This is a genomic window from Evansella cellulosilytica DSM 2522 (assembly GCF_000177235.2).
In the GTDB taxonomy this organism is placed as follows: Bacteria; Bacillota; Bacilli; order Bacillales; family Salisediminibacteriaceae; genus Evansella; species Evansella cellulosilytica.
Genome location: NC_014829.1, coordinates 2,479,879 through 2,710,564, shown reverse-complemented (window position 1 = coordinate 2,710,564; position 230,686 = coordinate 2,479,879). Strand labels below are relative to the sequence as shown.

At 35.6% G+C, this 230,686-nt stretch carries 227 protein-coding genes, 3 rRNA genes, 2 pseudogenes and 5 riboswitches (2 of these 237 running past the window's edge); of the genes and pseudogenes, 188 read left to right on the top strand and 44 right to left on the bottom strand.

From position 1 onward, the window contains the following. The 106 genes from topA to BCELL_RS11905 form a co-directional block, all read left to right on the top strand. Window positions 1-689, top strand: the 3' end of a protein-coding gene (topA, locus tag BCELL_RS12430) for a type I DNA topoisomerase (protein ID WP_013489103.1). Its footprint begins 1,384 nt before the window's first position; only the last 689 of its 2,073 coding nucleotides appear in the window; the start codon falls outside the window, past its left edge; its stop codon occupies window positions 687-689. Between the two features lie 110 nt (window positions 690-799). Continuing rightward, window positions 800-2,107 (top strand): FADH(2)-oxidizing methylenetetrahydrofolate--tRNA-(uracil(54)-C(5))-methyltransferase TrmFO, encoded by a 1,308-nt coding sequence (gene trmFO / locus BCELL_RS12425; protein ID WP_041808962.1) that lies wholly within the window; start codon window positions 800-802, stop codon window positions 2,105-2,107. A 72-nt stretch (window positions 2,108-2,179) separates the two neighbouring features. Further along, window positions 2,180-3,073: a tyrosine recombinase XerC gene (gene xerC, locus BCELL_RS12420; protein WP_013489101.1), complete on the top strand. Its 894-nt coding sequence runs from the start codon at window positions 2,180-2,182 to the stop codon at window positions 3,071-3,073. Between the two features lie 30 nt (window positions 3,074-3,103). Further along, complete coding sequence (gene hslV, locus BCELL_RS12415) at window positions 3,104-3,646, top strand: ATP-dependent protease subunit HslV (protein ID WP_013489100.1); 543 nt, start codon at window positions 3,104-3,106, stop codon at window positions 3,644-3,646. Between the two features lie 61 nt (window positions 3,647-3,707). Further along, entirely contained in the window at window positions 3,708-5,105 is a 1,398-nt protein-coding gene (hslU, locus tag BCELL_RS12410) for an ATP-dependent protease ATPase subunit HslU (protein ID WP_013489099.1), read from the top strand. 18 nt (window positions 5,106-5,123) lie between these two features. After that, complete coding sequence (codY, locus tag BCELL_RS12405) at window positions 5,124-5,900, top strand: GTP-sensing pleiotropic transcriptional regulator CodY (RefSeq protein WP_013489098.1); 777 nt, start codon at window positions 5,124-5,126, stop codon at window positions 5,898-5,900. A gap of 386 nt (window positions 5,901-6,286) precedes the next feature. After that, entirely contained in the window at window positions 6,287-6,691 is a 405-nt protein-coding gene (gene flgB / locus BCELL_RS12400; RefSeq protein WP_013489097.1) for a flagellar basal body rod protein FlgB, read from the top strand. A 5-nt stretch (window positions 6,692-6,696) separates the two neighbouring features. Continuing rightward, window positions 6,697-7,143 (top strand): flagellar basal body rod protein FlgC, encoded by a 447-nt coding sequence (gene flgC, locus BCELL_RS12395; protein ID WP_013489096.1) that lies wholly within the window; start codon window positions 6,697-6,699, stop codon window positions 7,141-7,143. Window positions 7,144-7,160: 17 nt separating this feature from the next. After that, window positions 7,161-7,469: a flagellar hook-basal body complex protein FliE gene (gene fliE, locus BCELL_RS12390; RefSeq protein WP_013489095.1), complete on the top strand. Its 309-nt coding sequence runs from the start codon at window positions 7,161-7,163 to the stop codon at window positions 7,467-7,469. A 114-nt stretch (window positions 7,470-7,583) separates the two neighbouring features. Further along, entirely contained in the window at window positions 7,584-9,182 is a 1,599-nt protein-coding gene (gene fliF / locus BCELL_RS12385; protein ID WP_013489094.1) for a flagellar basal-body MS-ring/collar protein FliF, read from the top strand. 13 nt (window positions 9,183-9,195) lie between these two features. Next, entirely contained in the window at window positions 9,196-10,206 is a 1,011-nt protein-coding gene (gene fliG / locus BCELL_RS12380; protein ID WP_013489093.1) for a flagellar motor switch protein FliG, read from the top strand. Continuing rightward, entirely contained in the window at window positions 10,199-10,990 is a 792-nt protein-coding gene (gene fliH, locus BCELL_RS12375; RefSeq protein WP_013489092.1) for a flagellar assembly protein FliH, read from the top strand. Before fliG ends, fliH begins: the two co-directional genes overlap by 8 nt. Beyond that, window positions 10,983-12,296 (top strand): flagellar protein export ATPase FliI, encoded by a 1,314-nt coding sequence (fliI, locus tag BCELL_RS12370; RefSeq protein WP_013489091.1) that lies wholly within the window; start codon window positions 10,983-10,985, stop codon window positions 12,294-12,296. Before fliH ends, fliI begins: the two co-directional genes overlap by 8 nt. Before the next feature lies 1 nt (window position 12,297). Next, window positions 12,298-12,735 carry a flagellar export protein FliJ gene (gene fliJ / locus BCELL_RS12365; protein ID WP_013489090.1) on the top strand — a complete coding sequence of 146 codons (438 nt, stop codon included), beginning with the start codon at window positions 12,298-12,300 and terminating at the stop codon, window positions 12,733-12,735. Between the two features lie 13 nt (window positions 12,736-12,748). Then, the gene (locus BCELL_RS12360) at window positions 12,749-13,321 is read left to right on the top strand and encodes a MotE family protein (RefSeq protein ID WP_013489089.1); all 573 of its coding nucleotides are present in this window, start codon (window positions 12,749-12,751) and stop codon (window positions 13,319-13,321) included. Between the two features lie 32 nt (window positions 13,322-13,353). Further along, window positions 13,354-14,556, top strand: coding sequence for a flagellar hook-length control protein FliK (locus tag BCELL_RS12355; RefSeq protein WP_013489088.1), 1,203 nt, complete (start codon window positions 13,354-13,356; stop codon window positions 14,554-14,556). 9 nt (window positions 14,557-14,565) lie between these two features. Further along, window positions 14,566-15,015, top strand: a complete 450-nt coding sequence (gene flgD / locus BCELL_RS12350; protein WP_013489087.1) for a flagellar hook assembly protein FlgD — start codon at window positions 14,566-14,568, stop codon at window positions 15,013-15,015. A gap of 18 nt (window positions 15,016-15,033) precedes the next feature. Continuing rightward, a complete protein-coding gene (locus BCELL_RS12345) occupies window positions 15,034-15,414 on the top strand; it encodes a TIGR02530 family flagellar biosynthesis protein (RefSeq protein WP_013489086.1) in 381 nt (126 codons plus the stop codon). An 84-nt stretch (window positions 15,415-15,498) separates the two neighbouring features. Continuing rightward, window positions 15,499-16,692, top strand: a complete 1,194-nt coding sequence (locus BCELL_RS12340) for a flagellar hook protein FlgE (RefSeq protein ID WP_013489085.1) — start codon at window positions 15,499-15,501, stop codon at window positions 16,690-16,692. A 91-nt stretch (window positions 16,693-16,783) separates the two neighbouring features. Further along, on the top strand, window positions 16,784-17,008 hold the full coding sequence (locus BCELL_RS12335; protein WP_013489084.1) for a flagellar FlbD family protein: 225 nt from the start codon (window positions 16,784-16,786) through the stop codon (window positions 17,006-17,008). Between the two features lie 5 nt (window positions 17,009-17,013). Further along, a complete protein-coding gene (gene fliL, locus BCELL_RS12330) occupies window positions 17,014-17,445 on the top strand; it encodes a flagellar basal body-associated protein FliL (protein ID WP_013489083.1) in 432 nt (143 codons plus the stop codon). Between the two features lie 60 nt (window positions 17,446-17,505). Next, complete coding sequence (gene fliM / locus BCELL_RS12325) at window positions 17,506-18,504, top strand: flagellar motor switch protein FliM (protein ID WP_013489082.1); 999 nt, start codon at window positions 17,506-17,508, stop codon at window positions 18,502-18,504. Then, on the top strand, window positions 18,497-19,693 hold the full coding sequence (gene fliY / locus BCELL_RS12320; RefSeq protein ID WP_013489081.1) for a flagellar motor switch phosphatase FliY: 1,197 nt from the start codon (window positions 18,497-18,499) through the stop codon (window positions 19,691-19,693). The genes fliM and fliY overlap by 8 nt, the downstream gene beginning before the upstream one ends. 34 nt (window positions 19,694-19,727) lie before the next feature. Further along, window positions 19,728-20,090: a response regulator gene (locus BCELL_RS12315; protein ID WP_013489080.1), complete on the top strand. Its 363-nt coding sequence runs from the start codon at window positions 19,728-19,730 to the stop codon at window positions 20,088-20,090. A 27-nt stretch (window positions 20,091-20,117) separates the two neighbouring features. Beyond that, window positions 20,118-20,798 carry a flagellar biosynthetic protein FliO gene (gene fliO, locus BCELL_RS12310; protein ID WP_049786641.1) on the top strand — a complete coding sequence of 227 codons (681 nt, stop codon included), beginning with the start codon at window positions 20,118-20,120 and terminating at the stop codon, window positions 20,796-20,798. After that, a complete protein-coding gene (gene fliP / locus BCELL_RS12305) occupies window positions 20,791-21,459 on the top strand; it encodes a flagellar type III secretion system pore protein FliP (protein ID WP_013489078.1) in 669 nt (222 codons plus the stop codon). Before fliO ends, fliP begins: the two co-directional genes overlap by 8 nt. A gap of 13 nt (window positions 21,460-21,472) precedes the next feature. Next, entirely contained in the window at window positions 21,473-21,742 is a 270-nt protein-coding gene (gene fliQ, locus BCELL_RS12300; protein ID WP_013489077.1) for a flagellar biosynthesis protein FliQ, read from the top strand. Between the two features lie 6 nt (window positions 21,743-21,748). After that, window positions 21,749-22,528, top strand: coding sequence for a flagellar biosynthetic protein FliR (gene fliR / locus BCELL_RS12295; protein WP_013489076.1), 780 nt, complete (start codon window positions 21,749-21,751; stop codon window positions 22,526-22,528). After that, the gene (flhB, locus tag BCELL_RS12290) at window positions 22,529-23,608 is read left to right on the top strand and encodes a flagellar biosynthesis protein FlhB (RefSeq protein ID WP_013489075.1); all 1,080 of its coding nucleotides are present in this window, start codon (window positions 22,529-22,531) and stop codon (window positions 23,606-23,608) included. It begins immediately after the preceding gene. Between the two features lie 44 nt (window positions 23,609-23,652). Further along, complete coding sequence (flhA, locus tag BCELL_RS12285; RefSeq protein WP_013489074.1) at window positions 23,653-25,692, top strand: flagellar biosynthesis protein FlhA; 2,040 nt, start codon at window positions 23,653-23,655, stop codon at window positions 25,690-25,692. Beyond that, window positions 25,689-26,804, top strand: coding sequence for a flagellar biosynthesis GTPase FlhF (gene flhF / locus BCELL_RS12280; protein ID WP_013489073.1), 1,116 nt, complete (start codon window positions 25,689-25,691; stop codon window positions 26,802-26,804). The genes flhA and flhF overlap by 4 nt, the downstream gene beginning before the upstream one ends. A 4-nt stretch (window positions 26,805-26,808) precedes the next feature. Further along, the gene (locus BCELL_RS12275) at window positions 26,809-27,702 is read left to right on the top strand and encodes a MinD/ParA family protein (protein WP_013489072.1); all 894 of its coding nucleotides are present in this window, start codon (window positions 26,809-26,811) and stop codon (window positions 27,700-27,702) included. A gap of 19 nt (window positions 27,703-27,721) precedes the next feature. Then, window positions 27,722-28,786 carry a protein-glutamate methylesterase/protein-glutamine glutaminase gene (locus BCELL_RS12270; protein ID WP_013489071.1) on the top strand — a complete coding sequence of 355 codons (1,065 nt, stop codon included), beginning with the start codon at window positions 27,722-27,724 and terminating at the stop codon, window positions 28,784-28,786. 13 nt (window positions 28,787-28,799) lie between these two features. Then, entirely contained in the window at window positions 28,800-30,836 is a 2,037-nt protein-coding gene (locus BCELL_RS12265; RefSeq protein WP_013489070.1) for a chemotaxis protein CheA, read from the top strand. A 92-nt stretch (window positions 30,837-30,928) separates the two neighbouring features. After that, complete coding sequence (locus BCELL_RS12260) at window positions 30,929-31,408, top strand: chemotaxis protein CheW (protein ID WP_013489069.1); 480 nt, start codon at window positions 30,929-30,931, stop codon at window positions 31,406-31,408. After that, complete coding sequence (locus tag BCELL_RS12255) at window positions 31,408-32,049, top strand: chemotaxis protein CheC (protein ID WP_013489068.1); 642 nt, start codon at window positions 31,408-31,410, stop codon at window positions 32,047-32,049. Before BCELL_RS12260 ends, BCELL_RS12255 begins: the two co-directional genes overlap by 1 nt. Next, window positions 32,042-32,548 (top strand): chemotaxis protein CheD, encoded by a 507-nt coding sequence (locus BCELL_RS12250; protein ID WP_013489067.1) that lies wholly within the window; start codon window positions 32,042-32,044, stop codon window positions 32,546-32,548. Before BCELL_RS12255 ends, BCELL_RS12250 begins: the two co-directional genes overlap by 8 nt. Further along, a complete protein-coding gene (locus BCELL_RS12245) occupies window positions 32,548-32,793 on the top strand; it encodes a hypothetical protein (RefSeq protein WP_013489066.1) in 246 nt (81 codons plus the stop codon). The genes BCELL_RS12250 and BCELL_RS12245 overlap by 1 nt, the downstream gene beginning before the upstream one ends. A gap of 53 nt (window positions 32,794-32,846) precedes the next feature. Next, window positions 32,847-33,611 (top strand): FliA/WhiG family RNA polymerase sigma factor, encoded by a 765-nt coding sequence (locus BCELL_RS12240; RefSeq protein ID WP_013489065.1) that lies wholly within the window; start codon window positions 32,847-32,849, stop codon window positions 33,609-33,611. 66 nt (window positions 33,612-33,677) lie between these two features. Next, window positions 33,678-35,054 carry a flagellar assembly protein A gene (locus BCELL_RS12235; protein WP_013489064.1) on the top strand — a complete coding sequence of 459 codons (1,377 nt, stop codon included), beginning with the start codon at window positions 33,678-33,680 and terminating at the stop codon, window positions 35,052-35,054. 98 nt (window positions 35,055-35,152) lie between these two features. After that, window positions 35,153-35,482: a hypothetical protein gene (locus BCELL_RS12230; protein ID WP_013489063.1), complete on the top strand. Its 330-nt coding sequence runs from the start codon at window positions 35,153-35,155 to the stop codon at window positions 35,480-35,482. A 14-nt stretch (window positions 35,483-35,496) separates the two neighbouring features. Continuing rightward, window positions 35,497-36,018 carry a DUF6115 domain-containing protein gene (locus tag BCELL_RS12225; protein ID WP_013489062.1) on the top strand — a complete coding sequence of 174 codons (522 nt, stop codon included), beginning with the start codon at window positions 35,497-35,499 and terminating at the stop codon, window positions 36,016-36,018. Window positions 36,019-36,180: 162 nt separating this feature from the next. Next, a complete protein-coding gene (gene rpsB / locus BCELL_RS12220; protein WP_013489061.1) occupies window positions 36,181-36,879 on the top strand; it encodes a 30S ribosomal protein S2 in 699 nt (232 codons plus the stop codon). Between the two features lie 149 nt (window positions 36,880-37,028). Beyond that, the gene (gene tsf / locus BCELL_RS12215; protein ID WP_013489060.1) at window positions 37,029-37,913 is read left to right on the top strand and encodes a translation elongation factor Ts; all 885 of its coding nucleotides are present in this window, start codon (window positions 37,029-37,031) and stop codon (window positions 37,911-37,913) included. Between the two features lie 106 nt (window positions 37,914-38,019). Continuing rightward, the gene (pyrH, locus tag BCELL_RS12210) at window positions 38,020-38,745 is read left to right on the top strand and encodes a UMP kinase (protein WP_013489059.1); all 726 of its coding nucleotides are present in this window, start codon (window positions 38,020-38,022) and stop codon (window positions 38,743-38,745) included. Further along, a complete protein-coding gene (frr, locus tag BCELL_RS12205; protein WP_013489058.1) occupies window positions 38,745-39,302 on the top strand; it encodes a ribosome recycling factor in 558 nt (185 codons plus the stop codon). The genes pyrH and frr overlap by 1 nt, the downstream gene beginning before the upstream one ends. Window positions 39,303-39,467: 165 nt before the next feature. Further along, a complete protein-coding gene (locus tag BCELL_RS12200) occupies window positions 39,468-40,238 on the top strand; it encodes an undecaprenyl pyrophosphate synthase (protein WP_013489057.1) in 771 nt (256 codons plus the stop codon). A gap of 15 nt (window positions 40,239-40,253) precedes the next feature. Continuing rightward, entirely contained in the window at window positions 40,254-41,045 is a 792-nt protein-coding gene (locus BCELL_RS12195) for a phosphatidate cytidylyltransferase (protein ID WP_013489056.1), read from the top strand. A gap of 41 nt (window positions 41,046-41,086) precedes the next feature. Beyond that, window positions 41,087-42,235: a 1-deoxy-D-xylulose-5-phosphate reductoisomerase gene (locus tag BCELL_RS12190; protein ID WP_013489055.1), complete on the top strand. Its 1,149-nt coding sequence runs from the start codon at window positions 41,087-41,089 to the stop codon at window positions 42,233-42,235. A gap of 13 nt (window positions 42,236-42,248) precedes the next feature. Further along, on the top strand, window positions 42,249-43,508 hold the full coding sequence (rseP, locus tag BCELL_RS12185; RefSeq protein ID WP_013489054.1) for an RIP metalloprotease RseP: 1,260 nt from the start codon (window positions 42,249-42,251) through the stop codon (window positions 43,506-43,508). A 70-nt stretch (window positions 43,509-43,578) separates the two neighbouring features. Next, complete coding sequence (locus BCELL_RS12180) at window positions 43,579-45,279, top strand: proline--tRNA ligase (protein ID WP_013489053.1); 1,701 nt, start codon at window positions 43,579-43,581, stop codon at window positions 45,277-45,279. Window positions 45,280-45,372: 93 nt separating this feature from the next. After that, window positions 45,373-49,677 carry a PolC-type DNA polymerase III gene (locus tag BCELL_RS12175; protein ID WP_013489052.1) on the top strand — a complete coding sequence of 1,435 codons (4,305 nt, stop codon included), beginning with the start codon at window positions 45,373-45,375 and terminating at the stop codon, window positions 49,675-49,677. Between the two features lie 254 nt (window positions 49,678-49,931). Further along, window positions 49,932-50,396: a ribosome maturation factor RimP gene (gene rimP / locus BCELL_RS12170; protein WP_013489051.1), complete on the top strand. Its 465-nt coding sequence runs from the start codon at window positions 49,932-49,934 to the stop codon at window positions 50,394-50,396. A gap of 24 nt (window positions 50,397-50,420) precedes the next feature. Further along, window positions 50,421-51,545, top strand: a complete 1,125-nt coding sequence (gene nusA / locus BCELL_RS12165; protein WP_013489050.1) for a transcription termination factor NusA — start codon at window positions 50,421-50,423, stop codon at window positions 51,543-51,545. Between the two features lie 12 nt (window positions 51,546-51,557). Further along, the gene (rnpM, locus tag BCELL_RS12160; RefSeq protein ID WP_013489049.1) at window positions 51,558-51,836 is read left to right on the top strand and encodes an RNase P modulator RnpM; all 279 of its coding nucleotides are present in this window, start codon (window positions 51,558-51,560) and stop codon (window positions 51,834-51,836) included. Beyond that, on the top strand, window positions 51,833-52,135 hold the full coding sequence (locus BCELL_RS12155; protein ID WP_013489048.1) for a YlxQ family RNA-binding protein: 303 nt from the start codon (window positions 51,833-51,835) through the stop codon (window positions 52,133-52,135). Before rnpM ends, BCELL_RS12155 begins: the two co-directional genes overlap by 4 nt. Window positions 52,136-52,199: 64 nt before the next feature. Then, window positions 52,200-54,350 (top strand): translation initiation factor IF-2, encoded by a 2,151-nt coding sequence (infB, locus tag BCELL_RS12150; RefSeq protein WP_013489047.1) that lies wholly within the window; start codon window positions 52,200-52,202, stop codon window positions 54,348-54,350. Continuing rightward, complete coding sequence (locus BCELL_RS12145) at window positions 54,347-54,628, top strand: DUF503 domain-containing protein (RefSeq protein WP_013489046.1); 282 nt, start codon at window positions 54,347-54,349, stop codon at window positions 54,626-54,628. The genes infB and BCELL_RS12145 overlap by 4 nt, the downstream gene beginning before the upstream one ends. Window positions 54,629-54,666: 38 nt before the next feature. Further along, on the top strand, window positions 54,667-55,017 hold the full coding sequence (rbfA, locus tag BCELL_RS12140) for a 30S ribosome-binding factor RbfA (RefSeq protein ID WP_013489045.1): 351 nt from the start codon (window positions 54,667-54,669) through the stop codon (window positions 55,015-55,017). Window positions 55,018-55,131: 114 nt separating this feature from the next. Further along, a complete protein-coding gene (truB, locus tag BCELL_RS12135; protein ID WP_013489044.1) occupies window positions 55,132-56,052 on the top strand; it encodes a tRNA pseudouridine(55) synthase TruB in 921 nt (306 codons plus the stop codon). A 42-nt stretch (window positions 56,053-56,094) separates the two neighbouring features. After that, the gene (gene ribF / locus BCELL_RS12130) at window positions 56,095-57,033 is read left to right on the top strand and encodes a riboflavin biosynthesis protein RibF (protein ID WP_013489043.1); all 939 of its coding nucleotides are present in this window, start codon (window positions 56,095-56,097) and stop codon (window positions 57,031-57,033) included. A 326-nt stretch (window positions 57,034-57,359) separates the two neighbouring features. After that, window positions 57,360-57,629 carry a 30S ribosomal protein S15 gene (gene rpsO / locus BCELL_RS12125; protein ID WP_013489042.1) on the top strand — a complete coding sequence of 90 codons (270 nt, stop codon included), beginning with the start codon at window positions 57,360-57,362 and terminating at the stop codon, window positions 57,627-57,629. A 255-nt stretch (window positions 57,630-57,884) separates the two neighbouring features. After that, on the top strand, window positions 57,885-59,978 hold the full coding sequence (pnp, locus tag BCELL_RS12120) for a polyribonucleotide nucleotidyltransferase (protein ID WP_013489041.1): 2,094 nt from the start codon (window positions 57,885-57,887) through the stop codon (window positions 59,976-59,978). 117 nt (window positions 59,979-60,095) lie between these two features. Further along, entirely contained in the window at window positions 60,096-61,067 is a 972-nt protein-coding gene (locus BCELL_RS12115) for a polysaccharide deacetylase family protein (RefSeq protein WP_013489040.1), read from the top strand. Between the two features lie 20 nt (window positions 61,068-61,087). Further along, a complete protein-coding gene (locus tag BCELL_RS12110; protein ID WP_013489039.1) occupies window positions 61,088-62,326 on the top strand; it encodes a M16 family metallopeptidase in 1,239 nt (412 codons plus the stop codon). A gap of 91 nt (window positions 62,327-62,417) precedes the next feature. Further along, window positions 62,418-62,648 carry a YlmC/YmxH family sporulation protein gene (locus tag BCELL_RS12105; protein WP_013489038.1) on the top strand — a complete coding sequence of 77 codons (231 nt, stop codon included), beginning with the start codon at window positions 62,418-62,420 and terminating at the stop codon, window positions 62,646-62,648. A gap of 219 nt (window positions 62,649-62,867) precedes the next feature. Continuing rightward, window positions 62,868-63,767: a dipicolinic acid synthetase subunit A gene (dpaA, locus tag BCELL_RS12100; RefSeq protein ID WP_013489037.1), complete on the top strand. Its 900-nt coding sequence runs from the start codon at window positions 62,868-62,870 to the stop codon at window positions 63,765-63,767. Window positions 63,768-63,769: 2 nt separating this feature from the next. Further along, window positions 63,770-64,363 carry a dipicolinate synthase subunit B gene (locus BCELL_RS12095; protein ID WP_013489036.1) on the top strand — a complete coding sequence of 198 codons (594 nt, stop codon included), beginning with the start codon at window positions 63,770-63,772 and terminating at the stop codon, window positions 64,361-64,363. A 194-nt stretch (window positions 64,364-64,557) separates the two neighbouring features. After that, entirely contained in the window at window positions 64,558-65,607 is a 1,050-nt protein-coding gene (gene asd / locus BCELL_RS12090; protein ID WP_013489035.1) for an aspartate-semialdehyde dehydrogenase, read from the top strand. A 141-nt stretch (window positions 65,608-65,748) separates the two neighbouring features. Beyond that, window positions 65,749-66,969, top strand: a complete 1,221-nt coding sequence (gene dapG / locus BCELL_RS12085; protein ID WP_013489034.1) for an aspartate kinase — start codon at window positions 65,749-65,751, stop codon at window positions 66,967-66,969. A gap of 14 nt (window positions 66,970-66,983) precedes the next feature. Further along, on the top strand, window positions 66,984-67,853 hold the full coding sequence (gene dapA, locus BCELL_RS12080; protein WP_013489033.1) for a 4-hydroxy-tetrahydrodipicolinate synthase: 870 nt from the start codon (window positions 66,984-66,986) through the stop codon (window positions 67,851-67,853). 165 nt (window positions 67,854-68,018) lie between these two features. After that, window positions 68,019-68,765, top strand: a complete 747-nt coding sequence (locus BCELL_RS12075; protein WP_013489032.1) for a ClpP family protease — start codon at window positions 68,019-68,021, stop codon at window positions 68,763-68,765. Next, on the top strand, window positions 68,762-68,992 hold the full coding sequence (locus BCELL_RS12070; protein WP_013489031.1) for a YlzJ-like family protein: 231 nt from the start codon (window positions 68,762-68,764) through the stop codon (window positions 68,990-68,992). The genes BCELL_RS12075 and BCELL_RS12070 overlap by 4 nt, the downstream gene beginning before the upstream one ends. A 246-nt stretch (window positions 68,993-69,238) precedes the next feature. Further along, window positions 69,239-71,611, top strand: coding sequence for an FtsK/SpoIIIE family DNA translocase (locus BCELL_RS12065; protein WP_013489030.1), 2,373 nt, complete (start codon window positions 69,239-69,241; stop codon window positions 71,609-71,611). Between the two features lie 501 nt (window positions 71,612-72,112). Further along, window positions 72,113-73,408 (top strand): EF-P 5-aminopentanol modification-associated protein YfmF, encoded by a 1,296-nt coding sequence (gene yfmF / locus BCELL_RS12060; RefSeq protein WP_013489029.1) that lies wholly within the window; start codon window positions 72,113-72,115, stop codon window positions 73,406-73,408. After that, window positions 73,401-74,693 (top strand): EF-P 5-aminopentanol modification-associated protein YfmH, encoded by a 1,293-nt coding sequence (gene yfmH, locus BCELL_RS12055; protein ID WP_013489028.1) that lies wholly within the window; start codon window positions 73,401-73,403, stop codon window positions 74,691-74,693. Before yfmF ends, yfmH begins: the two co-directional genes overlap by 8 nt. 6 nt (window positions 74,694-74,699) lie before the next feature. After that, the gene (gene ymfI, locus BCELL_RS12050; RefSeq protein ID WP_013489027.1) at window positions 74,700-75,431 is read left to right on the top strand and encodes an elongation factor P 5-aminopentanone reductase; all 732 of its coding nucleotides are present in this window, start codon (window positions 74,700-74,702) and stop codon (window positions 75,429-75,431) included. 81 nt (window positions 75,432-75,512) lie between these two features. Next, window positions 75,513-75,761 carry a DUF3243 domain-containing protein gene (locus BCELL_RS12045; protein ID WP_013489026.1) on the top strand — a complete coding sequence of 83 codons (249 nt, stop codon included), beginning with the start codon at window positions 75,513-75,515 and terminating at the stop codon, window positions 75,759-75,761. A gap of 195 nt (window positions 75,762-75,956) precedes the next feature. Continuing rightward, window positions 75,957-76,730, top strand: coding sequence for a DUF3388 domain-containing protein (locus tag BCELL_RS12040; protein WP_013489025.1), 774 nt, complete (start codon window positions 75,957-75,959; stop codon window positions 76,728-76,730). An 18-nt stretch (window positions 76,731-76,748) separates the two neighbouring features. Beyond that, entirely contained in the window at window positions 76,749-77,642 is an 894-nt protein-coding gene (locus tag BCELL_RS12035) for a helix-turn-helix domain-containing protein (protein ID WP_013489024.1), read from the top strand. A 243-nt stretch (window positions 77,643-77,885) separates the two neighbouring features. After that, the gene (gene pgsA / locus BCELL_RS12030; protein WP_013489023.1) at window positions 77,886-78,464 is read left to right on the top strand and encodes a CDP-diacylglycerol--glycerol-3-phosphate 3-phosphatidyltransferase; all 579 of its coding nucleotides are present in this window, start codon (window positions 77,886-77,888) and stop codon (window positions 78,462-78,464) included. Window positions 78,465-78,485: 21 nt separating this feature from the next. Beyond that, window positions 78,486-79,742, top strand: coding sequence for a competence/damage-inducible protein A (locus BCELL_RS12025; protein WP_013489022.1), 1,257 nt, complete (start codon window positions 78,486-78,488; stop codon window positions 79,740-79,742). Then, window positions 79,742-81,328, top strand: coding sequence for a DEAD/DEAH box helicase (locus BCELL_RS12020; RefSeq protein ID WP_013489021.1), 1,587 nt, complete (start codon window positions 79,742-79,744; stop codon window positions 81,326-81,328). Before BCELL_RS12025 ends, BCELL_RS12020 begins: the two co-directional genes overlap by 1 nt. A gap of 205 nt (window positions 81,329-81,533) precedes the next feature. After that, window positions 81,534-82,583, top strand: coding sequence for a recombinase RecA (gene recA, locus BCELL_RS12015; RefSeq protein ID WP_013489020.1), 1,050 nt, complete (start codon window positions 81,534-81,536; stop codon window positions 82,581-82,583). Between the two features lie 388 nt (window positions 82,584-82,971). Next, the gene (gene rny / locus BCELL_RS12010; RefSeq protein ID WP_013489019.1) at window positions 82,972-84,537 is read left to right on the top strand and encodes a ribonuclease Y; all 1,566 of its coding nucleotides are present in this window, start codon (window positions 82,972-82,974) and stop codon (window positions 84,535-84,537) included. A gap of 691 nt (window positions 84,538-85,228) precedes the next feature. Next, on the top strand, window positions 85,229-86,023 hold the full coding sequence (locus tag BCELL_RS12005; RefSeq protein WP_013489018.1) for a TIGR00282 family metallophosphoesterase: 795 nt from the start codon (window positions 85,229-85,231) through the stop codon (window positions 86,021-86,023). A 168-nt stretch (window positions 86,024-86,191) separates the two neighbouring features. Further along, on the top strand, window positions 86,192-86,452 hold the full coding sequence (locus BCELL_RS12000; protein ID WP_013489017.1) for a stage V sporulation protein S: 261 nt from the start codon (window positions 86,192-86,194) through the stop codon (window positions 86,450-86,452). A gap of 446 nt (window positions 86,453-86,898) precedes the next feature. Next, a complete protein-coding gene (locus BCELL_RS11995; protein WP_013489016.1) occupies window positions 86,899-88,641 on the top strand; it encodes a 2-oxoacid:acceptor oxidoreductase subunit alpha in 1,743 nt (580 codons plus the stop codon). Between the two features lies 1 nt (window position 88,642). Beyond that, a complete protein-coding gene (locus tag BCELL_RS11990) occupies window positions 88,643-89,509 on the top strand; it encodes a 2-oxoacid:ferredoxin oxidoreductase subunit beta (protein WP_013489015.1) in 867 nt (288 codons plus the stop codon). Between the two features lie 286 nt (window positions 89,510-89,795). Beyond that, a complete protein-coding gene (tdh, locus tag BCELL_RS11985; protein WP_013489014.1) occupies window positions 89,796-90,839 on the top strand; it encodes an L-threonine 3-dehydrogenase in 1,044 nt (347 codons plus the stop codon). Between the two features lie 25 nt (window positions 90,840-90,864). Beyond that, the gene (locus BCELL_RS11980) at window positions 90,865-92,040 is read left to right on the top strand and encodes a glycine C-acetyltransferase (RefSeq protein WP_041808942.1); all 1,176 of its coding nucleotides are present in this window, start codon (window positions 90,865-90,867) and stop codon (window positions 92,038-92,040) included. Between the two features lie 142 nt (window positions 92,041-92,182). Continuing rightward, entirely contained in the window at window positions 92,183-92,572 is a 390-nt protein-coding gene (locus tag BCELL_RS11975) for a rhodanese-like domain-containing protein (protein WP_013489012.1), read from the top strand. Window positions 92,573-92,927: 355 nt separating this feature from the next. Next, a complete protein-coding gene (gene miaB, locus BCELL_RS11970) occupies window positions 92,928-94,478 on the top strand; it encodes a tRNA (N6-isopentenyl adenosine(37)-C2)-methylthiotransferase MiaB (protein ID WP_013489011.1) in 1,551 nt (516 codons plus the stop codon). Further along, window positions 94,478-94,900, top strand: a complete 423-nt coding sequence (locus BCELL_RS11965) for a YlbF/YmcA family competence regulator (protein WP_013489010.1) — start codon at window positions 94,478-94,480, stop codon at window positions 94,898-94,900. The genes miaB and BCELL_RS11965 overlap by 1 nt, the downstream gene beginning before the upstream one ends. A 668-nt stretch (window positions 94,901-95,568) precedes the next feature. Continuing rightward, window positions 95,569-96,141, top strand: coding sequence for an outer spore coat protein CotE (locus BCELL_RS11960; protein ID WP_013489009.1), 573 nt, complete (start codon window positions 95,569-95,571; stop codon window positions 96,139-96,141). 72 nt (window positions 96,142-96,213) lie between these two features. Continuing rightward, window positions 96,214-97,299 carry a putative amidoligase domain-containing protein gene (locus BCELL_RS11955; RefSeq protein ID WP_013489008.1) on the top strand — a complete coding sequence of 362 codons (1,086 nt, stop codon included), beginning with the start codon at window positions 96,214-96,216 and terminating at the stop codon, window positions 97,297-97,299. A gap of 138 nt (window positions 97,300-97,437) precedes the next feature. Beyond that, complete coding sequence (gene mutS, locus BCELL_RS11950) at window positions 97,438-100,056, top strand: DNA mismatch repair protein MutS (protein ID WP_013489007.1); 2,619 nt, start codon at window positions 97,438-97,440, stop codon at window positions 100,054-100,056. Next, window positions 100,056-101,936: a DNA mismatch repair endonuclease MutL gene (gene mutL / locus BCELL_RS11945; protein ID WP_013489006.1), complete on the top strand. Its 1,881-nt coding sequence runs from the start codon at window positions 100,056-100,058 to the stop codon at window positions 101,934-101,936. The genes mutS and mutL overlap by 1 nt, the downstream gene beginning before the upstream one ends. Before the next feature lie 86 nt (window positions 101,937-102,022). Then, entirely contained in the window at window positions 102,023-102,811 is a 789-nt protein-coding gene (locus tag BCELL_RS11940; protein ID WP_013489005.1) for a class I SAM-dependent methyltransferase, read from the top strand. A 10-nt stretch (window positions 102,812-102,821) separates the two neighbouring features. Next, window positions 102,822-103,742, top strand: a complete 921-nt coding sequence (miaA, locus tag BCELL_RS11935) for a tRNA (adenosine(37)-N6)-dimethylallyltransferase MiaA (RefSeq protein ID WP_013489004.1) — start codon at window positions 102,822-102,824, stop codon at window positions 103,740-103,742. 47 nt (window positions 103,743-103,789) lie between these two features. Beyond that, the gene (gene hfq / locus BCELL_RS11930; protein WP_013489003.1) at window positions 103,790-104,023 is read left to right on the top strand and encodes an RNA chaperone Hfq; all 234 of its coding nucleotides are present in this window, start codon (window positions 103,790-103,792) and stop codon (window positions 104,021-104,023) included. Window positions 104,024-104,800: 777 nt separating this feature from the next. Continuing rightward, the gene (gene spoVK / locus BCELL_RS11925) at window positions 104,801-105,754 is read left to right on the top strand and encodes a stage V sporulation protein K (protein WP_013489002.1); all 954 of its coding nucleotides are present in this window, start codon (window positions 104,801-104,803) and stop codon (window positions 105,752-105,754) included. A 19-nt stretch (window positions 105,755-105,773) separates the two neighbouring features. Beyond that, complete coding sequence (gene hflX / locus BCELL_RS11920; RefSeq protein ID WP_013489001.1) at window positions 105,774-107,036, top strand: GTPase HflX; 1,263 nt, start codon at window positions 105,774-105,776, stop codon at window positions 107,034-107,036. A gap of 5 nt (window positions 107,037-107,041) precedes the next feature. Then, entirely contained in the window at window positions 107,042-108,307 is a 1,266-nt protein-coding gene (locus tag BCELL_RS11915; protein WP_013489000.1) for a methionine gamma-lyase family protein, read from the top strand. A 289-nt stretch (window positions 108,308-108,596) separates the two neighbouring features. Beyond that, entirely contained in the window at window positions 108,597-109,931 is a 1,335-nt protein-coding gene (gene glnA / locus BCELL_RS11910; RefSeq protein ID WP_013488999.1) for a type I glutamate--ammonia ligase, read from the top strand. A gap of 238 nt (window positions 109,932-110,169) precedes the next feature. Further along, the gene (locus BCELL_RS11905; protein WP_013488998.1) at window positions 110,170-110,679 is read left to right on the top strand and encodes a DUF4279 domain-containing protein; all 510 of its coding nucleotides are present in this window, start codon (window positions 110,170-110,172) and stop codon (window positions 110,677-110,679) included. 782 nt (window positions 110,680-111,461) lie between these two features. Here the strand turns inward: BCELL_RS11905 and BCELL_RS22625 are convergent. Beyond that, entirely contained in the window at window positions 111,462-111,638 is a 177-nt protein-coding gene (locus BCELL_RS22625; protein WP_013488997.1) for a hypothetical protein, read from the bottom strand. 225 nt (window positions 111,639-111,863) lie between these two features. Between BCELL_RS22625 and BCELL_RS11900 the strand changes: the two genes are divergently transcribed. The 4 genes from BCELL_RS11900 (at window position 111,864) to BCELL_RS22615 (ending at window position 113,606) form a co-directional block, all read left to right on the top strand. Further along, the gene (locus BCELL_RS11900; RefSeq protein WP_013488996.1) at window positions 111,864-112,175 is read left to right on the top strand and encodes a hypothetical protein; all 312 of its coding nucleotides are present in this window, start codon (window positions 111,864-111,866) and stop codon (window positions 112,173-112,175) included. Window positions 112,176-112,369: 194 nt separating this feature from the next. After that, entirely contained in the window at window positions 112,370-113,170 is an 801-nt protein-coding gene (locus BCELL_RS11895; RefSeq protein ID WP_013488995.1) for a type II toxin-antitoxin system SpoIISA family toxin, read from the top strand. 25 nt (window positions 113,171-113,195) lie between these two features. Further along, window positions 113,196-113,372: a hypothetical protein gene (locus BCELL_RS22620; protein ID WP_013488994.1), complete on the top strand. Its 177-nt coding sequence runs from the start codon at window positions 113,196-113,198 to the stop codon at window positions 113,370-113,372. Window positions 113,373-113,450: 78 nt separating this feature from the next. Continuing rightward, window positions 113,451-113,606 carry a hypothetical protein gene (locus tag BCELL_RS22615; RefSeq protein ID WP_013488993.1) on the top strand — a complete coding sequence of 52 codons (156 nt, stop codon included), beginning with the start codon at window positions 113,451-113,453 and terminating at the stop codon, window positions 113,604-113,606. Between the two features lie 99 nt (window positions 113,607-113,705). Here BCELL_RS22615 and BCELL_RS11890 read toward each other — a convergent pair whose 3' ends face one another. Beyond that, window positions 113,706-114,938 carry an IS110 family RNA-guided transposase gene (locus BCELL_RS11890; protein WP_013488793.1) on the bottom strand — a complete coding sequence of 411 codons (1,233 nt, stop codon included), beginning with the start codon at window positions 114,936-114,938 and terminating at the stop codon, window positions 113,706-113,708. A gap of 421 nt (window positions 114,939-115,359) precedes the next feature. After that, entirely contained in the window at window positions 115,360-115,983 is a 624-nt protein-coding gene (lexA, locus tag BCELL_RS11885; protein WP_041808939.1) for a transcriptional repressor LexA, read from the bottom strand. A gap of 189 nt (window positions 115,984-116,172) precedes the next feature. Between lexA and yneA the strand changes: the two genes are divergently transcribed. The 13 genes from yneA (at window position 116,173) to copZ (ending at window position 129,186) form a co-directional block, all read left to right on the top strand. Further along, window positions 116,173-116,490: a cell division suppressor protein YneA gene (gene yneA / locus BCELL_RS11880; RefSeq protein WP_013488991.1), complete on the top strand. Its 318-nt coding sequence runs from the start codon at window positions 116,173-116,175 to the stop codon at window positions 116,488-116,490. Beyond that, window positions 116,487-117,125, top strand: coding sequence for a YneB family resolvase-like protein (locus BCELL_RS11875; RefSeq protein WP_013488990.1), 639 nt, complete (start codon window positions 116,487-116,489; stop codon window positions 117,123-117,125). Before yneA ends, BCELL_RS11875 begins: the two co-directional genes overlap by 4 nt. Before the next feature lie 77 nt (window positions 117,126-117,202). Further along, entirely contained in the window at window positions 117,203-117,442 is a 240-nt protein-coding gene (locus BCELL_RS11870) for a DUF896 domain-containing protein (RefSeq protein WP_013488989.1), read from the top strand. 288 nt (window positions 117,443-117,730) lie between these two features. Further along, entirely contained in the window at window positions 117,731-119,728 is a 1,998-nt protein-coding gene (tkt, locus tag BCELL_RS11865) for a transketolase (RefSeq protein WP_013488988.1), read from the top strand. A gap of 254 nt (window positions 119,729-119,982) precedes the next feature. Continuing rightward, window positions 119,983-120,435, top strand: coding sequence for a sporulation inhibitor of replication protein SirA (gene sirA / locus BCELL_RS11860; protein WP_013488987.1), 453 nt, complete (start codon window positions 119,983-119,985; stop codon window positions 120,433-120,435). Window positions 120,436-120,550: 115 nt separating this feature from the next. Continuing rightward, window positions 120,551-120,766: a YneF family protein gene (locus BCELL_RS11855; RefSeq protein ID WP_013488986.1), complete on the top strand. Its 216-nt coding sequence runs from the start codon at window positions 120,551-120,553 to the stop codon at window positions 120,764-120,766. Window positions 120,767-121,138: 372 nt separating this feature from the next. Beyond that, window positions 121,139-122,896: an ABC transporter transmembrane domain-containing protein gene (locus BCELL_RS11850; RefSeq protein WP_013488985.1), complete on the top strand. Its 1,758-nt coding sequence runs from the start codon at window positions 121,139-121,141 to the stop codon at window positions 122,894-122,896. Continuing rightward, window positions 122,893-124,692 carry an ABC transporter ATP-binding protein gene (locus tag BCELL_RS11845; protein ID WP_013488984.1) on the top strand — a complete coding sequence of 600 codons (1,800 nt, stop codon included), beginning with the start codon at window positions 122,893-122,895 and terminating at the stop codon, window positions 124,690-124,692. Before BCELL_RS11850 ends, BCELL_RS11845 begins: the two co-directional genes overlap by 4 nt. A gap of 22 nt (window positions 124,693-124,714) precedes the next feature. Next, window positions 124,715-125,152: an SRPBCC family protein gene (locus tag BCELL_RS11840; protein WP_013488983.1), complete on the top strand. Its 438-nt coding sequence runs from the start codon at window positions 124,715-124,717 to the stop codon at window positions 125,150-125,152. A gap of 328 nt (window positions 125,153-125,480) precedes the next feature. Next, complete coding sequence (locus tag BCELL_RS11835; protein WP_013488982.1) at window positions 125,481-126,029, top strand: hypothetical protein; 549 nt, start codon at window positions 125,481-125,483, stop codon at window positions 126,027-126,029. Between the two features lie 175 nt (window positions 126,030-126,204). Beyond that, on the top strand, window positions 126,205-126,528 hold the full coding sequence (locus BCELL_RS11830; protein WP_013488981.1) for a metal-sensing transcriptional repressor: 324 nt from the start codon (window positions 126,205-126,207) through the stop codon (window positions 126,526-126,528). Between the two features lie 18 nt (window positions 126,529-126,546). Then, window positions 126,547-128,928 carry a heavy metal translocating P-type ATPase gene (locus BCELL_RS11825; protein WP_013488980.1) on the top strand — a complete coding sequence of 794 codons (2,382 nt, stop codon included), beginning with the start codon at window positions 126,547-126,549 and terminating at the stop codon, window positions 128,926-128,928. 48 nt (window positions 128,929-128,976) lie between these two features. Beyond that, window positions 128,977-129,186 (top strand): copper chaperone CopZ, encoded by a 210-nt coding sequence (gene copZ, locus BCELL_RS11820; RefSeq protein WP_013488979.1) that lies wholly within the window; start codon window positions 128,977-128,979, stop codon window positions 129,184-129,186. Window positions 129,187-129,363: 177 nt separating this feature from the next. On the opposite strand, the gene BCELL_RS11815 is transcribed toward copZ, so the two are convergent. Then, the gene (locus BCELL_RS11815; RefSeq protein WP_013488978.1) at window positions 129,364-129,798 is read right to left on the bottom strand and encodes a DUF2621 domain-containing protein; all 435 of its coding nucleotides are present in this window, start codon (window positions 129,796-129,798) and stop codon (window positions 129,364-129,366) included. Between the two features lie 297 nt (window positions 129,799-130,095). On the opposite strand from BCELL_RS11815, the gene BCELL_RS11810 reads away from it, so the two are divergent. Then, window positions 130,096-130,968, top strand: a complete 873-nt coding sequence (locus tag BCELL_RS11810) for a GNAT family N-acetyltransferase (protein ID WP_013488977.1) — start codon at window positions 130,096-130,098, stop codon at window positions 130,966-130,968. Window positions 130,969-130,979: 11 nt separating this feature from the next. On the opposite strand, the gene BCELL_RS11805 is transcribed toward BCELL_RS11810, so the two are convergent. Next, complete coding sequence (locus BCELL_RS11805) at window positions 130,980-131,261, bottom strand: DUF7352 domain-containing protein (RefSeq protein ID WP_013488976.1); 282 nt, start codon at window positions 131,259-131,261, stop codon at window positions 130,980-130,982. Between the two features lie 583 nt (window positions 131,262-131,844). On the opposite strand from BCELL_RS11805, the gene BCELL_RS11795 reads away from it, so the two are divergent. Then, on the top strand, window positions 131,845-133,005 hold the full coding sequence (locus tag BCELL_RS11795) for a PstS family phosphate ABC transporter substrate-binding protein (RefSeq protein ID WP_013488974.1): 1,161 nt from the start codon (window positions 131,845-131,847) through the stop codon (window positions 133,003-133,005). 152 nt (window positions 133,006-133,157) lie between these two features. Here the strand turns inward: BCELL_RS11795 and BCELL_RS11790 are convergent, their stop codons facing one another. After that, the gene (locus BCELL_RS11790) at window positions 133,158-133,640 is read right to left on the bottom strand and encodes a YqeG family HAD IIIA-type phosphatase (protein ID WP_013488973.1); all 483 of its coding nucleotides are present in this window, start codon (window positions 133,638-133,640) and stop codon (window positions 133,158-133,160) included. A 174-nt stretch (window positions 133,641-133,814) separates the two neighbouring features. On the opposite strand from BCELL_RS11790, the gene BCELL_RS11785 reads away from it, so the two are divergent. The 3 genes from BCELL_RS11785 (at window position 133,815) to BCELL_RS11775 (ending at window position 135,431) form a co-directional block, all read left to right on the top strand. Then, window positions 133,815-134,081, top strand: a complete 267-nt coding sequence (locus tag BCELL_RS11785) for a DUF1292 domain-containing protein (protein ID WP_013488972.1) — start codon at window positions 133,815-133,817, stop codon at window positions 134,079-134,081. 604 nt (window positions 134,082-134,685) lie between these two features. Next, the gene (locus BCELL_RS11780; RefSeq protein WP_013488971.1) at window positions 134,686-134,880 is read left to right on the top strand and encodes a hypothetical protein; all 195 of its coding nucleotides are present in this window, start codon (window positions 134,686-134,688) and stop codon (window positions 134,878-134,880) included. 106 nt (window positions 134,881-134,986) lie between these two features. Then, window positions 134,987-135,072: riboswitch (cyclic di-GMP riboswitch) on the top strand. 32 nt (window positions 135,073-135,104) lie between these two features. Further along, entirely contained in the window at window positions 135,105-135,431 is a 327-nt protein-coding gene (locus BCELL_RS11775; protein ID WP_013488970.1) for a hypothetical protein, read from the top strand. A 73-nt stretch (window positions 135,432-135,504) separates the two neighbouring features. On the opposite strand, the gene pepV is transcribed toward BCELL_RS11775, so the two are convergent. The 5 genes from pepV to queC form a co-directional block, all read right to left on the bottom strand. Further along, on the bottom strand, window positions 135,505-136,917 hold the full coding sequence (gene pepV, locus BCELL_RS11770) for a dipeptidase PepV (RefSeq protein ID WP_013488969.1): 1,413 nt from the start codon (window positions 136,915-136,917) through the stop codon (window positions 135,505-135,507). 180 nt (window positions 136,918-137,097) lie between these two features. Continuing rightward, window positions 137,098-138,540: a phospholipase D-like domain-containing protein gene (locus BCELL_RS11765; RefSeq protein WP_013488968.1), complete on the bottom strand. Its 1,443-nt coding sequence runs from the start codon at window positions 138,538-138,540 to the stop codon at window positions 137,098-137,100. Between the two features lie 331 nt (window positions 138,541-138,871). Further along, the gene (gene queE / locus BCELL_RS11760; protein WP_013488967.1) at window positions 138,872-139,600 is read right to left on the bottom strand and encodes a 7-carboxy-7-deazaguanine synthase QueE; all 729 of its coding nucleotides are present in this window, start codon (window positions 139,598-139,600) and stop codon (window positions 138,872-138,874) included. Then, complete coding sequence (gene queD, locus BCELL_RS11755) at window positions 139,593-140,060, bottom strand: 6-carboxytetrahydropterin synthase QueD (RefSeq protein WP_013488966.1); 468 nt, start codon at window positions 140,058-140,060, stop codon at window positions 139,593-139,595. The genes queE and queD overlap by 8 nt, the downstream gene beginning before the upstream one ends. 2 nt (window positions 140,061-140,062) lie before the next feature. Further along, a complete protein-coding gene (queC, locus tag BCELL_RS11750; RefSeq protein WP_013488965.1) occupies window positions 140,063-140,719 on the bottom strand; it encodes a 7-cyano-7-deazaguanine synthase QueC in 657 nt (218 codons plus the stop codon). Between the two features lie 83 nt (window positions 140,720-140,802). Then, a riboswitch (PreQ1 riboswitch) is annotated at window positions 140,803-140,847 on the bottom strand. Between the two features lie 133 nt (window positions 140,848-140,980). Here queC and BCELL_RS11745 point away from each other — a divergent pair. The 4 genes from BCELL_RS11745 (at window position 140,981) to BCELL_RS22990 (ending at window position 143,511) form a co-directional block, all read left to right on the top strand. Continuing rightward, complete coding sequence (locus tag BCELL_RS11745) at window positions 140,981-141,508, top strand: RNA polymerase sigma factor (protein ID WP_013488964.1); 528 nt, start codon at window positions 140,981-140,983, stop codon at window positions 141,506-141,508. Continuing rightward, window positions 141,492-142,850, top strand: a complete 1,359-nt coding sequence (locus tag BCELL_RS11740) for a hypothetical protein (protein WP_013488963.1) — start codon at window positions 141,492-141,494, stop codon at window positions 142,848-142,850. Before BCELL_RS11745 ends, BCELL_RS11740 begins: the two co-directional genes overlap by 17 nt. A gap of 238 nt (window positions 142,851-143,088) precedes the next feature. After that, complete coding sequence (locus BCELL_RS22610) at window positions 143,089-143,262, top strand: hypothetical protein (protein ID WP_013488962.1); 174 nt, start codon at window positions 143,089-143,091, stop codon at window positions 143,260-143,262. 141 nt (window positions 143,263-143,403) lie between these two features. After that, entirely contained in the window at window positions 143,404-143,511 is a 108-nt protein-coding gene (locus BCELL_RS22990) for a putative holin-like toxin (RefSeq protein WP_041808243.1), read from the top strand. 472 nt (window positions 143,512-143,983) lie between these two features. Here BCELL_RS22990 and BCELL_RS11730 read toward each other — a convergent pair whose 3' ends face one another. Next, window positions 143,984-144,934 carry an agmatinase family protein gene (locus BCELL_RS11730; RefSeq protein ID WP_013488961.1) on the bottom strand — a complete coding sequence of 317 codons (951 nt, stop codon included), beginning with the start codon at window positions 144,932-144,934 and terminating at the stop codon, window positions 143,984-143,986. Window positions 144,935-145,072: 138 nt separating this feature from the next. Beyond that, window positions 145,073-145,152, top strand: a riboswitch (ZMP/ZTP riboswitch). Between the two features lie 221 nt (window positions 145,153-145,373). On the opposite strand from BCELL_RS11730, the gene BCELL_RS11725 reads away from it, so the two are divergent. The 16 genes and pseudogenes from BCELL_RS11725 (at window position 145,374) to BCELL_RS11665 (ending at window position 163,417) form a co-directional block, all read left to right on the top strand. After that, window positions 145,374-146,573: a phosphoglycerate dehydrogenase gene (locus tag BCELL_RS11725; protein ID WP_013488960.1), complete on the top strand. Its 1,200-nt coding sequence runs from the start codon at window positions 145,374-145,376 to the stop codon at window positions 146,571-146,573. Between the two features lie 432 nt (window positions 146,574-147,005). After that, the gene (locus BCELL_RS11720) at window positions 147,006-147,587 is read left to right on the top strand and encodes a hypothetical protein (protein WP_013488959.1); all 582 of its coding nucleotides are present in this window, start codon (window positions 147,006-147,008) and stop codon (window positions 147,585-147,587) included. A 42-nt stretch (window positions 147,588-147,629) separates the two neighbouring features. Beyond that, entirely contained in the window at window positions 147,630-148,196 is a 567-nt protein-coding gene (locus tag BCELL_RS11715; protein WP_013488958.1) for a hypothetical protein, read from the top strand. A gap of 676 nt (window positions 148,197-148,872) precedes the next feature. After that, a 16S ribosomal RNA gene (locus BCELL_RS11710) occupies window positions 148,873-150,427 on the top strand. Window positions 150,428-150,754: 327 nt separating this feature from the next. Next, window positions 150,755-153,687 (top strand): 23S ribosomal RNA (locus BCELL_RS11705). Window positions 153,688-153,756: 69 nt separating this feature from the next. After that, window positions 153,757-153,872, top strand: a 5S ribosomal RNA gene (gene rrf, locus BCELL_RS11700). Together the 16S, 23S and 5S rRNA genes form the textbook arrangement of a ribosomal RNA operon. Before the next feature lie 401 nt (window positions 153,873-154,273). Further along, entirely contained in the window at window positions 154,274-154,402 is a 129-nt protein-coding gene (locus BCELL_RS23205) for a hypothetical protein (protein ID WP_280964377.1), read from the top strand. A 797-nt stretch (window positions 154,403-155,199) separates the two neighbouring features. After that, window positions 155,200-155,328, top strand: a pseudogene (locus BCELL_RS23340) (LPXTG cell wall anchor domain-containing protein); the annotation flags it as partial. 77 nt (window positions 155,329-155,405) lie between these two features. After that, window positions 155,406-156,143, top strand: a pseudogene (bglS, locus tag BCELL_RS23335) (beta-glucanase); the annotation flags it as partial. Window positions 156,144-156,182: 39 nt separating this feature from the next. Continuing rightward, on the top strand, window positions 156,183-156,536 hold the full coding sequence (locus BCELL_RS23330) for a carbohydrate-binding protein (RefSeq protein WP_425357461.1): 354 nt from the start codon (window positions 156,183-156,185) through the stop codon (window positions 156,534-156,536). Between the two features lie 447 nt (window positions 156,537-156,983). Next, window positions 156,984-157,940: a peptidoglycan DD-metalloendopeptidase family protein gene (locus tag BCELL_RS21655; RefSeq protein ID WP_013488956.1), complete on the top strand. Its 957-nt coding sequence runs from the start codon at window positions 156,984-156,986 to the stop codon at window positions 157,938-157,940. A 39-nt stretch (window positions 157,941-157,979) separates the two neighbouring features. Next, entirely contained in the window at window positions 157,980-158,459 is a 480-nt protein-coding gene (locus BCELL_RS11685; protein WP_049786639.1) for a bactofilin family protein, read from the top strand. A 138-nt stretch (window positions 158,460-158,597) separates the two neighbouring features. Further along, window positions 158,598-158,682: riboswitch (cyclic di-GMP riboswitch) on the top strand. A gap of 119 nt (window positions 158,683-158,801) precedes the next feature. After that, window positions 158,802-159,497 (top strand): response regulator transcription factor, encoded by a 696-nt coding sequence (locus tag BCELL_RS21650; RefSeq protein WP_013488954.1) that lies wholly within the window; start codon window positions 158,802-158,804, stop codon window positions 159,495-159,497. A 156-nt stretch (window positions 159,498-159,653) separates the two neighbouring features. Beyond that, window positions 159,654-160,565, top strand: coding sequence for a CAP domain-containing protein (locus tag BCELL_RS11675; RefSeq protein WP_013488953.1), 912 nt, complete (start codon window positions 159,654-159,656; stop codon window positions 160,563-160,565). 269 nt (window positions 160,566-160,834) lie between these two features. Beyond that, the gene (locus BCELL_RS11670) at window positions 160,835-162,001 is read left to right on the top strand and encodes a sensor domain-containing diguanylate cyclase (RefSeq protein WP_049786638.1); all 1,167 of its coding nucleotides are present in this window, start codon (window positions 160,835-160,837) and stop codon (window positions 161,999-162,001) included. Between the two features lie 126 nt (window positions 162,002-162,127). Further along, the gene (locus tag BCELL_RS11665) at window positions 162,128-163,417 is read left to right on the top strand and encodes an aspartate aminotransferase type Ic (protein WP_013488951.1); all 1,290 of its coding nucleotides are present in this window, start codon (window positions 162,128-162,130) and stop codon (window positions 163,415-163,417) included. An 80-nt stretch (window positions 163,418-163,497) separates the two neighbouring features. On the opposite strand, the gene BCELL_RS11660 is transcribed toward BCELL_RS11665, so the two are convergent. From BCELL_RS11660 to cydS, 3 genes are read right to left on the bottom strand one after another with little or no spacing between them, the layout of a single operon-like run. Continuing rightward, entirely contained in the window at window positions 163,498-164,505 is a 1,008-nt protein-coding gene (locus tag BCELL_RS11660) for a cytochrome d ubiquinol oxidase subunit II (RefSeq protein WP_013488950.1), read from the bottom strand. A 30-nt stretch (window positions 164,506-164,535) separates the two neighbouring features. After that, a complete protein-coding gene (locus BCELL_RS11655) occupies window positions 164,536-165,870 on the bottom strand; it encodes a cytochrome ubiquinol oxidase subunit I (protein ID WP_013488949.1) in 1,335 nt (444 codons plus the stop codon). Further along, window positions 165,860-165,997, bottom strand: a complete 138-nt coding sequence (gene cydS, locus BCELL_RS22600; protein WP_013488948.1) for a cytochrome bd oxidase small subunit CydS family protein — start codon at window positions 165,995-165,997, stop codon at window positions 165,860-165,862. The genes BCELL_RS11655 and cydS overlap by 11 nt, the downstream gene beginning before the upstream one ends. A gap of 164 nt (window positions 165,998-166,161) precedes the next feature. On the opposite strand from cydS, the gene BCELL_RS11650 reads away from it, so the two are divergent. Then, a complete protein-coding gene (locus BCELL_RS11650; protein WP_013488947.1) occupies window positions 166,162-166,413 on the top strand; it encodes a sigma-G-dependent sporulation-specific acid-soluble spore protein CsgA in 252 nt (83 codons plus the stop codon). Between the two features lie 76 nt (window positions 166,414-166,489). Here the strand turns inward: BCELL_RS11650 and BCELL_RS11645 are convergent, their stop codons facing one another. Then, window positions 166,490-167,146: a TerC family protein gene (locus BCELL_RS11645; RefSeq protein WP_013488946.1), complete on the bottom strand. Its 657-nt coding sequence runs from the start codon at window positions 167,144-167,146 to the stop codon at window positions 166,490-166,492. Between the two features lie 70 nt (window positions 167,147-167,216). On the opposite strand from BCELL_RS11645, the gene dacB reads away from it, so the two are divergent. From dacB to BCELL_RS11635, 5 genes are read left to right on the top strand one after another with little or no spacing between them, the layout of a single operon-like run. Continuing rightward, window positions 167,217-168,701 carry a D-alanyl-D-alanine carboxypeptidase/D-alanyl-D-alanine endopeptidase gene (gene dacB / locus BCELL_RS11640; protein ID WP_013488945.1) on the top strand — a complete coding sequence of 495 codons (1,485 nt, stop codon included), beginning with the start codon at window positions 167,217-167,219 and terminating at the stop codon, window positions 168,699-168,701. 59 nt (window positions 168,702-168,760) lie between these two features. Continuing rightward, a complete protein-coding gene (locus BCELL_RS22595; RefSeq protein WP_013488944.1) occupies window positions 168,761-168,913 on the top strand; it encodes a hypothetical protein in 153 nt (50 codons plus the stop codon). Window positions 168,914-168,971: 58 nt separating this feature from the next. Continuing rightward, complete coding sequence (locus BCELL_RS22370) at window positions 168,972-169,109, top strand: hypothetical protein (RefSeq protein ID WP_013488943.1); 138 nt, start codon at window positions 168,972-168,974, stop codon at window positions 169,107-169,109. Between the two features lie 14 nt (window positions 169,110-169,123). After that, window positions 169,124-169,264 carry a hypothetical protein gene (locus BCELL_RS22590; RefSeq protein ID WP_013488942.1) on the top strand — a complete coding sequence of 47 codons (141 nt, stop codon included), beginning with the start codon at window positions 169,124-169,126 and terminating at the stop codon, window positions 169,262-169,264. Beyond that, window positions 169,242-169,496 (top strand): hypothetical protein, encoded by a 255-nt coding sequence (locus BCELL_RS11635; protein ID WP_013488941.1) that lies wholly within the window; start codon window positions 169,242-169,244, stop codon window positions 169,494-169,496. The genes BCELL_RS22590 and BCELL_RS11635 overlap by 23 nt, the downstream gene beginning before the upstream one ends. A 235-nt stretch (window positions 169,497-169,731) precedes the next feature. Here the strand turns inward: BCELL_RS11635 and thiM are convergent, their stop codons facing one another. Further along, on the bottom strand, window positions 169,732-170,541 hold the full coding sequence (thiM, locus tag BCELL_RS11630) for a hydroxyethylthiazole kinase (RefSeq protein ID WP_013488940.1): 810 nt from the start codon (window positions 170,539-170,541) through the stop codon (window positions 169,732-169,734). Between the two features lie 136 nt (window positions 170,542-170,677). Between thiM and BCELL_RS11625 the strand changes: the two genes are divergently transcribed. Beyond that, complete coding sequence (locus BCELL_RS11625; protein ID WP_013488939.1) at window positions 170,678-172,771, top strand: S9 family peptidase; 2,094 nt, start codon at window positions 170,678-170,680, stop codon at window positions 172,769-172,771. Between the two features lie 335 nt (window positions 172,772-173,106). Then, a complete protein-coding gene (locus BCELL_RS21645; protein WP_013488938.1) occupies window positions 173,107-174,849 on the top strand; it encodes a HAMP domain-containing methyl-accepting chemotaxis protein in 1,743 nt (580 codons plus the stop codon). A 237-nt stretch (window positions 174,850-175,086) separates the two neighbouring features. Here the strand turns inward: BCELL_RS21645 and BCELL_RS11615 are convergent, their stop codons facing one another. After that, the gene (locus BCELL_RS11615) at window positions 175,087-175,899 is read right to left on the bottom strand and encodes a Cof-type HAD-IIB family hydrolase (RefSeq protein ID WP_013488937.1); all 813 of its coding nucleotides are present in this window, start codon (window positions 175,897-175,899) and stop codon (window positions 175,087-175,089) included. Between the two features lie 151 nt (window positions 175,900-176,050). Further along, window positions 176,051-176,139: riboswitch (cyclic di-GMP riboswitch) on the top strand. Window positions 176,140-176,223: 84 nt separating this feature from the next. Between BCELL_RS11615 and BCELL_RS11610 the strand changes: the two genes are divergently transcribed. Both BCELL_RS11610 and speD read left to right on the top strand, forming a co-directional pair. After that, on the top strand, window positions 176,224-177,933 hold the full coding sequence (locus tag BCELL_RS11610) for a methyl-accepting chemotaxis protein (protein WP_013488936.1): 1,710 nt from the start codon (window positions 176,224-176,226) through the stop codon (window positions 177,931-177,933). Between the two features lie 136 nt (window positions 177,934-178,069). Beyond that, complete coding sequence (speD, locus tag BCELL_RS11605; protein WP_013488935.1) at window positions 178,070-178,891, top strand: adenosylmethionine decarboxylase; 822 nt, start codon at window positions 178,070-178,072, stop codon at window positions 178,889-178,891. 208 nt (window positions 178,892-179,099) lie between these two features. Here speD and BCELL_RS11600 read toward each other — a convergent pair whose 3' ends face one another. The 3 genes from BCELL_RS11600 to BCELL_RS11595 all read right to left on the bottom strand — a co-directional run bounded on the left by BCELL_RS11600 (window position 179,100) and on the right by BCELL_RS11595 (window position 180,030). Next, window positions 179,100-179,354, bottom strand: coding sequence for a hypothetical protein (locus tag BCELL_RS11600; RefSeq protein ID WP_013488934.1), 255 nt, complete (start codon window positions 179,352-179,354; stop codon window positions 179,100-179,102). 68 nt (window positions 179,355-179,422) lie between these two features. Next, window positions 179,423-179,551, bottom strand: a complete 129-nt coding sequence (locus BCELL_RS23200; protein ID WP_280964352.1) for a hypothetical protein — start codon at window positions 179,549-179,551, stop codon at window positions 179,423-179,425. Between the two features lie 5 nt (window positions 179,552-179,556). Beyond that, window positions 179,557-180,030 (bottom strand): hypothetical protein, encoded by a 474-nt coding sequence (locus BCELL_RS11595; protein WP_157184194.1) that lies wholly within the window; start codon window positions 180,028-180,030, stop codon window positions 179,557-179,559. A 200-nt stretch (window positions 180,031-180,230) separates the two neighbouring features. Here BCELL_RS11595 and BCELL_RS11590 point away from each other — a divergent pair, with 200 nt between their 5' ends. The 3 genes from BCELL_RS11590 (at window position 180,231) to BCELL_RS11580 (ending at window position 184,806) form a co-directional block, all read left to right on the top strand. Continuing rightward, window positions 180,231-181,073 (top strand): polysaccharide deacetylase family protein, encoded by an 843-nt coding sequence (locus BCELL_RS11590; RefSeq protein WP_013488932.1) that lies wholly within the window; start codon window positions 180,231-180,233, stop codon window positions 181,071-181,073. Between the two features lie 200 nt (window positions 181,074-181,273). Then, entirely contained in the window at window positions 181,274-181,477 is a 204-nt protein-coding gene (locus BCELL_RS11585; protein ID WP_013488931.1) for a hypothetical protein, read from the top strand. Window positions 181,478-181,737: 260 nt separating this feature from the next. Then, window positions 181,738-184,806 (top strand): efflux RND transporter permease subunit, encoded by a 3,069-nt coding sequence (locus tag BCELL_RS11580; protein WP_013488930.1) that lies wholly within the window; start codon window positions 181,738-181,740, stop codon window positions 184,804-184,806. A gap of 48 nt (window positions 184,807-184,854) precedes the next feature. Here BCELL_RS11580 and BCELL_RS11575 read toward each other — a convergent pair whose 3' ends face one another. Next, window positions 184,855-185,121 carry a hypothetical protein gene (locus tag BCELL_RS11575; protein WP_013488929.1) on the bottom strand — a complete coding sequence of 89 codons (267 nt, stop codon included), beginning with the start codon at window positions 185,119-185,121 and terminating at the stop codon, window positions 184,855-184,857. A 155-nt stretch (window positions 185,122-185,276) separates the two neighbouring features. Between BCELL_RS11575 and BCELL_RS11570 the strand changes: the two genes are divergently transcribed. Then, a complete protein-coding gene (locus tag BCELL_RS11570; protein WP_013488928.1) occupies window positions 185,277-185,474 on the top strand; it encodes a YfhD family protein in 198 nt (65 codons plus the stop codon). Window positions 185,475-185,578: 104 nt separating this feature from the next. Here the strand turns inward: BCELL_RS11570 and BCELL_RS11565 are convergent, their stop codons facing one another. Then, the gene (locus BCELL_RS11565) at window positions 185,579-186,130 is read right to left on the bottom strand and encodes a GNAT family N-acetyltransferase (protein WP_081457291.1); all 552 of its coding nucleotides are present in this window, start codon (window positions 186,128-186,130) and stop codon (window positions 185,579-185,581) included. Between the two features lie 329 nt (window positions 186,131-186,459). On the opposite strand from BCELL_RS11565, the gene BCELL_RS11560 reads away from it, so the two are divergent. Continuing rightward, window positions 186,460-187,194 carry a hypothetical protein gene (locus BCELL_RS11560; RefSeq protein ID WP_013488926.1) on the top strand — a complete coding sequence of 245 codons (735 nt, stop codon included), beginning with the start codon at window positions 186,460-186,462 and terminating at the stop codon, window positions 187,192-187,194. 112 nt (window positions 187,195-187,306) lie between these two features. Here BCELL_RS11560 and BCELL_RS11555 read toward each other — a convergent pair whose 3' ends face one another. After that, window positions 187,307-188,527 carry an EAL domain-containing protein gene (locus tag BCELL_RS11555; protein WP_245547017.1) on the bottom strand — a complete coding sequence of 407 codons (1,221 nt, stop codon included), beginning with the start codon at window positions 188,525-188,527 and terminating at the stop codon, window positions 187,307-187,309. 238 nt (window positions 188,528-188,765) lie between these two features. On the opposite strand from BCELL_RS11555, the gene rpiB reads away from it, so the two are divergent. The 5 genes from rpiB to BCELL_RS21640 all read left to right on the top strand — a co-directional run bounded on the left by rpiB (window position 188,766) and on the right by BCELL_RS21640 (window position 194,436). Continuing rightward, window positions 188,766-189,227: a ribose 5-phosphate isomerase B gene (gene rpiB, locus BCELL_RS11550; RefSeq protein ID WP_245546888.1), complete on the top strand. Its 462-nt coding sequence runs from the start codon at window positions 188,766-188,768 to the stop codon at window positions 189,225-189,227. Between the two features lie 364 nt (window positions 189,228-189,591). After that, window positions 189,592-192,006, top strand: coding sequence for a glycoside hydrolase family 94 protein (locus BCELL_RS11545; protein WP_013488923.1), 2,415 nt, complete (start codon window positions 189,592-189,594; stop codon window positions 192,004-192,006). Window positions 192,007-192,242: 236 nt separating this feature from the next. Then, window positions 192,243-192,794 (top strand): DJ-1/PfpI family protein, encoded by a 552-nt coding sequence (locus BCELL_RS11540; RefSeq protein WP_081457290.1) that lies wholly within the window; start codon window positions 192,243-192,245, stop codon window positions 192,792-192,794. A gap of 71 nt (window positions 192,795-192,865) precedes the next feature. After that, window positions 192,866-193,828 (top strand): serine hydrolase domain-containing protein, encoded by a 963-nt coding sequence (locus BCELL_RS11535; protein ID WP_049786637.1) that lies wholly within the window; start codon window positions 192,866-192,868, stop codon window positions 193,826-193,828. Beyond that, complete coding sequence (locus BCELL_RS21640) at window positions 193,825-194,436, top strand: hypothetical protein (RefSeq protein WP_049786636.1); 612 nt, start codon at window positions 193,825-193,827, stop codon at window positions 194,434-194,436. The genes BCELL_RS11535 and BCELL_RS21640 overlap by 4 nt, the downstream gene beginning before the upstream one ends. A gap of 180 nt (window positions 194,437-194,616) precedes the next feature. Here BCELL_RS21640 and BCELL_RS11530 read toward each other — a convergent pair whose 3' ends face one another. Together BCELL_RS11530 and BCELL_RS11525 are read right to left on the bottom strand one after the other, a co-directional pair. Continuing rightward, window positions 194,617-194,796: a small acid-soluble spore protein H gene (locus tag BCELL_RS11530; RefSeq protein ID WP_013488921.1), complete on the bottom strand. Its 180-nt coding sequence runs from the start codon at window positions 194,794-194,796 to the stop codon at window positions 194,617-194,619. A gap of 124 nt (window positions 194,797-194,920) precedes the next feature. Next, entirely contained in the window at window positions 194,921-196,102 is a 1,182-nt protein-coding gene (locus BCELL_RS11525; RefSeq protein WP_013488920.1) for an MFS transporter, read from the bottom strand. A 242-nt stretch (window positions 196,103-196,344) separates the two neighbouring features. On the opposite strand from BCELL_RS11525, the gene BCELL_RS11520 reads away from it, so the two are divergent. The 3 genes from BCELL_RS11520 to BCELL_RS11510 all read left to right on the top strand — a co-directional run bounded on the left by BCELL_RS11520 (window position 196,345) and on the right by BCELL_RS11510 (window position 199,224). Then, window positions 196,345-197,460: a DUF2974 domain-containing protein gene (locus BCELL_RS11520; protein WP_245547016.1), complete on the top strand. Its 1,116-nt coding sequence runs from the start codon at window positions 196,345-196,347 to the stop codon at window positions 197,458-197,460. A gap of 149 nt (window positions 197,461-197,609) precedes the next feature. Then, window positions 197,610-198,392, top strand: a complete 783-nt coding sequence (locus BCELL_RS11515) for an ABC transporter ATP-binding protein (RefSeq protein ID WP_013488918.1) — start codon at window positions 197,610-197,612, stop codon at window positions 198,390-198,392. Between the two features lie 64 nt (window positions 198,393-198,456). After that, the gene (locus tag BCELL_RS11510) at window positions 198,457-199,224 is read left to right on the top strand and encodes a carbon-nitrogen hydrolase family protein (RefSeq protein WP_013488917.1); all 768 of its coding nucleotides are present in this window, start codon (window positions 198,457-198,459) and stop codon (window positions 199,222-199,224) included. Between the two features lie 217 nt (window positions 199,225-199,441). Here BCELL_RS11510 and BCELL_RS11505 read toward each other — a convergent pair whose 3' ends face one another. The 10 genes from BCELL_RS11505 to BCELL_RS11465 form a co-directional block, all read right to left on the bottom strand. After that, entirely contained in the window at window positions 199,442-199,924 is a 483-nt protein-coding gene (locus BCELL_RS11505; protein ID WP_013488916.1) for a YkyB family protein, read from the bottom strand. 103 nt (window positions 199,925-200,027) lie between these two features. Next, on the bottom strand, window positions 200,028-200,585 hold the full coding sequence (locus tag BCELL_RS11500) for a hypothetical protein (protein ID WP_013488915.1): 558 nt from the start codon (window positions 200,583-200,585) through the stop codon (window positions 200,028-200,030). Next, entirely contained in the window at window positions 200,586-201,221 is a 636-nt protein-coding gene (locus BCELL_RS11495; RefSeq protein ID WP_013488914.1) for an SCO family protein, read from the bottom strand. A gap of 103 nt (window positions 201,222-201,324) precedes the next feature. Then, the gene (locus tag BCELL_RS11490) at window positions 201,325-202,998 is read right to left on the bottom strand and encodes a cbb3-type cytochrome c oxidase subunit I (RefSeq protein WP_013488913.1); all 1,674 of its coding nucleotides are present in this window, start codon (window positions 202,996-202,998) and stop codon (window positions 201,325-201,327) included. Window positions 202,999-203,010: 12 nt separating this feature from the next. Continuing rightward, complete coding sequence (locus BCELL_RS11485; protein ID WP_013488912.1) at window positions 203,011-203,478, bottom strand: cytochrome c oxidase subunit II; 468 nt, start codon at window positions 203,476-203,478, stop codon at window positions 203,011-203,013. 12 nt (window positions 203,479-203,490) lie between these two features. After that, window positions 203,491-203,643, bottom strand: a complete 153-nt coding sequence (locus tag BCELL_RS22585) for a hypothetical protein (RefSeq protein ID WP_013488911.1) — start codon at window positions 203,641-203,643, stop codon at window positions 203,491-203,493. A gap of 291 nt (window positions 203,644-203,934) precedes the next feature. Then, window positions 203,935-204,852 (bottom strand): heme o synthase, encoded by a 918-nt coding sequence (gene cyoE / locus BCELL_RS11480; RefSeq protein ID WP_013488910.1) that lies wholly within the window; start codon window positions 204,850-204,852, stop codon window positions 203,935-203,937. Between the two features lie 112 nt (window positions 204,853-204,964). Next, entirely contained in the window at window positions 204,965-205,327 is a 363-nt protein-coding gene (locus BCELL_RS11475) for a cupredoxin domain-containing protein (protein WP_013488909.1), read from the bottom strand. Window positions 205,328-205,587: 260 nt separating this feature from the next. Continuing rightward, window positions 205,588-205,875, bottom strand: coding sequence for a hypothetical protein (locus BCELL_RS11470; protein ID WP_013488908.1), 288 nt, complete (start codon window positions 205,873-205,875; stop codon window positions 205,588-205,590). 79 nt (window positions 205,876-205,954) lie between these two features. After that, window positions 205,955-206,467 carry a hypothetical protein gene (locus BCELL_RS11465; RefSeq protein ID WP_013488907.1) on the bottom strand — a complete coding sequence of 171 codons (513 nt, stop codon included), beginning with the start codon at window positions 206,465-206,467 and terminating at the stop codon, window positions 205,955-205,957. 189 nt (window positions 206,468-206,656) lie between these two features. Here BCELL_RS11465 and BCELL_RS11460 point away from each other — a divergent pair, with 189 nt between their 5' ends. Both BCELL_RS11460 and BCELL_RS11455 read left to right on the top strand, forming a co-directional pair. After that, window positions 206,657-207,046: a hypothetical protein gene (locus BCELL_RS11460; RefSeq protein ID WP_013488906.1), complete on the top strand. Its 390-nt coding sequence runs from the start codon at window positions 206,657-206,659 to the stop codon at window positions 207,044-207,046. 119 nt (window positions 207,047-207,165) lie between these two features. After that, on the top strand, window positions 207,166-207,885 hold the full coding sequence (locus BCELL_RS11455; protein WP_013488905.1) for a 3-ketoacyl-ACP reductase: 720 nt from the start codon (window positions 207,166-207,168) through the stop codon (window positions 207,883-207,885). A gap of 72 nt (window positions 207,886-207,957) precedes the next feature. Here the strand turns inward: BCELL_RS11455 and BCELL_RS11450 are convergent, their stop codons facing one another. Then, a complete protein-coding gene (locus tag BCELL_RS11450; RefSeq protein ID WP_013488904.1) occupies window positions 207,958-208,686 on the bottom strand; it encodes a class I SAM-dependent methyltransferase in 729 nt (242 codons plus the stop codon). A gap of 151 nt (window positions 208,687-208,837) precedes the next feature. On the opposite strand from BCELL_RS11450, the gene BCELL_RS11445 reads away from it, so the two are divergent. From BCELL_RS11445 to BCELL_RS11435, 3 genes are all read left to right on the top strand, one after another. Further along, a complete protein-coding gene (locus BCELL_RS11445; RefSeq protein ID WP_013488903.1) occupies window positions 208,838-209,422 on the top strand; it encodes a hypothetical protein in 585 nt (194 codons plus the stop codon). Window positions 209,423-209,629: 207 nt separating this feature from the next. Continuing rightward, window positions 209,630-209,884, top strand: a complete 255-nt coding sequence (spoVIF, locus tag BCELL_RS11440) for a sporulation-specific transcription regulator SpoVIF (protein ID WP_013488902.1) — start codon at window positions 209,630-209,632, stop codon at window positions 209,882-209,884. 143 nt (window positions 209,885-210,027) lie between these two features. Beyond that, window positions 210,028-211,242: a glycoside hydrolase domain-containing protein gene (locus BCELL_RS11435; protein WP_013488901.1), complete on the top strand. Its 1,215-nt coding sequence runs from the start codon at window positions 210,028-210,030 to the stop codon at window positions 211,240-211,242. A gap of 84 nt (window positions 211,243-211,326) precedes the next feature. On the opposite strand, the gene BCELL_RS11430 is transcribed toward BCELL_RS11435, so the two are convergent. From BCELL_RS11430 to BCELL_RS11415, 4 genes are all read right to left on the bottom strand, one after another. Next, window positions 211,327-211,554, bottom strand: coding sequence for a hypothetical protein (locus tag BCELL_RS11430; protein WP_013488900.1), 228 nt, complete (start codon window positions 211,552-211,554; stop codon window positions 211,327-211,329). Window positions 211,555-211,644: 90 nt separating this feature from the next. Then, window positions 211,645-213,078, bottom strand: a complete 1,434-nt coding sequence (locus tag BCELL_RS11425) for a DUF4153 domain-containing protein (RefSeq protein ID WP_013488899.1) — start codon at window positions 213,076-213,078, stop codon at window positions 211,645-211,647. 116 nt (window positions 213,079-213,194) lie between these two features. After that, window positions 213,195-213,839: an HAAS signaling domain-containing protein gene (locus BCELL_RS11420; RefSeq protein WP_013488898.1), complete on the bottom strand. Its 645-nt coding sequence runs from the start codon at window positions 213,837-213,839 to the stop codon at window positions 213,195-213,197. Beyond that, window positions 213,836-214,168 carry a PadR family transcriptional regulator gene (locus BCELL_RS11415; protein WP_041808237.1) on the bottom strand — a complete coding sequence of 111 codons (333 nt, stop codon included), beginning with the start codon at window positions 214,166-214,168 and terminating at the stop codon, window positions 213,836-213,838. Before BCELL_RS11415 ends, BCELL_RS11420 begins: the two co-directional genes overlap by 4 nt. A 250-nt stretch (window positions 214,169-214,418) precedes the next feature. Here BCELL_RS11415 and BCELL_RS11410 point away from each other — a divergent pair, with 250 nt between their 5' ends. The 4 genes from BCELL_RS11410 to BCELL_RS11395 all read left to right on the top strand — a co-directional run bounded on the left by BCELL_RS11410 (window position 214,419) and on the right by BCELL_RS11395 (window position 217,057). Next, a complete protein-coding gene (locus BCELL_RS11410) occupies window positions 214,419-214,619 on the top strand; it encodes a cold-shock protein (RefSeq protein WP_013488896.1) in 201 nt (66 codons plus the stop codon). A 201-nt stretch (window positions 214,620-214,820) separates the two neighbouring features. Continuing rightward, window positions 214,821-215,135, top strand: coding sequence for a metal-sulfur cluster assembly factor (locus BCELL_RS11405; RefSeq protein WP_013488895.1), 315 nt, complete (start codon window positions 214,821-214,823; stop codon window positions 215,133-215,135). Between the two features lie 163 nt (window positions 215,136-215,298). Further along, entirely contained in the window at window positions 215,299-216,249 is a 951-nt protein-coding gene (locus BCELL_RS11400) for a TRM11 family SAM-dependent methyltransferase (protein ID WP_013488894.1), read from the top strand. Window positions 216,250-216,487: 238 nt separating this feature from the next. Beyond that, complete coding sequence (locus BCELL_RS11395) at window positions 216,488-217,057, top strand: hypothetical protein (RefSeq protein WP_041808235.1); 570 nt, start codon at window positions 216,488-216,490, stop codon at window positions 217,055-217,057. Between the two features lie 98 nt (window positions 217,058-217,155). Here BCELL_RS11395 and BCELL_RS11390 read toward each other — a convergent pair whose 3' ends face one another. Further along, entirely contained in the window at window positions 217,156-217,371 is a 216-nt protein-coding gene (locus BCELL_RS11390) for a hypothetical protein (protein WP_013488892.1), read from the bottom strand. A 30-nt stretch (window positions 217,372-217,401) separates the two neighbouring features. Beyond that, window positions 217,402-218,433 carry an AimR family lysis-lysogeny pheromone receptor gene (locus BCELL_RS11385; RefSeq protein ID WP_041808233.1) on the bottom strand — a complete coding sequence of 344 codons (1,032 nt, stop codon included), beginning with the start codon at window positions 218,431-218,433 and terminating at the stop codon, window positions 217,402-217,404. A gap of 338 nt (window positions 218,434-218,771) precedes the next feature. Between BCELL_RS11385 and BCELL_RS11380 the strand changes: the two genes are divergently transcribed. The 8 genes from BCELL_RS11380 (at window position 218,772) to BCELL_RS11345 (ending at window position 229,523) form a co-directional block, all read left to right on the top strand. Then, a complete protein-coding gene (locus BCELL_RS11380) occupies window positions 218,772-219,725 on the top strand; it encodes a ribose-phosphate diphosphokinase (protein WP_013488890.1) in 954 nt (317 codons plus the stop codon). A gap of 427 nt (window positions 219,726-220,152) precedes the next feature. Further along, complete coding sequence (locus BCELL_RS11375; protein WP_013488889.1) at window positions 220,153-221,343, top strand: hypothetical protein; 1,191 nt, start codon at window positions 220,153-220,155, stop codon at window positions 221,341-221,343. A 61-nt stretch (window positions 221,344-221,404) separates the two neighbouring features. Then, on the top strand, window positions 221,405-222,571 hold the full coding sequence (locus BCELL_RS11370) for a TraB/GumN family protein (RefSeq protein ID WP_013488888.1): 1,167 nt from the start codon (window positions 221,405-221,407) through the stop codon (window positions 222,569-222,571). Window positions 222,572-222,815: 244 nt separating this feature from the next. Further along, window positions 222,816-223,535, top strand: a complete 720-nt coding sequence (locus BCELL_RS11365; RefSeq protein ID WP_013488887.1) for a YebC/PmpR family DNA-binding transcriptional regulator — start codon at window positions 222,816-222,818, stop codon at window positions 223,533-223,535. 231 nt (window positions 223,536-223,766) lie between these two features. Further along, entirely contained in the window at window positions 223,767-225,419 is a 1,653-nt protein-coding gene (locus BCELL_RS11360) for a gamma-glutamyltransferase family protein (protein ID WP_245546887.1), read from the top strand. A gap of 24 nt (window positions 225,420-225,443) precedes the next feature. Further along, on the top strand, window positions 225,444-227,588 hold the full coding sequence (locus BCELL_RS11355) for a M20/M25/M40 family metallo-hydrolase (protein WP_013488885.1): 2,145 nt from the start codon (window positions 225,444-225,446) through the stop codon (window positions 227,586-227,588). A gap of 2 nt (window positions 227,589-227,590) precedes the next feature. Beyond that, complete coding sequence (locus BCELL_RS11350; RefSeq protein ID WP_013488884.1) at window positions 227,591-228,454, top strand: N-formylglutamate amidohydrolase; 864 nt, start codon at window positions 227,591-227,593, stop codon at window positions 228,452-228,454. Window positions 228,455-228,692: 238 nt separating this feature from the next. Beyond that, on the top strand, window positions 228,693-229,523 hold the full coding sequence (locus tag BCELL_RS11345; protein ID WP_013488883.1) for a trypsin-like peptidase domain-containing protein: 831 nt from the start codon (window positions 228,693-228,695) through the stop codon (window positions 229,521-229,523). A gap of 109 nt (window positions 229,524-229,632) precedes the next feature. On the opposite strand, the gene BCELL_RS11340 is transcribed toward BCELL_RS11345, so the two are convergent. Beyond that, window positions 229,633-230,686: the 3' portion of a class II fumarate hydratase gene (locus BCELL_RS11340; RefSeq protein ID WP_013488882.1), read on the bottom strand. It continues 329 nt past the right edge of the window; the window shows 1,054 of its 1,383 coding nt (coding positions 330-1,383); its start codon lies off the right edge, out of view — the gene reads right to left on this strand; it ends in the stop codon at window positions 229,633-229,635.

The following is a 230,686-nucleotide window of genomic DNA, read 5'->3' as shown; positions in this document are numbered from 1 at the left end:
AAGCAAGACTTGTGAAAACAATGGAAGAGCTAGGCATAGGACGTCCATCCACATACGCACCAACATTAGATACAATTCAAAGAAGAGGCTATGTTGCACTTGAGGATAAACGTTTTATACCGACTGAATTAGGAGAAATTGTACTTGAATTGATTGAAGAATTTTTCCCAGAAATTTTAAATGTAACATTTACTGCAAAGATGGAAAATGACTTAGACTCTATAGAGGATGGAGAAGAAGAGTGGGTAAAGGTCATTGATGAATTTTATAGTGATTTTGAAAGACGATTAAAAACTGCTGAAGAAGAAATGAAAGAAGTTGAAATAAAAGATGAGCCAGCAGGAGAAGATTGTGAGAAGTGTGGACATGAAATGGTCTATAAAATGGGCCGTTTTGGGAAATTCATGGCTTGTTCAAACTTCCCTGACTGTCGTAATACTAAAGCGATTGTTAAGGATATAGGGGTAAAGTGTCCTGAATGTAAAGAGGGAAATGTTGTAGAACGTAAAAGTAAGAAAAGAAGAATTTTTTATGGATGTGACCGTTACCCAGAATGTGAATTCATTTCTTGGGACAAACCAATCGCAAGAAAATGTCCGAAATGCGAACATATGCTTGTGGAAAAGAAAACGAAAAAAGGCATACATGTTCAATGCTCAAAATGTGACTATAGAGAGGATCAAAACTAAGTAGTTGAAATTGTATAGATAATCATGTATAGTTTCCAACGGATACATGATTTTAAGCGATCGTGCAAGTACCTTAAAGGGTGCTTGCACTTGTCTACATAGGAGGTATTCTGTTGACACAACATGTGAATGTTATAGGTGCTGGTTTAGCTGGTAGTGAAGCAGCTTGGCAAATTGCAAAAAGAGGTATTCCAGTGCACTTATATGAAATGCGCCCTAAAAAGCAGACGCCAGCACATCATACTGATAAATTTGCGGAGCTTGTATGTAGTAACTCGCTCCGAGCTAATACATTAACAAATGCCGTTGGTGTACTTAAGGAAGAAATGAGAATTCTTGATTCTGTCATTATTCAGTCAGCTGACGATTGTTCTGTACCTGCTGGAGGTGCGCTAGCAGTTGACCGTCATGAATTTGCAGCGCTTGTAACAGAGCGAGTCAAAAACCATGAATTAGTAACAGTTTTTGAGGACGAGGTTACTGAAATACCAGAAGGACCGACGATTATTTGTACGGGACCATTAACTTCAGAAAGTTTATCTCATCGCCTAAAGGAACTGACGGGAGAAGAGTACTTATACTTTTACGATGCAGCAGCCCCAATAATCGATGCTGATTCCATAGATCGTAATAAAGTTTACTTGAAATCGCGTTACGATAAAGGCGAAGCTGCCTATCTAAATTGTCCGATGACTGAAGAAGAGTTTAATACGTTTTACGATGCGCTTATTGAAGCGGAAACAGTTCCTGTAAAGGAATTTGAAAAAGAAATGTTCTTTGAAGGATGTATGCCTGTAGAGGTTATGGCAAAGAGAGGGCGTAAAACGTTATTATTCGGACCGATGAAGCCAGTTGGTCTAGAAGATCCGAAAACAAATAAACGACCTTTTGCTGTTGTTCAGTTGCGACAAGATAATAGTTCAGGAACACTTTTTAATATTGTTGGATTTCAGACACATATGAAATGGGGGCCACAAAAAGAAGTGATTCAACTCATTCCTGGATTAGAAAATGCTGAAATTGTTAGGTTTGGTGTTATGCATAGAAATACATTTATAAATTCACCAAACTTATTAAAACCGACATATCAGTATAGAGATAGAGACGATTTGTTTTTTGCCGGTCAAATGACAGGCGTTGAAGGGTATGTGGAATCTGCAGCAGCGGGCCTGGTTGCGGGCATTAACGCTTCACGCTTAATACAAGAGAAAGAAACCGTTACTTTTCCAAATGAAACTGTCATAGGCTCAATGGCACAATACATTACTACAGCTAATCACAAAAATTTTCAGCCTATGAATGCTAACTTCGGTCTCTTACCACCATTTGAACAACGAATTAAAAACAAACAAGAGCGTAATGAGAAGCATGCTAATAGAGCATTGGAGACAATTCAGAATTTTGTGAAAAAAATGTAAAGTTTATTGAAAGAGCTACTGAATTATGATAAGATTTAGTAGCTCTTAAAGGTGTAATGAGGTGAAACTGGCATGGTTTCAGAATTAATAAAGCAATTTATCACTTATTTACAGTTAGAAAAACAAGCATCTAATCACACGACTTTGAATTATAAAAACGATATATTAGATTTTTATGCATTCACAAAATCTCTAAAAATTTCTACTTTTGTAGATGTGTCATACAATGATATTAGAGATTATTTAACTGTGCTCCATCAAAAAGCATATTCTCGAAATAGTATTGCAAGAAAAATATCAGCTTTGAGGTCGTTTTATTCTTTTTTAATGAGAGAAGAAATTGTAAAAGAAAACCCCTTTCAATCTGTAACAACACCAAAAGGGGGAAAAAGACTTCCTACCTTCTTTTTTGAAGAGGAGCTAGCGAAGCTGTTTGATTCTACTGATACATCAAAACCATTAGGTAAGAGAAATAATGCCATTTTAGAATTGTTATATGCTACGGGAATTCGTGTTAGTGAATGTGTTAGTTTGAACTTGATGGATTATGACAATGATATAGGTACATTGTTTGTTAGAGGAAAAGGGAAGAAAGAGAGATATGTGCCAGTTGGAAGCTTTGCAATGGAAGCGTTAAATGATTATTTAAACAATGGTAGACCACATCTCAGGTCTAATCAAACGAACAAAGACGCATTATTTGTAAATTACCGAGGTGGGCGGCTTTCTGATAGAAGTATTCGTACTATTCTAAACAATATTGTACGTGACGCGTCAACCGCATCTCGGATTAGTCCACATGTACTCAGGCATACATTTGCAACACACATGTTAAATGAGGGGGCAGATCTTAGAACTGTTCAGGAACTTTTAGGTCACAGTAGACTCTCCTCCACTCAAGTATATACACATGTAACAAAAGATCGATTAAGAGATGTTTATCGCTCCGCACACCCAAGAGCATAATGGTACATAGTTTTTAAAAGGAGGCATTCCATGGAACAAATTAGAGGCACGACTATTTTTGCAGTCAAGCATCAAGGGAAATGTGCAATGGCAGGAGATGGGCAAGTCACATTTGGTAATGCTGTAGTTATGAAACACACGGCAAAAAAAGTTCGTAAAATATACCGTGGTAAAGTTGTAGCTGGCTTTGCTGGCTCCGTAGCTGATGCGTTTACGCTTTTTGAAAAATTTGAGCAAAAATTAGAAGAGTTCAGTGGTAATTTACAGCGTGCTGCTGTTGAAATGGCAAAAGATTGGAGAAGTGATCGCGTTCTGCGAAAGCTTGAAGCGATGCTAATTGTAATGGACGAATCTAACTTATACCTAATTGCTGGTACTGGTGAGGTAATTGAACCAGATGACGGCATATTAGCAATAGGATCGGGTGGTCATTACGCATTAGCAGCAGGAAGGTCATTAAAAGAATATGCTCAACACTTAACAGCAAAGGAAATAGCTTATGCAGCTCTTAAAACAGCTGCAGACATTTGTGTGTATACAAATAGTGAAATTATTGTTGAGGAATTGAACTAGAATAAAAGGTTAAAGTGATCATCAATAAAACCTACCTCATTATAAAGGGAGGAAAACATAAATGAGTGAAACGTTAACACCACGTCAAATTGTAGAAAAGTTAAACCAATTTATTGTAGGTCAAGATAAAGCAAAAAAATCTGTTGCTGTTGCACTACGAAATCGTTATCGTCGGAGTCAATTAGATGAAGGGCTTAGAGAGGAAATTACCCCTAAAAATATTCTTATGATTGGACCTACTGGTGTTGGTAAAACAGAGATTGCTCGAAGGCTAGCAAAGTTAGTTGGGGCGCCATTTGTAAAAGTTGAGGCTACAAAATTTACGGAAGTAGGCTATGTTGGCCGAGACGTTGAATCAATGGTTCGTGATTTAGTAGAAACTTCGATTCGTATTGTTAAAGAGGAAAAAATGGCTCGTGTCAAAGTACAGGCAGAAAGAAATGCTAATCATCGACTAGTGGCATTATTAGTGCCAACACAAAAGAAAGAATCAAATTATCGAAATCCTTTAGAGATGCTTTTCCAAGGAAATCAAACTGAAGATCAAGATACTGAAGATGAGAGAGAAGAAGAATCTGTTAAGGATCGTCGTAGACGGGTAACGCAACAGCTAGCGAATGGAGAGCTTGAGGAAGAATATGTAACAGTGGAAGTAGACGAACAACAATCAAATTTCTTAGATATGTTCTCTGGCTCTGGCATGGAGCAAATGGGAATGAACATGCAAGAGATGCTAGGCGGTATGATGCCTAAAAAGAAGAAAAAAAGAAAACTGACAGTGAAAGAAGCGAGAAAAGTACTGACAGTCGATGAAGCTCAGAAGTTGATTGATATGGAGGAAGTAACACAAGATGCAGTTTCTAAAGCTGAACAATTGGGTATTATCTTCATAGATGAGATTGATAAGGTTGCTGGTAAAAGCCAACAACAATCTGTTGATGTGTCACGAGAAGGAGTGCAAAGGGACATTTTACCTATCGTTGAAGGATCAACAGTTGTTACAAAGTACGGACCTGTGAAAACAGACCATATCTTATTCGTTGCAGCTGGAGCATTCCATTTTTCAAAGCCATCAGATTTAATCCCTGAGCTGCAAGGACGCTTTCCGATTCGTGTAGAGTTATCAAGTTTAACAGTAGAAGATTTTGTTAGAATTCTTGTTGATCCTGATAACGCCCTTATTAAACAATATCAGGCACTTTTAGAAACGGAAGGAATAAAATTAAAATTTTCTGACGATGCTATTTATAAAATTGCCTTGATCGCCACAGAAGTTAACGAAGAGACTGAAAATATAGGTGCAAGACGACTTCATACGATATTGGAAAAGCTTCTTGAAGACTTATCATTCGAAGCATCAGAGGTTACGTTAGATGAGGTAGTCATAACGAGTGAATATGTAGAGGAAAAATTACAAGATGTAGCAAAAAATCGCGATCTTAGTCAATATATTTTATAACCTTTAGGAGGAGAAGAAATGGATTTATTATCAAAAACAAGAAAGATAAATGATTTACTTCAAAAGAGTGGTGTACAATCGGTAAACTTTAAAGATATGGCTGTAACACTTAGAGATGTTATTGAAGCTAATATTTTTATTGTTAGTCGGCGTGGGAAGCTATTAGGATACTCGATCAAGCAAGAAATCGAAAATCCGCGTATGAAGCAAATGTTAGAAGAAAGACAGTTTCCTGAAGAATATACAAATGGATTATTCAAAGTGGAAGAGACTTCTTCAAATTTAGATATTAATAGTCAATTTACCGCATTCCCGGTAGAAAATAAAGACCTATTTGCAAAAGGATTGACTACTATTGTTCCTATTAGTGGTGGAGGGCAACGCTTAGGAACTTTAATTTTGGCGAGGTTAGAGCAATCTTTTGATAATGATGATCTTCTCCTTGCTGAATATGGAGCAACTGTAGTTGGAATGGAAATATTACATGAGAAAACAGAGGAAATTGAGCAAGAAGCCCGTAGTAAAGCCGTTGTGCAGATGGCGATTAGTTCTTTATCATATAGTGAGTTAGAGGCTGTTGAGCATATCTTTGAAGAACTTGATGGTAATGAAGGTCTTTTAGTTGCAAGTAAAATAGCCGATAGAGTAGGAATTACTCGCTCGGTAATTGTAAATGCATTAAGAAAACTTGAAAGTGCTGGTGTAATTGAATCAAGGTCACTAGGTATGAAAGGTACGTATATAAAAGTATTAAACAATAAATTTTTGCTTGAATTAGATAAATTAAAAAATTAGTAAATATTATGAACTCGCTCTCGCAGCGAGTTTTTTTATTTGAAAATGTACTTTTAACTAATATGTTCACAAGTTGTAATTATTTTCTTGTAAAAAATATAACTTTTTTTCCTAAAAAACGACATAAAACACTTTATTTCGATTATAATGATGTTTGTGTTATACGAAGTATAAAGCAACGGACTAGTAAGAATAGACTATTTGATAACAAATGACTAGTTACTATGACTATATTCATACATTAGAAGTAGGCCTTTTATATTAACCTAAACACAATTTAATAAGTTTGATACACAACAGTCATTTTTAAGATAAAATATGTCTAGAAACGAGAAAAATATCGTAATTTGTAGAAAAAGCATTTATTAGATTTCAAGGAGGACGTAATGAATTTATTTAACAATTCTACCACTTCTTTACTCGAAACCGCTTTGTCAGCATCAATGACACGCCATAATACTATTGCGCAAAATATTGCAAATGTGGATACACCAAACTATAAAGCGAAAAAAGCAGTATTCTCGCATGAACTAAATTCAGCTATGAATAATCAACGTTTAGCGGCAAACCGTACTGATGCAAGGCACATAGAGTTCAGTTCAAGAAATAGCACTGACGAGGTTCAAGTAATAGAGAGGAACAATACACAATATAACCACAACGGTAACAATGTAGATGTCGATTTAGAAATGGCAGAGCTAGCAAAAAATCAAATTTATTACAATACGCTTATTGATCGCATGAACGGAAGATTTAATTCAATTAGGACAGCAATTGGACAAGGGAGGTAATAGGAATGTCTATCTTTCATGGAATTAATACATCTGCATCTGCGTTAACGGCCCAAAGACTTAGAATGGATGTTGTCTCTTCGAATATGGCTAATGCGGATACAACAAGAGCAAGATTAGTAGATGGTGAATGGCAACCATATAGACGAAAAATGGTAGTTCTAGAACAAAATGGTAGTGGGTTTTCATCCCATTTAGATAAAGCGATGGGAAAAACACATGGTAACGGTGTGAAGGTGAGAGAAATTGTTGAAGACGAAACGCCTTTTCGATTAGTATTCCAACCGGATCATCCTGATGCTAATGAAGATGGGTATGTTGAACTGCCGAATGTTGATCCACTTAAAGAAATGATTGACTTAATGAGTGCTACTAGAAGTTATGAAGCAAATGTAACGACTTTGGATGCACATAAAAATATGTTATTAAAAGCACTTGAAATCGGCAGATAATATAAAAGGAAGTGAAAATGTTGGAATTAGCAGCACTACAAAATTTGAACTCAATTATGAAGCCGCAACAAACAATGAAACCGGATATAAAGCCTTATGAGGCACAAGATAGCTTTAAGAAAATGCTAAGTAACGCAATTCAAAATACAAACGATGCTCAAGTTAATTCACAGATGATGACTGAACGATTAGTACGTGGGGAAAATGTTGATCTCCATGATGTTTTAATTACCGCAGAAAAAGCTAGTGTAACACTTCAAACAACGGTAGAAATTAGGAATAAGGCAATTGAAGCTTACCAAGAGATTATGAGAATGCAAGTTTAATTTTAGTGCTATTCATATCTATATAACTATTATCGGACTTTTTGCTTGCTACTTTAATACAATTTTTGATTTTTTTTACAAATTGATTATTGACTGCAAAATGTGGGAGGAAACATGAACGAAAAGATAGTAACATACAAAAATAAATCAATAGAATTCTGGCAGGGAAGAACAAAGAGACAACGAGGCCTTTTAGTTACTACTATTTTACTTATCCTGTTAGTTTTCCTGGCGTTCATGTGGTTTGGTTCTCGTACTAATTATGTACCTCTTTATTCAAACTTGACTGTTCAGGAGACAGGGGAGATTAAGAATACCCTTGATGCCAGAGGTGTACCTTCAGAGGTAAGTAGTGATGGTACATCAATTTTAGTTCCAGAGGCACAAGTGAACGAATTAAAAGTGAGCTTAGCTGCGGAAGGATTACCTAATAGTGGAAGAATCGACTATTCAACGTTTAGTGAAAATATGGGATTCGGAACGACAGACAATACATTTAACCTTTTAGAGCGTGCAGCTTTACAAACTTCAATTGAAGATCTAATAAGGAATATCGATGGTGTAAGAAATGCGCAAGTAATGATTACACTACCCGAAGAAAGTGTTTGGCTTTCGGATGACCGAGAAGCTGCTACAGCATCAGTTTTATTAAACCTTGATCACGGTTATAGTTTAGATCAGAACCAAGTGCGAGCACTGTATCATTTAGTATCGCGTAGTATTCCGAATCTACCAGTTGAAAACATAGTCATGATGGATCAAATGTCTCGTTATTTAGAGTTAGATGATCAGACGACTACTGTAGATTCATCTTTGACGATATATGAACAGCAAAGACAAATTCAACGGGATATTGAACGAGACTTGCAACGACAAGTACAACAAATGCTAGGAACAATGGTTGGGACAGATAAAGTGCTAGTTACTGTTTCGACTGACTTGGATTTTACTCAAGAAAATCGCCAGGAACAATTAGTGACGCCAGTAAATGAAGAAGATATGTCTGGAATTGCAGTGAGTATTGAGCGAATTACAGAAACATATACAGGCCAAGAGTTAGCTGATGGTGGTGTAGCAGGAACTGGTGAAACTGATATACCAGGTTATCCAGGAGTTGGAAACGGTGGAGTAGGCGACTATGAGAAAATGGAAGAGCGAATTAACAACGATGTTAACCGTATCCAAAGAGAAATTGTTGAAAGTCCATATAAAATAAGAGATATTGCAATTCAAGTCATGCTTGAACCACAAGTACTCGAAGATGCTACACCTGAGCAGTTACAGCAAGAGCAAGAAAGAGTGAATGCTGTACAACAGATGCTTGGGCAAATTGTACGTACATCTATTGACGCAGAATATACTGCACAGTGGGAAGAGGAAGATATAGATTCACGTATTTTTGTATCTTCACAGCAATTCTTTGGGAAACCAGATATACCAGAGCCTCCAAGCAATATTCCTTTTTGGTATTACATTGTTGGTGGTTTAGTACTTCTTATTTTAATATTAATTATTTTGTTATTCCGTAAAGGAAAGCCATCAGAAGAGTTAGATATGATGGAGGTAGTTGAGCAATCAGGAAACAATGAGATAGAACCAATTAAAGAAAAAGATACTGAAGGAAACCAACGAAGAAAGCAACTTGAAAAATTGGCTAAAGATAAGCCGGAAGAGTTTTCAAAGCTTATAAGAACATGGTTATCTGAGGACTAAAGGAGGAAGCGGAGTGGCGAAAAAGAAGCAATTAACAGGACGAGAGAAAGCCGCCATTTTACTAATCTCTTTAGGTCCTGATGTATCTGCGAAAGTATATAAGCACTTATCAGAAGAAGAGATTGAAAAGTTAACGCTTGAAATTGCTGGTGTTCGAAAAGTAGATAATGATACGAAGGAAGACATCGTGGATCAATTTCACCAGTTAGCAATGGCGCAGGAGTATATTACGCAAGGTGGTATTGGGTATGCAAAAGATGTGCTTGAAAAAGCTTTAGGTGAAGACGAGGCAATGCAAATTATTAGTAGATTAACATCTACTTTACAAGTCCGTCCATTTGACTTTGCTAGAAAAGCAGATCCAGCGCAGATTTTGAATTTTATACAAAATGAGCACCCACAGACAATTGCACTTATATTATCTTATTTGGATAGTGAACAGGCCGGACAAATCCTTTCAGCTTTACCTCAAGAAGTACAAGCTAATGTAGCAAAACGTATTGCAGTAATGGACAGTACATCTCCAGAGATCGTTAGCGAAGTGGAAAGTATTTTAGAGAGGAAACTTTCAACAACTGTTACACAAGATTATACACAGGCTGGTGGAATTGAAGCAGTTGTGGAAGTGTTAAATAGCGTTGATAGAAGCACTGAGAGAACGATTCTAGATGCATTGGAAATTCAAGATCCAGAGCTTGCTGAGGAAATTAAGAAGCGTATGTTTGTATTTGAAGATATCGTGACGCTTGATAACCGATCTATTCAACGAGTGATTCGTGATGTTGAAAATGAAGATCTACAATTAGCATTAAAAGTTTCTAGTGATGAAGTGAAGGAAGTCGTCTTCAATAACATGTCTCAACGTATGGTAGAAACATTTAAAGAAGAGATGGAATTTATGGGACCTGTCAGGTTGAGAGATGTTGAAGAAGCACAAACGAGAATTGTTGCGGTAATTAGACGATTAGAAGAAACTGGAGAGATAGTCATTGCTCGTGGTGGAGGAGACGATATCATTGTCTAAATTAATTAAGTCTAAAAATGCCAAGCAAATAGATGAGAGTAGAAAAGAAATAAAGCTTCGTACTATCTCTTATGTGCGTAAAAATCAATCTTCGCTGACACCAGATAATAATGATTCAGCAAGTGACGTTCACTATTTAGAACAGAAGATTACAGATGCTAATTTAGAGGCTGAGCAAATTCTTGCAAATGCTAAAAATGAAGTGGAGAGATGGCAGGAAGATTTAAAGCAGGCTGAAGCAAATATGCAAGTAGAGGCAGAGCAACGATTTCAAGAGGCTGAGGAAAATGGCAGAAGACAAGGGTATGAAATTGGCCTTCAAGAAGCACATCAACAATATGCAGAGAAAATAGAAAAAGCTAGAAGCATAGTTTCAAAAGCAAAAGAAGATGCCCTAAACCATATTGAGCATGCCGAAAAAATAATGTTAGATCTTTCGATTAAAGTAGCACAGAAAATTGTCGGCTCTACTATACAATCTAATCAAGAATCTTGGTTGTATGTATTAAAAGAAGCCATTTCAGAAGTACGGTTACAAGAAGAGATTAGAGTATATGTACATCCAGAAAGATATGAAAAAACATTACAGCATAAAGAAGAGTTAATGCAAATAGCAACACATACTAGACAATTATATATATACCCGAGAGAGGACCTAGATGAGGATGGCTGTCTAGTGGAAACGCCATTCGGGCTAATGGAAGCTAGCATTGATAACCAGTTGTCACAGTTAAAAATAGGGTTACTAGAAAAGCTCAAAGAAGGTGAAGGTAACCGTGTTTAACAATTTAATTCAAGAAGTGGACAACTTATCATCTTTTAAGCATTATGGAAAAGTTTCACAAGTTGTTGGCTTAATGATTGAGTCAAAAGGACCTCGTGTATCCGTAGGTGATATATGTTATATATTAGTCGGAAAAACGAAACCTTTTCGAAAAATTATGGTTGAGGTTGTCGGGTTTAGAGACGAAAATGTATTACTTATGCCATTTGATGCAACAACTGAAATTGCTCCTGGAAGCTTAGTGGAAGCAACAAACAAGCCTTTACAAATAAAAATAGGCACAAGTTTAGTAGGTCAAGTTGTTGATGGATTAGGGCGTCCATTAGATCATACTGAGTTGAAGAATGGCTTAACAAACTTCCCTACGGATAATACGCCACCTAATCCATTAAAAAGGCCAAGAATTACGGAAGCGTTAAGCTTAGGAATAAGAGCTATTGATGGCTTGTTCACCGTAGGTAAAGGCCAAAGAATTGGGATTTTTGCTGGAAGTGGTGTGGGGAAGAGTACATTAATGGCAATGATTGCCAAGAACTCAGAGGCTGATATTAACGTCATAGCATTAATTGGCGAACGGGGGCGCGAAGTTCGTGATTTTGTAGAAAGAGATTTAAACGAGGACGGTTTAAAAAACACAATTGTTGTTGTTGCGACTTCTGATCAACCGGCGTTAATGAGAATAAAAGGGGCTATGACAGCAACAGCGATAGCTGAATTCTTTCGAAATCAGGGGTTAAACGTCAATCTTATGATGGATTCTGTAACAAGAGTGGCGATGGCACAGCGTGAAATTGGTTTAGCTGTTGGTGAGCCGCCAACTACGAAAGGGTATACGCCATCAGTATTTGCTACTCTTCCAAAGCTTCTAGAACGAAGTGGTACAAATGAATACGGGACAATAACTGCATTTTATACAGTATTAGTAGATGGCGATGACTTAAATGAACCTATTGCCGATACAGTAAGAGGTATATTAGATGGGCACTTAGTGTTAGACCGAAAGCTCGCAAACAAAGGGCAGTTTCCAGCTATTAACGTATTAACAAGTATAAGTCGACTTATGAACGATCTTGTTACACCTGAACATAAGTTAGCTGCCGATAAAGTTAGAAACTACTTATCACAATATTATGATTCTGAAGATCTAATTAGTATTGGCGCATACAAAAGAGGTACTAATAAAGATTTGGATGAGGCAATTAAACTATACCCTCAAGTAATCAATTATATAAAGCAAGATCTACATGAACAAATTACTATTGATGATGCTGTAAGACATTTAATTAGTGAATTTGGAGGACAATAATATGCCTTTTCAATATGGATTACAAAAAGTGCTTGAAGTGAAAGAGCATGAAAAGACAGAAGCTGAACTTGCATATAGAGACTCAATGAACCATTTTGAAAATGTTGCAACAGAGTTGTATCATCAGCTGAAAAAAAAAGAAGATTTATTAATGGCGTATGACGAAAAATTAAAGAGCGGCATTCCAATTGGAAATATTCAGCATATACAAGATACCCTTCAGTTTCTGCAAAAAGAAATTAATCATTTACAAAGAGAGACACAACGAACGAGAGATGTGATGAATGCAAAGCAGCAAAAGCTATCATTAAAAACTGTCGATGTAAAAAAATATGAAAAAATGAAAGAACGAAAGTTTGAGTTATATAAATTGAATGAAGCTAGATTAGATAATTCATTTTTGGATGAGTTATCTATACAGCAATTTATGAAACGATGAAATAGGTGAACATATGAGTGAAAACCACAAGGAGAGTAAATGGCAATATTTCTTAATGGTGATATTAATTCCTATTATTTTTGCCATTATTTTAGCAGGTGTATTATTGCATACGACAGGTATAATGAATGTTGGTGAACGCCTACAACAAACTGTTTCTTTCTTACCTTTTATTGATAGCGAGGAGCAGGTTGAAGAAGGTGAAGATGAAGAGGGCTTTTCCTTAGAAGAAGAAATTGCAAACTTAGAGCGTGAGGTATCTAGTTACGCTTCCCAAATTTACCAATTAGAGCTTGATTTAGAAGATAGAGAAGCTCAGATTACACTCCTAGAAGATCAATTATCCACAATGGAGGAACACGGGGAAGATGTTATTGACGAAGATATAGTTGTAACTGATATAAAAGAGATTATCCGAACATTAGAAGCAATGTCAGCTTCAAAAGCCGCAAATATTCTTAGTGAAATGACGAACGAGGAAGCTGCTACGTATTTAAGAATGATGAAAGTAGATACAAAGTCTCAAATCATTAGTAGATTAGACCCAGCTGATGCAGCAGAGATAATAACGATATTGTCTGAATAGAACAGTCATTAATTGAAGGGAGGTGAGAAAAGGTGATCATTCCACAAATGCAACTGATGAATCAAGTTAACTCAAAAATCCCTGAAAAGGATTCGATGGTTGAGGGCAATACTGTAGTCAGTTTTGATGAGCTTCTGTCATCTCTTTTGCATGGTGAAGGTGATTCAAACTTGCCAAATGGTAGTTCAATGAAACTCTCAGATGAAATAAACGCTTTAAGAGAGTTATTACTGTTGTATGCAAAAAATAACGAATCAAAAGTAGACGATTATGATAGTCAATTATTTCATGATTTAACGATAAGTGACTTTATCGATGTCCTGAGGAATACTTCAGATGTTGCAAAAGAGACTTTAGATGAAGCGAAGACGGTTATAGATGTAGATTTTCAGGTTGAAAAATTCGTCGACATGATTCTATCTGGTGTCATTAACGAGCAAATCCAACAAAATCAACTACTACCGAGCGAGAACGTGATAAAGACAGTTGAAGATGTGTTTAAAGTTACGCTACATGATGAAAGTGTAAAGTCGTGGCAAGACATGTTAAGGCAAATGGCGTCTCAATATGAGAAATTTAATAATGCTGTCAGATCTGATCATACAGTTAGTTCGATATTGAATAATTTAAACCATGCATTCGATGAAAATAAGCTATTAGCGCAAGTTTATGCCACTTCATTAAAGCAAACGGATCAAGGGGTGGCTAGTAGTACACCTGTTCTAGCATTCGACTTAAGTAATAGCCACATGTCTCGTTTGCAGCAAATGGTTGTTCAACATGGACAAGCTAACAACGCAACACCTACAGAGCAACAGTTTATTAGACAGATAGAAACATTACTTTCTCGAAGTCAATTTAAAAATCTAAGTAATGGCATGCAACAATTAAGCTTAAAGCTTCATCCGCAATCTTTAGGTAGACTAGATATAACGATTCAACAGCTGAATGGTGTGTTAGTAGCAAAAATGATGACAACAACAGCAATTGCTCGTGAATTAATGGAAGGCCAATTGCACCAATTAAAGCATGCTTTACAATCACAAAATATCCAAGTAGAACGAATTGAGATAACACAGCAGCAACATACACAAAATCAAGCTGCTAAAGACAATCCTGAAGAACGACATCAGCAGGGCGAACATTCCCCTCAAACAACTGAACAGGATGAAGGGGAAGAAGAATTAGAGAGCTTTCTAGAATTGTTAGAAGAAACGATAAACATGAATGCTTAGGAGGTTTTTATGCCTAATACTATTAATGATAGTTTGTATTTATCAGACTTTCAAAAACAGCAAAAAGCAAGAAATACTGGTGATTTAGATAAGGATGCTTTTTTAAGAATTTTAATTACACAACTACAAAATCAAGACCCACTTAACCCAATGGAAGACAAAGAGTTTATTGCACAAATGGCGCAATTTACATCACTTGAACAAATGACAAATATGAATACGAATTTACAAAAGTTCCTTGATTCCCATCAAAACCAATTTGTTTCCCATAGCGAGTTAATCGGGAAAGAAGTTCAATGGGAGAGAGAACGAGTAAATGAGGACGGATCTAAAAGGATGGAAGTTGTAGAAGGTGTTGTAACATCTGTTAAATTTCAAAATGGATCTGCATCTTTAGTTATTGATGATCAGCATACAGTTTCAACAAAGGATATACAGGTGATTAAATCGGCGAAATAAATGTTTGGAGGGGTATTTATGAATCACAAGATCATGCCTCACCATATGCAGCAATTATTGCATAAGCCAATATCGAAGCAAAAGCAAGTAAATAAGTCTGATGTGTCATTCCAAACAATCTTGAATCAATCTCTTGATCAAAGCTCGTTAAAAATAAGTAAACATGCAGAAAAAAGACTTCAAGAAAGAGGGATTCAAATTCCTAGCGAAAAATGGGATGAAATTCACTCAAAAGTGATGGAAGCACAAACAAAAGGTGTTAATGACTCATTAGTTTTAACTAACGATATTGCATTAGTTGTCAGTGCGAAAAATGAAACAGTAATTACTGCAATGGATAGAAGTGAAGCACAATCTCAAATTTTCACAAATATAAATGGTGCTATATTAATGGATTAAATAAAATGGCTGGACCGTAAGGAAGTCATATGCTGTTAAACGATGGAGACAGCAAAAACACATTTGATGGAAGGGGTAAAAAAAATGATTCGAGCAATGTATGCAGGAATTGGTGGTATGAAAAGCTTTCAAACGAAGCTAGATGTTGTCGGAAACAATATTGCAAATGTAAATACTTCAGGATTTAAAAAAGGACGGGTGACTTTTCAAGATTTAGTGAGTCAACAAATGTCAGGAGCAGCAACACCAACGGACAATCGTGGTGGTATTAACCCAATGCAGGTAGGACTAGGTACTTCAATGGGTTCAATAGATACTATTCATACGCAAGGCTCACTCCAGACAACAGGACGAGACTTAGATATAGGGATTACTGGAGATGGATTTTTCATCGTCAACGATGGAGGACAATCATATTATTCACGTGCAGGTAACTTCTACTTAGACGAGAACGGAGACTTAGTAAATGCTAATGGATTAAGAGTTCAAGGCTATTCTGTAGTAGATGGCGAGTTAGACACAAACACTTTAGGGCCATTACAGATTGCTTCTGGTCAATTAATTCCTCCACAAGCGACGGATGAAGCGCAGTTTAAAGGTAATTTAAATTCAGAAACACAGGTTGGAGAAACAGTGAATGTACCTTATCCAGTAATAGACTCCTTAGGGAATATGCATTATTTAGAACTAACATTTCAAAAGCAAGCTGGAAATGAATGGACAGTTCAAGCTGGAGGACAAGCTTTAGGAAATGTGAATTTTGGTAATGACGGTTCATTTGTAGCGGCAGATGATATGACGGTTAACTTTAATCCTGGAAACAACGCCAATCCTTTAAATATCGAATTAGACTTTTCAAGAATGTCTCAATATGCTCGAAATTCAACAGCAGATATTCATTACGTTTCAGGTAATGTGGATGGTACCCTAGAAAGCTATAGCATATCCCAAGCTGGAGAAATTATGGGTGTTTTCTCTAATGGTGAAGTTCGCTTATTAGGACAAATTGCTTTAGCAACTTTCAATAACCCTGGTGGTCTTTCTAAATCTGGGAATAATTTGTATATGGTATCAAACAACTCTGGTAACCCTCAAGTTGGCTTAGCTGGTGATGGAGGGAGAGGAATGTTAACAGGTGCATCTCTTGAAATGTCAAATGTTGATCTTTCTGAAGAATTTACTGAAATGATCGTAGCGCAACGTGGTTTTCAAGCAAATACAAGAATGATCACTACTTCTGATGAAATACTGCAAGAATTAGTAAATCTGAAGCGTTAATATAGGTTAAGGAGGTGTATCAAGCGCCATTTACTTTGGTACATCTTCTCCCTTTTTAAGGAGGTGAATGTGGCAGTTCGCCAATGAATAAATGATTGAATTAACACGTTTAAACAATGACAAATTTATATTGAATGCATTATATATCGAGCAAATACAAGCATTTCCAGACACAACTATTTCACTTACAAATGGTAAAAAGATTGTTGTGCAAGAAAAAGAATGTGAAGTGTTGGAAAAGGCAAATCTTTTTTATCAAAATATAGGGCTTACATCCTTAAATGTTAAATCAATACAACAATCTGAGGAAGGGTGAAGAAAATGGTGAAAAATCGCTTAGTCAATATTATGTTAATCATATTAATCACCCTGACTCTTATTGGTGTGTTAGCAACAGTATTGTATACGCAAGTTTTTCAGGAAACGAGAGCTGAAGGGGAACCAACAATAGACGATATTTTAAAGGTTTCTGTGGAAACGGAAGAAATAACGACAAACTTATTGTCAAATCATATTATTCGAACGCAATTTGTTATTCAGCTAGATAATGATGATGCTGTAAATGAGTTCCAAAAAAGAGATTTTCAAGTTGAAAACATTATTATACAAGAGCTCTCAGATATGAGAGAAAGCGACTTTAGAGGGTCTGAGGGAATAGTAAAGATGCAAAATGGTATAAAGAAAAGAATAAATGAAATAATGCAGAGTGGTGAAGTAGTCGAAGTTTATATGAATAAACGAATGATTCAATAACAACTACTTTGTACACTATATTAAGCTACATGAAAGTAAGTAAAGAGAGGTGAGGCTCCTTTGGCAGATGTCTTATCACAAGGTGAAATTGATGCCTTATTATCAGCACTATCTACAGGTGAGATGGACGCTGATGAATTAAAAAAAGAAGAAACGCAGAAAAAAATAAAAGTATATGATTTTAAGCGAGCCCTCCGGTTTTCAAAAGATCAGATTCGAAGTTTAACGAGAATCCATGAAAATTATGCTAGGTTATTAACGACTCAATTATCAGCTCAATTAAGAACATATGTACAAGTAGCGGTAGCTTCTGTTGACCAGTTACCATATGATGAGTTCATTCGTTCCGTACCTAAAATGACGATATTAAATGTATTTGAGCCTTTTCCATTAGATGGGCGCTTTGTTATCGAGGTCAACCCTAATATCGCTTACGCTATGCTTGATCGTATGCTAGGTGGCCAAGGAGAAGCATTAAATAAAGTCGAAAGTTTAACGGAAATAGAAACGAAAATACTTTCTCAACTATTTCAAAGGTCACTTGAAACTTTAAGGGAAGCATGGGAGTCGGTTGTGGATTTAGACCCTGTAATGGATGAAATCGAGGTCAACCCGCAATTTCTACAGCTAGTATCACCAAACGAAACGGTTGTAGTTATATCGCTTTCGACGACTATCGGAGAAGCATCGGGAATGATGAATATTTGCTTACCACACGTTGTAATAGAATCTATCCTACCGAAGCTATCGATCCATTTATGGATGCAGCAAAAGAAAAAGGATAGACAGCCAGGTGAATTGTCAGCACTTGAAAAGAACTTAAAACAGGCACCATTAGATGTGATAGTAGAGCTTGGTCAATCGCAAATTTCTATAGCAGAGTTTTTACAACTAGGTGAAAATGACGTTATCGAGCTAAATCAAACTATTGATGACCCACTGCTTGTTAAATTAGGAAACGAGCCAAAATACTATTCGCAACCTGGAAAGGTGAAAGGTAAGCTCGCTGTACAAATTACCGACAGTATTGTGAAGGAAGGTGAGAGTGACGATGAGTGATATGCTATCGCAAGAAGAAATTAATGCACTTCTAAATGGTATTAACTTAGACGAGGATGACAAAGATACAGAAGAAAAACAAGAGAGTACAATTAATATAGAGGACTATCTCTCTAGTATTGAACAGGATGCACTAGGAGAAATTGGGAATATTTCTTTTGGAAGTTCGGCAACAGCTCTGTCGACATTATTAAATCAAAAGGTTGATATAACAACACCTAGAGTATCTATTGTAAAAAGCTCTGAACTTGATCAACAATTTCCAAAACCACACATCGCCGTCTCAGTTCAGTACACTGTAGGATTTGAAGGAATGAACTTATTAGTAATTAAAAATACTGATGCTGCAATCATTGCGGATTTAATGTTAGGGAATGACGGTACGAATGCTGGTGAAGAACTAGGGGAAATGCAAATTAGTGCAGTTCAGGAAGCGATGAATCAAATGATGGGATCTGCTTCTACCTCTATGTCACAAATATTTAATAAACGAGTCGATATTTCTCCTCCGGATGTAGAGCAATTAAATTTAAAAGAGGATCCTGATAAAGTTACATTTCCAGACGATGACGTTATGTTACAAATATCATTTGATTTAAAAGTAGGAACTTTAATAGATTCAAAGATTATGCAATTAGTAAGCGTTGAATTTGCTAAAGATATGGTTGACCAGTTATTAAATCCTGAACCAATTGAAGACATTACAGAAAAGGATGCTAATGTGAACACTCAACCTGTAGAGGAAACAGTTACGCAGCAAGCATTCCCACAGACAAACGAACAGCCACAAATGGATGCGACTAATCAACATCAATCTGCAAGACAAGAGCCTCAATTTGTTTCGAATGGTTCAAGGCTTCCAGATCGGTCTGCAGAAGTGCAACCAGCAGCTTTTTCTAATTTTGAAACACCACAATTAGGAAATAATGAGGCAAAAAACCTCGACATGCTACTCGATATTCCATTAGAAGTGACTGTTGAGCTTGGAAGAACAAAAAGGTCTATTAAAGATATATTAGAGCTTACTCAAGGGTCTATTATCGAATTGGATAAACTTGCTGGAGAACCAGTTGATATACTTGTAAACCAGCGATTGATTGCTAAAGGTGAAGTTGTTGTCATCGATGAAAACTTTGGAGTTCGAGTGACAGATATTGTTAGTAAACGAGAGAGACTAAATAATTTATAATATAATTACTACACGAATAAGGGGAGGCATTAACATGGCGGTAAAAGTATTAATAGTAGATGATGCTGCATTTATGAGAATGATGATTAAAGATATATTGACTAAAAATGGTTTTGAGGTAGTTGGTGAAGCTGGAGATGGTGCACAAGGAGTGGAGATGTTTAAAGAGCATAAGCCTGATCTTGTCACAATGGATATAACAATGCCAGAAATGGATGGTATCACATCTCTGAAAGAAATTAGAAAAGTGGATCCAAATGCAAAAGTCATTATGTGCTCTGCTATGGGGCAACAAGCGATGGTAATTGATGCGATACAAGCAGGAGCAAAAGACTTTATTGTAAAACCTTTCCAAGCTGAACGTGTACTAGAAGCGATTAATAAAACACTTGGGTAGGTTATCATTAGAGGGGTGTTGTTATTCGTGCAACTAAAAAGAGTGTTTTTATTAACCATTGTAGGAGTGTTCTTGTTACTCCCCTCTACTTACTTAGCAGATGATTGGGGCGAGGGGAACGGAAATGTTGGTGACATGCTCAATAGAACTGAACATGAGCCAATTAATAGTGATCAAGAAGAAGGCTCACCTGCAATTGTAGATAGTACTGAGGATGATGAGACATTCACAGTGGAAAACAATCAAAGTGTTTTATGGCTAACTATACAAATGTTTCTCGCACTTGGATTTATTATTTTCCTCATATATGGATTACTAAAGTTTGTAAATAGTAAAAGTAAATCATTCCGTCAGCACAGTACTTTAGAAAGTATTGGTGGAATTTCACTTGGTTCAAACCGGTCAGTACAAGTGGTACGTGTAGGAGATAAGTTGTTTGTATTAGGCGTTGGGGATTCTATTCAATTATTGAAGGAAATTGAAGATCAAGAGGAAGTAGAAAGAGTTATTCAAGAAAATAAACCAAAAGAGGTTTTTGATGAACCAATGATGAAGCTATCAACTTGGTTTAAAGAACGGCTTAATGGCGCTACTCCTTCAACGGACGAAAAGAAAAATTTTCAGCACCTTCTTAATAGAGAGTTAAAAGAAGTAAAGGAATCCAAGGATAGGATTAACCAAGCTTTGAAGGAGAAGAACAATGATTGAAATACCAGCACTTGATATTTTTAGTGAGGATCCTAACAATTTAACTACTACTGTATCATTGTTATTACTGTTAACAGTTCTTTCCATCGCACCTAGTATATTAATATTAATGACATGCTTTACTCGTATTGTTGTCGTTTTATCATTCGTTCGATCAGGATTGGCTACACAACAAATGCCACCAAATCAGGTGTTAGTCGGATTAGCATTATTTATTACATTTTTTATCATGGCACCTGTTTTTTCAGAAGTGAATGAGCAAGCTTTACAGCCAATGTTCGCTGGAGAAATGACACAAGAAGAAGCTTTTGATGCTGCGGCACTTCCTATGAAAGAGTTCATGGCTCAGCATACTAGAGAAAAGGATTTAGCTTTATTTATGGGGTATGCAGGCTTACCTAGGCCAGAGACATTGGATGATATACCGCTTACCGCACTAGTTCCTGCTTTTGCAATTAGTGAACTAAAAACGGCTTTTCAAATTGGATTTATGATATTTATTCCTTTCCTAGTGATAGATATGGTCGTTGCTAGTGTACTAATGTCTATGGGGATGATGATGCTACCACCAGTCATGATCGCATTACCATTTAAAATATTACTGTTTGTTATGGTTGATGGGTGGCACTTAGTAGTGCGCTCATTGCTACTTAGCTTTTAAAGGATGATGAAATGTGAATCAAGAAACGGTTATTTCCTTAGCTGAACGTGGTGTATATACGGTTATTATGATAGCAGGGCCACTATTAATTACTGCATTAGCTATTGGATTATTAGTAAGTATATTTCAAGCAACTACACAAATACAAGAACAAACACTTGCCTTTATACCGAAAATAGTTGGTGTATTAGTTGCGTTAATCGTATTTGGACCTTGGATGTTATCTATAATCATATCGTTTGCAGAACAAATTTTTAGTAACTTGCACCATTTTATAGGGTGAAGATAAATGATTGAAATCATACAGTGGCTACCTGCCTTTATGTTAGTTTTAGTTAGGGTATCTGCTTTCCTAATTACCCTACCTTTTTTTTCATATCAAAACATTCCAGCACCACTAAAAATAGGTTTAGCACTTTTTATATCGTGGATTATGTTCTTTGCTGGTGATTGGCCAGCACTTGAAATAAACTATCATTTTTATTTACTCATTATAAAAGAAGCGCTTGTTGGTCTTACTGTTGGTCTAATAGCCATGATTTTATTATACGCCATTCAAGTAGCTGGTGGAATTATTGACTATAAAATGGGATTGATGATTGCCAATGTCATTGACCCTCAAACTGGGGCACAAAGTCCATTGACAGGAAGTTATTTATATACGTTTTCTATTTTATTTTTATTAGCTACAGACGCACATCATCTATTGTTAGACGGAGTCTTTTACAGCTATCAGTTTATACCAATGGATCAACTGTTTATTCCATTTGGTAATGAGGCTATTTTAGACCATGTTGTAGTCACCTTCAGTACGATGTTCTTAATTGCTTTTCAAATGGCAATGCCTATAGTTGGGTCCATTTTTCTTGTAGATTTAGCCTTAGGTATGGTTTCAAGAGCGGTACCACAAATAAACGTGTTTGTAGTAGGGATGCCGTTGAAAGTATTAGTTGGTTTTATTTTGTTATTGCTTGTAATGGCTCCATTTTTTATGGTAGTAAATCAGCTTATTGAAACGATGATCATCACAATGAGGACGTTAATGGAACTGTATGGAGGGGTAACTTAAATGTACATCAAGCTTGACATACAGTATTTTGCTCAAGAAAAGACAGAAAAAGCAACACCTAAAAAGAGGAAAGAATCTAGACAAAAAGGACAAGTCTCGAAAAGCTCAGATGTGAATACTTCCTTTATACTTTTATTCGTATTTTTAGCTTTTTGGCTAATGGGGAGCTTCTCGGTTGATCAGTTAATTGGTATTACAAGGTATTCGTTTCAGGAGTATTTGCTGATGGAGCTGACGGAAGCAAATGTTTATTCTATGTTTATTAACTTCAGCATACAAGCAGCAATTGTAGTAGGGCCATTTATGTTTATTGCGATGCTAGCGGCTATTTTTAGTAATTACTTACAAGTAGGTATTTTATTTGCTCCAGAAGCTATAAAAATGAAGTTAAGCAAACTTGATCCAATTCAAGGGGCAAAACGAATTTTTTCTGTAAGAGCACTAGTGGAGTTTTTAAAATCATTATTAAAAATAGTATGTGTTGGATTTGCAGGTTTTACAGTAATTTGGATAGCTATTGATGATATTTTAATGCTATCACTATATTCTGTTGGTGAAAGTGTAAGACTCATCGGAAATTTACTCATTATGATGGGGTTAGCTGTAGCATTTCTACTCATCTTTTTATCCGTTTTTGATTACTTATATCAAAAATACGATCATGAAAAAAATATTAAAATGTCGAAACAAGATGTGAAAGATGAATACAAAAAAACAGAGGGTGACCCTCTAATAAAATCAAAGATAAAAGAGAAACAACGCCAAATGGCAATGAGTAGAATGATGGCTGAAGTTCCAAAGGCAGACGTTGTAATAACGAACCCTACTCACTATGCCATTGCACTTAAATACGATGACCAAAATATGGCCGCACCTATTATTGTAGCTAAAGGAGTTGACTTCATTGCATTAAAAGTGATTAACATCGCTAAAAACAATAATGTGATGACAGTTGAAAATAGACCATTAGCTAGAGCTTTGTACGCTCAAGCTGATATTGGAGATCCTGTACCAGAGGATTTATTTAAAGCAGTAGCAGAAGTGCTTGCTTATGTATATCGAATACAAAATAAACTTTAAGTTATTTTTTTATAGATGGAAACTAGTTAGGAGAGAAGCGCAAAATGCCTATTAAAGATTTTAGTATATTGCTCGGGGTTATTCTTATCGTTATCATGCTCATAATCCCTTTACCAACAGGGATTATTGACTTTTTAATAATAGTAAATATAACGATTGCGCTATTAATTATTCTAGTTTCAATGAATACGAGAGAACCACTACAATTTTCTATTTTTCCTACCTTGTTATTATTAATTACTTTATTTCGTCTCGGATTAAATGTATCTACTACGAGATCTATTCTTGATAAAGGTGATGCGGGGAATGTAATTGATACATTTGGACAATTTGTTGTAGGAGGAAATGCACTTGTAGGGTTTGTCGTATTTATTATTTTAGTTGTTATTCAATTTGTGGTAATCACAAAAGGTGCTGAGCGAGTTTCAGAGGTTGGCGCAAGGTTTACGTTAGATGCGATGCCTGGTAAACAAATGAGTATTGATGCTGATTTGAATGCAGGTATGATATCTGACACTGAAGCAAGGGAAAGAAGAAAAAAAATAGAACAAGAGGCTGACTTTTATGGTTCTATGGATGGAGCGAGTAAATTTGTAAAAGGGGATGCGATTGCTGGAATTGTAATCGTACTAATTAATGTTATTTTCGGACTCGTAATCGGAATGGTGCAGCAAGGACTACCACTCGCTGAGGCTGCGCAAAAATACACTCTATTAACGGTTGGGGATGGATTAGTAAGTCAAATTCCCGCACTATTAATATCAACAGCAACTGGAATTGTAGTAACAAGAGCTGCCTCTGAAGGTAATTTAGGTCATGATGTTACGAAACAGTTATTTGCATATCCTAAAATGTTGTATGTGGCAGGTGGGACGATTGCACTATTGGGTTTTGCAACTCCAATTGAAGCAATTGTAACAACAACTGTTGCTATCGTTCTCGGGATTGGTGGGTTTATGCTCGGAAGAACGGAACAGCAAGCTATGCAAATGGAAGATGCTGAAGGAGAAATAGAGGATCAAGAAGAGGATATTAAATCACCAGAAAGTGTAGTTAACCTACTTCAAGTAGACCCGATTGAATTTGAGTTTGGGTATGGTTTAATACCGTTAGCTGATGCAAACCAAGGCGGAGATTTACTTGATCGAGTGGTAATGATTCGCCGTCAATTAGCGATTGAAATGGGCATGATTGTGCCAGTTATTAGAATTAGGGATAATATTCAGCTTCAACCTAACGAATATTCGATAAAAATAAAAGGGAATGAAGTAGCAAAAGGGGAGTTACTTTTAGATCATTTTATGGCGATGAGTCCAGGTGTAGAAGATGAGAACATTACAGGAATTGAAACTGTGGAGCCAGCCTTTGGCTTACAGGCACTTTGGATAGGTGAAGACATAAAGGACCAAGCAGAATTAGCAGGCTATACGGTTGTAGACCCACCATCCGTAGTCTCTACCCATTTAACAGAAGTAATCAAGAGACATTCACATGAACTTTTAGGTAGACAAGAAACGAAACAGCTTATTGATCACCTAAATGAATCTTATCCTACGCTAGTAGAAGATGTTACACCTAATCCACTATCGACTGGGGAGATACAAAAGGTTTTAAGTCGTTTATTAAAAGAAAAAATTTCAATAAAAAATTTACCAATTATTTTTGAAACGTTGGCAGATTATGGACAAATGACGAAGGATACAGATCTACTAACTGAATATGTGCGTCAATCGCTATCGAGACAAATTTCTAGGCAGTATGCTTCAGAAGGAGAACCGCTTTACGTCATTACTGTTAGTGGGTCTGTTGAAAAGCATATAGCAGATGCGATTCAGCAAACAGAACATGGCGGATTCTTAAATATGGACCCGAACATGATGCAATCCATTATCGAGGCGACGGTGCAGGAAGTAGAAAGAATGCAAGAAACAGGGCAAATGCCGATCATTTTATGTTCTCCAGCAGTACGTATGTACTTTAGACACTTAATTGAAAGGTATATACCACAAGTTCCTGTTTTATCCTATAACGAGTTAGAAGCCCATGTTGAGGTGCAAAGTGTAGGGGTGGTGAATGTTTCGTGAAGGTAAAAAAGTATACAGCAAAAAATATGCCAGAAGCAATGGCTAAAATAAGAGCAGAGCTAGGCAATGATGCAGTAATTTTAAATTCAAAAAGGGTAGATAGTGGCGGTTTTTTAGGATTCTTTACAAAGTCAATGATTGAAGTAATAGCTGCTATAGACCCTGAGATAAAACAATCTGTTAAAAGAAAAACGAGTAACAGAGAGAGAGTTCCCAAAAGTCAAGTCGCTTCAAAATCTGAATTAGCGCAAGAAATTAATCAAATAAAACAATTGATAGAGCAAAGACTAACAACTTATGCCAACAGCACAGATAGTGGAGACTACCCTGGCCATTTAAAAGAGATTAATGAACTTCTCAACTCTATAGATGTTGAGGATGTTTCAAGGCTACAAGTGATGAAGCAGCTTTTAAAACGTTGGTATTCCGAGAATGGCGACGAAAAATCAAAAGAGACGATTCATGAATGGACCAAGGAGATTATTAATGATCTTCTTTCTCACATTGATTATAGTCCTTTTAACTATAAAAAACGTTTTTTAAATGTTGTCGGTCCTACCGGTGTAGGGAAAACAACAACTTTAGCTAAAATAGCTGCTAAAATAGCAATTTCTGATGGAAGAAAAGTGGCGTTTATCACTACAGACACATACAGGATTGCTGCTATTGAACAATTAAAAACATATGCAAAAATATTAAACGTACCTGTCGAAGTAGTTTATTCCATTGAAGACTTTAAAAATGCGAAGGACCGCTTAAGTGAGTATGACGTCATTTTAGTTGACTCCGCCGGTAGGAATTTTTTAAATGATTTATATGTGAAGCAACTCGGGGAAGTGATTGATTTTAACGAAGAAATGGAGACACACCTCGTTTTGTCTCTTACATCTAAATATAATGATATGAAAAAAATTATTGATCAATTTCAGGCTATAAATATTAATAAAGTAATTTTTACAAAGGCTGATGAAACACAGTCCCACGGGGCTATGTTAAATGTTGCATTAAACTATGGCATTGGATCATCATATATTACATTTGGACAAAACGTACCGGATGATATCGCTTTAGCTACAAAAGAAAAAGTAGTTGAACAACTTTTGGGGAGCTGAATGAATGGTGAAAGATCAAGCGGACGTTTTAAGAGAAAAGATGCTATCAGCAAATAATAAAATAAATAATGTTAATGTTATTGAAAAAAATGCCAAAGTAATTGCGGTTGTAAGTGGTAAAGGTGGAGTAGGTAAGTCTAACTTTTCAGTCAATTTTGGAATTTCGTTACAAAGATTAGGTAAGCGCGTATTAATTATCGATCTTGATATAGGAATGGCGAATGTTGACATATTACTTGGTAAAACATCTTATCATTCCATTGTTGATTTGTTAGAACGAGAGCTATCCTTAAAAGATATTGTAGAGAATGGTCCAGAAGGGCTATCTTATATCTCAGGGGGATCAGGACTTGCAGAAATCTTTGAAATGGATCAAATGAAAGTAAATGACTTCTTATCAAAGCTGTCCGAGTTAGAAAAACAATTTGATTATATACTTTTTGATATGGCTGCTGGTATTTCAACAAATAGTCTTAGCTTCTTGTTGTCTGTTCATGAAATTATTATTGTAACAACGCCAGAGCCTACTTCAGTGACAGATGCATATGCAGCCGTGAAACATATCACACTTCAAGATGATCAAATTCCTGTTTCACTCGTTGTAAATAGAACGAGAAACTCTAGGGACGGTGAATCGACCGCACAAAATATGATAACAGTATGTTCACAATTTCTAAAAAAAGATCTACATCATATCGCTTCGGTTCCTGATGATGAAGTAGTGTGGAAAGCTGTAAGGTCTCAAACACCATTTGTGTTGAAATTTCCAAAATCAAAACCTGCAATTGTCATGAGAAACACAGCAAAATTCTTTGAAAATAAAAATAAGAAAATGGAGTCAACTGCCACTGTAGGCCATAGCTTTGTTTCTAAACTAAAAAGTTTTTTCAAATCGTAAAGTAGAAAGGAGATCTCTCATGATTAAAGTTCTAGTAGTGGATGATTCAGCATTCATGAGAAAGATGATCAGCGATTTACTAGAAAAAGACGCACGAATCAAAGTAATTGGTAAAGCTCGTAATGGAAACGAAGCAGTAACACAAATAAAGAAGTTACAGCCAGATGTAGTAACACTAGATGTTGAAATGCCAATATTAAATGGACTCGAAGCGTTAAAGCGGATTATGAGTGAATCTCCTGTACCAGTGATTATGCTGTCAAGCATTACAAAGGAAGGAACTGAAACAACAATAAAAGCAATGGAATACGGTGCTTTTGATTTTGTTTCAAAGCCTTCGGGCTCTATTTCGTTAGATATTTATAAAGTCCAAAAAGAATTAGTTGAGAAGGTGATTTATGCGTCAAAAGTCCCGATCGCTAAATTACAAAAGGATGTTGAATGTCGTGCACCTTCGATAGATGAAAAACAGTTGCAACAAATTAATAATAATAGCAAAAACAAGTTAACAGAAAAGGGTATTATCGCAATTGGAACTTCAACAGGAGGTCCGAAAGCGCTTCAAACAGTTTTAACTAATTTACCGTCTGATCTTCCTTACCCAATATTAATTGTACAGCACATGCCAAAAGGCTTTACGAAATCATTAAGTGAGCGCCTTGATAAATTATCAAAAATTAAGGTGAAAGAAGCAGAGGATGGAGAAATTATAAAAAAAGGTGTTGCCTATATCGCTCCTGGAGGATACCATTTAAAAGTAAGAGGTATTGGGACTTCTGTAGCAGTTCATTTGGATCAATCGGAATTAGTGAAAGGACATCGACCTGCAGTTGATGCATTATTTTATTCATTATCTGCATTAAGAAATGTCGATGTTATGGCAATAATTTTAACAGGTATGGGATCTGATGGTACGAAAGGTCTAGTGCAGCTGAAGGGGAATACAAAAACAATTGCGATTGCAGAGTCTAAAGAAACAGCGATTGTCTATGGAATGCCAAGAACCGCGGTTGAAACAAATTTGGTTGACGAAGTGGTTAAATTAGAAGATATCACACAAACAATATTGAAGCATTGTACATAGGGAGGGAACTGAAATGGAGAAAAATGAATACTTAGATATGTTTATTGAGGAAAGTAAAGAACACTTGCAAGCGATGAATAGTCATTTGTTAGAACTAGAAGAAAATCCAGAAAATGAATCAATTGTAAACGAAGTGTTCCGATCTGCACATACGTTAAAAGGAATGTCTGCTACGATGGGGTACGAAGATTTAGCAAGTTTAACCCATCAAATGGAAAATGTTTTAGACCAAATTAGAAATGGTGTTGTAAAGGCTTCAAGTGAATTACTAGATGTTGTTTTTGAGTCTGTGGATCATTTAGAAGCTATGGTTGAAGATATAGCTTCTGGAGGAGAAGGCAAGCGAAATGTAAAAGAGGTAGTTTCAAAACTAGCTAGAATTGAATCAGGCGCACCGCTAGAAGAGGTTGCAGCAACATTACATGAAGTCGATGCTGAAACTGTTCAATCAAGTGGAATTCCAGCTTTTGATCCGTTTGAAGTAACCGTTCTTACACAGTCTCAAGAGCAAGGCTTTTATGCATACCAAGTAGCGATTAGCTTAAGAGAAGATTGTATTTTAAAAGCTGCAAGAGTGTATATGGTTTTTGAAGTGTTAGAAAAAATGGGGGAAGTAATTAAATCAATCCCAACTGTGGATCAATTAGAAGAGGAAAACTTTGATCTTAATTTTTCTGTCACATTAGTATCAAAAGAAAGTGCTAATGATGTACAAGGGAAAGTATTAAAGGTTTCTGAAGTAGATACTGTTGAAGTATCGGATATTGATATTAAAAGATTGAATTCACCAGAAAAAGAACAAGCAGAAAAAGTGAAAAAAGACAGCAACGAAATAGATAATGAAAAACCTGCTACTACACAAGTACAACGAGAAGAGAACCAAAGTAATGGAAAAAGCAATTCAAATAAAACGATTCGCGTAAATATTGAACGATTGGATCGCTTAATGAATTTATTTGAAGAATTAGTTATAGATCGTGGTAGATTAGAACAAATTTCCCATGATCTAAATAATAACGATTTAACAGATACGGTAGAGCATATGTCCAGAATTTCAGGTGACCTACAAAATATTATCCTTAACATGAGGATGGTTCCAGTAGAACAAGTATTCAATCGCTTCCCTAGGATGGTAAGAGGTTTAGCAAAGGAACTAAATAAGAAGATTAATCTCGAAATAACGGGTGCAGATACAGAATTAGATAGAACGTTTATAGATGAAATTGGTGACCCTCTAGTACACCTTCTAAGGAATTCTTTAGATCATGGTGTAGAAACGCCAGACGTAAGAAGAAACGCAGGGAAGAGTGAACAAGCAACAATATCACTAAAAGCATATCATAGTGGAAATCACGTGTTTATAGAAGTTGCAGACGATGGTGCAGGGATTAATGCGGAAAAAGTTTTAGAAAAAGCAATTAACAGTGGTGTAGTTTCTGCTGAAGTTGGAAAAACATTAACAGATCAAGAAGTATACGAATTGTTATTTGCAAGTGGATTGAGTACAGCTGACCAAATATCAGACATTTCAGGACGTGGCGTTGGACTAGATGTTGTAAAAAGTAAGATAGAATCCCTTGGAGGATCTGTCTCAGTTGAGTCAACAAGAGGAACTGGTACCTTGTTTACTATTCAATTGCCATTAACTTTATCGATAATTTCTGTCATGCTAGTAGAAATCCAAGATGAAATTTATGCGATACCATTATCGTCAATTATTGAGACAGCAATTATAAAAGAAGAAGAAATTATGCACGCGCACAATCAAAGGGTAATAGATTTTAGAGGTAGTGTCGTACCGTTAATTGATATGACCGAATTATTCGAGGTTCCAGTTACAAAAGAGCAAAATGAATATTATTCCATTGTTGTTGTTCGAAAAGGTGATAAAATGGCAGCTTTACAAGTCAATTCATTTATCGGACAGCAAGAAATCGTATTGAAAACTCTAGGTAAGTATTTAACATCAGCCTTTGCTATTTCTGGCGCTACCATTTTAGGGAACGGACAAGTGGCACTAATTGTAGATTGTAATTCTATTATTCTATAAATGTACAATAAAGAACTATGTACGGATATGTAGTTCCATGTAATAATATGATTAAAATCTGTCGAAATATGCTATTAATTGGAGGGTAAGATATGAATGATCAAACAATGATTCAAGATAGTAAAATTATTGTATTTCAGTTGAAAAATGAAGAGTATGGAGTAGGTGTAGAACAAGTTCGATCCATAGAAAGAGTACAACAAATTACACGAGTGCCAAAAGCACCTGAGTTCGTAAAAGGGGTAATCAATTTAAGAGGGATAGTTACTCCGATCATTGATCTTAGAAGTAGGTTTGATATGGATGAAATCGACCACACGGATAATACTAGAATTATCATTGTTTCTGTTGACGAAATGGATGTTGGTCTAATAGTTGATGCAGCCAATGATGTAATTGATATACCAGAAAGTGAAATTGTCCCACCACCTGAAGTGATTGGTGGGGTACAAGCTGATTATATTCGTGGTGTTGCGAAATTAGAAAAAAGGTTATTAATCATTTTGAACCTTGATAAAGTACTTAGTACTGAGGAGATAAGTGAAATGAGAAATATCGAGGCAAAAGCATAATGAGCGATTATAGCCAAATTCACTCCCAGCATTTAGATGTACTAAAAGAAGTGGGGAACATTGGAGCCGCTCACGCCGCTACAGCTCTTTCTAAATTGTTAAACAAAACAATAGATATGCATGTTCCTGCAGTTCGAGTAGTTCCTTTCCATGAAATAAGCGAATTTGTTGGCGGTGATGAGGCTGTAGTTGCTTCAATATTTTTAAGAATTCAAGGCGAGGTAACAGGAAGCTTATTTTTCATGCTTCCTGTTAATGAAGCGTCCATACTTATCCGTCACCTAACTAAGGACGCTTCATTTGATTTTTCAACAAATGAAGTACCTGAAATGGGAATTTCTGCATTTAATGAAATGGGAAATATTTTGGCAGGCTCTTATCTGTCAGCATTATCCGATTTTACGTCCTTGAACTTACAGCCAACACCACCTGCTTTTGCTGTAGATATGACGGTAGCTATATTAAGCCACGGCTTAATTGAAATATCTCCAATAGCTGATTATGCCATTTTTATTGATACGAAGATAAGTGAAAAAGATGAGCAAAATGTTACACAAACACAAGGGCATTTCTTTTTACTCCCTGATCCAGACTCATTTGGCAAAATATTTAAATCATTAGGGGTAACTGTGAATGAATAATACTGTACTCACCGGAACGGTTATTAAAGTTGGCATGGCGGACTTAAATTTTGCGAATCCACCGAATAAGATACGAACATCTGGATTAGGTTCTTGCGTAGGCATCATTATTTATGATGAATATTCAAAAATGTGTGGTATGGCACATGTGATGTTACCTGAATCGTCGATCGCCCGTAATGGAAAAATTCAACGTGCGAAATATGCTGATACTGCATTGGAGGATTTAATTAAAACACTTATTACTGACGGTGCCCTTCCGTTTAGATTAAAAGCTAAGATAGCCGGTGGTGCACAAATGTTTCAGTTCTCGTCAAATAACGATACGATGAGAATTGGGCCTAGAAACGTAGAAGCGGTAAGAAGTGTATTAAAAAACTACAATGTAAAAATTTTGAGTGAGGATGTTGGTGGAAATAGTGGTAGAACAATTGAATTCGATCCTCAAACTTGTATGCTAGAAATAAGAACTGTAAATAAAGGAGTGAAGATGATCTAATGTCACAAAAAACCAAATGGATTTTTGTCTTTGGATTGTTGAGTTTCATTATCGTTTTTGTTAGCTCCTTTTCTGTAAATGCTATATATACTACAGTTTTTCGAGCTAGTATTTCCCTTATTATAGGAACTTTTATAGGCTACTTTTTTTATTGTATTTGGACTTGGATTGCTATTGATTTTTCTGCAAAGACTATAGAACCAGGTAAACATAGTAATAACAATGCTAATGAAGAGATAGACTAAACGAGATAAGCATTGACCTGTACTTCATTTTAGGATGATAGGAGGAGCCCTAAATGCCACAAATTAATGCAACTAAACAGTTACAACATGATTGGTCGCGTTGGAGTGAGGATCGTGACGAAGTTGCTTGTGATCGATTAGTACAAGCATATTTACCGTTAGTAGACTACCATGTTCAACGTATAGGTGCAAACCTTCCTAGAAATGTCCAGCTTGATGATTTACGGAGCAATGGAATGTTAGGTCTATATGATGCATTAGAGAAGTTTGATGAAAAAAGAGAACTGAAATTTGATACATATGCATCTTTTCGTATAAGAGGAGCAATCATTGATGGTTTAAGACAAATGGATTGGTTGCCAAGGTCCGTAAGGGAGAAGACGAAAAAAATTGATCAGGCTACAGAAAAGCTTGAGCAACAGTATGGACGTTACGTTAACCCTAAAGAAGTAGCAGACTATTTAGGGATGAATGAAGAAGATGTCTATAAAACGATTAATGAAAGCTATTTAGCACACCAACTATCTATCGATGAACCAGCACAAGATTCAGAAAAAGAGGATTCCTTTACTGCTACAATAATGGATGAGAAAACGTTAACTCCGGAGCAACATATAGACAAAAAAGGACAAATGGAAGAGCTCGCAGAAATAATAAAAACCTTTAACGAGAAAGAACAACTGATCATAAGCTTGTTTTACTTTGAGGAATTAACACTAACAGAAATTGGTGAAATTCTAAATGTGTCAACCTCTAGAGTTTCTCAAATACACTCAAAAACAATTTTTAAGCTTCAACAAAAGTTATTGTCTAAATAATGTAATACTTCAAATGAAACTATAATAAAGAACATTAGGCCTTTTACAGAAAGAAGGTTGATGACGATGCAGTCACTTCATGATGTTTATGAAATAGAAATAACTGACGATAAACTAAAAGCATTTTTAAAACAGTCTAATAAACGAGAAGATCCAGTAAGTGTGGATGAATTAAAGGCGTTTATTCGTGAATGTGGTGTTTGTTTTGGGGTGAAGGAAGACGTTTTAGGGACTATCATAGAGAGTGATTTACAAGAAAAGATATTAATAGCAGAAGGAACACCTCCTATAAAAGGAGAAGATGCCTTTTTAAAGCCTGAGATTCTTACAAAAGAAAAACAGCTTCAAGAGATTGATGATGATGAACCTATCAATTTAAGAGAAGTAATGGAGATACCCTCTGTTTCAAAAGGTACTGTGATTGGGGTTAAAGTAGAAAGAACAGCTGAAATTAACGGAACTAATGTGTTAGGCCAAGAAATAAAAGCACAACCAGGACGCGATTTAAAGCTGCGGCAAGGTAAAAATACACGAGTTAGTGAAGATGGAAAAGAGATTGTAGCTACTTTAGATGGTCAACTGAGCATAGAGCCGAAAGTTATTCATGTCTATCCCGTATACGAGGTAAATGGCGATTTAGATTTGAAGGTAGGAAACATAGACTTTGTAGGAAATGTTAATATAAGGGGAAACGTACCAGCCGGTTTTAAAATAGTAGCAAAAGGTGACATACGTGTAAGAGGTTCAGTAGAAGCAGCAGAATTAATAGCGGGAGGCTCTATTTTTGTTGAACAAGGAATAGTTGCACAAGGGAAAGGCTTGTTACAAGCAAAAGGTGATTTACACACGTCTTTCATTAATCAAGGGATAGTAAAGGTAGAAGGAGATGTTCACGTATCACAATCTATTCTACATAGTACTATTCATGCGCAAGGTAATGTATATTGTAAAGAACGTAGAGGTAATATCGTTGGTGGTAATATATCTGCTGTTAAAGGAATTGAAGTGAATGAAGTAGGTAATTCGATGAGTACTCCTACATCTCTTTATTTAGGTATTAGTCAAGAGATGCTACAAAAGCAAAAACAATTAGAAAAAAAATTAAAGCAACTAAATGACGAAAATGGGAAGTTGGAATTGTTACAATTAAAGCTTACAGAAAAAGAAAAAGCAGGTTTATTAAAACCTCAAGAAAGAATAATGAAGCTAAGAATACGAAATACAATGATAGAATCAAAGAATAATATAGATGAAATTAATGAAGAATTATTAGAACTGCAGGATGTACTTCACTCGCAAAATGAAGCATCTATTCGAATTTATAAAGATATCTTTACTAATTGTGATATATTTTTTGGAAAATATCGCAGAAAAATAGTTTCAAAGCATCATTATGTTATGTTTAAATTAGACCAAGGGGAAATCGTACTTCAAACTTTATAATCATTTATTAACGAATTGTAATAAAGCGCTTGCAAATGCTATGGCGAGCGCTTTTAATATCTTTCATTAAGATAAAGGTGTATAAAGGAGCGTAAGAGATGAGCGGCTTAAAATCAATCGAGCTTCAAGTTGCAGTTCCACGTTCACAAACAGCAGGACAGATCCAAGAGCAGTTACAGCAAAGGGGAATAATTACACAAGAACAGCTTCAACAAAAACAGCTGAAAGAACAAGAACGAATGAAAAAACGAGTAGCAGAGTCCGAGACAGTAGTAAACAAAAAAGTTAAAGAAGAAAGTAATAAAAAGCAAAAACAACAGCAAGATAACCAACATAGAGATAAATGGAGTGAGAAAGAATTACGTGGAGATGAACATAAAAGAGATTCTCATCCGTATAAAGGAAAGCACGTGGACTTAAAATGGTAAAGGAGTATTGCTAGATGTTCTATTTACTAATTATTAGCTTTATGCTTCACTTTGTAAGTATTTATTTTATGATTATCTTATATCAGAGACAATCAAAAGAACAGCCTATAAATAATGAAAAAGTAATAAAAGAGATGGAAGATATCTTGATTTCTTATACGACAGAAATGAAAGAAGATAATGAAAGACTTTATCAAGAATTAATAAATAAAGAAAAAACAAAAAATACCAACAATGTTAAACATATAAAAGAAGTTACTTTGAAGGAAAATGTAATCAATAATAAAAAAGTTGAAACATCTACAGAGGATATAAATAAGACGGGAGCGAATGATCTACTTAATCAAGTATTGGGTGATGAAAATTATAATGACTATTCTCCACCTTTTCCAGAGGAAGATCAAGTGGAGGTTGATACGTCATCTACATCTAAAATCTTGTCGCTTCATCAACAAGGTTTATCAATAAATGAAATTGCTAAGAAATTAGATATGGGAGTCGGAGAAGTGGAGCTATTATTAAAGTTTCATAAATAATCATTCGACACCACTTGTCATCACTCTGACAATGTGGTATATTATTTCTCGGTGTTAATCATCACACACGTTTCTAGATTTAAGTGGCGGTGCTGCAAAAAGCAGTTCCACTTGAAGAAGATAGGAACGGAGGCTAATAAAACCAAATAGGAGGTGTGTAGTATGGCAGTGATATCCATGAAACAATTATTAGAAGCAGGGGTACATTTCGGACATCAAACACGTCGCTGGAACCCAAAAATGGATCGCTACATCTTCACAGAAAGAAACGGTATTTACATTATTGACTTACAAAAAACAGTAAAAAAAGTTGACGAAGCATTTAATTATGTTCGTGACTTAGCTGGTCAAGGCGGAACAATGCTTTTTGTAGGTACAAAAAAACAAGCACAAGACGCAGTGAAAGAAGAAGCTGAACGTTGTGGTATGTACTTTATTAACCAACGTTGGTTAGGTGGTACATTAACGAATTTTGATACAATTCGCAAACGTATCGGTCGTTTAAAAGACCTTGAGCGTATGCAAGAAGATGGTACGTTTGAAGTTTTACCTAAAAAAGAGGTTGTTCTACTGAAGAAAGAAATGGATCGTTTAGAAAAATTCCTAGGTGGAATTAAAGATATGGATAAACTTCCAGACGCTTTATTTATCATTGATCCTCGTAAAGAACGTATTGCTGTTGCAGAAGCACGTAAATTAAATATTCCTATCGTTGGTATTGTAGATACTAACTGTGACCCGGATGAAATTGATTACGTTATTCCTGCAAACGATGATGCAATTCGCGCTGTACGTTTGTTAACTGCAAAAATGGCAGATGCTATTATTGAAGCTAACCAAGGTGAAGAAACAACTGCTTAAAATGTTGTCCAAAAGGGTGATAGAGGGCTTGACCCTTTATCACCCTTTTTTAAAAGATATTCTCGCTATTAAATGTATTTAATAGCTTAATACTAGTAAAAGTATCTTAACCACATAATTACATACTCAAATTTAAGGAGGAATTACCCATGGCAATAACAGCAGCGATGGTAAAAGAGTTACGTGAAAAAACTGGTGCAGGAATGATGGATTGTAAGAAAGCTTTAACAGAAACTGATGGTGATATGGAAAAAGCAATTGATTTTTTACGTGAAAAAGGAATTGCTAGTGCAGCTAAAAAGGCAGACCGCGTAGCAGCAGAAGGTCTAGCGCATATTAAAGTAGAAGGAAACACTGCGGTAATTGTTGAAATTAATGCAGAGACAGACTTCGTTGCGAAAAATGAAAACTTTATTAGTTTAGTGGATACTGTTGCTTCCCATCTTTTGAATAATAAACCAAGTGATGTTGAAGCTGCTTTAGCACAAGACTTTGATGGTGATGCAGATACTTTAAATAACTATATTAATAATCAAATTGCAAAAATCGGAGAAAAAATTTCACTACGCCGCTTTGCGGTAGTAGAGCGTTCTGACAATGAAGCATTTGGTGCTTACCATCATATGGGGGGAAGAATTGCTGTATTAACGCTTCTTGACGGTACGCAAGATGCGGATTTAGCAAAGGATATTTCTATGCATATTGCAGCTATTAACCCTAAATACATTAGCCGTGATCAAGTTTCCCAAGAGGAAGTTGAGCATGAGCGTGAAGTATTAAAGCAACAAGCTTTAAATGAAGGTAAACCAGAAAAAATCGTTGAAAAGATGGTTGAAGGCCGTTTAGGTAAGTATTTCGAAGATGTATGTTTAAATGATCAAGCATTCGTAAAAGATAGCGACCAAAAAGTTGGTAAATTCTTATCTTCTAAAGGTGCTTCTGTAAAAGAATTCTATCGTTTTGAAGTTGGAGAAGGAATCGAGAAGCGTGAGGAAAACTTTGCAGAAGAAGTTATGTCTCAAGTAAAAAAATAATGATAATATCTAGAAGGGGCACATTGTGTCCCTTTTTACTAAGAGTAGTAATAAGCCAATGAAAGAATATTAACAGCAGCTGCTGAATGAGATTTTGGAGGGTATTATGGAGAAACCAAAATACAGTCGAATTGTGTTAAAATTAAGTGGTGAAGCATTAGCAGGAGATCAAGGGTATGGAATTGATCCATCTGTCATCCAATCCATAGCCGAGCAAATAAGAGATATTATTGATTTAAATGTCGAGGTAGCGATTATTGTCGGTGGTGGTAATATTTGGCGAGGGATGGCTGGTAGCGCTAAAGGGATGGATAGAGCAACAGCAGATTATATGGGAATGCTAGCTACTGTTATGAACTCATTAGCTTTACAAGATAGTCTTGAGACAATCGGCGTTCAAACACGCGTTCAAAGCTCAATAGAAATGAGACAAGTTGCTGAGCCTTACATAAGACGTAGAGCCATAAGGCATTTAGAGAAGAAAAGAGTAGTTATCTTTGCTGCAGGGACTGGGAATCCATATTTCTCAACAGATACTACGGCAGCATTAAGAGCGGCTGAAATTGAAGCAGATGTTATCTTGATGGCTAAAAATAAAGTGGATGGTGTATATAGTGCAGACCCATCTGTTGATGCTACAGCATTTAAGTATGAGACGTTAACATATCTTGACATTTTGAAGGATGGATTAGCGGTAATGGATTCAACAGCATCCTCTCTTTGTATGGATAACAACATCCCGTTAATTGTTTTTTCTATCATGGAAGAAGGTAATATTAAACGCGCTGTTTTAGGTGAAGAAATTGGTACAATAATAAGGGGGAAAGAATAATGTCAAACGAAGCACTCAAACAAGCAGAAGTGAAAATGAGTAAGTCAGTAGAAGCATTTCGAAAAGAGTTAGCTACTATAAGGGCTGGTCGAGCTAACCCATCATTACTAGATAAAGTGCAAGTAGAATACTACGGAATGATGACACCATTAAATCAATTAGCATCGATTGCAGTGCCAGAGGCTCGAATGCTTACAATCCAACCTTTTGACAAGTCTTCATTACAAGATATTGAAAGAGCGATTCAAAAAGCAGACTTAGGGTTATCTCCTACAAATGATGGAAATATCATTCGTATCGCAATACCTGCGCTAACTGAAGAAAGAAGAAAAGAACTCGTTAAACTAGTTGGACGTTACTCAGAAGAAGCAAAAGTAGCTGTTAGGAATATCCGTCGAGATGCAAATGATGAATTGAAAAAGTTAGAAAAAGATGGAGAGTTAACAGAAGACGATCTTCGATGGAACCAAGATGAAGTACAAAAACTGACAGATGGTGTCATTAAAGACATCGATGAAATTGCAAAATCAAAAGAGCAAGAAATAATGGAAGTATAATTGAAAAACATGTAAAATTAACGTTGTAAAAGACCCTCTTCCTTCCAATGGGGGTTTTTTACACTTTTAACTAATTTCGAATATAAGAATTAATGAGGTTTAAATTTAGATAGAAAAAACCATGCTTAATGAGAGAACTTCTTTTGGCCATTTGGGGGAAAAGGTATGTTAAAAAGATTAGCCGAATTGAGAAAGCAAAAAACTAATTCCATAAGAACAGTTGATGAGATTGACAAAGATAATATACCAAAACATATTGCAATCATCATGGACGGGAATGGAAGATGGGCGAAAAAAAGAGGACTTCCTAGAATCGCAGGACATCGAGAAGGTATGAATGTTGTTCGCAAAATAGTTAAACATGCCAATCATTTAGGTGTTGAAGTGTTGACGCTATATGCATTCTCCACAGAAAATTGGAAACGGCCTAAGGGTGAAGTAGATTTTTTGATGCGTTTACCTGAGTTGTTCTTAAATAAAGAATTACCTGAGCTTATAAAAGAAAATGTAAAGGTACGGTTAACAGGGACGAAAGAGAACCTTCCTATACACACTCTTCGCGCAATCGATAAGGCAATAAAAGATACAGAAGATAATAACGGATTAATTTTAAATTTTGCATTGAATTATGGTTCTCGTTCAGAAATTATTGAAGCTGTTAAAAAGCTATATTCGACTATCGACAACGAAGGTACTTCGATTGATGACATTACAGAAGAAAGTCTTGCGAAATACTTAATGACATCGGAACTTGATGATCCAGATCTACTCATTCGAACAAGTGGAGAAATTAGGTTAAGTAATTTTATGTTATGGCAACTTGCGTATACGGAGTTCTGGTTTACGGAAGTATTATGGCCTGATTTCTCGGAAGAAAGTTTAGAAGAAGCTATCAGAGTATACCAAAATAGAGCGCGTAGGTATGGAGGTTTATAGAGAGGAGGAAAGCCAATGAAGCAAAGAATTATTACCGCTGTTATTGCAGGGGCAGGTTTTTTATCATTAATTATCATTGGGAGTTGGCCTTTTACTCTATTAATGGTAGCCCTTGCCACTATTGCTATGAGTGAACTATTAAAAATGAAACAAATCAATTACTTTTCTCCAATAGGGTTGTTAAGCTTTTTTCTAATGTGGTTACTGCTCGTTCCAGAAGCAATTATGTCTACTGACTGGCTACATATTAATAAGTTTGAGATGTTCTTATTACTTATTATTCTTTTATTAGCTTTAACAGTCATTACAAAAAATTCATTTACTTTTGATGAAGCGGGTTTTGTTATTTTATCTTCAGTTTACATCGGCTTTGGATTTCACTTTTTCATCTATACGAGGTTTTTAGATCAAGGTTTAGAGCTAATATTTTTTATATTAATATTAGTATGGGCGACAGATTCGGGTGCATACTTTGCTGGTAGAAGTTTTGGTAAACATAAATTGTGGCCGGAAATTAGCCCTAAAAAGACAATAGAAGGTGCAATTGGAGGCATCATTTTAGCGTTTACTGTTGGTGTAATCTATACGTTGTTTATACCCCTTTTTGTTTCTTTCGTTACGACAGTAATATTTATTATAGTTGTATCTATAACAGGGCAATTAGGTGATCTCGTTGAATCAGCTTTAAAAAGATATTACTCAGTAAAAGACTCTGGACAAGTTTTGCCGGGACACGGTGGCATTCTCGACCGCTTTGATAGTTTAATCTATGTGATGCCAATTCTTTATTTACTTAATCTTATATAAATTCATACAATAGACTAAGAGAAATAAAAGAGGAGACTTTTATGAAAAAAATTGGTTTGTTAGGATCAACGGGATCGATTGGAGTTCAAACTTTAGATGTTATTCGAGCTCATAAATCTTCATTTCAATTAGTTACGATGAGCTTCGGAAAAAATATTGAAAAAGGGCTTGCTCAAATAAATGAATTTCAACCTTATATTGTTAGTGTCGAAACGAAGGAAATAGCGGATCAAATTGCTCACCAGTTACCTTCACATGTCAAGCTCGTATATGGCGCTGAAGGCATCATTGAAGTAGCAACTTATCATAAAATGGATCTGTTAGTGAATGCGGTGATGGGGAGCGTTGGGCTTAAACCAACGTTAGCAGCTATTGAGTCTCGTATAGATGTTGCTATTGCAAATAAAGAGACGTTAGTCACTGCAGGTCATTTGGTTACCCAATTGGCGGAAAAAATGGGAGTAGAGCTTATCCCTGTTGATAGTGAACATTCAGCTATTTACCAATGCTTAGAAGGTAATATAGAAAAAGAGGTATCAAGAATTATATTAACTGCTTCAGGTGGAAGTTTTCGTGACAGGTCTATAGAAGAATTAAAAACTGTTACGATTGAAGATGCATTAAATCACCCTAATTGGAATATGGGGGCAAAAATAACAATCGATTCAGCTACAATGATGAATAAAGGATTAGAAGTGATTGAAGCGAAATGGTTATTTAATATTCCATATGAAAAAATTGATGTAATCTTACATAAAGAAAGTATCATTCACTCCATGGTTGAATATATTGATGGTAGTGTACTAGCCCATTTAGGTAGTCCAGATATGAGGGTGCCAATTCAATATGCTTTAACAAAGCCAGAAAGACTTGATATGTATGAAGGGAAAAAATTAAATTTATGGGAACTAGGTGCACTACATTTCCAACAGGTGGATTACGAAAGATTTCGATGCTTACACTTGGCTTATGAAGCTGGTAAAATCGGTGGAACAGCACCAACGGTACTCAATGCAGCTAATGAAATAGCAGTATCACTCTTTTTACAAGGTAAAATCACGTTTTTACAAATTGAAGAAATAGTAGAAAAAGCGTTGATGATGCATCGCACTAGTAATTCTCCCTCTCTTGAGGAAATTGTCTCCGTTGATAAAGATACGAGAGAAAAAATACTATCCTATATAAGCTAAAGGTTGTGTTGTTATGAATACTTTCATTTCTATTATTGTTATTTTTGGTTTGCTTGTTTTTATCCATGAATTTGGACATCTTATCTTCGCTAAGCGAGCAGGGATATTATGTAGGGAATTTGCAATTGGATTCGGACCTAAAATTTTTTCATTTAAGCGGTCTGAAACTGTTTATACTATTCGTTTATTACCTCTAGGTGGGTTTGTTAGAATGGCTGGCGAAGACCCCGAAATGATACAAATAAAGCCCGGCTATGAGATAGGATTACTTTTTAATAACCAAGGGAAAGTACGTCAATTAATTATTAATAACAAGTCAAAGCATCCTGATTGTAAAGTTATTCAAGTAGAAAAAATTGATTTAGAAGACAAACTATTCGTCTCTGGCTATATTGATGATCAAGAAGACTTAATAACTTACTCCATTGACGATAAGGCAGAATTTATTTATGATGAACAAGCTACACAAATAGCACCGTTAGACAGACAATTTGGGTCTAAAACAAAGTCTCAAAGAGCAATGGCTTTGTTTGCAGGACCGATGATGAACTTTTTATTAGCAATTGTTATTTTAGCCATGTATGCATGGCTTGCAGGAACACCGGTAAACGAGTCTGTTGTTGGAGATGTAATAGAGGATGGTGCCGCAATCGAAGCAGGACTTGAAAAAGGTGATGAAGTATTAGCGATTGATGGACAACAAGTCGAGACATGGCAAGAAATGACGGCTATAATCCAATCTAATCCTAATGAGCCTTTAGATTTTCTTGTACAGAGAGGAACGAATCAATTTGAAGTTACGATAACTCCAGATGAAAGAGTAGGCCCAGACGAACAAGTACAAGGGGTAGTTGGAATATATCAACAAACGGAAAAATCCTTAATTGGTGCTGTAGCATTTGGATTTACACAAACATATGAGTTTACGAAGTTAATTTTTGAATCTCTAGGAATGTTAATAACAGGTCAGTTCTCACTAGATCACTTGGCAGGACCAGTTGGTATATACAGTTATACAGATGAGGTAGCTACATTGGGATTCCTTATGCTTATGCAATGGACGGCTATCTTAAGTGTAAACTTAGGGATAATTAATTTACTACCTTTACCAGCACTTGATGGAGGACGTCTATTATTTATAGGACTTGAGGCTCTAAGAGGAAAACCAATTGACCCGCAAAAAGAAGGGCTAGTTCATTTTATTGGTTTTGCGTTGCTCATGCTCCTTATGTTAGTTGTAACTTGGAATGATATTAACAAATTTTTCCTATAGATGATAAGGTTATATAAATGTGATGAAACGCTGCGTGTTTATTATGAATGAAAATGTTGAGGTGACATAGATGAAACAAAGTACGTTTTTAGCGCCAACATTAAGAGATGTACCTAGTGATGCAGAAGTTACTAGTCACCAGCTTATGCTGAGAGCAGGGCTGATCCGTCAAAGTACTTCCGGTGTTTATTCATTATTACCACTTGGGTTAAAAGCACTAAAAAAAGTCGAAGCTATCGTTCGTGAAGAAATGAACCGAGCAGGTGCACAGGAAATGCTCATGCCAGCTATTCAACAGTCTGAACTTTGGAAGGAGTCTGGCAGGTGGGAAGCTTATGGACCTGAATTAATGAGATTGCACGATCGCCATGGAAGAGAGTTTGCTTTAGGCCCAACACACGAAGAAGTTATTACAACCGTTGTTAGAGATGACGTAAAAACGTATAAAAAACTTCCGATGACACTATACCAAATCCAAACAAAGTTTCGTGACGAACGCCGACCTCGTTTTGGGGTGCTTCGTTCACGCGAATTCTTAATGAAAGATGCTTACTCTTTTGATACTAGTCAAGAAGGGTTAGATGAAAGCTACAATAAAATGTATGAAGCATATACAAACATATTTACGAGATGTGGCCTTGACTTCCGGGCCGTGGTAGCTGATTCCGGAGCGATGGGAGGAAAGGATACTCATGAATTTATGGTGTTATCCGAGATTGGTGAGGACACTATCGCGTACTCTGATTCTTCTAGTTTTGCAGCGAACATTGAAATTGCACCTGTTAACGTTGAGTACGAAACTACTAATGAATTGTTAAAGGAAAAAGAGTTAGTTAACACACCAGAAAAGAAATCAATCGATGAAGTAGCTGAATTTCTACAGGTTGAACGTCAAAAGTTAATTAAGTCGATACTTTTTATCGTAGATGAAAAACCAGTTCTCGTACTCGTTAGAGGAGATCATGAGGTTAACGATATAAAAGTGAAAAATTTATTCGATGCGCAACTTGTCTCGCTTGCAACAGAAGAAGAAACTAAAAAGTTCTTAAAAACCATACCTGGGTATATCGGTCCAGTTAACATTGATGGTACAATAGAAGTAGTTGCAGACCATGCCATTGGCGCATTAGTAAATGGTATTTGTGGCGCGAATAAAGAAGATACCCATTACGTAAACGTGAATATGGATCGCGATTTCAAAGTAAGTCAGTTTGCGGATCTCCGAAACATACAAGAAGGTGATCCATCACCTGATGGAAAAGGAACAATTCGATTTAAAGAAGGCATTGAGGTAGGTCATGTATTTAAGTTAGGAACAAGGTATAGTGAAGCTATGGGAGCGATGTACCTTGATGAAAACGGAAAAAATAAACCGATGATTATGGGCTGTTACGGCATTGGTGTAACACGAACCCTTGCCGCAATTATAGAACAATTTCATGACGAATCAGGAATTATCTGGCCGACTTCTGTAACCCCTTTTGATGTACACATCGTTCCAATAAATATGAAGCAAGAGGAACAAAAGCAGTTAGCTGAGGAATTGTACAATGAATTAACCGAAGAGCGCTTGGAGGTTCTAATAGACGACAGACCTGAGCGTCCTGGTGTGAAATTTAAAGATGCTGATTTGTACGGTTTTCCTGTAAGAGTAACTGTTGGGAAAAAAGCGAACGAAGGTGTTGTAGAGCTTAAAGTGAGAAAAACAGGAGAAACGTTGGAAGTTCATAAAAAAGATCTATTACGAACAATGAAGGAATTACTAAAATAAACGTGAACAAGTGGGTGTTTCAGAAGGTTACTTATAGCCTCCTTTTGAGACACCCACAACTCATTTGTATGAATGATAAGGGGGCCGATGTAAATGAATGACGATCGTGAAATAAGAAAACAACGCCTTCAATTGTTATTAGAGCAAATTGCTATTCCGCAAGAAATGATCGATTCACATTTCCGAGAAGGTACTATTGAAAAGCTAGAAGTTTATAAGAATGAAAAAAAATGGCATTTTTATATTTCCTTACCTTCTATATTACCATTCCCAGTATTTCAGCTTTTTTACTCTCACATTCAAAAGCGCTTAGAGCATATTGCGAAAGTGGATATTACGTTAGCATATACTGAAAATATCAATCTATCCAATTATATAAAAGATTATTGGCCGTTTTTTGTTGAGAAGTTAAGGTCTCACACTAATGGCTTAATTCGTCGATTACAAAATCAAATACCATCTGTAGAAGGAAAGAAAGTCATCATTTCTGTTCTAAATGAAACGGAAGGGGAAATGATTCAACGGCGTGTCCAAGAACCTCTACAACACGCCTTTGAGCAAGTCGGTTTTGGTAAACCAGTAGTGGAAACTATTGTAAAAGAATCAAAAGAAGAAATAGAAAAATTTGAAGAAAAGAAAAACGAGGAAGATCATTCTAGAATGGTTGAAGCCATGATGGAAAAGAAAAAACAAGCGGAACAGACAAGTGAAATGTCAGGTGTACAAGAAGTAACTTTAGGACATGCTATCAAACCAGATGAAATCACTTCGATAAAAAGTATTATAGAAGAAGAACGAAGAGTAGCTGTCCAAGGTTATGTATTCTTTGCTGAAACGAGGGAATTGAAAAGTGGTCGCACACTTCTGACTTTTAAGATTACTGATTATACAGACTCCCTCCTTGTTAAAATATTTTCTAATGGTAAGGAAGATCTACCTCTTATTCAATCTATTAAAAAAGGCATGTGGCTTAAAGTTAGGGGAGGTATTCAATACGATACATTCGTTAGAGACTTAACGATGATGGCTCGTGACTTACAGGAGATAAAACCAAAACAGCGGATCGATAAAGCACCTGACGGGGAAAAGCGTGTAGAACTTCATGTACATTCAGCGATGAGTCAAATGGATGCCGTTACATCAATATCCAAGTATGTAGAACAGGCAAATAAATGGGGGCATCCTGCAATAGCAATTACTGACCATGCAGTATTACAAGCTTTCCCAGAGGCATACAGCGCTGGGAAAAAAACAGGAGTAAAAATATTATATGGTGTGGAGGCAAACCTCGTTGATGACGGAGTGCCAATTGCCTATAATCCTGTTGACCGAGATTTACTTGATGAAACGTACATTGTTTTTGACGTTGAAACGACTGGTCTATCGGCTGTATATAATACGATTATAGAGTTAGCTGCTGTTAAAGTGAAAAATGGCGAGATTGTTGACCGGTTTGAGTCATTTGCAAATCCTCATGAAAAGTTAACGCCACTTATTATTGACTTAACGGGAATAACAGACGACATGGTAGAAAATGCGCCTGAAGTTGATGATGTATTAAAAGACTTTCATGAATGGATTGGGGATGCTACTTTAGTAGCCCATAATGCAAGCTTCGATATGGGTTTTATTAACGCTGGTTTTCAAAAAATAGGCTATGGACATGCGACCAACCCTGTTATTGATACTTTAGAATTAGGTAGATTACTGTACCCAACCTTTAAAAATTATCGGTTAAATACTTTATGTAAAAAGTTTAATATTGAATTAGTAGCCCACCATAGAGCAATTTATGATGCAGAAGCAACAGGACATTTATTGTGGAAAATGGTGAAGGATGCCACTAGCCAAGGGATCATGAAGCATTTTCAATTAAATGAACAAACTTCTAAGGATGATTATAAAAAACAACGTCCAAATCACTGTATCATCTTCGGAAAAACAAAAGAGGGGTTAAAAAATTTATATAAACTCGTTTCCCTGTCTCATATTAATTATTTTTATCGTGTACCACGAATACCAAAATCGGTGTTATCAGAGCATCGAGACGGTTTAATGATAGGCTCAGCGTGTGATAACGGCGAAGTGTTTGATGCGATGATGCAAAAATCACCCGAAGAGGTAGAAAAAGTAGCGGAATTCTATGATTATCTCGAAGTGCAGCCACCAAGTAATTACAATCATCTAGTAGAAAAGGAAATTATACGTGATGAACTTGCGTTAAAGGATATCATAAAAAAAATTATAGATCTTGGAGATAAACTTGGGAAAAAAGTCGTTGCAACAGGAAATGCACATTATTTAAACGAAGAAGATGCTATTTATAGAAAAATATTGATTGCTTCACAAGGTGGAGCAAATCCATTAAACAGAACGTCACTGCCAAAGGTACATTTCCGCTCTACTGATGAAATGTTGTCATGTTTTAGTTTTTTACCAGAAGAAAAAGCGAAAGAAATTGTAATAACAAATACAGTTGCTGTTGCAAATGAAATCGACGATATTAAACCAATTCCAGATGATCTTTATACACCTAAAATTGAAGGCGCTGATGATGAAATGCGCGAGCTTAGCTACGGACGAGCGCGAAGCATTTATGGAGAAACATTACCAAAGATAGTAGAAGATCGCCTTGAAAAGGAATTAAATAGTATTATTAGTAATGGATTTTCAGTTATTTATTTAATTTCTCAAAAACTTGTAAAGAAGTCATTAGATGATGGATATTTAGTAGGCTCTCGTGGGTCGGTAGGGTCTAGCTTTGTAGCAACGATGACAGAAATTACAGAAGTAAACCCACTTCCACCACATTATGTTTGTCCAGAATGTCACCATTCAGTATTTTTTGACGATGGCTCTGTTGGATCTGGATTTGATTTACCTGATAAGGAATGTGAAAAGTGCGGAACCCAATATAATAAAGACGGCCAAGATATTCCGTTTGAAACATTTTTAGGATTTAAAGGAGACAAAGTACCCGATATCGACTTAAACTTCTCAGGCGAATACCAAGCTACTGCACATAATTATACGAAAGAGCTCTTTGGTGAAGAATATGTGTATAAAGCTGGTACGATAGGAACGGTTGCTGAAAAAACGGCTTATGGATTTGTTAAAGGATATGAGGATGACAATCAACTAAGACTTCGAGGTGCTGAAATTGACCGCCTAGTTTCAGGTTGTACTGGTGTAAAGCGTACGACAGGACAGCACCCAGGAGGGATTATTGTTGTCCCAGATTACTTAGATATTTATGACTTCACTCCGATTCAATATCCAGCAGATGATGCTGAGTCAGAATGGCGAACAACACATTACGATTTTCACTCTATCCATGACAATTTGTTAAAGCTAGATATACTCGGACACGATGATCCAACAGTAATTAGGATGCTCCAAGATTTAAGTGGCATAGATCCAAAAGACATTCCAGTCGATGATCCTGAGGTGTACAAATTATTTAGTGGTACGGAGTCCCTCGGTGTTACAGAGGAGCAAATCATGTGTAAAACAGGTACGTACGGCATTCCGGAATTTGGGACAAGATTTGTACGTCAAATGTTAGAGGAAACGAAGCCGAGTTCTTTTAGTGAGCTTGTGCAAATATCGGGGTTATCTCATGGAACGGATGTATGGTTAAATAATGCAGCTGACCTTATTGCGAATGGAACGTGCGTACTAAAAGATGTGATCGGTTGCCGTGATGATATTATGGTTTATTTAATATATAAGGGGCTCGAACATTCTTTAGCATTTAAAATTATGGAGTTTGTACGTAAAGGGAAGGGATTACAAGAAGATTGGATCGAAGAAATGAAAAAGCACGGAGTGCCGGATTGGTATATTGGCTCATGCTTAAGAATTAAGTATATGTTCCCTAAAGCACACGCGGCTGCCTATGTTCTTATGGCAGTTAGAATTGCTTACTTTAAAGTTCATTATCCTATTTTGTTTTATGCTGCATACTTCACAGTTCGTGCGGACGATTTTGAAATTGATACGATGGTGAAGGGCTCTGCATCTATCCGAAAGAGGATAGAGGAAATTTATGCAAAAGGACTCGACGCTACTCCAAAGGAAAAAAGTGTTGTTACTGTTTTAGAGCTAGCCCTTGAAATGTGTGAACGCGGAATGTCCTTTAAAAAAGTAGATTTATATAAGTCAAAGGCAACAGAATTTATAGTTGATGGTGATTCACTTATTCCTCCATTTAACGCAATAAATGGTGTAGGGACAAATGCTGCAATTAACATTGAAAAGGCGAGAGAGGATGGAGAATTCCTCTCTAAGGAAAATTTGAGAGAAAGAAGTAAAATTACAAAAACCGTTTTAGAGAACTTAGATGATCATGGTTGTTTAGAAGGAATCCCTGATTCGAATCAACTTTCTTTATTTTAATAAGTTACGTATGAATTTACTAAAGCATGTAAAAAATGCTAATAAAACCTTCATTTGCAAGGTTTTATGGTTTATGTTATAGTATTATGGAAATACTAGTAATAATGATGTCGCCAAGAGTGGGTTTATCCCACTCTTTCTTTTGTAATCAATTCCATATTGGCAGTAATTTGGCAAATGTTCACCATCTAAAATAGTACATATTAACTAATAGTCATATATCATTTTATTGTTTTCAGAAGGAGGGAAGTATGATGTCAATTCGTGAAGAAGTAGAGGTTTTAGTGGAGCCAATATTACAACAGATGTCACTAGAACTTGTTGATATAGAATATAAAAAAGAAGGAAAGAACTGGTTCCTTCGTGTTTATATAGATCGTGATGGTGGTGTTGATCTTGACGATTGTACAGCTGTGAGTGAACAATTAAGTGAAGCGTTAGATAAACACGACCCTATTGATCAAATGTACTACTTAGAAGTATCATCACCTGGTGCAGAGCGTCCTTTAAAAACAGAACAGGACATTGTTCGTGCAGTTGGAAAGTACATTAATGTAACTACTTATGCACCGATAGATGGAGAAAAGGTTTTTGAAGGTAAACTGATGCATTTTAATGATGGAATATTATCAATGGAGACTAAAGTGAAAACAAGAGTGAAAACAGTGGAATTGCCATATGACAAAATTGCTAAAGCTAGACTAGCTATTGTTTTTTAAACTTGAAAGGGGGAAGAGAAGTTCATGAACAGTGAATTCATGGATGCACTAACAACGATTGAAAAGGACAAAGGTATTGATAAGGAAATTATATTAGAGGCCATTGAACAGGCTTTAATAACTGGCTACAAAAGAAACTTTAATTCAGCCCAAAATGTACGAGTTGATATTGACCGAAATACAGGAAGTATTAGAGTATTTGCTAGAAAAGAAGTAGTAGAGGAAGTATTTGATTCTCGGTTAGAAATATCGCTAGAAGCAGCTAAAAATATTCACCCACAATACGACGTGGACGATGTCGTCGAAATTGAAGTGACACCTAGAGACTTTGGGCGTATTGCAGCCCAAACAGCAAAACAAGTCGTAACGCAACGAGTAAGGGAAGCAGAAAGAGGAATTATTTACTCTGATTTTATCGATCGTGAAGAAGATATTATGACAGGAATTGTCCAAAGACAAGACCACCGTTTTATTTATGTTGACTTAGGCAAAGTAGAGGCACTTATGCCTGTTAGTGAACAAATGCCAAATGAAACATATAAACATAATGACAGAATCAAAGCGTATATTACAAAAGTTGAGAAGACAACAAAAGGTCCACAAATTATGATTTCGCGAACACACCCGGGGCTTTTAAAGCGTTTATTTGAATTAGAAGTTCCTGAAATTTATGATGGAACAGTAGAAATCAAGTCTGTATCGAGAGAAGCTGGAGATCGATCAAAAATTGCAGTTCATGCTGAAGACCCAGAAGTTGATCCTGTAGGTTCTTGTGTTGGACCTAAAGGTCAAAGAGTTCAAACGATAGTGAATGAACTAAAAGGGGAAAAAATAGACATTGTTAGGTGGTCGGAAGATCCGAAAGTTTATGTTGCAAATGCATTAAGTCCGTCTAATGTAGTGCAAGTAACTGTCAATGAAGAAGAGAAAATGACACAGGTTATCGTTCCTGACTACCAGCTTTCATTAGCAATAGGAAAAAAAGGGCAGAATGCTCGTCTAGCAGCAAAATTAACAGGCTGGAAAATAGATATTAAGAGTCAATCAGAAGCAGAAGAGTTAGGACTATATAACTCAAATACTGATACAGAACAGGATTGGACTGATGAAGACGTTGAAGAAATTGATCATGTAGAACATGAGGAGTAAGGAGGGCTATAAATGAAAGGGAAGAAAAAATCCCCCTTGCGTAAATGCGTGATAACGAATGATATGAAGCCTAAAAAGGAGCTCATTCGTATTGTTCGTACTCCAGAAGGTGAAGTTTTGCTTGACCATACTTCCAAAAAGTCTGGTAGAGGCGCTTATATTTCTTCGGATCAATCTGTTATTGAAGAAGCAAAAAAGAAAAATACATTAGCGAGACACTTAAAGGTCGATATTCCTGAGCAATTATATGAGGAACTACTCTTAGAGGCGAACAAGGGGAACAAGTCATGAATGAAGAGAAATGGCTTCAGACTCTAGGTTTAGTCACGCGCGCTAGGAAACTAATAACTGGTGAAGAATTAGTTATTAAATCTATACAAAAGCAAAAGTCTTTCTTTGTAATTGTGTCAGAAGATGCTTCTCAAAATACAAAAAAGAAAGTAACTGATAAATGTAAGTACTATAACATCCCGTATGCGATAAAAGGTAACCGCGAATCTATTGGACGCGCTATTGGAAAAGAGGAACGTGTTGTCATCGGAATTGAGGATGCTGGATTTGCTAGAAAAATGAGATCGATCATTGAATAACTTTGTTTACATACCATTTTAATATTCAGGATGATGGAAGGTAACGAAGGTGGGAGGTTAGTTTATGAGGAAGATACGTATATATGAATATGCGAAAGAAAAAAATGTTACAAGTAAGCAAGTCATCAAAGATTTAAAAGATATGGGGATTGAAGTCGCAAATCATATGAGTGTAATTCAAGGGGATACTATTGAAAAGTTGGATAAAACATATTCACAATCTGTAAAAACAGAAGAGAAAGCAAAAGATACGAAAACTACTCAAGGTTCGACTGGAAAGCAAAATAACGCTCCGCAACAAGGTAAAAATAAGCAACAACAGGAGAAACCGACCAAGAAACAACAATCGAAAGAAAATCATGATAAAAATAAAAATAAAGATAAGAATAAAAATAAAAATAGACGTGGAGACAAACAAAAATCTCAGTCAACGAAACAGGAGGCGAAGACTCCCGTGAAAGAAACCCCGTCAAAAATTACTTATACAACACCAATAACGGTTGGAGAATTTGCAGAAAAAATAAATAAAGAGCCATCTGAGGTAATAAAAAAATTAATGTTTTTAGGTGTCATGGCAACAATCAATCAAGAGCTTGATAAAGATGCGATTGAACTTCTATCTGAAGATTTCGGAATAGAAGTGGAAGAAGAAGTTGTCATTGATGAAACAGAATTTGAAAACTTTGAAGAAAATGACGATCCAAATGAGCTAGAAGAACGACCACCTGTTGTAACTATCATGGGTCACGTTGACCATGGTAAAACAACGCTTTTAGATAGCATTCGACATACAAAGGTAACTGCAGGTGAAGCAGGAGGTATTACGCAACATATTGGTGCATACCAAGTAGAGGAAAATGGCAAAAAAATAACTTTCCTTGATACACCAGGACACGCAGCTTTTACAACGATGAGAGCAAGAGGTGCACAAGTAACAGATATTACTATTCTCGTTGTTGCAGCTGATGATGGTGTGATGCCACAAACAGTCGAAGCGATTAATCATGCGAAAGCTGCTGAGGTACCGATTATCGTTGCCGTAAACAAAATTGATAAAGAGGGAGCAAACCCTGATCGTGTTATGCAAGAATTAACAGAGCATGGATTAGTTTCAGAAGCATGGGGAGGCGAAACAATCTTTGTTCATGTCTCTGCTTTAAACGGTACTGGCATTGATGAACTTTTAGAAATGATTTTGCTTGTCTCTGAAGTAGAAGAACTAAAAGCTAACCCTAATAAGCTTGCTAAAGGGACGGTTGTTGAGGCTGAATTAGATAAAGGTCGTGGACCTGTTGCAACGTTACTCGTTCAGGCAGGAACACTTCGTGTAGGAGATCCTGTCGTGGTTGGAAATACGTTCGGTCGAGTTCGAGCCATGGTGAATGATATAGGACGTCGAGTAAAGGCTGTTGGTCCGTCCACACCTGTTGAAATTACTGGTTTAAATGCGGTTCCTCAGGCTGGAGATCAATTTGTTGCATTTGATGATGAGAAGAAATCCCGTCAAGTTGGTGAAGCTCGTGCTGTAAAGCAAAGAGAATCCGAACTACGTGAAACGTCAAAAGTTAGTTTAGACGATTTATTTGAACAAATCCAGCAAGGGGATATTAAAGAAATTAATGTAATTGTAAAAGCAGATGTTCAAGGGTCAGCAGAAGCGATGAAAGGATCTCTTGAAAAAATTGAAGTCGAAGGTGTGAAAGTAAATATTATTCACGCTGGTGTTGGGGCTATAGCTGAATCGGATATTATATTAGCTAGTGCTTCTAATGCTATCGTTATCGGATTCAATGTTCGTCCTGATGTAAATGCGAAACGAACTGCAGAACAAGAAAAAGTAGATATTCGTCTTCACCGCGTCATTTATAATGCAATTGATGAAGTTGAATCAGCGATGAAAGGGATGCTTGATCCAGAATACGAAGAAAAGGTAATTGGTCAAGCGGAAGTTCGCCAAACCTTTAAAGTCTCTAAAATTGGTACCATTGCCGGATCTTACGTAACAGATGGTAAAATTACTCGCGACTCTACAGTAAGGCTCATTCGTGATGGTGTTGTTATCTTTGAGGGTGAAATTAACGCACTACGAAGATTCAAGGATGATGTAAAAGAAGTTGCACAAAACTATGAGTGCGGGATCACTTTAGAGAAGTTTAATGATGTAAAAGAAGGAGACATCATCGAAGCTTATGTCATGGAGGAAATAAAGCGTTGATCATTGGCCTAGTCGTTGTTGAAGCGTTGATCATGAATGCACATAACTTAAAAGATAAAAGATCTGTGCTAAAAAGTGTCATTACAAAAGCTAAACAGCGATATAATGTGTCAATAGTAGAATCATCACATCAAGATGTCTGGCAGAGAGCGGAATGGTCCATTGTGACTGTAGGGAATTCTCGAACCCAAGCGGAAACGGAAATTCGTAGAGCTGTGTCCATTATTGATAACCATCCAGATACAGAAATCACAAGTATCAATTGGGAGTGGTTATAAAAACTGAGGATTTATTATTCGATAGGGGTGTTATACTTATGAGTAATGTTCGTGCCAATCGGGTAGGAGAACAAATTAAAAAAGAGATAACAGAGATTATCCAACGGGAAATAAAGGATCCGCGTGTTGGGTTTATTACCGTAACTGCGGTTGATGTTACTGGTGATTTACAGCAAGCAACTGCTTTTATTACTGTATATGGAGATGATGATCAGCGTTCAAACACGTTAGCAGCTTTAGAAAAGGCAAAAGGTTTTATACGCTCTGAAATTGGCAAACGGATTCAGCTTCGTAAAACACCCGATTTATCTTTTAAATTTGATGAAAGTATTGAACGTGGAAATCGAATTGAAGAACTACTCCGTAAGCTAAATGAAGAAGATAAGTAAATGATAAAAAGTGAGGGTGTTTAGAATGGTACATATTCCTTTCTAACACTCTCTTTCTTTTATAAAACGAGACGATGATAACAGTTCACAGATAGAAAAAGGAGGGAGCACATGATGAAGGAGCCTATTGGAATACTTCCTTTATGGAAGCCTCGCGGTATGACATCCTTTGATGCTGTTAAGGAAGTCAAAAAGATATATCACACTAAGCGAGTGGGACATACTGGTACACTGGATCCAGATGTTGATGGTGTATTACCCATTTGCTTAGGTCGTGCCACTAAATTGGTAGAATATTTAACTGCTGATAAAAAGACGTATGAAGGTGAAGTAACATTAGGTTTTTCTACTACGACAGAAGATGCTTCTGGAGAAGTAGTAGCTGAAAAAAAAGTAGATGAAAAAATAAGGGAAGAGGATGTCCGAGAACTGTTTAATCATTTAATTGGAGAAATTACGCAAACACCGCCAATGTATTCGGCAATAAAAGTAAAAGGAAAACGTTTATACGAATATGCTCGAGAGGGAAAAATAATCGATCGACCGTCTCGAAAAGTTTCAATATATCATATAGAACTTGTTTCCCCCGTTGAAAAAACAATTGATAAGAATGTGAAGTTTCGATTTAGAGTTACATGTAGTAAAGGGACATACATTAGAACTTTATCAGTAATGATCGGTGAAAAATTTGGTTATCCAGCTCATATGTCTTCTCTAACACGTACAGCTTCTGGACAATTTAAAAAAGAAGATTGTATTGAATTACATAAACTACGAGCGCTACAAGAAAAAAACGAGCAAAACGATGTACTTATGCCAATTGAACTAGCATTACGTCATTATCCAAAAATAACATTACCGCAAGAACTAGAACAGAAGGTGATGAATGGGGCACTATTACCAGATACGTTAATTAATGTAGACGAACCTCTTATAGCTATGTATAATCAACAAGGAGAATGTTTAGCACTTTATGAATTACATCCTAAGAGATCTGGTATGTTAAAGCCAGCAAAAATGCTAAAATCTGTTTGATGAACATAAAGTAGCTTCGTGATAATAACTGAGGTGGCAATAGTGGAGACGATACAAATTACACATCCGCATCAATTGGAAAATCTGCCTAGACTATGCTTAGCATTAGGTTTTTTTGATGGGGTTCATAAAGGACATCAAGAAGTCATTTTGACAGCAAAAAATGAAGCAAAAAAGAGACAATTACGATCTGGAGTAATGACTTTTTTCCCACATCCAAAAGAAGTGTTAAGAAAAGAGAAAAAAGTATATTATTTGACGTTAATGAAAAAAAAGGAAGCCCTCATTCGGCAATTAGGGATAGATTATTTATTTATTGTTACATTTAATGAAACATTTGCAGAGCTTAATCCACAACAATTTGTTGATCAATACTTAATAGCACTTAATGTAAAACATGTCGTAGCTGGTTTTGATTACACGTACGGTCGTCTAGGGAAAGGAACGATGGAGACACTGCTGTTCCATTCTCGAAATGAGCTGACGTACACTACTGTTGGACAAGTGTCTGCAAATGGTGAAAAAATAAGCTCAACCAACATCCGGCATTTTTTACAATGCGGTGACCTAAAACGTGCTAATGACTATTTAGGACGACCATATGAAACTTCTGGAACGGTCATTCATGGTGAAAAAAGAGGAAGAACAATAGGTTTTCCTACGGCGAATGTATTATTAGAAGAGAGATCCTTTACCCCTAATAGCGGTGTATATATTGTAAGACTTTTGGTTAATAATGAGTGGAAGGAAGCTGTTTGCAATGTCGGCTATAAGCCTACCTTTCATAAGTTAAGAGAAGGAGAGCCGACAATTGAGGTGCATGTTACTAATTTTAATGATGACATTTATGGAGAAACCGTGACGATACAATGGCTTTCAAAATTAAGAGATGAGAAAAAATTTAATTCCATTGGTGAATTAAAAGCACAGCTGGAAAACGATGTAAACAATATGAATGAATTTTTTCAAAGGCTATGTTAAAGTATACTGTTGTTTTTTAGCCTATTGATTGTAGCGGAGGATATGAGACTCCTGCGGGAAAAGCAACTGCTGAAGACACCGTAGGGGTGTTTTTCCCCGAAGGGGGCTGAGGCGTTGTCCGCGGAAAGCGAATATCTGGAGCGAAAATCAACAACAAAGTTTAACAGAGCCTTTTCAAAAAGAAAACTCATCATTATTTTACAATAATCCTTGATTAATTACGCAAATACTAGTAAGATTAATTATGTTCAACAACCATTGCTTGGCAGCACGATTCACCAACGTCTGCTCAGCGAATGGGGATTATATATAAGGAGGTGGAACGGATGGCATTAACACAAGAACGTAAAAATCAAATTATTCAGGATTTCAAAACTCATGAGAATGATACTGGATCTCCTGAAGTTCAGATCGCTATCCTAACTGAGCAAATTAATACGTTAAACGAGCATTTACGTACTCACAAAAAAGATCATCATTCACGTCGTGGTCTTTTAAAAATGGTCGGTCAACGTCGTAACTTACTTACGTACTTACGTAACAAAGATGTTACTCGTTATCGTCAACTCATCGATAGACTTGGTCTACGTCGATAAAAAAAAGCGGGAGTCATCCCGCTTTTTTGGTGTCTTTTATATTTTATATCAATAATATTTTATTATTTCATAAAGTCAATGAGTATTTCTAATTACGGATTTTTTTGATATGATAATCACTAGGAAAAGGATAGAAATTCCTGAGTTTCTAGATGAAATTTAAATTTTCTAATAACAACACGTTTAGTACATAAAAATAAGCCAACAATATAAAATAGTGGCGAAGATTAAGAGGACGAGAGGAGTACTCGTAGAATGAATCAAGAAAAACAATTATTTTCAATGGAATGGGCTGGCCGAACCTTAACTATCGAAGTCGGGCAATTAGCAAAGCAAGCTAACGGTGCGGTCTTAGTACGGTACGGAGACACAGCAGTACTTTCTACTGCTACCGCTTCAAAAGAACCAAAGGATTTACCTTTTTTCCCATTGACAGTAAATTATGAAGAACGCTTATATGCAGCTGGTAAAATTCCAGGTGGTTTTATTAAACGTGAAGGACGTCCGAGTGACCATGCTGTTTTAACTAGTAGGCTTATTGATCGACCTATTAGACCTATGTTCCCAGATGGTTTCCGTAATGATGTCCAAGTGATTAGTATCGTTATGAGTAATGATCAAGATGCACCTGCTGAAATGGCGGCAATGATCGGTTCATCACTTGCATTGTCAGTATCAGATATTCCTTTCTCTGGACCAATTGCAGGTGTAACGATTGGACGCATTGATGGTGAATTTATCATTAACCCAACACCGCAACAGCTTGAGACTAGTGATATCGAGCTTGTCGTTGCTGGTAATAAAGATGCTATCAATATGGTTGAGGCAGGAGCTGAGGAAGTACCTGAGGAAACAATTTTAGAAGCGTTAATGTATGGACATGATGAGATTAAACGCATTATAGCATTCCAGGAAGATATCGTATCTAAAGTTGGAAAAGAAAAAATGGAAGTACAACTTAAAACAGTCGATGCTGATCTAGAAGCCGAAATTCGAGATAAAGTAGGCAATCAACTTAAAACGGCTGCATTAGTTGAAGAAAAGCATGCTAGAGAAGATGCCGTCAAGGCAGTAATGGACAGTATTTTAGACCAATACGTAACAGAAGAGGAAGATCGTTCTGTTGAAGCAAAAGAAGTATTGGACAAGCTATTCAAAGAAACAGTACGTATTTTAATTACGAAAGAAAAAATACGTCCAGATGGTCGAAAGCCAGATGAAATTAGGGCGCTTGCTTCTGAAATAGATATCTTACCTCGAACTCACGGTTCAGGGTTATTTACTCGTGGTCAAACACAAGCATTAAGTGTTTGTACATTAGGGGCATTAGGAGATGTGCAAATTTTAGATGGTTTAGGTATAGAAGAAACAAAGCGTTTTATGCACCATTATAACTTTCCATCCTTTAGTGTCGGTGAAACAGGACCAATTCGTGGCCCAGGTCGACGCGAAATTGGGCACGGTGCATTAGGAGAAAGAGCTTTAGAGCAAGTAATTCCATCAGAGGAAGATTTTCCTTATACAATTAGACTTGTATCAGAAGTTTTAGAATCTAACGGTTCAACATCTCAAGCAAGTATTTGTGCAAGTACACTTGCGATGATGGCAGCAGGTGTACCAATTAAAGCACCTGTAGCTGGTATTGCAATGGGGCTTGTAAAGCATGAAGAAGATGTCACTGTCTTAACCGATATCCAAGGAATGGAAGATGCATTAGGTGACATGGATTTCAAAGTAGCAGGTACGAAAAAAGGTGTCACGGCAATACAAATGGATATAAAAATATCAGGTATAGATAGAGCTGTGCTTGAACAAGCGCTTTCTCAAGCAAGAGAAGGTCGAATAAAAATACTAGAAAGTATGGAATCAGCAATTTCTACACCGCGTGAAGAGTTAAATGAATATGCACCGAAAATTTTAACGATGTCAATAAATCCGGATAAAATCCGTGACGTGATCGGACCAAGCGGAAAAATGATCAATCAAATCATTGAAGATACGGGAGTTAAAATTGACATTGAGCAAGATGGTAAAGTGTATATCGCATCTGCAAATCACGAAATGAATTTAAAAGCAAAACAAATTATCGAGGATATCGTACGTGAAGTACAAGTTGGAGAAACTTATTTAGGAAAAGTCAAAAGAATCGAAAAATTTGGCTGCTTTGTAGAGTTATTCAAAGGCAAAGACGGATTAGTTCATATTTCTCAACTTGCAAAAGAAAGAGTAAATAAGGTTGAGGATGTTGTTTCTTTAGGTGATGAAATACTCGTTAAGGTTACAGAAATTGATAACCAAGGTCGAGTTAATTTATCAAGAAAAGTCCTTCTGTCCGACGAAAAAGCATAATTGTTATGAGGGACTGGGTCAATCCCAGTCTTTTTATTTGTAGTTTTACTCAGACATTGATTATAGTTCTACCTTGTCCTCCCTATGCATAATTGTAAAGATAAGGGGGGACAGTGTATGATAAAGAAACTTATTTTACAAGTAGCTACATTTTTGTGCATTTTATTAATTTCGTTAGGAAGTGTTCAAAATCCAATAACGAGTGGTTACATAAATGAATTAAGCGAACAAGCACAAACAGTGATGAAAGAGGAAGACCCTTTATATATGGAACTTCTGAGAAGGCAAGCAGATTATGAAGTAGATCCACAAGATGCTGTTGTAGATAAAGTGTGGAAAGCAATACCTGGTTTGAATGGGTTGTCAGTAAATATCCAAGATTCTTATGAAGAAATGAAAGAATTTGGAGATTTCCAAGAAGACAAATTAGTTTTTCACCAAATCCCGCCACAGAAGATGCTAAAGGATCTCCCACCGTCACCTATTTATCGTGGACACCCCGAAAAACCTATGGTAACATTCATGGTCAATGTCGCATGGGGGAATGAGTATATACCAGAAATGCTTGAAATCATGAAAAAGCATGATGTGAAAGCTACGTTTTTTTTAGATGGTTCTTGGGTGAAAAATAACCCTAAGCTAGCAAAGATGATACATGAAGAAGGGCATGAGATAGGTAATCACGCTTATTCACACCCAAATATGAAAAATTTGTCTACTAACCGGATATTGGAAGAGCTACAAAAAACAAATAATATTATAAAAGAAACGTTAGATGTAGAACCGAAATGGTTTGCACCACCTAGTGGTAGTTACAGGCAAGAGGTAGTAGATATCGCACATAAAATGGATATGTATACAGTACTATGGACTGTCGATACTATTGATTGGAAAAAACCTGAACCAACAAGTATGGCACAAAGAGTAGTCGATAAAACAGATGAAGGTACGTTAATATTAATGCATCCGACTTCATCGACTGCAAAAGGATTGGAAATGATGATAGAGGGAATGAAGCAAAAAAATTTAAGTATTGGCACCTTAAGTGATACACTAAGTGAAACTAGGATACACTTAAACAGAAGATAGTCAGACTTAGGAGGGGCATCGTGATTAAACGATTTACAAGTGATAATGGTTTACGTATTGTCTTTGAACCAAATAATACAGTACGATCTGTTGCTATTGGTATATGGATCGGTACTGGTTCTCGATTTGAAACGAAGCAGCAAAATGGTGTTTCACACTTTTTGGAGCATATGTTCTTTAAAGGAACTAAATCAAGAACAGCGCAACAAATAGCTGAGTCGTTTGATTCTATAGGAGGTCACGTAAACGCATTTACTTCAAAAGAATATACTTGCTATTATTCTAAAGTGCTTGATACACATGCCAAGCATGCCGTAGATGTACTTGCAGATATGTATTTTAATTCGATATTTGATACAAATGAATTAAACAAGGAAAAGGGCGTCGTTTTAGAAGAGATCAAAATGTATGAAGATACACCAGATGATATCGTTCACGATTTATTAAGTAAAGCAAGCTTTGGTGAACATCCTCTCGGTTATCCGATTTTAGGTACAGAAGAAACTTTATCTCAGTTTTCAGCAGAATCTCTTATTGAATATATGGATCAATATTACAATGCAGACAATGTAGTAATATCTATTTGCGGTAATGTTGAAGAAGATTTTGTTCAATATGTTCAGGAAGTATTCTCAAAAATGAAAAAAGGAAAATCTAATAAGACTCTAAATAAGCCTACTTTTAATTCTGATCGCATCGCAAGAAAGAAAGACACAGAGCAAGCTCATATATGTATAGGGTTCGAAGGATTTCCATTAAACAATGAACAAATATATAGTTTAATTCTTTTAAATAATACGCTTGGCGGAAGTATGAGCAGTAGGCTCTTCCAAGAGGTTCGGGAGAAGAGGGGATTGGCTTATTCTGTATTTTCTTATCACTCTGCTTTTCATGATACAGGAATGGTTACCGTTTATGCAGGAACAGGACAAAACCAGCTTGATGAACTGTTTGAAGTATTAATGAATACTGTGAATATCGTGAAGACTGAGGGGATGACAGAAAAAGAGCTTCAAAACGGGAAAGAGCAATTAAAAGGAAGTCTCATGCTAGGACTTGAGAGTACAAACAGTAGAATGAGTCGTAATGGTAAAAATGAGTTGCTATTAGGTCGTCATCGTAGTCTTGATGATATCATTCACTCTATAGATCAAGTCACTCTTGACATGATCAAGGAAACAAGTGATCAAATTTTTTCGAAAGACTATTCCTTAACAGTAATTAGCCCTAAAGGGGATTTACCAAAAGCGATACAATAACAATATAACTCTGTATGAAAACATGTCTTAAAAGGCATGTTTTTTTTTATTGCTCATACAGTATTAAAAAGTAGGTTGGGGAGGGAGTTTCATGAGATTGAGCGAAATTAGTAACAAAGAAATAATCGATTATCAGAAAGGGGAAAGGCTTGGGGTATTAGGGCAAACTGATTTGATTATTGATGAAAAAAATGGTCAAATTGAGGCATTCGTTATTCCAACATTAAAATGGTTTGGACTAGGAAAACGGGAGAAAGAAGTAACGGTATATTGGAAGCAAATAAAAAAAATCGGTCAAGACATGATTATTATTGAAGTTTAAATGTCCAGCAATGGGCATTTTTTTGTTGTAAACAAAGTCAAGAGTTGCTGATAAGATGACTAACTAATCCGACTATGCTAAACGAAAATTCATTGAAATAGCTTGTCTTTTCTTCACACGAAGTGAGGCATTCACATAATATGTTGTGAGTTCCACATCGCAAGCAAGTTCCCCTTTATTCAATCAAAATACAAAATTAGGGAAGGGGAGATTTAAACATTGTTAACAGATATGCACGTTGCAGTTATTGGAGGAGATGCTAGACAATTAGAGATTATAAGAAAGCTCTCAGAACATGATGCTCAATTGTCACTAGTAGGATTTGATCAGTTAGACGATGGTTTTGTTGGTGCAAATAAGCGTACCTTTGATACCATCGATCCGAGTACTGTAGATGCGATTATCTTACCGGTGAGTGGAATGAATGACAATGGAGAGATAGAATCAATATTTTCAGGAGAGAAAACAGTATTAACAGAAGATTGGTTAAAGGAAACGAAAGATAACACAGTTGTGTATACTGGTATTTCTAACGAGCGACTAAAGATAATGGTGAATGAGAGCGGTCGCAAGTTAGTGGAATTAATGGAACGTGATGATGTAGCTATTTATAATTCGGTACCAACTGCTGAAGGTACAGTTATGATGGTTATTCAAAATACAGAAATTACAATCCACAATGCAAATGTAATCGTGACTGGTTTAGGAAGAGTAGGGATGACAGTTGCACGAACCTTCCAAAATTTAGGTGCTAACGTAGAATTGATTGCTAATGAACCGAATTTAAAGGCAAGGGCATTTGAAATGGGGATGAAATGTAGTACCGTAAATGATTTATTTTCACGCGCAGAAAGTGCTGACGTTGTTATTAATACAATTCCGGCACCAATTATCTCACCAAAAGTATTGCAAAGAATGCCCCTACATGCTTTAGTTGTCGATTTAGCCTCTAAACCAGGTGGAACAGACTTTCGCTACGCAGAGAAAAGGGGAATAAAAGCATTATTAGCACCTGGGTTACCAGGGATTGTTGCCCCAAAAACAGCTGGGGAGATTATTGCTAGTGTATTGAGTAATTTGTTACAAGAGCAATGGGATGTTGAAAGAGGAGGAAAATAGTAATGTCACTTAAAGGTAAACATATTGGTTTTGGTTTAACAGGATCGCATTGTACGTATGATGAAGTATTGCCTATTATGAAGCAATTAGTAGAGATGGGAGCTAAGGTTACGCCTTTTGTAAGCTATACTGTACAATCTACGGATACAAAATTTGGGAAAAGTGAAGATTGGATAGCTAAAATTAAGGAAATAACAAAAGAACCAATTGTAGATACAATACCAAAAGCAGAGCCATTTGGGCCACAAACCCCATTAGATTGTATGGTAATTGCACCAATGACGGGAAACTCTACAAGCAAACTTGCAAATGCGCTTACTGATTCACCAGTATTAATGGCTGCTAAAGCAACAATGAGAACTCACGGACCAGTTGTTGTAGCTATTTCTACGAATGATGCACTTGGCTTAAATGGTGTGAATGTGATGAGGCTAATGGCAACAAAAAATATATTCTTTGTGCCATTTGGTCAGGATCATCCGTATAAAAAGCCTAATTCACTTGTTGCCGATATGACTAAAATCCCTCAAACAATAGAATCTGCTTTAAATCATGAACAATTTCAACCAGTTTTAATAGAAAGATATAAAGATTAGTGAAAAAAACTCTAACAATTGTTAAAATAGATATATGGTGTGAGATAAAGTGCTATCTCACCTTCTCGTTCGCTTTCTCGTAGTTAAGAATTTATTCTTAACTACGTTATGTTTTTTTAAAATTTATTGTGCAGAGAACCTTGTCAATAAACGGAAAGCCTATGAATGACTAATATCTGAAAGGGGATTTTGTAATGAATGAAACAGGTTATCGAGTTGCAGTTGTAGGTGCTACAGGTGCAGTAGGACAACAAATGCTAAAAACATTAGAGAGATTAAACTTTCCAGTATCTTCTTTACTCCCTCTCTCTTCTAAAAGATCTGCAGGGAAAAAGGTAGTATTTAAAGGAGAGGAATTAACTGTACAAGAAGCAACACCAGAATCTTTTGAAGGGATTCAACTTGCTTTATTTAGTGCGGGTGGTTCTGTTTCAAAAGCACTTGCTCCAGAAGCAGTAAAACACGGAGCCATTGTTGTGGATAATACGAGTGCTTTCCGAATGGATCCAGACGTACCGCTTGTAGTACCTGAGGTCAATGAAGATGATATAAAAAAACATGAAGGAATCATTGCTAACCCAAATTGTTCAACAATTCAAATGGTAGCGGCTTTAGAGCCAATTAGAAAGGCATATGGATTAAACAAAATAGTCGTTTCTACTTATCAAGCGGTTTCTGGTGCAGGAGCAGAGGCTATTGATGAAATGTATGAACAAACAAAGCAAGTGATGAACAATGAAGAAGTGAAGACAGAAATATTACCGGTTGGTGGGGATAAAAAACATTATCAAATTGCATTTAATGCAATTCCACAAATTGATTTATTCCAGGAAAATGGATTTACTTTTGAAGAAATGAAAATGATAAACGAAACAAAGAAAATTATGTCCGATAACACATTAGAGGTTGCTGCTACATGTGTGCGATTACCTGTGGAAACGGTACATTCCGAATCTGTTTATATTGAAGTAGAGCAAAATAATGTTTCCGTTAAGGACATTCATGGTGCACTAGAAGGTGCCCAAGGTATTACGCTACAAGATGATCCGACTAACCAAGTATATCCTATGGCGACGACAGCAGCTGGTAAAGATGATGTATTCGTTGGAAGAGTGAGAAAGGATCTAGATCGTGATAATGGATTCCATTTATGGGTTGTTTCTGATAACTTATTAAAGGGAGCTGCACTTAACTCAGTTCAAATAGCCTTTTCTTTAGACAAACTAGGTCTATTAAAAAAGTAAATGAATTTGGAAGTGTTTCATCAGTACTCTTTAATCAAGTTGCAATGCGTTTTATAAAGTCTTGAACCTTCGTTACCTCACATAAGTGGTGAAGTAATAGAAAGTACTTTTCTATTAACAAAAAGGTGGATAGATAAAATAATGAAGATTATAGTCCAAAAGTTTGGAGGAACTTCAGTAAAATCCGCGGAGACGCGTTTATTAGCATCTGAACATGTAGAGGATGCGTTACGTGATGGCTATAAAGTTGTCGTTGTCGTATCCGCTATGGGTAGAAAAGGAGATCCCTATGCAACAGACACGTTATTAAATCTAGTTGAGGGAAATAAAGGCAATGTCTCAAAGCGTGAGCTAGATTTATTAGCCTCATGTGGAGAAACGATTTCTGCTGTTGTTTTTTCTAATTTGTTAAATAGCAAGGGCATTAAAGCCCTTGCGATGACAGGAGCCGAAGCTGGTTTTAGAACGAATGAAGACTACACGAATGCAAAGATTGTAGAAATGAAAGTAGACGCTTTAAATAACGCATTGGAGGATTTTGACGTAATCGTTGTTACTGGCTTCCAAGGACAGACGCCCAAAGGAACAACTGCCACACTAGGAAGAGGTGGTAGTGATACATCAGCTACTGCACTTGGAGCGGCATTACAAGCTGAGGTAGTTGATATTTTCACAGATGTGGAAGGTGTCATGACTGCTGATCCTAGAATTGTAAATCAAGCAAAGCCCTTATCAGTTGTCACATACAATGAAATTTGTAACTTGGCTTATCAAGGTGCAAAAGTCATTCATCCTAGAGCAGTTGAAGTAGCAATGCAAGCAAAGGTTCCTATTAGAATACGCTCAACTGCCTCAAAGGAAGAAGGAACATTGATAACATCCAGTACTTCTCAAAACGTAGGCCGAGATGTAGAGGAACGTCCAATTACCGGAATAGCCCATGTCAACAATGTGACACAAATAAAAGTTTTTGCTGAAGACGGCGACTATGATTTACAAACCAAAGTTTTTAAAGCGATGGCAAATGAAGGGATTTCAGTTGACTTTATAAATATACACCCAATGGGTGTTGTCTATACTGTGAGTGATGACCTTTCGGATCGTGCTGTTGAGCTATTACAATCGATGGATTTACAGCCTCAATTTTTAAAGGGCTGTGCGAAAGTATCAGCTGTTGGTGCGGGGATGACAGGAGTCCCAGGAGTGACATCGCGTATCGTTGAAGCGTTAACGAGTAAAAACATTCCAATTCTCCAATCTGCTGATTCTCATACAACGATTTGGGTATTAGTAAGAGGAGAGGATATGATTAACGCAGTCAATGCTCTCCATGAAATGTTCTTACTAGAGAAAGATGATTAAAGGAGAGGGTATTTATGGATTTCGGCCGTGTTGTTACCGCGATGGTTACACCATTCGATTCAAAAGGGAATGTTGATTTCCCAAAAGTCACGAAATTAATCGAGTATTTAATAAATAATGGTTCTGATGGGGTTGTAGTTGCAGGAACTACTGGAGAATCACCTACGTTAACAACGGAGGAAAAGGTTGCTCTATTTCGACACGTAATGAAGGTTGTTGATGGAAGAATTCGTGTAATTGCAGGAACTGGCTCCAATAACACATATTCTTCTGTGGAGTTAACACGTAAAGCTGAAGAAATTGGTGTAGATGGTGTAATGTTAGTGGCACCTTATTATAATAAGCCTTCACAAATGGGGCTTTATGAACATTTTAAAGCTATTGCTGAGAAAACGACATTGCCAATTATGATTTATAATGTTCCAGGAAGAACAATGGTAAACATAGAGGCTGAAACAGTAATTGCACTTTCTAAAATAGATAATATAGTTGCTGTGAAGGAAGCAAGTGGTAATCTAGACCAAATGACATGGATTATTGCCAATACGGATGAGGACTTTCATTTGTATTCTGGCGATGATTCTCTTATTTTACCAATCTTATCCATTGGAGGAGCTGGTGTAGTATCAGTTGCAAGTCACATTATTGGAAACGAAATTCAAGATATATTTTCATTATATGAATCTGGTAATGTCAAAGAAGCTGCAGAAATGCACCAAAAATACTTTTCACTCATAAAAGGATTATTTATGGCACCAAGTCCTACGCCTGTAAAAACTGCATTACAATTAATTGGACTTGACGTTGGGGGCGTAAGATTACCTTTAGTTCCACTGACATCTGAAGAACGTAGTTTAATTTCTTCTTTGCTTGAAAATAAATAAACACATAGAAAACTGACTCTTCCCTGTTGAGAGTCAGTTTTTTTGCGGTAAATTTTTAAAACAGTAGGAGCCACACGCTTCTATATTAAGAAATGTAATCATTCATCCCTTGCATTAAATTCATTTTTCCACTGCATACTATAAAAAGAAAGGAGTGGATCGGCCATGGATGAAACTGCTAACAATCCACAAGCATCAAATCCTAACCAAGAAGGAAAAGAGCAAAAGGAAACAGGAATATTAGATAAAATTCAGCAATTAGGGCAAACCAATGTGCCACAGATGGAGCAATCAAATATTCATATGCTAACAATTATTGGCCAAATAGAAGGTCATATGCAGTTACCACCGCAGAACAAAACGACTAAATATGAACATATTATTCCGCAACTAGTTGCCGCTGAGCAAAATCCTAAAATTGAGGGTTTATTAATTATTTTGAATACAGTTGGTGGTGATGTAGAGGCAGGTCTTGCACTGTCTGAAATGATATCTTCCTTATCTAAACCTACTGTTACATTAGTTCTTGGTGGTGGACATTCGATAGGTGTGCCAATAGCAGTCGCAGCAAACTATTCTTTTATTGCAGAAACTGCTACCATGACAATACACCCTGTTCGTCTTACAGGTCTTGTCATAGGCGTACCACAAACTTTTGAATATTTAGATAAAATGCAAGATCGTGTAATTAACTTTGTTACGAGACATTCATCAATTTCTGAAGAAAACTTTAAAGAATTAATGCTCTCTAAAGGAAACCTTACTCGGGACATCGGTACGAATGTTATCGGAAAGGATGCTGTTTCTTACGGTTTAATAAATGAGGTAGGAGGAATTGGACAAGCAATAAAAAAATTAAATGAACTTATTGAGCAGTCAAAGGGAAGTTCAAATGAGGATGTGATTCAATGATCTTATATACTTACCAATCACAAGAAATGATTTTCCCTATCAATGAGGCAGATTATACGAACCAAACCTACGTCGATATACCAGGGGGACAGTTGCAATTAGAGAAAGTAGAAGAAGGGCAAGGAGGTTTAGGGAGTTATCGTATTGTGCGATTACTTTCATCAGATCCCAATTTATATTTGAATCCTCAATACGCACCTGGTCAAGTTTTTTCTGTAAGTAAATAATTATCATAAAAATGATCCTCATATGGAAAATGGAAGCAATATTATGCTATAATAATGAAAACAAGCGTTCGTTATCTTTGGAAAAGTCCATGAAGAAAATACGAAAAATAGGGCTATACTAGTATATACGGATATGACGTTTATCTAGAGTGTGGCCGATAAGCTCAACGCTTTGAGGTTGTACCTATAAGTAACTGCTTATGGTACAACCTTTTGTTCCATATAAATATAGAGGTGGTTTTTTTAATGGCCAGAAAAAGAAAAAAAAGTCCAGGGAAATGGAAAAAGCAGCTGACTTTTGAGTTAACTGGATTATTTTTATTTATAGTTTCGTTAATAACATTTGCTAGATTAGGAGTTGTCGGAGAAGGGTTAATGCAAGTTTTTCACTTCTTCCTTGGAAGCTACCATGTAGTTTTAACTATATTTTTGAGTGTTTTCTCGTTATATTTAATGATAAAACGCCAGCTTCCTTACTTTTGGTCCAGGAAGTTAATCGGTACATATTTATTTGTATTTTCACTCTCTTTATTAAGTCATAAACTATTATTTGATAGATTGTCTGCACAGGCTGAATTTTTAGATCACTCTGTCATTAGAAATACATTTTACTTATACCGTATGCAATTACAAGGAGAGCCAGTAATCGATGATTTAGGCGGTGGTATGATCGGTGCTTTAGGATATGCCGTCACACATTTTCTTTTTTCCTCTGCTGGTTCGATGGTGTTTGCTATTGGACTATTGATTACATCGATCGTTATTATTACTGGGAAATCATTTATTGATGTATTAAGAAAAAGTGGAGGAAGCTCGGCTTCATTTTTGCAAAAATGTTCGAATTGGTTTAAGACGCAGGCGATTGATGTAAAAACTACAATTGTTGAATGGAAAAATAAGTGGAATCAAAAGCGTGAAGATGAACAAACAGCAGTACTTAAGAAAAAGCAAGATGAATCTATTGACGGAGGAGAAGAAGAACCGATTATTTATCACTTTTCCGCAAAAGCATACGATAATAATGACCAAGGTGGCGCAGAAGTTATTGACGTAGAATCAATAGCGCTAAAAGATAATGTGTCAGAAGAAAAGGAGAAACCACAACAGCAAGAGGAAGTTGAAGTAGATATTGAAAAACCAGAAACAACATCATTAGTCGTGAGTGCGAAGGAAAATGAATTTTATGAGCTACCTGCTCTAGATTTACTTGCTAGTCCAGTGAAAGCTAACCAATCAAGAGAGCATTCAATGCTTTCAAAAAATGCACGAAAGCTTGAACGTACACTAGAAAGTTTTGGCGTAAGTGCAAAAGTAACAAAAGTACATTTAGGTCCATCTGTAACAAAGTACGAAGTCTATCCAAGTGTAGGTGTAAAAGTAAGTAAAATCGTTAACTTAACCGATGATTTGGCATTAGCACTAGCAGCTAAGGACATACGAATGGAGGCACCTATTCCAGGGAAGTCTGCCATTGGCATAGAGGTACCAAACCAAGAGGTAGCACTCGTTACATTGAAGGAGGTTCTTGAATCTCAAGTAATGAAAGAGAAAGATAGCAAACTAGCGATAGGACTTGGTAGAGATATTTCTGGAGACGCAGTAATAGCTGAATTAAATAAAATGCCTCACTTACTTGTAGCCGGAGCTACTGGAAGCGGGAAAAGTGTTTGTATAAACGGTATTATCATTAGTATTTTAATGCGATGTAAACCTCATGAAGTAAAGCTCATGATGATTGACCCTAAAATGGTTGAGTTAAATATATATAACGGAGTACCGCACTTACTATCGCCAGTAGTTACTGATCCTAAAAAGGCGTCTCAGGCGTTAAAAAAAGTTGTCAATGAAATGGAACGCCGGTATGAATTGTTTGCATATTCGGGTACACGTAATATTGAAGGGTATAACATGCATATTAAACGTGAAAATGACAGTAAGGAAGAAGGAGACCAACATCAACCTTTACCTTATATTGTCGTTATTGTGGACGAGCTTGCTGATTTAATGATGGTAGCTTCTTCTGATGTGGAAGATTCTATCACTAGGCTAGCACAAATGGCACGGGCAGCGGGTATCCATTTAATCATTGCGACACAACGTCCTTCCGTCGATGTTATTACAGGTGTTATTAAAGCAAACATCCCGTCTAGAATTGCTTTTGGTGTTTCTAGTTCAACTGATTCCAGAACGATATTAGATGGAAACGGAGCAGAGAAATTATTAGGAAAAGGGGATATGCTCTTTTTACCTGTAGGTGCTAATAAGGCGACTCGAATTCAAGGCGCCTTCCTCTCTGATGATGAAGTGGAGCGGGTTGTATTTCATTGTATTGAACAACAGAAGGCGCAATACGCAGAAGAAATGATGCCACAAGAAGGAGAAAGTGTAGCTTCTCATGATGTCGATGATGAGTTATATGATGATGCAGTCCAGTTAGTAGTTGACATGCAAACAGCTTCCGTCTCCATGCTTCAGCGGCGTTTTCGAATAGGTTATACGAGGGCTGCTAGATTAATTGATGAAATGGAAGTAAGAGGTATCGTTGGACCCTATGAGGGAAGTAAACCACGCGAAGTACTTATAGCGAAGCAAGAGGATCAAGAAGTTTCGAACCAATAGTGAACTATATTTTCCCCCTGATGATAAAGTCAGGGGTTTTTTTATAAAGCTGTTTTCGTAATCTTTGTTGTTTTTTTAGTCTTGGTGAAACGAAAGGTGGCGACTCCAGCGACGAGCGTTACATCACGATTAAGCTTCGAGTTGTCTCTTCCTCTACATACAACTCCAGAGCATTGCATGTAGAGGAAGAGACAGGTTGAGAGCTGAAGATCCATCGGGGCGGGTTTCCTCGATTAGCTGAAGCCTTGCCCGCGGAAAGCGTTCACCTGTAATGGAGCCAAGCAAATAAATATTCTTAAAACAACCAATCTATGCGAAGTAAGCCTTTTATAATGAAGATGTAAAAATCAACCATATTGAGTTCCCTCGTGTAATAATATACCTTTTTTACCAATTCTTTTGCTTTTTCATATATGATTTATATAAAATTGAAGTATATAGAAACATAATGTACTGTAACAATAGGTATGATAAAGTGTAGGATATCGAGGAGGGATACCATTGAAAGAAAACGAACTACAAACATTTTCGGTCGGGCCATTAAATGTACATGTTTTACCTTCAACAACGTATAAAACGAATACATTGGTATTACATATGAGGTCACCACTGGAAAAGAAGACTGTGACAAAAAGAGCATTATTACCGTTCGTTTTACAAAGTGGAACGGAAAGCTATCCATCAAGACAAGCCATTCGAAAACAGTTAGATGACCTATACGGTGCAACATTAAATGTTGATGTAGCTAAAAAAGGCGAATATCATCTTATGAGTTTTCGGATGGAAGTTGCTAATGAAAAATTCTTATCGGATTCACGCCCATTGTTTGAGAGAGCTTTAGACCTTTTTTCATCTGTGATACTCTCACCTAAAGCATCGAATGGGTCGTTCGATAAAGCTATTGTAGACGGAGAAAAGAGAACGTTAAAGCAAAAGCTCTCTTCAGTTTATGATGATAAAATGCGTTATGCTAACAAACGACTAACAGAAGAAATGTGCAAAGATGAACCGTTTGGCTTATTTGTTCTAGGGGACTCAGAAGATGTTGATGGGATTAATGAACATTCATTATATCAGTACTATGAAGAAGTTCTTAAAACAAATGCACTAGACTTATATGTTGTTGGTGACGTTGAATTGGAGAGTATGAAACAAATTACTGAAAAACATTTTAGTGAGCTACACCATTTACCAGAGCGAAAAGTGACATTTAATAGTGCATCAGGAAATAATACTAGAGAGTCAAGAGAGGTAATTGAAGAGCAGGATGTGCAACAAGGAAAGCTTCATATCGGCTACCGCACCAATGTCACATACGGAGACGACGAGTATTTTGCTTTGCAATTGTTTAACGGTGTCTTTGGAGGGTTTTCACATTCTAAGTTATTTATAAATGTAAGAGAGAAGGCTAGTCTTGCTTATTACGCAGCTTCAAGGGTAGAAAGTCACAAAGGACTTTTAATTGTTCTTGCTGGGATAGAAAGTAATAAGTTCGAGGATACAACGAAAATTATATTTAAACAAATGGAAGAAATGCAAGCAGGTAACTTTTCAGATGAAGATTTAAAACAAACAAAAGCAGTTTTGAAAAATCAACTTCTCGAAACGATGGATGTACCTAGAGGCTATATTGAGCTAGAATACCACAATGAACTTTCAGAAACAAAACGTACATTTGATGAGTGGATAAATAGAATTGATAATGTAACGAAAGAGGATATCGTGAAAGTAGCAAAAAAAATTAAACTAGATACTGTTTATTTTTTAAAGGGGAAGGAGGAAGCAGTAAATGAGTAAAATGAACTTTGATCAGCTTCAAGAAACACTATATTTTGAAGAGCTACCTAATGGACTACAAGTCTACATTTTGCCTAAAGCAGGATTTAATAAAACATATGCAACATTTACCACGAAATATGGTTCAATAGATAATCATTTTATTCCTCTCGGAGAAAAAGAAGCATTTAAAGTGCCAGATGGTATTGCACATTTTTTAGAGCATAAGATGTTTGAGGATGAAGAAGGAGATGTCTTTCAACTTTTCAGTAAACAAGGTGCATCAGCAAATGCTTTTACTAGCTTTACAAGAACGGCTTATTTATTCTCAAGCACAATGAATATACAGGAAAATTTAGAAACTTTACTGGATTTTGTTCAGAAACCTTACTTCACTGATGATTCTGTGGAAAAAGAAAAAGGTATTATTGAACAAGAAATTAAAATGTACGACGATAATCCTGATTGGCGGAATTATTTTGGTCTCATTTCAAGTATGTATGGAAACCACCCCGTAAGGATTGATATTGCTGGAACTGTAAATTCTATATACGAAATTACTAAGGAAATGCTTTATAAATGTTATGAAACATTTTATCATCCGAGCAATATGGTGTTTTTTGTAGTGGGGAATATTGATCCTGAAGAGACACTTGAGTTTATTAAAAGTAATCAGGATAAAAAGAAATTTGCGGAGCCAGAGCAAATTCAACGCTTTTTTGAAGCGGAGGGAGAGGAAGTATTTAAAAAAGAAGTAAAAATCCCTATGAATGTCAATACAGGAAAATGCTTAGTAGGCTTTAAGGACCGAAGCCCTTTAAAGCAAGGAAGAGAGCTATTAAAGCATGAATTATCACTCCAGCTTCTTTTAGAAATGATGTTCGGTCAAAGTGGTGAAAATTATCAGAAACTATATGACGAAGGTTTAATTGATGACACCTTTTCTTTTGATTACTCAGGAGAGTATGGTTTTGGATTTTCTGTAGTTGGTGGAGATTCAGATAATCCTGATAAGCTTTCAGAGAGAATAAAAGAGATAGTGCAAGCGTTTGATAAGCAAACGCTAGATGAAGGGTTATTAGAGGGAACGAGAAAAAAGAAGATTGGCTATTTTTTACGATCGCTCAATTCCCCAGAATATATAGCTAATCAATTTACACGCTATCGATTTAATGATATGGATCTTTTTGATGTTATACCTGTACTAGAATCAATTAAGAAGGAAGATTTACAAGTTGCTTTTAAAGACCATTTTAATGTTGATTCACAAATGAGTAAGTGCTTTATCACACCAAAAGGGGAATAGTTTACTGTGGAGAAACCGGTAGCATTTATCACTGGGGCTAGTGGAGGGATAGGAAAAGCTATTGCTCGAAGGTTAGCAGAGGAGAACTATTCCCTTGTGCTTCACTATCATACAAATGAAAAAGAAGTACTACAGCTAAAAGAAGAGCTTATATCATCATGGAACACAGAGGTTTCATTATTTAAAGCAGACTTTTCAAATAGTAATGAAACAGTAAAATCATTAGAAGATTTGAATATAATAGCAGATGTAGTTGTCCTCAATAGTGGGTCTTCCACAATTGATCTTTTTACAGATGTTTCAGAACAAAAGCTTCAAAGGGAATTAAATATTGGCGTTGCAACACCTTTCTTAATTACTCAACAGTTACTACCTCCGCTAATACAAAAAAAGCAGGGGAAAGTAATCGTTATTTCCTCAATATGGGGGATTACCGGTGCTGCATGTGAAGTGTTATATTCAACAATAAAAGGGGCGTTAAATGCATTTGTAAAGGCGTTAGCAAAAGAAGTTGCGCCAAGCAACATACAAGTTAATGGCGTTGCGCCAGGTGCTATTGACACTTCGATGCTTGGTCATTATTCACAGAGTGATATCTCTGAGTTAATTACAGATATACCGGCAGATCGGTTAGGGACACCAGCAGAGGTTGCCGCAACAGTTGCTTTTTTAGCATCAAATGAGAGTAACTATATCAATGGACAAATTATTTCTGTAAATGGAGCTTGGTATTGTTAAAAGTCAAGATATATTCACGAATAAATTTCCTTCAAGGTGAAGAAACTATGATTGAATTTTAACACAAGGAGGAATTCATCAATGTCTGTATTAGATAATTGGGAACAGTGGAAAGACTTTTTAGGTGATCGATTAGACCAGGCAAAAAGTGAAGGTATGGATCAACGTGTAATTTCAGATGTAGCTTATCAAGTTGGTGAATACTTATCAGAGCAAGTTGACCCTAAAAATGATCAAGAACGTGTCCTTGCTGACCTTTGGAACGTTGCAAGTGAAGAAGAGCAGCATGCAATTGCAAATATGATGGTGAAGCTTGTTCAACAACGATAAATTCAAAAAAAGTGTCGCAATGGCGGCACTTTTTCTACATACTTTTTTATTCTATTTTATTTAAGTATTTTATAAGAAAATAATTTTAAGTAGAATGCATAAACCCCTTTAAATAAGAAAAAAAATCTATTATGATTAATACTATAATGATACTGAGATCTAATTCACAATAATGTAATAGAATGGGGTTGAAGGATGGAGGAAAAAGAATGGTATCTCGAATATCAAATAAATAAGAATCGCCCAGGTTTATTAGGGGAAATTGCTTCTTTATTAGGATTATTAAGCATTAATATCATCACCATTAACGGTGTAGAGCATCAAAGAAGGGGGATGCTGATAAAAAGTAAGAATGATGAAGCAATTTTACGTTTAAAATATATTCTGGAAACGATGGATTTTATTTCTCTCCGTAAAATTAGAGAGCCAAAATTAAGGGATCGACTAGCTGTACGACACGGGCGTTATATTGAAAGAGATGAGGATGAGAAAAAAACGTTCCGTTTTATTCGTGATGAGCTTGGCTTACTCGTAGACTTTATGGCGGAGCTTTTCAAACAAGATGGTCATCGTCTAATCGGCATTAGAGGAATGCCTAGAGTAGGAAAAACGGAATCAGTAGTTGCTGCAAGTGTGTGTGCGAGTAAGAGGTGGTCATTTTTGTCTTCGACATTATTAAGACAAACGATTCGCAGTCAACTTGCTGAAGATGAATTATCAAAAGACCACATTTATATTATAGATGGCATCGTTTCTACTATGAGAGCTTCAGAGCGACATCAGCTGTTAATTAGTGAAATTATGCGCTTATCAGCTACAAAAGTCGTGGAACATCCAGATATTTTTGTTCGTGAAACGGAGTATACTTTAGAAGATTTTGATTATATTATTGAGCTAAGAATAGATGAAGGTGAGAAAATCACGTACGATACCGTAGATTCAGGTTTTTCTTCCTTTGATATTAGCTAAAGTTGGTAGGTGGGTGTTTTGTCAGAATTAGGAGTACGGTTAAAAGCCGCAAGAGAAGAAAAAGGATATTCTTTAGAGGAATTACAATCAATAACCAAAATACAAAAGCGATATTTATCTGCTATTGAAGAAGGAGATTTTTCTCGCTTACCAGGTGATTTTTATGCACGAGCTTTTGTTAAAAGCTATGCAGATGCAGTTGGCATTCCATCTGAGATGCTTTTTGAAGAGCATCGGGATGAATTACCGCAGCCAAAGCGAGAGAAGACTGATTTGCCAGCTCGGGTGAATAGATCGAAACCTAAAATGGTTAAAAAGAAATCTAAAGTCATGTCGTTTATGCCTACACTTATCGCTGTTTTATTTATATTGGCAATTGCGGGTGTATTTTGGATACTTAATCAAAACAGTGACACTGATGAGCAGCAGACTGGTGCATCGAGAGAAGATGTCCAAGCTAACCCGGAATTTGATATTACAGATGAATTAGAAGAAGGGTTAGAGGAATCTGGAGAAGACTCAGAACCAGAGGTAGAAGTAGAACCGGAGCCAGAGCCGGAGCCGGAACCAGAACCAGAACCAGAACCAGAACAAGTTTTGGAACTAGATCGTACAGAAGGGACTAACTCATACTTTATTCTTTCAAATACGGAAGAATTTGACGTACGATTAGAGTTTTCAGGAGATAGTTGGATTCAAATAAATGACTCGAATAATAGTGCGATAATCTCACAAACATTTGGAGACGGTGATATTGAAAGCTTTGATTTTAGTGACGAAAGTAATATCAATTTTCACTTAGGAAGAACGATTACACTTGAGATTTATATAAATGATGAATTATTAGAGTATCCGATTGATAGTATTAGTCAGCGTATATATATTGAGTTTGAAGGTTTAAGTGAAGAATAAGTAGAAAGAGGGTGTCTTAAGAGTCACAATATCGTGGCTTTATGGATTCCCTCTTTATTTTGTTGATTTAATCAGATGAATTTAGCTTTGATTTAGTTGTGAAGAAAGATTGTATATAACTTATTTAATAAAAATGATAAAATAATATCTGTTCATTCGCATTATTTACGTGATTTTGGTAAAATTGATAAAGCTATCCTATATATATTATTCAATAGAACGTATCGCTTAAGGAGGATTAAGGTGAACGTACCTAATCAAATTACAGTCTCAAGAATTTTACTTATACCAATCTTCATGATTTTTCTTCTCATTCCTTTTTCATGGGGTGAGTTATTCCTCTTTGGTGCATCTATCCCTATACACCATTTTGTTGCAGCTATTATTTTTATACTTGCCGCTTCAACTGATTGGTTAGATGGCTATTACGCGCGAAAATATAACTTAGTTACGAACATGGGGAAGTTTTTAGATCCATTAGCAGATAAGCTGTTAATTTCAGCAGCCTTTATATCATTAGTAGGGTTAGATATGTTTCCTGCATGGGCAGCAATAGTTATTTTAAGCCGTGAGTTTGCTGTAACTGGATTAAGGTTGGTTTCGGCAGCTGATGGTGATGTGATTGCTGCAAGCATATGGGGGAAATGGAAAACCGTAAGTCAAATTGTTGCCGCTTCAGCAGTGATGTTACATAATACGATATTCGAATTATTTTCATTTCCATTTGCAACAATCATGATTTATGTTTCAGTCATTTTAACAATTTTATCAGGAGTAGATTATTTTATAAAAAATAAGCACGTATTAGTGAAATCCATGTAGTTTTTTGGAAGGATGATATAGGTGAATGGAGAAATTATCGCTGTAGGCTCAGAATTGTTGCTTGGGCAAATTGTAAACTCCAATGCCAAGTATTTATCAGAACAGTTATCGTACTTAGGTATAAATATATACTATCATTCGGTAGTCGGTGATAATGATCGTAGACTTTCTGATGTGGTTAAAGGATCAATGGATAGGTCTGATATAATTATACTTACTGGTGGTTTAGGACCTACTAAGGATGACCTGACAAAAGAATCTGTTGCTAATACTATAGGTAAAACGTTAGTTTACGATAGGGAAACAGAATTAAAAATTGAAAATTATTTCAAGCAAAGAGAACGAGAAATGACAGAAAATAATCGTAAACAGGCTGTTATTCTTAAAGGTGCAACGGTTTTTCCGAATGATCACGGTTTAGCTTGTGGAATGGCAGTAAAGGTGGACGGCACTACCATTATTTTACTTCCTGGTCCACCAAGTGAAATGAAACCAATGTTTGAAAATTATGTCATTCCATATTTAAGAATGATACAAAATGAACAAGAGTTTATCGAATCAAGAATACTTCGTTTCTTCGGCATTGGAGAATCACAATTGGTTGATGAAATAGACGATATATTAGACAATCAATCAAATCCAACAGTTGCTCCTTTAGCCTCCGATGGAGAAGTAACACTCAGATTAACGGTTAAAGGGAACGATGAGCAAGAAAATAGCCGTCTTCTCAATAGCCTTCAAAATGTTATTCTTGATCGCGTTGGTGATTATTTTTATGGTCAAGGTGAAGAATCATTAATACATAAGCTTGTTAATGAGTTGAAAATGAATCATAAAAAAATTTCTACAGCAGAAAGCCTGACAGGTGGACTATTCGCTGCGCAATTAACAGACATAAGAGGAGCATCACAAATTTTTCCAGGTGGGATAGTTACTTACAGTAATGATGTGAAACAACTTGGATTAGAAATTAATCATTCTTTTATAAAAAAGGAAGGCGCTGTTAGTCACGCATGTGCAAAGGAAATGGCCGTACAAATTCGTAAGAAAATGAATAGTGATTATGGTATCAGTTTTACTGGAGTAGCAGGACCTGATCCACTAGAAGGAAAACGACCAGGTTTCGTTTACATAGGTATCTCATCAAATAACAAAGTAGAGAGCTATGAATTGAAACTTGCTGGGAGTCGAAAGAATATTAGAGAGCGTACTGTTAAATATGGAGCTTATTTTTTGTTACAATGGATACGTAAGGAAATGGAAAAGGTGGATGAATAATGATGAAATTTGAAGACTTTCAAATCTCTAATGATATTAAAAAGGCAATAAAGGATATGGGCTTTGAGGCACCATCTCCTATACAAGAAAAAGTAATCCCCGAAATATTAAAAGGGCATGATGTAATTGGACAAGCGCAAACTGGTACAGGAAAAACTGCGGCGTTTGGTATTCCGCTATTAGAAAAAGTTACCTCTGATAGACAAGTCCAATCGTTAATATTAACCCCTACACGAGAGCTTGCAATACAAGTGGCTGGGGAGTTGCAAAAATTATCAAAGTTTAAACGATCGCAAATTTTACCAATTTATGGTGGTCAGTCAATTGGACATCAAATAAAAGCTTTAAAACGTGGTGTTCAAGTAGTTGTAGGAACGCCTGGGAGAGTGTTAGATCATTTAAATCGTAAAACACTTCAGCTTAGAAGTGTTCATACATTAATTTTAGATGAAGCAGATGAGATGCTTGATATGGGTTTTATTGAAGATATTGAAAAAATTCTTCAACAAGTGAATACTAATCGTCAAACAATGCTGTTTTCGGCGACTATGCCGCCCCCCATTAGAAAATTGTCTAATAAATATATGAATAACCCTAAACAAGTGACAATAAGTAAAGGAGAGGTCACAGCACCGTCGATCAATCAAGTGTATTTTAAAGTGCTGGAAAAAAATAAGCTCGATTCATTATGTAGAGTGATAGATAGTGAAACAATAGACCTTGGCATCATTTTCTGTCGTACAAAAAAAGGTGTAGCGGAGTTAACAGAAGCACTTCAAGCACGTGGTTATATGGCAGATGGTCTACATGGTGATTTAACGCAATCTCAACGAGATATTGTCATGAAAAAGTTTAGAGACTCTTCTATTGAATTTTTAATTGCGACAGATGTTGCTGCTCGAGGTATTGACGTGGAAAATGTCTCACACGTAATCAACTATGATATTCCTCAAGATCCAGAAAGCTATGTACACCGTATTGGTAGAACGGGGAGAGCAGGTCGCGAAGGAGTAGCAGTAACATTAGTTACGCCACGTGAAATGAAGCATCTGAGGTCTATCGAAGCTGAGATAAAAATGACAATACCTTCACAACGTATACCTTCAGTTGAAGAAGTTGTTGAAAAGCAGCAGCATGTTTGGAAAGGACAAATTATAGATCTCATTGAAAGTGAGGAAGATGACGCGGGCTTATATGATGATTTAGTTAGTGATTTACTAAATCAATATCCACCAAATAAAATAGTAGCATCTTTATTAAAGCTTGCCTTTTATAGTCATGAAGATCTAAACGATGATGGTTATGATTTTGGTGATACAGGTGCTCAAAAAGGAATGACTAGATTTTTTATCAATGTAGGAAGGAACATTGAATTAACACCGAAAAAATTAGCTGAAGAGGTGTCCCAGCTTGTTGGGATTCCAACAAAGTCAGTAGGAAGAATTGATATTTTCGATAATTTTACTTTTATGGAAGTCCCACAGGAGGTTGCTCCATTTGTGTATGAAGGATTGAAGTATTCTCGAGTAAATGGTGCAAGAATTAATTTAGAACCTGCAAAACCAAGGCCAAAAAGAAATAGATAGATGCTAGTAAAAAAATTCGTTCCTAATGGGAGGTGGAACGAATTTTTTATTTTTGGAGTAGAAAAGCTTGCTATCTAATTGTTTACAATGTAAAATAAAAGGCGAACGAATGTTTGTAAAACTATTGGCAAAGATCGAAAAAAAAGGTAAGATAAAACTAGAAAAAACAAATACATGAATGTTATTTGATAAAGGAGAGGAAAACATGTCAGATCGTAAACAAGCCCTTGACATGGCGTTACGTCAAATTGAAAAGCAATTCGGAAAAGGTTCCATTATGAAATTGGGAGAACAAGCAGAGCAACGTGTATCGACTGTATCTAGTGGTGCATTAGCGTTAGATATTGCATTAGGTGTTGGAGGATACCCAAAAGGAAGAATTATTGAAATTTATGGTCCGGAATCTTCTGGTAAAACAACTGTAGCTTTACATGCTATTGCAGAAACGCAACGAAATGGTGGACAAGCAGCATTCATTGATGCTGAACATGCGCTAGATCCAATTTATGCACAAAAACTAGGTGTTAACATTGATGAGTTGTTACTTTCTCAACCTGATACTGGGGAGCAAGCACTAGAAATTGCTGAAGCACTTGTTCGTAGTGGGGCAGTAGATATACTCGTCATTGACTCAGTAGCTGCATTGGTTCCGAAAGCAGAGATTGAGGGGGAGATGGGAGATAGTCATGTTGGGCTTCAAGCACGTTTAATGTCACAAGCATTGCGTAAGCTATCTGGAGCAATTAATAAATCTAAAACAATCGCTATTTTTATTAACCAAATTCGTGAAAAAGTAGGCGTTATGTTTGGTAACCCTGAAACAACTCCAGGTGGACGTGCTCTTAAATTCTACTCTTCAGTAAGGCTTGAAGTACGTCGAGCAGAAACATTAAAACAAGGTAACGATATGGTCGGTAACAAGACAAAAATCAAAGTTGTGAAAAATAAAGTCGCTCCACCTTTTAGGACTGCTGAGGTTGATATTATGTACGGAGAAGGAATCTCTCGAGAAGGGTCATTGTTAGATATTGCTTCTGATCTTGATATTGTACAAAAAAGTGGTGCATGGTACTCCTATAACGAAGAGCGTCTCGGGCAAGGGCGTGAAAATTCAAAACAGTTCTTGAAGGAAAATGAAGAAATCACCTTAGCGATTGAAAAACAAATTAGAGAATATCATAGTTTGGATACGCCTAAGGTTGCTCCAGAAGATGATGAAAAAATGCCTGAGGATTTGGCATTAGATTTAAAATAAAGTAAAAAGCTTGTTTCCGTCGGCGTACTTCTGAGAAGAGCAGAAAGCTCTCACAAATACATTATGAGATATGGCGAAGTTCCACTGCTTTCATATGGAGTCCCATAAGTTTATAAAAATCATAAAGGGGAGACTAGAAAGGTAAAAACAACCTTTCTAGTCTCCCCTTTTCGACATTCTATACTTTCCTACATAATATCATTGTTATAAGTGTTTCCAAAGCTTGACATTGTTATGTATGAAGAATACAATTAGAAAGAATACTGTCATACCTAACACATACTCAATCTGTATTAACTGTACTCAATGTACACGTTTTATCAAATGACAATGTTAGACAATTGAAACTATGTTCCAACAAGAAATAGCATGAGGAGGTGAATCAGATATGCCTAATCCTTTTATTCAAATCCTCATTTTGCTATTCACTGCAATAATCGTTTTCTTTATTGGATACTTCGTTCGCAAATCCATTGCAGAAGCTAAGATTTCCAGTGCAGAGCAACTGGCAAAGCAGACGATTGAAGATGCTAAACGCGAAGCGGACGCAAGTAAGAAGGAGGCTATCCTTGAAGCAAAGGATGAAGCCCATAAATTACGTATGGAAGCAGAGCGAGAAGTTCGGGATCGTCGTAATGATATTCAGAAACAAGAAAATCGATTAGTTCAAAAAGAAGAGATATTGGATCGAAAGAGTGAAACGTTAGACAAAAAGGAAGAATCTCTGGAAAAGAGAGAAATTGACTTGTCCAAACGTCAACAACAAATCGACGAGATGAATAGCAAAGTCGAGGAAATGTTAGAAAAGCAACTACAAGAATTAGAGCGAATTTCTGGTTTTACTAAAGACGAAGCACGTGAAATTATTATGAAATCTGTTGACGAAGAGTTGACACATGAAAAAGCAGTATTAATAAAAGATGCTGTTACATCAGCTAAGGAAGAGGCTGATAAGAAGGCTAGAGAAATCCTATCAATGTCTATTCAACGTTGTGCTGCAGACCATGTCGCTGAAACAACTGTATCGGTTGTAACCTTACCTAATGATGAAATGAAAGGACGTATTATTGGTAGAGAAGGTCGAAATATACGTGCATTAGAAACATTAACAGGTATCGACTTAATAATTGATGATACTCCTGAAGCGGTCATTTTATCTGGTTTTGATCCAATTCGACGAGAAATCGCAAAAACAGCTTTAGAAAAACTCGTTCAAGATGGTAGAATCCATCCGGCTCGAATTGAAGAAACAGTGGACAAGTCTAGACGTGAGGTCGATGAGCTTATCCGTGAATACGGGGAGCAAACGACATTTGAAATGGGAATTCATAATTTACACCCAGATTTAATAAAAATTCTTGGGCGTTTAAAATTCAGAACTAGCTATGGTCAAAATGTTCTTAAACACTCCATGGAGGTAGCCTATTTAAGTGGGTTAATGGCCGCAGAAATCGGAGAAGATGTTCAATTAGCTCGCCGCGCTGGTCTTTTACATGACCTTGGTAAAGCAATTGATCATGAAGTGGAAGGAAGTCACGTAGAAATAGGTGTTGAACTTGCCACGAAATATAAAGAACACCCTGTCGTTATTAATAGTATTGCTTCCCACCATGGTGACACGGAAGCAACTTCTATCATTGCAACATTAGTCGCTGCAGCTGATGCTTTATCAGCAGCAAGACCGGGAGCAAGACGGGAAACGCTAGAAACTTATATTAAGCGACTTGAGAAATTAGAAGAAATCTCTGAATCGTTTGAAGGTGTAGAAAAAACATTTGCCATTCAAGCAGGACGAGAAGTGCGTATTATGGTTAAGCCCGATTTTATAACGGATGAGGACTCGTACCGATTGGCTCGTGAAATTACGAAAAAAATCGAAGATGAGTTAGATTATCCTGGACACATAAAAGTGACTGTGATCCGTGAAACAAGGGCAGTTGAGTATGCAAAATAAAGTGGCTATTGCCACTTTATTTTTTTTATAAAATATTAACCTATCTTAAGTATTACCCTATAGTCTACTAATCGTTTTGCTCTTCAATAGCTTTATCTTATTCTAACAAGGCTATTCTCTTGGTTATCGGACTAACATCTACATGATAAAAAACAAGACTTTTTGTAGAAAGCTGTTTTCATAAATTTAGTTTATTTTTTAGGCTTGGTGAAACGAAAGGTGGCGACTCCAGCGACGAGCGTTACATGTAGAGGAAGAGACAGGTTGAGAGCGGAAGATCCATCGGTGCGGAGAGGGATAGCAATGGCTTCGTACGTTGTACTATGAGAAAGGCACTCATAGTAGGGTTTCAAAAGATTGCAACGACTTTGCTCTTTGCATTGAGGGACTGGAAAAGGTAAATATCGAAGGGCACTGAAAAAGTATAAAACAACTTTTCCAGTCCCTCTTGAAGCCTTGACCGCGGAAAACGTCTACCTGTAGTGGAGCCAAGCAAATAAATATTCTTAAAAACAACAATCTATTCGAAAAGAGACTTGTAGAAAAACAACGAAATAAGCTGTTGAAAATACTCAAAACTGAAATACAGTGACTAATATTGTCGTATAAGGAAAAAGTATTTGGATATACAGGATGATTGTGGAATAATAGAAGAAATAGTAATATGTTGACAACAAAGGAGTACAGATGAATGAAAGTATTATTTATAGGAGATATTGTAGGTTCTCCAGGAAGAAATGCACTAAAGCAATATTTACCGAAGCTGAAAAGCAAATATCGGCCCGATATTACGATCGTTAATGGCGAAAATGCTGCAGGTGGAAAAGGTTTAACAGAGAAGATTTACCATGAAATTAGGGAATGCGGTGCAGATGTTATTACATTAGGGAATCATGCATGGGATAAAAAGGAAATATTTGATTTTATAGATAATGCAAAGGATCTCATTAGGCCAGCCAACTTCCCAAGAGGGAATCCTGGTGTTGGTTACGTCTTGAAAAAGATAGGTAACAGTACAATTGCTGTCATAAATGGACAAGGTAGGACATTTATGCAACCGATTGATTGCCCCTTCACAGTGCTAGAAGAAATAGTAGCAGAGGTGAGAGAGAAGACTCCATATATATTTATTGATTTCCATGCGGAGGTTACGAGTGAAAAGCAAGCGATAGGCTGGTACTTTGATGGAAAAGTTTCTGCAGTTGTTGGAACGCATACACATGTACAAACTGCGGATGAAAGGATACTACCCGGTGGTACAGCATATATATCTGATGTTGGCATGACGGGACCTTACGATGGTATTTTAGGTGTAGAAAAAGAAGCTGTTATACAGAAGTTTATTACTAATTTACCAGTTAGGTTTGAGGTAACAAATGGACGGGAACAATGTAACGGAGTATTTATTACTTTAAATAAGCAAACTGGCCAAGCTGAAACGATTAAACGCATATCCATTAATGAAGACCGTCCATTTTTTGACTAATAAAATGAAGCATATATTCATATTTATTTGAATATATAGAAGAAAAGCGTCTTTGATACCATCCATTTTGTAACTCCATATCTTTAGTTTTTAATATAGATAAAGAGAGGATTAAAGATATGTTTTAAGATCTATATACCACCAATTCATCTTTAAGGAGGTTCTGAAATGGAAGTATTAAAAGTTTCAGCAAAATCTAATCCTAATTCTGTCGCAGGAGCGTTGGCTGGAGTAATTCGAGAAAGAGGGGCAGCTGAGATTCAAGCAATTGGAGCAGGGGCACTTAATCAATCTATTAAGGCCATTGCTATTGCTAGAGGGTTCGTAGCACCTAGTGGTATTGATCTCATTTGCATCCCTGCGTTTACGGACATTCAAATTGATGGTGAAGAGCGCACCGCTATTAAAATGATAATTGAACCACGCTAACTAATTGATGTATATTTTTTGGGGGTTGCTTTAAAAGGGGGAGACTTTTGAAGAGCCTCTTTTTTGTTTTGTTTAGAAAGTTTTTTTGATTAGAAAAACTTTTTTCTATTGGTGATTTTTTAATAAACTTAGGAAAATGAAGGGTTTGCACTACTATTTTTTTTAATCAATCAAACTAACCGAAATTGAATGAATATTCTTGTTTTAGAAATTGTGAAAGTTATGTTACAATATAAAAGTAATAGTCAAATATAGGTGCTGTAAACGCTTTCCTATACTTGACATGGTGTGGTGCTTATGTTCAATAATCTTTTTTATAGATTTATGGGAACGAAAGTAGTATACCAGCAGTTAGATTTACATATTTTAGAATAGTTCAATGTATTTACAATCACGAAAATATCGTACTAGATTTCATTGTCAATTAAGAAGGGGTGGAGGAACAGATGATCAATCAACTTTCATGGAAAGTTGGAGGACAGCAAGGTGAAGGTATCGAAAGTACCGGAGAAATATTTTCAATGGCATTGAGTCGATTAGGTTATTATTTATACGGCTATCGTCATTTTTCTTCGAGAATCAAAGGGGGACATACAAATAATAAAATTCGTGTGAGTACTCAACCGATGAATTCAATATCTGATGATTTAGATATTCTTGTGGCATTCGACCAAGAGACGATAGATTTAAACCATCATGAATTGCGTCCTGGTGCTATTATCATTGGTGATAGTAAGTTCTCACCAGTTTTGCCTGACGGGTGTAAAGCATATTTATTCTCAATTCCATTTACAGAAATTGCAACAGAGTTAGGTACGTCTTTGATGAAAAATATGGTTGCCGTAGGAGCATCTAGTGCTTTATTAGGTGTTAAAGCAGATGACTTTCAATCGGTAGTGGAACAAATTTTCTCCCGTAAAGGTGCTTCTGTTGTTGAGAAAAACATGGAAGCGATCAAGAAAGGGATGGAATACTTTCATAATGAAGCACAAGATAAAATTGGAGACTATGAGTTAGAAAGAGCAGATGGAAAAAATCGTTTATTTATGATTGGGAACGATGCAATCGCAATGGGGGCGTTAGCAGGTGGAGCAAGATTTATGCCAGCTTACCCGATTACACCCGCATCTGAGATTATGGAATATTTGATTAAAAAGCTTCCCGAATTTGGTGGAACGGTTATTCAAACAGAAGATGAAATTGCAGCATGTACAATGGCAATCGGTGCAAACTATGCTGGTGTACGGAGCTTAACAGCTTCTGCAGGTCCGGGCTTATCACTTATGATGGAGGCAATCGGATTAAGTGGGATAACAGAGACACCGCTTGTGATTGTTGACACGCAACGTGGGGGGCCAAGTACTGGACTTCCTACAAAACAAGAACAATCAGATATTTTTGCAATGATTTATGGTACGCATGGGGAAATACCTAAAGTCGTTATAGCACCATCTACAGTAGAAGAGGCGTTTTATGATGCTATTGAAGCATTTAACATTGCTGAGGAATATCAAGTCCCTGTCATTATCGTCACAGATTTGGCCTTATCATTAGGTAAACAAACGGTAGAGCCTTTAGATTTTAATAGAATTGAGATTCGTAGAGGGAAGCTAAATCTAACAGAAGAATTACCAGAACTAGAAAAAGGTCAATATTTTAAACGCTATGAAGTAACAGAGGATGGTATATCTTCACGCGTGGTTCCTGGTGTGAAGCATGGACTTCACCATGTAACTGGTGTTGAACATAATGAACAAGGGAAACCTTCGGAAAGTCCTATTAATAGGAAAGCACAAATGGATAAAAGAATGAAAAAGTTAGATAAACTGACCGAAGTATTTCCTAATCCGATCTTTAAAGATGAACGTCATGAAGAAGCAGACTTGCTTATTCTTGGTGTAAACTCAACAAGAGGCACCATTCAAGAGGTCATTCCTAGATTAGAGACAGAGGGAATAAAAGTAAACCATGGACATATTAGACTTCTTCATCCGTTTCCAACTGAAGAGTTGAGAGGAATGGTGAATAAAGCTAAAAAAGTTGTAGTTGTTGAGAATAACGCAACTGGACAAGTTGCACAATTAGTGAAAATGAATTTATGTTATCAAAATGTCCAGTCAATTCTTAAGTATGACGGAAATCCATTCCTGCCATCAGAAATTTACAACGAATGCAAGGAGTTGTTATAATATGGCCACTTTTAAAGACTTTCGTAACAATGTAAAACCTAACTGGTGCCCTGGATGCGGTGACTTTTCTGTACAAGCCGCAATACAGCGTGCAGCTGCGAATGTCGGGGTTGTTCCTGAAGAGTTAGCAGTTGTTTCTGGTATTGGTTGTTCAGGTAGAATATCAGGATATATAAATTCATACGGTTTTCACGGTATTCATGGTCGTTCACTGCCAATTGCGCAAGGTGTGAAAATGGCTAATAAAGATTTAACAGTCATTGCTTCAGGTGGTGACGGAGATGGTTTTGCTATTGGAATGGGACACACGATTCATGCCATTCGTAGAAACATTGATGTTACTTACATTGTAATGGATAACCAAATCTATGGATTAACTAAAGGCCAAACATCACCGAGGAGTGATATGGGCTTTAAAACAAAAAGTACACCAGAGGGGTCAATTGAATCAGCTTTAGGCGTTATGGAGCTTGCTATTTCCTCTGGTGGTGGCTTTATTGCACAAAGCTTCTCCAGTGATTTAAAGGAGCTTACGTCTTTGATTGAGCAAGGAATTCAACATAAAGGCTTTTCATTGATAAATGTGTTTAGTCCTTGTGTAACTTTCAATAAGATCAACACATATGATTGGTTTAAAGAAAATTTAGTTTCTCTTTCTGATATAGAAGGTTATAATCCAGAGAATAGATTAGAGGCAATGAATACATTAATGAAACATAACGGACTAGTAACCGGGTTGATTTATCAAAATAAAGAAAAACCATCCTATGAGTCAATGGTTAAAGGATTTAAGGATGAACCTTTAGCAAGACAGGATCTTGACCTCAATCAAGAACAATTTGATAAATTAATGGCAGAGTTTATGTAATGTAAATGAATAAAAAAAGAGGGAGACTCAAAAGGTGGATTTTTACCTATTGAGTCTCCCTTTATGCAATGTGCGGCGAGTGCAGCCGATGCGGGGGCTTCTACTAGCAAATCGTTCACAGACTTTTTTTTGAAAAACTTTGTATAGTGTTCAAATGTATTTGTATGATGGACAGTTCAGTTTACGAGGACAGCTAATCGTGATAAAATAGTTTTATATAATCTAATCTAAACGAATGAAAATGTTTCCTAATCATCGATTTCATCACGAAAAGGCGGGATCTCGAATGAATAAAAAGTCAATGCGAGCAATTGTAAAGGAAAAACGAGGCTACGGGGCATCATTAAAGGAAGTGCCAATTCCCCAAATAGGTGATTTAGATGTGCTTATTCAAGTGAAAGCTACTTCAATTTGTGGTACGGATGTTCACATATATACTTGGGACGAATGGTCGGAAAGTCGAGTAAACCCACCATATGTTTTTGGGCACGAATTTGCAGGTGTTGTAGTGGAAAAAGGGAAACTAGTAAACAATGTAGAGGTAGGTGATCACGTATCTGCCGAAACACATATCGTTTGTGGGCATTGTCCGCAATGCTTAACCGGTCAGGCACATATATGTGCAAATACGGAAATAATCGGTGTTGATCGAGACGGTTGTTTTGCGGAATATGTTGCATTACCGGCTGAAAATATGTGGAAAAATGACCCTTCATTACCATTTGAAGTAGCAAGCATACAGGAGCCAATGGGAAATGCGGTCCATACTGTTTTATCAGGTGATGTCGCTGGGAAAACAGTAGCTATTATAGGGTGTGGTCCAATTGGAATAATGGCAGTAGGTATTGCAAAGGCTGCAGGTGCTTCACAAGTAATTGCTTTTGACCTTAATGAATATAGGTTGCAATTAGCAAAGAAAATGGGTGCGACAACAGTGGTGAATGCAGGGGACGAAGACGTATTAAATATAGCTTCTCAACTAACAAAAGGATATGGCGTCGACGTTGTTTGTGAAATGAGCGGACATCCTATTGCGATGAATCAAGGTTTTAAAATGGTTACAAACGGAGGAAGAGTTGCCATATTAAGTTTGCCTGTAAAACCTGTAGAAATTGATGTTACGAATGATATTGTATTTAAAGGGGTAACTGTAAAAGGAATAACTGGAAGACGTATGTATGAAACATGGCAGCAAGTATCTGGCCTTCTAAGTTCAGGGCAAGTAGATGTAACACCAATGATCACACATCATTTTTCATTAGAAGATTATGAAAAAGGATTTGATCTCATGCTGCAAGGCAAATGTGGGAAGGTAGTTTTACATCCATAAAAATAGGAGGCTTATGTGAATGAAAATGAAAGGCTTTGAGTATTTAGAAGAAGAATTACAAGAGATGAAGGAATATGGCTTGTTCCGAACGCTCGTACCGATAGAATCAGATCAAGGAGCAAAGGTGGTCATTAATGGTCAAGAAGTCCTTCAATTATCATCAAATAACTATTTAGGCTTAACTAATCATCCGAGAATGAAAGAAGCAGCTTTAAAATCCGTAGAAAAATATGGTGCAGGAACTGGCTCTGTTCGTACGATCGCAGGAACATTTTCGATGCATGAGGAATTTGAAAAGAAGTTAGCCAATTTTAAACATACAGAAGCAACACTTGTACTTCAATCCGGATTTACTGCAAATCAAGCGATCCTCTCATCTATTTTAACGAAAGATGATGTCGTCATATCTGACGAATTAAATCATGCATCAATTATCGACGGGATACGTTTGACAAAAGCAGCCCGTAAGATCTATAAGCACGTGGATATGGATAGTCTTGAAGCAGCTTTAAAAGAATCTGGAGATTACAGGAAACGTTTAGTAGTTACTGACGGTGTATTTTCAATGGATGGAAACATCGCTCCTTTACCTGCAATTGTTGAGCTATGTGAGAAGTATGATGCATTAATTATGGTAGACGATGCCCATGCTAGTGGTGTATTAGGAAGAAATGGTCGTGGAACAGTAGACCATTTTGATTTAAACGGGCGTGTTCATATACAGGTCGGAACTTTAAGTAAAGCTATTGGTGTACTCGGTGGGTATATTGCTAGTACACAAGCAGTAAGAGACTACATTATTCATAAAGGTCGTCCGTTTTTATTTAGTACATCACATCCACCAGCGGTAACTGCAGCTTGTTCAGAAGCCATTGATATATTAATTGACGAACCAGAACTGATTGAGCGCTTATGGGATAATGCAAAATTTTTGAAGGATGGTTTACGTGCACTTGGCTTTGAAACAGGAATAAGTGAAACTCCTATCACACCAGTTATTGTAGGAGACGGAGCAAAAGCACATGAATTATCTGATAAGCTTTTATCGCATGGTGTTTTTGCTCAAGGGATTGCTTTTCCAACCGTTGCAAAAGGTGCTGCTCGTGTTCGCACTATCGTAACCGCAACACATACGAAAGAGCAATTACAAGAAGCTTTACATGCTTTTGAGAAGTGTGGGAAAGAGCTCGGGATCATCTAATCAAAAAAGACTTAAAATTAGCTTTATGACGCTAGTTTTAAGTCTTTTTATATTTTTTAAGCAGGAATGTTTAATAACTCGTGGAATAAGTTAAGTAGCTAGTTGAGGACATATTTTTAATTAAAATTTTAGGAGGATAAAAATGGCACTTACTTTTAAACAAATGCTATCTGAAGCACGAGAACATGTACAAGGAGTCACGTCATCCGAAGCACGTGAGAAATTAAAGGAACAACCAGAAACATTAGTAATTGATGTACAAGATGCAAAAGACGCAGGAGCTTGTGGTTTAATTCCAAGCAGTATTAATATATCGTTAGGTATGCTACCGATTCGTGCTGACTTAGAACTACCTGAGAAAATGCGTGAGCCGCAATTAGCTGATAGAAATAGACCTGTTTTAGTCACTTGTGGCGCAGGTGGACAAGCAACTCTTGGTGCTTACATATTAAAACAGATGGGCTTTAAAGATGTTGCTTATATTGAAGGTGGAACAACAGCATGGAAGAATGAAGGATATGAAGTCGTATAGTTTTTTTTATTAGAGAGGGAGACTTAGTAGGTTGATTTGTACCTATTGAGTCTCCCTTTCCTTGAAAAATAAGAAATAAGAAAAAACTAATAAATGAGCTTCAATAAGCTCGTTTTTGTTTTTTCTTATGCCGAGTTGCCAACGGGCTTCATAAGAGGATTAAAATATTTAACGCTTTTATTTAGAGTAAGCTTGATGGCACATTAATGAGGTCGTTTCACTCTGGTATTAAAAAATCTGTATAATGTTGGACATAGCGTATTATGTATTGTTAGTTTCTATTCAAAGGTTTATAATGATAAGTTGTATGTTAACAATGAATAGTAGATTTATTATAGAAAAGAGGGGACTAATCATGAATGAAGAACAACGTAAGAAGCAAACGGAAGTAGGGGAGAAAACTTATTCTGCGGACAAAAAATCCGATCAGGATAAAAAGGATTATTCTCAATATTTTCAAACAACATATATTCCACCTGACTTAAAGCAAGCTAAAAAGCGTGGGAAAGAGGATGTAGAAGTTTTATATGATTTTGAAATTCCCGAAGACATGCAAGCAATTGGTAAAGGAAAAAAATTCTTAATTAGAACGTATGGCTGTCAAATGAATGAGCATGATTCAGAAAATATGGCTGGAATTTTGTTAAACATGGGCTTTGAATCTACATCTAATTCAGATGATGCAGATGTGATCTTACTAAATACTTGCGCCATTCGCGAAAATGCAGAAAATAAAGTGTTTGGTGAAATTGGTCACCTTAAAACGATGAAGCGCGAACGTCCTGAACTCATTGTAGGGGTTTGTGGATGTATGTCACAGGAAGAATCTGTTGTAAACAGAATCTTACAAAAGCACCAACATGTAGATTTGATCTTTGGTACACATAATATTCACCGCTTACCAACACTATTAAAAAATGCGATATTTAATAAAGAAATGGTTGTTGAGGTATGGTCAAAAGAAGGTGATATTATTGAAAATATGCCAAGAGCTCGTAAAGGTCAAATCCAAGGATGGGTAAATATTATGTATGGCTGTGATAAGTTCTGTACGTACTGTATTGTGCCCTATACGCGTGGTAAAGAAAGAAGTCGTCGTCCAGAGGATATCATTGAAGAAGTTCGTCATCTTGCAAGAAATGGGTATAAAGAGATTACTCTTCTAGGTCAGAATGTTAATGCATATGGTAAAGACTTAGTAGATATGGATTATGGTCTCGGTGATTTAATGGATGAAATTAGAAAAATTGATATTCCTCGAGTGAGATTTACGACAAGTCATCCTAAAGACTTTGATGATCACTTAATTGAAGTGCTAGCTAAAGGTGGGAATTTAGTGGAGCATATCCACCTGCCAGTACAAAGTGGAAATAGTGATGTATTAAAATTAATGGCTCGTAAATATACGAGAGAGGAATATGTTACTTTAGCAAAGAAAATTAAGGAAGCAATTCCACATGCATCATTTACTACGGATATTATCGTGGGCTTTCCAAATGAGACAGACGCACAGTTTGAGGATACCCTTTCTCTTGTGAGAGAAATGGAGTACGACAGCGCTTATACGTATGTTTATTCTCCACGTGAAGGGACACCAGCTGCTAAAATGAACGATAATATACCAATGGAAGTGAAAAAAGAAAGACTACAACGATTGAATGCTCTTGTAAATGAAATTTCAGCAGAGAAGAATAAATCGTACCAAGGACGAGTTGTAGAAGTTCTTGTAGAGGGTGAAAGTAAAAAGAACCCTGATATTCTTGCAGGACGTACGAGAACAAATCGTCTTGTAAACTTTAAAGGAGCTAAATCAAGCATCGGTGAAATTGTTTATGTTAAAATAACAGAAGCAAAGTCATGGTCATTAGATGGTCATGTAGTTGAAACTGCAGAGGTGAATAAATAATGGGGAACGTGTATACAAAACAAGAAATTGTTACAAAAGCGAAAGAACTTGCAAAAATGATAGCAGAAACTGAAGAAGTGGATTTCTTCAAGCGTGCTGAATTGCAAATTAATGATCATGTCAAAGTACAAGAAATTATAGGGAAAATAAAATCGCTACAAAAAGAAGCTGTCAATTTACAGCATTATCAAAAACATGAAGCTTTGAAAGCTACAGAAGCTAAAATTGACGCTTTACAAGATGAATTGGATGAAATACCGCTTGTAAAAGAATTTAAGCAATCACAAACAGATGTAAACCAGTTATTGCAATTAGTGAGTACAACTATTTCAAACAATGTTACAAATGAGATTATTAAATCTACAGGTGGAGATTTATTACAAGGAACAACGAAAAAAAATCCTTTACAATCTGGCTGTTAAGTCGATTTTTTAGTGAATGCAAGAATGTTACGTAAAAAAATAACATGAAGTTAAAGTTATACTCGCAGCCTGATAGGAGAAACCCACTCCTATCAGGCTTTTTAACGATTGCGACGGCTACGCACATTGTTTAGGGACATTGAAAAATCGACCTTTTGAGTCAACCTCTTCAGTGACTGCAACGGTAACGAACATTTTTTAGATTGTGACAACGGTGGCTCCGTGCATTGCTGTAAGGAAAGTAGACATTAATATATTCGTTATTTTGGTAGTAGACTGCGCAACATTCCTCAATAACATGGGAAAATGATACGCTGCTAATATAAGAAAACGTTAACAACAACTTCGATAAGCTGTTATTAACGTTTTTCTAATTTATTATTCATCTTTTCGTATGTGGTGACATATAAATAATTGAACTATTAGAGTCATAGAAAATTCTATATGAAAGTATACTCAAGTAAGTATTTCATTAATATTTCGTTTCTATGCTTGTATTAATGAAGGATATGTAACCATTTTTGCTACAACTTCATAGGTTGCAGTAGTCAAACGTAATTTTATATCACATTAGTCATTTGTCTTGCATATCATACAAGTGAAACCGTCTTGATTTCTAAGAAATTTCGTTTGCTGCGCATCAATCAATTGTTTGAGGAGGGAAAAGTATGTCACCAGCAGACAGAGAGCTAAACTACAGAGAGATTATAACGAAAGCCGTATGTGGAAAGGGAAGAAAATTTTCGCAGGCGAGTCACGCCATTACTCCTGCACAACAACCAACAAGTATTTTGGGGTGTTGGATAATTAATCACAAGTACGAGGCAGCAAAAAAGGGAGATGCCATAGAGGTACGAGGTAAATACGATATTAATATATGGTATTCCTACAGTAACAATACAAAAACGGATGTTGCCACAGAAACGGTCACATATACGGACGTAGTACCGCTTGCGATGCAAGATAAAAACGTTGTATCAGACCAGTTAGAGGTGGTTGCAAGAGCTGTTCAGCAGCCAAATACACTTGAAGCAACGATCGCTTCCAATGGAACAGGAGTTGACGTTCAAGTAGAACGAGAATTCCTAGTAGAAGTTATTGGAGAAACGAAAGTTTGCGTTTATGTTAATCCAGATGGAGTCAGCGATGATTGGGATGAAAAAGTTTGGGACTACGATGTAGAAGATGAAGACTTTGAAGATTTAGATCCAAACTTTTTAATGGGTGATTTAGAAGAATAGTATTTTTGTAGGAAGAAGAACTATCTTCTTCCTTATTTTCTTTTTTCACAACGGACAAGGGGTGCATGATATATGGGCATTGAGCAGTGTAAAAAACATGGCGTTAAATCGGCAAATATGGATAAAAACGCTGTACATATGATCGTGGCAGGAAGTGAATTTGTTCCACATGCGATTAAAACGATTTCTAACCAATGGGGTCTTCATGAATTAAAGAGAATTTCTGAAGTGCATCATTATTATTTAGGACAGGAGATGTTAGACATAGCACTCATGTGCGCCTACTACGCTAATGAAAAAAATTTCTCTGTTCACGTTCAAAGAGTAGGGAAAAACATACAACTTGTTTCAGTGAAGAAAACGAATGTGAATAAAATGCCACAACTTACAAAGATTGATAGTGTCACCAATAAAAATAACAGGTCATTATTAGGGGCAGATTTAGAAATTATGATGCGTAATGAAAAGACAAATGCCTTTGTAGCATTTCCTATGAGTGACAAGTGGAATAAAAAAATTGGTGCAGATCGTGCACTATTACGAAAGGGGACAACATTTTATCAACCCATTCTTGAATTAAGAGCAACCCCCAAAAAAACCGGTGCGATGCTTCATGATGAATTTGTTACTTTAAAGAGAAGGCTTGTCGATAGATTGAAAAATGAGGCATACTCGTTATCTATCGTCGCTGAAGAAAATCCTAAAGGCCGCTTCTTATTAGGTGGGCATTTTCATATCTCCAATAAAAGACCATCTTATCGTACGACATCCTTATTAGATGCATTAGTAACACTCCCGTTTACTACAATTAATCAGCCGAAAAGTTTAGAAAGAAGAAATACGTATGGAAAGCTTGGATCTGTTAGATTAAATCGTTTTAACGGTTATGAATACCGGACATTACCATCCTGGTTCACATATATTGATGATGGCGCCCCTTTGTTTATATGGATAGAAACGATATTTTTTAATAAAACAATTCCCGAAATCCGTTTAAATGATGAGGCAATTCGAGCGTATTACGAAGGAAAAAACGAAGTACTTATTAAGAAAACGGAATACTTATTTTCATATGTAACCCAATATTTAACTGATGAAGAAAAAATTAATTTAGAAAACTTTAAGCTTTGGCTGCAATTAATGAGAATGCTGGATTAATAGATAAAGGAACGTATGTTATAATAAATTCTATGGAAAAAAGTGTTGAAAATAAATAATATTATTATAAAAACACAATTTCACGTCATAATATGACGAAAAAATATGTTCATAGAATCATTATTTTGGAGGAGAAAAATGGCTAAACAAGTGACGCCGATGATAGAACAATACTTATCAATTAAGGCACAATATGAGGATGCCTTTTTATTTTTTCGATTAGGAGATTTTTATGAGTTGTTTTTTGATGACGCCAAAAAGGCAGCTAGTGAGCTAGAAATAACTTTAACGAGTCGGGGAAAAGGGGAAGATGCCATACCAATGTGTGGGGTGCCACACCATTCAGCTGAGCAATACATATCCCAGCTTATTAATAATGGATTTAAAGTGGCGATTTGTGAGCAAACGGAAGATCCCCAACTAGCAAAGGGAGTTGTACGCCGTGAAGTTGTTCAAGTGATTACTCCAGGAACCGTAATGGAAGGGAATGCTGTTGTTGAAAAGGATAATAATTACCTCCTCTCCCTTACTCCTTATAGTGAGAAAGAACTTGGTTTAGCTGCTATTGATATGACAACAGGAGAATTTCTTACTACGGTGTTAGCAGGTGATTTTGAGGAAGCAATCCATGAAGTAAGTTCTTTTCGTCCTAAGGAAATTGTCATTCCATCTACTTTATCGGACGATAAACAAAACATGCTTCAACAGCGAATGAACGTTACGCTTTCATTTGAAGATGAATTAGCTCATCATTCTGACACGGACAAACTTATTTCTAAAATTGAAGATCAAATAGCCGAAATTGCTTGCCGTCAGCTTATTCAATATGTTTTACGAACAACAAAGCGTAGTTTAGAACATCTCCAGCAAGCTAATTATTACGAGACGAATGATTTTATGGGCATAGACGTACATTCTAAAAGAAATTTAGAGCTTATTGAATCGCTTCGTGAAAAAAAGAAAAAGGGTTCTTTACTATGGGTATTGGACGAGACGGAAACCGCTATGGGTGGAAGGCTACTCAAACAGTGGATTGAAAGGCCATTAGTATCAAATACACTGATAGAAAAACGTCAGAGCCTCGTAGAGACATTGTTAGAACGATTTTTCGAGAGGGAGACCTTGAAGGTTCAGCTAAATAATGTTTATGATTTAGAGAGACTATCAGGGAAAATTGCTTTCGGAAATGTAAATGCAAGAGACATGTTGCAATTAAAAAGATCACTTCAGGCAGTTCCACAAATTTTTGATACTGTTAATGATCTTGGAAATAATTACGCAACAGAGTTAACGAGCGGTGTTAATGATTGTCACGAGCTTTATTTACTTTTAGAGAATAGTATTAATGAAGATCCACCAGTAACGATAACAGATGGTAATATTATTAAAGATGGCTACGATAGAGAGTTAGACCAGTATCGTGATGCCATGCGAAATGGAAAAACATGGATTGCTGCGCTTGAGCGTAAAGAGCGTGACGAAACAGGGATCAAATCACTTAAAATCGGCTTTAATAAAGTTTTTGGCTACTATATAGAGGTGACCAAGGCTAATATACCCAACTTACCTGAAGGACGTTATGAACGAAAGCAAACGTTAGCAAACGCAGAGAGATATATTACTAATGAATTAAAGGAAAAGGAAGCCTTAATTTTAGAAGCGGAAGAGAAAAGTGAAAAATTAGAGTATGAGCTTTTCATGGAAATAAGAGAAAAAGTAAAACAGTTTATACGGCCTTTACAAAAATTAGCTACTTCCGTTAGTACAATTGATGTACTACAAAGCTTCGCAGAGGTGGCAGAAAAAAATCACTATGTAAAGCCTGACGTAAGCAATGAAGAGACGGTTGATATTATTGATGGAAGACACCCAGTTGTTGAACAAATGATCGATAAAGGTGACTATGTCGCTAACGACATACGACTTAATGAAGAGCGTGGAATGCTGCTTATAACAGGTCCTAACATGGCAGGTAAAAGTACTTATATGCGCCAATTAGCCTTAATAGCAATAATGGCACAAATCGGTTCATTTGTACCTGCAAAGAATGCGAAGCTACCTATATTTGATCAAATATTTACGAGAATAGGAGCAGCAGATGATTTAGCTCAAGGTCAAAGCACGTTTATGGTTGAAATGATGGAAACGAGACATGCAGTATCTAGAGCGACGAAAAATAGTCTCATCTTACTAGATGAGATTGGGCGTGGCACATCAACATATGATGGCATGGCCCTAGCACAAGCAATTATGGAGTATATTCATAATGAAATAGGGGCAAAAACATTATTTTCAACGCATTATCATGAGTTAACGACTTTATCAGAACACTTGTCTCATCTTCGAAATGTACATGTTTCTGCAATGGAAGAGGATGGAAAGGTTGTTTTTCTTCATAAGGTCATTGATGGAGCAGCAGATCGAAGTTACGGAATATATGTTGCTGAACTCGCAGAACTACCAGCTTCTCTTATCTCAAGAGCAAAGTCAATTTTAAACGAGTTTGAGCAAGGGGACAAAAAACATGCTTACATTAGTAATGAGGAGAAACGAAAGACTGAGCCAGTCAAACAGCTAAACTTATTTGGTGAGGCAGAAGAGAATTATATCAAAAATAATAAACAGCAAACAATTACTTCTCATGAAAAAGAAATAATAGCAACTTTACAAACGATAAATTTATTACGAACAACGCCAATTGAAGCAATTCAAGTGTTGGACGAGCTTCAAAGAAAGTTACAGAATGGGGGATCTTAATGGGAAAAATCATTCAGCTCGATAATGCATTGGCTAACAAGATTGCAGCTGGTGAAGTTGTTGAGCGCCCTGCATCTGTTATTAAGGAACTAATTGAGAATGCACTTGATGCGAATAGTAGCCAAATAAAGATAGAAGTCGAAGAAGGAGGACTTTCACTAATTCGCATGATAGATGATGGAGATGGAATGGATGAGGAAGATGTAGACTTGGCCTTTCATCGACATGCAACGAGCAAGCTACGGAATGATCAAGATTTATTCCGTATTGCAACATTAGGGTTTAGAGGAGAAGCGTTACCGAGTATTGCATCCGTTTCGAATCTCCTCTTAAAAACGAGTAATGGTGAGCTTCAAGGGCACGAAATTCGACTAGCAGGTGGGAAGGTAACATATAAAGGATCAACTGCATCACGTAAAGGTACAGAGATAGTCGTTACTGATTTATTTTATAATACACCCGCTCGTTTAAAATACTTGAAAACTGTTCATACAGAATTAGGTCATATTTCTGATGTGGTGAATCGTATGGCTTTAGCCCATCCGAATGTTGGGTTCCACCTTACACACAATGGAAAGATTCTTCTTCAAACGAGCGGGAATGGCGACTTATTAAAAGTCATTAACGACATTTACGGTTCTTCTGTGGCAAAAAATATGCTCCATATTGAGGCCGAAGATTTAGATTTTTCAATTAAGGGCTATGTCGGTAAGCCAGAAGTAACAAGATCGAACCGTTCTTATATGTCAACAATCATAAACGGTCGTTATATTCGTAATTATGCAATTAACAGGGCGATCCAAGAGGGATATCATACACTTTTACCTATTGGAAAATTTCCAATCGTTGTCTTTCATATTGAAATGGACCCAATCCTCATCGACGTAAATGTGCATCCTGCAAAATTAGAAGTGCGCCTAAGTAAAGAGCAGGCACTTCAAGAATTGATTACTAACACTTTAAAGAAACTGTTTCAACAGACGCGCTTTATTCCAGAAGTGAAGCAATCGTCTCAAAAAGTAGAACGTTCAAAAAGTGAACAAATGGCATTTTCTCTGTCACATGACATGGTACCTAAGCAATCTTCTGAGAATAAGGGCGAGGGTAAGGAACAACATAGAATTGAATCTACTGAGGATACATTAAACAAACAAAGTCAGGTGAATGAAAGTGATAATACCGAGGAAATAGCGAAAAATTATATTATTCGTTCAGATGTTCAAGATGATGAGGTTACATTGTTTAGTGAAGAAAAAAAGGAAACGTTAAGTGTTGATCCTAAAACAACTCCTGACAACAAAGTTCCTCCGTTATACCCAATTGGGCAATTGCATGGAACGTATATTTTAGCGCAAAATGACCAAGGATTATTTATCATAGATCAACATGCAGCACAAGAACGCATTAAGTATGAATATTATAGGGAAAAACTTGCAAAATTTGATAACACTTTACAAGATTTACTCGTCCCTTTAAGTTTTGAATTCACACAAGCTGAAGAAGAAAGACTAAAAGAAAAGGGACATTTATTTGAAAGAATTGGGATTCATTTAGAACCATTCGGTACGAGAACCTATATTGTCCGTTCTCATCCTACTTGGTTTCCAAAAGGTGAAGAAGAAGCGCTTATTAGTGAGATGCTAGAGCAGTTAAAAGATATGAAAACAATTGACATTGGGAAGATTAGAGAAGAAGCAGCAATATTAATGTCCTGTAAAGCTGCAATTAAAGCGAATCGTTTTTTAACACATGATGAAATGTTTCAATTACTTGAAACATTACGTACTTGTGTGGAGCCATATACTTGTCCCCATGGAAGACCAGTTATCATCCACTACTCTACTTATGAAATGGAACGTATGTTTAAAAGAATTATGTAATAGTTGCATTGCAGAAGTACAGTAACTACAATAAAATGACCGGGGATCAAAATTTTCCTTTCATAGTAGATAAAATAGGAGACATTATGGATAGATTAATTGTTACTACAGCTGGCCGTCCTTCAGAAGGAAGTATAAATGAGGCTAAAAACGTTGCTAGTGAGTTGGATTGTCGTTATGTCGTGCGGAATAAGCGATCGATTGGTGCAATGATTACGACATATCATGCAGCTGTACTCGTAGTAGCTAAAGATAAACTGTTACTACAAGCTTATGCAAATTCACCACCATTCTTTTTTCATCCGAATGCTGCCATGATTCGTGCGAAGCATTGGATTAAGGCAAAAGAGGATCCTTTAGTTCAAGCATGTAAAATAAAGCAGGGTGATTCTTTTTTTGATGCGACACTTGGATTAGGCTCAGATGCAATAGTTGCAAGTTTAGCTACTGGCATAAATGGTTCTGTTTTCGGAGCAGAATACTCAAAGGTCATTTCATACATTGTAAAAACAGGTCTTAAAGGTTACGAAAGTGGAAATAGTGAAGTAAATCAGGCGATGAGAAGAATATCGGTGATTCATGATTCACATGTAACCATTCTTCAATCAATGGAAGATAAATCCGTAGATATCGTATATTTTGATCCGTTGTTTGAAGAGGTTGTTGAGGGCTCGCATGGGTTTGATTCTATGAGGCCATATACGGTGCGATTACCTATAACGGACGAAACAATCACCGAAGCGAAGCGTGTAGCTAAGAAAAGAGTCGTTTTAAAAGATCATTTCCGTAGTAAGCGGTTTATGAAGCTAGGGTTTAAAGTACAGGTGAGACCTTCGGCGACATTTCATTACGGTACAATAGAACTAGAAGAATAAGGTGATTAGTATGGGGAATTTGGTAGTGATAGTTGGTCCGACTGCCGTAGGGAAAACAGCTACAGGAATTGCTCTGGCAAAGGGATTTAATGGGGAAATAATTAGTGGAGATTCGATGCAAATCTACCGTGGAATGGACGTCGGAACTGCAAAAATTACAGATGAAGAAATGGAAGACATCCCTCATTATCTCATTGATATAAAGGATCCTAAAGAAAGTTTTTCTGTAGCTGAATTCCAAGAGTTGGCTAAAGGTTGTATAAAAAAGGTTCAAGGTAAGGGTAAACTGCCACTCATCGTAGGCGGAACAGGCTTGTACGTAAATGCTGTTATTTATGATTATGATTTCTCGAGTTCAGAGGGAGATAGCAATTTCCGTAATAGACTTGAACGTTTCGCTCAAGAACATGGTAACGAGGCACTTCATGAGCAGCTGAAGCATGTAGACCCACAAAGCTTTAAGGAATTGCACCCAAACAATATTCGTAGAATCATACGTGCGTTAGAGATCTTTCATGTAACGGGAAAAACGATTCATGATAGACCACAGCAACCAAAACAATCCCCTTACAATGTGGTGGTCGTCGGTTTAACAATGGAACGTGAAAAATTATATAGTCGCATCAATGAAAGAGTCGATAATATGGTCACAGGTGGGTTAATTGAAGAAGCAGAAGCGCTTTATAAAGCAGGTGTTGTTGACTGCCAATCCGTACAAGCAATAGGTTATAAAGAAATATATCAATACATAGAAGGTAACCTCTCTAAAGAAGAAGCGATAGATTTGCTTAAAAGAAATTCACGACGCTATGCGAAGCGTCAATTAACATGGTTTAGAAACAAGATGGACATTACATGGTTCGATATGACAAACGAAAAAGAAAAAAAGCTTCAAGAAATAAAACAATTTATAGAAGGAAAGCTGTTTTAAATATCGAATATAGATAATAATGTAATTAGAGGGAGGCCTGTGAGACGATGAAACAACAACCAGTAAATATTCAGGACCAATTTTTAAATCAGTTAAGAAAAGAGAATATTGCAGTAACGGTTTTTTTATTGAACGGATTTCAACTACGTGGTTATGTAAAAAGCTTCGATAATTTTACAGTAATCTTAGATACAGATGGGAAGCAGCAGCTCGTTTATAAGCATGCTATCTCTACATTTTCACCGCAGCGTAACGTTCAGTTAAACCAAGAAAACAATTAAAGATGCATTAAATAGAAAAAGCAACCTAATTAGGTTGCTTTTTCTTTCATTAAAAGGTAAGAAAGCATAAAACTTGGCAGTGGAATTTTTCATCCTTAGATTTCTCCGTTGTTGTGCGGATATAATTCTCGCTTGTCTCTTATTCGTGCAGTTTCGCTCTGAAACTGCAACCGTCGAGAATCTTGAGCTATAAGCTTAGTGCCGTGGGCAAGCCGGATTATACTCCTTAATTAATCAAATGCAACTATTAGTGAGGAAGTATCGTACCTTTTTGGTCGTAACGTTGTAGGAATCGTCATATAATATGCAAAAAGCTTTTTTCTATCTTCATCTGAAATCACACGTGTTCTTTTATTACTTTACGACTTAGTATTTAGTATTTCTCACTCATTTGAAGAAAATGTATAATCCAATTTATGTTTGAGATTTCCTGTAGTGATTCATAATTGTTACTTGTAGTTAAATAAGAATAATGGGAGGTAATGTTTTCTAAAATTGTTGTTATTACTTTCTATCTTTCTATTTTGTTCATCTCACCATTGATATAATTGGTATAAATCGTATTTTGATTTAGCTTGTTTGTCAACAAAGAATCTAATTACTTTTCTATCTACTTCATATACATCTTGTGAACTCCTTTTCATATGGATAAAATATCAATCGTTTTACGTATTTTCTATATTTAGTATTTAGGCCATTGTCACGGTTATTGATATGAATGCGTATAGTAGTTGTGAGTAGGATGTTTCCACTATACAATAGAGGATGGTGACGTCATTGGAACAAGCATCAAGAATGAGAAAAAGAGGGCAAATTAATGTAGTACTAAAAAAGCCATCAGAAAAAGAAGCTCTCCTCTCCCATCAAGAAGAGACGGACATCTTATCAGACCCAGAGCATTCCGCTTATAGGCAAATCCAATATGAGTTGGATGAGTTTATTGGTTTAAGTTCCATAAAACAATTTATGAAGGAAATTTATGCTTGGTTGTATTTAAATCAAAAAAGACAGGAACAAGGTTTAAAAACAGGAAAACAAGTATTACACATGGTGTTTAAGGGGAATCCAGGGACAGGGAAAACAACGGTAGCCAGATTAATTGCAAAGTTATTTAAAGATATGGGGGTTTTAGAAAAAGGACACCTTATTGAAGCGGAACGTGCAGACCTTGTAGGTGAATATATAGGGCATACAGCACAAAAAACGCGAGACCTTGTTCAAAAAGCACTCGGTGGTATATTGTTCGTAGATGAAGCCTATTCTCTTTCACGTGGTGGGGAGAAGGATTTTGGCAAAGAAGCGATAGATACGCTCGTAAAAGCAATGGAAGATCAACAACACTCGTTTGTTTTAATTTTAGCTGGTTATCCTAAAGAGATGGATAGATTTTTAAGCTTAAATCCTGGCCTTCCATCACGTTTCCCGATGAAAGTAACTTTTCCAAACTACACCGTAAAAGAGTTAACTGAAATGGCTAATAAAATGGTGAAAGAAAGAGATTATAAGTTAGATGAACGTGCAGATAAAACATTAGCCGAACTATTAAAATACACGAAAGAAAAGCAAGAAGAGCACTTCAGTAATGGGAGATTTATACGAAACCTATTAGAGCGTGCGATTCGAGCTCAGGCAGTAAGGCTGTTGGAAGAAGGGAAATACGATAAGGACGATTTAATTACAATAAGAGGAGTCGACTTAAGTCACGCCTTTAAATATACAGAGGATGCATAAATAGTAGGAGGCAATTAGATTGAATAAAGAAAACGTGTTGATTGTTGGACTAAAAACGCAAAAAATCGATGAAGAACAATTTCAGTATCGTATGGAAGAGCTTGAAGCTTTAACAAACACAGCAGGTGGCAATGTTGTCATGCAAGTGACACAAAATAGGGAACGTCCTGATTCTGCAACTTATATTGGTCGTGGGAAAGTTGATGAGATAATTACCATTTTAGAAGAATTAGAAGTAGAGCTCGTTATCTTTAATGATGAGCTCTCTCCTTCACAACTAAGAAACTTAACTTCACAACTTGATGTAAAGGTGATAGATCGTACTCAATTGATTTTAGATATCTTTGCTGGTCGTGCTCGCTCAAAAGAAGGAAAGCTCCAAGTTGAATTAGCACAACTAGGCTATTTACTACCACGACTGCGTGGCCAAGGGGCGATGCTCTCTAGGCTTGGTGGGGGAATAGGTACACGAGGTCCAGGGGAAACCCAATTGGAAACAGATCAACGACATATTAGAAATCGTATGACAGATATACGCATGCAACTAGAACAGATTGTTTCACATCGTGAAAGATATCGTGCTAGAAGAAAGAAAAATCAAGCCTTTCAAATTTCTTTAGTAGGATACACAAATGCTGGTAAATCGACACTTTTACATCGACTCTCTGAAGCTGATATTTATGTTGAGGACCAATTATTTGCTACGTTGGATCCAACTACGAAAAAAATTAAATTACCTTCTGGAATGGAAGTCCTCTTAACTGACACAGTAGGATTCATACAACAGTTGCCTACTACACTTATCGCTGCTTTCCGTTCTACTTTAGAAGAAGTGAAAGAAGCAGATCTTATTTTGCATGTCGTTGATGCAGCCAACCCAGATTATCCTAACCATGAAAAGACTGTTTATAAATTATTGGAGGAATTAGAGGCTGAAAAAATACCAGTACTTACTGTATATAATAAAAGAGACTTACTTCATGGGGATTTCTTTTCTTATACTAAAAGTGCTTCCATCTTAATTAGCTCAAAAGAGAAAGCAGACTTGGACAAGCTTCAAGAGAAAATTGAATCTGTGATGGAAGAGATCTTTTCTCCATATATTTTTCATGTAGATGCTAATGAAGGGAAATGGTTACATCGACTACAAAGAGAAACAATACAAGTGGAACAATACTTTGATGAACAATCTGAGCAGTATGTAGTGAGAGGTTATGCTGCACCTGATTCTGCAATATTTCATGAAATGCAAGCGAAACAGTTAGATACAAGAGGAGAATGACAATGATGGAAATGAAGGACAAACTAGAAAAAGTGGTTGCTAAAATAGAAGAAGAATTACAATCTACATTTATGCAAAGAGGAAAAGTGAGTGAGGCAAATCAAAGGAAAGTATTAAAGGCTTTTCGTGATCATGAAGTTTCAGAGTATCATTTTCATGGTTCAACAGGATATGGATATGATGATATTGGAAGAGAAACGCTAGAAAAAATATACGCTCAAGTTTTTGGTGGAGAGAGTGCCATTGTCCGCCCACAAATTGTATCGGGAACACATGCAATAAGTACAGCTCTATTTGGTGTTCTTCGCCCTGGTGATGAGCTTCTATACATAACAGGAAAACCGTATGACACACTAGAAGAAGTGATTGGAGTGAGGGGAAACAAAAACATTGGTTCTCTTGCAGATTTAGGCGTTACGTATCAATATGTCCCACTAAAAAATGACGAAATTGATTTTAAAAATGTAAAAAGAATGATTCATGAAAATACAAAGATCATAGGCATTCAACGATCAAAGGGTTATGAAAATCGTCCTTCTTTTACAATAAAACAAATGCAAGAGATGATTAATTATGTAAAAGAGATTAATCCTGAGCTTATCGTATTTGTCGATAACTGTTATGGGGAGTTTGTCGAACTTGAAGAACCTAATCAAGTTGGAGCTGATATCGTGGCAGGTTCGCTAATAAAAAACCCAGGAGGAGGGTTAGTGAAAACGGGAGGCTACATTGTTGGTAAAGAGCATTATATTCAGTTATGTGCAGCAAGATTAACTGCACCTGGAATAGGTTTAAAAGGTGGAGCATCGCTACATAGTCTATTAGAGATGTTTCAAGGGCTGTTTTTAGCTCCTCATGTCGTGAATCAGGCATTAAAAGGAGCACTTTTTACGGCTAAGTTTTTATCACATATTGGAATGGAGACATCACCTTCTTGGACTGACGAAAGAACGGACCTTATTCAATCTGTTTCTTTTCCTTCAAGGGAAACAATGATTGCTTTTTGTCAAGCCATTCAAGCTAACTCACCTGTAGATGCACATGTAAAACCACAACCGAGCTATATGCCAGGTTATGAAGATGATGTTATCATGGCTGCTGGTACTTTTATTCAAGGTGCAAGTATTGAATTAACTGCGGATGGTCCAATTCGTCCTCCTTATACAGCATATGTCCAAGGGGGACTTACATATGAGCATGTGAAGATTTGTGTTACGGATGCTGTATATTCATTAATAAAGAATAACTTATTTGAGCTAAATCTAAAATGAAAACTAAAAAACTATTAAAAACAGAAAAGCAACTACGTATGAAAGAAACATGACTTGATCCATTGAGGCGCAACTGTTTGGAAATTTCCCAATACAATGTTAGAAAAATTACCATGTAAGAAAATCTAACATGATTTAACACAAGTGGGTATATGTCCTTTAAGATAGAACTATCCTAAGAAAAACAAAAACACCTATGTATAACAAACATGAAATTTTCTTATTGTAGTGGAAATAGTTAACTTCTGTTGCATGTGTTATGTGACAGTAAAATAAGGAGGAAAAATTAATGAGTAAATTTTCAAAAGATGACATTCTAAGTATGGCAAAAGAAGAAAACGTACGGTACATTCGTTTACAATTTACAGATTTACTAGGAATTATTAAAAACGTGGAGATTCCTGTAGATCAATTACCGAAAGCATTAGACAATTTAATGATGTTTGACGGGTCTTCCATTGAAGGTTTCGTAAGAATTGAAGAGTCTGACATGTATTTATATCCTGACCTTGATACTTGGGTGATCTTCCCATGGACACAAGAAAAAGGAAAAGTAGCTCGTCTCATTTGTGATGTATATAATCCAGACGGTACACCATTCGCTGGTGATCCACGTGGCGCACTTAAAAAGGTATTAGAGGAAGCAAAAGCATTAGGATTTACAGACTTTAATATCGGACCTGAACCAGAATTCTTCCTTTTCAAAACAGATGAAAAAGGAGAACCAACTTTAGAACTAAACGATAAAGGTGGCTATTTTGACCTTGCTCCAGTAGATACTGGTGAAAACTGTCGTCGTGATATTGTACTTGAATTAGAAGACATGGGCTTTGAAATTGAAGCTTCTCACCACGAGGTAGCACCTGGTCAACACGAAATTGATTTTAAATATGCTGATGCAATTGCGACATGTGATAATATTCAAACGTTTAAGCTAGTAGTTAGAACAATTGCTGCAAAGCATGGTCTACATGCGACGTTTATGCCTAAGCCATTATTCGGTGTGAACGGTAGTGGGATGCACGCAAACATGTCACTATTCCGAGGGAAAGAAAATGCGTTCTTTGATGAAAATGCACCTGGTCAATTAAGTGAAACAGCAATGCAATTCCTAGCAGGGATTTTAAAGCATGCAGCAGCGTTTACTGCTATTACAAATCCGACTGTAAATTCCTATAAGCGTCTTGTTCCTGGATACGAAGCGCCTTGTTATGTAGCTTGGTCGATGAGAAATCGTTCACCATTAGTTAGAATTCCATCATCAAGAGGTTTAAGTACTCGTATCGAAGTTCGTAGTCCGGACCCTTCAGCAAATCCATATTTAGCTATGGCAGCAATGCTTTCTGCTGGTCTTGATGGCATTCGAAATAAAATGACGCCACCTCCAGCAACAGATAGAAACATTTATGTAATGGATGAAAAAGAGAGGTTAGCAGAAGGAATCGAAGCATTACCTGCAACATTAAAAGAGGCTCTTGTTGCTTTATCTAAAGATGAAGTGATAACAAGCTCTTTAGGTGAGCACGTTCTTGAGCACTTCATTGAAGCAAAAGAGATTGAATGGGATATGTTCCGTACGCAAGTACACCCTTGGGAAAGAGAACAATATATGACAACGTATTAATTGAAATGACGCTAGAGCCGTTAAGGTTCTAGCGTTTTGTATAATCATGTGTATACTAGTTATAAATCGATTACCCGCCAAATGCCTAGAAAGTTAGATGAAAAAATAATATAAGGCGTTTTCATTTGGCTATCATAAACAAACACGAATGGCTTACTTAATCCGAAAATCGACTGGTGCTTATCAGACTTTAGGATACCACCATTACCCTACATATCCATAAAAAGGAGAATATTTCTTGACTGTAAAAATATTTGTTAGTTTTCATATTGAATCTACTTTTGACCCAGATTTTAAATATAAACACTTTGATCCAGAAAAGGTAACAAAATTACTAAATATAATACCAGTACAATCTCAAATATTTGATCCTTCCTTTTCTGGAAATACACTTGAGAAGATACCTAAGAATAATTACACTTCATCTTGGATATATAGTGTTAAAGGTATATGTGACGAGGACGAATCATTTGATATTGTTTTACAGGAACTATATAAAGAAACTATTGTATCTTTATTTACTGAAAATAATAAACATCACATTAGAAAAATTATGAATGATTATGATGCATGTTGTTTCTTAAGAATATCAAGTTTTGGTTTGGGTGATTATATAACCGTTACGAGAATTCCAACTGAAGTTTTGAAATGCGTAAAAGATGTGAGTGCAAAGGTAGAGGTTCTAACACATAGTAAAGATGTAGAATATTATAATATTTACAGGGCGCAAAAGTTGTATCATAAATAAGTTAGACACCCATCATTTTGATCATAATATTAACAGTTTTTGATTTTTTTGAAAAGATATATTTTATCTTCTAATCCCAGTAGTTAATCATAAAATAGTGGTCTCTTGAAACCACTATTATTCTTCTTTATATTCCAACAAAACACCCACAATTTACCCACGAAGTTATGAAATAGTTTTATAGTTGGCTATGTTAAAATTCGATGTTGATTTTCACTTCAGGATACTCGCTTGCCGCGGGCAACGCCTCAGCCCCTTTCGGGGAGATCACCCTCAGTGTCTTCGGCCGTTGCTTTTCCCGCAGGCGTCTCGTACCTTCCGTTGCAATCAACCCCTTTTAAAAATCAACACTATCCTTTAACAGAGCCTTATAGTTAAGATGAAAAAGTTGAGGGACAAGCGTTTTTAGTACAATATAATACGTATTTATGCTATCAATTATATTCGGAACGCAAGTTAGCCTTTGGAAAGAACTATACGCTAGAACTCCAGAATTCTAGCGTATAGTTCTTTTGGCATTTTTTAATTAATTTATCTCTAGATAGACTAAGGTAAGTTAGTTTTTAAGAATATTGCTCTTTAATAGAGGGGGTACAAATGGATAGATGGTAAGCTTTAATTGTAAACGTCCTAGATGATGACTATTAGATAGTTTTCTCTAAAGTTTATCCCCACTCATCCACTTTTTCATATACAAACCATTTGTAATTCATCAATGAATAATACTCTTGTACTGCTACAAAATCATTGTCTTTTGTAGAGATAATATATGTATTATCCCCTTAATATGTAATGGATTGTATTTCTTTACCATCAAATAGTTCAGAAATACCTTCGTCATTCACAATATTGTCTTCTGTTATTTTCTCTAGAAAATTGTAAGGACTTAAAACGGATAGTCCAAATAAAATAATGGTTGTGCTTATGCTTGTTATCAACACGAGTTTCCATTTTTTCATTACCGATAACCTCCTCTAATAATTATTGCTATCCTAATGTTAGATTATTTTAAGTAAGTTATCTATAAAAACTAAAAAAACGGTAAATAATTACCATTTTTTTTATTCACTGATGAATGAATTACCCATTAATAAATGGTTTTATATAATGCTTACAAATAAAGGATAAACTCCCCCTTTTGTCGAATGTTCTATATAGAAAATGAAGACAAAGGAATGATATATATGGATACGTTCATAGTGGACTTTTTACATGTTATTGGTCCCTATTTCATCCCGATAAGTTTTTTAGTTTATATTTTACTTAGACCAATTTTTTATTTGAGGGGAGAAATAGGATCAAAGTCAGTAAAAGCTATTTGGTATATAATAGCTGCTTATTCAGCATTTGAAGGCTTTGTGGAACTACGTATTATCGTAGGTTCCATTGCATTAGTGGAAGCTTGGGACCTTGTATTTCAGCATTTAGAAAACAAAAGAGAAATGAAACGAGCAAAAAGTCTAGAAAACTTAAATAGGTTAATTAGAAAAGTGTAACTATAGAAATTTTATATTTCCTACATATTTTACGACTATATTTAAAGCTTGCTCATATAAATGAAATGAGACAAGCTTTTTTTGTTTATTCTAAAATTATTAAAGTTATGTACTGATATTTCGTTCTAGTGTTATGAACGACTAGGCTAGCAAATCATTTCATAGAAGAAGTAGCTTTATAAAGGAGGAGCATTATGGACGAGTTTTTTTTAGGTTATTTTCTTCTGATAATCGCATTTTTAATATGTAGCCTAATATATTATGGATTCAGAAGTGACCTATTTATTGAAAATTTAGGAGTAATTCGTAAAGGTTTTTATGTGTTATTTATCGTATTACTTTGTGTAGGTTTTTTATACGAAGCAATCGATTATACAAATTGGAAACTAATATTACAATTAACAGTTTTTATTATATTTATTGATATAGCAGTGTTTCAAACACCAAATATGTTGAAATTTTGGAGTGGGGATCAAACGAAGAGTGAGTATATTGAGAAAACAATAAAAAAGAACGAAGAAACATTAGGGTACAACACGAGGAAAGTAGAAAAGTTTATGGAAGTAATCCAGTATAGTTCCTTTCACTTCTATAATAAAACCACTCCTGATTCCAAAGATAAGTACATTAGTAATTTAAAGGATTATATCAGACTTTATACAGATACTTTTCAGTTTCATATTAGTATTTTTCCTTTTGAGGTAACTGGAAATGATGATGAGTTAAAAGAAAGTGTTAGACAAACCTTTAGTAATGTTGAAAAATGCTATAACTATATCATCGAAGATATATCTGAACGTGAAAATATTATCTCTTCTTTAAGCAGCGGTAAAAGTATGATGCTAAAGCAAGATAAGTTATTTATAGTTAGTTACTTTGGAGAGCAATATAACTTATTAATTTGTATAAAGTCAGAGGACGTTTCAGTAGATGGTATAGATGCTTCGCACGTGATCAATCTAGCGCATATTTTTGATTGGTGGATGGTGGAATAATAACATACTGAGATGAGGATGTGTGATGAAAAAAATGGCGGACTTAAGAATCAACAGCCTAAAGCATTTAGTCGGTAAAAAAAGGTTTAATAATTGTCAATTTAACCATAACAAACGGACGATGACTGTTGTTGTAAAAGAATCCTTTCAACCATTACATGAAATGAATCAATGTTCTTTAAAAATCATTTCAAAGCGGTAAAATATAATACGTCTAAGTAGTCATATAGGACAAATTTCATGGATATAATTGTATAAAGACGTTATTAGGGAGGGCACCATGACGCTTAAGCGTAACAAAGATGTGAAAAACCCTAATCGTAAAAAAATGGTCGTATCTAATATGAAATTTGCTGTATATGAAGATAATAAAAAAGTAATAGATGAACTTATCAAAGCTAAAAATAAGAAAAACGAGGATGACTCAAAAGGTTGATTTTCACCTTTTTTATACGAAAATGAATACCTTGTAGGTCAAAAAAACAAAAAAAGGGGGAGGGTATCCTTACGGGTACTCTTTTCCATTTTTTTACTTTTAGGCTGTAGGTTGTTCTACCGTCACTTTAAAGCCTTTTGACTCAATATTCTTAATCCAGTAGTTGATCTTCCTTTCCGTATCTTTTTCTGCATAATCCCACCCTAATTCTTCATAGGGGATCTTGTCTTTAATAATATGATATATTATCCTTAAAATAAGATGTGCTGTAGCCATCGATGCTTTATATTGACCTCTTCTCTTCTGCACACGATGGAAGAATGAGGAGAGGCGGGTTCCTTTGGATTTGGATGCGGACCATGCTGCTTGACAAAGGACACCCTTTAAACTCCTGTTCCCTTTTTGGGTCCGGGAGTTTTTTTTCTTTCCAGCACTCTCATTATTACCAGGACATAATCCACCCCATGAAGCTAAGTGCTTATCAGATGGGAAACAAGACATATCTACGCCAATCTCTGCAATAATCACCGCTATAGCATTAAAACTTACACCAGGGATTGTATCGAGTAATTCAACATATTCGTCATAGGGGGTTATTAGACGGTCGATTTCGCCCTCCAATTCTGAAATTTGTTTCTCAAGATAAATTAAATGATCATAATGCATGCGAATAATTTTTCGATGATGCTGGCGTACTCGTCCATTTAAAGCATCAACTAATTGAGGTACTTTTCTCTTTAAAGAAGTTTTCACCAAGCTTCTTACCTGCTCCTCCGTTAACACCTCACCATTAATGATTGACTCTAAAAGAGCTCGTCCAGATACACCAAATAAATCACTAACAAAAGTGGTTAACTTGACGTTTGCATCTTGTAAGATCTTATGGATACGATTTTTTTCTGAAGATGCATTGCCAACAAGCTTTCTACGGTAACGAGTATAATCCCGTAGATCTCGGAAGTTTTCAGGTGGAACAAAACTTGGTGTGATCAACCCACATCTCAATAACTGGGTAATCCAGGCTGCATCACTGACATCGGTCTTACGACCAGGAACATTCTTAATGCGCTTTGCATTGGCAAGAATTAATTCGAAGCTCCCCTCTAGAATATTCCACACTGGTTTCCAATAAACACCAGTACTTTCCATTGCGACATGGGTACATTTAAAGCTTTCTAGCCAATCATGAAGTGCAAGTAAGCCTTTCGTCGTTGTAAGAAAAGTTTGTGTCTCTTTTTTAGGTCGTTTTTCCAATGGACCATACATAACACAAGCTACAATCTCTTCCTGATGAACATCTAGTCCAGCACATCTTTCCAATACTGCATCCATAACTCATCACTCCTTAATAAAAATAGAAATGATGCAGGTCATACACCTGTAAGCATGGTATTTTTATACACGTGTTCTTAACGACAATTAGCGGTGCTCGTAGGTGTATTCGGTCGGTTTGAGTCGCGGGGTAAAAATTCCACCAATAAAGGGACGACCTGTGACCTGCTAATCTTATTATAAAAATTAGCAAGCACAGGTCGCAAGTCATTTTCATTCATAGTGGTGGCTATTAAGCCATGAAAGTTTGAGTCATCCTTTAAGCAAAACTGTAGTAAAGTGGTTTTATTATAATAGAAAAGCGATAATTGTAGCCATTACTATGAATTATACTAGCTTTAACGTATAGCCTAGCTTTCACTATCAAATTTATAAAGCAAACTTATAAGGGTGGCAATAAAGATAACTATAAAACTTCATACTAGTGAATCGATCGAAACACGCCTATTACTTTACCTAAGATTGTTACTGATCGTAAAATGATAGGTTCTAGTGTAGCATTTTCTGGCTGAAGTCTAAAATAATCTTTTTCTTTGAAAAAGCGTTTCACAGTTGCTTCATCTTCTTCTGTCATGGCTACTACAATATCCCCGTTATTAGCATTTTGTTGTTGCCTTACAACGACATAATCACCGTCAAATATTCCGGCTTCTATCATCGAGTCACCAGATATTTCAAGGATGAAAGAATTTTCATCATGTACAAAACTTGCTGGTAATGGTAAATAATCCTCAACGTTTTCAATTGCAGTAATAGGGTCTCCTGCAGTAACTTTCCCAATTACTGGGACGTATACTGATGGAGATTCTGAAACACGACGAGCTTCATCATTCAGACCAATAACCTCGATTGCTCTAGGCTTTGTTGGATCTCTTCTAATTAAACCCTTTTTTTCTAACCTTGATAAATGCCCATGTACGGTTGAACTTGAAGCAAGACCAACTGCTTCTCCGATCTCTCTTACGCTAGGTGGATATCCCTTCTCTTTTACTTCTTCTTTTATATAGTCTAATATGTCTTGTTGCCTTTTTGAAAGCTTTGTCATCATTCAGCACCTCATCGTCTCTAATTGTTGTTATATGTATGTAAAAATAATTTTGTATTCTACTATTGATAGGAACATTATACCATATACTATTTACAGGTGCAAACATTCGTTCTCTTTTTCTGTTGACAGGAACGGATGTTCTTATTATAATAAATACGAACATACATTCTATAAGAGGTGATTACAATGAATTTACTAAAAACGACTAAGAAAAACATAGATAGTTCCATTTTTTTAATTTTTTTAGCAATTGGATTATTTGTATGGACGAGTGTTTCGGCAAATGAACCTGTAGAGGACAAACAGTTTATAACTGTAGAATGGGTTGTAACAGAAGGAGAGTCTTTATGGCACATTGCAGCGAATAACGTAATCGATACAAATATGTCTGTAGAACAATTGGTTTACTGGATAAAAAAAGAAAACAACCTTGATAAAGAAACGATTTATCCCGGCCAATTATTAAATATCCCAATCGAGCTCACGGAATTTGCTGGACAATGAGGGTCATTATTTATACGAGGGTTAGTACTGAGAAAGAAACACAAGATAGCTCTTTACAAAGACAGCAAGTGGAGCTGTTAACAATGGCGCGGCAATGGGACATGAAGGTGGTAGAAGTCATACAAGAAAGAGCAAGCGGCTATGAAGTAGATAGAGAAGGAATTTTAAAATTGTTAGATAAATGTAAAGCAAAAGAAGCGAACGCTCTTCTAATTCAAGATGATACGAGACTTGGGAGAGGTAATGCTAAAATGGCAATCATTCACCAGTTAAAAAAGTGGAATATCCAAATTTATACGATGGAAGAACATGGAGAGTTACAGTTATCTGAAACAGATACGATGGTTCTTGATATAGTAAGTATTGTGGAAGAATACCAAAGAAGATTACATAATATTAAAATTAAACGTGGTATGAAAAAAGCAGTTGAAGCAGGATACCGGCCAGAAAAAAACTTTCATCCAACCAATCACGGAGGTGGTCGAAAAAGAAAAGAAGTACCTATTGAAGATATTGTTCGTTTACGAACACGAGGTTTAACATTTCATGAAATATCTGTAACGTTACGTGGGCTTGGTTATGACATCTCCAAAGCAACTGCTCATAGAAGATATAAAGAGTACGTAAAAAAATGAACTTTGCTCTCTACTTGAAAGATTTAGAATACTTTTGTACGATAAGTAAATATGAGATTTTATGGAGGGCAAATGTGATGCTAAGCAAGGAAAAGTTGCAAAGAATTAACGAATTAGCTGCAAAGTCGAAAAAAGAAGGACTTTCATTAAAAGAGCAAACAGAGCAAAAGAAATTAAGGGATGCCTATTTAAAAAACGTAAGAAAGTCATTTAAAAATCAGCTGAAATCAGTAAAGGTAGTGGACGAAGAAGGAAATGATGTCACTCCTGAAAAGTTAAAGAAAGAAAAAAATCGTAATAACCTTAACGAACATTAAGATTATAAGGGTGACTCAAAAGGCAAGGCTTTTGAGTCACCCTTTAGCATTGTGGTGAGCCGAAAAAATCATTTTAAAACCCATGATTTTTATAAATGTTACTACATGTGTACAAAATGTAAATCCTAATAATTGCTATTGGTACATATAATATTATATGAGACAAATATTAATAAAAACACAAAAACGTTTTTAAGTATAAACAGTTGTTTTCAAATAAAAGAAGGTATATGATGATTAAAGTAACTTGTCTATAAACGAATGATTTAATGGAAGGATGAAATTATTATGGCTAATAAGATTGATGATCTATCAATTGGTACAATACGTACTCTATCAATTGACGCAATTGAAAAAGCAAAGTCTGGACATCCAGGAATGCCAATGGGCTCTGCGCCAATGGCATATACTTTGTTTGCAAACTATATGAATCACAACCCAAAAAATCCAGAGTGGTTTAATCGTGACCGTTTTGTGCTATCAGCAGGACATGGTTCAATGCTCTTATATAGTTTATTACATTTACATGGCTACGATGTTTCAATGGATGACTTAAAAAACTTCAGGCAGTGGGGAAGTAAAACACCAGGACACCCTGAATTTGGACATACTCCAGGTGTTGATGCTACAACTGGACCTCTTGGACAAGGCTTTGCTATGGCAGTAGGAATGGCTATGGCGGAAACACACTTAGCAGCTACATACAACCGTGATGAATATAATGTGGTCGATCACTATACATATAGTATTTGTGGTGACGGGGATTTAATGGAAGGTGTATCAGCAGAAGCAGCATCTTTAGCAGGTCATTTAAAATTAGGAAAACTTATCGTTCTTTATGATTCAAATGATATTTCATTAGATGGAGATTTACACCGTTCCTTCTCAGAAAGTGTAGAAGATCGTTTTGAAGCTTATGGATGGCAAGTAATACGTGTAGAAGACGGAAATAACATCGATGAAATTAATCGTGCGATTGATGCTGCGAAAGCAGATGCAAAGCCAACACTAATAGAAGTGAAAACAGTGATTGGATATGGTTCCCCGAACAGAAGCGGAACTTCTGAAGTACATGGTAAGCCACTAGGGGAAGAAGAAGCAAAACTAACGAAAGAAAACTACAAGTGGACTTTCGAAGAAGATTTCCATGTACCAAGCGAAGTAGCAGATCACTATCAAGCACTCGCTGAAGATGGGGCTAAGAAGGAAATTGCTTGGAATGAACTTTTTGATGCTTATTCTAAAGATCACCCTGAATTGGCGAAACAGTTAGCAAATGCAATAAAAGGCGAATTACCAGAAGGTTGGGACAAGGATGCGCCTGTTTATGAAGCAGGGAACACACTTGCAACTCGTCAATCTGGTGGAGAAGCATTAAATGCATTAGCAAAAAATGTACGTCATATGTTCGGTGGTTCAGCAGACTTAGCGTCTTCTAATAACACGATGTTAAAAGGAGAAGAAGACTTTACTAGGGATAACTACGCTGGGAGAAACGTATGGTTTGGTGTTAGAGAATTTGCAATGGCAGCAGCAGGAAACGGAATGGCACTTCATGGTGGATTAAAGCCTTACGTTGCGACATTCTTTGTATTCTCTGATTATTTACGACCAGCAGTTCGCTTATCTGCATTAATGGGAATACCAGTAACGTATGTTTTTACACACGATAGTATTGCTGTTGGTGAAGATGGCCCTACACATGAGCCAATTGAACAGCTTCCAGCTTTAAGAGCAATGCCTGGTATTTCTGTTATTCGACCTGGTGATGGAAATGAAGCAGTTGCAGCTTGGAAGCTAGCAGTAGAAAGTAAAAATGAGCCAACAGCCTTAGTATTAACACGTCAAGGTTTACCTACCCTTCAAGGTACAAAAGAAACTGCATATGAAGGTGTTAAAAAAGGTGCTTACGTGGTGTCTAAGGCGAATGGTGAAAATGATGGATTACTTCTTGCATCTGGGTCTGAAGTACATCTTGCAGTTGAAGCACAACAAGCGCTTGAAAAAGATGGGATTTTTGTTTCAGTAGTCAGCATGCCAAGCTGGGATCGTTTTGAAAAACAATCTCAACAATATAAAGATTCAGTAATCCCTCCAAACGTGAAAGCTCGCTTAGGAATCGAAATGGCCAATCCATTAGGGTGGGAACGCTATACAGGTGATGGTGGATCTGTACTAGGTATTAACGGATTTGGTGCATCGGCTCCAGGAGCTAAAATCATCGAGGAATATGGTTTTACTGTAGAAAATGTTGTTTCTAAATTTAAACAACTACTAGAAAAATAAAAAATGATTAATAAGGGTGACTCAAAGTGATTTTTAACTTTTGAGTCACCCTTTTAGCATGTACGAAGCTTTCATAGTCACTTGATAAAGAAGGAGGGGTACCATAAGCACTGAAAACCACTGAAAACGGCTGTAGAAAAAATATTTCTTTCAGCTGACAAAAGTAGTCAATACTTTTTACAAGAAGTGACAACAGTTTGTTTTCCTATCTTATATAATGAATAAATGTTAGGTAATTCATGGAGGCGATCGTAATGAGAGAATATGATATTTATATTATCAAAGATCACATCGCAAATGAATACTTCGGTTTAGAAGGAAAACTGTTTTCTTTGTTTCAAGAAAACCGCTATGCAAATGGTAGGTTGAAGGAAGTAACAGATATGCAAATACATTTTATTAAGGAATCAATTAATATATCAAAACTTGATCAGTTATTATATAGTAGACTTCATGAGAAAAAAGGGTATGCAAAGGAAGGAAACAATCATTTCATACGACTATTAAACAAAAAGAGCCAGGCAGGTGTGTATTTGGATGAGCACCATATTACGTTATTCTCAGAAGGTACATATGATGCAGAGGCTTGTTTTTTTGAAGTTCTTCGCCATTCCAATAAGTGTTTTATCGCTATGGAGTTTGAAGAACAAAGGTATGGTTGGCTAAAGCCAGTTCGTACATTAGATCTTGTAGAGTATTCTATATAAACATTTTTTTAACCTCTTTAAATGTACAAGCCATTACGTTATAATGGACTAGGTTCTACATGAATTGGAAATAATTTTTGGAGACAGCATAGAGTAAAAGGAGGTCATTATTGAGATGTTGTGGCTATATATTTTAATTGGCGTATTATCATTAATTGCTGGTGTTGCACTCGGTTTCTTTATCGCTCGTCAATATATGATGAATTACATGAAAAAGAATCCACCGATTAACGAAAAAATGCTGAGAATGATGATGATGCAAATGGGGATGAATCCATCTCAAAAGAAAGTAAACCAAATGATGAAGGCAATGCAAAATAATGTAAAGTAATGTAAGCATATTATTACTAACATATTTGGCAATGACATGCATCGTTATTGCTAAAAGGATGATTCAAAAGGGGAGAGCGTATCCTTTTGAATCATCCTTTTTACATATGAATAGATAAAATCTACTTTAAAATCTGTTTAACTTCAAGGTCTACCCTTACAAAAAACTTCACTTATATAGATAAGCCAACCTCAATCAAAATGATCTTCTGTTTCCTTTTATAGTAGCTTTCCTCTCCTATGAGATTGTAATGATCCAATCTAAATAAATGTGTCGAAATAGTGAATGAAATGTAAAAAATTGCTTTTCTGAAAAAATGTTTTTTGATATGATGTAATAGTCTTTTATCTTTAATTTTGAGGGGAAACGTATATGAAAGTATTTATTGATTTAATGTGGTATTTTAAACGAGAAAAAGGGAAATACATAGGCGGAATTTTAGTTCTTGCGATTGTTTCATTTTTATCTTTAATACCACCATTGGTAGTTGGAATTATCGTTGACCATATTGATGGTGGAACGTTAACAACGCCAATTATCGTACAATGGATGATAGTTTTATTTGGATTAGCAATTAGTGTTTATATACTACGTTACGTATGGCGTATTTTTATTTTCGGAGCGGCAATTAGATTAGCAAGATTGTTGAGAAATAGATTATATGAACACTTTACTAACATGTCCTCCTCATTTTATCAAAAAAGGCGTACAGGAGACCTAATGGCTCATGCTACGAATGATATAAGGGCTGTTGAGCAAGCAGCAGGAGTTGGCGTTTTGACACTTGTTGATTCGATAACTATGGGGGGATTTGTTATTGTCACGATGGCGGTAACGATCAGTTGGGAGTTAACACTCATTGCACTCATTCCAATGCCATTTATGGCACTTGCAACTTCAAAATATGGTTCCATGTTACATCATCGTTTTTCAAAGGCACAAGCAGCATTTTCTTCTTTAAATGATAAAGTACAAGAAAGTATGTCAAGTATACGTGTGACGAAAACATTTGGGTATGAAAATGAAGAAGTGGATTCCTTTAAAAAGGAATCAGATCGTGTTGTACAGAAAAACGTAGAGGTGGCTAAAGTAGATGCACTGTTTGATCCAACAATTTCCATTATCGTCGGATTTTCCTTTTTTCTATCGATTGTATTTGGATCAATGTATGTCGTCCAAGATGTGTTATCGATAGGGCAATTAACGAGTTTCACACTTTATTTAGGTTTACTTATTTGGCCGATGCTTGCTTTTGGGATGCTTTTTAATATAGTAGAACGAGGTAGAGCGTCCTATGATAGAATATCTGCACTATTAATGGTAGAACAAGAAATAAAGGATAATCAAACAGCGAACGATGAGTCGCCAAGAGGGGATATAGAGTATCGAATTAAGCAGTTTTCATATAACAAAGAAGAACAGCCAGTATTATCTGATATTCATTTCCGTTTAAAAAGAGGGCAAACGTTAGGAATTGCAGGTCGAACCGGAAGTGGAAAAACGACTTTAGTAAAAGCGTTAATGAGGGAATTCGATATTACTGATGGAACAATAAATGTAGAAAATACACCAATTGAAAATTATACATTAAATGCCTTAAGAGGTTCAATCGGATATGTCCCTCAGGATCATTTTTTATTCTCAGCAACCATTGCTGACAACATAGCCTTTGCGAAACCCGAGGCGACCTATGATGAAATTATTAATGCGGCAAAGCTAGCCTTTATTCATGACGACATTCTACAATTTGAAGAGGCTTACGAAACCATTGTTGGAGAACGTGGTGTAACACTTTCTGGTGGACAAAAACAGAGAATTTCTATTGCAAGAGCGTTATTAGCTAATCCAGAAATTTTAATTTTAGATGACTCATTGTCAGCAGTTGATGCAAAAACAGAAGAACGAATACTAGAAGCGCTTCGTAAAGTTAGAAGAGGTAAGACAACGCTTATAACAGCACATCGTTTAAGTGCGATAAAACATGCTGATTTGATCGTTGTATTAGATTTTGGAAAAATTATGGAACTAGGAGACCATGAATCTTTAATGAAAAAGTCTGGTTGGTATAAGCAAATGTATGAGCATCAACAATTAGAATCCTTAGTAGAAAGGGGAGGAGTTTCATCATGATGGAACGGCATAAGCATTTACTCGTCCCTTTAGCTCAAGGTATCGTGTTTAAACGGTTGATGAGCTATGCAAAGCCTCATTGGAAGTGGTTAGTAATTGCCTTTATTTTATTGGTCGGTGGAACGAGCGCTGAATTATTAGGCCCAATATTAATTAAAATTTTTATTGACGATTTTTTAACACCGAGAATTTTTGAATTTCAACCGCTTCTCATTTTAGGTATAGGGTATATTGTATTACATTTAACAGCAGCGGCGATGAACTATACACAACTATTGTTATTCCAAAAGATTGCATTAAAGATTATACAGCAGCTAAGAATTGATATTTTTGCTAAAGTAGAAAAGCTTGGTTTGTCCTTTTTTGATCAGTTTCCTACAGGAGGACTCGTTTCAAGGATCACAAATGATACAGAGCAAGTAAAGGAATTATATGTCAGTGTGATGGCAATATTTGTTCAAAATATTGTATTCCTCATCGGTGTGTTTGTAGCAATGTTTTATTTAAACGTCCAGCTTGCCTTGTTTTGTTTAGTCATTTTACCATTTATATTTATTATTATGCAGTTATATAGACGGTTTAGCTCAAAGTATTATGCAGAAATGAGTGAGAAATTAAGTCAGCTTAATGCAAGGATCAATGAGTCTATTCAAGGAATGAAGATTGTACAAATTTTTCGTCAAGAAAGACGGATGAATAAAGAATTTCAAAAAATAAATCAAGAGCATCATGAAGCATGGTTTAAAAGTATTAAACTTGATGGTCTTTTATTACGTCCAGCTGTTGATTTTATTTCGATTATGGCACTTGTACTCGTGCTCAGTTATTTTGGTATCATGTCCTTAAATAGTCCTATTGAAATTGGAGTACTATACGCGTTTGTAAATTATTTAGATCGCTTTTTTGAGCCTGTCAACCAAATGATGCAACGCCTTTCTGTTTTTCAACAAGCGATGATATCTGCTGGCAGAGTATTTCGATTAATGGACCATGATGAAATTGGACCGGAAAAAAGAGGGGAAGGAAAACATCTTATAAGCCGTGGAGAAATCGAGTTTAAAAATGTTACTTTTTCATATGATGGTAAACAAGATGTTTTAAAAAATATCAATTTTTCTGTGAAAGAAGGGGAAACAATCGCACTAGTTGGTCACACAGGGAGTGGGAAAAGTTCCATTATTAATCTACTTATGCGTTTTTATCATATAGAGAATGGTGAAATTTTTATTGATGGTATACCAATCAACCAGTATGATAACCAGGAACTGCGATCAAAATTAGGATTAGTCCTACAGGATCCGTTTGTTTACGTCGGTGACATTAAACATAATATTCGTTTATATGATCACACGATTAATGATGAACAGGTAATCAATGCAGCCAAGTTTGTTCATGCACACCCGTTTATTGAGCGTTTACCAAAAGGGTATGATACGATATTAGGAGAACGTGGTTCAACCTTTTCTAGTGGGCAAAGGCAGCTCCTTTCGTTTGCAAGAACAATGGCGAAACAACCGAAAATTCTTATTCTAGATGAAGCGACAGCAAATGTTGATACAGAGACAGAAACTATCATTCAGCAAGCGCTTGAAAAAATGAGACGTGGAAGAACAACGATCGCTATCGCTCATCGTCTCTCAACGATTAAAGATGCAGACCAAATATTAGTACTTCATCAAGGTGAGATCGTAGAAAGAGGTACACATCTTGAACTTTTAAACGAAAAAGGACTATATCATAAAATGTACCTATTGCAACAAGGGGCAGAAAAACTAGAGGAAATATCGATAGAATAATATGCTGTATTGGAGGAATGTCATGGCTGATGTAGTTGATTTTCAAATATTTAAAGTACCAGTATCACCTATATATGATTATTTATCTAATCCAGAAAATCGTACTAATATGTTCGTGAAGGTTATTGAAGTAAATAAGCTCAATGACACGATTGGTGTGGGAGCTCGGTACGAAGAAATTCGTGAAATATCAGGGCATAGAGTCTCAAGTGAATTAGAAATTGTTGAATTGGTAGAAAACGATCTTATTGTGTTCTCTACAAAGTCAAACGGCATGAAAGTAATATACACATACTCGTTTAGGAAAAGAGAGACGGATGAAGGGATTAGTGTCGTATTTGAAGGGGAAGTCATAGGCGAATCACTACGCACAAAGCTTTTTCGTTTCCTCCTAGCGAGGATGATGAAAAAAGAAGACGGGGATCATTTACAAGTAGTAAAAAAAGAATTAGAAAAATAATATAAACAAAGAGGTTGACTAAAGAGGGCACTTGAAAAGTGAAAGAACACCATTTTTCAGTGCCCTCTGATTTTCCTGTTTTTAGTCAATCTTTCGTTGTATGGAACCGCTACAACAAATAGATTTTAGAGTGGGCGCACGGAGAGTGGAGCTATTGCCAGGAATTGCTATAGATAAGATTAGTCACTTTCTTTAGCCAATTTTTATTGCAGCTTTATACGATCATGTATTAGATAGAGATTCATACACATTTCTTCTTTTAATTTTAAAGGGATTACATCTTTAAATATAGAAATACTCTTTATAAAAAAATGAGAGGAGAACAGAGATGCAATACATAAGAGAGAAAAATATAATTGGAGTCACTTTATTTTATATTGGGATATTTATAATAGGATTTTTTTTCATTGCAGGTCTTATTTTAGCTAACCATGCTAGCTTCTTTGATAATAGTTCATCACTATATGTATTAATAGAAACGTGGGTTATTGGTTTCATTATTGGTATGCTTTTCATCGGTTTTTCTGAAGTAATTAAGCTACTACAAAATATTTATCATGTACAGCCATCTGTAGAGGAAAAACAAACTTCAGCAGACGGTGTATGGATTGTAGAAGAGCATAAGGTAGATGATCAACAGTTGGTGAAGGAATTAGGTAAGGCAAAAACCGATTCTATATATCATCTCTATGATATACAAAACAAAACAATTGAAGAAATAATCATTACTCCGTTTAATAAACAGCTTGTCGCCAAAGTCAGAGGACTAGAAGATGTCGAGAGTTATTATGAGGTCATTACTACGTCTGGAAATGATGCGATAAACTCATCTATTGAAAAGCATCCTCATATAAAAGAGTGGCTAAGCAAAAAATAGTGCTTGTATATTCTAAAAAGTTGACTCAAAAGGTTGTTTGAGTCAACTTTTAATATGCATGTACATAATCAGAGAAATCATATAGTTTAAGTTAGTTGACTATTATACGTAGCGGGGGTATAGTATTAAGTGTGTGATGGATCACGATGGAATATGAATGAATGAGGTGACTACAATGATGGATGATAAATTAAACATTCCTTTAATTGAAAATAACAAGCCTGGTGCTATGCGTACGGAAGATGAAAAAAAAGCGCTCATGCAGCGGTTGAAAAGAGTCGAGGGACAAGTGCGTGGAATTCAAAGGATGATAGAGGAAGACCGCTATTGTGTTGATATACTAGTTCAGCTATCCGCAATTAATGCTGCCTTAAAAAAAGTTGGCTACCATTTATTAGAGGATCATACACGCGGATGTGTTTCTCATGCTGTTGCAAATGGTGAAGGTGACGAAGCGATCAATGAACTAATGAAGGTAATACAGCAATTCTCTAAATAAGAAAGGTCGTGACATAATATGAGCACGAAACGTTTACAAATACCGATTGAGGGTATGACATGTGCTGCGTGTTCTTCTAGAATAGAGAAGGTATTAAATAAACAAACAGGTGTAACAGCATCTGTAAACTTAGCAATGGAGAAGGCAACAGTTGAGTACGAGGAAGATACTACTAGTCCAAATGAGATAGTCGAAAAGATTGAAAAACTAGGATATGGTGTGAAGGAAGAAAAGCTTGACTTAGATATATCAGGCATGACCTGTGCGGCCTGTTCAGCGAGAATAGAAAAAGTATTGAACAAACATGAAGGTGTGACGGTAGCAAATGTAAACTTAGCGATGGAAAGAGGAACAATATCTTATACTCCGGGTGTTACAAATGAATCGTCTATCGTTGAAAGAATTGAAAAGCTAGGGTTTAAGGCGAAGCGGCATGAGGCAGTACAAGAAAAGGAAGATCCAAAGGATAAGTCAATTCGGAAGCAGAAATTTTTATTCATATTTTCGATGATCTTATCGCTTCCTTTATTTATAACGATGGTCGACCACTTTTATCCTGAAGAAATGCTTTTACCCCATTGGTTAATGAATGGATATTTACAGTGGGCATTGGCAACACCTGTACAATTTTACGCAGGGTGGCAATTTTATCGAGGAGCATATAAGTCTCTTCGTGGAAAAAGCGCAAATATGGATGTACTCGTGGCAATGGGAACTACAGCTGCCTATGTTTATTCGGTTTACCTAGTGTTAGTTGGAGAAGTTTATTTGTTCTTTGAAACGAGTGCGATTATTATTACGTTAGTATTACTTGGAAAGCTTCTTGAAGCAAGGGCTAAAGGAAGAACTTCCGAAGCGATAAAAAAGCTAATCGGCTTACAGCCTAAGCTCGCAACGGTAATACAAAATGGTCAAGAAGTCCAAATTCCTATCGAGGAAGTGCAACTAGACGACCATGTAAGGGTTAGACCTGGTGAAAAAATCCCAGTTGACGGTATGGTTATAGAAGGACATTCTACTGTTGATGAATCAATGCTTACTGGTGAAAGTATACCAATTGATAAAAAAACGGGTGATGGTGTCATTGGTGCAACTGTAAATAAACATGGTACGTTTACCTTTAAGGCAACCAAGGTAGGAAAAGAAACCACCTTATCACAAATTATTAAAGTTGTAGAAGAAGCACAAGGGTCGAAAGCACCCATTCAGCGGATGGTCGATATTATATCTGGCTACTTTGTTCCAGCAGCAGTTGTGATTGCCGTTATTTCATTTGTAGGCTGGTACTTTTTTGCAGGAGCGACTTTCCAAGATGCGCTTATTAACTTTACTGCAGTTTTAGTAATCGCTTGTCCTTGTGCACTAGGACTAGCTACTCCGACATCTATCATGGTTGGTACTGGTAAAGGGGCAGAAAACGGGATTCTTTTTAAAGGTGGAGAGCATTTAGAAAAAGCACATAAAACAGATACAATCGTTCTTGATAAAACTGGTACAATAACGAAGGGTGAACCAGAAGTTACTAATGTTATAGCAAATGATGATTGGGAAGTGAATAGCTTATTAGCATTGGCTGCTTCTGTAGAAGCACATTCTGAACACCCGTTAGGAGAATCGATTGTAAGGGAAGCTAAAGAGAGAAAATTAGAGCTTCGACCTGTTGCAAACTTTGAAGCGATACCAGGACATGGACTACGTGCAGAATATGATGACAGTGTCATATTTATTGGTACGAGAAAATTAATGCATAAACACGACATTGATGTGTCTGAACAGGAGCAAACATTAAGAGACTTAGAGTCAGAAGGAAAAACAGCGATGCTAATAAGTATAGATAATAAAATCGCTGGTATCGTTGCAGTAGCAGATCAAGTGAAGGAAACATCGTTAGAAGCGGTTAGGCATCTAAAGAGAATGGGATATCAAATTATTATGTTAACAGGTGACAATGAACGTACTGCGAAAGCTATTGCAGCACAAGTGGAAATCGATGACATTTTCTCAGAAATACTACCTGAAGATAAAGCAGAAAAAGTGAAAGCATTGCAGAAATTAGGGAAGAAAGTGATTATGGTTGGAGATGGTATAAATGATGCTCCTGCATTAGCAACGGCTGATATCGGTATGGCAATTGGAACTGGGACTGATATAGCGATGGAAGCTTCAGATATTACGCTTATGCGTGGAGATTTACGTTCTATTCCACAAGCGATTCGTCTGAGTCGTCTGACAATGAGAAATATAAAGCAAAATTTATTTTGGGCATTTATATATAACTCAGTAGGACTTCCGATAGCAGCGTTTGGGCTACTAGCACCATGGATTGCTGGGGCTGCAATGGCATTTAGTTCTGTATCAGTTGTATCCAATGCTTTGCGTTTAAAGCGCGTAAAGATGTAAGGATAAATATTTCATAAAACATGAAGAGCATATTAAGGAGTGAATAGAATGAAAAAAGAAGTTATTCAAGTTAATGGTATGACATGTGGGCATTGTAAATCAGCTGTAGAAGGAGCACTTAAAAGCGTTGATGGTGTTGTTTCGGCTGAGGTTAACTTAGAAGAAAATAATGTTACAGTTCAATTTGAAGATAGTAAAGTGTCATTAGATAAGTTGAAGTCAGAAATTGACGATCAAGGATATGATGTTGTCTCATAAGCAATATGAATAACAATGGTTTCCCAAAATAAATTTTGGGATTCGAACCTAATACAAATAAGAAAACTGTACGTAAGAAAAAGGAAGGCTCAATAGGATCATTATACCTACTGAGTCTTCCTTTATGCAATGTGTGGCGAGTGAAGCCACTTAGCCCTCTTTTACTAATATTCGGCTTTAATTTTTTTGGAAATAACTTTCATATTGTTTGATGTCTATATTTTTTTCCTTCAGTTTTTTCACAAGAAACTTATGATCTCTTTTCGGAGTAGCCGATATGTAACCTTTTATAATAATATCATCAGTCATGCTGTCTACGTTTTCCTTTAAAGCTAATTCTCCGATTTTACCAGCAATTGTTCCCTTCGCAATGTCGCGAAATAGTTCGGGTACAGGTTCTACTAATTCATTTAAAAATTCTTTTTGATCTTCAGACCATAAATGTCTCGTTTCATTGATATAATGCTCTTGCCAATCAAGAATAGATTTTCCATCTTGCTTGGGCATTCTTTTTAAAAACTTACGAAACATAAAGAATCCTCCGATACCAACCGTTCCTGCCAAAAAAATAGACCATAGGACGATTATCCACATAAATAGATCGTTTGGCATCAGCCTTCACCTCTTCCATACATCTGCTCTATATTGTACGATATTATTTAGCATCTGAAAAGAGAAATACAAAGGTTATTACTATATTCACTAACAATACACTTAAAAGTGTTTTTTCGTTTAGAAAGAGGAAATATCTCATTAGGCATCGAAATAACTGTTATGCTAGACAAGAGTTTGACTCGAAGTGGTGATTGGCACTTTAAGAGTAGACGTCTAAGTGGAGTCGCAGATACTACGCTTAGTGCTGTAGTAGATTTTATAAATTCTCTTATTTAACGAAAGGGCGAAAAACTAGTGGAAATAATTACAGACTATAAATTTGACGATAAATTGAGAGCTAGTTTTTTTGAACTTGCTTATGAAACATTTGGTATAAAATTCGAAAGCTGGTATGAATATGGATTTTGGACAAGCAGCTACATACCGGTCTCTTATGTGGACGAAGGAAGAGTTGTCGCAAATGTCTCTATGAATACTCTCGAGCTAATAATAAGTGGTAAAAAAATGAAAGCTGTGCAGCTTGGTACAGTGATGACAGACCCTTTATATAGAAATAGAGGTCTAGCTTCAGAGCTTGTAAAAAAGGTTATAAACGAACACGAACACTTTGTGGATATATTTTATTTATTTGCTAATAAGTCAGTGCTTGATTTTTATCCGAGATTTGGATTTAAGAGAGTAGATCAATATCAATATAGTATGGATTTTTGTGTGAAAAACATAGAATACGTGGAGATAAAAAAATTAGGAGGAAGCAAAACGGAACTAGCTCATCTATATTCATTAGCAACAAATCGGACTATGATATCTGAGCGTTTTGGTACTCTTCATACAGAAGGAATATTTATGTTTTATTGCTTAAACGTATTCCCAAACGATATTTATTATTTAGTTGAAGAAGATGTCATTATCATCTATCACCATTCGGGAAGTGAACTAGAAGTGTTTGATATCGTAAGTAAATATAAGGTCGATGTATTATCTATTTTAAGCAAAATCGCAAGTGAACAAACTAAAAGAGTTATTTTTCATTTTACACCTGACTTTTTCTCGTCTTCACTAAAAAGTACGGTAGTAAAAGATGAGAGTAGTGTTTTATTTGTAAAAGCGAAGAGTGAAAGTCTTTATCCGGAAAAGGTCTATCATCCAATTACAGCTCAAGCTTAAACATACAAATATTATGAGATTCTTCGAAAAAATACATGGAAAACAACACTCGCTTCAAGCATTCGGACAGTATTTAAATAAGTATAATGAGATAAGTCAATTGGAATAATATGTCTTACTCCATATACGCGAATATCATAACGTATCGTTGGCGGTAGCGTGGAATTAATGAGTGCGTAAATGACGACCTCACCCTTTAAATTATGAGCAGACAATAACTTAGCATCTTTAGGTACGACAATGATATTGCTCTCTTGCGGCTGAAGAAAGTATTTTTGAATATAGTGTGCCATGGAAATCTCCTCGTCATTTTTTGAAAACGAATATTTAGCAGAGGTTAAGTATTCGTTTTTCTTATTCATTTATACGCAAATGTTTTTATCTCATGACAAATAGCATTAAATATAAAGCATGTATTATTCATATGTTCTATTATTTTGAATATAAGAGTATAAAAGATCATTTTAAATGGGGTGAGAAGCGTTAAATTATTAATTTTTTTGACTGGTTTAACATTACTCGCATTTTTGAACTCCAGATATAGAGACAATTTTAATGAGGCATATGCTTTTAGTAAATTTATGAAGCCAGAGCAAGGGATGAACGAGCATGATAAAATGATGGATAAAGATTATGTAGATATTAATAAAGGCGGTAGCGGTGATGAGTTTGGTGGAGGAGAGTAATTAATTCATACTTTTTGTCAGAAAATACTTTAACCAACTGGAAAAGTCGGTTAAAGTATTTTTTTGTTCCTCTTTCATAAGTGAAATTTCATATAAAATGTAGAAAAATATAGAGGTAATCGTAGTAAAAAGTCGAATAGATAGTTAGTTACCAAATATTTCATATATTATTGTGAGGGAGAAATATAACATGAAATCAAGCATGACTCTTAAAATTTTCAGTATTATCGGTGTAGCTATTGGACTTTCTTTTGCTACAGTTATTATTACTGTTTTTGCTTTGTTAATGGGGTTTCGATTTTATTTGTATATAGTACCAATTATAGCGTTAGGTCTTTTACTTTTCTTTATCGCGCATATATTCCAGCTTTTTTCACGAAAAAAAATCAAAATAGCCTTAACTAGTTTCCTTAGTTTATGCTTAGTGATCACGGTTACTTTTCAGGTTAGAGAAGTTTATTATAACAATATCGGAAAAGTAAGCGAACAGGACTTTAATTTGTGGGAATATGTTCCCTTTAGGGAAGAAAGTAAAGTTATCACATTAGATGAACCGGCTACACTCCAGCTTGAAGGCGATTTGCCCGTACTAGATGGGGCAACAGCATTGTATCCTGTGTATGCTGCTTTTGCACAAGCGACTTATCCGGAAAAAGATTACCCTCCTTATGATAGTGAGGTAATGTCTAATCAAACTGGTGAAGCATATAGAAGTTTATTTAATGGTGATGCAGATATCATTTTTGCAGCTGGCCCATCGCAAGGTCAACTGAACGCAGCAGAGCGATTAGGGGTAGAATTGGAGCTAACACCAATTGGAAGAGAAGCCTTTGTTTTTTTTGTTAACGCTAGAAATAATGTAGAAGATATTTCGATTGAAGAAATTCAGGGAATATATTCAGGAGATATTACTAATTGGAGCGAACTAGGAGGAAATAATCATGACATTCGAGCGTTTCAAAGGCCTGCTGATAGTGGTAGTCAAACTGCATTAGAAAACTTGATGGGAGACATCCCATTAATGGCTCCACCAACCGAGGATATCGTTTCAGGTATGGGAGGTATTATAACGGAAACATCAAGCTATCGAAATTATCGTAATGCAATTGGATACTCTTTTAGATATTTTTCAACAGAAATGGTTCAAAACAAACAAATACGTCATTTAGCTGTTGAAGGTGTTTATCCTGATAAAGAATCAATACGAAATGGCAGTTACCCTATTGCCTCGGAGTTTTATGCGATCACTGCGGGGACTGAAAACCCAAATGTAGCAAAGCTTATTGATTGGATTCTTTCGGATCAAGGTCAATATATTATTGAGGAGACAGGTTATGTCCCATTAAATTAAACAAGAGGTGTACTCCAAAGGTTGATTTATACCTTTGGAGTACACCTTCATTAATGTATGAAGTTCATTTACGTCGATTTAATATAGTAGTGTAGCGGATGTTCTACCTGCATGAATTATTGTCCTGTTGCGTCTTTCTTAATGTAAAATAATCACCAACCACGGCGAATGACCGATTCTGCTTTTCGTTTTAAAGATACGTTCCATGGCTCATGCTCCGGTTCTATTGGATGGACAAGTGCTGTTATCATCTTTAATCGTTTTCCACACCAAACATCTGTAAACAATTGATCTCCTAAAAATAAACTCGTTTCCGATTTAGCACCTACTTCATCCATAATACGTTGTATTTTACTTGTAGCAGGTTTATTTGCTTTTCCATATCCGACGATTCTATAAGGTTCAGTAAAAATATCAACTCGGCTTTGATTATTGTTAGAAAGGATAACAAGTTGAACGTTATTTTCTCTTAGTTGAGAAAGCCATGCTTCAAACTCTTTTGTACCATGTTGATCATGAGCAGCTAATGTGCTATCTAAATCTGAAAAAATATGAGTAATGTTGTTTTCTTTTAGCCATTTGATAGTAATGCCAGAAAAATGCTCAAATAAAAAGTCAGGTTTAAAATAACGCATGTATTTCACTCTTTCTTTTTTTTATAGTTTGTACAGATTATCATAACATGTCCGTTCCATATCGTGGAAATATTTATATAACAATTACCGAAACAGTCAATTGTTTACTTCGTTTGCAATATTCTTAACCTGTTAGGAAATGATAAGTTTAACTAATTATAAGGAGGCAAGTCCATGGATTTTGAAAATATACGGGATCAAATTACAATAGAGGATGATAAGGGAAATCACAAAGACTTTAACGTGGAAGCACTGTTTGAGATGGATGGGCAATCTTATGCTCTCATTACTGGTGATTATGAGGCACTTCTCATGCGTATTGAAGAGGATACCCACGCTCAATATCTTGTAGGAATAACCGACCCAACCGAGCGGGAAGCAATATTAGAAGCATATGAAATTGCAGTTGAAGCAAGTCCAGCTGAAAAAAATAATGAATAATAGTTTAACTGGTGCACATGTTGTATACAATGTTAACACGTGTATGTTCAATGATTCACAAATTTTCAAAGATTATTTAACTGAAATTTCAGTGAATTTAACATGTTCAACCGTTTTCCCTGTTATAATATTAGTAGGGGTAAGAGGTCAGTAAATCGATCTCGTTAATTTATTTATGAAAGGGGGGGTGTGACGTGAATTTGGGGAGCTGTGTTGTTTGCTGTGAAACGATGAATTTTGATAGCGCTTCCAGATCTACGAGTGGGGGAAAATGCAAGTCATGTGGTAAATGGATGTGTCCTAGCTGTATCTCAACATATTCGATAAGTGGTGCGAATGTAACATGTGACGTATGTAAAGCTGCGAATAAATAACAAAGCTAAAATTATACTGGGGAACAGAGTAATGTATTTATGTCATTAGTCTGTTCCCTTTTTTGTTGACAAACATTTTAAACGTTGGCTAGAGTTTGTATGTTTTAATAATATAACAAAAAGCAAGTTATTGAAGGATTCGGTCAATGTTTGTCGAATATGGAAGATATAAGCAATTAGAAAAGATGATGCATGAGATGCTGTTAAAGTAGATGGAGAGGGGAATAGAGATGTATAAAGTAGACCCAAGCTTAAAAAAAATGATTCATCTATCAGAGAAAACAAATGAAGACTTAAAAGTACGTTATAACCTTTTAGTAGAGGAACTAAAGTTTGCTAGAAATGCTTTTGAGTTTGAAAGAGCGGCGGAAATTAAATCTGAATTGTTATACATAACGGAGGAGTTATCAAAAAGAAAGATTTAGTTAATAAAAAAAGTCACACACTATATTGCGGAATATTTAGATAATTGTGTATAATGAACTAAGACCTTCTTCTTATTATTTTATGGGTCAATTCCAAATTACAAGTAATACGAAACGGCAAAACCATCGAAAGTTGGTGACGCAAAGCTATAGGGGCTTCCTTCATCTAGAAGAAGCCAGCCAGTTACCGAATATTCTCCTATTATTAAAGGGGGTAATGTAGTTTGGGCTTGGACAAAAATAATTCTTTATATTGTATCAGTCGGGATATTGTGTTTCTAAAGAAGCTAATGTACAAAGCGAAGGAACGATTAGGTACGATGAATGACCCACTGTTGCTAGAAATTAGTCAATTTTTAGATGTAAAACTAAATCAACATGGAGAATTGTTAAAATCCCATAAAAAAACGGAGGGAAGTACTTTGAAAAGAAACGATACCGCGTTAGATGAGAACATGAAACTTCAAATACAATCTGATGATAAAGGTAATACTGAACAATTAGAGTGGCAAAAAGCCGTTATTAGGGAAGAATATGTGCAATCAGAATAAATAGAAAAGAATTGTACTCATATTAATAGAAGAAGGAAAAACAGTTCACAGCAAGAGATGTGAACTGTTTTTCTTATTCGATATTTGCTAAGTAAGATATTGCTCTTGCATAAATTGCCGTAGCTTTTAATAGATCTTCAATTTCTATATACTCATTTTTTTGATGGGCAGTCATCACCTTACCAGGAAAAACAGCACCATATGCAACACAGTTTGGCAATAGGCTTGCATACGTATTACCTCCACTAGAAAGTAGGGTAGCTTCCTCACTCGTTTCTTCTTCATAAGCCTTTTGTAAGTACTTTATCATAGCTGTATTTTTATCAACGTGATGAGGATTTTTATTTCGAATGTCTCCGAATGAAAAATGGTATTTTTCAAGTAACGTATAAAGCTTTTGCTCAATTGCATCAAAATTTGCTGATACAGGGTATCGAATATTTAAATGTACAAAACAACTCGATCCCTCTTCGAAACTAAAAATCGCAGGGTTTATAGTTAATGGTCCAGTTATATCATCCTCATGATCAATATTAATATTTTTTCCAAAATGATCTTCAAAAAATAAGTTAACGAATGAAAGATAGGCCTTTGCTTTTTTGTTTAAGGACAAAGTAGTGAGAAACTGTGCTAAATACATACCAGCGTTAATGCCTTTATGTGGTTCCATACTATGAGAAGAAAGGCCTTTTAAGTTGAGCGTTATGTTACCACTATGATGAAAGTACTCTCCTTCTAGCTGATGCTTTTCTAAAAAATGAATAAATTGTTGTTCGATAGCTTGATCGTGATCTTTAATAACAGCAGTGGCTGATTCAGGGACCATGTTTGGTCTCGTACCAGCTTGAAAAGAAATGAGTGTGTCATTTGATGTCATACTTTCAGTTTCGTTATCAAAATTCAGGTTACACCTTGCGTTTATTTGGCCTTTTTCAGCATGAATGATTGGGAATGTCGCATCAGGTGCAAAGCCAGCAACTGGAGAATGCTCGATTTCACGGTATTTCTTTAAGCAACTCATCCCACTTTCTTCATCTGTTCCAAAGATGATACGGACGTTTCGTTTCATGGGCATTTTAAGCTCTTTTAACATCTTTAAGGCATAAAAAGCGGCCATTGTCGGACCTTTATCGTCGATTGCCCCTCTAGCAAATAGTTTACCGTCTCTAATTGTTGGCTCGAAAGGTGGAGAAGTCCAATCACCAGTTGCAGGGACAACATCTAAATGTCCAAGTATAGCGATATAATCATCGTTATCCGAGTTCTTTAATTCGGCATAGCCATAAAACCCTTCATTATTTTCTGTATGAAGGCCATGTTGTGTTGATAATGTTAACATTAAATCTAATGCTTCGGCGATATTTTTCCCCATCGGTTGTCCCTCTGAGGAGGATGATAGATCTTTCGTACTCTCGATTTTCAAGAGCCTTGTTAAGTCTTTTAGTAATTGTTCCTTCTGTTTGACTACTTCCTCGTAGAAATTCAATGACGACAACTCCTGTTCATATCTATGTATTCATGGTTTTCTATGTTCCATTATTATAGCATTCGTTTCTCATACTTTAAAATTTTGGCTTTAAGGGTATACGAAAAGCCAACCGCCACTCGTATGGCAGCTGGCTACTAATGATCATCTTGAATTAACTACTCGTATGATAATGTTTTGCTAAAGCATAAAATCAAAAGAGCGGGTAAATAAAGAAAGTGTGGTAACGATAATTCTCTTTAGGAATGGTACATCACTTTCTTTAATTGAGAGGCTTGAAACATAGCCATTTTGTTCATTGACCTTTAAACTGTTAGAAAGATGGTTATCTGAAATTTGCTGTTCAATTTCTTTTGCAAGCTCCTCGCTATCAATGACTACCATCGTCTCTGTACTTAGAAAGCTACTTCTTGCATCGATGTTAAATGAACCTACTAAGCTTAGTTGTTGATCAAATACGATCGTTTTTCCATGAATTGCTTCTGGCCCTTGGTATTCAAATATATTAACGCCCTCATTAACCAATCTCTCTCTATTATTCAAATATCCCGAAATAGCAAATACATTTGGAGAATTGGACAACGAGTTAGTAGATAATACGATATCGTCTACAGTTATATTTTCTTTTTTTAAATTTTGAAGCATCTCATCTGTAGGTATAACATACGGGCTTTGAACTAGGACAGATTGTGTTGCTTCTTCCATTAATAAGCTAATTTGCTTCCATACGATTGGATCCTTGTTCATTCTTTCTATCGGATTATAAATAAGCGTAATGTTTTTTGTTGGAAAAGATGTCTCTATCCAATCTATATCTTGATGAAATAAATGAGGTTGTTTAGCTTTTTGCTCTAATAAATTTTCCGCTAAGTACTCAGATTTTCCATTAGCTCTACTTTTTTGAAAATATGAGAGGTTGCTAATCGTATGTTGGCTATATTGGTGATCCCATATTTTTGAAAAATAGTTGTTTAATTCTTCTACACCACTATTGGAACTACGTTGCTCGTTATTTATGATCACCACGTCTCTATCGTGATTACCACCTTCGTAATCATCTATAAAGTACTTATCACCAATATTTCTTCCTCCAATCATTGCTTTTTGGTCATCAACAATGAGGACTTTATCGTGTAATCGGTTATTCCATGTCCAAGGTCGTGCGAGTGAAAGTGGTTCATATAATTTAATTTCAATGTTGGGATGCTCATAAAAAGCATAATGAACACCTCTAGCGCTTCCTCTTAAGTTATGGAAGATGCCATCTAATAAAACTTGAACTTGTACACCTCTATCGGCCGCTTCTAATAAACTACCAAATAAAATGTCGGTAGATTCACCATGATGAACAGAATGAGAAGTCATTTTAATAGACTGTTGGGCATTTTCAATAAGATTAATACGCGAGACGAAAGATGCTTCTCGACCTTCAATAAGTGCAACCCGATCATTTGAGACTTCACTACCTACCAATTGACTCATCGTATTGATAGACTTATCGGAGCTATTCGGTTCATGAAAAGAAAATATGACAACGCCAAATATAAAGGCATACAATAAATATGATAAAGCGACTAGCGTAATTATTTTAATCAGCCTTTTCATCATTTCACTCCATTTCATAATAGGTTCCCCCTATTATTCTATTAGTTTCGGTGAAATAAAATTCTTATCGCGGTATATTATTTCGCCCGTAGCGGTTACGGTAACCGTTAATAAGTACTTTCTATTTTATTTTAATATAATTCTTTATTGCTTTGTTTCATTTATATCATTTTACACATTCCTATTATGCAGCTTTAAATAGGTGTATGAGCATGGATTGTGTCGAATTGTTTAAATGTTTAGATAATTTTTGTCAAATCATGCGCTTACCAGGGAAATAATTTACTCAAAAAAATTCCCCCATTATTTCTTAATGAAAAAGTGGAGGAAATTGAATCGTTATTTTATATTAAACACCACGTCTATTCCCCCATAACAAAGTGTGAAGCTGTGGAAGAACGTGCACGCTATTGAGTGTTGAGGATACCATTACCTCGTTAACTAGCCATTTATATTTTTCAAGTAGCTTTTTCATAAGCCTTTCTTCATTATCCTCGTCTAGATCCTCATTTCCAACTTGTAAATATAAGGGGATGTGAGGGAAACGTTCATGTATCTTTTTTGCATAGGTCAAATCTTCATTTGTGAAAATAACTATTTTTAAACTAGTATATTGCAGACGATTGTTGGATGATAAATGACCGATGATTTCGTCAAGAATTTTCCAATTCGTAATCATTTGAGAACTAGGTGGTTTTGGGGAGAGTGTTAAATCATCTATCTTAAGAAACCACTCTTGCCAACGGCTACCTTGTGTTTCAAGTGCAACCTTTACGTTTTCGCTGTGTAATAAATTTATGAGTTCATCTAAGTGGGAGAACAGAGCGGGATTTCCACCAGAAATTGTAACATAATCAAAGGATTTCCCCCCATCCTTTTTGAGGCGACATAGAATCTCATCGGCTGTTAATTGTTTAATATCTTCTTTACTACTACCATCCCAAGTAAATGCGGAGTCACACCAACTGCAGCTATAGTCGCAACCTGCTGTACGCACAAACATCGTTTTTCTTCCTACAACCATGCCTTCGCCTTGGATAGTTGGACCAAAAATCTCAAGTACAGGAAATTTATACATCGATCATCCACTCTCGCTTCACTTCTGCATAACTAGTAGGCGTTTCAAAAAGTTTAACAAATTCTACTCTGCATTTATTTGGAAATGCTTGTAGTGCATGTTCCATTCTCTCAAAGATCCAAACAACCATATTCTCTGCAGTTGTGTTCATTTTTGGAAGTGTTTCATTTAAATAACGATGATCAAGATAAATCTCAATTTGCTCTTTCCATATTTGTTTTATGTCACTAAAGTCAATCACAAGTCCTATTTCATCAACATGACCACTGATGCCAAAAATTACCTTGTAAGTATGGCCATGTAAATTTTTACACTTCCCCTCATAACTATGAAGGTGATGAGCTGCATCAAAAGTAAACTCTTTACTTACTAACACTCGTTTATTATGATACTTTAAGTCTTTTCTTACTATATCCTTATCCATTTTTTGTAGATTTTCAACTATTTTAAAACCAAACATGATCAATTCTCCTTTTCAATTAAGTACTTCTCTAAGCCTTTTTTTCTAAGTTTACAGGCAGGGCAGTCGCCACAGCCATCGCCACGGATACCGTTGTAGCAAGTTAACGTTTTATCACGAACATATTGTAGCGCGTGAAGATCATCAGCGAGTTTCCACGTTTCAGATTTATCAAGCCACATGAGAGGGGTATGAATGACAAATTGATCGTCCATAGATAAATTTAGTGAGACGTTTAGTGACTTTATAAATACATCACGACAATCAGGATAACCACTAAAGTCTGTTTCACAAACACCAGTGACAATATGTTTGGCACCTATTTGCCTCGCTAAAATAGTGGCAAACGATAAAAATATTAAATTTCTTCCAGGTACAAATGTAGATGGTAATCCGCCAGCTTCTCCATCCTTGACCACAATTTCTTCTCTTGTCAATGCACTAGGTGCAAGCTGGTTTAATAACGACATATCCAAAATGTGGTGTTTTACTTTTAGTTCAGAAGTGATTTCTTTAGCTACTTGTATCTCTTCACTATGACGCTGGTGATAGTCAAATGTTACCGCTTCTACCTCATCATATTTTTTTAGTGCCCAAAATAAACAAGTTGTACTATCTTGTCCACCACTAAAGACAACAATGACTTTATTTTTATTCATAAAAAAATCCCCCTTTCAATATGAAAAAGAGAATTCTACTCACCCAAAAAAATAAAAAATAGACGATGCTTAAGGTAGGTATCGTCTCCTTAGTTTTTTATAGAGGGTGTAGCTAGAACCTCTGCTGCAGTTGCAGACTCATGATTTGTTTGTTGATACAATTGTAACATAGAACTCTTTTTATATAAATCTTATAATCATGTAACCTTTTTTATGAGCTATTCGTCTGAATATAGAATCTTGTTGAGTGGGGGTGTTCGTTTGTCTTTTGATAAAAAAATAGAATTAGAGCGATGGTATGAACAATATAGTGACTCTGTTTTTAAATATATTTGCATGATGACTAGAGATTATGAGCAGGCAGAGGATTTAATGCATGAAACCTTTATAAAGGCCTTTAAAAGTATCGACACATTTGAAGGAAGATCTAAAGTGAGGACTTACTTATTTCGAATTGCACATAATGTTACAATCGATTATTTACGCAAAAGTAAGCCCTTGAGAATAATAGAAAGCGTACTACTGAATAAAAAAGATACCTCTCCACTTCCTGAAGAGGTAATTAATATGAAAGAAAGCGTTCGAGAAATATATCGAGCATTGGGAAAGTTAAAGGCACCGTATCGAGAAGTAATTATTCTTAGAAAAATAAAAGGATTTTCTGTAAAAGAAGCGAGTGAAGTTTTAAGGTGGTCTGAAAATAAAGTAAAGGTTACTCTACACAGGGCGATGCCATTACTCCAACATGAGCTGGGGAAGGGGGAACTATGCTATGAAGAAACGAGATGATTTAGATAGAACTTTAATGTCAGTTGATGATGAAAGTGATTGGCACAGACAGGATAAACACCGCTTAAAAGAAAGGATTTTTCAAGATATTGAAAAAATGAATGGCAATGTCATCCGTAAACAAACCCATTCCTTAAAATACTATATTGCTGTCGTGTCTGTTAGTTTGTTATTGTTCATCTTATTATTCCCAAATCTACTTTCACTTTTTGATAGCGACATTGACCGATTCCCATCTTCGGCAAGTCGTATGAAAAATGTAACGGAAGAAGGCTATAATATTGAGATACAAAGAAAGATAGAGGAGAGAGACGGCTACCGTGTATTTCTACAAATAGAAAACGAATCGATTCATACATTTGAAGAAAATGAAATGTTCATTAAACATTTTGCGGGTGAATTAGAGATTGATAGCGTTGGGGAAGATTGGGTATTTTCTCCTAACCCCGAAGAGCTTTATGTCGATCGTCAATCGATACTTATTGAAGTAGAGGAAGTAAGAGGTTCTTTTGCTGAAATTGATGCAGGAAGTAGTGTAATTATAGATTTTTTTGTACCATCTAAGATAATAGAAGACCCTCATGTTGAAATAGTGTACCAAAGCGTCAAAATACCTCCAGTTAACGCGCGGACTAGTGATGGATTTCAGCATACCTTTCACGTTATTGATGTTAATAACGAAAAAGTTGGGATGTATGATGAAAGTCAGCATACACCAGTTTCACTTAAGTATGTTTTAGTGGTGTTATTCTTCATTGTCTCTTTATATATTATATGGCGCCATAAGACAAAAAGGATGGTTTTACTTATAGCTACCATTGTTATTGTTGCGCTAATGTATATAGGAATGAATATCATAAAGGATGATATTACGGAAATAGAAAACGTAGTAAATGAAATATCGTGGCCAATGATGGAAGTCGTTCATATAGAAATGTTAGATCATGGTGAGGCACTTGCTTTTTACGAACATGGTGGTGGAACACTCACTAGCTTTGGAAGCGTTCTTGTAAAGGAAACTTTTTTTGGTTGGAAAAATGTACGTGGTGGTTCTTCGTCACATATTTCAGCAAGACATCCTATGGGCTGGAACTATTCTAACTATGACTATGCGAACACAAGCTATCAAAGTTTATTGAATGGTAAACTTTTAAATGAAGAGATAGATGAAATTGTCATTACGATTCATAACATTGATAAGGAAGTTTCAGGAAATATCATTGATTATGGTGATGGTGAAAGGTTTTGGTACTATATTTCAGAGGATGACAATTTAGATGAAGTAACGATTTATGGAATTTCTAAGAATGGAGAAATAGTAGAGCAATACTCTAACAGATAACTATACAATTTATTAAGAGGAGCTTATGGGCTCCTTTTTTTTTAAGATGTAAAATTTATAATGTGAAAATTTCTCTACATATAGTAAATAGGTGAACCACACTAGAACTTTAATAGGAGGTTGAGAAAAATTTCATCGCTTTTATTTTCGTTTAGTTATTCTCTGGAATAAGATAGTGATTATCTACAAATTCTAGTTTAAGTAAAACTGTATTTTTTCATAAGGAGGTAAAGTGAAAATGTCAGAAGTTAACCGAGACGGAAATGTACATAAGCAACTTAACAATAATAAAAAGTTTGGTTTAGGTGAGGTTGCTCAAGAGCAGGAAAAATTACACGAAGAACAAGAAAAGAAAGATCACTTCTTATCGGAAAGAGTAAGGTATGAGAATGCAGATGATGTGTACGAATGAGCAAATAGAAGAGTGCTGTATCAAGTTTGTTTATAGCGTATGCTACTAGAAACGGGAACGTATGTTTGTTATAATAGAAGTGTAACTAAAACCTAATAAGCAAGGTGGCGGCGAAACTCCCTTACGGAAGGGGGTGATGCTTTGACGATATATGAATCATTAAGCTTAGTGGCATTATTTGGACAAGTTCTCATTGCGCTACTAGTGTTAATTGTATCAATTGTCGTCTTTATAAATAAAAAGAAATAGCCACCCTGCCGGCAAGTAAGGTGGCTATTTCTATATTAAGAAAGGTTTGACACCGCTTCTATTGCAAATTTTAGTTACATTGACTGAGCGTAGCTGCGTTCAGTCTTTTTATATTTTGTATCTTTATTTTTATTATACTAGAATGAATGAAGGGATAGCAAATTTTTGTTCGGGAAACTTTAACCTATGATCATAAATTAATCTTGTTTATGTTTGAAACCTTTCTTTATTCCTTGAATGTTTCCTTTGCGACTCTACATAATTTATTAACCTCAACAGAAACATCCCCCGAAAATATAGGTCCATGCTGAGACTGCAAACCCTCCGTGTAAGTTTGCCGCAAGTAGCCTGACCTAAGGGGCTCCTTTCTCAAAATCGATAACATATCTCGTCTATAATAGATGCAAAAAAGCGTCCTGAAGAGGAAGTCAACAACAAAGTTTAACTTAGCCTAATTTTAACAGGCTTTCTTTTAGTTCATCTGCTCCTGATGACGTATTTCACCAGCTAAAGCATAGAGTACAATAGTAGACGCGAAATGTGAGCTAAAATCATTGTTGTCTTGATGAGGGTAGACTTCTACAAAATCCATTCCACCAATTCCTTGCTTACAGATTTCATAAATGATCGTAAGTAATTCATGTGCGGTTAAGCCATTCCCATCGACAGGTCCACCAGGGTTAAAAGCATGATCAAGTACATCACTACAAATACTTAAATACACAATATCAGTATTAGTGGCAGCAATGTTATAAGCTTTCTTAGTCAATTCGCGTAAGTCTGAAGAATAGCGAACATCATTTATCGTAAATGTTGTTGCGCCTACCTCTTTTGCCAGTTTCCCATTTTCGGGTTTATTTCGTGGACCGTGAATTCCAAAATGTACGATACTTTCATTTCGAACACCTTCTGTTTCATATAGACGGGCGAATGGAGCACCACGCCCATAAGGGTCACCTTCAGAACTTTTATTGTTGTCATAGTGGGCATCCAAATGAATAATACCTACCCTTTTGTTTTTTGCTTCAATTAGACCTTCTATAATAGGGTATGTAATTCCATGGTCTCCACCAAGCGCAATTGGAAATGTATTCGTTTTCCATACATTTTTAGCGAAATTTTTAATTTCGTCTTTCGTTTTTTCTGGTTCTGCAGGTACTACAGAAACATCTCCTAAATCACCAAGTGTAAGATGATCAGTTATATTAATATGATCAAGTTCAGGTAAATAACCGCTGTATCTTGCTGAACATAGACGCATCACCTTCGGACCAAGTTCACATCCAGTATAATCACCCCAAGTAACAGCGCCTTCCCAAGGAACACCATAAAAAACAACGTCTACCTCTTTGTTAGGTGAGTTAACTAAATTTTCACTCCCTAAAAAACAAGGTGTATTTCCGTAAATCATGTCTTTGCTCATACTCTCCCTCCTTGTAGTAACTATTCCCTTTTTAAAAGTATATAATCTTGATGTTACAGAACTTTTAAAAAAGCGAATAAATAATTAAAAATTTTTATTGAAGTTTACTGAACATTTTGATACTATGAAAGAAATCAAAAGGCTATGTGTAACTGGCGAAAGCGGATAACCGTAGGGGAGCACATAGTATCGAAAAGCCGTTCGCCTGGGCAGAGGTAAGGGAATTCCCCCCTTACCTCTTTATGTATATTTTGAGGGGGGATTAATACATCAAGGCGTGAGGTAACATAGTAAATTGAGCATTCATATATTTCATAATCTTACTGTTACATCGTAAATCAATGTTTTTGACTTTGTTAATTACTGAGCATACTTAATTGGGAATCTGAACGAAATCCCGTAGAGGGCATAAAAATAAAGTGAAAGAGGAGATATTAAGATGAGTGTAAATGCTGTTGAAAAGGTAAGTACAATAAAGACGTTAAATAATATAGCGGAAAGAGGATTGGATGTATTTAGCAAGGATAAATATAAAATAGATGACACGAGCGACAGTCCTGACGCTATTGTAGTTCGAAGCTATAACATGCATAGTATTGATTTTGATAGTAATTTAAAAGCGATTGCGCGTGCTGGTGCTGGTGTAAACAATATTCCGGTAGATAATTGTACAGAGAAAGGTATAGTAGTTTTTAATACACCTGGAGCTAATGCAAATGCAGTAAAAGAAATCGTATTAACTTCTTTAATTGCTTCTTCACGTAACCTTTTCGATGGTATCTCTTGGATTAATACAATAGCAGATAAAGGTGAGGAAATTCCTAAGCTTGTGGAAGCAGGGAAAAAGCAGTTTGTCGGAAAAGAGATTAAAGGGAAAACGTTAGGTGTTATCGGTTTAGGTGCTATCGGTGCACTAGTTGCAAACGATGCTTTAGATTTAGATATGGAGGTTATCGGATTCGATCCTTTCATATCCGTTGATACAGCTTGGAATTTATCCCGAAATGTTCATAGAGCGATGTCGATTGAACAATTATTTGCTTATGCTGATTACATTTCTGTGCACGTACCATTAACAAATGATACTAAAGGGATGTTTAATGAAGAAACATTTAAACTAATGAAGCCAGATGTACACATATTAAATTTCTCTCGTGGAGAACTCGTAAATGAAGCGGATATGGCAGTGGCACTTGAAAATGGGAAAGTAGGAAAGTATATAACAGACTTCCCGAATGAACGTGTGTTAAAAATGAAAAATGCAATCCCGATCCCGCATTTAGGGGCGTCTACTCAAGAATCGGAGGAAAATTGCGCAGTAATGGCGGCAAAACAGCTTAAAGAATTTTTGGAAACTGGAAATATCAAAAACTCTGTAAATTTCCCAAATGCATCTTTACCATATACAGGTAAACGCCGTGTAGCAGCTTTCCATCAAAATGTACCTAATATGGTTGGTCAAATCACTTCAGCAATATCAGACTATAGTTTAAATATTGCAGACATGGTGAATAGAAGTCGTGGAGAGTACGCTTATACAATGATCGATATAGACAACAAAGTAAATGGCGAAACAATTCCAGGCTTAATAGACAAATTGAGTGAGATTGAAGGTATTGTAACAGTTCGAGTGATTTAAGTAGATGCTATAAAATTTAAAAAATGATAAGAGTGTGACCCGTAAGCTACTAAAAGTACTGGCAATGTTTACACTCGCCGCGAGCCCACTACAAATTGTAGTGGGCTTTTTCAAGTGAATGTGGCGTCTACACACAATTGCATAAAATAGGTAAAAATGAATTTTTTGAGTCTCTATTTTATAAAGAAAAAATATAAATTTTCTAATCTAAGTCTAGATTCAGGCAACAAACCTCGTGACAAATTACCTACCCGATTATTAGTGAGTCCACTAAAAAAGTGAAAAACTTGCTATTTTGTTGCATTAATAGAAAAAACGTAATACAGCTTCACGAAGCTGTTATTACGTTTTTTTGATTTAATTTATGTTATTTAACCTCTCTTTAACATTCGTGTATTAGTATAGTGTGGTGGAAAATAAAGGGGGGATAACATGAGCAAATATTTTATTTATACTCTGATTTATGTCGCATTCTTATTACTTTTCGGATGTAGCTCGGAAGAGGATCGCAACCGAGATATAAATGAGACATTTTCAACGAATGAGTTAGATGAAAGAGATACAGATGGTGATGTAGAGGAGGAGACTGAAGAAGAACTTGATGAAGTCTCAGCAGAAAATACGGATGCTAGTGTGGGTAACAATGAGAGTATTAATGTGGAAAGTAAAGAAGGAGACCTCGTTGATAAAGGGTTAGAAATGCCGGAGGAAATTCCATCATTTATACCAATTCCGGAAGGTGCGGTAATTGAGGATATTTCTGAACATACAGATGATATGCATCACATTATTCAAGTGAGGCTTGTAGTGAATGTTGAATTTGAAGAACTGAAACCTCTTTATGATAATACTGCGGTAGAAAATGGCTGTGAAATAGCATCTTCTAATTTGTTGAGTAATTTATTCAACCTAGCTTGTCATAATCAAGATATAGGAGAAGGGTTTCACATTCATGCTGAAAGGAAGGATGGCGAAGCAGTTTCAATAAGATTGCAATATATAATTGAACAATAATAGTCACTTGTAACAAAAATTTAAAATAAGGGAGTATTATGTATGAATAAAAGGACTCAATTCATTATTCTTTTAATGTTCACAACTTCTTTACTAGCTGGTTGTTTTAACATTCCATTTCTTGATCAAGTGGATATTAATGTAGATGACGATAAGTTTGATCTCACAATAAGGGACGAGGATGGGGAAGCTTCGTTTGATTTTAGTGGAGACGAAACCGATGGATTTCAAATGAATGTAAGCGATGGAGAAGGAGAGAATGTTGAAGTAACATTTGGGAGTACAGAAATCCCAGAAGATTTTCCAGCATTTATACCAATACCAGAAAACGCAAAAACAGATTCGGTAACCTCTTATACTGAGGACAACTACAATGCTATTAATGTATACTTATCAGGAAGTGGAAATATTGAAGAGTTAAGCGATTTATATGAAAACACGATAAACAGTAACGGATTTGACATTGGTTATACGTACAGTACAGAAAACCATGTGACTTATAGTGCTGAAAATAAAGAGAATAATCAAGTGCTCAATGTAGTGATCAATTTTGATGAAGATAACACCTACTCACTCATTCTTTCTTTTCATTTTACAGAAGAGGGATAAATTTTTCTTCTATATAATATGTAATAACTAGATTAACTTTTTAGTGAATCACTTTAAGGTTGATCTTTTTAATTAGCTATTCCAATTAGTTTTAATATTATAATGATAGAACGAGATAAAACTTTTGGGAATTAGTATGTTGTGATAAAACTTAATATTAGCTAATTAGATGCCTTCGAGTCCTCGATACACGGAGATATTATTTAAGGGAGAGTTACTATTTATAATACTACTTGCATGAAATAACTTGTACTGTATAAGAAGCTTCATCGTGGAAAATAGAAAATAAAAAAATTCCAAAAGTTACCTTTGCATCACGTTGTCGAGACATGTTATATTAAATGTCCAAGTTATTTCATAACAACTTTCATAAATTTTATTGAAATAATTATTGACGTGAAAACTTGGATTGTGATATTATATAAATCTGTCGTTAAAAGTATAATGACATTAACACAAAAAAAGTTGTTGACAGCAAATTGTTATCCTGATATAGTATAAGAGTTGCTGCAAAAACAACAACATGAATTTTGACCTTTGAAAACTAAACAAAAAGCCAAGCGAAGTGGGATAGACACATTGGTCGTATATACGATTGATGAAAGGATATCCCGTCAATAAGATTTAAAAATTAGCCAAAATTTGGCTTGATGTCAGAGACATCGAACTCAACAATTTTTTGGAGAGTTTGATCCTGGCTCAGGACGAACGCTGGCGGCGTGCCTAATACATGCAAGTCGAGCGGATCAATTAAGAGCTTGCTCTTATGAGATCAGCGGCGGACGGGTGAGTAACACGTGGGCAACCTGCCTTACAGACTGGGATAACTCCGGGAAACCGAAGCTAATACCGGATGATCAACGGAACCGCATGGTTCTATTGTAAAAGTTGGGATTTATCCTAACACTGTGAGATGGGCCCGCGGCGCATTAGCTAGTTGGTGAGGTAATGGCTCACCAAGGCAACGATGCGTAGCCGACCTGAGAGGGTGATCGGCCACACTGGAACTGAGACACGGTCCAGACTCCTACGGGAGGCAGCAGTAGGGAATCATCCGCAATGGGCGAAAGCCTGACGGTGCAACGCCGCGTGAACGATGAAGGTCTTCGGATTGTAAAGTTCTGTTGTTAGGGAAGAACAAGTGCCATTCAAATAGGTTGGCACCTTGACGGTACCTAACCAGAAAGCCCCGGCTAACTACGTGCCAGCAGCCGCGGTAATACGTAGGGGGCAAGCGTTGTCCGGAATTATTGGGCGTAAAGCGCGCGCAGGCGGTCTCTTAAGTCTGATGTGAAAGCCCACGGCTCAACCGTGGAGGGTCATTGGAAACTGGGGGACTTGAGTGTAGGAGAGGAAAGTGGAATTCCACGTGTAGCGGTGAAATGCGTAGATATGTGGAGGAACACCAGTGGCGAAGGCGACTTTCTGGCCTACAACTGACGCTGAGGCGCGAAAGCGTGGGGAGCAAACAGGATTAGATACCCTGGTAGTCCACGCCGTAAACGATGAGTGCTAGGTGTTAGGGGTTTCGATACCCTTAGTGCCGCAGTTAACACATTAAGCACTCCGCCTGGGGAGTACGGCCGCAAGGCTGAAACTCAAAGGAATTGACGGGGGCCCGCACAAGCAGTGGAGCATGTGGTTTAATTCGAAGCAACGCGAAGAACCTTACCAGGTCTTGACATCCTCTGACACTCCTAGAGATAGGACGTTCCCCTTCGGGGGACAGAGTGACAGGTGGTGCATGGTTGTCGTCAGCTCGTGTCGTGAGATGTTGGGTTAAGTCCCGCAACGAGCGCAACCCTTGATCTTAGTTGCCAGCATTCAGTTGGGCACTCTAAGGTGACTGCCGGTGACAAACCGGAGGAAGGTGGGGATGACGTCAAATCATCATGCCCCTTATGACCTGGGCTACACACGTGCTACAATGGGTGGTACAAAGGGCAGCAAAGCCGCGAGGCCGAGCGAATCCCATAAAGCCACTCTCAGTTCGGATTGCAGGCTGCAACTCGCCTGCATGAAGCCGGAATTGCTAGTAATCGCGGATCAGCATGCCGCGGTGAATACGTTCCCGGGCCTTGTACACACCGCCCGTCACACCACGAGAGTTTGTAACACCCGAAGTCGGTGAGGTAACCTTTTGGAGCCAGCCGCCGAAGGTGGGACAGATGATTGGGGTGAAGTCGTAACAAGGTATCCCTACCGGAAGGTGGGGATGGATCACCTCCTTTCTAAGGAGCAGTTATTTTCTACAACAACTGTAGAAACATAAAGCTCATTACTTTCGAACTTCGCTTTGGTACTTTTTGTTTAGTTTTGAGAGGTCATACTCTCAAAATAAAGTCGTTGTGCTCGCTGAACGCTAACGCGTATCAGTTCAAAAGACAGCACAACTACTTGATTATCGCACACTTGCGTGGTGCGATTTGTCCTTTGAAAACTAGATAACAAAAACTGATTTAAATGATCACCAGTAGATATCAATAGAAGTCTATTCTTCTAACGAAATCAACTGTGTGTCTTAGTTAAGGCGAATGTAAGACGCCACACTTTTTAGTGGTTAAGCTAGAAAGGGCGCACGGTGAATGCCTTGGCACTAGGAGCCGACGAAGGACGGGACGAACACCGATATGCTTCGGGGAGCTGTAAGTAAGCTTTGATCCGGAGATTTCCGAATGGGGGAACCCACCATCCGTAATGGGATGGTATCCATACTTGAATACATAGGGTATGAGAAGGCAGACCTGGGGAACTGAAACATCTTAGTACCCAGAGGAAGAGAAAGCAAATGCGATTTCCTGAGTAGCGGCGAGCGAAACGGAATTAGCCCAAACCAAGAGGCTTGCCTCTTGGGGTTGTAGGACACTCCACACGGAGTTACAAAGAAACAGCGTAGGTGAAGCGATCTGGAAAGGTCTGCGAGACAAGGTAACAGCCCTGTAGCCGAAACGTTGTTTCCTCCGGAGTGTATCCTGAGTACGGCGGGACACGTGAAACCCCGTCGGAATCCGGGAGGACCATCTCCCAAGGCTAAATACTCCCTAGTGACCGATAGTGAACCAGTACCGTGAGGGAAAGGTGAAAAGCACCCCGGGAGGGGAGTGAAATAGATCCTGAAACCGTGTGCCTACAAGTAGTTGGAGCCCGTTAATGGGTGACAGCGTGCCTTTTGTAGAATGAACCGGCGAGTTACGATAACGTGCGAGGTTAAGTTGAAGAGACGGAGCCGCAGCGAAAGCGAGTCTGAATAGGGCGCCATAGTACGTTGTTGTAGACCCGAAACCGTGTGATCTACCCATGTCCAGGGTGAAGTCCAGGTAACACTGGATGGAGGCCCGAACCCACGCACGTTGAAAAGTGCGGGGATGAGGTGTGGGTAGGGGTGAAATGCCAATCGAACACGGAAATAGCTGGTTCTCCCCGAAATAGCTTTAGGGCTAGCCTCGAGGTGAGAGTATTGGAGGTAGAGCACTGATTGGACTAGGGGTCCCCACAGGATTACCGAATTCAGTCAAACTCCGAATGCCATTTACTTATCCTCGGGAGTCAGACTGCGAGTGCTAAGATCCGTAGTCAAGAGGGAAACAGCCCAGACCATCAGCTAAGGTCCCAAAGTATACGTTAAGTGGAGAAGGATGTGGAGTTGCTTAGACAACCAGGATGTTGGCTTAGAAGCAGCCACCATTGAAAGAGTGCGTAATAGCTCACTGGTCGAGTGACTCTGCGCCGAAAATGTACCGGGGCTAAACGTATCACCGAAGCTATGGATTGTCCTTACGGACAGTGGTAGGGGAGCGTTCCAAGGGCGTTGAAGCATGACCGGAAGGACATGTGGAGCGCTTGGAAGTGAGAATGCCGGTATGAGTAGCGAAAAGAGGGGTGAGAATCCCCTCCGTCGAAAGCCTAAGGTTTCCTGAGGAAGGCTCGTCCGCTCAGGGTAAGTCGGGACCTAAGCCGAGGCCGAAAGGCGTAGGCGATGGCAAACAGGTTGAAATTCCTGTACCACCACGTCACCGTTTGAGCAACGGGGGGACGCAGGAAGGTAGGGTAAGCGCACTGATGGATATGTGCGTCGAAGCAGTGAGGCTGACAAGTAGGCAAATCCGCTTGTCATAAGGCTGAGCTGTGATCGCGAGGGAAATTATAGTACCGAAGTTCCTGATCCTACACTGCCAAGAAAAGCCTCTAGCGAGGTGACTGGTGCCCGTACCGCAAACCGACACAGGTAGGCGGGAAGAGAATTCTAAGACGCGCGGGAGAACTCTCGTTAAGGAACTCGGCAAAATGACCCCGTAACTTCGGGAGAAGGGGTGCTCTATTAGGGTGTATGCCCGAGAGAGCCGCAGTGAATAGGCCCAAACGACTGTTTATCAAAAACACAGGTCTCTGCCAAGTCGTAAGGCGAAGTATAGGGGCTGACACCTGCCCGGTGCTGGAAGGTTAAGAGGAGGGGTTATCCTTCGGGAGAAGCTCTGAATTGAAGCCCCAGTAAACGGCGGCCGTAACTATAACGGTCCTAAGGTAGCGAAATTCCTTGTCGGGTAAGTTCCGACCCGCACGAAAGGTGCAACGATTTGGGCACTGTCTCAACGAGAGACCCGGTGAAATTATATTACCTGTGAAGATGCAGGTTACCTGCGACAGGACGGAAAGACCCCATGGAGCTTTACTGTAGCTTGATATTGGATTTTGGTACAACTTGTACAGGATAGGTAGGAGCCTTGGAAGCCGGAGCGCTAGCTTCGGTGGAGGCGTCGGTGGGATACTACCCTGGTTGTACTGGAATTCTAACCTCGGTCCGTAATCCGGATCAGGGACAGTGTCAGGTGGGCAGTTTGACTGGGGCGGTCGCCTCCTAAAAAGTAACGGAGGCGCCCAAAGGTTCCCTCAGAATGGTTGGAAATCATTCGTAGAGTGCAAAGGCATAAGGGAGCTTGACTGCGAGACATACAGGTCGAGCAGGGACGAAAGTCGGGCTTAGTGATCCGGCGGCACCGTATGGAAGGGCCGTCGCTCAACGGATAAAAGCTACCCTGGGGATAACAGGCTAATCTCCCCCAAGAGTCCACATCGACGGGGAGGTTTGGCACCTCGATGTCGGCTCATCGCATCCTGGGGCTGAAGTAGGTCCCAAGGGTTGGGCTGTTCGCCCATTAAAGCGGTACGCGAGCTGGGTTCAGAACGTCGTGAGACAGTTCGGTCCCTATCCGTCGCAGGCGTAGGAAATTTGAGAGGAGCTGTCCTTAGTACGAGAGGACCGGGATGGACACACCGCTGGTGTACCAGTTGTTCCGCCAGGAGCATAGCTGGGTAGCTACGTGTGGAAGGGATAAGTGCTGAAAGCATCTAAGCATGAAGCCCCCCTCAAGATGAGATTTCCCATCACGTAAGTGAGTAAGATCCCTCAGAGATGATGAGGTTGATAGGTCTCATGTGGAAGCATGGCGACATGTGAAGCTGAGAGATACTAATCGATCGAGGGCTTAACCAAACTTTACTAAGACGATCATTTAATCAGAATATGTTATCTAGTTTTGAGAGGATAAACTCTCATACATAGTCCAGTGACGATAGCGGAGAGGTCACACCCGTTCCCATGCCGAACACGGTAGTTAAGCTCTCCAGCGCCGATGATAGTTGGGGGTTTCCCCCTGTGAAAGTAGGACGTTGCTGGGCAGATAAAGTCATCCTCAATAGAGAGTGGCTTTTTTTATTTTGTTTAGGATTTGGGCTTTTGTGTACCGAAGGTAGGGTTTGATTTGATAAATGTGGTGAAATGAATGAGGAGTGTTCTTTTAGGGAGGGGCAATGATGCGTTAGATATAGTATATGGAAACGAATAAAGTGTGTCATAGAAGTGGAATGATGCATGAGAAAGTGGGAGGAACGGAATAAAGTGTATCATACGAGGCCAATGACACGCGAGAAAGTAGTGGGAATGAAATAAAGTGTGTCATACGAAGGCAATGACGCATGAGAATGTTGGAGGAAACGAATAAGGTGTATCATACGAGCTCAATGACACGTGAGAAAGTAGTGGGATCAAAATAAAGTGTGTCATAGAAGTGCAATGACACGTGAAGATTTATGTGGAAACGAATAAAGTGTGTCATACGAAGGCAATGACGCATGAGAAAGTAGTAGGAACAAATAAAGTGTATCATAGAAGTGCAATGACACGTGAGAAAGTATGTCGATACGAATAAAGTGTGTCATAGCTAAGCAATGCTACCCGAAAATCAAAAAAACAATTCACGAATATCATCATAGAGAAGCAATGCTGCCCCAAAAGCCAAACCTCATTCAACGAAGGTCATCATAGAGAAGCAATGCTGCCCCAAAAGCCAAACCTCATTCAACGAAGGTCATCATAGGAAGCCAATGCTACCCCAAAACCAAGACCGCACTCAACGAAGGTCACCATAGGCAAGCAATGCTGCCCGAAAATTTAAAACTCAATGCACAAAGGTCGTCATAGAAGTTCAATTGTATCCAAAAGAAAAAACCACCGAACAAAAATAAATTATAGAACAGTAGTGATACTACTTTCCAAAAAGAAGCACAAACCAATATCAATTATCACAGGAGAACAAAGCTTTCTTTAAAAAATAATAATACCAAAGTTAAAATACAACGATAAATACAAGGAGATAATGATTGAAATTAAAAAGAATATAGAATATAATAATATTTGAAAACGCTTTCCAACACAGTGGGTTACAAAAGTTATAAATATTACATATTAGTAATATTTATTATTTTTTTACCACAACTAACGCGCGTTAGTCATTTGATCTTTTATCGTATGAAGTAAAATTCATAAGTAAGTAAATCAGAATCCTACATTAAAAAGAAAGCGTTTACTATAAAGGGGGGATGATTATTTAGGTTTCTGTAAGGAACAGAAGGTCCAGGAACTGAAGAGCCTCAAATAGAAGATCCAGTTATCTAAGATAAAGAAGACGAGGAAGCTGAAGATGCTATATAATCTAGCAACAAAGATGGTGAAAAATTACCTGATACAGCTACTTCTTTCTATAACAATTTACTTATTGGTCTCTTAGCTCTTGCGACTGGAATTGTTATTTACTTCAGAACAGTAAAAAAAAGTAGTAGCTTAGTAGAAAAATAGTTATTTTGCTGCATCAAGTTCAATCTAGCTAACTATAGAAAGATATCTCAATAAAACTATATTTAGGAGTGATTATTATTAAAATTAACAAAGCTATTAGAATCGTTGTGCTGACGCTAATGATGATGTCTTTAATGGGGGTGACATTTGCTTATAACCCAGTAACTGAGGACGAAGTTTATCATTCGTTCCAAGGTCACGATCATCATAACTGGCAGATTTCTGATGGTTGGAGGAATGACGATGTCTTTTTCGGTTGTCATTGGAGTGAAGACCGGGTTAATTTTAATGGAGGGGAAATGGAGTTATCGCTTCGTACAAATTATTCTTACGAAGCCCCGTATAACTATGAGTGTGCAGAGTATGCGACGAGTAATTTTTATGGATATGGGTTGTATGAAGTGTCTATGAAACCATCAAATGTATCGGGGGTAATTTCTTCTTTCTTCACATATACAGGTCCTTCATATAACGGAGCACCATGGGATGAAATTGATATTGAATTTCTAGGAAACGACACTACGAAGGTTCAATTCAATTATTATACGGACGGTGTAGGAGGGAATGAAATACTTTACGATTTAGGGTTTGATGCAGCAGATAGTTTTAATACGTATGCGTTTGACTGGCAAGAGGATCATATAAGTTGGTATGTTAACGGGGAGTTGGTGGCAACTGCAACGGAGAACATACCAAGTAATCCAAGTAAGATTATGATGAATATTTGGAATACGTATGGTATTGATGAATGGGCTGGTCAATATAATGGTCAGAATGCTCAAGCGACATACGAATGGGTACGTTATACTCCAAACAATGGGGATTCGTATAGCCCAACAGCTCCTGACTTTCAATTGCACGCGTGTGATTTTAATGATGCAAGTGGAGTAAACTCTTGGGATTGTGGCATCGGTGGATTTGATCCAGGTAATTGGATTAAATTTAATAATGTAGATTTATCTACTGGTTATAATGCTTTTGCAGTTAGTTATGCATCTGCGCTCAGCGGTAGTTTTGATATTCGAATAGGAAGTCCAAATGGGCAAATAATTGGAACTGTCAATTACGAACCTACAGGAGATTGGGGTACTTATCAATGGAGTGGAACTCCTTCGTTAGATTCAACTGTACATGGAGTGCATGATATATATATTGTATCAACGAATGGTTCAGCGAATTTAAGTGAGTTTTGGTTCAAGAATGAATAGTTAAATATAAAATAATAATGAATAATATTCGTATTGGGTTGTCCAAAGGTATCAATACCTTCTGAGACGGCCCTTTTTTTGAATAAATAACTAAGTAAAATGATATTGGTATTTGAGAAGCTAGATATTTTTGCATTTTGTTTTTTTAGTATGCCATGGAAACAGAAAATTCAATCTTAACTAAATGTCTATCATATAAAGATACTTAGGACAATTTGTGATGTATCAAAAGGTAAAGTATAACATTGTTAACATCATTGAATTCGAGAATATAAGCAGTAGGTGTCGTTTCATCAAAACCTATTAGTGTACATTGAAGAGAAGCAAGGCTGGGATTTATAAACATAAAATATGATTACTACCATATATATTTACTACTAATATTTATAAAAGATTATAGAAAAGCATTTTTAGTATTATCTTATTTAAAGAAAGAAGTGGTGTTCTTTGAGTAGTCGTCATAAATACCAAAAACCTTGGAATATTATCCTTTTTTCGGATCCTAAGACTACAATTAAAAAATTTCATATAACTAAATTCATGCTTATTTGCTCAATAGTTCTATTCTCTCTCGTATCTGCTTTAATATCAGTCTATATTTATTTACTGTTTGAAGAGAAAAATGTAGAAAATGAATTATTAAATGAAGAAATATTATTAAGAGATCAACAAATAGAAGTTGCCAATAATGAAGTTGAAGAGGTGAAAAGAGAGTATACTTCTCTTCAAATAGAGGCTGTAGAAGTACAGCAATCTATTGAAAAGTTTAGAGCTTATGAGGAACAGTTGAATGAATTGGAGCTAGAATTACCTGGAGGACGAAATTACAAAGATGACGGTAGTGGAGGTATTGAATTCCCTTCTAAAATAGAGGAAATAAATGATATATCTAATAGACTAACTGAAATACGAGATGACTTACCGAACTTAATAAATGAATTTGAAATAGCAATTGATCGACTAATAGCTTACGAAGAAGAATTACGCTCAATACCGACTATAATGCCAACGGAAGGAGGTAGAATCACTTCTACTTTTGGTAATAGGATAGACCCAATCACACGCTCTTCATCTTTTCATTCAGGGATAGATATTGCAAGTACTCTTAATACTCCAATCTATGCAACTGCGGATGGTACAGTTACGGAGGCTGGTTGGGATAGTGGGGGATATGGCAGGATGGTAGTCATTAAGCATAATGATGCCTATGAGACGGTATATGCACACTTAAATAGTATAGAAGTAAGTGCTGGTGACTATGTAAAAAAAGGAGAAATGATAGGAGGGATGGGGAGTACAGGCAGGAGTACAGGTGTACATCTTCATTATGAAATCTTGAGAAATGGAGAATATGTAGATCCATACCAATATATGATCTTTCACGAAAATTTGATAATAGAATAATTTAGGAGGTGTTGATCCAGGTTTCCTGGAGAGTAAATGATGTTTACTAATAAATCCGATAAAAAAATTAATGAAGTAAGTACAGTCATTGGAGAGGCTACAACTGTAGAAGGCAGGTTTCAGGTGAAATCAAGTATCAGAGTCGATGGGAAAATATTCGGTGAATTAAAATGCGATGGCGATGTCACTATTGGAAAAGAAGGGTATGTGGAAAAAGGGATAATATCTCGTAACTTGTATATTGCTGGAACGGTAAAAGGAAATGTTAAAGTTCAAAATAAAGTTCATATTTTGGAGTCAGGCCATCTTGATGGAGCAGTAGAAATGAAGTCAATAATCATTGATGAGAATGGACATTTCCATGGAAGAAGTATAATGAAAAATAATATAGATAAAATAACGGCAATGAAGAGTAAAAAAAATAATATAGTGGAAATAGAAAAAAGTATAAGCGATAAGGAAAGTGATACAGCGACCGAAAAGGAGAAAGATAATAATCTAGTTGACCAACATCAGTAATCCCACTATATACGTTTGAATTTTTAATAATATTAATAAAATTACTAAATTGTTTAATTTTGCTATTGCACGTTTCGCAATAAATGATTAAACTATAAATATAGTAAATTAGTTATAGTACTTTTTAATTGAAAAAATATTGTATAAAGGCAAACTTATTGAAAGATAAGGACGCAAAGCCAAGGGCCTAAATTATTTTATAATATGGCAGCCGGTTGCACAATAATGGGTAAAACCCTCTATTTTGCACTGGAGTAAAATAGAGGGTTTTTTATTATTCATTATAAGGGTTACTTAATAGATATTGGTTTACACATATTTATAAGAATAGGGGGATACATAATGTTTACGACTAGTGAAAGGCTTTCAACTGCTAATTTTAGAATTATTTATTTTGATAAGAAAAATAAACTTACTAAGGAATTACAACAAAACATATCAAAAATTATTAAAGGTTTATATGAGGAAAAAAATAACTTAAATGAGAAAGAATGTAATGAGATGATTTTTTATCTAATAAATAGTGAAGATGAAATTTCTTCAGACTTATTTCAGTATCAAATTGATTCTTTAAAACAAGAGAATTCACAAATATTGATTGTTAGTTGTAACGCACTTACGAGGCAATCATTATCTTTTCTCTCATTGCCAGTAAATGCCCTATTATCTCTTTCTTATTTAGAAAAAAATACGAATGTAGTATTGAGGTCGTTGTTTACAAAGGGTGTTTTTTTAGAACCTAACCTTCATACTGAATTAGTGACTGAGATTGAACGAAAAACTAACAGAAGCAAACCATTTAAAAAGCTATGCTTAAATATTTCGAAAGTAGCATCTATTTTTACTAAAAAAGAACAAGAAATTCTTCAGTTAATTTTAGATGGATGTAATAATGGAGAAATTGCTGATAAATTATTTTATGCAAATTCAACTGTAAGTACAAATATAAGTTCTATTTTAAAGAAAATGGAGGCTAATGATCGTACAGAAGCGATGGTAAAGGCCATACGTAATGGATGGGTTGATGGGACTTATTAAAAATTTGTAACGATGAGGATGACCAAACGCTTATAGCTAATATGGTTATCCTTATTTTGATGAGATTTATTTTATAAATACCATTTTATTCTATTAATACTTTTCAAATATTTTTGAAAAAATAATAGCGAAACAGAATAGAATGGAGGTATTTTTTTGAAGAAGTTTACTTTTTTCACAATAATACTATTTGTATTGATATTTACTTTTGCGTGTAATGGTACAGATGATGATTTATTTGACGAAGGAGCAACAAGATTAAATAATGAAGATGGTGCTTTTGCAGATTTCAGAGCGAATGATTTTAATGATTCAATATCAAGTGAAAGTACAACGATGTCCAGTAACGAATTTCCTCATACGAAAGCAGTGCAAATTCAAGAGGCAAAGTTTGAGTTTCAAGTAGATACAGACGAAAATCATGAACACATTAAAAATGGTCAAAAATGGGGAGATATGGAACAGCGGGCAAGACAATGGGTACAAGATCAAAAACAATCCCCTCGACAGAACAAACAAGCTGCACAAGAAGGGGATAATGTACCTAATCAGCAGAATGAACATGCAAATCAAGAGCAAACAGAACAAGAACCACAATCAGAGCAACAACCTGAACAAGAACAACAATCAGAGCAACCTGAACAAGATCAAACACCTACCCCAGGTGAAGAGGAAGAGGGACAAGAAGGAATAAGTGACGTTGAACAGCGGGTTATTGCACTAACAAATGAACAAAGAAGAAACAACGGGTTATCAGAATTACAAGCGGATAGTTCACTAAGTAATGTAGCACGTACAAAATCAACAGACATGCAAGAAAACAATTACTTTTCACATACTAGTCCGACTTATGGGTCTCCTTTTGACATGATTAGAGATTTTGGTGTTTCATATAATGCTGCAGCTGAAAATATTGCTCAAGGACAACAAACGCCAGAACAAGTTGTTGATGCTTGGATGAATAGCCAAGGACATCGTGAAAATATACTTAACGGTAATTTTACACATATTGGGGTAGGATACGATCCAAATGGACATCACTGGACTCAAATGTTTATAAGTCGTTAATAATAAAGTTCATATAGAAAAGTATTACGTTTAGTGTTAAAAGAAAATATAATAATTTTACCTCACCCCATTTCCAAACAAAAAAGAACATTAACGTAGTAAATATATAGAGCGGTAAATTAACTTAAAGAATGACTCAAAACGATTAATTAAATTTTGAGTCATTCTTTTTATATTTTTTGTCGAATTGTGTTGAATGATAATGTTTTTACTATATAATTATAATTGTATACAAATATTAAATTGGATAAAAATTGGGTGTGAATGATATGAAAATAGAATTTGGTGTATTAATAGTTTCCTTGGGCATTATTGTATTGTTTAATATTATAAATTTATCACAATGGTACTCTTTACTTTTCGTCATACCATTAGGCATATATTGTTTTATTATATATAAGCAGAAAAGAGAAAATAACATCATAGTTAGAAGTAATAAAATGTTAGAGGATGTAAACAAACTGTTAGAGAATAATCTCAAAGATTTTGAAGATGTATATAATAGTCTTGAAGTACCCATTTTTTCTTACACATACTCAAACAAGGAATTATTTATTTCTAAAAGCATTGAAAAAGTTGCTTCAATCTCTCAAGAAACGATAATAGATAATCCGATGGAGTGGAAGGAACTTGTGTACACGGAAGACAAAATGAAAGTAAATGAAAAAATGAAGTGGCTAGAGAAGGGCAATAATACTAAAATACAGTTTCGCATTAAGCATACTGATGATTCCGTTCGATGGTTAGAGCTTATAGCAACACCTAAAAACGACAGTAATAATAATATCGTAAAGATTGTCGGTACAATACACAACATAACGCGGCAAAAAGAGCTGGAGGATAAGTTAAGACAATTAGCTTATTATGATGAATTAACAGATTTACCTAATCGATTAATGATATTTAAGCATGTAAAAAAGGCATTAGCCAGATCAAAAAGACAAGAGCATAACTTAGCTGTTATGTTTATTGATTTGGACGGTTTTAAGAATGTTAATGATACGATGGGGCATGACGCTGGTGATACATTATTGAAAGATGTAGCTACGCGATTAAGTGAAAGTGTTAGAGAAGAAGACTTAACAGGTAGACTTGGTGGAGATGAATTTATTCTAGTACTGGAAGAAGTGCAAAATGAAGAAATAGAAATGATTGCTAAGCGTATCATTGAAAACATTTCTAATCCTTTTATTATTGATGGAGAAGAAGTTAATGTTTCACCTAGTATTGGAATTAGTATGTTTCCATCCGATGGTGAAGTATTTGACGAACTCGTTCAAAATGCAGATAAAGCTATGTATTATGCGAAAACGAATGGTAAAAACTCTTATAAATTTTATACTAGCGAACTAGAAGAATACGAACCTCCAAAATTTAGTTTATTTAACAAAATAAAAGAAACAGTTGCAAAGCTCGGTTCAAATTCACAGCGTTAAATATTTTAATAAATTTAAAAAAAATGATAAATCCATATGTTTTTCCTTGTATAATTAGTGGTATCTTTATATCCTTTAATAAGGAGTAAAGATTTTCGCAAATAACTAAGGAGGCGGCACACTTAAATGAGTGATTACACAGTACTAAGTACTCAAGAATTACAACAGGTACATATGGATTTGTTGGAAAAGTTTAACAAGTTAAAAGATGAAAATTTAGCATTAGACATGTCAAGAGGGAAACCAAGCCCAGATCAATTAGATTTGTCCAATGGTATGTTGGATATCATCAGTGCTGATACACCTCTAAAAGCTGAAGATGGTACTGATGTACGTAACTATGGTGGATTAGATGGTCTTCCTGAAGCAAAAGCTTTCTTCTCAAACATATTAAATGTTAGTAGTAATGAGATTATTATTGGGGGAAACTCTAGCTTAAATCTTATGCATGATACAGTTGCGCGTGCGATGCTATTTGGTGTAAATGATGGCGAAACAGCATGGGCAAAGTTACCAAAAGTAAAATTCTTATGTCCAAGTCCTGGATATGACAGACATTTCTCTATATGTGAGTTATTTAATATAGAAATGATTCGAGTAGATATGCTAGAGGATGGTCCAAATATGGATCAGATAGAAAAACTTGTTCAAGAAGATGAGTCAATCAAAGGTATTTGGTGTGTTCCAAAGTATAGTAATCCTGATGGTATTACGTATTCTGATGAAGTGGTTGACCGTTTCGCTTCAATGAAGACGAAAGCAAAAGATTTTAGGATTTTCTGGGATGATGCTTATACTGTTCATCATTTAACTGATAAGCCAGATGAACTAAAAAATATATTAACTGCTTGTAAACAGGCTGGTAATGAAGATAGGGTGTTAATATTTAGCTCTACTTCCAAAATAACCTTTGCCGGTGGTGGAATTGGTGTATTAGCTTCATCAGAAAATAACATTCAATATTTTAAAAAGCTACTTGCTATGCAAACAATTGGTCCTGATAAATTAAACCAGATAAGACATATACGCTTCTTTAAAAATGTTGAAAATTTAAGCACGCATATGAAAAAGCATGCATCTATCATTAAACCAAAATTTGATATGGTGTTAAATAAACTAGAATCTGAAATAGGTGGGAAAAACATTGGCTCATGGGTAGAACCGAATGGAGGATACTTTATCAGCTTTAATACTCTAGATGGATGTGCTAAAACAGTTGTTAGTATGGCTAAGGAAGCGGGAGTTAAGCTTACTGGTGCCGGTGCAACTTTTCCATATGGACATGACCCTAGAGATAGAAACATTCGTATAGCACCTACATTCCCATCATTAATCGAACTAGAAAGAGCCATGGACGTCTTTTGTTTATGTGTACAATTAGCTAGTGTTGAGAAATTATTAAAAGAACAACTATAATACTAAACTTTGTCCCATTAATACTTCCTAATAGGGAGACTCAAAAGGTTATTTTTTTGAGTCTCCTTATTTTCTATTTTCTACTTTCCTTGAACATATTCTGCATTAAACAAGAATAACCGTAACAGTAAATATAAAGATGGGAGAAGGAGGAACAAGCCAGCTATAAACGCCATAATTAGCGTAATACCCATTTCTGGACTTGTTACGTTATCAAATATCGTTATATACGGATATAGAATATAAGGTAAGTGAGTATAGCCATATCCGAAAAAGGCGAAACCAAACTGCAAGCAAACAAAAGTAAAGGCTAGACCTAAATATTTTTGCTTATAAATAAACCATAATGCTAATACAAAAGAAACAAGTGACAGTAAGAAAATCCAGCTTTCATCTAACATCGCTTGGAAATGCGCCTCGTTGTGAGTACTTAACGTTAGAAATACTAAAAAGCTTAATAGAATAGTAGGTCCACTCCAAATCATGCTGAATCTTCTCATCAACAATAAAGCGTCTTTGTCTTTTGCCTTATTAGCATAGTATGTAAGGAATGTTGCACTAATAAACAAAACACTTACGATTGCAAGCATAACAACAATCCATGAGTATGGATTTACAAATAGTTCTAACAGTAGTAAATGAACATCCCCACTAGTTCTGACAATAAATCCACCTTCCGAAATAGTTAGTACAGTAGATAGAGCAGCTGGAATAAGAAGTCCTGTAATGCCATATAAAAACAAATAAATGTTACTTTCCCTAGCCCCGTAGTTTGCAAATGCATAAAAGGATCCTCTTATTGCAAGCAAAACTAGAGCAACGCTACCAGGGACTAACAATGCTGTTCCGTAGTAGTAAGCACTATCTGGAAAAAATCCAATTAAACCAATCATAAAAAACACTAGAAAAACATTGGTAACCTCCCATACAGGAGAAAGATACCTATCGATAATTTGCCGAATAGAGTGTTTTTTGTTTGTTATTTTAGCATAAAAAGAATAAAACCCTGCTCCAAAATCAATAGAACCAATAATAAGATAACCAAATAGAAAAATCCATAATACAGTAATACCGATGAGTTCAATCATCTAAAACCCTCATTTCATTTTTTATTACTGTTATAAAATTACATGATGTTCTTCTAGCTCTTTTTCAGCATCTTTCTTTTTAAATAGACGAATCAGAATGGTCGGAAGCAGTATCGCAAGTGAAATATAAAGAAGACTAAACAAAACAAGCATCGCAAAGACATGATTTGACGTTGTAGCAGTATCTTCGACCATTAAAAATCCCCGTAAAATCCAAGGCTGTCTACCGACCTCGGTCATAATCCATCCAGCTTCAATCGATAAAATAGCTAAAGGGGCACCGATAACAATTGCCCGTAATAACCAGCGATTTAAAGAGTTAAATCGATTAAAGTAGTAAAATACAAGATAAATAAAGGAAACAGCTGCTAGAAACATACCAATAAAAATCATGATATTAAAGAAATAATGAATATAGAGAGGGGGCCAAAGCTCTTCAGGAAACTCATTTAACCCGATTACTTCAGCACTTGGCCTATTAAAAGCTAATATACTTAACGCATAAGGAATTTCAATGCCAAACTTCACTTCTCTTTCATCAGGATCTAATATACCACCTAACAATAATGTTGCATTTTCTTCTGTTTCGAAGTGCCATTCTGCAGCAGCTAACTTCTCTGGTTGATATTTGGCTAAAAACTTACCACTTATATCCCCGTTTATCATCGTAGCTATAGAAAAGACAAAGCAGCCTATCATTGTTAAATGTAAAGCTTTTTTATAATATTGATGAGACTTGTTACGTAACAAGTGAAAGGCTGCAATGGCTGCTAATATAAATGCGCTAGTTAAATAAGCGGTTGTTAAAACGTGCGACATTTTTGAAGGCATTGAAGCATTAAACATCGCAACTAATGGCTGAATATTTGTAAATACTCCATTTTCAACATCGAACCCATTTGGTGTATTCATAAAAGCATTAACAGTAGTGATAAAAAATGCTGATGCAGAAGAACCTATTACAATCGGTATAGAGAGTAACCAATGATAAATAGGTTTCTTAAACCGATTCCATGTGTATAAGTATATTCCTAAAAATATTGCCTCAAAGAAAAAAGCAAACGTTTCCATGAATAAGGGTAAAGCAATGATTTTTCCTGCAGCTTGCATAAAGGTTGGCCACAATAAAGAAAGTTGGAAACCAATAATGGTACCTGTTACTACACCAACAGCAACTAATATAGTGTAGCCCCTTGCCCATCGCTTTGCTAAAAGTATGTAATGATGATCCTTCTTTTTTATTCCGATAAATTCAGCAATGCTAATAAATATTGGTATACCTACGCCAACAGTAGCTAAAATAATATGGAAACCTAATGTGATAAATGTTAACAACCTACTTAGAGTAACTGGATCATCTATCAATGGCTTTTTCCTCCTCTACCTGAGAAGAGTATGGTTCTTTCGATTTAGTTGCCCAAAGAAAGAATACTGCTAACGATAAAAACACAACGAACACAGGTAAAATCATAATCATAAAGTCATTTATCACATTTACCACTCCCCATCCATTTTTTTCTTAGTATGGCAAGAGTTATTTTTATTATGTAATGCTACTTAGTTTTCACTAATTTGTAATCTTTTCGGTTAATGAATGATTTTACGGAGGATTTAACATCCTATAACAGATAAATGATGTGTAAAGAGGGTGTCAAAATGGATGTGTCTTTAAGGTATTTATTGGAATCATTATCAAATTATATAGATGATGATGAAGAAGCAAACGAAGTTTATGTAAAACTAAAGAGAAATAGCTTTAAAAATGAGAAGGATTTCTCGAAAAGCTTATCAACTCGGGAAATAGAGAAAATGAATCAAATAATAAAAAATGAAATTCATTATGCAAATGAGGAAAATGATGAGAAGAGGTCGAAAGAGTTGAATGAGGTATATGAGAACTTGTTTTAACAAACGACCTTAGTATTTCTAGGTTGACTCAAAAGATCTAATTTGCTTTTGAGTCAACCTCTAAGTGAAACTTATTCTATTTAATGGTATATATTCGATTTCGTCTCATCAACACGTATACACCGATTAATAAAATGATTATTGCACTACCTTTTGACAGCATTGGAACAAGGTAGTCTAGTGGCATCGCTAAAGGTAATAAAAGATCATATACTAGCTCATCCTTCATCATATTCTCAACAGCCGTATAGGCGATAAATGATGCAATCACAACGTAGATTAAAGGAAAGTGACTCAAAATCATATAAAGTAAATTTGAGAAGCGAAAAAGAACAAATAAACTACTAATCATTCCAATAAATATGAGAAAGGAAGTATCGGACACTGTTGATACTAAGAGAATACTGTCTAAACTAAGTAAAAAATCAATGGATAAAATTGAAATGAATGCCATTGGGACAGAACTGTTCCTAGTTGAAGCCATATCCCCTTCTTCTGTGGCCATTTTTACAGCGATAAATAATAAAATAACGCCAGAAAAAAGTTCCATCGCTATTACTTCATTTAGTGTGTGTAGGATGTTAATATAAAAAGTTCTCGTCAATGATAAAACAATTGCAAGGATGAAAATTAATCTTAATGAGGATGAATAATGCTTTAAAATTGATGCGTATATGACTATGTTATCTAGATCACTTAAAAAGCTTATAACAAAAATATGTACTAATTCCATTCCATCACCCTAATTTAGCTTATGAAAAGAAGTTTCAATACTTGTCTACTTTTTTATGAAAGGGCGTCCAATGGTGCAATCTCTATACTTAAAAAGTATGTGTCTACTATTATCCATTATTTTGTTATATTTAATTTTCATTCCGTACTCTGAAGCAGCAGCATTAGACACATTGGCATTAAAGGAAGACTTGGATGAATTAATTATTCATCATAGTGATATCAATCATGGCAAAATAGGCGTTAGTGTGCGGTCATTTCAAACTGGAGAACTGCTCTATGAACAAAATGTTAATCAGCTTCTAACACCAGCTTCTAATATGAAAATTTTAACGTCCATTGCAGCCTTAGAGCTGTTAGGTCCAAATTATCATTTTACAACAGAGCTTCTGATTGATGGTAATACACGATGGCAATTGCTTAAAGGTAATGTTTACATTAAAGGTAAAGGTGATGCCACCTTATTACCAACTGACATAGAAAAGCTAGTTAGTGAGCTTAAACAACAAGGGATTAAGTACATATTTGGAGATATTGTGGCAGATGATAGTTGGTTTGATTCAATAAGACATCCAATCGATATGCCTTGGAGTGATGAAATGTACGGATATGGTGCACCAATTTCAGCGCTAACGGTAGCTCCAAAGAAAAACGTAGAAGGCGGAACAATCATAATTGAGATTATGCCGAATGAACAGATCGGACAACCGGCAGTGATTAAAACCGTTCCAGATACTGAATATGTTGAAGTTATTAATGAATCAATTACTGTTACAGATAGTGAAAGGAATAATATTTCAATTAAGAAAAAACATGGTACAAATCAAATCTATATAAATGGACATATCAATCAGACGGAAAAAAAAATTGAAAAATTAATGTCAGTTTGGGAGCCTACAAACTATGTTTTACATTTATTTAGTGAGTATTTGAAAAAAGAAGAAATTCGACATTTAGGAAATGTTACATTAGGAGATACTCCAAAGGAAGCAAAGCTGTTTACTGTCCATCATTCAAGCCCACTTTCTGAACTGTTATTCCCGTTTATGAAATATAGTGATAACGTTTTAGGGGAATCGATAACGAAAGAGATGGGGAAGTTCAAATATGGTGACGGAAGTTGGGAATGTGGACTTCGAGCTTTACAAGAAGCGCTAGCCCATTATGATATGAAAACTGAAAATACGATTATAAGAGACGGATCAGGTATATCACATGTCAATGCTATATCTACAAATGATATTACAAAATTACTTTATGAGATCAAAAAGGAACATTGGTTCCCATTATTTAAAAGCTCTCTTCCGATTAGTGGTCATGATAGTAAATACTTAGGAGGAACATTAAAGGATAGGTTCACCAATAGCCGAATGAAGGGGAAAGTCAAAGCGAAAACGGGTACACTGACCTCAGTATCATCATTATCAGGCTATTTAGAGACAAAGGGGGAAGAATCGATTATCTTTTCAATTATTACGAATGACATAACAAATAGTAAAAAAGCAAAAATGATAGAAGAAGAGATAACGATGGTTATAGCAGACTACCTAAACTAAGCTAAATAATATGTCCTATGTAGGGTTATATTATAGATACTGTAGGAGGTGAATTAAAATTGGGTAAACAAAAAGCACATAGAAGTGGAAATCCTGATATACCTGCAGCACAAAGTGTTAATCCTTTAGGAAAGTCTCCAGATGATGCACGAGCAGGTGAAATAATAAGTGAAGGTCACGAAAAGGCAAAAAAAAGTAATACGAAAAGATAATTGTATTTATATAGGTTTAAATGTTCAGAAATGAATAATTGTTAGAAGGTGAATGAAGATGAGAAAACGTAAAGGACAACGAAATGCAGCAGTAACAAATAATCAAACACCAGAAGAAAGCATGCCTGACGTTAAAGAGCAATATTCAAGGAGTAATCATAATCGACCTAAAAATGGGCCAGGTTCAAAGGGGTAAAGGAGTGTGTAAATTTGAATACGAGCGAAGAAGAAGTGAAAAGAAGGAAGAAAAAATCTTCATTAAACGATATATTACATGATACCCCACATCCTAGACAAATAGAATCAGACCTTAATGGAGAGGGAAAAAATGAAAAGCAAAGAAAACGGTAAAAATGACTCCTACTTCGAGAAGATAGAGAAACTATATATTTTAAATGAGACGAAACAAATGTTAGAGCACAAATTAGCAAGTGATCATTTACTAATTGAGGAAATAAATATCATCCAAGAAGATATAAAAAAAATAAATAAAGAAATTGAAGCTCACACAAACCATAAAGAAACAGCAGATAGAGCATTAAATATGTCATTGTTATTTCCAAATACAATTGCAGACGAATAGACATGAGGGTGAATCAAAAGATTGCATGACTACTATGAGAAATTACCCACTCATAGTAGTCTTTTAAAAGGTTGCAACGACTCACTTCATTGCTTTGAGTGGTTAAAATAGTTAAATACTGAATTTTTCAGTTCCCTCTACTTTTCACCTTTTGAGTTCTTCTTTAGGAAAAAAATATTTCTCTTTGTAGATAATGCTAGAGAAGCTAATTCTTGTGGAATCACATATTTGTTAGTTAATCAATCGATTTTTCTAACTTTACTAACTCTTTTATTTTTTCATCTGTTATCGTGTAAAGGTAATCTAGGAAGTGTAGTTGAAAATGACCTGGACCTTTGTTTAATGAAGCACTAGCAGCAACTTCAGCCGCAGATCCATAAAAACATACAGCAGCTGCAGACGCTTCGAGAATATTATTACTTTGTGTGATGAAAGAGGCAACTACAGCACTTAACAAGCAGCCTGTTCCTGTTACTTTAGTAAGCAGTTCATCGCCGTTTTGAATTTGATAGTATGTCACACCGTCTGTTACTATGTCGGTTTTTCCGGTTAACACTATTACAGTTTTTAATTTTACGGCTGCTTTTTTTGCTAAATCAACGAGATTGTTGATCTGAACATTAGAATCTACACCCTTCATTTCAACATTTTCATCAATTAAGTTGGCGATTTCTCCTGCATTTCCGCGAACGACCTGTATATCTATTTTTTCTAAGAGTGCTTTTGCAGTTTCGGTACGATAGGAGGTAGCACCAACACCTACAGGATCTAAAACAATAGGAACATTGTTTTTATTCGCGGCTTGGCCAGCAATAAACATCGCCTCTACATCCTCCGCTGTTAATGTTCCAATATTTAAAACAAGGGCTTGAGCAATACTAGCCATATCTGCAACTTCTTCCTTTGCGTATGCCATTACAGGGGAAGCACCTATGGCGTATAAACCGTTTGCAGTAAAATTTGTTACTACTACATTTGTTATATTATGTATAAGTGGAGCATGTTCTTTCACTTTCTTTCGTAAAGAGACTACTATATCATTCATAACAATTCATCCTTTCGATACTATATATACTCTTAATCATTATATACAACATGTAACTCTTTAACCTAATATATAGACATTAAACATTTAACGATGTTTACTTAAAAATCAAAAAACGTATTGAGGAGGATGGAATGTGAAAAGGACACTACATACAAACGATTTATATCGTTTCAAATCTACAGGAAATCCACAGTTAACGAATGATAATAATAAATTAATATATGTCATTCAAGAACTTGATAAAGAGAAGGATGAAATGAGATCAAATATTTATTTAATGGACTTAGTGTCAGGTGAAAAAAAGCAACTGACATACTCTGACAAAGATAATAACCCTAAGCTATCTCCAGACGGAGAAAAGCTTGCTTTTATTTCAACGCGTAGTGAAAAAAGTCAAATATGGATCCTTCCAATGGACGGTGGAGAGCCGTACTGTATAAAAACAGAGGAAGCTGTTATGGGACCGCTCATTTGGACATCAGATAGTAGTAATATTCTGTACTCGGCTAATGTTTTTAATGATTATCATGAAGCTTGGACACCTTATCCTGGAGCTCCAGATTATGATTATGATAGACTAAAGGCTATTGAGAGCAATAAACATAAAACAAAAGATGAGAAAGATAAAGAGAAAGAAAAAAAGAAAAATGAAGTAAAGGTCATAAGTCGTTTCACATATCGTTTTGATGGACAAGGGTATTTTGGCCATGGAAACAATCATGTATTTATTACGGCTGTACCAAATCAAATAACACCAAACTTTAAAGCGCAAGGAATACAAATTACTACAGATGATTATGACTATAGTGCTCCTAGCTTATCACCTAATAATGAGTATTTAGTCGTTTGTGCTAGAAAGTCAAAGGAAGCGGATTATGAACAAAAAAATGATTTATGGATTATCCACTTAAAGACAAAGAAAAACTATTTATTATATGATGCACCTGGTCCTACGAGTAGTCCGAATTGGTCTCCATGTGGAAAATTTGTTAGTTTTAGTGGCCATAACAATATGGAGGGTGCTTCCACAACAAACGATCTATGGGTATTACAAGTTGAAGAATTTACGAATAACATTAGTAGAGAAATCAAACAAGGTCCACTTACCGAACGTGACGCTCAAAACATCACAAGACAACTGGATAGACCAATTGGTGGTCAACCTTCAGATGTTGGCTTTAAAGGGGGAGCAAATGTAGGGTGGCAAGAGGATAGACTATTATTTATTATATCAGATAAAGGTGCAGGCTCATTATATGAGCTAAGGCTTCCATCATTTGAAATAAGTCCATTGCTGAGTAGCGAAAAGCAATCTATATCAAGCATGTATACAAACGAAAAGAATGTAATTTTGTCAGTAAGTAATCCTACAACACCTCAGGAACTATATCTTTTAATTGATGATGATTTAAGTCAAATTACAAATAGTAATGATAAAATTTTACAAGAAGTCACGTTTAGTCAATGGGAAAAAACAACTTATAAAACTAGCGGGAATGTAGATATAGATGCTTGGATTATTTATCCTAGTCACTTTAAGAAAACAAGTAAATATCCTCTTGTTTTACTGATACATGGTGGACCACATGCAGCATATGGACCTACGTTTATGTTTCTTGCACAATTACTAGCTGCGCAAGGGTACATTGTTTATTATACTAATCCAAGAGGAAGCGAAACATATGGTCAAAAATTTAGTTGTAGTATCGATAAAAATTGGGGGAATCTTGATTATATAGATATAATGAATGGAATTGACAAAATATTAGCCAAAGGATTCGTAAATGAGAAAAAAATGTTTGTACATGGATGGTCATATGGTGGCTATATGTCGTGTTGGATCGCAACACAGACCGACCGATTTAAAGCGATCTGTGCTGGTGCAAGTGTCACTAACCTCGTTAGTGGATACGGTACGTCGGATATAACTTTGGCTGATGAATTTGAATATGGAGGTCAGCCTTGGAACGATTATCCTCATTTAATGAAACACTCGCCACTTGGACATGTAGAAAAAGTAAAGACTCCTGTCATGTTAATGCATGGTGAGAATGACATGCGGGTAGCACCATCGCAAACAGAAGAATTTTTTACAGCGTTAAAAAGGTTAAAGAAAGAAGCAATTATGATCAGGTATCCTGACGAATTCCATGGCTTAAGTCGCCCTTTACATCAAAAGGATAGATATGATCGTTTAATTGCTTGGTTTAATTATTATCAATTATAATAACTACAGTCTCTCTCAATACTTTCTTTGAGAGGGATCTCTTTTTTTATAAGAGCAATCTCTATTAAAAAAAATAGTACTTTTCATCATAATTAACAGAATTATGTTGTTTTATGTAACTTTATCCAGTAATATTATTTTTATGCTATAATTTGTTGCTAATTCATCATTTTTAAAAAAGTCAAATAATTTAAAAGGTTAGAAACATAAACGGTTTTGTGATCAATTACAAAAGTTGTTCATGTGAAAACTACATTTTAAAATTTTGACTATTCTAAAAATGACGAATAGTTTTTTTATTTCTAAGGGTAGAATGACAGATAGGAGAGATGACATTGAAAAATATTTTTAAAGTTGGTCAAAAAAAGAAATGGAAGTTACCAAAGAAACTAAAAGTAAAGAGAAGCTTTAATCTAAAATTTAAATTACTAGCTAGTTTTTTATTTATTTGCTTTATTTTTAGTATAGGAAGTGGGATATCTTACTTTAACATGCAGAAATCAACGCAATCATACGATTACTTGATCAACCAAGTAATTGAAATTCGAAATATAACGAGTGAAATTGAGTCAAGTGTCAATCAGCAAAGTAGTCATTTTCGTGGTTATTTACTAACAGAGGAAGAGTCAGAAATGGATCAAATGACAATGATTAACAATCATGTTAGTGAACTTGTAGAAGAGGCAATGGAATTAAGTACGCTGGAGGAAACAAAACAACAATTAAATGCACTTGATACTTTAAATAAAAGCTACTTAAATACAGCACTACAAGTAAGGTCGATGAGTTCAGGACGTATTGACTATGCAAATAGGAATATTTTACCGATGGAAAATAACTTGCGTGGTTATGCAGCTGATTTAACCGTATTTTTAAATGAAATTGTAGAAGAGAGAAGGGTAGAGTCAGAGCAAGAAACTGCCATGGCGATGACATTAGTCTTAACGATCAGTGCTGCTGCTTTAATTTTCGCAGTCATTGGTGGAATATTTATTGCCACTATTATTACAAAACCAATTATTAAAATTGCAAATATGTCAAAAAAGCTTGCAGCTGGTGATTTAACAGTTGAACCACTTAAGATAAAAAGCCGGGATGAAATCTATGATTTAAATGAATCTTTTATTGAGATGAGCAATAACTTAAGAAACATGCTTTCAAAAATTGCTATGAATACTGAACAAGTTGCTGCATCTTCTCAGCAGTTAACGAGTAGTGCAGAAGAAACGAGTAAAGCTACCTCCACGATCACTGAATCGATGCAATCTGTGGCTTCTGGAGCAGATACTCAAATGAAGAGTACAGATTCGGCCAAACAAGTTGTAGCGGACATGACAGAAAGTATTCAGAACATATCAAGTAGTGTGGAAGTTGTTACAAATATTGCGAATGAAGCAGGAGAAAAGTCTAATAATGGTGTTGGTGTTGTTGAAAAAGCTATAAAGCAAATGCAGGCCATAGATGCGAAAACATCTGAAATATCTCATGTCATTAAAAACTTAGGAGATAAATCAAAGCAAATCGATTCTATTATTACACTTATAACAGACGTTGCTGAACAGACTAATTTATTAGCATTGAATGCAGCAATTGAAGCTGCACGTGCTGGAGAACACGGTAGAGGTTTTGCTGTTGTGGCTGATGAAGTACGAAAACTTGCTGAACAATCTAATAAATCTGCTTCGGAGATTAGTAGTTTGATTCATGTCATACAAGAAGATATAGATAAATCTGTTTCTATGATGGGGCAAGGCCGTACATCTGTAGAAGACGGTTTAACTTTGGTAAATAATGCGGGGACAGAATTTAAAACAATTTCCAAATCAATTAATGGAATAACTGATCATATTTATCATGTTTTACAAGCAGTGAAGGAGAGCACTTCAGATGCTGAAACAATGAGAGTTTATATAGAAGAGGCATCAGATATAGCAACTGATTCAGCTAGCTACGCGCAAAATGTTGCAGCATCTGCTGAAGAACAAATGGCATCGATGCAGGAAATTTCTGCATCTGCTGAAACACTTTCTAGTATGGCTGAAGAGCTACAGGATGAAGTTAGTAAATTTAAGATTTAATACAAAAGACTTGATGAAGCTGTTTTATAAGTTATAAAAGAAATTGCAATGTTTTCACTTGCCAAAAGCCCATTATAAGAACCTACTTATAGTGGGCTTTTACGTTACTACGGTGGACCCGCTATTGCTTTAAGATAAATTCAATAGAAAAAAATTGCGCTTTTAAGATACCACTTTTTACAAAAATATAAGGATGTATCACAAGGTGACTGATTACCTCATGATACATCCTTATTTTTACAATGTATTTAAAATATATTTTTCTACAACTGATGCAACGCCTTCATTTATATTTGTGTCCGTAACATAATCAGCTATTTCCTTTATATCTTCTGGCGCATTCCCCATCGCCACACCTAGACCAGCAAATTTAATCATTTCTAAATCGTTATAGCTGTCACCAACAGCAATTATTTCACTACGATTTATGCCTAAGTGATTAATTAATTTTTCTAGACTAGATCCTTTCGTTACCCCCGGCTCTATAAACTCAAGGAAATAAGGCTTAGATCGAAAAATGCTGAGTGAATCACCTAATTCTTCTTTTAACTTATTTTCGACTTTAACGAGCTTTTCAGGGGCATGGCACATTAATACTTTTACAACTGGCTCTTGGATTGTATCGATAAAACTGGATACTTCCTTAATAGGTAACCCGGTAATTTTAGCCTCAATCTCTGTGTATTCATTGTTCTTATCTGTAATAATAGTATCTCCTATATACGAGTGAATAAAAACATTTTCTCTTTGACTAAGTTCATATAAGTGGTGAACTGTTTTCGGGTTTAACGTACTACTAAATAAAGAATCGTCTGTTTTACAATTGATTATCTTTGCACCATTAAACGGTAAAATGTAACTCCCATACTTGTCGAGAGATAATTCTTTCACTAAATGTTGCATAGCAAATGTTGGTCTACCAGATGCTAATACTACTTTGACTCCAAGCTCTTGCGCTTTCATTAAAGCTTTTTTAGTGTGGTTGCCAATAGTTAAGTCTTCAAGTAATAATGTGTCATCTAAATCAAGTACAATCATGGAATATTTCATGTGTTACATCCTTTCTCATACAACAATTGAAACAATATATCAAATGTCGATATTTGTATTAATTTAAGTTTTTTTATATTTTTTTGTAAAAAAATGTTGTTAGAGGTATCGTTTTTCGTTACTATATTACTAGAAATACTTTATATCATAATTTTGATAAAGGCAAACTATTTCGAAAGGATAGGACGCAAAGTCATGGGTCTAAAGCTAACGCATTGCAAAGACCGCCAGACTACCAAGACACTTTTTGGCTATTCTTTTTTTAGGATAGTTTTTTTTTGTAAAAATACATAATTACTCACAACATAAGAGAGGGATTACATCATGAAAAGCTTTTTTAAGAGATTTACCTTTACATGGAACGCCAAATTAAGAACAAAATTACTATCAAGTTTTATATTAATTTGTATTATTTTTAGTATTGGGAGTGTTGTTTCGTTTACTAGTATGAGGAATACAAATCAATCTTATGATTACTTAATAAATAATGTAATGGAAATAAGAAGTGTCTCATCTTCAATTGAATCAAATATTAGTCAACAAACGAGTCATTTTCGTGGATACTTTTTAAATGGTGATATAGAAGATTTAGACCGTGTTACTGAATTAAGTCAAATTGGAAGTGAGTTAATAAATAATGGGTTAGAGCTAAGCACGGTCGAAGAAGTAACAGACAGTCTCACAATCTTGCAAAACTTAAATAATAGTTATAGTAACCAAGTTGAAGATATAACGACTAATGGTATGGGGAGTAGTGATACATCTAACCGAGACTTAGTTCTATTAGAAAATAGAATGATAAATGAGTCACAACAGTTAAATGATTTATTAAATGAGATTGTAGCAGAACATAGTGAACAAACAACAGCTGAATCAGCAACAGCGATGATACTTATTTTAATAATAAGTGCTGTAGCACTTGTGATAGCTATTGTTGGTGGATTTATTATTTCAACTATGATTTCGAAGCCAATTGTGAAGCTAGCCCAAATCTCTGAAAGGTTAGCAGATGGTGACTTAACAGTTGATTCTCTTACAGTGAAAAGTCGTGACGAGATTTATGTTTTAAATGAATCTTTTAGGAATATGACAAATAACTTTAGAAAAATGGTAGCACAAATTGCGTCTAATACTGATCAAGTAGCTGCATCTTCTGAACAATTATCAAGTAGTGCGGATGAAACTACGAAAGCAACGACAACAATTACGGGATCTATTCAATCAGTTGCTACAGGTGCTGAGACACAAGTGCAAAGTACAGGTGCAGCAAAGGAAGTAGTAAAAGATATTGCTGTAGGTATGAAACAGATCACTGAGAGTGTGGAATTGGTTAGTAGCTTTGCGAATGATGCTGGTGATAAGTCTAATAACGGTAAGGTCGTAATAGAAAAAGCTATGAAACAAATGGATAAAATCAATTCGAAAACTGCTGAAATATCAGATGTAGTGCAACAATTGGGAGATAAATCAAAAGAAATAGGTTCGATTATATCATTAATTACAGATGTTGCAGAACAAACAAACTTATTAGCATTAAATGCAGCAATAGAGGCTGCTCGTGCTGGCGAGCACGGCAGAGGCTTTGCTGTCGTTGCAGACGAGGTAAGAAAGTTAGCTGAACAATCCAATAAATCTGCAGAGGAGATTAGACATTTAATTCACTACATTCAAGAAGATATTGATCGCTCTGTTACTATGATGGGAGAAGGTAGAGAGTCTGTAGAAGGTGGTTTAACTTTAGTGAATGACGCTGGAAACGAGTTTGAAACAATATCGTTGTCTGTAAACGATTTGACAACGCAAATTGCCCAAATTTTACGTGCTGTTAAAGAAAATACGGAAGGAACAAATAAAATGCAAACATTTATTGAGGAAGCAGCAAAAATTGCTGAGGAGTCAGCAAGCTATTCTCAAAATGTCGCAGCGTCAACAGAAGAACAAATGGCCTCTATGGAGGAAATCTCTGCATCTGCTGAAACGTTATCTAGTATGGCTGAAGAATTATTAAATGAAGTGAGAAAATTTAAAGTTTAATTCAATGTTCAAGGTTGTTCTACGCTATAGCGAGAACGGCCTTTTTCTTTATTTAAATTTGTTTTTATTTATAAATAAATGGGTAGCATAAATATAAACTGTACAGAAAGTGTTTACTCAAAGAGGGGGATCAAAAGTGAGTTTAACGCATGAACAGCGTATTCAATTACATGAATTTAACAACTTAACGAAATCATTAAGCTTTAATATGTATGATATATGCTATACGAGAACGAAAGAAGAAAGGGAAGCATATATAGAATACATTGATGAACAGTATAGTGCAGAGCGGTTGACGAAAATTTTGAAAAATGTTGCCGAGATTATCGGAGCACATGTTTTAAACGTAGCCAAACAAGATTACGTACCACAAGGTGCAAGTGTGACGGTATTAGTTTCAGAAGGTCCAGTAGTGGAAGTACCGACAGATTCTTTTGATGAATCTCCAGGACCGCTGCCTGATTCGGTTGTCATGCAGTTAGATAAAAGTCACATAACTGTTCATACTTATCCTGAGTATCATCCAGATGAAGGGATTAGTACGTTTAGGGCTGATATCGATGTAGCTACTTGTGGAGAAATTTCACCCTTAAAAGCGTTAAACTACATGATTCACTCGTTTGACACAGATATTATGACGATGGATTATCGTGTTCGGGGATTTACAAGAGACATAAGTGGACATAAGCTTTTTATTGACCATGATATTAGTTCGATCCAAAATTATATTCCTGAAGAAGTGAAAGAACAATATGATATGATTGACGTCAATATATATCAAGAGAATATTTTTCATACGAAATGTAGAATTAAGGATTTTGACATAAATAATTATTTATTTGGCTATAAAAAAGAACATCTAACGAGTGAACAAGAAAAAGAAATTACTGAACGACTTCAGTTAGAAATGGATGAAATATATTACGGTAGGAACATGGGATGGCGTGAAAAAAAATAAAGAAAAAGGGTTTTGCTAAGTTTTTAAATTTCCTCTAAGGGAATTCTAAGCGCCCAGTAAAATAAAAACATTTAACAAGCTTCGGCTAGCTAGTTAAATGTTTTTTATTTATATTCGTCTTAAATGATAATAAAACGCCCAAGTATCATGGGACGTGGGTTCTCACATCACCTTAAAGTTTGCTCATATTATAGAACGAGCATTTTTATCAACTTTTTCTAGGGTTATGCTCTGCAAACTTTACAAATGATTTTTCATCCTCGATAAGACCACATGATCCACATTGTACTTTATTAACTGGTCCTTGATAAGCTGTATGGAAGGCGTCTAAATTGTCGTTCGTGTACGTGTTGACGACTTCCCCTGTTAGTGGGTCCATTTTTACTGGTGTAGCAACTTGTTCAATAATATTAAATCGGGACCGATTCGTTTTACAGCTTGGACATAAATATGGACTTGACATATATACCACCTCCATATTTATTATTGTCAAATGAATACTATTCGATACAGGAGGGGAATATTGGACCTTCAATTTGAATCTGGTTCAGGCAAATCCTCAAATTCGGTAAAAAAGTATATAAATAAAATTAGCGATATTCCGATGATAAAGCCTAATGTCTTTGATGGACGAGTAGTGGGCAGATCAGTTAAATGCATTTCACTCACTTCCTTTGGTATTTATTTGCAATACTTGGATCGAAGTTTAACAACTTGGCAACGAGCATATTAAAGTTATCTAGATCATGAAATAATGAAGGCACTTTAGGTACCATTCTTTCAACCCCTAAAAGAGGTCCACCTGCATTAATAGTAAACCCGAATGGTGTTAATGCACTCCCAGTTATAAAAAATTTATCTTGTAATAGTTGCTTTGCTATTAAAATGTCAATAACATCTATCGTCAAGTTAACTAACGGATTTCCTGTTTTGCTTTCTATTCTTCTCGATCCAGTAATCGGACCAGCCATTGTTACTCTAAATCCTCTCGGAGTAACAAATACACCCATTATAGTTATTTGCCCAGTTAATAATAAAATGGCGGTTATTATTCCAAGGTTTCGATGAATGATTCTAATAAGTTCCAACGTTGCTTCCACATTACCTTCTTGATTTTTTTCATTGTCTTTTGCTGTCACTTTCACCACACCCTCTTCCAATATTGTATTCTAAAAGACAATTTGTCGTTCTAATATTATTCGTTTATTTTTAAATTTTTCTATAACACCTATTTCAGAATTTGTAGAATAAAAAAATTAGTTTAATTTAAAAATAAGCTTGAGTAATATCCGAAGCTTTTACGAAGAAGGAAAAACGTGATGAAAGAGGAGTGTAGTTTATGGGATATGGTATTTTGCGAGTGACGTTAATAGCGATGATGTTTTTCAGTTTACTACCGTTTATTTATGCTCACGCAGAGTTTGAGAAGGTAGCCGAACCAGTATGGTGGTGGAACAAAGATAGACAAAATGAAGACATACCCAACCCTGAAGGAGGCCCTGAAACAGAAAGGATTCGTCAACCTGTATCAAATATATTATTACAACAGCGTTATCCGAATATTGTAGTCTTACAAGGTGATTCAGGAGATAACCGTGTTGCACTTACGTTTGATGATGGTCCTGATCCTAGATACACAGAGCAGGTTTTGGATGTCCTAAGTGAATTTAACGTGCCTGCTACATTTTTTGTAATGGGAGCTAGAGCAGAGGCATATCCAGAAATTGTCCAGCGGACTGCGGAGGAAGGGCACATCATTGGAAACCATACATATTGGCATCCAAACTTAGTCGATGAAAATATTGATACACTTGAGAGAGAAATAACCGAGACAGAAAATGTATTGGCTGAAATAATAGGCTATAGAACGAGTTTGTTTCGTGCACCATATGGTTTTCTTGATGATGAGTTTGTTCAAAAAATTGGAGAAATGAATTACTCAGTTGTAGCTTGGTCGGTCGATTCGCTAGATTGGCAAGAGGATCCAGCAGATGAGATTGCGTATACCGTACTCAGTAATACGCATCCTGGGGCCATTATTTTGATGCACGATGGTGCTGAATGGGAAGGAGACAGAACAAATACAATAGAGGCTTTAAGACAGATCATTCCATCGTTACAAGAACAAGGAGTTGAATTTGTAACAGTACCTGACCTACTAGGAATTCCATATCAACAATAATTAACTCGCTAAATGATGAAAATGTTTTTATGGAGGGAACTGACAAGGTTAAAGACCAACCTTTTTCAGTTCCCTATGATTTTGCCTTAGAGTTCCCTCACGTCCCTTAAATAAAGTTAGAATTTATAGCCTTTTACTAGTAAAAGCTTCTATGATAAAGTATAATAGCGTTAGTTTTTATATATGTTTGGGGGATATGTATGAATTACCTACCACTAATTATTATTAGTGCACTCATTTGTATTGCTGCACTTATTGCTACAATCTATATTGGAATGAATCCAAATGATAAAAATTATACGAAAAGCACAAAGCAAAGAATGTATATCCTATCGGGAATATATGTTGTCACTTTTGTTCCAGCAATAATATTTACATTACTATATTTTTATTATAAAGGCTGAATACACAGTAGCGTTTTAAGGAGTTTAAATTCCTTAAAGCGCTTTTTATATTTATGTAAGGAAATTACGGTTGGAAAAGTCATCATAACTGTCCACTTTTTTAAGTCAACACTTATTCATAGGCTTAAATAAAAATACGACTATAGACTTACATCATTTACTTCCGCAGACAAATGTTTTTCACTTCTTTGCTATATACAATGATAATAGAAATTTATTCCAGTGATATTTCATTGTTATAGAAAAGAGGAGAGAATTTTATGGGATTATTAAAGTTTATTGTACAAAGAAAAATTTTAGTCGTTTTACTTGTTTGTTTGATTTTAATTTTAGGAACATATGCGATGACAAAACTAGATAAGGAATTGTTTCCATCAATTGACTTTGATGTAGCTTATGTAGAGGTCGATGCTGGTGAATTAGCTGCCATTGAAGTAGAAAGAAACATAACGAGTCCTTTAGAAAGTAGACTCCAAACAATACAAGGAGTAGAAAGAATAGTGTCATCTTCTGGAATAGGTAGAAGCTCTATCCAATTAATGCTAGAAGCGGGGAGCGGGGAAGACGTTCTACAGGAATTAGATTCGATAGTAAATAGTACTACTAATTCGATGTCACAGGTAAATGAAGTTTATACAGGACTTTATGGTACGAACCAAGACTATGAGTTTTTTATGGACATATCAGACGGGAACATGGAGGAAATGTCTTACTTTGCAAAAAATATAGTGAAGCCAAGGTTAGAATCTCTTCGTGAAGTAAGAGATGTATCAATAGTAGGGTTAGAAGAAAAAGAAATGCTCATTTTATTTAATCGAGAAGAATTACAAAAAAATGATCTGAGTATACCGGATGTATTAGGAGAGGTACAAAAAGCAAACAGTGAAGTAACGATGGGGCAACTCATAGGTGAGGTCGATACCCCAACTGTTCGCTGGAATAGTTCACTACATTCAATTAATGATGTAAAGGAGATCAAAATACCTTTACACACTGGTGGAAGTATACAGTTAAGTAGTGTTGCAACTGTAAGTTTACAGGAAAAAGAAAGTGCATCTTCCGTCTGGAAAAACGGTTCAAAAGACTTTATATTCATAGAGGTTGGGCGTGCTGCAAACACAACACAAATAGAAATGGCAGAAGCTATTCGTGAAGAGGTAAATCTCATATTTAAAGAAGGGTTAGTAGACGGATTTTCTTTTAATGAAGTAGTTGCACAAGCTGATTATGTCCAAGATTCGATTGAGGGAGTAACAAGTAATATTGTTATCGGTGCAATTATTGCGATCGTCATACTGCTACTATTTTTAAGAAATATAAGGGCCACCTTTATCATAGGGCTATCTATACCAACGTCTATATTACTCACATTTTTAACGATGTGGCTATTAGATTATAGCTTTAATATGCTAACTTTAATTGGACTGGGTTTAGGTATCGGTATGATGGTCGATTCATCTATAGTAATATTAGAATCTATTTATCGGAAAAAGGAACAAGGTTATCATCATTTACAGGCAGTATTAGAAGGTACAAAAGAAGTTGCAACTGCTGTTATCGCATCGATGCTAACGACGATAGTTGTGTTTCTTCCGATAGGTATTATCGGTGGTGAAATGGGTCAGTTTGTTCTTGTACTATCAGCAGTTGTTGCAATAACACTCATTAGCTCAGTTATAGTAGCCTTCACACTTATTCCATCACTTTCAGAAAAATTGTTAACGATTAGGAAAAACAAAGGAAATAAACGACAACGTATCATGAACACATATGGAAGATTAATTTCATGGACAGTTCGTAAAAAACGGCATAGTGCTTTAGTCATTCTAATGTTTTTCTCTCTATTTGTTGGATCACTTTTCCTTATAACAAAAATACCAATGACAATTATGCCTGATGTATTAAATCGTTATGCAGAGATTGGTGTTGAAATTGAAACTGGAGTAACACCGAGTGAGAAACAAACAATTGTGAGCAAGGTGAGTGAAACGGTAGCGGGAATTCAGGACGTCGAGTCAAACTATGTCATGGATAATGGAAATCTTCTATATTTAATTATTAACATGACAAAGGATGATGATGTTACACGAGAGCAAAAAGAGGTGAACGAAGAAATCTCTCGTTCATTACGAAGTTTGCAGGAAGACTATCCTATTCGTGGTGTGTTTAGCTTAATGGATGGCGGAGGCGGTTCTCCAGTTCAGTTAAATATTAAAGGTGAAAACTTTGACACGTTATCTGATATCGCTGACGATGTAATTAATAACTTAAATAAAATTGATGGTGTAGTTGGTACTACAAACTCGATGGAGCGCATGTCTACACAAGAAATGATACATCTCAATGAACTTGCTCTGGAAGAGGATAATATATCTAAAACTTACATTATGCAATTTATAGAACAGCAGTTTAGTGAGTTTCCTTTAGGAGAGATAAATAGTGAAAATGAGATGATTGATTTGGTTGCTTCTTTAGAGGAACCTATTGAAATAAAGAGTGACTTATTAAATCTCCCAATCCAAACCTTGAATGGGGAAAAGAAATTATCTGATTACGTTCGTTTAGAAACTGTGAATGTACCTAATGAAATAAGACATGAAAATGGGGAAAGATTCCTATCTATTACTGCAGATATTGAGGGAACAGATTTAGGAACTATAAATAGAGAGGTGCAGTCGTTAATAGAAAATTACGAAGTACCAGCAGAATATACCGTTTCAGTTGCTGGAGATTTAGAAGCACAGCAGGAACTAATGATGGAAATGTTGCTCGTATTAGTGATTGCGATATTTTTAGTGTATTTAGTGATGGCGGTTCAATTTAATCATTTTATTCATCCGTTTATCGTTATGTCTGTTATACCAATGACAATAGTTGGTGTTATTGCTGGTCTATTCATAACACAAAGAGAGTTAAGCGTTATTTCAGCAATGGGAGTCATTATGCTCATAGGAATCGTATTAAACAATGCCATACTATTAATAGATAGAACGAATAAACTAAGATTAGCAGGTTATAGCATGCAAGAAGCTATTATTGAAGCTGGTAAAAATAGAATTCGTCCAATCTTTATGACAACTTTTACAACAGCAGGGGGGATGCTACCATTAGCATTAGCAGTTGGTACGACTGGTAACTATCAAGCGCCAATGGCTACGGTTATCATCTCTGGTTTACTTTTTTCAACTTTTATAACGCTGCTACTAATTCCTGCAGTTTATCGCTTAATATCATCAGCTACTAGCATTTTTAAGAGAAGAAAAAATAAGGACGAAAATAAGGAAATAGTAAAACATGATAATAATGAAGATTCTGTTGTTTCATTGTAACTAAACGTGAAAGGAGTTAAAAAGTATTACATACTTTTTAGCTCCTTTTTAACTTTTTGCAACAATTTCCTTTGTTTTTATTTTAAGCTTTTTAAATGAACGTTTTATTACACCTTTAACATCAATCCAACTTTTTGTAGGCACGTAATTATTTTCAAATTCCTTTGCACTACAAGGGTATTGTTCCCCATTTAACTCTGTTACTAGATAATCCCCTGGTTCCCCTTTTAAAGTGCCTTTTGATGAATTTATAGTCATTTCCCTTGTGATTTTAACAGCATCTACAATGATTGGCTTCCTCCGATACTTAGCCATCTTTACCCTCCTTCTATTCAAATCACTTTGTTAATTAATATATTCTAAAGCGAAAAATGTGTGAATTTATCATTTTATCCCATCATTATCCAAATAAAATAGTACATAAGTGTAGTTTTTATTTCAAAAAATATAATAGGAAAAGAGGTGAAAATATGGGACGAGCACATAAACAAAAAGCAAGAGATAAAAATAAACAAACGTTACCACAAACACCTAAAAAGGATATTGCACGAGATGAACAAGATTTAGAGGTGGCGAAAGAGGTAGATGCCATTTATGAACTGCATTCTAATCCAGGCTATTCACCTACAAAGGTAATGAGAAAACATAGAAGCGATGAAGAAGGATAAAACCTCTTAATAGTAATTGAAGGTAAAGACGACTTACCTTAAGAGCGATTCAGAAGGTCCATAATGACATTTTGAATCGCTCTCTTTTCAACATGACCTTTAATTTAGTTTAGGTGATTCGTTTCTGACAAAATAGATTGTACATCATCCCAACCATAAGCACATTCTTTTAATTCTTTTCCACCTATCATCGTATTTTTTTCATAAACTTCCTTTCCTTGCATTCGCTCAAAAAAGAAGCATGAATTATGAGGTTTTAACGTCCAAAGTGCCATGCTATTGTGATGTTGTGATGCTAAATGATAAGCTACGCTTTCTAATAACTTTTTTCCAAATCCTTGTCCTTGTAATTCTGGAACTAGGTAAATCCCATATAGTTCCCCAGTATATTTAATCCTAAGACGCGGATCTCTCATTGTACCACCTAATGCAAACCCAATAATTATATCTTTTTCATTTACGACTACATAATTCATCGTACCTCCGCTAATTGTTTTAGGAAGGTCGTTCTGCCACCTATTTTCACGGTCAAGATAGTTCATATTATCAATTACTTTTGCTGGAAAATGGTTTTTATATGCTTCGCGCATACTATCAACTTGTACTTTCGCTATACCTTTCCAATCATTTACAGTTGCTTGTCTAATCATCATCATTATTTCCTCACTTTACTCATTAATCATATAACTACGATAACAGTTTTTTTATTGCATTTCATCCTTATCTACACATTAAAAATAGTACGTATAATATTTTTAAAAAAGTATACATATCGCTAACATGTTGAGAATGACATAATAGAGGTGTTTCTGTATAAGCACTTTACTGTAAAATAACAATAAAACAATATAGAATATGACATAAAGTGTAATGGAATGACTTTTTTAAAATAGGCCATGTCATACTCTGTTGTTGACCTTTCGCGAGATCAACATTAGCCTTTAACAGAGCCAAAAAAATAAAAAAAAACGAAGGTGTTGTTTAAATGAAGAATACAGGTATATTCATTTTCGTTTTGCTATTGCTATCAGCTTGTAGTGATGGTATTGAGAAAAAAGAACTTAATAGGGATGCTGAAATTGTAGGCTATACTTATTCGATTTATGAGGAAAAACAGATGGCATTAGTACATGTTGATGATTATCGCAATGAAAATGATTCTGTCAACTCATATAGTACTGAATATGCATATGCTTATATTGTAGAATTAACAGACGAGACGGCAATAGTAAATGAAGATAATGAAGAAATCGAATTGGAAGAGTTATCTTACGGAAATGTGGAAATCTGGGTAAAAGAGGAATTTATAAAGGAACGTACAAAAGTAAACTTTGATGATGGTCCTTTTCATTCTATTGATACCTTCCCTGTATATACAGCTGAAAAGGTAAAATATTTCGGAGATATATTAACAGAACAAGATGTACTCAATAATCTAAAGTCATACGGCGAAGGAATGTATACAGCAGTGTTATTTTTTGATAGTAGTGAAAGTTATCAAGACAATATAGATGAAGCTGACGAGTTTATGGATTTGATATCAAAATCACATATATTTGAAACGGGTTCAGTTGTTACTGGGATTGATGGACCTACGGAAGATGCTTTATTATTAGGTATCGATCAATTCCCTAGCTATGTTTTATTCGATACAGACGATGTTATTATGATTACGGGTGATTTTGATGAAATCAAAGGGTTTACTAGTGAAAGAGAGTGAATCATAATATCGTTGTTAATGTTTATCTTTCTGCGGGGAAACCATACGTGCATGGGATATTTTAATCCCCGCAGAATAACTAAATATAATTGCAGTGGTTATGATTATTTTATTAGAGTAGTGCATCTTGTTCGTACAAGAACGAATAGGGAATATCAATAAATAAAAATAACCCGTTTTGTAGTGGATGAGAATATGTTCTAATCATTTCATCTTTTTCAATATCAGTGTATAAATCGGACAAGATACCTCTTTTTTCAAGATCCATTCTAACGATATTTTCAATGAAATAAGGACGCCAACTCCAATTTTTTTGTCTAGTTTCTCTTTGGAGTATCCAACCATGCTCTCCTTTCACCGCATTTGAGGATTGCTGAAAACCATCGTGATCACATATGTATACTCTGAAAGTATAGTTTTCCATTGCTTCAGCAATTCGAAATACAATTTCGTCTATATTATTATTCATATTGATGTTTTTTAAAATTTCTTTTAAAGATAAGCTAAGTTTTTCAGTTAATAAGTGCTGTGCAGCAATTTTTTTTCGCTCGTGTTCAATAAATAAGTGAAATTCTTTTTTTATTTTTGTCTTACAAAATTCTGGTTCAACAAAGTCTCCTTTAGGTCTTCCTAAATAATAGCCTTGATAATAGCGTGACCCGTTGCGCCATGCAAAGTTTAACTTAGCATAATTATCTATACCTTCAAATAATAAAGTTGACCCTAGCTTTCTCGTTAATAAAGACAGTGAGTAAAGTACATCGCGATATAGTTCGGGAAAAGTATCTCCTTCTAGGAATCCGACATTTACTTTTACAATGTTAGGCTTTAAATTAGCTAATCTCTCAAGGTTAGCAGAAGAAATACCAACATCTCCGATTGCTATATTTACTCCAGTACTTTGAATATAAGTAATTAAATGTTTTATGTCAGAATAACTGTCTGCATAATCCTTTTCCTTCAATTCCAAAACTACTCGGTTTAATAATAATCCTCTATTTTTATAGTAATTAAGCTTTTCCATTAAATAATCGCCGTCATCTTTTAACAACGATTGCATGTTAATATTTAAAACTATATAAAGTTCAGGTGATTCAATGAACCTTTCTAATGCCATGTTTTGTATAACGTCATCAATTTCATCACGATATTCATCTGGGATAGATTCATCATTAAAAAATGAGCCCAAACTTTGCGGGCCATTCTTTGTGAGCATTCTAGCAAATACTTCATAACCTACAACGATTTGTTTATCAGCACTAATAATCGGCTGATAATGAGGAACAATTTTATCTTTATTTAAAAGAATATCTAATGGATCCAACGCAATCACCACCATAAATACCTATTGAGGCACTGTAAAAGGTAAATAGCGGAGGGACTGAATAAGGTAAAAAAACGACCTTTATCAGTGCCATCAAATATCGCCCTTTTTTAGTGCCCTCTACCTATTACTAGGGAGTCTGTATCATTATAACATAGCATCAATTTGTTGTACGAAGTGACAAAGATTTTTAATTCTTATATGGTAAAATGAAGTAGACTACTCATTTTTACAAAAGGGGCGAGAGATGATGAGAATAGCTGTCGGATCTGATCATGCTGGTTTTCCATTAAAAGCACTAATTCTTCAATTTTTAAAAGATATTGGTCATGAAGTTATTGAATTCGGTTCTTTTGACAAGAATCCTGTTGATTTTCCAGTAATTACAAAGGAAGTTTGTCAATCTGTTGTTAATCAGAAAGTAGAGAGAGCGATTATGATATGTGGGACTGGAGTTGGTGCTAGTATTGCAGCAAATAAAATACCAGGGATAAGAGCTGCTGTATGCCATGATATTTATACTGCGCATCAATGTGTCGAGCATGATAATGTAAACGTGATTGCTATTGGAGCTCAAATTATCGGCCCCACTATAGCGAAGGAATTAATTGAGAGATTCTTACAATCAACATTCAGTACATCAGAGGAATTTAGAAGACGAGTGAAAATGCTTGATGATATGGATAAATATAATACTGGTAAGGAATAATAAGGATATATTAGATGATAGTTAGCTTAGTTAGTGAATGATCAACTATTTCATTTGCCTTGATTTACGAAAACCTTTTAGTGAATATAACCTATTATTTAAGTGGAATGAGTGCAGTATTATATAATATAAAATAATAAATAATTTTCTTATGTGATACAATATAATTGTGTCACTTTTTTATTGATATGGAAGGTTTTTAAGAGAACGTAAAAAAGAAAAATACCATGTCAAAATATGTCCAATTGTTGAAATAATTTCACAAAGTTCTCTTTGAAATTAAAACGGATTGTTATATACTTGATGTGGTGTACGAAAATGTTTTAGCGTAAACCTAAACTAAGTAGTATTAAGGAGGGGCATAATGAAATACGGATATTTTAATGACGAAACGAGAGAATATGTAATAACGAACCCTAAAACACCAACAAAATGGATTAACTATGTAGGTAACTTAAAATTTGGTGGATTTGTAGACCAAACGGGAGGCTCACTTATTTGTAAAGGAGACCCGGCTTTAAACAGAATTGTAAAATATTTACCTCAATTGCCGAGTTACGAATTCAACGGTGAAACAACATACATAAGAGTAAAGGAAAATGATAGCTATAACATTTTTTCTCCTTACTATGTACCGACACTAGATAAATATGATCTATATGAGTGTAGAGTAGGTCTTGGATACTCTAAATATATCTCTGAAATTAACGGTATTAGAACAGAAATTACAGTTTTTGTACCAGAAAATGATCCTAGATTAATTCGTGATATTAAAGTTACAAATTTAAGAACAACACCTGTTGAGCTTGACTTAATTCCTGTTGTTGAGTACACACATTTTGATGCATTAAAGCAATTTACAAATGCGGATTGGGTACCTCAAACGATGGAGTCTAAGCTAATTGAAGAAGAAAATGGATTTAAGGTTTTAACACAAAATGCATTTATGAATAGAGGGACAAGTGTTAATTACTTTACTTCGAACCACCCAATTTCATCCATTGAATCTGATCGTAAGATTTTCCTAGGAGATAATGAATTTGGTACTTGGGCAAATCCACTTAGTCTTCAAAATGAAGAGTTAAGTAATTATGAAGCAAGTAGAGGCGACAACATTGGTGCATTACTTCATCATCTTGGAGAGATAGCTCCTGGAGAATCAAAAAGAGTAATCACCCAGTTAGGGCAAGGTGAAGAAATTTCTAGAGAACAAAATTCTATTAATAAATACCGTGATGAGAAAAATGTCGATGAAGCGTTCAATTCTTTAGCGAAATTCTGGGATAATTATCTTTCTAAACTACAGGTTGAAACTCCTGATGAGCAAATGAATACACTTCTTAACATCCATAATCCAAGACAATGTTACATTACAAAAAACTGGTCAAGAGACCTTTCTCTTTATCAGCTAGGATTTGGTGGAAGAGGTATTGGATTTAGAGATAGCTCACAGGACGTATTAGGCGTTATTCCAAACTATCCTGAAGATGCACGTGAACTAATTGAAAAACTTCTTCACACTCAAAAAAGAAATGGTTCTGCAATGCATCAGTTCTTTGCGTCTACAATGGAGGCTAACGAAGGAGATTCAAGAGAAAGACCAGATAGACCAGATTATTATGGTGACGACCACCTTTGGATTGTACAATCTGTATGTAGTTACGTAAAAGAAACCGGAAATATTGATTTCCTAAATAAAGAAATTCCATTCTACGAAAAGGATAGTGAAGGAAATCCACAAGAGTCAGGGACAGTTCTAGAGCACTTGAAGCGCTCTGTTCATTTTACAAGAAATGATACTGGCGCAAATGGCCTACCATTGTTAGGGTTTGCAGATTGGAACGATACAATCAACTTACCAACTGGTGCTGAGTCATTTATTAACGCTCATTTATATGGAAAAGCATTACTTGAGCTAATTGATCTGTTAGAGTTCTTGGGAGAAACCGAGACAGTTGAAACGTATAAAACTTGGTATGCTGAAATGAAAGAAGTTGTAAACAATGTAGGGTGGGATGGAGAATGGTACATCCGATACATTGATCATGATGGCGAACCTTTAGGATCACATAAAAATGCACATGGTCAAATATACGTAAACGGCCAAACGTGGGCAACAATATCCGGCTTTGCCACTGAAGAAAGAGCGGAAACAGCGTTAGACTCCGTCTATAGAATTCTAAACACGAAAAATGGTATTAAACTTAGTTATCCAGGATTCAATGGCTTTGACCCGAATAAAGGTGGTATTACAACTTACCCGCCAGGAGCTAAAGAAAATGGGGGAATCTTCCTACACACAAATCCTTGGGCAATGATTGCTGAAACAATTGTTGGTAACGGAGACAGAGCGTTCGAATATTATAAGCAAGTAAATCCAGTATACAAAAATGACAAGATCGATGAGTATGAAATCGAGCCTTATGTTTATCCACAAAACATTTTAGGTGACGAGCATCCTCAGTTCGGACTTGGACGTAACTCTTGGCTTTCAGGAACTTCATCTTGGATGTATCAAGCAGGTACGAAGTACATTTTAGGTATTATGGCTGCTTATGACGGACTGATCATCAATCCGTGTATACCAAAAGAGTGGGATGGCTTTAAAGCAACTAAATACTTCAGAAATGCAACATATGAAATTGAAGTCATTAACAGCAACCATATTAGTAAAGGTGTTAAATCAATGACTGTTGATGGTGAAAAAATTGAGGGGAACAAAGCGCCAATCTTTAATGATGGAAAAACGCATAAAGTTGTCGTAGTTCTAGAAGATTAATAAACATAATAAAACACGCTAGTGCCATTTGGTGCTGGCGTGTTCTATTTAAAGATACAATGTATAAACCAAAAGTGGGTGTGTCCAATAGCTAAAGTAGACTCAGTAGGTAAAAAAATGAAACCTTTTTTCAGTATACGACTTAAGTATGAGTAAACAGAGGATTCTTCCCTGTACTTTTGTTATGATGATATTACTACAGTATTGAGATATAAAGACAGACTATAATGAGGTGAATGATGAAAAAAATAGGGTTTATTGTATATGAAGGCTTTGCGATTTGGCAAGTTAGTCTCATGCAGATGTTTTTAAAGCAAGACGGCTGGGAAATAAATACACTTTCTGTAGATGGTGGTTTAGTAGCAACTGATGGAGGAATCTATGTTGACTCTGAGATTCTAGATAATAAAGATCCTAAGGAATATGATTTGATCTTGCTAGCTGGTGGAGAAATAAATGAAAGTTTATTAGATAAACAAACTCTTATTGATTTTCTTCAAGAATATGACGGTATTATTGCTGCAAGCTGCGCGTCATCTATGATACTTGGATCAGCCGGATTATTAGATTGTGAATACACGACAATGCCGCATATCCATGCCATATACAATGAGTATTATGAAGACGGAACGTATGTTGATACTGATTTATGTGTGACAGATAGAATTATTACTAGTAGAGGACATGCGCATTATGAATTTATGATGGCCGTTTTTGAGAAGGTTGGATTTACTAAAAATGATCCTAAAATAGAAAAGCTTGCTTTAAAGCTCTCAAAAGGAGTATAAGCTTTTTGGAAAGTGGACTTCTGTTTAAGTTGACAAAGATCATATTAGTCTAGTGATTTGGAGGTTTTAAAGTGAATATAGAGGAGAAAATAGATTCCATATTTTCTAAATGGCAGCAAGGTTTTTGCCCGGGAGGTCAAGTTATCGTAAGAAAAGATGGGGAAACTATTTATAAAAAGAATTTTGGTTATGCAAATATAGAACACCACGTTCCGGTTAAAGATGAGACAGTTTTCCATGTAGCGTCAGTGTCAAAGCAAATAACGGTGATGTGCATATTATTGCTTCATGAGGATGGCAAGATACATATTGATGATGACATTAGTAAGTATATTCCTGATCTCGTGAACTTCACAGAAAAAGTAACGATTAGAAACATGATAAACAATGTCAGTGGTATAAGAGATCAGTGGGAATTACTAGGTTTAAGTGGAGTAAGAATTGTTGATACAATTACGCAAAGAGATGCACTTCGTGTTATAAGTAAACAAAAAGAGCTTAATTTTACTCCAACATCGAAATTTTTATATAGTAATTCAAACTTTACTTTACTATCAGAAATTGTTGAAAGAATGTGTGGTGCTTCACTTCAAAATTTTGCTTATGAAAGAATATTTAAGCCTTTAGGCATGGAGAATACATTCTTTAAAGATCATTTTTCGAAAATTATTCGAAACAAAGCAAATTCTTATTACAATAATGGTGAGGGGCAATATGTTTACAGTGTACTAAATTATGGTACTTACGGGGCAACGTCATTAAACACAACAGCTACTGATTTTTTAAAGTGGATGGACAACTTTAAGCAGTCGTCTATTTGTAAAGAGGAAACGCTAAAAATGATGTATGAGAGACCGACATTAACAGATGGATCAGTAAGTAGTTATGCTGGTGGGATATTTATTGATAAATATAAAGGACATTCATATATTGAGCACGGGGGGCGGATGCAGCTTATAGAAGTGCTGTCATACGTTTTATCGAGGCAGATGTTGATATTGTTTTATTTTCAAATACGCAAAATATCGCAATGAAAAATGCAGCATTATCTATTGCGGACGTCGTACTTAACATAAAAAATAGTGATGAAGAGGTAGATGACTACGAAGAATTAGTTGAAAAGATAGATATTGAAGATGTCGAGGGTGACTACTTTCCGTCTAAAGATGAATTTTTTATGAGTTTTACCATCAAAGTGGTAGATGGGAAAGCTTTTATAAAAAATGACTATGGCTATGAACCGCTAGTACATGTAGCAGGAAATCATTTCAAAATTGAACATTTAAATTTAAACCTGTTTTTAAATAGAGAGAGTGGTCTGTTAAGGACGAAGGATAAGCACGTTCCGCTTGCAAAAATTCAACCGTTTAAACCGATAAACTGTGAAAAGTTTATCGGGCAATATGAAAGTAAAGAAATAGATACTTCTTACGATATAATCAATAGAGATGGAGTCTTATATCTTTCTCACAGTAGGCACGATGAACAAGTCCTTTATCAACTGAATAAAAATAAGTTTGTAACAAATGCCCCTTTTACTTTTGTCGTTGAGTTTATTTATGAAGGTGATCATGTGACAGGTTTTAGTTTTTCAGGTGGTAGAGTAAAAAATCTCAAATTAACTAAAGCTAACGTTAATTAATCAACTACTAAAAAGTAGGGAGTTCAATAGCTACAAAAGTCCCAACCAAGGGTACACCCTGCGTGCCCACTATAGGCCACTTATAGTGAACTTTTAAGTGACTACGAAAGTTCCACACATTGCACAAAAAGGCGACTCAATAGGTAAAAATAAACCTTATGAGTCGCCCACTTTTTCATTTTACTGTTCTGTTAACTCTGTAACTGAGACGCTTTGCTTTTTATTTGGATCGTCTAACGGATGAATAGTAGCTTGCCCAGTCCCTTGGTCGACATGCTCAATATAAATTTGTTGACCGTTGTAGAGTACACTTTTCATCTCAGTAGAAGAACAAATTTCCTGCGCTCTTTGTGCATCCATTGTAATCCCTCCTTAAATTTCTAACAATGTTAATATTTGTTATAAACGTGAAATTAATACACTTTACTTGAGGATAATCGATTAGAATGAATTATTCGTTTACGTACTAGAAGTGGTAGCATTACTAGCTCCGTTTACCTCTGTTTTTTTGTAACATCCAAATAAAAGCAAATCCGAGAGCACCAATGATAGACATCCACATCCCAACAGAGTACATTTGGCGTGCACCTAACGTATCAAAAATCCAACCACCTATTACGCCTGCGATTATCCCAGAGACCCCCATCCAGGCTAGTGCATAAAGTGCTTGCCCACTTGCCCGGTATTTGTCAGGGATAAGTAAAGCGCAGAGTTGCGTTCCAGTGTAAAAGTAGATCCCAAAGCTAAATCCGTGTAAAAGCTGTATAAAAGTAATGGATAATGGTGTAGGGGCAATACTCATTAATAACCATCTAATTGCAAATAGCAAACTCACTAATCCTAATAATCCCATCATTAACCTTTCAGAATGACGTAAATAGCGGTCTAAAATTAAAAAGACCGGAACCTCCAATATAGCTGCTAATAACCAAGATGCCCCAACATATATTTCACCACCGCCTAAGTCACTAATAAAGATGGAAATAAACGTTGCATTCATACGATTTGGGATAGAGATAAGAATACCTAGTAGTAAAAATGCTGTAAAATATCCATTTTTAAAGAGCTTTGTAAAACCACTAAATGAAACCTTGCCAGATGCCTTTCCTTGCGATGGTAAACCAAAGCAAAGAAAAATTACAACGATCATAAATGCACCATATATGTACCCAAGATTTTCAGTACCAATCATTTGTATAAATGGGCTTGCCACTCCTGCCATAATAGCAAATCCAAGTGACCCCCATAAACGAAACGTCCCAAACTGGTAACGTGTATTTTGTATCGCATGTAAAATGATACTATTACTCATCGGATTTAAAGCTGTCTGGAAAAAAAAGAAGAAGAGCATAATCGCAAAAACATAAACGAAGATTGTCATTTGGAAGAAAATCTGGCTTAAAATAAGGTTTCCAATTAACATGATGGTCAGTACTTTACGCGTATTTTGGAGTTTATCACTCCAATATCCCCAAAATGGGTTTGCAATAAGTGAAACGAATGGACCAGATGCCATTAAAATACCTATTTGCACATTGGTAAATCCAGCACCTTGAAAATATAAAGGTAAGTAAGGCATTAGTAAAGCCATAGTGCCGTAAATGGCAAAGTTAAAAATTCTTAAAATTTTAAATGAATGTTCTATCTCACTTGATGTACTAGTCATGAGTCCTCCTAAAACTATTGATGTAATAAAATAATTAACATGTTTGAATTTAACATTAATGATTTCGTTTTTTAAAGGTGATAGCTTCTATTTTTACATAGGTTCTATAATATCATGCCATATATTTAGTTAAAGTTAAAATATTGAAATATGAAACATATATTAATATATTTACATTATAATTATTAATGATATGTATATAACGGATTCATTATTAAAAAGGGTGATAAAAGTTGGCAAATATGTTGGATTATATAGATTGGCGAGGAGACTTAACCTTTGACCAAGCACCATTTAATGATGTTGATAATCTCATTTTATCTCAATTGTCATATGTAAACTTTGAAAAAATTGTACCCGATTTACACTGTTCAAAGAGCATTACTATAAAATGCGCCGCTGATTTATTTGATAAACTCAATAGAGAAGAAGGAACGAATACTCTTTCTCCTTTAATAAAGGAGTCTATAAAACTGTTTAAACGCATAGCTAAAAGTGAACGGTTTTCGAATCTTACTCTTTCAAAGTATGTCAATATTATTGATTATAATGAGCATAAGCAATTTTCTGCCATTAATATTTCTATCAATAAAGATACTATATTTGTTGCTTTTCGTGGGACAGATAATACAATAGTTGGGTGGAAGGAAAATTTTAATATGACGTTTATGTCTCCTGTTCCTGCCCAAATAGAGGCTATAAATTATTTAGAGACAGCTGTTGGAAGCACGAATAAACAATTAATATTAGGAGGACATTCCAAAGGTGGGAACTTAGCTGTTTATGCTGCTATTAAGTGTAATGATTCTACTAAAACACGAATTATTTCAGTATACAATAACGATGGACCCGGATTTCATAGAGATGTAATTGAATGTAAAGAATATAAAGAAATGCTAGGTAAGGTGAAAACGATTATACCACAATCCTCCATTGTAGGAATGATGCTTGAGCATGAAGAAGAATTCGTTATCGTAAAAAGCAGTAGGAAAGTAATGATGCAGCATGATCCAATGTCATGGGAAGTTTTAGGAAGTAACTTTATTTGTGTGAAAAGTGTAACGAAAGAAAGTAGAATTGTTGATGGCACATTAAAATCACTGTTAAATAAAATGGATGAGTCACAGCGAAGTCAATTTGTAGATGCATTGTTTATTATTTTTGATACAACTAATGTAAAAACGATAGATGATTTGACTCAAGATAAGTGGAGAAAAATCGTTGAAATAATCAAAATCGTGAGTAGTATGGAACCAGAAAACAGAAAAATTCTTACAGAAACGATAAAGTTGTTCTTTTATGAAGGTAATCGAGTATACAAGGAGTTAAAAACAGAAATAAAAAAAGTCAATGTTTAATAGAAAAATCAAAGTGCCAAAATATTTTATCACTCTAATATTCATAGATCTTGTTTTAAAATCAGTTTAAAGCTACGATAACTATGAAAATCTAATTTTAATAGACGGCAGGTTTTGATAAAGTTTCTTCTTATGAAGGAGGGAATAGCTTGGTTTTAAAGATGGAAAATGTTTATTTAAAACGAGAGGGGAATTGGCTGCTACAAGACATTACTTGGCACGTAAATAAGGGAGAACATTGGACAGTTTATGGCTTAAATGGGGCTGGTAAAACTGCACTGTTAAATTTGATAAATGCCTATTATTTTCCGACAAAAGGCCAAGTAACTGTTCTAGGAATGGAATTTGGAAAAACGTATTTAGCAGAACAACTCCGCTCGAAGATTGGTTTTGTATCAGCTTCCCTACAAGAAAAGATTCATTTAGGTGATAATGCATTCGAAGTAGTTCTTAGTGGTGCTTTCGCATCAATTGGTCTATACGAAACGCCTACTGACGCCATGAGGAAAAAAGCAGTTTCCTTGCTAGAGCAGTTAGAGTGCTTATCGCATGCAAATCGTAACTATGAAACATTATCTCAAGGGGAAAAACAGAGAGTATTAATTGCTCGTGCTTTAATGGCAGATCCTGCATTACTCATTTTAGACGAACCGACAAATGGTCTAGATTTTATTGCAAGAGAAAAATTACTACAATCCATCGACCAAATTGCAAAGAATCCAAATGGACCAACAATTATTTTTATTACTCATTATGCTGAAGAAATTCTGCCTGTATTTAATAAAATACTATTATTAAAACAAGGACAAGTTTTTGCTTCTGGAAATATTAAAACATTGCTCACTGGAGAGAATCTATCAAAATTCTTCGACTTTTCAGTCAGTGTAAATTGGAATCACAATCGGCCATTATTATCAATAAAAAACAGTTAAGTTTAACTATTACTTGGAGATATATGAAAGTAAAGGATCTTAATCGCAGTTTATGGAGGTACATATGACAAATAAGGTGAAAATTGGAATGATCCAAATGTTAGTTGAGGCTGGGCAAATAGATGTAAATATAGCTCGCGCCTGTACGATGGTTCGCGAAGCTGCAGCGAAAGGTTGCAGCATTGTCGTTTTACCTGAATGCATGGACATAGGGTGGACATATCCTCGTGCAAAGGATATGGCTTATCCGATACCGGGATATTGCAGCGACGTGTTTTGTGATATTGCGAAAGAGCTAAACATTCATGTAGTTGTGGGTTTAACAGAAAGGTGCGGAAATCATCTTTATAATACGGCTATTATGATTTCTAATGTAGGAGAAATTATTTTAAAGCATCGAAAAATTAATGAATTAGATTTTGCTCTTGACGTTTATTCTGTCGGTGATAGGACGAACGTCATTGATACTGAATTTGGTAGAATTGGTTTAGCAGTTTGTGCAGATCTTCGTGCGGAAAATGATCCAATTGGGAATACGATAGGTTTAATGGGTGCACGTATCCTGTTGTCTCCTTGCTCATGGGCTGTTAGACGAGATCACAATAATGAAAAAGAGCCTTATGGTCAAGAGTGGGTTGACCCATATAAAAACTTAGCAAACAAATATCACATGGCTGTTATTGGGGTAAGTAATGTTGGAGTAATAAAAGGTGGAGAATGGAATGAATGGAAGGTGATAGGTTGCTCGTTAGCCGTTGGTAGAGATGGGAACGTAATTATGCAAGGTACATATGGAGAACAAGCAGAGGAATTGTTAATTGTAGAGGTTTAAAAAACGAGTAAGAGCCATGTATTATGTAATGTGAGTTACAAAAGATTGGGGCCCATAAGTATATAAAAGACCTAAGAAAAGCTACACTTGCACCAACTATAGACACTTATAGTAGGCTTTAAGAGATTGGGCTGCTCCGTATATTGCTTGGAGGTTGACTTAAAAAGTAAAAATTTGATCTTTTGAGTCAACCTCTTTGACACCCTCAAGTTTTTTCTTAAAATCTTTTTCTCCCATCTAAATAGGAAGATACGAATACACTTTCTAGCTTTTTATTTTTATTCTTATGAGAGGTTTTTTTCTGTTTTGGGGTTTCTCCTAAGTATTTATAAAGAATACTTTTTGCAGTTACTAACGCCATTTGGACGCGAGGGTTCTGGATGGATTGGTTTATCTTACCTTTGTGCTCTAGCTTAAAATCACTTTTTTCTGCTATTGTATGAAAGTAAAATGGTTCCTTGCTTTTAGAATGACCTACTCTTACAAGTACTACAGAGCTTTGAAATCCTTTGCTTGGGTTTAAACTATATTCAAGGCATATTTTTTCTGCTAGGTTCTCTTCAACTAATTTCTTTAATGTTTTCCTCTTTAAATAATATAACTCACGAGAATCTAACGCCGTCTTTGCGTGGCGGTTAACAGTATACAATGCACTTTTAATATGCTGCAAACTAGGTGTATCATTTGTTTTTGTATTCATTATTTACCTCCTTTCACTTCAATTTTATCTATTATATCATATTATCCTTATTGATTAGTAAGTATAATTTCACTAGGAGATGGAACGAGCATTCCATCAAGACTTATTCATACTCTGCAGGATTTATTATGGCTGTATAACTAAGATAAATAGTTGAACATATTGCCATTGTAATAAACCCCCAACCAAGAGTTATTTGCTCAATAATTAAGTAATTATTACAAAGTTGGTCTGGCCATGATATATAAACGATTCCCATTGCATAAAAAGTTATTGTAAAAAAGATAATGATAAAAGTTTTTATTTTATTTGTAATCTTTTTCCAACTATCTCTTAAAGGGACACCAGCAAGGAAGGTGAGGCTTATAAATTTGAATAATTGCACAATGTCACTTGTTAATGCATCATCCATTGTTCTAGGAATCATCCAATATATCATGATTAACACGAATAATAAAATTCCTGGTGTTCCATTCTCATTCCATTTTGAAAAAAACAGTGGAAACATTTTTTGAAATATTGGTGCGATTAGGAAACCTGAAATAATTAATAAGGGCATTTGCATATGCATATGAATAATCATGATGGACTCTAGTAAGTTTGTTACAGGAGGTAATGCCAAAACAAAAAACAAAAATATACCGATTTTTACTTGTGACATTTATTTTTCCTCCGTTTCGTTTTCTAAAAGGTCTAATAGTTTTTTAGTAGCCGTATCAACATCAGTGTAGTCCATGACATCAATTAAGATTCCAGATTGATCTACTAAATAAAATGCGGAGTTATGCGAAAAGTCACCACTACCGTCTGGTATTACGATAACGCCGAAGGTCTCTAATAAAGCGTCCAATTCTTCCGCATTATTCACTCTTGCCATTCTCCACAACTCACCATCCGCACTAAAATAGTCTTTATACGCATCAAGTGTTTCAGGATCGTCTCGTTCAGGATCAAAGCTAATACTGAGAAATATAATATCTTTTCCGATATACGTACTAGGAATTCCGTGAAGTACATCTCTCATATTTAGTTCCATCATCGGACATACCGTTCCACATGAAGTGTAAATAAAGGTAATAAACACATATTTTCCTTCAAACTCGGACAGTGTATACGTTCTTCCGTTGCTATCCTCTAATGTCACTTGAGGAAAGGATGGTTTAGCATCAATTAAAGCATTTACTCTTGCTGTTTCAGCTGTAAATGCTTTAAAGCCGTCAGTTCCAATAAAAAAAATCGTGAATCCAAATAAAAGAACGATAATAGAAGATAGGGTAGTTCGTTGAATTTTTTTCAAATGTGTCACTTCCTAAGAAATAGATTAATAGGAAGAGATAGCCCACTTGACGAGCTATCTCTTGCGAAAAACAAATAAGTTACCTATTATAAGGCGTTATCACTTACCATGTTCTAAAAGGAGGGGATCCTGGCGGTGCATGAACGATAAATTCTACTATCGGTATGACGTAGCCCATTGCAATGACTAAAAGCATAATAAAGATAATAATCCCCCACCGTTCTGTCCAATATGGTGTTTTCACTGCATCTTCCTCCACATCAGCCATCGGAAATTCCGTTTGCCCTTGAGGTGCAAAGAACATGAGGTAAATGATTGCATAAACTTGAAGAGCACCAGCTACTAGTAGAAATAAACCACCAATGACTAATAATAATAAATATGGATCCCAACTAAGTGCTGTTAGGTTATCTCCATATGTTGTATAGGACGTTCTCCGCGGTGAGCCTAATAATCCTACTACATGCATGGAACCAGCCATAATTGCCATACCAATAGCCCATAAAAGTGAAGTGATAACACCTAACTTATTAATAGATGGAGTTAATACTCGTTTTGAGATAAAAGGCACGAGCCAGTAACTAATCCCGAAGAAAGTAAGGACGACAGTTGTTCCAAGTGTTAAGTGAAAATGGCCGACGACCCAAAGTGTATTATGGACGACTTGGTTTAATTGGTTTGTGCTTTGTACTATTCCACCAGCTCCACCGGGAATGAATGCAAGCATTGCTAAAAAAGGAGCAAGAAAGCGAACGTCTCCCCACGGCATTTTTTTAATCCAACCGAATACACCTTTTCCACCCTTACGTCTAGACGTTCTTTCAAATGTTGCAAACATCGCATATGCAGTCATTAAAGAAGGGAAGCCAACAGCTAAACTCATAAAGACATGTAAAAACTTTACAGATTCCGAAATCCCAGGATCAATGATTTGGTGATGGAACCCTCCTGGAATGTTTAAAATGACAAGTAAAATAATAACAACTCGTGTTAATGTGTCGCTAAATCTCCTACCACCAATCACCTTTGGTACAACAACATACCAGGCTGAAATGGCTGTTAAATACCAAATGTTTACGAGAGTATGACCAAATGCCCAAAACAATGTTCTAGCAAGCATGACATTAATAGTTTCTACCCACTCTAGAACCCATGGAATAATCATAAATACTTCAATTGCAACTGGTACACTACCGAAAAAGAGTAGAACAAATACACCTGTAGCGAAATAGGAAATGATAGGTAAATGTTCTCCTTTATTGTTTTTACGCCAAATAGCTACTTGACGAAAAGAAGCAAAGGCACACATCCATACCCCAAGTACGATAAATACTAGCCCAAAGTAAAACATTGGTGATGCTGCCATTGGAGGATAAAAGGTAAAAAGGACACTAGCATCTCCAGTAATTATTGGAATGACAACTAAAACAAAGCCGAATATCTTCATTCCAAAGCCTATCCAAGCCATTTTTCTTACTTTAGGCAAAAGTCCTCCTAATGCGTGTGAATGAGCAGCAAAGAAATAACCAATAGTAAAAAATGCAGATAATACGAGTATTAATAGAAGACCATGTGCTGTTAATACTTGATAATAATCAAACCAATGTGGTAATTCGAAAAGCCCAGCTCGATTAAGTACTTGTAAGATGCCTAATGAGCCACCAAGTAGTAATGCTGTAAACGCCACGATTAAATATGATTTCGATAATAGAGCGTCCTCCCGACTTATACCGAGAACGTTAGTTGATTTACGATTAATAGAATGAATTGCTTCCACGAAGCTCCCCCCTTATTTCACAGTGATGGTTGTTGCCATATGCTGATGTCCAATACCGCAATATTCATTACAAAGCACGATATACTCGCCAGGTTCATGAAACGTTTGTGTGATTTTTTGAATATGACCAGGTGTTACCATCGCGTTTAAGTTCGTACCTGGAACTTGAATCCCGTGAGTTACATCTTTAGATGTCATCGTAAAATGGACAGTGGAACCTGCTGGGATTTCTATATCTCCAGGCGTGAACATAAATAGCTCTAATATCATAACGACTTCATACTCATTTTCTCCAATTTGTGTTATGCCTGGATTATTAAAAGGTTCAGTCTCTTCTACATTTTGTGGGTCAATCGTTTCCATACTACTAGGAGGACCCATGCCTAACACGAATGTTTGGTAACCAGTAAATAACATAAAGCCTAAAATCATCCCAAAACTTAATATAAGCCAAATCTTTTCATCAAGATGCATTTTCATTTTATTTCCTCCTTATAATCGAAACATATATATACTTATTAAAAGGATGTAAGTTGCTAAAATCGAAACACCGACTATTCCTAATGAAAACCACGTACCAACTAAAGGCCTTTTTTCATCGTTCTTATCAATATCGACTTTTCGATTCTCCATTGCTCTCCCCATGTTTTCCACTCCTTTGTCTTGTTTCTTTTATAGTAATTGAACAGCGCCATCAACTAGGTGACCTACATCACTTAGAAGATAAATAGTTATCCATAGTACGTATGCGAATAAAAAAAGAGTGACTTAAGAGGTTGATTCAAAAGGTAATAGAAGGCACTGAAAAAGTTGTTTTATACTTTTTCAGTGCCTCATAATTAGACCTTTTCAGTCAACCTCTATAAATTATATTTAAGTAGAGAACATCAATTATTTTTGAAATATAATAGATGTTTTTGTGGGAGAAATATAGGACTAAACTAAAGTGAAGATAATGATGAGGGAAAATAAAATAACAATGTAATTTACTGAATATAAGAACATTGTTCGAGCCCATTGTGCGTTATTTTTTGACGAAAAACCTTGGGCAGCCATCATTAACCAGGTGATATTTAAGATGGTAATGGATAACACAAACAATGGTCCGATGGAAGATAGAAAAAAAGGAAACGGTAGTAAACAACTTACGTATAATAGCATTCTTCTTTTAGTCAATGTTATCCCACGAACTACAGGGAGGAGGGGGACGTTAGCTCTGTTATATTCTTGTTTTTTTCTTATTGCGATTGCATACGTATGAGGCATCTGCCAAATAAATAGAATAATTGCTAATGTGATTGGAACAACATGAAAGGTAGGGGAAATCACGGCCCATCCAATGAGTGGTGTTACGGCGCCAGATATACTACCGATTAACGTATTCCACGTATATTTTCTTTTAGACCACATTGTATATAATACAACATAAGTAAACCAGCCAATAAATCCATATATTGCGGATACATAAGAAAGAAACAGTAAGCAGAGAAATCCGATGATACTAAAAGTTACGCCAGTTGAAAGAACAATATGGAGTGGGATACTACCTGTTACTGTAGGGCGTGACTGTGTTCTTTCCATTAATCGATCAATGTCGGCATCGTACCAGTTATTGATTGTTAGTGCTCCTGCCATGAGTAAAGTACTTCCAGTTATGGTAAAAACAATATCAATCAAGTGTCCTGTAATTACTAAATTATTAAAATAGAGCGCAAGCCAAAGTCCTGTGAACACAGGCAATATGTTTGATAATAATACCTTTCCTTTAAAAAGAGAAATGAGGTCAAATACGGTAACATCATATTTTAACGTTGGTAATTTCTTTGAATGTATTATATTAGCTTGTTTTTTCACGTTATTCTCCCATTTTTCAATAAAATTTGTTATCGATACAATTAACTTTCAATTGATAGTGAGGGTAACTTAAAAGACTAGTTCTATCTTTTTAGCCACCCTCGTTTTGTAGTTACTCTACAATTAAAGTAGCTTCCATTACATCGTGTCCTTCTCCACAAGGGATGCTGCACCAAATTCGATACTCACCGGGCTCAAGTGATGCAGTATATGATCCTTCACCTTCAATAGAAATGCTTGTGTCATCTATCTTAATTCCGTGAAAACCTTCTTCATTTACAAGGTTTACTGTCACTTCTCCAGCAGGTACTGTGTACGTTTCTTGATCAAAATCCCAATTTGTTGCTACGACTGTAATTTCGCTTCCTTCCCGAGTTTCAGTATTATTGGACGATACCCCATTTTCATTACCACCACATGCTGTAGTGACCAGCATAATAAAAACGAATAACCCCGTTAAAAAAATTTTAACCATAACAACCCCTCCTATTTTTTCAATTACTTTGCACATTTAATAATATCGAAAAGTTGTAAAGGGGAAGGTGAGATAAATCACCATATCTTAGAAACAATACAATTATTGTTGATCATGAAATGAATCGACTAGGGGGAAAAGTTTTGATAGGAAAATGAAGAAGAGGAGTTATAACGTAGATTCAAAGTGAGAATGTTCCATTTTCTCGTTAAGACCAGATGACTCAATAGGTAATAAATCTTCCATTTGAGTCATCTTAGTTATTTACCGAGCTGTTTACCGTTAAAAATAATGATAACATCTTTATTTTTATTACCTTCGTTATTTTTATTTTCTTCTAATTTATCCAGCATTCTATAAATATAATATACTACAGCAATACAATACATGACGCCTAATCCAATGATGCACAAACGTATTTGCAACATTGTTAATGGGTGTAATAGAAAGCTAAAAGTGAAGGTGGCGATTACAGTTAACAAAGTTGCAATAACACCGGTTAACAATAGTTTTTTTCCTTTTATTACTACTTCAGTTTGCGTATTCACGTAACTCACTCTTTCTTTTACATATTTCTACTAATTTATGATTAGGGAGTAGAAATAATACCACCTTTTAGGTGGCCGTTTATAGTACTATATTTTCACTTTCGTTGTATTCGGTATCCATAGCACATTGTTTATCAAAAACTTCTTGAAAACGAAAGTATGCCATACATAAATCTAGCTCTTCAATTAGGATGAGATTCAATATATATTGTTCTTCTTTTGATAATGCAATATTGTTAGTAAGCTTATTTTCGTAATGATAAAAAATCTTTCTTGCATGTTCACGAAAATAAAATATCCGCTTTTTATCTGAATTTAAATCCTCACGTAACGATAGTGTAAAATAATCTTTCTGCGAGGCATTTAAAAAGGGACCATCTACGTAATAAGGTTTTTTTTCCTCTAATTTCATGTTGTATTCAAAAACTTGAAACCACCAACAGATAGTTACTATTAGTAAAATGAAAAATAAGATGAACGCTAATAGGGTTTTTTCAGTGAGACATAAAGCATAAGAAGTAGTGCCTCCCATAGATAAGAGTAGTCCTGAAATGAGAAACCAATCCGAATAAGTTGATTTAAATTGTTCCAATGCGTTCACCTCAATCATCTTTTGTCATCAACAATTATGATTCCATGTTTGTTATGGTATATGTAAAAATTTTCTCAGGAAAAAGAAAAGTAAAAAAATATCAAATAATTTAATGGTATTAAATGTTAAAATAAGGATATATTGATGTTTGAGTTTATACTATTTTATAAGTGAGAGAAGGAGGGGAATATGGAGGGATTTATCATTACGTTTTCTGCAATAGTGACGGCAATCATATTATTGTTCATAGCACTATTTCAGATGTTATTATCATTAGGGTACCCTTTAGGTGAGTTTGCACTTGGTGGAAAATACAAAGTTTTACCTAAAAAACATCGGATTACAAGCGCAGTAAATGCGTTTATCCTTTTATTTATGGGGTATTCTGTTCTACTTCATGCGAATATATTTTTTATTACAGAAGGGTTTCCAAACCCTGTATTAATTTGGATCATTACTATTTTTCTCGGCTTTCATGCGTTAGCAAATTTTGTTTCACAAAGTAAAAAGGAAAAACTTGTAATGACACCAATATCCACGATTGCATTTTTATTAAGCTTGATTATTGCTTTATCGTAGTTTAAGGCTCTTTTCGCATAGATTGTTGTTTTAAATTACTAGCAATAAAAAGAAGAGCACACTTAAAGGTGGACCATTAGCAGGAGAATAAAAAATGAAGAAAAGAGGTTACAAAAACAATGGGACAATTACTTACAGGAAAAACGGCACTTATCACTGGAAGCGGTAAAGGTATAGGGAAGGCAGCTGCAATAGCACTTGCTAAGGAAGGTGTTAACATTGGACTTTTTGCTCGAACAGAATCGGATTTAAAGGCAGTTGCATCCGAAATTGAATCTTTAGGAGTACAGGTAGCTTATGCTTCAGGAGACGTAGCATCACTTGATGATGTTGAAAAGGCTGTCAAATCTTTAACTAGTTCACTTGGTTCGTTTGATATATTGATCAACAATGCAGGTACAGCAAAATTTGGAGGCTTTCTCGATCTTTCACCAGAAGAATGGAAAAATATGATAGATGTGAATCTAATAGGGGCATATTATGTGACGAGAACGGTTCTTCCTCAATTAATTGAAAAAAAGGGTGGAGACATCATTAATATTTCTTCTACTGCTGGTCAGAAAGGTGCTCCAGTTACTAGTGCATATAGTGCATCAAAATTTGGATTATTAGGTTTAACAGAATCTTTAGCGTTAGAAGTTAGAAAACATAATATTAGAGTCTCCGCTTTAACTCCTAGTACAGTTGCAACAGAGCTCGCTTTGAAGGAAAACTTGACAGATGGAAACCCGGATAAGGTAATGCAACCCGAAGACTTAGCAGAATTTATTGTATCACAATTAAAATTGCATCCACGAGTATTCATTAAATCTGCTGGATTATGGTCTACGAATCCATGATTAGACTAACGCTACAATGAGTTTTTATTGCTACCCCACTTCACACGCCATCAGCGAAAAAGTGGGGTGGAATTATTTCTTAGCTACTACAATGATTGCCGGAGAAGTTAACGTGTGCTTCTCTCCTTTATAGCTACCAAAACATTCTATATTTTTAAAGTGACAATCCTCTAATACGTCCATCAATTCTCTCGAAGTAAGTGGATACAAATCAACACTATTGTTAAAGACTTCCTTTTTATTTTCCATTTCTACAGTTAATTCTCCATGAAAGATTATTCTACCGTTTTCATGTTGGTATGTTCTCTTAAACGTAATTCCGTTCTCTTTTCTTTCAATTAAAGGAAGCTTCGTCGTTTCTTCTTGAACTACACGATCAAAATTAACGATTTGTATTATCAAGCTGCCACTTTCTTGAAGACTTAGGTAAGCTTTTTTTAAACAATTTTTAATTTCGGCTATTGAATTTAAATGGACAAGAGAATTACCAACACAAACTACTGTATCATAAGGTTGTGTATTCAACGAATCTATCTTTCTCATATCCATAACATGAGTAGATAAAGATATTCCCAGCTCATTTTTTTTATGATTAATCGTATCAATCATTCTTGGATCTAGATCGATGGCGGTCACATGATGACCTTGTTGGGCTAGTTCTATAGCAAGATTTCCAGATCCGGCTGCAATATCAAGAATCGTTGTATTATCTTTTAAATGGCTTTTAACAAATGACGTTTGAACTGGATTTATTGGGAAGATGACATCATAGTACTTACTTAATATATGATAAAAACTCATATTTACCTCCAATGATGAATTATTTACTATTATACATGAATCATGAAGTAATTTCAGATAGCTTTTCATTTGTAGTGTTGATGTAGCACGCATAAATCGAATAAGACAACCATATTCTTACTATTAATCTCAATTTTTGGGAGGGATAATAGTGAAAAAGAAATTGCCGTTTTGCCTTGCTATTCTCTTGTTATTTATGATTAGCTGTTCAAGTAATGGCGAAGAATTTAATACATCTAAGTTTAATGAAATAGGTCGTAGCGATGATGAAAGTAAAAATACATATTTATTCCCAGCCTACGAAGTAATTCTTGATGAACTTCCTTTTACAGCAAAATTACCAGCTGTTTTACCTATTCCAAACGATAAATCAAACAATTGGCAACCTGGGTTAATTTATGCAAATGCTGATTTAGCTGAAGTGAAAGTTGAGCTATCAATGCTCCATTTTGAAGGGAACAGTAAGTTTGATATTTGGATTTCTAATTATGAACCTAATCATTGGCAAGAAGAAGTTGAGGTTGGAAGAGAAATTACACAAGAAGATAAAGTAGTAGGATACTTTAATCAATGGAATAACGGTGCTTTTGTTATCGTAAATTTTTTAGAAGAAGATATTTATTATCGTATGCAGCTTTATGATCCGAATATATCTGTGGAAGAAAAAGTTAATGCTCTCATAAAATCGAGAAATTCATTAGTCGATTATAATAAATGGTACGATAGTGTTTATTAGTATATAAAGTGCTTATGCTTGAAACCATGACGATTCATAAGGTTTATTTATACTCCTTATCCCTAGTCTGGTTATTCTTGTTACGTTTAATGAGTTGTAGCATGTGTGGAATTTAAAGGATTTTTCATTTTTCATTATAAACGACTAACCATTTGAAGGTGTTCTACATACAACTAATGTATACGGAATAATGGGAGGAGGTTTATGATGGATAAAGATCTGTTCAAAAATATTGAGAAGAAGTCTGGTGTAAATATGGCAGAAATCTTTAAGCTAGCAGAGTCGATCAAAGATGCAAACTTTAAAGATGAGGAAACAGTAAGAGGCATTATTAAAAAGGTAGCTGCTATCGCAAATAAACCTGTACCGAAAGAAAAAGAAGATGAGTTAGTTAAGGCGATTACGAAAGATCCACAATCTATTAATTTAAATAAACTTACAAAAATGATGGATAAAAAATAGAATATTCATGACATAAATTTTGGGAGATTGTCTACTTGATGGCAATCTCTTTTTTCATTATGAAAAAGCCCATTCCTCCACTATAACAGCACACATAACCCTTTTTTTGCGTATGATGTGTTGGGAAAAGGAGGTAAACACACATGAATATGAAAAGATTAATTCCTTTTTTTACTGCATTAATGCTATTTATTATCACTGCAACAGCTTTTTACATTTGGGGCAGTGAAGATGCTTCTGAACCAATTTCAGCTAGCGTTATGGATGATGATAATATGGAAGATTCAGAGGACAATAGTGACTCAAATGATAATGGAAGTAACAATAATGTAAACAATTCAGTAGATGGAGATGGATCTACTATAGACAATGAAATTACAAACGAGATTTACGGAAGCGGAGAAATTAATAGTACGATTGAAAACGAAATACACGGAGAAAACGGTGAGGTAAATAATTCTATTGATAATACAATAGAAGGTAACGGTGGTACTGTAGATAATAACATAAGAAATGATATAACCGGAGATGGAAACATTACTAATAACATTATAAACAATATTACGAATAATATTGTTTCAGACAATGGTGACGAAAATGGAAACGGCAATGGCAATGGTGAAAATGGAAATGGAGAAGAAAACGGAGAAGAAAATGGCACAGACAACGGAAATGGAAATGGTGATGGAAATGGAAATGGAGAAGATGTCCCAGATCAAGTTTGGGGTGTAGACTCTGCTAGTTTAACAACAGATGAAATGCTTGCATGTGTAAGAGAAAACTTCGGGGATCCACAAGTTTGGGGACGTTATTTAGGAGATAAGGAAGGTGTATCCTACGGATTAACACCAGAAGGAAGAGACTTACTACATGAAAACGATATTCAAATTTTAGTAATTTGGAATCACTTTGAAGATGCTACTGGATATGATAAAGGTGTGAGCGAAGCAGAAGATGCCATTGATATGGCAAGAGATTTCGGAGTTCCTGAAGGAGTCGCACTTTTCGCAAACGTTGAGCCTATTTACCCTATTGATTCAGGATTCTTGTTAGGGTGGTATGAAACATTACAAGATTCAGAGTATGAAGCGGGCGTTTACGGTATTTTTAGTCCGGATGAAGAACTATATGTAGCATTTGAAACAGCTGCTGAAGAAAATGAGAATATTTTAGAAGATTATTATGTTTGGACTGCATCTCCTTATCATGGAATCACTACTGAGGAAAATGCACCTGATTACAACCCAGAAGCTCCAGAGGGAGCAACATTAGCTGGCTGGCAGTACGGTATTGATGCTGAAGCATGTAACATCGACACAGTTTGGTTTGAAGGTGAAGCATTAGATGTATTTTGGTAAAGTAAGAGACATAGTTTGATTTTTGAGGGAATGAAATAGGGTAAGTAGCCTATTTCATCCCTCTGATTTTTATTTGATAATTACTTATATATTCATATTTTCTATTCCTAGAATGAGAGGAAGCAACAGAACAATAATACCAGCAATGATGATGATTGTACCAAATATTTTAGCGGACAAACTGTCATTGTAAGAAACACCTTGTTTTAAGAATAGATCAAGTAAATTTGGTGCTTTTCTAGAGAAAATTAAATAACCGCAATAAATAAATAAGATTCCGATGACTACTACAAAAATAACTTGAATAGGCAAGGGTCTATTCCTCCTAAATAGTCTAATGATAGTTTTATATACGGTTATATTTATAAAAGGTTTCAAACGACTTACGATAAATACGCTTTTTTAATCAAGTTTTATATTTTTAAGTGCCTCTCTTGCTTTTACACGTGATATATTAAAGGATTTCCAATTTTCATTTGATAATTCTTTATCTTTCATTATTAAAATTTCCTTTAAGTCATTGTTATGTGGTTCTGATTCATATAAGTCAACAAGAGCTGGAACAGCCGAGTATGACAACGTTCCTAAGTAATGAATATCAATTTTTCCAGTTTCTTCATAACGTGTAAGGTTGTTATTAACAATCATTTGATCGACATGCATAATGTTTAAACCAACATAAAATAGTAACGTAAAAATGATTGAAAACCGTACAATCGATAGCTTTTGAACCCAAACCTTCATCAGTGTATATGCAAATAGAACGGTTAAATAAATCATAAATGCATAAACGAGTACTCTAAGCATCGTAAATCCGTAAGCTTGTTCATACATTGCTAATCTTATAAATGCAGACGCCAACATGATCGCGCTGAACATGATCATAAGCGATAACTGTACCTTTACGATAAAACTAGGGCCTTTTTTAGTTGAGTAGTGGAGTGTAATGAGTAGTGTTATATAATTGATGATCGTTACAATCATAAGCTCAAAAAAACCACGTCGTGCATATTCTGCATAAGACAAGCCTGTTTCCAAAGTTCCACTGAAGAAATACTGGAATTGTACAACAACAAATAATAAATAAATAATATTTAGTGTAGTTAAGAAGGTTGCGACGATAATCGTATCCATTTGATAGTTCTTAACAATGGGTTGCTTATATTCTATATTTGTATTTTTTCTTAATACGATAAAATAAGTAATAAAAAAACTAAATAGTGTAATGACGATTAATGTGTCCCACAGTAGTGAATAGTTAATATTAAAAATCAGCTGGGGGATTTCGTACATCATATGAGCAAAATTGTCATCTGCAAGAAGTAGCAAATTAAGGACAATGAACACTACTGGAATTGAGATAAATAAACCAATCGCGATTTTTTTCGTAGTATGGTACGTAGATTTCCCGATATTTCTTTTAGCGCGTCTCGTACATATTTTTAATATTAAGTGATAGCAGCCTAAAAACTGTTTCATTTTCTTTTTTAAAAATGTTATTAAGATCGGTTTATACCATAAAATTTTCGATTCGGTAGTATATAATACGGAATGTATGTACATTAGTAAGGGGATAAATATATAGTTTAATACATAAAAAATGATGTTCGAAAATATAAAGTAGCTAACACTTAGCATACAGATGACAAAAAATAAAAGTAAGGTGATTTGTTTGTTTGAAGGTGAGACATGTTTAAAACGATAGAAAAAAAACGTATAAAAGATAATGATGAATAAAGGATACGAAATGCCAATATTCGTAGTGAAAATAAGGTTGTTTGCAAAAAAACTTAATAATAAGCAAGACAGCATAAATAAATAATAAATTTTTTTCATTGTAAATACCTCCATTAAATTACATAGATATTCTATGTATTAATTTATATTAAGAATACCTAAACAAAAAGACATCACTCCTTTTACCTAGATATTCTATATAGTTGCGTAAAAGATTACACGGAGCGCATAACACCCCATCGATAACCAGCATAACTAATAGGGAATACGAGCGCCGTGCATATAATACATAAAATAATAAATGGTCCAGTTAACAATGGATCAAACCATCCTAAAGGGATAATTCTAAAAATAACAAGTGCCATTAAAATCAAATTCGGAATAAGTGATATGTAGAGTGTTTTTTTTAGGAGTCTCTTTCCTTTGTATGCAAACTCTTTTCCTATTTCGTACCCTAGAAGTCCCCAAAAAAACATATACAATACAATTATGATAAATGGAATGCTCGTTAAAATACTCCAGATGTGCGTTGCAAATGAGTATGAAACAAGGTGGTAAATTGCTGTTAGGCTAATACCGACAATAAAGAATAGTAAATTAACGGTGATAAAAGTCCATTGTGTTTTAGATTCTGTAACCCCTAGTTCTTCATGGTACATAGCTGCAATCTCTTTAGGAGATCCTAATTTTTCGATTACTTTCTTCATTGCATCTGCTTCGCTCATTTTGTGACCTTCTGTAAATTCTAACAACATTTCATGAACGTGCACTTCAATTTCTGCTACAATTTCTTCTGAATGACGGTAGCGACGCAGTTTTTTTCTTAAGATGGAAATATACTCTTGTTTAGAACGAATCATACATTATTCTTCCCTATCACTTTATCAATTGTTTTTACGAATTTTTTCCATTCACTTGTTTTCTGATGGAGTATCTCTGTTCCTTCATCCGTTATACTATAGTATTTTCGAGCAGGGCCCTTTTCCTGTTCTTTCCAGTATGATTGTATAAGTAGTTGTTTTTCTAATTTATGTAAAGCAGGGTACAATGTACCTTCCTTTACTTGAAGGGTATACTCACTTCGTTTTTCCATTTCTTTTACTAGTTCGTAGCCGTACATATCTTTCTCATTCAAAAGCTGAAGTAAAATGAGGGAAGTACTGCCTTTCACTAACTCACGATTAAACACATGCATCACCTACCTAGTTATAAAAGGTATATTTACTTACATTATATAGAATTTGTAGCATTTTACAACATCTAAAATTATTTAGCCTAAATAGTAAAATTAGTTTGCCATTTAAATAAAAAAATGATATGATTAATTCAATTATTGTTGTTCGGTGTTACAAATAGAATTTTTTAGTTCTTCTTTGAAACATGTCTTGGGCAAGAATAGTAATAAATTGTGGAGATATTCCACGCAGGAGGCAACAAACATGGAACAAGGTAAAGTAAAATGGTTTAATGCAGAAAAAGGTTTTGGATTCATCGAAGTTGAAGGTGGAGACGATGTATTCGTACACTTCTCAGCTATCAATGGTGAAGGTTTCAAAACATTAGAAGAAGGTCAAGACGTTTCTTTCGAAGTAGAGCAAGGACAACGCGGACCACAAGCTACTAACGTTAACAAACTATAATTCGCAAACCAATCAAAACAGACTCTTTTTTAAGAGTCTGTTTTTTATATGCCTTAAAAAATGAAAATTTCCAATAGTAATTCTGTTATGAAAATTTATTCATAGTGATACTAATCACCATTTCCATATCAAAAAATGTGTTATCATATAAAGTAACATACAATTGATATTTTCTTCTTTTGTTGGAAAGGGTGGTAGTAGATGAGTGAGGGATTAGTAGATAAAGCGTTTGAAATATTAGAAGATGTTCAAGATCCTGAATTAGGTGTTGATATTGTTAATTTAGGACTTGTTTATGAAATTTATATTGATGATCATGATGTTGCAAATATTAAAATGACGATGACTTCAATGGGATGTCCAGTTGCAGGGCAGATCGTTCATAACGTAAAAACAACGTTAAAAGCAGGAATGCCTCATTTAAAGGAGGTTCATGTGGATGTTGTTTGGAATCCACCTTGGTCAAAAGATAAAATGTCTCGAATTGCAAAAATCGCCTTAGGTGTACATGGTTAAAAAGCTTTAGCTGCCCCGAAAAAGGGTGGCTTTTTTTTTCGCACTCACATTTAGAAAATATGAAAATAGATAGTCTTGAAAAATTTTCATATCATCATGTTGCTTTTCACTACTATAAAGGTTATGCTACTATGCATGTAAATGAATAAGGATGTAATAACATATGATAAACAAGAATAAAAAATATTATTATTTTTATAGTTATACTGAAGAGGAGTATGCTTTGTGCCAGCTAGAAATGAGAACATTGTTTAATTATAACAGCGACTCCCACATTTTAAGTAGTGATATTAACATTGATCCGAGTCGAAGTCCTTTTATAAAAGGAAAGTTAGAAATATTATGTCAGGAATCAGATATACAAAGCTTAACTAAAACAATTGCAAAAATCCCTTCCGAAAATTCGACTTTTAAGGTTGTATATTTGAAAAACAAAGATTCAATAAATAGTGAGTTGTCATTTATTGATAGAAGAAAAATTGAACGGGAAGTAGGGTTAGAGATTGATGGGCAGGCATCACTACACAACCCTAACATGAAATACGGCTTGATACGGGTAGAGGATTGTTGGGTTTTTGGTAGATATACAGAAAGTAAACCCGTTTGGTATTACCACCAAGAAAAGCCCTATCAATATTCTACAGCTTTAAATACAAGAATTGCACGTGCAATTACGAATATTGCAGTCCCTGTAATTAACAGTAACCTAAAAGTTATTGACCCTTGCTGTGGTATAGGAACGGTTATCATTGAAGCGCTTTCGATGGGAATTAATATCGAAGGCTGTGATATAAACCCTTTAGTACCAAAAAATGCAAGAGAAAACGTCATGCATTTTCATTATGAAACAAATATTGTCATTCAAGATATGAGAAAGATTACAAAAAAATACGATGTTGCTATTATAGACATGCCGTATAATAAGTGTTCAGTTTTAACAGAAAAAGAGAAAAAAGAAATGCTTACTAGTGCAAGGTTATTTACAAAAAAGCTCGTTTTGATAACGATCGAGCCTATTGAGCATACTTTTTTAGAAACGGGCTTTACTGTAATAGATAAATGTGTCGTTAAAAAAGGGAGCAGCTTCCAACGTGAAGTATTCGTATGTCAGTAAAAATAAAACAAAATAAACTTTAATAATCAATTGTCAAAACACCCATTCCTTACATATAGTATAGTGGCAAACGCCAAGAAAAAAAGTAATGGGGTTTTGAATATGAAGAGTATTTTTTTTTAAAGCAGTACCTGGATTATTTCAACGACAGAAAAAAGTCAATAATAGTAATCAGAAGTTTTTTTATCACAATAACCTAGTTGATTCTATCGACCGTATGGAGCAAAAAAATGCAGATATGGAGTCTAAAATAGTATCATTAACACAAAATACATTTCAAATTAGCGCAAAAACTAATGATCTATATGAGTTATTACAAAACCTAAAGTATTTACAAAAGGAAGAGGTAGAAGCGCTTAAAAATCAGTTGCATAAAATGGAGAAGCAGCAACAGGAGAAAATTGGTAAGCAAATTAGTGATATTCAGAAAACAATCCACACTTTAAAAACTGATCAAGAAACGACTAAATTAAATGAAATCAATGAACATGAAATTCTTAATTTGTTACTTGAAGGATTGTATGAAAGAATCGATACGTTAAAAGCTGAACATGAATCAGAATTGAATAAGCTGTCACATGAAATTACTGGAGTGAAGGAATCCTTCGAGGAAGCCAATAGTATTCAGTTACAAAACGACAAAACAAATGCAGATTTACTATACAAACTAAGAGAACACCACTTTGAATTCGAGGCACACCAACTAAAAGAACAGCAAAAATTGGTCCAATTAATGTCCGAACTACAAGAAGACGTAACAAAGCTAAATAAAATGTTAGAGGTAAAGGAAGTGTTGGTGAAGAGTTAGCAGGTTTAAGATAACCAATTTATCTCATGTTTTTTTAATGAGCTATAGTTCAAAAAAAGCAAATGGGTCTTTGATCCATTTGCTTTCAAATAAACGAATTATCTAACTCTAAAATCAACATCATATAGCGGTTGTACATCAAATTGTTCAACTGATCGGACCCTAAAGTCAACATCGTAAAGGGGTTGAACATCAACGACCTCAATCGAACGAACTCTAAAATCAACATCATATGCAACGCTGGAAGTTGGGATGCTAGTTGACGCCGCAACTAGTGTTACTGCGATAATTAATCCTTTTATGAACTTTTTCAAAGATCTCACTCCTATTAATTTTATTATTTATTATACACTTAAAGCTGATAGCAGCGAAGTGTCCACACCTTTTTCTTTTAGAGCAATAAGCGGTAACTGTCTAAAAAATCTATCCCCAGACTTGCTGAAGTATTTAACAGATTCATAGTAATTCTTTTCATTATCATTAAGTAATCCTAGAAAATAGTAATGGTAACCAAATTGAAAGTCATTTGATAAAGAGTTTTTGGTACTATCTAATATTTTATGAGCCTCTTCTTTATTACCACTCTTAATAAGTGAATATGCATAAATTTGCAGTTCATCAATAGTTTCTTTCCTTAGCCACACTGTTTTATCTGGATAACTCCAAAAAGTTTGGGCAAAGTTATACTTAGATTGGACATTATATAATCGATCTGAGTTATCCATTTCTTTAAATATTTTTAATGACATTTCAAAATATGTACAGAGTTTATCGTAATCTTCATAAAGATAAGTCATTCCTAGATTTTTATATGCTATTGCTTTCATTACTGGTGTTAGAGCAATATCTTTGAGGTTTTCACCATAAATTCTAGCTTTCTCAAGTTCATTTAAATGTGTATATACACTTTGCATCGCAAGATCCAAACGTGATTGAAGGGAGTCCTTCATGTATCCATCAGGAATTTCTTTTAATTCTTTATTTATTAGTTCACTGACAATTTCTATCATTTGAAATGCTTTTAGATCGTAGTAGTTATATAACTGAAATATTTTTTGTAAAACAGACATTTCCTTAGAAGAACATAGTATATATGTTAGTTGTGTTATTGAATCAGGTAGACTTAATTCTTGCTTAGAAACTAAGTTGTCAATTTTGTATACTTCAGCCCATTCCTTACTTTCTTGATTTCCGGAGTGTAGTAGACAATCTATTAGTTCTTCATGCAATTCTATTTTACTATTACTGACGGTATATTCTAAAGCCACTCTAGCTAAATAACTATTAGGGTCAAGTCCTTTTATGTACTCATCCAAATTATCAGATGTTCTAAATATATTATCAGGATTATTAAATGATGTATCCTTTTGTACCATGATATTCACCAACCCGTCCGAGTTATTGAAATATTCTTTTTTATAATAATTCTTATTATATAATATATCATACTTTTGAATTGCACAAGAAGTAGTTAAGTGTCAAAAAATGAAAAATACATCTAAAGAACGAGGGAGAACAGGACTTTTCTACCATATTTTTGTAATTCTATGCAGTGAAAACAAAAATATAAAAAATGAGTCGAAATTTGCACTCCATTTTATTAATCGGTATACTATTATTGCGCCAAGGTAAGGTATTTATTTAAATAGTAAGAGCACAATAACAGAAGTTATACATAATAATAAAACATTTAAAATTGGGGGAGAAGTGTACAATGCTAGCAAATGATAATACCAATATGAAAGTTTTTTCGTTAAATTCTAATATTCCACTTGCCGAAGAAGTTGTTAAACATATTGGTATCGATTTGGGGAAAAGCACGATTACGCGTTTTAGTGACGGAGAAATTCAAATGAATATTGAAGAAAGTATTCGTGGCTGTGATATATATTTAATTCAATCTACGGCTCAACCAGGAAATGACTATATCATGGAGCTACTGATTATGATTGATGCACTTAAAAGGGCTTCTGCAAAGACAATTAACTGTGTCATTCCTTACTTCGGTTATTCAAGACAAGACCGTAAAGCTCGCTCAAGAGAACCAGTTACTGCAAAATTAATAGCAAATTTATTAGAAAAAGCTGGTGCTTCGAGAATCATTACTGTTGATTTGCATTCACCACAAGTACAAGGCTTTTTTAATGTGCCAGTTGACCAATTACTAGCATTTCCACTTTTATCGAAGTATTTTATCGATAAGGCTCTTGATGATGTAGTGGTGGTTGCCCCTGAAAATAACGGTGTAGTGCGCGCAAGAAAGCTAGCAGATGCACTAGATTCATCAATTGCATTTATAGATAGAAATAGACGCCCTAAAACATATATTCCAGGTGGAATGGAAATAATGGGAGACGTTTCAGGAAAAACGGCGATTATTATTGATGATATGGTTGATACCGCGAGAACGGTAACTACTGCTTCAAATGCGCTTATCGAAAGAGGGGCAAAGGAAGTATATGCATGCTGTACACATCCAGTTTTATCAGAACCGGCATCGACTTGGATTGAGGAATCTCCGATAAAGGAACTAGTAACAACAAATTCCATCCATTTACCAGATGAACGACGAATTGATAAAATAACGACGCTCTCTATCGCACCTCTATTAGGCGAAGCTATTATTAAAGTTCAAAATAATCGTTCAGTAAGTACTTTGTTTAAATAAAATGTTCATTATTAGATAATGTTCATGACGTCTGCGGAAAAAATAACTGAAGATCCAGCAGGATGGAGGTAGTGAAAAAGTGAAAGAACACCACTTTTTCAGTGCGCTCTTGTAGCAAAGTCCACGGTAAGCAAGTGTCCTGAAGAGAAAATCAACAACATAGTTTTGCATAGTCCCTCATTAAGAACAGCTCTAAAGACAGCATGTCGATTAGAGCTTTTTTGTTTTAATTCATATAAGCTTCCTACCAATCGACTTAATTCCAATTTTCAGTAATATCTTACGTACTATATAAAGAAAAAAAAGTTAGCCATGATAAGTGATTTGTCTAAATTTGTAGATATTGATTTTTAAAAGATGTTTTAAATATAGTTCATAAAAATAATGTTAAAATTATGTTATCGATCAATTATGAGGAGGTTTCAATATGGATACTAAATTAATAGAGCAGTTTACAGATGTAATGATACTAAAAGAACGTATTGGTGCTGATAGAACGTGGTTTTATACTGTGAAACGTTTTTTAAATTTTGCAAATGTAAAGGCGAAAGAACCTTTTAACGAAAAACATATAACTGAATACAAGTCGTACTTAAAGAATAATAAAAAAACAACTGCACAAATAGAACATGACATAAAGGTTATCATTTTATTTGCAAAGTATAATCATATAAAGATTGATGAAAATGCCGTTACAAATGTAGATGTAGTTGCAGAAGATTTATTAATAGTAGAAAGGGAATCTGATATTTTTCATACGGAAAAAGAGCTTTTTAATCAAATTTTAACTGATCAAAAAGGTATCAATCTTAGAGCAGAGCCAACGATCAAAGACTTACCACTTAGTTCATATACTAATCTAAGAAATAGTATGCAAAATTATCTCTTATTCCGCTTAGTTATAGAAAAAGGATTCGACTCTGCAGATTTAAAAGCGATGAACATTTCCACTTTTGATGAAAAAAGTGATGAGGAAGAGTACAAAATGACAATCACATTTTCAGCAAATACTATGAGGCTAGTAAAAGAGTACATAGATTTCCGAAAACTTTTTGATCGCATTACCTTTATTCAAAAGGCAATAGTTGAACTTTTTCCAGGAGAGAAGTTTGAAGATTTTATTCGTCAAAAAAACCTCACTAGTTTTTATGAAGCAAGTCTTGAAGAGAAGATTCATTCAATTGAAAACCTTGTAGAGGAACAGATGAGGCTTGAGGACTTGCTTATGACTATAGATGGAGAAAACGATAATGAAGAACAATTAGAAAAACAAACGGAAGATATTGCGGAGAGTATTGAAAATAGAAAAAAACTAGTAATCTTAGATCGCAAAATAAACGAGTTTACGTTTAACGACGCATTGTTCGTTAACGAAAACTACCTACGCATGACAGAAAGGGAAATAGTCGATTCATTAGAAAGGCATTCATTCCCTCTCCATAAACTACAAAACAGTGCGGTACAAAAGTGGGAACAAGCTGGTATTAAAGTTGATGTGATTAAAAAAGTGTTAGGGATAAAGGCAGGAAAAGAAAAGGTAAACGAGAATAAGATAAAGCAAATGATAGAAAATGGATATCAATTCCCAGGAAAATCATTTTATGAGACAAACAAGTGACAGTGACCGACAAATACGTTATTATTTAATGTATTGGAGAATACATTAAAGGAGAACTTTTATGTCAGAAGAAAATATAACGAGAATACATACTGACGATAAGGAATATATACTCATCGGCACTGCCCACGTTTCAAAAAAGAGTGCTGAGCAAGTAAAGGAAATAATTGAAGCTGAGAACCCTGATTCCGTATGTGTAGAATTAGATGAACAGCGATATCAATCGATAAAAGACGGCAACAAATGGCGGAATATGGATATATTTAAAGTAATTAAGGAGAAAAAAGCTACTTTATTGCTTATGAATTTATTTATATCCTCCTTTCAAAAAAGAATGGCAAAACAATTTGGTATTAAGCCTGGACAAGAAATGATTCAGGGGATCGAATCTGCAAATGAGATAGGTGCAGACCTCATTTTAGCGGATAGGAACATTCAAATCACTTTTGCTCGGATATGGCATGGTCTTGGTGTTATGGGGAAGGCTAAATTACTTACAGCAATAATTGCAAGTATTTTTAGCAACGAAAAAATCTCCGAAGAAGAGTTAGAGAAGCTGAAGGAACAAGATATGTTAAATTCAATGTTAGATGAATTTACCCAATCGTTTCCGCAATTGAAGGTTCCTCTAATTGATGAGAGAGATCAATATTTAGCCCAAAAAATTAAGGATGCTCCGGGGAAAAAGATTGTTGCTGTGTTAGGTGCAGCCCATGTTCCAGGAATACAAAAGGAGTTCCATAAACAACATGACTTAAAAGCAATTACAAAAAGACCACCAAAATCAAAAGTACCTAAAATCATCGGTTGGTCAATACCACTCATCATTATTAGTATTATTGCCTACACCTTTTACATGAATCCAAGTGCTGGTTTTCAACAGACATTAAGCTGGGTTCTTTGGAATGGTTCATTTTCTGCTATTGGTGCATCTATTGCATTCGGTCATCCGTTTGCTGTTGTCACAGCGTTTTTAGTAGCACCGTTAAGTTCTTTAAATCCATTGATGGCCGCTGGGTGGTTTGCAGGTATTGTACAAGCTTACATGAGGAAACCAAATGTTTCAGATTTTGAGTCTTTATCAGATGATGTTTATACAGTTAAAGGATTCTGGAATAATAAAGTGACACGCATATTGCTCATTGTCGTATTAACAAACATCGGCAGTACGTTAGGGACGATCATTGGGGGCGCTGACGTTGTAAGACTATTTATAGAAAACTTATAATGACTAGTCCTATCTTCATTTTCACGATTGCTACACTAACAAGTGGTCATTAGTAGTTTATAAGTGACTGCAGTGACAACACACATACTAAGAGGGTTACTTTAAAGGTAATTTTGAACCTTTTGGTAACCCTCTTTTGTTTAAAATGAGGACTCATTGATGAATCATAAAAGCTAGTGTATCATGAAGACAAGATATTTCATTTTACATACATATGATAATGTTGAAAGAGAGTTGGAAGTGCATGGGGAGAAAATGGAATAATATTAAAGAGAAAAAAGCGGCAAAAGATAAAAATACGAGTAGAATTTATGCTAAATTCGGTCGTGAATTGTACGTTGCGGCAAAGCAGGGGGATCCAGATCCAGAATTAAATCAAGCTTTAAAGTTCGTTGTAGAACGTGCAAAAACGTATAATGTTCCAAAATCAATTATTGATCGAGCAATTGAGAAAGCGAAAGGCGGAGCAGAAGAAAATTTTGATGAACTTCGTTATGAAGGGTTTGGACCAAATGGTTCTATGCTCATCGTCGACACTTTAACAAATAATGTGAATAGGACTGCTGCTGAAGTAAGGGCAGCCTTTAACAAGAATGGTGGAAATATGGGTGTTAATGGCTCAGTTTCCTATATGTTTGATGCTACGGCGGTTATTGGTATAGAAAGTAAATCAGAGGAAGAAGTACTTGAAATACTTATGGAAGCAGATGTTGATGCTCGGGATATAATATTAGAAGGAGATACCGTCATTGTATATGCAGAACCAGATCAATTCCACTCGGTTCAAGAAGCGTTAAAATCAGCAGGTGTAACAGATTTTACTATTGCTGAACTAACGATGCTCGCGCAAAACGACATCACCCTTTCAAGAGAAGAAGAAGCTCAGTTTGAGAAATTAATAGATGCTCTGGAAGATTTAGAAGATGTTCAGCAAGTATATCATAACGTTGATTTAGATCATTAAAGTTACGAAAACAGACCCAAAAGGTCTGTTTTTTATTTATCTTTGTTAAAATAAAATACTAATCGTAAATCTAAGAAAAATCATACATTCGGCAACGATAAATTATCTTGCTGAATGCCATTTCATGTCATATAATTACATTTGAAATTAATAAAATTTTAGTGATAAATCCAAAATAAATATAGCGAAGGTGTATCAATAGCTCTTCTTTCTTGTAAGGAAGGGCTTATTTTGTACCTAATTTTACATCAGAAAGTGAGTATGCTAATGGATAAAGGGTTTAAACGAAAAGATCAGTATGAAGGTTTTGGAAATCATGGGATGGTTTCTACCGCTTCAAAATATGCTACTGATGCAGGAGTCGAAATGTTAGAACGAGGTGGAAATGCGATCGATGCTGCTGTTGCTGCAGCACTCTGTTTAGGTGTCTCTGAGCCACAAGCGTCAGGACTTGGTGGTCAATCGATGGCACTCATCTCCTTACAAAAGGAAAAGCGTATTTTTGCATTGGATGGATCATCTCGTGCTCCTTTTATCATACAACCAAACAAAAACCCTAAAAAACCTATTAAATACGGTTTGCGTTCATCAACCGTTCCATCTACTCCTGCAACGTTAGGATACATGCAAGAAAGATATGGCAAGTTACCGTTTAAAGAAACGGTGCAGCCAGCTATACGCGCAGCGAGAGAAGGAATAGAAATAACAAACCTTATCCATCGCCTCATTGTGCGAGAAGAAGAGTACTTACGAAAAGATAAAACAATATATAAAAACTATTTCAAGAACGATGATCCTTTAGAAGTCGGTGATATCTTAAAGCAACCTGAGCTCGCACACTGCTTATCTACATTGGCTGAGGAAGGTTGGCGTGATTTTTATACAGGAAGTATCGGAGAAAAAATCATAGAAGATATGCAACGTCGCGACGGCCTTATCTCCTTAACTGACCTTAACCAAATTCCTTTACCAGTTGAAAGGGATGTATTAAAGAGCAATTACCGTGACTATGATATTTACACTTTCCCGCCTCCAGGGGCGGGGAGAGTTTTAGTACAAATATTAAACACACTTGAAGGCTTTGAACCACAGATACTTGATCCAGATACACCCACTGGCGCTGTCATCTCTGCATTAGCTTTTAGGTTTGCTTTAAATTATCGGCAGCGCATGCCAATACATCCTGATTATTATTTACAATCTATAAATAAAATCCTTATTGATAAAGCATATTCTGTTGAAATTGCTTCGAGAATAAAGGAAATTTTTGATGTGGCATTGAAGGATGTATTTCCACCACCACCAACGTCAGGAGAAACAACGCATTTATCGGTAGTGGATAAGGATGGGAATGCTATTGGGATTACGCAATCTATAGAACTTGTATTTGGTAGTAAAAAGATGGCAGATGGACTTGGATTTTTTTACAACAATTATATGAGTGCATTCGAATACAAAAATATGGCCCATCCATATTATTTACTACCAGGTAGAAGGCCGTGGAGTAGTGTTGCTCCTGTTTTAATATGTAAAAATGACCACCCAGTTTATTTACTTGGAAGCCCAGGCAGTAGTCGTATATCAACGACACTTGCTCAAGTAATTACGAGATTAATTGATAAAGGGGAAGGTTTAGCAACTGCTATTGCTGCACCACGCTTCCACGCCTCAGATCTCGGAGAACTTCACATAGAAAAAAAGCGTTTTAAAAGAGAAGTGATTGATGCGTTAAGTCTTTCAGGTTTTGAACTAAAAAAGAGAGAGGCCTATAGCTTTTACTTAGGCTGTGTACAAGGTGTTCAAATCCCTACTACAAATGATGAGAAGTTTTACGGTGTTGCAGACCCTAGAAGAGATGGAACTGCGAAAGGACCAGTAATATAATATTTTTGAGAGGCGTGATGACTGATGAAAATTGCCATTGTTTATAACCGAGAAAGTCAAGCTGTCATTAATTTGTTTGGTACACCTAATAGAGAAAAGTATGGACTTGAAACAATTAAAAACATAAAAAACGGACTATTAGCAGGTGGACATCAAGTAAAAACATTTGAAGGCGATAAAAATATCATAAATAAACTAGAAGACTTTATGCCTTCAGTTATTTCTGGAGAAAGACCTGGCCTAGTATTCAACTTAAGCTACGGGATTCAAGGAAAAGGGCGTTATATGCACGTACCTGGAATTTTAGAAATGATTGGTGTTCCTTATGTAGGGTCTGGTCCAGAAACACATGCATTAGCACTGGATAAAGTAGTCACTAAAATGATACTTTTGCAAAAAGGGTTACCTACACCGAAGTTTACAGTATTAGATAATCCTGACTCAAAATTTCATGAAGATTTATCATATCCGTTAATTGTTAAACCTAAAAATGAAGCCGTTTCTTTCGGTTTAAAAATTGTTAACAATGAAGAAGAATTAAGAGACGGTGTGAAAACGATATACGAAAAATTTAATTCCCCAACGCTCGTTGAAGAATATATCGAAGGGCGAGAAGTAAATGTAGGACTGTTAGGAAATAACCCTGTTGAGGCACTACCACCAGTGGAATTAGTTTTCGGGGAAGGACCACAAATATATACGTTTGAGGATAAGAAAAATAAAAGTGGAAGAACTGTGGAAAAGGTTTGTCCTGCACCGATTTCTGAGGAATTAACTAAGAAGGTGCAACAACTAGCAATTGATACATTTAAGGCACTTGATTGCTATGATACAGCGAGAGTTGACTTCCGGATAGATAAAGAGGGAAACCCATATATTCTAGAAGTGAATTCTATGGCTAGTTTAGGCGCAGATGGTTCATTTGTTTTTGCTGCAGATAAGGTCGGATTAAATTATTCAGACTTAATGAATCGGATTGTTGATATTACTTGTGAACGATATTTCGGACCACATTTTCTCATGAACACAAACGAAGGCGCTGAAAAGAAAGGCATTGATATTTTTAATTCAATAACAAACAAACGAAGTAAAATTGAGTCGGAATTAAAAAGCTGGACAAATATATCGAGCAGAACGGAGGACCCCGTTGGTTTAAGTGCCGTTCAAAAGAAATTAGATGATCGGTTAAAAAAGCTTGGACTACAATTAGATGCTGATTATACAAATGGTCGTTCCGCATGGACATGGGAAACGAAAGCGGGCTATAAAGATGGGACTTTACTTGTAGTACCGATTGATGTTCCTGGCGAAAGGACCGGATTTCCAATTCCGTATAGAACAGAGCAAGAGTGGATATACGGTGAAGGCGTAGGGTCAAGCAGAGGTGGACTAGTAACACTCCTCACTGCTCTATCTGCATTAAAGGAGCAAAAGGCATTAAATAAAACAAAGCTAGGCATTTTCTTCTATTCGGATGAAGGAAGAGGGATGCGTTACAGTAATGCAATGTTAAAGAAGGCAGCAAAGCACGCTAAAGAAGTTATCGTACTTCAACCTGGTTTCCTTGGTGGCAAAGTTGCTGACCAGAGACGGGGTTCGAAACAGTTTAACATTATTGTCGAAGGTGATCCAATTAGAGTAGGGAAATCAACGAAAACGATGGATGTATTAAGCTATTTTATTGATAAAGCTGAAAAATTAAATAGCTTAAGTGATAAAAGAAAAAAATTGACAGTAGCTGTACAGGAAGTACGTTCAGAGCGTTATAGCGTACTCATGCCTCACAGAGTAAAAGGCACTATTCTCATCTCATATTTAGATGAAGAAATGGCTAAGGAGGTAGAGAATACTATACGTGAAATCTTTAGAACAAATATAAATGGTATGCAAACATATATTGAGAAATTAACGGAACGTCCGCCATTATTGCGAAAAAAGAAAAACACTCTGCTTCAAAAATTCAAAGGTCTTAGTGAAGAATGGAATATTCCGTTCGGTACCGATTCAAGCCTTCTGGCAAGTGCAGCAGGAGAAATTAGTGGAGATTTACAAGTAGTATGTGGATTCGCACCTGCAAGTAAAGAGCTATACACACCTAACGAAGCGATACACAGAAGTGAACTAATACAGAGATCATTATTGCTAGCACTTTATTTATTGAGTGAATAACGATGAAAAAACAAACAATTATGAAGCTTCCATTGGTAATTTCAGTTCCGCATGGAGGGCTGGAAATTCCAGATAACTTAAAAGGATGTTGTTTATTATCAGAAGAGGACATTTTGTTAGACAGTGATACATTTACAAGAGAATTATATGATTTAAAGGATGTAGTAGAAGAATATATTGATACGGATATTGCACGCATTGTCGTAGATTTAAACCGGTCAGCTGATGATTTACCACCCTTAAATCCTGATGGGGTAATCAAAACACGAACCGTTAATGGAGATCCCGTATGGAGTTCGGTTCGATTATTGGAAGAGGATATTGCCGTTTTGTTGGAAAAATATTATTATCCTTATCATGAGAAGTTAAAAAAGGCTTCACAAAATCCCCGAGTTAGATTAGGAGTAGATTGTCATTCCATGTTAAATATTGGACCAACGACAGACTATGCTATATGGGAAAAGAGACCGTTGTTTTGTATTGGAAATCGAGGTTCATCTACAGGTGAATATGTGAGTGAGCCAATTACTGCACCACCTGAACTGATGCATAAATTCAAACAATTACTAGAAACGAAATTTTCTCCCATTATTGGAGATAAATTTGATTTACCAATCGTTACGATGAATGAGCCTTTTTCCGGTGGTTATATTACACGTGCCCATGGTAATGTAGGTTACATTCCTTGGATACAACTGGAAATTAATCGAGAGCTTTATGTTCCTAATAAGGAACATGGAGTCGTAAATGTAAATAATATCGATAAAAAAAGGATTGAAAATATAAGAGATATCATACTTGAAGTTTTTTCTGAACTATCAAAAGAGACTTTTCACTCGGGTGACGATAGTAGTTTTATATCATGAGAAAAAATTTGTGATTATGTGCTGAAGTGGTCAGCTTTATATACTTACTCAGCTGTTAACGTTGAAAACTGAGTTAGGTTTAGAAATCTCTGCATTGAACAGAGCTATTTTAGAGGATGGAATTCAAAAGGTATTAAAAGAACCTTTTATTTCATCCTCTTTCTTTTATATTTCTGGAAAAATCAATGATATATTTGCTAAAATAAAGAATACATCGTACTAATCACCATGGAAACGTATGGGGGCGAATCTCATTAACCATTCAGATAATGAAGAAAATCCTAAAGAGCATGTTAACAAAGAGGAAGAATTATTTTTTGACGGAGAAAGGTATTATACGAAAGAGGAGTTTTTTAATCCGGAGGAGGAGAAACCTTCCAAATCTAAAGGGAAAAAAGGTTTGAAAGTGACAATTGCACTCGTCATAACATTTGCATTGATGAGTAACGTTCTTTCTCTTTGGCCAAGATTATTTAATTTAGACTCAATACAATTTTTAGCAATTTCACAGGAGCTCTCCAATAATGAAGATGTCCAATTATATAAAGAGTCAATCGTTGTAGTAAACGATGCAAGTAGTAAAGGAACTGGATTTTATATAAGTGACGATGGTTACATAATTACTAATGCTCACGTGATTGATAATGGACAACCTACTGTTACATTTCAGAATGGCTCAACATATTCTACACAAATTGTTAAGAGTGATGCAGAGATTGATATTGCTATATTAAAAATCGAGACTGAACCAGAAGTCCATCCTGTTTTAGAGTTTGAGGAATCATGGAGAATGAATGAGGATATTTTTGTGATTGGAAACCCGTTATTTTTTAATTTTATTGCTAATAAAGGACAAGTTATTGGTTTAACAGAAAACCGTGAATTGCCAATGCTGATGATTGATGCACCTATTTATAGAGGTAATAGCGGGAGTCCAGTTATTAACGAAGATGGCAAAGTAATTGGGGTAGTGTTTGCAACTACCCGTGTTGACATAGATGGTGTACGTAACAGAGTTGGACTTGTAGTTCCTGTACAATATTTTAATGAATATATAGATTCTTTATAAAACCTTTTAAATAAGACTAGTGTTGTTATGAATGAAGATATGCCTGCGGAAATTGTAGTCAATATTTCCGCAGGTTTTACTTGAGAAATAAATTACTCGTCCAACAGCATTATATAAAATTTGATGGATCAATTGCCGATATATTTTCTTTCGTGTTAAGTCCTTTATCGATTAAAATTTGCTTAATGGTTTTGTTTTCTTCTTCAGCTTGCTGACCAATTTCAGAAGCTAAATCATAGCCCATAGATGGACTCAATCCTGTAACTAAAGATAGACTTTCCTCCATCCATTTTCTACATGTAGCTTCATTTGCTTTAATACCAGTTATGCATTTTTCTACTAAAGATGTAATGGCATTCGCAAGAATATGAATCGATTCTAACAAAGTATATGCGATGATAGGCATCATTACATTGATTTCAAGCTGACCAGACATTACTGCAGTAGATAATGTCGATTCGTAACCAATTACTTGACAACATACCATGTGTGTCATTTCTAAAATTGCTGGGTTTACTTTCCCAGGCATAATTGTTGATCCTGGTTGTACGGATGGTAATGTAATTTCCGCTAGACCTGTTCTTGGCCCTGAGCTTAGTAGCCGTAAATCACTTGTAATCTTAATTAGATGAACAGATAACTCTTTTAAACTTCCCATCACCCTCAGTGGTGCATTCCTATTTTGCATAAAACTAAATATATTTGTAGGCTCGCGAAATGGATAGTTTGTTCTTTTTGATACTTCTGCAATTACTTTCTTCGCATAAGACTCATGCAAGTTTACTTTCGTACCAATAGCATTTCCTCCAAGACCTATTTCGTAAAGCTCCTCACTATTTTGTTTTATTTCTTCATACAAGCTTCTTATTGTCTCAGCGTATCCAGCAAATTCTTGCCCTAATTTCATCGGTACTGCATCGTGTAAATGAGTTCTCCCACTTTTTAATACGGACATTAATTCTTCAGACTTTCTGTTTAATGCTTGTTGTAATTGATCTATGGCCGGAATTAAGCTTTCATGTATTCCTTCTAATGCCGCAATGTTTAATGCTGTAGGAAAAGTATCGTTCGTTGATTGAGACATGTTAACATGATCATTTGGATGGATACGTTCTGCATGCGTACCTTTATTCAATATTTCATTAGCACGATTTGCAATTACT

What these genes read in the sequence shown, in the direction of transcription:
- xerC (WP_013489101.1), top strand. Translation starts at nt 2,180, where the DNA reads ATGGTTTCAGAATTAATAAAGCAATTTATCACTTATTTACAGTTAGAA.
- hslV (WP_013489100.1), top strand. Translation starts at nt 3,104, where the DNA reads ATGGAACAAATTAGAGGCACGACTATTTTTGCAGTCAAGCATCAAGGG.
- hslU (WP_013489099.1), top strand. Translation starts at nt 3,708, where the DNA reads ATGAGTGAAACGTTAACACCACGTCAAATTGTAGAAAAGTTAAACCAA.
- codY (WP_013489098.1), top strand. Translation starts at nt 5,124, where the DNA reads ATGGATTTATTATCAAAAACAAGAAAGATAAATGATTTACTTCAAAAG.
- flgB (WP_013489097.1), top strand. Translation starts at nt 6,287, where the DNA reads ATGAATTTATTTAACAATTCTACCACTTCTTTACTCGAAACCGCTTTG.
- flgC (WP_013489096.1), top strand. Translation starts at nt 6,697, where the DNA reads ATGTCTATCTTTCATGGAATTAATACATCTGCATCTGCGTTAACGGCC.
- fliE (WP_013489095.1), top strand. Translation starts at nt 7,161, where the DNA reads ATGTTGGAATTAGCAGCACTACAAAATTTGAACTCAATTATGAAGCCG.
- fliF (WP_013489094.1), top strand. Translation starts at nt 7,584, where the DNA reads ATGAACGAAAAGATAGTAACATACAAAAATAAATCAATAGAATTCTGG.
- fliJ (WP_013489090.1), top strand. Translation starts at nt 12,298, where the DNA reads ATGCCTTTTCAATATGGATTACAAAAAGTGCTTGAAGTGAAAGAGCAT.
- BCELL_RS12360 (WP_013489089.1), top strand. Translation starts at nt 12,749, where the DNA reads ATGAGTGAAAACCACAAGGAGAGTAAATGGCAATATTTCTTAATGGTG.
- flgD (WP_013489087.1), top strand. Translation starts at nt 14,566, where the DNA reads ATGCCTAATACTATTAATGATAGTTTGTATTTATCAGACTTTCAAAAA.
- BCELL_RS12345 (WP_013489086.1), top strand. Translation starts at nt 15,034, where the DNA reads ATGAATCACAAGATCATGCCTCACCATATGCAGCAATTATTGCATAAG.
- BCELL_RS12340 (WP_013489085.1), top strand. Translation starts at nt 15,499, where the DNA reads ATGATTCGAGCAATGTATGCAGGAATTGGTGGTATGAAAAGCTTTCAA.
- BCELL_RS12335 (WP_013489084.1), top strand. Translation starts at nt 16,784, where the DNA reads ATGATTGAATTAACACGTTTAAACAATGACAAATTTATATTGAATGCA.
- fliL (WP_013489083.1), top strand. Translation starts at nt 17,014, where the DNA reads ATGGTGAAAAATCGCTTAGTCAATATTATGTTAATCATATTAATCACC.
- fliY (WP_013489081.1), top strand. Translation starts at nt 18,497, where the DNA reads ATGAGTGATATGCTATCGCAAGAAGAAATTAATGCACTTCTAAATGGT.
- BCELL_RS12315 (WP_013489080.1), top strand. Translation starts at nt 19,728, where the DNA reads ATGGCGGTAAAAGTATTAATAGTAGATGATGCTGCATTTATGAGAATG.
- fliP (WP_013489078.1), top strand. Translation starts at nt 20,791, where the DNA reads ATGATTGAAATACCAGCACTTGATATTTTTAGTGAGGATCCTAACAAT.
- fliR (WP_013489076.1), top strand. Translation starts at nt 21,749, where the DNA reads ATGATTGAAATCATACAGTGGCTACCTGCCTTTATGTTAGTTTTAGTT.
- flhB (WP_013489075.1), top strand. Translation starts at nt 22,529, where the DNA reads ATGTACATCAAGCTTGACATACAGTATTTTGCTCAAGAAAAGACAGAA.
- flhA (WP_013489074.1), top strand. Translation starts at nt 23,653, where the DNA reads ATGCCTATTAAAGATTTTAGTATATTGCTCGGGGTTATTCTTATCGTT.
- BCELL_RS12275 (WP_013489072.1), top strand. Translation starts at nt 26,809, where the DNA reads ATGGTGAAAGATCAAGCGGACGTTTTAAGAGAAAAGATGCTATCAGCA.
- BCELL_RS12270 (WP_013489071.1), top strand. Translation starts at nt 27,722, where the DNA reads ATGATTAAAGTTCTAGTAGTGGATGATTCAGCATTCATGAGAAAGATG.
- BCELL_RS12265 (WP_013489070.1), top strand. Translation starts at nt 28,800, where the DNA reads ATGGAGAAAAATGAATACTTAGATATGTTTATTGAGGAAAGTAAAGAA.
- BCELL_RS12260 (WP_013489069.1), top strand. Translation starts at nt 30,929, where the DNA reads ATGAATGATCAAACAATGATTCAAGATAGTAAAATTATTGTATTTCAG.
- BCELL_RS12255 (WP_013489068.1), top strand. Translation starts at nt 31,408, where the DNA reads ATGAGCGATTATAGCCAAATTCACTCCCAGCATTTAGATGTACTAAAA.
- BCELL_RS12250 (WP_013489067.1), top strand. Translation starts at nt 32,042, where the DNA reads ATGAATAATACTGTACTCACCGGAACGGTTATTAAAGTTGGCATGGCG.
- BCELL_RS12245 (WP_013489066.1), top strand. Translation starts at nt 32,548, where the DNA reads ATGTCACAAAAAACCAAATGGATTTTTGTCTTTGGATTGTTGAGTTTC.
- BCELL_RS12240 (WP_013489065.1), top strand. Translation starts at nt 32,847, where the DNA reads ATGCCACAAATTAATGCAACTAAACAGTTACAACATGATTGGTCGCGT.
- BCELL_RS12235 (WP_013489064.1), top strand. Translation starts at nt 33,678, where the DNA reads ATGCAGTCACTTCATGATGTTTATGAAATAGAAATAACTGACGATAAA.
- BCELL_RS12230 (WP_013489063.1), top strand. Translation starts at nt 35,153, where the DNA reads ATGAGCGGCTTAAAATCAATCGAGCTTCAAGTTGCAGTTCCACGTTCA.
- BCELL_RS12225 (WP_013489062.1), top strand. Translation starts at nt 35,497, where the DNA reads ATGTTCTATTTACTAATTATTAGCTTTATGCTTCACTTTGTAAGTATT.
- rpsB (WP_013489061.1), top strand. Translation starts at nt 36,181, where the DNA reads ATGGCAGTGATATCCATGAAACAATTATTAGAAGCAGGGGTACATTTC.
- tsf (WP_013489060.1), top strand. Translation starts at nt 37,029, where the DNA reads ATGGCAATAACAGCAGCGATGGTAAAAGAGTTACGTGAAAAAACTGGT.
- pyrH (WP_013489059.1), top strand. Translation starts at nt 38,020, where the DNA reads ATGGAGAAACCAAAATACAGTCGAATTGTGTTAAAATTAAGTGGTGAA.
- frr (WP_013489058.1), top strand. Translation starts at nt 38,745, where the DNA reads ATGTCAAACGAAGCACTCAAACAAGCAGAAGTGAAAATGAGTAAGTCA.
- BCELL_RS12200 (WP_013489057.1), top strand. Translation starts at nt 39,468, where the DNA reads ATGTTAAAAAGATTAGCCGAATTGAGAAAGCAAAAAACTAATTCCATA.
- BCELL_RS12195 (WP_013489056.1), top strand. Translation starts at nt 40,254, where the DNA reads ATGAAGCAAAGAATTATTACCGCTGTTATTGCAGGGGCAGGTTTTTTA.
- BCELL_RS12190 (WP_013489055.1), top strand. Translation starts at nt 41,087, where the DNA reads ATGAAAAAAATTGGTTTGTTAGGATCAACGGGATCGATTGGAGTTCAA.
- rseP (WP_013489054.1), top strand. Translation starts at nt 42,249, where the DNA reads ATGAATACTTTCATTTCTATTATTGTTATTTTTGGTTTGCTTGTTTTT.
- BCELL_RS12180 (WP_013489053.1), top strand. Translation starts at nt 43,579, where the DNA reads ATGAAACAAAGTACGTTTTTAGCGCCAACATTAAGAGATGTACCTAGT.
- BCELL_RS12175 (WP_013489052.1), top strand. Translation starts at nt 45,373, where the DNA reads ATGAATGACGATCGTGAAATAAGAAAACAACGCCTTCAATTGTTATTA.
- rimP (WP_013489051.1), top strand. Translation starts at nt 49,932, where the DNA reads ATGTCAATTCGTGAAGAAGTAGAGGTTTTAGTGGAGCCAATATTACAA.
- nusA (WP_013489050.1), top strand. Translation starts at nt 50,421, where the DNA reads ATGAACAGTGAATTCATGGATGCACTAACAACGATTGAAAAGGACAAA.
- rnpM (WP_013489049.1), top strand. Translation starts at nt 51,558, where the DNA reads ATGAAAGGGAAGAAAAAATCCCCCTTGCGTAAATGCGTGATAACGAAT.
- BCELL_RS12155 (WP_013489048.1), top strand. Translation starts at nt 51,833, where the DNA reads ATGAATGAAGAGAAATGGCTTCAGACTCTAGGTTTAGTCACGCGCGCT.
- infB (WP_013489047.1), top strand. Translation starts at nt 52,200, where the DNA reads ATGAGGAAGATACGTATATATGAATATGCGAAAGAAAAAAATGTTACA.
- rbfA (WP_013489045.1), top strand. Translation starts at nt 54,667, where the DNA reads ATGAGTAATGTTCGTGCCAATCGGGTAGGAGAACAAATTAAAAAAGAG.
- truB (WP_013489044.1), top strand. Translation starts at nt 55,132, where the DNA reads ATGAAGGAGCCTATTGGAATACTTCCTTTATGGAAGCCTCGCGGTATG.
- rpsO (WP_013489042.1), top strand. Translation starts at nt 57,360, where the DNA reads ATGGCATTAACACAAGAACGTAAAAATCAAATTATTCAGGATTTCAAA.
- pnp (WP_013489041.1), top strand. Translation starts at nt 57,885, where the DNA reads ATGAATCAAGAAAAACAATTATTTTCAATGGAATGGGCTGGCCGAACC.
- BCELL_RS12115 (WP_013489040.1), top strand. Translation starts at nt 60,096, where the DNA reads ATGATAAAGAAACTTATTTTACAAGTAGCTACATTTTTGTGCATTTTA.
- BCELL_RS12105 (WP_013489038.1), top strand. Translation starts at nt 62,418, where the DNA reads ATGAGATTGAGCGAAATTAGTAACAAAGAAATAATCGATTATCAGAAA.
- BCELL_RS12095 (WP_013489036.1), top strand. Translation starts at nt 63,770, where the DNA reads ATGTCACTTAAAGGTAAACATATTGGTTTTGGTTTAACAGGATCGCAT.
- asd (WP_013489035.1), top strand. Translation starts at nt 64,558, where the DNA reads ATGAATGAAACAGGTTATCGAGTTGCAGTTGTAGGTGCTACAGGTGCA.
- dapG (WP_013489034.1), top strand. Translation starts at nt 65,749, where the DNA reads ATGAAGATTATAGTCCAAAAGTTTGGAGGAACTTCAGTAAAATCCGCG.
- dapA (WP_013489033.1), top strand. Translation starts at nt 66,984, where the DNA reads ATGGATTTCGGCCGTGTTGTTACCGCGATGGTTACACCATTCGATTCA.
- BCELL_RS12075 (WP_013489032.1), top strand. Translation starts at nt 68,019, where the DNA reads ATGGATGAAACTGCTAACAATCCACAAGCATCAAATCCTAACCAAGAA.
- BCELL_RS12070 (WP_013489031.1), top strand. Translation starts at nt 68,762, where the DNA reads ATGATCTTATATACTTACCAATCACAAGAAATGATTTTCCCTATCAAT.
- BCELL_RS12065 (WP_013489030.1), top strand. Translation starts at nt 69,239, where the DNA reads ATGGCCAGAAAAAGAAAAAAAAGTCCAGGGAAATGGAAAAAGCAGCTG.
- yfmH (WP_013489028.1), top strand. Translation starts at nt 73,401, where the DNA reads ATGAGTAAAATGAACTTTGATCAGCTTCAAGAAACACTATATTTTGAA.
- BCELL_RS12045 (WP_013489026.1), top strand. Translation starts at nt 75,513, where the DNA reads ATGTCTGTATTAGATAATTGGGAACAGTGGAAAGACTTTTTAGGTGAT.
- BCELL_RS12040 (WP_013489025.1), top strand. Translation starts at nt 75,957, where the DNA reads ATGGAGGAAAAAGAATGGTATCTCGAATATCAAATAAATAAGAATCGC.
- BCELL_RS12020 (WP_013489021.1), top strand. Translation starts at nt 79,742, where the DNA reads ATGATGAAATTTGAAGACTTTCAAATCTCTAATGATATTAAAAAGGCA.
- recA (WP_013489020.1), top strand. Translation starts at nt 81,534, where the DNA reads ATGTCAGATCGTAAACAAGCCCTTGACATGGCGTTACGTCAAATTGAA.
- rny (WP_013489019.1), top strand. Translation starts at nt 82,972, where the DNA reads ATGCCTAATCCTTTTATTCAAATCCTCATTTTGCTATTCACTGCAATA.
- BCELL_RS12005 (WP_013489018.1), top strand. Translation starts at nt 85,229, where the DNA reads ATGAAAGTATTATTTATAGGAGATATTGTAGGTTCTCCAGGAAGAAAT.
- BCELL_RS12000 (WP_013489017.1), top strand. Translation starts at nt 86,192, where the DNA reads ATGGAAGTATTAAAAGTTTCAGCAAAATCTAATCCTAATTCTGTCGCA.
- BCELL_RS11995 (WP_013489016.1), top strand. Translation starts at nt 86,899, where the DNA reads ATGATCAATCAACTTTCATGGAAAGTTGGAGGACAGCAAGGTGAAGGT.
- BCELL_RS11990 (WP_013489015.1), top strand. Translation starts at nt 88,643, where the DNA reads ATGGCCACTTTTAAAGACTTTCGTAACAATGTAAAACCTAACTGGTGC.
- tdh (WP_013489014.1), top strand. Translation starts at nt 89,796, where the DNA reads ATGAATAAAAAGTCAATGCGAGCAATTGTAAAGGAAAAACGAGGCTAC.
- BCELL_RS11980 (WP_041808942.1), top strand. Translation starts at nt 90,865, where the DNA reads ATGAAAGGCTTTGAGTATTTAGAAGAAGAATTACAAGAGATGAAGGAA.
- BCELL_RS11975 (WP_013489012.1), top strand. Translation starts at nt 92,183, where the DNA reads ATGGCACTTACTTTTAAACAAATGCTATCTGAAGCACGAGAACATGTA.
- miaB (WP_013489011.1), top strand. Translation starts at nt 92,928, where the DNA reads ATGAATGAAGAACAACGTAAGAAGCAAACGGAAGTAGGGGAGAAAACT.
- BCELL_RS11965 (WP_013489010.1), top strand. Translation starts at nt 94,478, where the DNA reads ATGGGGAACGTGTATACAAAACAAGAAATTGTTACAAAAGCGAAAGAA.
- BCELL_RS11960 (WP_013489009.1), top strand. Translation starts at nt 95,569, where the DNA reads ATGTCACCAGCAGACAGAGAGCTAAACTACAGAGAGATTATAACGAAA.
- BCELL_RS11955 (WP_013489008.1), top strand. Translation starts at nt 96,214, where the DNA reads ATGGGCATTGAGCAGTGTAAAAAACATGGCGTTAAATCGGCAAATATG.
- mutS (WP_013489007.1), top strand. Translation starts at nt 97,438, where the DNA reads ATGGCTAAACAAGTGACGCCGATGATAGAACAATACTTATCAATTAAG.
- mutL (WP_013489006.1), top strand. Translation starts at nt 100,056, where the DNA reads ATGGGAAAAATCATTCAGCTCGATAATGCATTGGCTAACAAGATTGCA.
- BCELL_RS11940 (WP_013489005.1), top strand. Translation starts at nt 102,023, where the DNA reads ATGGATAGATTAATTGTTACTACAGCTGGCCGTCCTTCAGAAGGAAGT.
- miaA (WP_013489004.1), top strand. Translation starts at nt 102,822, where the DNA reads ATGGGGAATTTGGTAGTGATAGTTGGTCCGACTGCCGTAGGGAAAACA.
- hfq (WP_013489003.1), top strand. Translation starts at nt 103,790, where the DNA reads ATGAAACAACAACCAGTAAATATTCAGGACCAATTTTTAAATCAGTTA.
- BCELL_RS11915 (WP_013489000.1), top strand. Translation starts at nt 107,042, where the DNA reads ATGGAAATGAAGGACAAACTAGAAAAAGTGGTTGCTAAAATAGAAGAA.
- glnA (WP_013488999.1), top strand. Translation starts at nt 108,597, where the DNA reads ATGAGTAAATTTTCAAAAGATGACATTCTAAGTATGGCAAAAGAAGAA.
- BCELL_RS22625 (WP_013488997.1), bottom strand. Translation starts at nt 111,638, where the DNA reads ATGAAAAAATGGAAACTCGTGTTGATAACAAGCATAAGCACAACCATT.
- BCELL_RS11900 (WP_013488996.1), top strand. Translation starts at nt 111,864, where the DNA reads ATGGATACGTTCATAGTGGACTTTTTACATGTTATTGGTCCCTATTTC.
- BCELL_RS11895 (WP_013488995.1), top strand. Translation starts at nt 112,370, where the DNA reads ATGGACGAGTTTTTTTTAGGTTATTTTCTTCTGATAATCGCATTTTTA.
- BCELL_RS22620 (WP_013488994.1), top strand. Translation starts at nt 113,196, where the DNA reads ATGAAAAAAATGGCGGACTTAAGAATCAACAGCCTAAAGCATTTAGTC.
- BCELL_RS22615 (WP_013488993.1), top strand. Translation starts at nt 113,451, where the DNA reads ATGACGCTTAAGCGTAACAAAGATGTGAAAAACCCTAATCGTAAAAAA.
- BCELL_RS11890 (WP_013488793.1), bottom strand. Translation starts at nt 114,938, where the DNA reads ATGGATGCAGTATTGGAAAGATGTGCTGGACTAGATGTTCATCAGGAA.
- lexA (WP_041808939.1), bottom strand. Translation starts at nt 115,983, where the DNA reads ATGACAAAGCTTTCAAAAAGGCAACAAGACATATTAGACTATATAAAA.
- yneA (WP_013488991.1), top strand. Translation starts at nt 116,173, where the DNA reads ATGAATTTACTAAAAACGACTAAGAAAAACATAGATAGTTCCATTTTT.
- BCELL_RS11875 (WP_013488990.1), top strand. Translation starts at nt 116,487, where the DNA reads ATGAGGGTCATTATTTATACGAGGGTTAGTACTGAGAAAGAAACACAA.
- BCELL_RS11870 (WP_013488989.1), top strand. Translation starts at nt 117,203, where the DNA reads ATGCTAAGCAAGGAAAAGTTGCAAAGAATTAACGAATTAGCTGCAAAG.
- tkt (WP_013488988.1), top strand. Translation starts at nt 117,731, where the DNA reads ATGGCTAATAAGATTGATGATCTATCAATTGGTACAATACGTACTCTA.
- sirA (WP_013488987.1), top strand. Translation starts at nt 119,983, where the DNA reads ATGAGAGAATATGATATTTATATTATCAAAGATCACATCGCAAATGAA.
- BCELL_RS11855 (WP_013488986.1), top strand. Translation starts at nt 120,551, where the DNA reads ATGTTGTGGCTATATATTTTAATTGGCGTATTATCATTAATTGCTGGT.
- BCELL_RS11850 (WP_013488985.1), top strand. Translation starts at nt 121,139, where the DNA reads ATGAAAGTATTTATTGATTTAATGTGGTATTTTAAACGAGAAAAAGGG.
- BCELL_RS11845 (WP_013488984.1), top strand. Translation starts at nt 122,893, where the DNA reads ATGATGGAACGGCATAAGCATTTACTCGTCCCTTTAGCTCAAGGTATC.
- BCELL_RS11840 (WP_013488983.1), top strand. Translation starts at nt 124,715, where the DNA reads ATGGCTGATGTAGTTGATTTTCAAATATTTAAAGTACCAGTATCACCT.
- BCELL_RS11835 (WP_013488982.1), top strand. Translation starts at nt 125,481, where the DNA reads ATGCAATACATAAGAGAGAAAAATATAATTGGAGTCACTTTATTTTAT.
- BCELL_RS11830 (WP_013488981.1), top strand. Translation starts at nt 126,205, where the DNA reads ATGATGGATGATAAATTAAACATTCCTTTAATTGAAAATAACAAGCCT.
- BCELL_RS11825 (WP_013488980.1), top strand. Translation starts at nt 126,547, where the DNA reads ATGAGCACGAAACGTTTACAAATACCGATTGAGGGTATGACATGTGCT.
- copZ (WP_013488979.1), top strand. Translation starts at nt 128,977, where the DNA reads ATGAAAAAAGAAGTTATTCAAGTTAATGGTATGACATGTGGGCATTGT.
- BCELL_RS11815 (WP_013488978.1), bottom strand. Translation starts at nt 129,798, where the DNA reads ATGCCAAACGATCTATTTATGTGGATAATCGTCCTATGGTCTATTTTT.
- BCELL_RS11805 (WP_013488976.1), bottom strand. Translation starts at nt 131,261, where the DNA reads ATGGCACACTATATTCAAAAATACTTTCTTCAGCCGCAAGAGAGCAAT.
- BCELL_RS11795 (WP_013488974.1), top strand. Translation starts at nt 131,845, where the DNA reads ATGAAATCAAGCATGACTCTTAAAATTTTCAGTATTATCGGTGTAGCT.
- BCELL_RS11790 (WP_013488973.1), bottom strand. Translation starts at nt 133,640, where the DNA reads ATGCGTTATTTTAAACCTGACTTTTTATTTGAGCATTTTTCTGGCATT.
- BCELL_RS11785 (WP_013488972.1), top strand. Translation starts at nt 133,815, where the DNA reads ATGGATTTTGAAAATATACGGGATCAAATTACAATAGAGGATGATAAG.
- BCELL_RS11780 (WP_013488971.1), top strand. Translation starts at nt 134,686, where the DNA reads ATGTATAAAGTAGACCCAAGCTTAAAAAAAATGATTCATCTATCAGAG.
- BCELL_RS11765 (WP_013488968.1), bottom strand. Translation starts at nt 138,540, where the DNA reads ATGAAATGGAGTGAAATGATGAAAAGGCTGATTAAAATAATTACGCTA.
- queE (WP_013488967.1), bottom strand. Translation starts at nt 139,600, where the DNA reads ATGTATAAATTTCCTGTACTTGAGATTTTTGGTCCAACTATCCAAGGC.
- queD (WP_013488966.1), bottom strand. Translation starts at nt 140,060, where the DNA reads ATGTTTGGTTTTAAAATAGTTGAAAATCTACAAAAAATGGATAAGGAT.
- queC (WP_013488965.1), bottom strand. Translation starts at nt 140,719, where the DNA reads ATGAATAAAAATAAAGTCATTGTTGTCTTTAGTGGTGGACAAGATAGT.
- BCELL_RS11740 (WP_013488963.1), top strand. Translation starts at nt 141,492, where the DNA reads ATGAAGAAACGAGATGATTTAGATAGAACTTTAATGTCAGTTGATGAT.
- BCELL_RS22610 (WP_013488962.1), top strand. Translation starts at nt 143,089, where the DNA reads ATGTCAGAAGTTAACCGAGACGGAAATGTACATAAGCAACTTAACAAT.
- BCELL_RS11730 (WP_013488961.1), bottom strand. Translation starts at nt 144,934, where the DNA reads ATGAGCAAAGACATGATTTACGGAAATACACCTTGTTTTTTAGGGAGT.
- BCELL_RS11725 (WP_013488960.1), top strand. Translation starts at nt 145,374, where the DNA reads ATGAGTGTAAATGCTGTTGAAAAGGTAAGTACAATAAAGACGTTAAAT.
- BCELL_RS11720 (WP_013488959.1), top strand. Translation starts at nt 147,006, where the DNA reads ATGAGCAAATATTTTATTTATACTCTGATTTATGTCGCATTCTTATTA.
- BCELL_RS11715 (WP_013488958.1), top strand. Translation starts at nt 147,630, where the DNA reads ATGAATAAAAGGACTCAATTCATTATTCTTTTAATGTTCACAACTTCT.
- BCELL_RS11685 (WP_049786639.1), top strand. Translation starts at nt 157,980, where the DNA reads ATGTTTACTAATAAATCCGATAAAAAAATTAATGAAGTAAGTACAGTC.
- BCELL_RS21650 (WP_013488954.1), top strand. Translation starts at nt 158,802, where the DNA reads ATGTTTACGACTAGTGAAAGGCTTTCAACTGCTAATTTTAGAATTATT.
- BCELL_RS11670 (WP_049786638.1), top strand. Translation starts at nt 160,835, where the DNA reads ATGAAAATAGAATTTGGTGTATTAATAGTTTCCTTGGGCATTATTGTA.
- BCELL_RS11665 (WP_013488951.1), top strand. Translation starts at nt 162,128, where the DNA reads ATGAGTGATTACACAGTACTAAGTACTCAAGAATTACAACAGGTACAT.
- BCELL_RS11660 (WP_013488950.1), bottom strand. Translation starts at nt 164,505, where the DNA reads ATGATTGAACTCATCGGTATTACTGTATTATGGATTTTTCTATTTGGT.
- BCELL_RS11650 (WP_013488947.1), top strand. Translation starts at nt 166,162, where the DNA reads ATGGATGTGTCTTTAAGGTATTTATTGGAATCATTATCAAATTATATA.
- BCELL_RS11645 (WP_013488946.1), bottom strand. Translation starts at nt 167,146, where the DNA reads ATGGAATTAGTACATATTTTTGTTATAAGCTTTTTAAGTGATCTAGAT.
- dacB (WP_013488945.1), top strand. Translation starts at nt 167,217, where the DNA reads ATGGTGCAATCTCTATACTTAAAAAGTATGTGTCTACTATTATCCATT.
- BCELL_RS22370 (WP_013488943.1), top strand. Translation starts at nt 168,972, where the DNA reads ATGAGAAAACGTAAAGGACAACGAAATGCAGCAGTAACAAATAATCAA.
- BCELL_RS11635 (WP_013488941.1), top strand. Translation starts at nt 169,242, where the DNA reads ATGAAAAGCAAAGAAAACGGTAAAAATGACTCCTACTTCGAGAAGATA.
- thiM (WP_013488940.1), bottom strand. Translation starts at nt 170,541, where the DNA reads ATGAATGATATAGTAGTCTCTTTACGAAAGAAAGTGAAAGAACATGCT.
- BCELL_RS11615 (WP_013488937.1), bottom strand. Translation starts at nt 175,899, where the DNA reads ATGAAATATTCCATGATTGTACTTGATTTAGATGACACATTATTACTT.
- BCELL_RS11610 (WP_013488936.1), top strand. Translation starts at nt 176,224, where the DNA reads ATGAAAAGCTTTTTTAAGAGATTTACCTTTACATGGAACGCCAAATTA.
- BCELL_RS11600 (WP_013488934.1), bottom strand. Translation starts at nt 179,354, where the DNA reads ATGTCAAGTCCATATTTATGTCCAAGCTGTAAAACGAATCGGTCCCGA.
- BCELL_RS23200 (WP_280964352.1), bottom strand. Translation starts at nt 179,551, where the DNA reads ATGCATTTAACTGATCTGCCCACTACTCGTCCATCAAAGACATTAGGC.
- BCELL_RS11590 (WP_013488932.1), top strand. Translation starts at nt 180,231, where the DNA reads ATGGGATATGGTATTTTGCGAGTGACGTTAATAGCGATGATGTTTTTC.
- BCELL_RS11585 (WP_013488931.1), top strand. Translation starts at nt 181,274, where the DNA reads ATGAATTACCTACCACTAATTATTATTAGTGCACTCATTTGTATTGCT.
- BCELL_RS11580 (WP_013488930.1), top strand. Translation starts at nt 181,738, where the DNA reads ATGGGATTATTAAAGTTTATTGTACAAAGAAAAATTTTAGTCGTTTTA.
- BCELL_RS11575 (WP_013488929.1), bottom strand. Translation starts at nt 185,121, where the DNA reads ATGGCTAAGTATCGGAGGAAGCCAATCATTGTAGATGCTGTTAAAATC.
- BCELL_RS11570 (WP_013488928.1), top strand. Translation starts at nt 185,277, where the DNA reads ATGGGACGAGCACATAAACAAAAAGCAAGAGATAAAAATAAACAAACG.
- BCELL_RS11565 (WP_081457291.1), bottom strand. Translation starts at nt 186,130, where the DNA reads ATGATGATGATTAGACAAGCAACTGTAAATGATTGGAAAGGTATAGCG.
- BCELL_RS11560 (WP_013488926.1), top strand. Translation starts at nt 186,460, where the DNA reads ATGAAGAATACAGGTATATTCATTTTCGTTTTGCTATTGCTATCAGCT.
- rpiB (WP_245546888.1), top strand. Translation starts at nt 188,766, where the DNA reads ATGATGAGAATAGCTGTCGGATCTGATCATGCTGGTTTTCCATTAAAA.
- BCELL_RS11545 (WP_013488923.1), top strand. Translation starts at nt 189,592, where the DNA reads ATGAAATACGGATATTTTAATGACGAAACGAGAGAATATGTAATAACG.
- BCELL_RS11540 (WP_081457290.1), top strand. Translation starts at nt 192,243, where the DNA reads ATGATGAAAAAAATAGGGTTTATTGTATATGAAGGCTTTGCGATTTGG.
- BCELL_RS21640 (WP_049786636.1), top strand. Translation starts at nt 193,825, where the DNA reads ATGAAAAATGCAGCATTATCTATTGCGGACGTCGTACTTAACATAAAA.
- BCELL_RS11530 (WP_013488921.1), bottom strand. Translation starts at nt 194,796, where the DNA reads ATGGATGCACAAAGAGCGCAGGAAATTTGTTCTTCTACTGAGATGAAA.
- BCELL_RS11525 (WP_013488920.1), bottom strand. Translation starts at nt 196,102, where the DNA reads ATGACTAGTACATCAAGTGAGATAGAACATTCATTTAAAATTTTAAGA.
- BCELL_RS11520 (WP_245547016.1), top strand. Translation starts at nt 196,345, where the DNA reads ATGTTGGATTATATAGATTGGCGAGGAGACTTAACCTTTGACCAAGCA.
- BCELL_RS11510 (WP_013488917.1), top strand. Translation starts at nt 198,457, where the DNA reads ATGACAAATAAGGTGAAAATTGGAATGATCCAAATGTTAGTTGAGGCT.
- BCELL_RS11505 (WP_013488916.1), bottom strand. Translation starts at nt 199,924, where the DNA reads ATGAATACAAAAACAAATGATACACCTAGTTTGCAGCATATTAAAAGT.
- BCELL_RS11500 (WP_013488915.1), bottom strand. Translation starts at nt 200,585, where the DNA reads ATGTCACAAGTAAAAATCGGTATATTTTTGTTTTTTGTTTTGGCATTA.
- BCELL_RS11485 (WP_013488912.1), bottom strand. Translation starts at nt 203,478, where the DNA reads ATGAAAATGCATCTTGATGAAAAGATTTGGCTTATATTAAGTTTTGGG.
- BCELL_RS22585 (WP_013488911.1), bottom strand. Translation starts at nt 203,643, where the DNA reads ATGGGGAGAGCAATGGAGAATCGAAAAGTCGATATTGATAAGAACGAT.
- BCELL_RS11475 (WP_013488909.1), bottom strand. Translation starts at nt 205,327, where the DNA reads ATGGTTAAAATTTTTTTAACGGGGTTATTCGTTTTTATTATGCTGGTC.
- BCELL_RS11460 (WP_013488906.1), top strand. Translation starts at nt 206,657, where the DNA reads ATGGAGGGATTTATCATTACGTTTTCTGCAATAGTGACGGCAATCATA.
- BCELL_RS11455 (WP_013488905.1), top strand. Translation starts at nt 207,166, where the DNA reads ATGGGACAATTACTTACAGGAAAAACGGCACTTATCACTGGAAGCGGT.
- BCELL_RS11450 (WP_013488904.1), bottom strand. Translation starts at nt 208,686, where the DNA reads ATGAGTTTTTATCATATATTAAGTAAGTACTATGATGTCATCTTCCCA.
- spoVIF (WP_013488902.1), top strand. Translation starts at nt 209,630, where the DNA reads ATGGATAAAGATCTGTTCAAAAATATTGAGAAGAAGTCTGGTGTAAAT.
- BCELL_RS11435 (WP_013488901.1), top strand. Translation starts at nt 210,028, where the DNA reads ATGAATATGAAAAGATTAATTCCTTTTTTTACTGCATTAATGCTATTT.
- BCELL_RS11425 (WP_013488899.1), bottom strand. Translation starts at nt 213,078, where the DNA reads ATGAAAAAAATTTATTATTTATTTATGCTGTCTTGCTTATTATTAAGT.
- BCELL_RS11420 (WP_013488898.1), bottom strand. Translation starts at nt 213,839, where the DNA reads ATGATTCGTTCTAAACAAGAGTATATTTCCATCTTAAGAAAAAAACTG.
- BCELL_RS11410 (WP_013488896.1), top strand. Translation starts at nt 214,419, where the DNA reads ATGGAACAAGGTAAAGTAAAATGGTTTAATGCAGAAAAAGGTTTTGGA.
- BCELL_RS11405 (WP_013488895.1), top strand. Translation starts at nt 214,821, where the DNA reads ATGAGTGAGGGATTAGTAGATAAAGCGTTTGAAATATTAGAAGATGTT.
- BCELL_RS11400 (WP_013488894.1), top strand. Translation starts at nt 215,299, where the DNA reads ATGATAAACAAGAATAAAAAATATTATTATTTTTATAGTTATACTGAA.
- BCELL_RS11395 (WP_041808235.1), top strand. Translation starts at nt 216,488, where the DNA reads ATGGAGTCTAAAATAGTATCATTAACACAAAATACATTTCAAATTAGC.
- BCELL_RS11385 (WP_041808233.1), bottom strand. Translation starts at nt 218,433, where the DNA reads ATGGTACAAAAGGATACATCATTTAATAATCCTGATAATATATTTAGA.
- BCELL_RS11380 (WP_013488890.1), top strand. Translation starts at nt 218,772, where the DNA reads ATGCTAGCAAATGATAATACCAATATGAAAGTTTTTTCGTTAAATTCT.
- BCELL_RS11375 (WP_013488889.1), top strand. Translation starts at nt 220,153, where the DNA reads ATGGATACTAAATTAATAGAGCAGTTTACAGATGTAATGATACTAAAA.
- BCELL_RS11370 (WP_013488888.1), top strand. Translation starts at nt 221,405, where the DNA reads ATGTCAGAAGAAAATATAACGAGAATACATACTGACGATAAGGAATAT.
- BCELL_RS11365 (WP_013488887.1), top strand. Translation starts at nt 222,816, where the DNA reads ATGGGGAGAAAATGGAATAATATTAAAGAGAAAAAAGCGGCAAAAGAT.
- BCELL_RS11355 (WP_013488885.1), top strand. Translation starts at nt 225,444, where the DNA reads ATGAAAATTGCCATTGTTTATAACCGAGAAAGTCAAGCTGTCATTAAT.
- BCELL_RS11350 (WP_013488884.1), top strand. Translation starts at nt 227,591, where the DNA reads ATGAAAAAACAAACAATTATGAAGCTTCCATTGGTAATTTCAGTTCCG.
- BCELL_RS11345 (WP_013488883.1), top strand. Translation starts at nt 228,693, where the DNA reads ATGGGGGCGAATCTCATTAACCATTCAGATAATGAAGAAAATCCTAAA.